The sequence below is a fragment of the Paenibacillus sp. Cedars genome, from assembly GCF_003184205.1.
GTDB classification, from domain to species: domain Bacteria; phylum Bacillota; class Bacilli; order Paenibacillales; family Paenibacillaceae; genus Paenibacillus_AQ; species Paenibacillus_AQ glucanolyticus.
Window position 1 is genome coordinate 2,944,874 of record NZ_CP020866.1, and the last position, 230,686, is coordinate 3,175,559.

Below are 230,686 nucleotides of genomic sequence, written 5' to 3' on the forward strand. Positions count from 1 at the left end.
ATGGCGAGCACCAGCAATGTACTTCTTTTTCTTCGTTTTGGAAGATATCCTTCCGCACCAGCAATCGAAGAATTGGGATGAAGGTGAGGTAATATTTTATCAATTCCCCACAGAAATACCCCGCCTAATAAGAATCCAAAGGCTGCCGGAAACCAGTTCCCTATGGGATTTCCTTCCGACATGGTTATAGCTGGCGCTAATAAAGACCAATAACTAGCGGCAATCATGACACCACCGGCGAAACCTAACATGCTGTCCAATAGTCGCTGGTTTAATGTTTTTTTCATAAACACAAGGGCTGCCCCTAATGCAGTCATTCCCCATGTAAACAAAGTCGCAATGAATGCTTGCGTAATCGGATTGAATTTCATTAGGAAGTCTACCACTGTGCAAGGCTCCTTCTTCAAAATATTAAAATGAATCGACAAATAGTATCCCCTAAATAAGAGCCCTACATGTATTTATATCCTATCATCGGGCTGACTGATCTTCTATGAACTTATTAACCATATTAACGTGACTGTATCTCACCCGCGTCGGTTTCTAACAAAAAAAGCCGCGCATGATCGCGGCTTCTTCGATACTAAACAATGGGCTTGCTTTCTTTTGAGAAAAGAGTTTCTTCTGCCACCTGGGCTAATTCCTCGGCTTTATTGCTAATTTCCTGGATCGTTACTGAGAATTCTCGAATCGCCCCTGACTGGCTGTCAGTTAACGTGTGAATATCAGAAAAAGCATGATTTAATCCCAGCAGCAGTTCCTGAATATTCTTCGTAATTCCATTAATCCGATCCACATTCTCTTTGGAGATGGTCGCCAGCTTCCGGATCTCATCGGCAACGACGGAGAAACCTCTTCCCGCTTCACCTGCTCTTGCTGCTTCGATGGAAGCATTCAGCCCCAGCATGTTACTCTGCTCTGAAATCTCCTTAACCACGGTGGAAATCTTACCGATCTGCTGAGCACTTGAGCTGACGTCCTTCATTTGAGTCGTTACGTTGGTTACACGCTCGGTGAGGTGAGAAACCGATTGGCTTATATCTTCAATGGACGCCGTTGTCTGTTCGACAATAGCAGAGAAGCTTTCGGCCATCTCAAAAAGCTTATTCGCTTTCTCGAGGCTGGTCCCCATGCCTACGCCGCCAATAACGCGGCCCTGCTCGTCATGCAGCGGGATCGCGCGTGCAGCAAGCGGGAAACCAAACAGCTCTTTCGGAACGACCGCGGATAGAGCCGTATTATTCCTGATCGCGTTGGTGACGATATCCCCTTCCATTAAAGGGTCACCTGGGCTCACATTCAATGAGAACGTTTTGCCCGGATAGTTGATGATCAGTTTCTCCGTATCATATATGCCAATGGTGATATCATCATTCGTAAGATTATTCAGCAGTGGAGCTATCCTTACAAAAGCTCGGATCAGCTCATGCTGTGTTTGAACTTCAGTCACATTTACCATCCTATCTCCCCCCCAGCCCTTAGTACGGGAATTTCCTTTGTCCGTAATGAACCGATATCCACTTCATCGTGGTGAATTCATCCAGGCTCCATGCCCCATTCAAGCGGCCCAGCCCGGACTGTTTCTCTCCCCCAAAAGCAACAATCGGCTCGTCGTTAATCGTGACATCATTCACATGGATCATACCAGTGTGGATTTTCTTCGCCATCTCTACCCCACGCTCCAGATTGGAGGTATGAATAGCCCCGCTAAGCCCAAAACGTGAATGGTTGGCAATTTCAATAGCTTCTGCTTCTGTTTCGAACGGAATGATACACACAACCGGGCCAAACAGCTCCTCTTGCGCTACCACCATATCCGGTTTGACGTCTATGAGGATGGTAGGCTCCACCATTCTGCCCGTAATCTGACCTTTCAACAGCGGAACCGCCCCTTGCTCAATGCCCTGTGCAATCAGCTGCTGCAGTGTCTCTGCCTGACGGTTGTTGATGACGGGTCCAAGGATGGTCTGAGGATCACTCGGGTCACCTGTTGTAAGCGTAGAGACCTTCGCTCCGAATTTATCGATAAATTCCTGATAGATCGTCTTCTGTACCAGAATTCGGTTGGCCGACATGCAAATCTGACCTTGGTGCGTGAATCTGCTGAATGTCGCCGCTTGCACCGCGTAGTCGATATCCGCATCCTCCATAATAATGAACGCGCTATTTCCCCCAAGCTCCAGCAGCGGTTTTTTGAAATTCTTGACAGCCAATTGTCCAATATAGCTCCCAACCTTAGTGGAACCCGTGAAGGAAATGATTCTCGGGATCGGATGCTCAACAAACGCATCGCCGATCTCCTTGATATCTGTCACCACTACGTTCAACAGGCCCTTCGGTACACCGGCTTCCTCGAAAATCTTGCCAATCAGAGTTCCACCCGTAATAGGTGAATCCTCGTGCGGTTTCAGTACCACTCCATTGCCAGCACCCAGCGCCGGTGCAACTGATTTCATGGACAGGAAGAAAGGGAAGTTAAACGGACTGATCACCCCAACTACGCCAGCGGGCATACGGTACAGCCGGTTCTCCTTGCCGTTCTCTACAGAAGGCAGAATCTTACCCTCCATTCTAAGAGGGAATGTAGCTGCTTCCTTTATGATATTTTTCACAAGACCGATTTCAAATGCGGCCTTCAACCGCGTTCCGCCCAGCTCCTGAACAATAATGGACGTAATCTCTTCCTCATTCACTTCAATATATTTAACGGCATTCTCAAGGATATCGCGTTTATTGTAAGGATTAACCTTGTCCCATTCCAGCTGAGCTCTACAGGCCGCTTGATAAGCAGCATCAATGTCTGCAACGCTGGCGATTTGAAATGCGGTGATTACCTCATCATTATAAGGATTGATATCAGGCAGCGTTATACTGCTACTACCATCTCTCCATTCCCCGTCTATGAATTGCTTTCCTAACTGTAAATAGTCCATATTCTGCCTCCTATGTCGATAAGTTTGTTGTTACTACCCCATATATTTATCGACAAAATATCCATTGTTTGTTAAGGTAAATTTTTTCATATCGCCAAAATTCTGCACCCCAAAATGATCTTCAACCTCTTCTCGTACATTCAAGTGAATGGTACAAAACAAAAAAGCCGCCAATATGGCGACTTATAAAGCATATATATTTTTGTCTCGTCTCCAACGTATAGGTTTCACCCCTGTTCAACTCGCACCCATTACTGATGTCCCACGATCCGATGAGGTACATACGGTTCTTCCAATGATGCAATTTCTTCAGCTGTTAATGTTATGCTAAGAGCCGCGACCGCATCCTCAAGATGGGATAGCTTCGTAGCGCCAACAATGGGAGCCGTGACCGGCTCTTTCTGCAGCAGCCAGGCAAGTGCGATTTGAACGCGCGGAACGCCGTGTTTTTTCGCTATAGCTGCAACCTGATCAACAATCAAGCGATCAGATGCCGCGGTCCCATCGTATTTCTGTTTTGCGATTTGATCGGTTTCGGATCGAAGCGTGGATTCCTGCGGATCTCTTGTCAATCTCCCACCGGCAAGCGGACTATATGGAATCACGCCGATCTTCTCCTCCTTGCAAAGAGGCAGCATTTCTCTCTCTTCCTCACGGTAGATGAGGTTTAGATGGTTCTGCATGGATACAAATCGAGTCCAGCCATTACTCTCGGCAACAAACAATGCCTTTTGGAACTGCCATGCATACATGGCTGAAGCTCCAATATATCTGGCCTTACCGGCCTTCACCACATCATGCAAGGCTTCCATTGTCTCTTCAATGGGCGTGTTGTAATCCCAGCGGTGAATCTGGTACAAATCCACATAATCGGTTTCCAGTCGTTTTAAACTTTTATCTATCTCACTCATGATGGCCTTTCGGGAAAGTCCGGCGCCGTTCGGACCTTCGTGCATGCGTCCGTTAATCTTCGTGGCTAGCACGATTTCATCGCGATTGGCATAATCCTTCAGAGCACGCCCCACGATTTCCTCGCTATGTCCAAGTGAGTAAACATTTGCCGTATCAAAAAAATTGATGCCCAATTCCAAGGCTTTCTTAATAATGGGGCGGCTGTTCTCTTCATCAAGTACCCATGGATGAACCCAGCCCTCTGCCGATCCAAAGCCCATGCAGCCAAGGCACAGCCGGGACACATCCAAGCCTGTATTTCCAAGCTTCGCATAATTCATATGATTGCTCCTCGCTTTCCCATAGTTACTATAGACGCCATTCACTCTTCTTCTCTATTTTTGTTCTGCAAAATAATGCGACACCGCATATTGATACGACTGCAAGAAAAACGCGACTGCCTTTTGGCTTACCGCCGCTTTAGGGTTAATGATATCAAAACCATGATAACAGCCCTGGTACAACTCGAAATCAACCGGAACGCCTGCTTGCTTTAATTTCTCCACGTAATGAATGGTTTCATCCCGGAATGGTTCGAGATCACCGACATAAGTGACGGTAGGCGGAAGATGAGTGTAATCGGTGGCTCTGGCAGCCGCGGCATAGGGAGATACCTCTTTTCCGTAGCGGTCCCCAAGGTATAACTTCCAAGCCCATTGATTCATATCGGAGTTCCATATAGGAGCGTTATTCTCCTTGGCCGATTCCGTCATCATTCGATCATCAATCATTGGATACAACGGCATTTGAAAAGCGATGTTCACTTCTCCTTTATCCCTTGCATAAAGCGTAAGGGCAGCCGTTAGTCCTCCCCCCGCGCTTTCCCCTCCTACCATCAATTGATTACTTCGGATGCTCAGTTCCCTGGCATGATTCTTCATCCATAGAAGAGCGTCATAGCTATCCTCCAATGCTGCTGGATAGGGTGCTTCGATGGATAGACGATAATCGGGAGCGATGATGACACAGCTGCTGGTGTCCATTAATTTTTTGTACGTATTCTCGAACATTTCGGGTACACCCATCGCATACCCCCCTCCATGCAGCCACAAGATACCGGGAACCTCTTCATTCGTATGATGGGGTTCATAAATTAGAATGCGCAGTTTGGAGCCATCTTTACGTGTAATCCATTCTTCACGGACATTTAAACCTTCCATGTGACTGCCTTTCCGTTTATCGCTTTGTTTCTTTCGATTTAACATCGTTTTGACAAATTTAGCTTCGCTGGAGGTGCCCAATAAGAGACCTAGAAGCTTTCCTCTCCATCTTAATTCCCTATCCATCATGGTATAAGTTACTTTCATGAGTTCCCTCCAAGTACATATTGATCTGAAAATGTGTTTACAATATAGTAACACTGTGTAAGATAATCAACAGCCAGTTCGATAAATATTGCCGCTTATCGAACGAAAAAATCAAAAACATGAAAGTTGACCGCAGAATCCGCTATACCAAGATGGAGATTATCTGAAACGTGTGATCTATATTTTGCACGATCGCAGTATCGAGACTTGGAGGGAACAAGCACCGCAGATCGATGTCCATACGCCTGAAGCCTTATATTCATTTATATCCAGCGGCAGCGCAGCAGCGATTAAGGAGTGGGTTCAGAACGGAATGACCCAGAGCCCTGAAGAAGTAGCAGCGTTCATCGATAAAGCCACTCGTTCTGTGGAACGGTCTTTTTTGGAATGAAAGCCAATTGACATACGAGCAGCCATAAGTGCTTGAAAGCCCGTTCTTCCATCACAAACCCGTTCTTCTCTCCAGTTCCTCGGGATAACGGTCTCCCGTCAGCGTGATTCGAGATGTAGCCGAGTTGATCGCAAGCAGATCTTCGGGCGTCAACTCCACTTGGGCTGCTCCCAAATTCTCCTCCAACCGATGTAATTTTCGTGTACCTGGTATTGGAACGATCCAGGGCTTCCGAGCAAGCAGCCATGCAAGTGCTATCTGAGCCAGAGACACGTTTCTGGGTTCAGATACTTGTTGAAGTACTCGAATCAATGCTTGATTGGCTTGAATCGCCTCTGCCGTAAATCGTGGAAGGATACGGCGCGTATCATTTTCATCGAAGGCAGTATCTGCACTCACTTTTCCGGTTAAGTATCCCTTACCTAAAGGACTGAATGGAACAAAACCTATACCCAGTTCCTCCAGAACAGGCAATAATTCCTCCTCCGGACGTCTCCACCACAAGGAGTATTCACTCTGAACCGCAGTCAGGGGATGGACGGTATGCGCACGACGAATGGTTTTGACTCCTGCTTCCGAGAGACCCCAATGCTTCACCTTCCCCTCCTGGATAAGATCCTTCACGACGCCCGCCACTTCCTCAATGGGTACCTTGGGATCCACGCGATGTTGATAATAGAGATCAATGGCTTCCACGCCAAGCCGTTTGAGCGAGCCTTCTACGGATTGCCGGATGCATTGAGGTCGACTATCCTGGACCTGTTTGCCATCCACCATCCTAATGCCAAATTTAGTCGCCAATACAACCTTGTCCTTGAACGGCACAAGCGCTTCTCCTACCAGTTCCTCGTTGATGAAAGGACCGTATATTTCGGCTGTGTCAAAAAAAGTAACGCCTCGATCAATGGCAGCATGAATCACCGATATCATTTCCTTCTTGTCAGCTGCGGGGCCATAGCCATAACTCATGCCCATGCAGCCAAGCCCAATGGCGGTAACCTTCAATCCGCTTGTTCCTAATTCGCGCATTTGCATCATCATCTTCCCTCCCATTGATTCATGTTTAGATTACATACATAACATGATTTCATTATGCTATAGATTATAATGAGATCGATATCTCATTTGTCTTAAATGATTGCCTAATCCTCTCATTACATTATCGCTGTAGAGAAACATGCCTTATACTGAAAGAAGTGAAATAACAAGGAGGAGCTTATGTCCGAGGAAATACGCAAACACCGGAATGTGCTGGTACAACTATTGGAGCAACATGCGAATCAAAGCGGGGTTCACAAGACGGATATTCCATCATTATTCTTCATTCGTCACTTGCAAGTTACGGAGCCGGTTCATCGGGTCTACAATCCTTCCCTATGTTTTATTGCACAAGGTTCAAAAGAGGTATTGTTGGCGCAGGAACGATATGTGTACGGACCCGCTGATTATCTGATTTCCTCCATGAATGTGCCGGTGGTGGGTCAGGTCATACATGCTTCGAACGAAGTTCCTTTTTTGAGCCTGAAGCTGGAGTTTACGCAGAATCAAATCCTTGAGGTACTCAACGAATACGAACTTCCGATCCTGACTAAGGAAAACGCGAGAAGAGCTTTGTTTGTTGGTCAGATGGAGGCATCACTTCTGGAAGCCATGGTTAGGTTGGCACGCTTGCTGGATCATCCTGCAGAAATATCATTCCTTGCGCCGCTTTATATTAAAGAAATCTTGTTTAGACTCTTGCAAGGGCCTTACGGTGTTGCATTGGCTCAAATCGCTATGGAAGGCAGCAGCACTTATCGAATAAGAGAGACTATTGAGCAAATTATCCGGCATCGTGATCAACCGCTGCGTATCGAAAGTTTAGCTGAGACCGCGAGAATGAGTGTATCTTCGTTCCATAGGCATTTTAAAGAGGTAACCGCCATGAGTCCGCTGCAATTTCAAAAGCAGCTCAGATTACAGGAAGCAAGGAGATTATTATTGTCGGAATCAGCCGATGCCGCCGATGTTGCCTTCCGGGTTGGTTATGAGAGTCCATCCCAATTCAGTCGGGAATATGCGCGTCTATTCGGTTGCCCGCCTAGAACAGATATCAAGCAATTGAAGGAAAAGTATGATGTTTTGCGAGATGCCAACACCTTTTAAGGAACGGATCTGGCATAATAGCTTGGCGAACGACGTAAACGGCACGGCTATGCTATTATCGCAAAAAAAGCACCCACGGAGTGTAGACTCCAAGGGCACTTCATTAGTGGGATATGCTTCGGACTACAACAGAAAGATCAGAATCGTATGGGACTAGAAGGTGTCGGATGATCACTCCTGCGTGGCTTCCTTCACCAGCGGTATGCCAGCTTCAACTAATCGCTTGTTGCGAATGAAAAATAACGCAAGTACAAGCATGAACAGCCCCGTTCCCATGAGCAGCCATTCAATCTCAATGACATCGGCAAGCGGTCCGAAGACCAACATCCCGAGGGGCATCATGGAAGTCGAGATCATGCCGAAGACCCCGAATATGCGCCCTAAATAATTGTCGTCCACTCTCTCCTGAAGCAAAACAGTCGTAGGCGTGTTGAAAATAGGCATTGCCACTCCAAACACACCCATAACGGCCAAGTAAATCCAGAAGATCGGCACAATGCCGAGCGCGAAGGTGCACACGCCCATGATGATGCTGGCGAGCGTCATGGTGTACACTTTATTTTTGAAACCGCCCCATGAAGCGATAATGCCCCCGCCAACCATCATGCCGATGGAGAACGCGATCTCGATGGCAGTCAAGCGCCATACGTCGTCACCGAAGGTACGCGTCACTTGCAGCGGTGTCAAAAAGGCCGCAGGGGCCATGAGCACGAAGAAAAAGGCGAAAAAGATAAAAAATGTTTTTAAAAAGGCATGCTGGCCAATATAGTCCAAACCCTTCTTGAAATCATCAAGGTAACCTGTCGTTTGGGCACTGGCTGCCTTTTGGTGGAGCGGAATTTTGAGAAAGAACAGTAACGTCAGGATCGCGATTGCCGCTGTGATGACGTCTATGAAAAAAATTATTTCGATTGTCGCCATGGTGAGTAATGCCGCGCTGGCGATAGGCGCAACGAACATAATGAGCGCCTGCAAGGTGCCATTGATGCCGTTTACTCTTGTTAGCTGATCTTGCGGCACGATTTGCGGTAAAATCGCCCCGACCGCAGGTGTCTGAATGCCTGCCCCAAGTGCGCGTACAGCAGCTATGACAAACAGCAGCCATAACGCTTCATAGCCCAGCAAAAAAACGATGGCCAGAATAAGCGTAACCACTGCGATCATGGCATCCGCGATCATAATTAGCCATTTGCGGTTGAAACGGTCAGCCCACACCCCAGCAAAAGGTGAAAGTAAAAAAGTCGGAATAAATCCGCAAATGATATATAACGTCATCATAATACCTGACTGTGTAGTCAGCGTAATATACCACATGATGGAATACTGCACCAAGGCCGAACCAAACAGAGAGATGGTCTGGCTGCTTAAAAAGAGAACAATATTCCTTTTCCAATGCTTTTTCTCATCTGCTTCAGATTGTGACATCGTTACCTGCTCCTACCTCCTTCATCTCGATTACGCTAACTCTATCACAAACCTGACGAGCATATTTCTTCTTGATTGCTCATGTTGATCTTCCCTATGACGATACTCGAAAGCTCCTTATTTCGCAGGGAATGAATGCTGTTTCCCTCACCAGGCCACGAGGAGTGCGAGGATTAAGAGCGTGAACAATCCCCACGGAAAAGAGCTGGCACCAAAGACTTCAAGTAAAACGCCTCCTGTTACTCCCCCGCCAGCGTTAGCCAAATTCCATACCGTTGTGCGCATTGGAATGACCATATCCACTTTGCTATCACCTGCTGCTCTGCAAGCGCTGTTTGCAGCAGCGTTGCTGCGCCGCCGAATGTTAATCTGGCGATGGAAATGACGGCGAATGCTAACTACGCTGTTCAGTACATTTTAGAGGGGATTTGGGATAGCTGTAAAAAAGACCTGAAATAAAAAAGCCGCAAATCTGCGGCTTTCATATTTTGCAAAGGCTAATTCATTTTGGCGATTATTTAAATACGCTATCAGGGACGTAGTAAACTTTCTGCGTATCTTTTTTGTTTACCGGATCTGTAACTATGGTGAAATATACGTTTCCATTTTTAGTCTGTACTCCCTCGATCTCGCGCTTTCCCACATTGGTAATATTCACAAGGGTTTTGTAAGCTCCTGTGCTGGATATGAATGCGATCTGCGGAGTGTCGCCATCCGCGCCGCCTGAGGTATAGATTTCTGTTTTTCCCAGCATATCAGCACCTTGGAAAGAACCGTTAGGTCTGATGATATTACTCCCCGACTGCGTAAAGCTGCTGACCGCGGCGTTGACAGCTGCTGCACTGTCCATTCTCACCTGCTCATTACTGTCTAGCAGCTTGTTTAATGCTACCGTGTCATAAATGGACCACGTTACGGTTCCTTCTGATGTTTGTACGCGGAAAACCGTGTGGGTGCTGTTGCCCCCGCCATCCACGCGATAAGTCTCACCTAATCTTGCACCTGTTGTATTGGCATAATTCATATATGTGAAACGATGCAGGTCCGTATAATCCACTGTCGTTCCGGCCGAATATTGAAGCCTGGCTACCTGAAGAGACCAGTAATACGTGGTGGAAGGATCTGCTTTTGAGCTAAAATAAAAGTAGTTTTCTCCATTATAGGTATACATGTCAAGCGTTTGGCAATGGCCTGAATTGGTGATGGTCATTTCATCAACATATGTGGCATCATTCCCGCTCATAAGCAGTCTTGACAGATAGCATGTTCCCCCCGAGCGTTGGGTGACGTAAAGATACTTGTCTGCGATATAGGCTTTCTGAACGGCCACGTTGTGGTTAAGTCCCTTGAGATTGTAAGCAAGTGTGGCGGAAGCATTTACGGTTTTCTCAGGACTTGCCGCAAATACGGGCATAACGGACACGGTAAAAACCAGAACGGCGAGCATGGCGGAAACCATCCATTTCATTGGCCTTCTCATAAGACGCAGCGCTTGATCTTGAAACATAACAATACCTCCATTCGAATTCGAAATGATAATTCATGGGACTAATATCGAACTCCGTGTGTGTATAACCTCCTTTATCTTGTATTTCAAAAAAATGATTGGCAAACCATCATACACTAAATACCATACCAAAAAATGGATTGGATTTCCAATGCCATGATGATGATAATGTCATCACATGTCGCCACCATCTCTCGTTCCAGTAAAAAGAATATCCAACGATCGCTCCCGAACCGGAGATCACTGAAACAGATGCCACTCATGCAGGGAATGACTCTTTAGGGCAGCTACGGAGAGAGCTAAACTCGTACAGCAACGAGGGCACGGTCTACCGAATTAAGTTTATTCGGGTCGGGGATGATCCCCGGAAAGCATTAAGGGAAAACGATGAGCTGGACGAGGAACAATTGACCTCGCTTCACAAGCGTCTTGAGCGATTGGATCAGGCCAGCCCTGCTGGTTTGTGGACGGGTGATTTTTTACATATCATCGAAAAGAATCCAGGTGTTCGAGCGGCAGAACTGGCAGTCGCTATTGGCTGGGAAACCGATAAACTGAACGTTCTTAAACTTATCCCCGACATCAGATATTCTCGAATGTAAAACTGCATTTTGTTCCCCCATCTGCTATACATTCCTTACGTTCGACGCGACTGTCCAGTAAAGATTCAAACATAGCCAGCTCGCATTGACACGCTTGCCGGTAACGGCTAGCCACTTGAAAAATGGGACAGTTTCCTTCCTCTAAGGAATACTTGTCATCGTGAATCTTCACTAGCGAGGTCATGTATCCTGCATTATCCTGGATTTTGGCGAGTGTTACTATTTTTTCCTCGAAATTTTGTCCAGTCATGGCTAATTGGTATTTTTGTTCAAGCCTTTTCCTTCTTCGCTTAAATAGTTCGTCAACGAATAATTCACCGAACATATGGTTAATCTCTTCCATCAGCTCTAAAGACAGGACATCATATTGAGTAGGAAATAACTGTTCCGCTAAATCAGTCAGACTATATATATAAGTTGGTCTACCGATATGCTGACGAATCGTCGAGCTTTGGATATAGTTATCCTTTTTCAATGCATTTACATGTTTACGAACAGCCATTCCTGTCACTCCTAGATGTTCTGACATTTCTTGAATGGTGGTTGATCCTAATTTTTTGAGCAACAACAATATTTCTCGTTTCGTCGATGATTCCCGCAAAGGAGCTGTAAGTGTGTTCATTTAATTACCTTCCTTTCTGAACAAGAACATCGATGCAGGCAAAAACTTGGCAGCTCTTTCGCAGCATCCGTCCGGATTTCCTTCACGGAGGGAGGACTCATGAGAAGTCCAGTACAAGCTCTATTTTCGTAATGCCCTCCTCCAGAAGCAATGAAGTAAACACAAGTACAGTTTATACGCTTAAAACATATTTGTATACACTCAATTTTGTTTTTATGTAGAAACAATTTGTCGTTAAGTAAACATGTGTGGATTATACTGGGTGTGAAAATGTTGAAATGAGGTGAATCCAATTGGATTTTATGCGTGTGTTGATTGAAGGCAGCATTTTATCCGATGTTTTCTTGATCATCGTGCCTTGTTCCATCCGTGTGCCGTTGTTTCCTTTTGACTTCCCTGTCATTAGGTTTAATATGTAAGTAAAAGAGATGGGGGTATGATATGGAAAGAACTGGAATTATAGCAATAGTATCATTGTTAATATCCATCTTCCTTCTGCTTAAGCACTTTAGAATGCAATCCCGAATCAATGAGCTTACATCCGATCTTGCACGCCTGGAGGGCCGATCGGAGGTTTATCCTCCTCCCCGCCCACAGCAGCCGGCTGTTGTTGATACTCATTTCATAAGCTCGGGGAGCTCAGAGCTTTCACCAGAGCTGGAGCAACGCCTGCGACAACTGCTGGATGAAGGAAATAAGATTAAGGCGATCAAAGAATTACGTGAGGCTATGCATCTCTCCCTGAAAGATGCGAAGGATTACGTGGACGCCATGGATCAGCGCTAGGCTATACGTACAAAGAGTGCCTCTTGATCATGAGGCACTCTTTTTTTTGTGGTGCAACTTCACTAAGCTAGAAATGCTTCTTCAGAAGTTCTTCAGAATTAATTCAGAATTCCCCTCGTTTTATCCCAAGATTTCCCCCTTAGAATAGAATCCATAACATGATTACGGGGTGATTTACACAATGACAAGGCTGATGGATTGGCTGCACGAGCAGGCTGTTTTTTTAAGCAGATTTCTTATATCGCCGGGGCAGATCGGAAGTGTAGCACCAAGTTCTAGAGAACTTGCAGAGACCATGGTGAAACCGGTAGCTTGGGAGCATATAAAGACCATTGCAGAGCTTGGCGCAGGTACAGGTGCGATTACAAGACACATACAATCCGCTGCCGGAGTGGATACAAGAGTGCTGTTATTTGAGAAAGACCCTTATCTTCGCCGTAAGCTGAAAGAGCGATATCCGCACTATTCCTGTTACACCGATGGCAGTCACCTTCGTCTATTCCTTAAACAGGAAGGCCTGGAGTCACTGGACTGCATCATCAGCGGACTTCCTTTTTTTAATTTTCCACAATACGTTCGGGACCGCATCATAACCGAAATTGTTGCAGCCTTGAACAAGGACGGGCTCTTTATTGCATTTCAATATTCACAACAGATGAAGAAGCAGCTCATGGAGCATTTTGACATCATCAACATTCATTTCGTTCCGAAGAACTTCCCTCCAGCCTTCGCTTACGTGTGTCGAAAAAAGCAAATTTGAGTGCTGAGGAGCCTCATCGTTGAATACTTTATTATGGCTTATCCGCTATGTTACTCTTTCATTAGATTGCGCCGACATTCAAGCTTGATCTTGGCCTGGGAGCCTACTAGCAAAGGAGAGCATGTCCTTGAAAAACATTAACGTTCTGATCGTCGATGATGATAAGGAAATCCGCGACGTCCTGCACGTCTATCTTCGCAATGAAGGCTATCACGTATTGGAGGCGGAAGATGGGCTTCAAGCCCTTCAGCTTCTTCAACAACATGAAGTTCAGCTCATCATTCTCGACGTGATGCTGCCGAAACTGGATGGGATCGCGGCCTGTCTTCAAATACGTGAGCGATCAGCGATTCCCATCATTATGCTCTCGGCCAAAGTAGAATCTCTGGATAAGATTACGGGACTGTCAACCGGGGCGGACGATTATGTCACGAAGCCGTTCCATCCGGTGGAGCTTATGGCGAGGGTAAAGGCCCAGTTGCGGCGGCAAAATTTCCTGAGCCTTCGGGAAGAGGAACCTTCCGAAATTCATATCGGCGACCTGTCCATTCATAAAAAACAGCATCTGGTGAAGGTTCGCGGTGCTGCGGTTTCCCTGACACCTATTGAGTTTTCCATTCTAGAGCTTCTTGCGGCGAATCGCGGTCAGATTTTCAGCGTAAGCAAGATTCACGAATGCGTTTGGAAAGAACAGACCCCCTTTTTCTCTGACAATACGGTGATGGTCCATATCCGTAATATCCGAGAAAAGATAGAGCTGGTCCCCCGCAAGCCGCAGTACATCAAAACCGTATGGGGAGTAGGATATAAAATTGAAAAATAAACGCTTTTCCTTGCTGACGGGCGCCGGCAGCTTACGGATGCGAATGCTCTGGTCTTTTGTCATCAGTATACTTGTGGGCTTGCTTGTCTCACTGGTAACGCCTAGGTTCACAGAAGTCTATTATGTGAATTTGCTGGTTGTGTTGGTGTCGTTCATCCTCCCCTTTTTCTTCACCTTCTTTTTCCTGACGCGTCATATCATCCGGTACGTGTCGGAAATGGCCTCTGGTCTTGACACTATCGCTCAAGGCCAGCTGGATTACCGAGTTATGGTAAAAAGAAAGGATGAACTGGGGGATATTGCGCTGAATATCAATGCCATGGCTGAAAAGCTCGAAACGCAGATTGGCCGGGAGCGACAGATGGAGAAAGCCAAGCTGGAACTGATCACGGGCGTATCTCATGACCTGCGCACCCCTCTCACAAGCATTATCGGCTATCTGGATTTATTGAAAGACAAGGCGTACCAGGACTTGAAGGAACATGACCGTTTTGTAAGCAATACCTACAACAAAGCGCTGCAGCTCAAGCAGCTCATCGATGACTTGTTTGCGTACACCCGGCTGGCTTCGAATGAAGTAAGCCCGGAGATGGAGAGGATTGATCTGAGGGAACTGTTGGTTCAACTCTTGGTTGAGCTTGAACCGATTGCCAAAGAAAACCAGCTTCGATTGGAGATGGACATCCATGAAGCCCCCCTTGTTCGCGAGGCAGATCCGGAGATGATCCGCAGAGCCATCGATAATCTGCTGATGAATGCACTGAAGTTCTCGGTGAGGCCCGGTGTTATTCGCATAACATTACTCCACAGCGATGATCATATGGAGCTCTCCATCGAAAATAAAGGAATGCCGATTACGAAAGAGCAGGAGTCCCGGCTATTCGACCGCTTTTACAAAGCTGACGATGCCCGTACCTTTCAGAGAATCCAGTCTGGTTCCGGTCTTGGGCTTTCCATAGCCCGCAGCATTGTGGAGCTGCACAGCGGAGCGCTTCAATTTCATCATCAAGACGGACATTTTACGTTCAGCATAATCCTTCCTTTATGAATGAATCCATCCCAAACGACCTCCAAGGCTCTTTTCAAGCGCAATGGACATGGATTAAAATGGTAGTAACAGTACCTAATCCCAATGGAAAAGAGGTTTGCCCATGAAAAGAAGATTCGTTCTATTGCTTGCCGCCTTATTTGTCACCGTCTCTTTATCAGCCTATTCATCCACCGCTGTCTCTGCAGACGGAACAGAGTACACTGTATTCTCCGATCGCCAGACAGGTACGGTAAAGCCTTGAGGACAAAGGATTCTGCTTGCCGCATCCCCTGCTTAAACAAATTCCTATCTTGACTCTATTAAATTCACGACAATACACCCATACGTAAAGTTACTCTAACAGAACAGGATGAGACGATATCGGCTCTTACTGCCCCAATCGTCTCATCCTGTTCCTCTTTCTATTTAAATATAAATTCAGCGGTTTGCAGCTTCTCTCTTATTGCCCAGCCAAATATTCATCCAACTGACGCTGGATTTCCGCTACGTAATCATCAATGCCTGCCGCCTTCAGTTTCTGGATGGCCTTCGGATATTCGGTTTCAAAATTTACAAAGCCGGAACGTATGGCAGCTAAATCCTTGCCTGCCACTTCCTTCAATGCCGTTTCGATTAACTTCACCTTCTCATTATTAAACCGGAAACCGAGTGAAGCCGATCGTACGGCCTGATCATCCCAGCTCTTATAAGTATCTATGGACTCTTGTGCTACATTCGGCCCGAACAATTGATAGTTCTGGTTTCTGAACATCCATTCATAGAAAAATTCGTTAGGAGTCAGCTTGTTGATTCTTCCGTCTACAATCTCGTAGTCCTTGCCTTCGACGCCATAGAGAGCAAACAGGTAATTTTCCTGGGATTTATAAAGCCAGTTGACAAACTTCATGGCCCCTTCCGGATTTGGAGCATTCACAGGGATACCTAGCACTTCTCCGCCTGTGGCCGTAATATAACGCGGCTTCTCCGCCGCTAACAGATAGGTTTTGACCTCGGCATCCGGTGCATTTGCCTTAATCGCATCAACAATCTCCATTTCCTTGCCCAAAGACCCTTCAACCCATAAGTACAAGCCGGTCTGCATCCGGGAGTCTCTTTCATTGTACTTAATGGTCAGATCCTCCGTATATAACCCCGCATCATACATGCCGCGGTTGAATTTCGCTACTTCCTGGAAAGCTTCCGTTTCATAGTAGCTATATGCTTTTTTGCTGTCTTCCCCAAACACAACCAGATCTTCTACAGCAATCCAGTTATATTGTTCTTCGGCAAAATACCGGGTTAACGGTTTAAAGATAATGTCAGCAGGCCCCTTCATATCAGGAAAATCCTTGGCCGCCCTTGTCGCAAACTCTTTCAAATCGTCGGCAGTCTTCAGATCCGTCATCCCCACGGCTTCGAGGATATCCTGACGCACGGCAACTAACTGATACATGGCAGAGGACGGCGCATAAGCTGAAGGAATACCGTAAATCTTCCCGTCGATGGTTGCGCCCTGAAGCTGCTCCTTGGGCAGGACTTTGAGCATATCCTGGCCATGTTCCTGAATCAAATCATCCAAGACCATGGCTTGTTTCTTGTTCACGATTGTTGAGAGGTCCGGGAGACCGTCCCAATATAAATCAATCGGTTCGTTGGCAGCCAGCATGATATCTTTTTGTTCCCAATACTGCGCCCACGGCACAAATACAACTTCTACCTTCAAGCCAAGATCGGCAGCCATTTTCTCGGCAAATTCATTGTCCAGAAATTCGCTCATCCGATCGCTTCGATCTCCCGGGTACAGAATCGTAACCGTTTCCAGCGCAGCAGCTCCCCCTTCTTTTTTGCCGCTGCAGCCTGCCATAACGGAAACAGCCGCAATCAGTAACACCATAAAGATCAGCATTTTCTTTGTTCTCATGAAAGACCCTCCCTAATCAAATGGTTAATCTATGTTAAAAGCCTGTATCGGCCAGTAACCACTTAGGTGTCTATTCTTTGACGGCACCGGCCATAATTCCATGCACGAAGTATTTCTGAATGTACGGGTACAGGAAAATGATCGGCCCGATCGTAATGACCGTAATGGCCATCTTCACGGTCTCCGCAGGCAATGTGATGTTGCCGGAGGCCCCTGATGGAATGCGCCCGGAGCTTATCGCATTGACGTTGGACAGAATGTTGTAGAGATAATACTGCAGCGGGAACAAATCGCGTTCATTAATAAAAATCAGAGCATGCCACCAATCGTTCCAATATTGAAGCGCATACATTAAACCTACCGTCAACAGTGCCGTTTTGCTTAACGGGAGCGCTATTTTCACATAAATCGTAAAATAATTAGCGCCATCCATCTCCGCCGCCTCATATAGGGATGAAGAGATGCTTGCAAAATACGTCCGCATGAGGAACATGTTCCATACGCTAAAGATCGAAGGCAGGATCAAGGCCAGAATGCTGTTCTTCAGTCCGTAATAATTGACACTGACCATGTACCACGGAATCAAGCCGGCCGAGAAGATGATGGTGAAATTACTGATAAAAGCGAGTACATTGCGATATTTCAGCTTTTTGATCGATAGGGAAAATGCAATCATGCTGGTAATCAGCAAAGCCCCCATTGTACCCACAAAGGTTACAAATAAAGTCACGCCGTAGGACTTGAGTATTTTCGTTCCGCTATTAACGAAGATATATTTATACGTATCCAGGCTTGGGCTCAAGGGAATAATCGAATATCCGTTTCTCGCCACGGCCTGTTCCGAAGAAAAGGACACGCTTAGGGTTAGAACAAGGGGATACAGACAAATGAGTGCAAATACGCCAATGAAACCATAGGCAACGCCGATCACCAATTTATCGCCTAGCAATCTGTTCTTTTCCTTCATTAAAATAGACCCTCTCCGTCATTTATTTTCTTAGCGGATTTGTTCGCAGCCGTAATCAGGATTAGTCCCATCAAGGACTGGAACAGCCCGATGGCCGTCGAATAGGAAAAGCCAAGCGTGCGCATCGACTGATACACATAGGTATCAATGACCGTTACTTCCTCAGCCAGAACCGGATTGTTGCCGACGATACCGTAAATCATCCCAAAGTCGCCATAGAAGATTCGTCCGACACTCAGCAAGCTTAAGACGATAATGGTTGGTTTCAGCATGGGCACAGTCAAGAAAAGAATGCGCTGCAGTTTGTTCGCGCCATCAACTTTGGCTGCTTCATATAAACTCCCATCGAAATTGGACATCGCCGCCATATAGATAATGGAGCTGTACCCGCTCCACTTCCAGACGCTTGACAGAATGATGATCCATTTCCAATATTTCGGCTCCGAGTACCACCGAATGGGTTCTGCGCCAAAGAACTCCAAGACATGATTGGCAACGCCCACATCCGTGGAGAAAATGCCGTACAGGATCGCCCCAACGACGACCCAGGATATGAAGTACGGAAAAAACATCATGCTTTGTGCTATCTTTTTGTAGGTTTTATGCCGGATCTCATTAATCATGATGGCAATCGTAACAGGGATGATAATGCCTAGGATAAGACCGAAAAAGTTGATGTACAGTGTATTGTAAGTAACCTTCCACCCCATGCTGTTTGCCGAAAAAAAGTATTTGAAATTGTCCAGGCCCACAAACTTGCTGCCAAAGATGCCATCCACGACATTAAAATCGGTAAATGCCATCCATACTCCCGCAAAAGGGATGTAAGAGAACATGATCAGCACAATCAGAGCAGGCACGCACATGAGATACAGTATTCTGTTCTTCTTGATTTCATATAGAAAGCCCTTAACACCCGAACCCATTCCATCACTACCTTTGCATTGTGATTAAACGATTATGCTGTAATGCTGTGCTGCAGCTTCTCCTTCAGTTGATCCAGATCAATGACGGTGCCGGTGAGCCTTGCCTCTTCTGCTGCATAGGCCATCATGTGGCTTTCGACGGACATATCGATGGAGGATCGGCTGCTGAAGCCGGCGTTCCCCAAATTATCCAGGAAATCGATCATCAGACCGGTATCGCCGCCATTATGTCCGCCGCTCATCATGGCTGGCCGAACAACAGTCTGCTCAACGGGTTCTGCCATATTGGAGTTAAAGCGGGTCACTTCGATGACGTTCAGGTTATCGTCTCCTCGAATTTCTCCATGCTCGCACATGATTTTAATCGTGCGGTACATCTTGTTGGTAAACGCGCTTAAATTAAATGTGGCCGTTACCCCGTTCTTGAACTCGATCAGTGTCACCTGATGATCACACACATCGTTGTCCGTCCGGTAAACACAGCGTCCGTAAGGACTCGTTGCCAATACGTTTAACAGTCCCTCTTCACTTTGATCGACCGATATGGCCGTTGCCGGCCACTGCCCTCTCATCGGCAGATAGGCCTTTCTGGCATCGAACCGGCAGTCTGCGGCCACCTTGCAGTCCAGGCATCGCTCGGCACTGCCGGCCGGCGCATTCTCTTCCTTAAAATAAGTCAGGTTGCCATAAGAAGAGATTCGTTTAGCCCCGCTGTCCACCAGCCAGGAAAGAATATCCATGTCATGACAGGACTTCTGCATAATGATCGGACTCGCCAGATCACTTCTTCTCCAATTGCCTCTTACGAAGGAATGAGCCATATGGAAATTGCCAACGTTCTCGTTATGCTGAATCGTGATCACCTTGCCAAGCTCCTGGCTATCAATGATTCTCTTAATCTCGGCAAAAAAATGAGTGTAACGGAGCACATGACATACAATCACTTTGCGCCCTTTTTCATTGGCCATCTGCTGGATTCTCAAGCATTCTTCAGGACTTGGGGAAATGGGCTTTTCGAGCAAAATGTCATATCCCAGATCGAGCGCCTGCATCGTCTGCTCATAATGGTCTCTATCCATGGAAGAGATAATGACGGCATCGCAAATTTTTCCGAGCCGGTAAAATGCTTCTACGGATTCAAACTGTCGGTCCAGCGGGATCTGGAACTCATCCGCAGCAGCCTTTCTTCTGTCGTCATTTGGTTCGATCACCGCAACGATGTCTTCGCTTTGGTAAGCGTATCTTGTGTAAATCATGCCTCTTTGTCCTGCGCCGATTAATGCTAACTTCAAATCTATGACCTCCAGCGTTCTCGTATTTGTGCCAAACAAGCTATTCCTGCTCCGGAACTACAGGGTCTTCCAAGGGATAATATCCTTCCGGATAATACGTATCCCATATATTCGTCAGTGGATCTTCATGGGTGATTTCGACTTGTATTGAACCTGTCTCATAATATCCGTTCTGCTGCCGGTTTTGTATATTCAGCGCGACATAGGAACGGTCTTCGAAATAGAGGGCTATACTCAGCGTATAACTTCCCGGCGACATGTCCGGCAATGGAACCATCTCGTTATGGACATGGTCCCCGGTCAGCCATGTATGGGTAGCCGCGTGCAGCGGTAGTTCATAGGATACTTCTCCCTGCCTTAACTGAACGCAGATTTGAAAATCCCGATAAATCCTCGAACTGCCCGTGTTGGCAAACCAGAATCGCAGTGGCAGGCTCCCATGGCTGGACACGGTTTCCGGATAAGTCAGCCTGCGCAGAGCAAGATCATACCCAAGCCCTGCATTCACATTCGAGAGGCTTGCATGCCATCGCAATGCTTCCCGTCTGATATTCGGACCACACGCTAGATCAGTCACATGGAGAACAACCGGGTGGCTCTTCCATACATGCTGCAGCTTTTGCACGGCAAACGCCTCGCAGCATTCGATCCAATTCGCTTCGCTGCACCCCACCAGCAGGCCAAATCCACAACTGCGTTCCTTTACATATTGGATTAATCGATCATTCTGCAGCTCAGCCAGCATTGTCTGTGAGTCAAACGCCTCTATATAGGCGTTCCATTCTTCCTTGCTGTCAGACAGGGTGGATATCAGAACGGCTGTAAGGCGCCTGTCCGAGCCGATATAACTCCCGACTTTTCGGATCAAGGCTGCAAAGCAATCATCGGCATCATTCTTCACCCACACAGGCAAATCCGGCATCAGGACTAGAATTGGATTAAGGGCAGCACGCAGGGCTTCCTCTATCCCTTCGAGCCTAAATTCTCCTCTTGCCGGCTCCAGCTCCCTCCATGACAATTGGACATATTGAAACTGTCCTTGGCTTGGATCTTGATTCTTATTCGGTAAGGGAACCGGCCGAATTTTTACGGTTTTATATTTTTCATAGTTTTCAAGCGAGTATGGGGTCATCCGATTAACTCCCCTTTATATGGCTGTCAACGGTTTGGAGGAATTCTTCAATGTCGGAGGCTTTGATGTAGGGATTAAGCCCAATCTTCTCGATTTCTTCGCTTAGCACCACCATACTTAGTGTATTAAACCGGGCTCCCGTCTTCATGTATGCCGCCGCTGCTTTTTGCAGCGATGTAGTCCATTCCCCGGGATTTAGGACCGGATCAGCCTTCCAATCCCCAAAGACCTCATAACGCAGCATACCGTCTCCCTCCATCGTCGGATAATTATAAAATTGCCGTTGGATATGCACGATGTTGCTGCTCTCATTGTCCAAAACAAGCCCTAACCGCGTATCATAAAGCCAGCTTGCACTCCAGAAGCCTCTAATGGCTAATTCCGGAAAATATTGATCATAGAATGCTATCGCCATTGCCATTGAATTCTTCAATCTGTCCGGTGTGTACCCGGGTCCGGCTGGAATGTGAAGCGCCAAGAGCATGTCTCCCTGCTCCAGAACAGGCACCCATTCCGCCTTTAAGATGGGAGTCGGTTCTCTTTCCACGAATCCCATGGGATTAATCCGGTTAGCTATAACAAAAATGTCATTCTCCTGCCATTCCGTAGTGAAGCTGCCTTCAGGGTCGTAAACGTCATTGATTCCGTTCCTTTGTCCATCGCTGCGGAACTCTTCCCCCGCATGCGCAAGGGCGATCACTTCATGTGTCTCCACATGACGAAACATCGTGAAAGAATCCCCGAATCGGTAGGGAATAAAGTAAAACCGATCTAACAGAAAGATGGAACAGGTATAGAAATTCATCACCCACGGAAAATCATGTACCTTCGCATCACCGTGCAAAACCAGTTTCTCTAACTGAACTTTCAGCGGTTGATGAGGAATCTGCTCGTAATACGCTTTGGGCACGGAGCGCTCCTGCAGCCTTTGCATGGAAGGGTTAACGCAAGCCAGCAGCAACAAAAATGAATACAACTCCCCGTATTCCTTCATGCATCCAGGCGTCATGTTCGTATAATGGGTTTCATCGCAGCGATTTCGCGCAGAGCACATATCATCTACTAAGAATTTGGTGAAGTGAAACAACACGGCATCTTGTTCGATCGCCTCAATCCCATGAATGAGCCATTGCTGTGTATGTTCTGGAATTTGATACAGATCGAAGAGTTCGTGCAGAAACTCGCGCGGAATGAGAAACGGATTCCGATTCGGTTCATAGCGGTTATATTTTGCTTCCAATCCATCCGGCAGATCATCAAAATTGCAGCTTGCCGTACATTCGTTATAACTCAACACATTCAGCATTTCGCTTCTTTCCCCCGTTCAACGAATAGTTTGCCCATCGGGTAATAGCCGTCCTGGTTTCCCTCGATCGCAAGCTGGATATTGCCGATTTCGGCTACCCCGGTTTCGATGCCAACCTCCAAGCTGTACTCTCCTTCCGGCATATCCTCCGGCAAAGTAAAACTTTCTTCCCAAGCAATATCCACATCAGGCAGCCAATTCCGAATGTCTTCCCTACTTCGAAGGGTATACGTCTGACTATTGCCTGTAAGCCTTACCACAAGTGAATAATGATTGTAGATCGGAGCGACTCCCACATTCGCCCACAGAGCAGCAATACCGAGCTCTGCGCCCGCACTCACTTCCGAGTCGTATGTGAATTTCCTCAGTTCAAAGCGGTATCCCATCTTGTTCAGCCATGCCTTGATGTTCTCTTTCCACGGCTCCGGAACGACCGTTCCTTTATTGTTAAATGAAGAGATATGCCACTTCAGCGTTTCTTGAATGATATAATCAATATCCCAGCCCTGCAGATACCAATCATTCATGTGCCAACAGGCTTCAAATAAAATCGGCGCCTTCTCCCAGGCATCGGCCATCTGAAAATTCTGTATATTTTGAGGATAGAAGTCCGTCATATGGGACCATTGGTCGCCATGGAACCCGCCCATATCGCCCAAGCAATCAACACGAAAGCCTACCTTAGCTTTACGTTCCTTTATGATCCGGATTGACAACGGGTCATGCAGGAGTGCCTGGAGAGGCGTTATTTTAAAACCGTCCAGATAGGCATCCGTTATGCTCGAAATGGCCTCCGGCTTCAAAAACTCGGTTCCTCCGCCTTCTCCCCATGCCCCTACAATCGTCATATCCACCGAACTTATGACCGGATGCCCGTCAAACCGTGCCGCGAACGCCTTGATAAAATCAGACCAATAAGCTATGTATGGGGTCGTCTGTGGGTCTACTCTCCAGAATGGAAATTCGGGTTCCTCCGGATATTCCGCCCGAAACCACGCCGGGATATCATCCTCATCACTTAACGCATAGGGCGAACAACGAACGACAGCCGTACAGCCCATCGATTTGGCGTAGTCCAGCTTCTCCTCCAGCACTTCCCAATGAAAAACCCCTTTGCTGATTTCCAGGTCCCTCCAGCGTGCACTGCAGAAATACACTTTGCTGTCGGGATGATTGAAGGTTCTGCCGTTTTCGGTGAACTTATATTGGTTATGTTCTTCGCCCCGATTATCATAGATTCGGTCCGGCTCCCCCATTAACCCCGGTGCCGCTGTAAAACCGATGCCTGGATTGCTTAAGATGTCATCGGATATCGCCGGATAAACCGTCACTGCTCTGTTCATGTGCATCAGCTCCCACCATGTGCTAACGAATTTTGTTACGTTATTTGTTACGTTATTGTTGCTATTTTTATCATTTTGTTTAGTAATCTCATGTTATATCACCCACCCCTAACCTTGCAATATAAATTTACGTTTTTTTAAAATTTCATGTAACATAGCGCGGCATAGATGTGTTATGATGAGTTATAAATAGCAGACATTCTCAAAATTAATCAACGTAACAGTATTACGTAACAAACATCCTGATTTGAGTAATCATTGTCTGGAATGTAACATTCCTATAAACTCTAAATGGTGATCATTAGTAACTTAAAAGGAGAATGTGTTTATTTATGAGTACGATTCGGGATGTTGCTAAATTAGCCAAGGTATCCACTGCCACCGTATCCAGAGTTCTAAACAATGATACGAAATATAAAATCACCGACGAAACCCGAGAAAGGGTATGGCAAGCCGTTACTCAGCTCAACTATAAAATCAGCGCAAGCCCCAAGCGAAAGGTTGCCCCCAAGGATGATGCCGAGAGCAAGTCCCATATCAAAATCGGATGCATCCTGAGCGTGACAAAAGATAAATATAACGACCCTTATTTCATGTCGATTCTATCGGGTGTGGAAGAGCGGTTGCTCAGTGCAGGATATAACATTGCCTTTATTCGCACAGGAATAGAGCTGAATGATAATAAGGTTCTATTCAACACCTTCAGTGAACCGATTACCGGCCTTATCCTTATGGAATCCTTGAACAGCGAGACTTACGAGTATATACGCAAGCAGGTCCCCTATATCGTGGGCATTGACACGGAACGCGGAGATATCGACAATGTGGGCTATGATCATTACCATGTAGCTTCTATGGCAGTAAACCATCTCATTGAGAAGGGACATACCCGTATTGGTTATATCGGGGGAAGCGGATTAACAAGCAACTTAAAAGACAGCCGCCGCTATCGAGGTTACTATTCCACCATGCATGCTGCCGGATTGTCAGTAAATTCAGATTGGGTTATTGATTGCATGTGGGATGAAGCGGTCTGTATCGAGAAAGTCAATCATTTATGCAAAACCAGGAATTACCCTACCGCCTTCTTCGCCGCCAGCGATCTGATGGCGATGGCGGCCCTCAATGGCTTGTACAACAACGGCATCTCTGTTCCTCATGAAGTGGCTGTTATAGGACTTTCCAATATCGAGGTTTCCAAGTATTCCAATCCTCCGCTATCCACGATCGATATCCCAACCAGAGAAATTGGTATGGTCGCTGTCGATAACTTACTAGACCGAATCAACGGAAACGTTCTCCTGCCTAAGAAGGTTATTCTGCCCAACCGCTTGGTCGTACGCAGCTCTACTTAGGTATGGGGCGACACACGTACAGGTTTAACAACCTGCGCCAAATCAAGGATCAAGCACCCTGACACGGTGCTCTTTTTTCATAGTACATGAACATTCTGCTTATGAAAGGGGGTGAGCGCTTCGAATCCAATAGACTGATTTTCCAAGCTGGAAGAATGCTGGATATGCGGCTGTACAGGCAACCCATCATATTGTAAGGAGGTTCTTGATGAAAACACGCGGTAATTCAATGAAATTGACATTTATTCTTGTTACGATGACGGCTATTCTTCTTACCTTGTTCCCTGTTTCACCCTTTATTTCGACTGCGGAAGCTGCATCTATCGTCGTAGACGGTGACTCAAGCGATTGGGCAGGTATTCCGGCAATCTCCACCAATTCCGGGACAGCCAGAGTCTTAAAGGCTTCCCACGATGACGTGAACCTTTATTTACTTGTCGAAGGCTCAGGTCTCAGCACCACCATGGGGAGTTTCTGGCTAAATACAGACGGGAATGCTTCAACTGGTTATCAAGCCTACGGTTGGGGCACAACCGGGATTGAATGGCTGCTTGAGAATCAATCGCTATACCGTTATTCAGGTGACGGAAGCAGCTGGAATTGGGATTGGTCATCCACGCTGTCTTCTTCGCAATATGTACGGACCTCATCAACAATCGAGGCAGCCATTCCACTCTCCACGCTTGGACTCACAGTAGGCAGTACCGTAAATATCGGGTATCTCGACAACAATTCGAATGTGAATCGGCTGCCGGCGCAGAACCAATCACTCCCCGTCTATACCATTAATGAGAGAAGTCCCGGAGGAAATATGATCGAATTTTATCCGCCTGAGCTGAATGATCCGCTTAACAACCCGTTCAAGGGCTGGGCTCCTTCAGCGAAATCCACCAGCTATCCCCAGGACCACCGTCTGGTTTATGTCGGTGTCACCTGGAAGGAGCTGGAGCCGACCAAAGGCAGCTATGATTTCGATGCCATCGAAGCGGCCAATCATTTCAGCTATTGGCAAAGCCGCGGCGTCAAGGTCGTGCTGCGCTTTATTCTCGATAGTCCTACCGGCGTGCCTCACCGGGATATTCCCGATTGGCTGTATAACGATATGGTCAGTCTGGGACAGTCGCCCGGCACCGCTTATCAAGATGCAACCGGAGGTATGGGAGCTGGCAACAATACGGGCTTCTCCCCGAATTACAGCTCTGACTATCTGATTGCGAGACACAAACTTGCCATTGAGGCCATTGCTGCACATTACAACACGCCTGACAGCCCGATTGCGTTTGTGCAGATCGGTTCGCTGGGCCATTGGGCAGAATTTCACACTTGGCCCTACGTAGGGCCGAACGGGGAAAGCAACTACACAGGCGCATTCCCTCCAAACTCCATATCCAACCAGTACATTCAACACTATATTGATGCCTTTGCCGCTCAGGAGGATCATACGCAGTTATTGATCAGACGGAGCGTGGAATTGGCCAAGAATAATAACAAAGGCCTCATTCTCGGCATGTACAACGATGTGTTCGGCGATCAGCCGAGCTTCGATTCCGAATGGGGCTGGTATACGGGCACACAGAACGGATATTGGGACGATATCGGTCAGCAGCAGCCCAATCACGCCAACTTCTGGGACACCCGTGTTTCTGGCGGTGAATTTTACGGTGGTGCCTATGGCATGAATGCTGCACTTACGACAGGCAGCGGCTTTAATGAGACGCTCCGGCAAACGGAGCTCAGCAAACCGAGCTGGCTGGGACCGAATGCTCCAGCTTCCTTGTCCCTGGGCAATCCATTGCAAGGCAATATGAACATACTTAAGAAACGAATGGGTTATCACTTTGTTGTGAACAAAGCAGCGTACCCGCAAGCGAATAACGGAAGCACACTGGATGTATCCATCCACGTGGAGAACAAGGGCGTTCAGCACTTCCCGTTCAACTGGCCTGTTGAAATTCAGCTTCGCAGTGGGGGCACCATCGTGGCACGTCAATCCACGTCAGCGGACTTGAGAACCTGGAGAACGGGAATGCACACAGTCTCAGGCTCAATCTCTACCAGCACACTGCCAAGCGGCACCTATGAACTGGCCATCGCCATCCTGGACCCTTCAACCAACCGTCCGGGGGTTGATTTTGCGAACACCGACAGGCTTGCTGATGGAGCTTATAAGCTCGGTACATGGACCAAATAATAACGCTATAATGCAACGAGCAGCAGACCTGCCACCCGTTAGAGACGGGCAGGTCTGCTGCTCTTCTATGATCACTATTTTTCACTATAGCCCAGACGTCTTGCCGGGTATTGGGCTTCTTACATCGGACATCCAAACTACCCTATTTTCGCCAAAAAGTAGAACAGTCTGCCTTATCTTCTATATTGTACTCGATCATCTTCTCAAGTAACGAATAGTCCACCGGGCCGTCCCATCGGATACGGACCAGTTCCTTCGTGTGGTCATAACCTGCCTGCACTATGTCCTCCGAGAAACGGACAATCCCTGCCTTTTCAGGGGCAACGGCCATATGTTGCTTGGATGCGCTGAAGCCGATAATAAAGGTATCGTGATCGGTAAACATCGGCTGGTTCCACGCGATTTTCGGCTTTAAATTCGGAAACTTCCCAACAATCCAGGCGAAGATTTCCTCCATTCGCGCTCGATGATCCGGGTTGTCAATGCCCTTCAAATAATCTGCAAAAACCTCCATGTGGCTTCCCTCCTAAAATCCAAACGATATTTTCATCGTATTGCGTACATTATACTATAATCCCCGCTTCTTCTGATCACAATGCATACCCCCCCTTATATAAGGGAGAGGGCGTGGCCATATTGATATATAGAGACTGGAACTGTACAATCCATTAAAAATCATTACAATTAAGCCATATAGAACGTTGATGCGAGATAAATGAAGGAGTGCTTCTTAATGACGAATACTAATCCTAAGGTGGATGGATATCTGCGTAAAATCAAGAAATGGAAGGCAGAATCCGAGAAGCTGAGGGAGATTATTCTGGACTGTCAGCTGACCGAAGACTTTAAGTGGATGCATCCTTGTTACACGTTTCAGAACAAGAACATCATATTGATCCATGGCTTCAAGGAATATTGTGCGGTTCTGTTTATCAAAGGTGCTTTGTTAAAGGATCCACACGGCATTCTTATTCAACAGACAGAAAACGTACAAGCAGGTCGTCAAATTCGGTTCACCCATGTTGAACAGATCATCGAAATGGAAACTGTCTTGGAAGCCTATATTCATGAAGCCATCGAAATTGAAAAAGCCGGCTTGACCGTGGATTTCAAAAAGAATGATGAGCTTGTCATTCCTGAAGAGCTTCAACATAAATTCGATGAAGTCCCAGGCCTGCAAACGGCTTTTGAAGCCTTGACCCCTGGTCGCAAGCGTGCTTACGTACATTATATTAATCAAGCCAAACAAGCCAAGACGCGGGAGTCAAGAGTCGAGAAACATGTGCAGCACATCCTTGATGGCAAAGGATTGAATGATTAGATTCCTATCACTAGAGTCAGATCCATTAAGGGAAGTTCATGTATTCTAATGGCTTAATATGCGCTTCCGCTTTATGAAGAAGAATGAAAAACGCTTTAGAATTCTCGTATTCTTTGGGCAGATCATTGATGAAGAGTTGAAGCTGCTGCTGCGTGAAGCTTAATTTTTCTTCGGAATCGGATCTGTCCCTTTTCATTAGCTGACTCCGTACAAGAGATTCATATGAATCTCTTAATCTCAAAAATTGATCCTTCAGGGAAGCATATTCATTCCCGTGGGTCGTCTCATTCATCATCAGATTCAATCGATCATGAATGAACGCGATATTGGACAATACGTCAAACATAGCGATTGCGGTTGATTCAGGATCGGAGTCTGTATCGACCGCTTGATCCACAACTTTCTTCAATGTCATGACATTGGACATAAAACCGCTGTAGTATTTTGCATTCGTTTCTTGATTAACCCGGTTTGTCTTGTTGTTAATAAGTAAGACGATAGATATCAATACAAGAAATACGAAAATGAGGATGGCTGCTTTTTTGTGTATTACCATGATGTTGAATCCTCCCTGCTGCTGTTCTGCTCTTATCGTTATCGTACGAATACATTTTGAGTCATAACCTCTATCCTCTCATACAAAAAGCCTTCAAGATGCCTCTCTAGCTGTCCGTCTTACGAATCAACTCATCAATCCACAGCATTTCTCCCTTTACTTGGGATATGGAAACTTGCAGAACTTCATTTCTGTACCAATCGTCCACGTGTTTGCCTTCCCGTTTCTTAAGATCTTCCCAAAGCGCTTCCAGGTCTTTTTTTCTCATGTTTAATATTCGGAGTTGATTATCCCGAGAAATGCGCTGAAATAGCGACACTCGGATGAGAAATTCGATTTGATGCTTGGCGTCTTTCTCCGAAAATGCGTTGATAAGATCCGTAATTTTGGTTTTACCCGCCTCGGTTATTTCATAAACGAATTGATTGGGTTTACCATCCTGTTCGTTTATTTTTTTAGTAATCAAACCCTGTTCCGTAAATCGGCGCAAAGTGGGATATAACATATTGTGGTTAACATCTGTTAAATAACCCAAATCCCGTTGTATTTCCTTCTTGATCTCATATCCATGCTTAGGAGCCATTTCGATCTGGATCAATATAAGTAGTTCAATGTACATGTATTCTTACCTCTCCATTAGATTCAATGTTCTTTTTGTACGAATATAGTAAGCTTACAGCCTACGAATTCGTTCTTCAATCATAACTCGACAAATAAAGACGATTAGGGTCCTTTTGTCTTAGGCCATTAGCAAGATTCTCCCCTTGTTTATATATGTTAAAATAACATGTGTTAAATTAACTCCACTAAAATTTAGCAGTTGGGAGGAAAGATATGAATAATGAAATTATCTCTTTAGAGGAAATTACTCAATTTCAATCGCCAACCGAGGAATTCAATCCTTATGTGTGGTACAAACACAAACTGCAAAATGAACCGGTAAGCTATAATCAGGCAACCGATACCTGGAATGTCTTCCGTTACCAAGACGTCAAGCGAGTGCTTAGCGACTACGATCACTTCTCCAATGTGAGGATGCGCACAACCATCAGCGTAGGCGCAGATAATGATGAGGGTAAACATATGGGCAAGTTTAACCTGATGACAGATCCTCCGGAACACAGAAAAAGCCGCTCCCTGCTCTCTGCCGCATTTACTCCTCGCAGCTTGAAGCTGTGGGAGCCCCGGATTCAGGAGATCGTGAACGAACTTATCCATGAGATGGAAGAAGCCGAGGTCATTGATGTTGTTAAGGATTTTGCCAGCGCTCTGCCTACGATCGTGATCGCAGACTTGCTCGGCGTTCCTTCACAGGATAGACAATTGTTTCAACAATGGGTATACGATTTATTCCTTCCCATCCCCAAAGAAAATACTGAAAGCGTAAATGAGCTGAAACGCCGCGCAGCTAAAGAGTATTACAGTTATCTCTACCCTCATATCGTTCAGAAAAGAGCAAACCTATCAGACGATATTATTTCAGATTTGATTCAAGCCGAGGTGGATGGTGACCGATTGACCGATGACGAAATCGTAAGAACCACGATGTTTATCTTAGGTGCCGGTATTGAAACGACAAGCCATCTGTTAGCCAATACATTCTATGCATTCCTGTATGATAATAACCAAATCTATGCGGAAGTTCGAAATAACCGCGAGCTGCTCCCTAACACCATGGAGGAGATGCTCCGTTATCGGTTTAATATTGCCAAAATGGATCGGACCGTCAAACAGGACAACAACTTGCTTGGGGTTGATTTGAAAAAAGGCGATGTGGTTGTTGCGTGGATGAGCGCTGCAAACATGGACGAGGAGGTATTTGATAATCCCTTCACATTGGATATTCATCGTCCCAACAACAAACAGCATTTGACCTTTGGCAACGGACCCCATTTTTGCCTGGGTGCTCCGCTTGCCCGATTAGAGGCTAATACCGGGATTGGCCTCTTCATGGATAAATTCTCTCGGATTGAAGCTGTGCCAGGCTTTAAGCTTGAAGATAACTTGACTCCATCCGCAGCGGGACAAATGCTCTCCTCCCTGCCCGTTCGTGTATACCGATAGAGTCATTCAGTAAAAAGAAACACCTTACATCATAAAACGAGGCAGCCACCCAAGTGTAAGGGCGGCTGCCTCGTTTTAGTCATAAGCGTAAAATACTACCCACCTGTAAATGCAATCCGCACCAATTGTCTATCTGGAAATATCAACAGCTAATTTATAGTTTTTGCCTATTTGTAGTAGAATAATGAGAAGTGATGCCATATAAACAATCTTTTAAGGTACCCTATTAATTAGGGGGATCTTGAATTTTAATAGGTAGCGAATCTCTCGGTAAAGGATGCATTGCAATGAACAAAACGGATCGTTTATTAGCCATAGTGCTTGAGCTGCAGCGTAACGAAGTGTTACGAGCCGAGGATTTGGCCGCTATATTTGAAACAAGCGTGAGGACAATCTACAGGGATATTCAGGCTTTGAGTGAAGCTGGCGTATCCGTGATAGGGGCTCCAGGTCAGGGATACTCCTTAATGGAGGGGTATTTCCTGCCGCCTGTCAGTTTCACGGTGGAAGAAGCAGTGACGTTACTCATTGGGACAGATTTTATCGAGCAGTGGTTCGATACCCACTACAGCAGTAAGTCTCGCACTTCTAGAAAGAAGATTGAAGCCATTCTTCCGGAACCGATCCGCAGTGAGGCAACCCGGATTCGCAAGAGCTTTCGTTTGCTAGCAACCGCTGAAGATAAAACACGAATACAAGAGAAGACATACTTGGAAGTGATTCGCCGGACAATACTGGAGGAGAGGAAAATAAGTTTTCACTATTCCAAAAGAATCGCTGAAGCTAATGGGAACCGCCAAAGTGTTCGTACGGTTGCTCCTTATGGACTTGTGCTTCATCAAGGATCATGGGTACTCATTGCATGGTGTGAATTGCGTCAAGATATCCGTCATTTCCGGTTGTCCCGAATGACGGAGCTGATCGAACTGGAAGATAGATTTATGCTGCCAGCAGATTTTCATTTAGATGTATACCAGCCTCCAGACGATCGTAACGTCAGAGTGCGCATCTGGGTCCAACCTGACATTGCCGATAAGGTAAGGGAATCGAACAACTACTATATAGACACCATAGAGGAACAAGCGGAAGGTTTGCTGGTGAACCTTCGCGTTCGGCAGCCTGAGGAATTGCTGCATTGGGTGCTTGGCTGGGGAGCCGGAGTGGTTGTGCTGGAGCCGGAATCCTTCCGACATCGGGTTAGAAACGAACTGGAAAAAACGTTAAAACGCTACTGACATAATGGTGTCAGTAGCGTTTTTGTATATTTAGATAAGAAGAAGACTAAAGGAGCTGATCCATGATGATTACAACAAAAGAAGCATTACAACGTTTTGAAGAAACTGCGACACATTATATTCACGAACTGGATCAATTCAATATAGAGCAGTTGAAGGAAGTGCCAAGTGACAACGAGTGGTCTATCGGACAGATGGTTCAACATCTCATCAGTTCGGCGCTTGATATGCAGCTTCGTAATCTGGATCAATGCTTGATGCCAAGCCAAGATCCCTTGGTTCCTCGAACGGAAAAAACCGAGCTTGGTGCGGCTGTATTTGCTCAAGGAAGCTTCCCGCCCATTCGAATTCATGTTCCACCTTCCCCACAATATACGCCGAAGCAGCCAGCAAGCAAGGAGCAGCTCATTCAAGGGTTACACACGGTTATCCAGAGAATGAAGGAGATCGAACCGAGCCTTAAAAAAATGTCCAAAGAGAATACAATGCCCCATCCGTCATTCGGTGGACTGTGTGCGGAGGAATGGTTTTTGCTTGTTGAAATGCACTACCGGCATCATCTTCTGCAGCTGGACCGCTTAAAACAAGGATTGGTACGGGAAGCAACATAAACAAATATAAGCGACAAATGGCCCTCGCTTTTAACAAGATAGGGGCCATTTGTCGCTTACCTTTAGTCTATAACAGCCGGGATGATGTATTCCTTAATCAGTGCCCACCTGTCCCGGGGATTCATGATGAACTCGGAGGCAATGGCTACGACCAGCTCCATTTCCGGAATACAGCAAATCACATTGCCGCCATCGCCTAGCGCCAGGTTGGCACGTACTCCGGCTTCTTCGCGCAGCCACCATAAATAACCGTAGTTATGGGGATTCATCGTTGTAGATTCGTCAATCCAGGACCCCGATATGATCTGGCGGTTATCCCATAAGCCACGGTTCAAATAGAGGAGACCCACTCGTGCCATATCGCGGGGACGAAGCGTAAGCCCCCATCCTCCCGTGGAATGACGATGGGGATCTTCAACCCATCCTTTCACGTTCTTCCCAAACAGATCCTCAAACCCGAATGATGTCATCCCGTAATCCGGAATTACGTTCATGCCGATAGGCTTAAACAATCTCTCGTTCGCATAAGCGCGGGCATTTTGTCCCGTACTGCGGGTAAGAATGGCTGACAGCAGATGCGCCCCAGCGGTTGAATACTTAAATGCACCAATATCTCCGCCCTTCCCCAGCATATCCAGCGTATACTTCACCCAGTCAGGCTGCATGCACAGCTTATCGAGGGGTTCATGCCAGTCCTCGAATGGATAAGGAGCCGTCATTGTCAGCAGATGGCGTATTGTGATTTCCTGCTTCTGCGGATCAATAGCATCAGGAGCATACTCAGGGAAAAAATCCAGCACCTTCTGGTTCACCGTTTGAATGCATCCTTCATCTATGGCTATACCAATAAGGGCAGACAATATGCTTTTTGTTACGGATGCGACATGAATCGCATCATCCGGGCCATAGCCATTGTAATATCGCTCATAAGCAATATGCCCATGCCTCACAACCACGATTCCGTTTATATTGCTGTACCCGGAATTAATGGCAGACTCAAGCTCTGACAGCTTCCCTACATCCATTCCCAAAACTGCAGGATCCTCAGTTTGCCATTCTCCGGTTGGCCATTCATAATGCTGCATCATCAGCCCCTCCTTCTCTTCACTGGAAAATACACCTCGGTCACGCAGTCCTCAGAACCCATGGCTCGTTTAGGGTCGGTTATATAAACTTCATATGGCGAATTCTCCAATTCGTATCCCTCGCGTTCAACCCATTCCATAAGGGTTGCATATACCGACGTCAGCTCCGAATATGAGCCCTTTAGGACAGACTTCGCACATAGACCTCCAGACAAATCTCGCGTCCCGTCTACCGTCTCCTCGATCGGGATGGCAAACTCGGTATCATTGCCGTCAGGCTTGTAATCAGAGCTGTGATAAATCGTCATGGGCGTACCCAGCAAGGTGAGTTTTTCAGTTGCAATCTGTTCGTACAAACTCCCGAAATATGTTCCATATCCTAGAGCGTAGTCGTCACCTCTTATCATCTGACGCATACTAAGAATTCGGATGGACGGGGTTTCAACGAGTTCTACTTCAATGCTGTCGAGGTACGACATCAGGGGGACGCCTTTCTCTAAATTTGAGATATCAAGACTCATTAATTTCAAAGTGTGTTCTATAGCATTCAGCTTCTCCAGCATCTCCCTTCTCTTACGACATAGATCTGCACAGAGCAGTTCTTCAGATGGATCTTCTTCCCGTTCCAGAATAGCTTTAATTTCTTCCAGGGAGAAATGATAGGATTTCAAACGGTTGATAAAAAGCATCTTTTTGAGCTGACTGATGGAATAATACCTGTAACCGTTCTCCGGGTTAATCTCATCGGGAAGAATTAATCCGATCTCCGCATAATATCGAAGCGTTTTGGTAGATACTTCGCATATTTTCGAGAATTCTCCGATGGACAGCATGGGATCACCTCATTCTTTTTGTTGGTATACGGATGAACGCTTCAAGTCCGAATCTTTGTTCCATTACAATGTACACGTTGCCCTAAGGACAAAGTCAACGGTTCAGATCTGGCTGTGCTGAGATATTTACGAGAACGTTGATACTATGATCATTGTTCATGAAGCAGAAACTCCCGCCTTCCGGCTGATCGCCGTTGGACGGGAGTTCAATTACTTCAGATGGTTTGGCGGTGAATCATATAGCCCTGATGTGTCTTTAAACCATTTAAAGATGTGGGTTGCGCAAACCTTAAGCACCGCATACCCGGGAACGGCCAGCAGAATGCCGACGACACCAAACAGATTACCCGATGTGAGAATAACGAAGATAATCGTGATCGGGTGAATTTTAAGCGTTTTGCCCATAATCTGTGGTGAGATAAATTTGCCTTCGATCAACTGTACGATTGTCCAGACTGCCACCATCTTCAGCAGCATCACGGGAGAAGTAACCAGAGCCACAATCAGCGCTGGTGTAATCGCGATCGCTGGCCCCAGATAAGGTACGATACTCGTAAACGAGGCAATGATGGCCAATATAAGTGCATAGTCCAGACCAATGATCATGTAACCGATATAGAGCAAAATACCGATACAAAAGCTGACGATAATCTGTCCACGGATGAACGAGCTGATCTGGTGATTAATGTCTTGAAGTACGTGGAATATGCCGGAACGGCTCTTCGTTGGCAGGAAAGACAAAATCTTCTGCGGCAGCTTTTTGCCGTCTTTCAGCATATAAAACAGAACGAATGGCACCGTCACGATCGACAACACAATCTCGGTAAAAGCCCCCAGGAACCCGCCCACTCTGGCCCATGTATGGTTGAATATTTCCGTAGCTTTCTGAGTAAGGGTATTCCACCAATCCTGAGAGTTAATGCTCACTGCATCCTGAAGCTGACTAAACAACTGACTGCCCGTAAGCTCCTCGAATTGCAGCCTAACATTCTCGCTATATCTCGGGAAATTGTCAATCAGTCCCGTAATTTGATTGCGCAGCACCGGAATGACCGCAAGCACGACCACCGTCAGTATACCCGCAATAGCCAAATACAGGATAAGTATGGACCATCCGCGTTTGATATTCCTCTTTTCCATGATATCCACAAGGGGATTAAGCAGATAATACAGTATTCCGGACAGTATGATCGGCAATACGATCGTCTTGATCAACACGGCGAGCGGGTGCAGCACAAATGAAATCTTGCTCAGCACCAGTATGTTGACTCCCGCCAGAAGCAGAATGAGCAGCAGAAGTACAAACTTGTTGTTCAGAAAAAATCGCTTGAACCGATCCGGCCAAATGCGGGGTTGTTCCATATATGTCCTCCCTCACTTATGTAACGTTTAGTAAAATGTTGCGCCACTTCATACAGAAGAAATTCAGCAGCTGCTATTAAAACTAACGTTCGTTAACTTCATTCTTTTAACTATAATATTGAACCTGGTCCCATGTCCAGTTCACCAGGTTTAAGCTAGAAAAATGCATACAGTCCTTCTTCAAAGTACGTGTATTCCTGCTCATTTATTATCCTTTTTCCATATCCTTCAAAGAATGTATTCTTCTCGGATGGAGTTTCGATGGCGTCAGGCTTAGGGCGAAACCCTCTCCATTATACGGGCTGCTGTCGATTCCATGCGAGCAAAAAAGACATCCGATCCCGGATGTCTCTACTTTTTTGCAAACCAAATGAGCACTCATTCGTTATTTCAATATGAAATTTCCGGACCCTGTGCGAACCTTTAATATCACGCCGCCATTGCCGAACATTCCCTTTAATCGGTTCTCGTCTTGGTCATTACCCTCATAACGGATTCCGTCCCACTTCAAATCCCAATTGCCGGAGCTTCCTTCAAAATCAACTTCCAGCGAGGAAGGCTCTTTAGCGAGATCGATGGTCACACGGCCGCTGCCTGATCGAAGATCGGTTTCATGCATGATCCCGTCCGCTTCAAGAAGTATACTTCCGGATCCCGTTTTTCCTTGTATCGCTGATTCTCCGCCCTTCAGTTCGACCTTGCCGCTGCCACTCTGAAAGCTTAACTCCGAAGCCTCATAGCGTTCGGCCGATATATCGCCGGAGCTTGACTCCAACAGGATCGAATCAGCAGCAATCTCCTCGGCTTTAATGTCACCGCTGCCGGTGTGTACGACCCATTCGCCGCCCTTCACTTGCTGCACGTCGACATCACCGCTGCTTGCCTTGATCGTAACCGAATCTCCCTGCAATCGCGCGATTTCGATATCGCCGCTGCTGCTGTCAATCTCGGCGGATGCCCATTGTTTCTCCGGCAGCTCCACCGTCAGATCCAGATGCATGATCCGTACGCCCACGTCGATACCTTGGGGTACATCTATCCCAAGCTCCAGCGTATCACCGTTTGGTTCTGCCTTCAGCTTCACTTGATCCGCCCACTTTGGACTTACTTTTCCGTCTAGGCTAACCTTAATCTGATCGGTATTCCCTTGAACGAAATGGATATCACTGCTTCCTGTGTGAAGGTTCAAGTGACGGAAATCGTTCGCGTCGAAGGTCTGCCCTTCGCTGATTTCTTGAGTATCCAATGAAAAGCCGAAGTTGATACCCGAAAAGATTTTTATCGGGTTCATCGTAATAATCAGCAGCAGCACACCCACCGCAACGATCAACAAACCTGTTTTTTTCTGCATAACGTATCTCCAGTCCTTCCATCTTTACGATTCCACTTCCGCTGCAAATCCGAAGTCCTGTTCAGTATATCACCCTGAAAGAATGCTAACATTAGGCCTGGGAATGAGATTGGAGCCCCGACTTTAGTCCAGTTCCGCAGGCAAACGGAAAAAAGCCGCGATTTCTCGCGACTTCTAATGCAAACATATCTTCACTTGTGTTTTCCCATATTCTTACTCGTTTAATGAAATTTCAAATTGGGAGCCAGCCTCACCTGCAAATACAATACGTCCGTTCTCTGGCAAGATGACCTCATTCTTACCGCTGACCACGGTGTGATTAATACAAATACCCGTCTGGTCATATACTGCAAAGGCATTGAGATAGACCATTGAAGTGTATTTCTCATTCTGAGTTTAAATGTTTTGGTTGATTAGAGTTCTTCCGGGTCTATAAATTTCACCTCTGGATACATGTCGCTCGGTCCCTGAATCAGATTTCCACCCGTTCCTTTTAGTTGTTTATTAAAGAAATCGAGTACATATTGATTAACAATGCTTGATCCTCTTTTACCATTGATATCTCCTGTTATCCCCGACAGTTTAATTAACTCCGAATAGAATTGAAGGTCCGTGAAATTGAAGTGCTGCGTTCCTTCTACATAAATCACATTTCCCCCATGTTCGATAACATTTTTCATAATGTGCAGCTCATCTGAGAGAAATTTATTGACTTCATTATCCGAATTTCTATCATTTTCAAAATTGACTAACCAGTCTTTAAAACCTCCCGATCTGATGAACATAAACGGCTTGTTTATATCATCTCTATTTTCCACTTCATTTAGTGACCCGTCCATATTGACCCCGGCCTTGACTCTTTGATCTAAATAAGTTGTATTAAACGCCGTTGCACCCCCAAAAGAATGCCCCATCACGCCTATGTTTTTTAAATCGATCTTCCCTTTAAATTGACTTTCAATTGCACCTAAATTTAGCTTTTCGATTTCATCTAGTATAAACTCTACGTCTTCTGTCCATATATTCCCGATTTTTGTACGATCATCTATGGTTGTCATCTTTGTTTTATAATCCGTTACACGGCCATCCGGAAAAATGGTAGCAAAGGTGCTGTACGTATGATCGATTGTGACTACGACAAAACCATGACTGGCCAGATTCTCGGCCTGTGATGCCTGTAAAACTCGACTGGTTCCCATGCCATGAGATAGCAGTACCAAGGGATAAGGGCTTGTAGAAGGCAATATTTCTACATTTTCATACGAGTTGGTTCTATTATACTTCCAGTAGTCGAGCACAAAGGCGGGCAGCTTTAAAGAAGTAGAGAAGCTCTGAATATACTTTTTGAACATTTCTGTATCACTTGGAAAAAGAGTTCCACGCTTGTTGTTATTCCTATTTTCAGTAGGGTACCAAACTTGAACCATTAGCTCCCTCTTATCGCTTTGATCTTCAGTTAAAACTTCATCTCTGTTTTGATCCGTAAAATGAAAGGTTTGAGTACCCACTTTCTCTGGGCCATCAGGCTCCGGCAAATCAAAAACAGGTAAGTATGCAGACAAGACGGTAGAACCCACAAGCAGAATGACGATTAGGGAAGATAAACTATATTTCAACAGCTTTCCTATTTTTAGATTCACCATCTTACCTGAATGCCTGAATGAAACGATGAGTATGAATAGAGCCGTCATGATATATACCAGAAGTAATTGCCATCTGTATCCTTCAACCAACAATTGAACTACAAATATCACGCTACTTCCTATAGCCAAACCCAATCCTGTTTTCTTTGCACTTCTTTTAATAAACAATAGATCTACGAGTAAAGCGAAACAGGATAGAACTAAAAGTATTTCAAATAATCTCATATGTAACCCTCTCTTTCATTACGGATATCAGCCGAAATGGACAAACTGTGGAAAGCCGCCCCACGGGACGGTTTCTCACATTCATTAATGCACATCTGTGAAATCACGAGTGGACTTTTTCAGAACATTTACTTCGCTTCGTTCATAAAGGTTCTAACATCTTCAGCTATTTCTTTAAATAAAGTATGGTGCAAGTAATGCTCGCCATCCATTGTTATTACTTTTCCATGTACCGAGTCTTTGATCTGCCCTTCATGCAGAGGTATCCATCCTAGTACGTCTTCATTATTCCCTTGTACAAAGAGAAGAAGAGGAAGATCTTTGGGGAAGGTTAAACCTTGAGCCCCTTTAAAATTGGAAGAAATATGATCCATCTCATTCAACATCGTGGAACTGTTTGAGTTTTTATTTGACAGCATTTTCATCTGCTCGACGGTGTGATCATCAAATGGGAGTCCAGCATAAGGGTCACCACCAAATTTAACCACTAATCTTTGGAGACCTGATTTTTTAATAAATCCGAACATTTTTGTAGGTAATTTGGCATCAATACCCGGTTGTGTTGGAACACTGCTGTCAATTCCGACGAATGCAGTTACCTCATCCGGATATTTGTTCACATAATCAATGCCGTAAATGCCTGCAATGGAGTGGCCCATAAGCATATATTTGTTAATATTAAGCTGCTGTAGAGCTTCATGAACTTCACTTACGATATTTTCTGCGGTTCGTTCTTTTACAGTTCCATCACTCAATCCATAGCCGAAAGGCTCAACTGCAACAACTTTGTAAAATGGAGATAATTCATCAATAAGCAGCTTAAAATCTAGCGCTGGTGCTGCTGTTCCATAACCGGGAAGAAGCACGATTGATTCCTTGCCTTCGCCTTGAATGTACACATTCATATTTTTCCCGTCTACAGACACGTGCTGGCCGTATGGCTCTATCTTCTTCGCCTCTGAGTTGCTACTGATCACATTCGTGATATAAACAATACCTAGAAACAGAACAATGGCGATTACGATTGCTCCTAATATTTTAAGTATAATGTTACGTACTTTCTTGGCCCTCGATCCATTCTTCGCTTTCTTTTCCTCTGGTTGCGTCACTCTCATCTTCTCCTGTCTTGAACTGTTTGTCGTGAATCATTCATTGCTGCTGCGGCTCATTGGATTTCCATGGCTATAACGATTGTGTGTCTGCTCCTATGCTCATCTGTTTAATGGCCGTAACAAGCCGTTAATGCAAGCCTAACCAACCAAGATGTCCTCACCATGACGACAATATGAACGGAGTATGAACTAACAACAAAAAGGCCACGTTTCACATACAAGGAAGCTTGTATGTGAAACGTGGCCTGAAAATTCGGTTTAAACCATAATCCAGTGTATATTCTGTTCTGTACATTCATCTCTCCTGTATGTCTAAATATCGGTGGGTGGAGTGATTGGCAATGAAACGATGAAGGTCGTTCCCTGACCAACTTCGCTTTCCACAACGATATCACCTTGATGAAGCGATACAATCTGTTTAACGATAGCAAGTCCCATACCACTGCCATCATACTTGCGGCTGTGAGAACGATCCGCCTTGAAAAAACGCTCAAATATGCGCTTCTGGTCTTCGAGAGGAATCCCAATGCCTGTATCGGAGATTCGGACGATTACAATTTTGACATCCAGCTTGATGCTGACGTGAATCACGCCGCCGCCATCCTTGGAAAATTTGATGCCATTGCTGAGGATATTTGTCCACACCTGATTCAATTGGTCATGATCAGCCGTTACTTTCACATTCTGCAGCTCAAGCTCAAAATGAATATTGCGGGCAGACCACTGCGGCTGGAGGGCCACAATGACCCTTCTGATCTGTTCATCCAGACTGAGTGTGACCAGCCGGGGCTGCTGTGACTGCGATTCAAGCACACTCAGCTTGAGCAGGCTGTCACTCATTTTGGATATCCGCTTTGTCTCAGCGATGATAATATCAAGATAACGACTTCGTTCGTGATCGGCGAGATTCACTTGCTTCAGCGCTTGAGCATACCCCGATATCGAGGTGAGCGGAGATTGAACCTCGTGCGACACGTTTGTCACAAATTCCCTGCGCATCTGCTCCAGCTGCTGCAGATCACGCATCATGTCCTCAAAGCTGCGGGCCAGCGTCCCGAGCTCCCCTGTTTGCTTGATATTAAGCTTGACGTTAAAATCTCCAGCGGCGATTCGCTTGGTCGCTTTTGTCAGTTTTTTGATGGGTCTAACCAGGAATATAGAAGCAATCAAAATCAAGATGCTCCCTACAATCAACGAACAAGATGCAAAGATCAACGCCCACTTGACAACAAAAGAGGAGGATGGTGGGGCGAGCGTTTCCAGAAACATCGCTTTCGTTCCCATTTCCGTTTTCAAGGGCAGCCCTAAGAGGACCGTAGCAATACCATTCGGAGTGTCCTGAACAACGCCTCCTCCCAATACCTTCTGCAGCTGCTCCGTCGACACAGCGGCAGGCTGATCTTCATGATACTTACCATAGGACTGGAACTGTCCCGATGCTTCGTAAATTCGAATATGATAGGAATCGAGCTGCTTCATTCCGCTTACGAATGAATCCGCTTCATGTAATGGAAGGATCTTGTAAATCTGCACGATGTCTTGGGCGAAGTTACGCAAATTGATCCGAGCATTTTCGTTCAGTTTATCCTCGAATATTAAAGTAGACATAAAAAAAGAAATGACCGTGCCGGCGATGACAGAGACCAAAAATGTCAGGACCACACGAATATATAACGTTTTGATCATTCGTAAACCTCAAGCCGGTACCCCAAACCGCGCACCGTCTCGATCCGAAAATCGGGCGTTTCCGCGAACCGTTCACGCAGTCGCTTAATATGTACGTCTACCGTTCGATCATCTCCGGCATAATCAATTCCCCAGATTTGATCAATCAGCTGCTCGCGCGTATAGACTTGTCCGGGTGTTCCAGCGAGCTTATAGAGCAGCTCGAATTCCTTCAGCGGCAGCGTGAGCGACTCTGTCCCTCTCGTCACCTTGTATGTCTGCCGATCCAGAATGATGTTGCCAAAGTGGACCGTCTGAGTGGATCCAATCTTGTATCGCTTCAGTAATGCTCTGACACGAACCGTGAGCTCCAACGGATCAAACGGTTTCGTTAAATAATCATCCGTTCCCAGTTCGAATCCTTTCACTTTCTCCCATGTCTCACCTCTTGCAGTCAGCATAAGCAGCGGAAGATCCGGATTAGCTCTTCGCAGCTCCTTGCACAGCGTCCAGCCATCCATAATTGGCATCATAATATCGAGCACAACCAAATCGACGGGTGTTGAACCGTAAACGGCCAGTGCTTCCTTGCCATCCCGTGCCTCAACCGTTGTGAAGCCGTCGTTTCTCAGAAATAAACAGACGAGCTCGCGAATGTTCGGATCATCGTCAGCAACCAGTATCGTAGGCATCTAGTCCCTCTTTTCCTATATCCATCCTGTAGAGTAATCACCATTATACTATAAATAAATTTAAAACCTAAAAGCGTGGATCATTGAGAAATACTAGAGTTTAGAGTAACACTCACCTTTTGGTAAGTACCTGTAGTAAAAGTGCATACTTACGTATTCGAAGTCCACCCATTATACTCAGGAAGTAATCATCCTGAAGGAGGACAAATCATTGAAAACACTTGTAATCGTCACACACCCAAGCATAGAAACATCCGTCATTAATCAGCGGTGGGTGGAGGAACTCCAGAAATATCCGGACAAATATACGGTACACGAACTGCATAAGGCTTACCCTGACGGAAACATTGATGCAGAGAAAGAGCAGCAATTAATTGAAACGCATGGCAGCCTCGTCCTGCAGTTCCCTGTCTATTGGTTCAATTGTCCGCCACTTCTTAAGAAATGGCTTGACGATGTTTTTGCTTACGGCTGGGCTTATGGTTCAGGTGGAGGAGATAAATTAAAGGATCGCAAAACGGCTTTGGCTGTAACAGCTGGAATCAAAGAAGAGGATTATCGTGAAGAGGGAAAATATCGCTATACACTTGAACAGTTACTGACACCATTCGAAACAACCTTCCTATACTGCCGTGCGAATTATCGCTCGTTCTTTGCGTATTATGGTAAAGAAACGGAGCCTGGTGTAAATGCTGAGTCGGCTTCAAGCGATCTGGAGACAAATGTGCGAGAGTACTTGAATTTTATTGACAGCCTGTAAAGATCGCTCTCATCCAGCCGTATGTTCAACACAAATTTGAAGCCTGCCGCTGCGCAGCATCCAGTGGCAGGCTGCTGTTCTTCTCTCCCCACTCACACATCATGTTTAACAGCGGAATGAGCGTAAGTCCGCGTTCTGATAATGTGTATTCCACTTTGGGCGGAACCTGGGGATATTCCGTGCGAACGATTAAATGATCCGCCTCCAGCTCTTTTAGCATGACACTTAGCGTTTTATATGATATGGTGCCGATTTTTCGTTTCAGCTCATTATGACGCATCACTTTATTTTCAGACAGCCAGTACATAATGATCATTTTGTACTTACCGCCGATTAAGGACAACGTATATCCAAAGCCGGTCTCTTTTACCCCCACGCCCGTCGGTACACAGGTTTCGCTCACAAGTTACACTCTCCTTCTGAATCGTTTCGATATCGACAAGATGAACTGGCAATAACCGCAAAGCACGGGTCCCTGTCGAAAATTAATCTTATCATAAACAATAATTAAAAATTGCAGCATCCCTTATTCTTCCGAACTTTTTCCCTCCTTTTCAGTTTAGCAAAAAAAGCCGCGAATATCGCGGCTACATATACCTGTTCGTTGTTGTCCTTGACTAACCGCATTCGACAGCCTCGTCTCGTTATGTCAAGAGTCGTTGCCCTTCGCAGCGGAGATCAACCTGCCCAAACATCCTTTACATATTGGCCCTCCGCTTCCAGCCTGGATAACCAGGAGGCAGCTTCATCTGCGTCCACGCCGTATTTATCCTGATAGGATACAATCAGCGTTTGTTCAACCTCAGGCGCCATCCGGGAGCCGTCACCGCAGATGTACATTCTCGCTCCATCCTCCAGCAGTGACAGCAGCATTTCCCCATCCTGTATCAACAAATGCTGGACATAGCATTTCTCCGTACCCTCCACTCTCGAGAAGGCAGTATGAAGAGTTACCAGGTTTTCTCTGGCTGCCTGTTCAAACTCCTCTCGGTAGAGGTAATCGTGCTCCGGATTCCGGCAGCCGAAATACAAATGCGCGGGACCCAGCTTCTGTCCTTCTGCCCGAAGGATTTGTCTGGCCTGAATGAATCCCCGGAACGGTGCCACACCGGTGCCGGGCCCGACCATAATGAGCGGGGTGGCTGGGTTGTTCGGGAGTTCAAAGCCCGATTCAGGCGAACGGATAAACATCAACACCTCTGCGCCCGTCTCCAACTGGCTCAAATAATTGGACGCAATGCCCCGGTATTCCCCATAACCGCTCCAAGCGCTTTCCCGCACGACACTGACTGTGATACTCGCTTGGGTCCAGCTGACTCTCGGAGAGCTGGAAATCGAATAATATCTCGGTTTGAGTGCTGGCAGCAGCTCGAGAAAGCGTTCAAAAGGCAACTCACAGGCTTCATACCGTTCCAGCAGCTCCAGCATGGTGAGACGTTTAGCCCATACCTCGGTCTGATAAGTGTCTTCCGCGAGCAGACTCTGCAGCTCTTTGGCATGCGGCGGGCATACCGTACAGGCTGCCATCTCCCGAATCTGAGCCCTTGTGGCCGTCTCCTGCAGCTCGATGCTGCGATGCAGCAGATCGTCCAGACGCACGGGAACCCCTGCCGGTAAATGGGCGCTGCTTCTTCCTTGAACGGACAAGACCAGATGTGCCGCGGCGTCCAAGTGGAATCTGCGGAGCACACGCTTCACCAGACTCTCCGGATTGACTGGGAGTATGCCCATGTGATCGCCTTCTGCATAGTTCGTTCCTTCCGGCAGCGATATTTCGATATGCTGTGTGATGCGTCCGCTATTGGCATGCTGCAAGTTGCGGCTGTGCGCGATGTGCCCGGTGACGGCATGATAGGTTTCTGCCAGTGGAATGGCTGCCCCTCCCTGAACGAACTCAACAGACAAGGCGCTGCGCTTCGGCTTGCTGCTGGCCATGACCGGCAGTCCCAGCGCCTGCATCAGATCGGGCCATACATGTTCCGTCCATTCATCAACTTCACGTTCAAAATCGCCGCTCGCATCACTCTCACCGCGCGCAAGCAGGCGCTGTGCCCCTTTGGCTGCCAGCAGTTCGTCAATTTGGCGCGGAATCCGTTGGTAGGTGCTGGCCCAGTTGTGATCCCCGCAGCCGAAAACCGTATACCGAACGCCTTGTATTTCGGATTCAGCCGCATTCTCCAGCCATTCCATAAAAGCCTTGGCATTGGAGGGCGGCTGACCGTTATAAGAGGCGGTTACAATCACAACGGCGCCTTCCTTCGGAAGATTTCCAGCGAAGTCGTCCAGTGCACCTACCTGACTGTCGAATCCATGGTACTTGGCTGCATCAGCCACCTCTCTGGCAATGCCTTCAGCCGTGCCCAAGTTGGACCCGTACAGCGCGAGCAGCGGCGTATGATGAGCGTTATCCGCAATCCTGTCGGACTGGGCGTATTCCCTCTGTTCCTGTTCGGGCACAGCAACACTTCCTGGAATCAAGAGGGCTGCCCCTCCCTTACGGTTACGGACTTTAATGTGGAATGCATCCGGCTTCAGGGTCAGTGTCTCCTTGACTTTCAGCTCATAATGCTGGGTATCGACCAGTTCAAAATATTTGAGAACCAACCCGAGCACCAAGGTGGCCTCCTGGAGTGCAAACTGTTGGCCGATACAAGCACGCTGTCCGTTGCCAAACGGTTTGTACGCGTCATGCGGCACCTTGCTCGGATCTTCAAAGCGCTCCGGTTCGAATGCCTCCACATCGTCTCCCCATACGCGCGCGTCTCTGTGGAGTCCGGGAATCAGCACCGTCACACTATCCCCTTTCTTAATGGGATAGGTTCCACCGATACGGGTATCCTCTTTTGCAGATAACGAAAAGGCAGGCGCAGTCGGCCATAACCGAAGTGACTCGCTCAGAACCATGCGGACGTATTTGAGTTCCCGCACCTGGTTATACGAAGGAACTGGATCCTTCAGCACGCGGTCCACCTCACTTACCGCCTTGCGCAGCTTATCCGGGTTTTTCATCAGAAAATAGATCGCGAAGGAAAGCAGCCCGCTTGTGGTCTCGTGCCCCGCGATCAGAAATGTGATCATCTGATAACGGATATTCTCATGATCCAGCCGCTCGCCTGTATCAGGATCCACGCCCTCCAGCATGTGCGCCAGCAAATCTCCCTCCTCGCCGCCATGCGCCTTGCGCTCTTGAATAAGCTCATCCACAAGCGAGAACATCGACTGAATGTCCTCCTGAAACTGACGTTTCTTCTTAATCATGAACATGTCCTGAATGCCCAGCCGGTGAAGCTGGTTCATGCCTTCATCAAGTGAACGCACCATGCTGTCGATAAATGGATGATTGTCTTCGCGATAAAAGCTGTTAAACCTATAATTAAACCCGCACAGGCCGATTGTATCGAGTGTCAGGCGTGTCATATCGGCAGGAATATCCACTGTTTCATCCGGATTGAGCCGTGCCCATTTCTGGATAAGCTGCATGGCAATATCAATCATCTTCGTATGATATCCCTGCATTGCACGCTGGCTGAAGCTGGATAACAGAATGTTATGAGCTTTTTTCCAATTGGGCTCCTGCGTCGCGCTCGTAAACAATCCATCCCCCGCAAAGGGGCGGACATTCTGCAGTGGTGCCCAGATTCGTTTATCAAAACGCTTCTCGTCACACGCGTCCTTAACATACTCATGGCCGGAGACATACAGCTCCTTGCGCCCCCCGGGATACTGAAACTGGAAGATCGGCCCGAATTCCGAGGCGACCTTTACAAGCGATTGGATCGGAGCCGCTGAATCCAGCAGGGGCAGATTACCCAGCGGTCCGAAGGTTTTAGGTTGAGGCACCGGTGTCGTTTGTGTCATGGTTTTTCCCTCCATTATCCCATAATTCTCTTTGTATTTGCCCTTAGGATAGGGCTGAATGAAGCACAGACAATACTGATTGACCATAATCGTAATTCGGTCATTTCTTGATAAAAAAGAAGGATCCGACGCGCATCGCTGGTTTCCACTTACAATGATGGTCTTATCCTGCCTCTTACCCTATCACGATATGATTGTCCCGCACATCAGCCGCAGGTCCATAATTCCAATGAGGGCTTCTGCTCCTCTTTATATTACTTTTCAACCAGAATATGCTCCATTATTGAAACTTTAGGACTATTCAATGCCCATTAATTCATCCGCTGTTCTATAGGAAAACACAAAAAAAGACACCTTGATGATCGCCCTCATAGTGCGCACCTGGTATCCGGCTACAGAAAACGTTCACAAATCTGTCACTTACGAGAGACTTTCCCTCATCTCTATAATTACAAAGGTAAATGAGAGAGGATGATGAAATTGCCAGTAACAAAGAAAGAGCATTTTTATTTTGGGTTGATGATGTGCATCGGGATGGTCATCATGATGACCTCCTACAATGTAATCACGAACGGATTAATTGGTGAAGTTTCATTCATCGCCATAATCAGTCAATTCGTACTGGGCTTTATCATTGCCTTCTTACTGGAACTGTTTATAGTCGGTCCAACAGCACAGAGAATCGTGTTTTCGATAACGCGCCATAAGTCCGGTAAAATGATTACGATATTGGCAATGTCATTCTGTATGGTGACGGGGATGGTTTTCTTTATGTCTATGTATGGATTAGTTTCAGCTTACCTTTCCCATCACCTCGCAGGAGAGCCCTTGCTTGGAAGTTATTTCGCCATATTCTTGAAAAATTTTGTTTTTGCTTTCCCGCTTCAGCTCCTTATCATGGGACCGCTCGTACGGTTCTTATTCGGTAAAATTAAAACGAGTCGGCTGAAGCAATCATTGACCACCGTCTAGGCTGACTGTCACTAACGCTCCTTAATAGTAAAAAGCCGCCCAGTTGGGCGGCTACTAACCACTGCTCACAAATTGGATTACCCCAATGAGAGCTAATAGAAGAAAAATAGCGTCAGTCTCCTTAGTTCGTTATCATCTACCTATTATCCATTCGATAAACACGAGCTAAATCCTCTTCCTACACTACAGAGCCGATATGAGAAGGAAGCGCTGGCCCAATGCCAGTAGCTGTCTGATGCCTTAGTCTATCAATCCATCGCTTTGCGCAGATCATAGTCATGTAGATCAATATCGAGCGTGTCTCCTAGTGCTAACTTTGCCAGTTGGCTTCCTATAAAGGGTCCCATGGTGAGTCCGGACGCTCCAAGTCCGTTTGCCGTTATAAGCCCTTTCCAACCCGGAACAACGCCTATCACAGGAAGGAATCCGGGCGTAAACGGACGAAAACCCACCCTGACCTCTTGAAAAGTGCTGTCGGCTAAACCCGGTGCTAATTCAAGCCCTTTATTGAGGATTTCCTGCATACCGCCTGCCGTTACTCTAGTATCATAACCTTCAATTTCATTTTCATGGGTCGCGCCTATCACGATTTTCTGTTTATCAAAAGAGAGCAGATATTGATCTGTAGGCGGTATGACTACAGGCCAGCTGCCTGTCTCTTGCTCACCCTGAATTTTCACGTGCATGATCTGAGCTTTTTGATAACTCACCTTAAAATGAATACCTAGGGGCTGGAGCAGTTGGTTTGCCCAAGCGCCTGCACAAACAATGACTTGGTCAGCCTCGAAACGATCCGTCCCGACCGTTACTCCCGTTACTCGGTTTGCCTGATACACCAGCGAGGCATCCCCGCTGATCAGGACAGCCCCGTTTCTCTGCGCGGATCGGATTAACGCATCACGCAGCGCACGACCGTCTATCCTTGCAGCACCGCTAATATGAACCGATTGATAACCTTCTGCCAGCAAGGGAAACCGCTCATGGGTTTCTGTTTCATTCAACCGGGTGATTTCACCGATTTCCGGAGCATCTGCTTTTCGTTGATGTGCCCGCTCCTCCATCTTTCTGATTTTGTCCAAATCCGCATGAATGCTAAGAGCACCAACCTGAGCATAGCCGGTATCTGTCTCTCCTTCGCTTTCCAGCTCATGGATCAACCCGGGATAGAAACGCGCACCGGCCTTAGCCAGCTGGTACCAAGCTTGATTGCGCCTTTGCGATAGCCAGGGACAGATAATGCCAGCCGCAGCATCCGTCGCTTGCCCTTGATCCTGACGATCTATGATTAGGACCTCTGCTCCCATTCTCGCTAACTGATATGCTGTTGATGCCCCCAGGATCCCTGATCCGATGATGATGACTTTCTTCATAATTACATCCCTTTCCTAAATCACTGTATCCATTATAGCGAATACAGTCTGAAAGTATAATGGCAGCGTGTGCTCCTGCGCACCACCCTTATCGTTGAACGCAAAAAAAGTCGCCGATCCCGGCGACTTCATCATACTTCTATACTCTTGAACTCGGACGAGCCTCTTATACAGATACCCGTTATATTTTTTCAACCCATTACTTTTCCATTACGGCAAAATAGTTATCTTCCTCATCAGCAAAATTGAAGACTCTGCCGGAAGGCAAATTTACAATTTCACCGACCTTGACATTCTTATTCGACAAGTCACTCATTAATCCATCGAAATTTTCCGTGTAAAACATTAAAGAAGGCGTCCCCAGATTTACGCCAGGCGAGAATTTAGCGACAAGTTCCTTATCATGCAGCACGATGCTGGTTTCCGAGCCCTTTGCAGGAGCAATTTCAATCCATTTCATCTGATCGTTGCTTTCTTCGGAAATGACATGAAATCCTACCTTCTCTGTCCAGAACTTCACTGCCTCATCCTGGTTATTCACATACAACATAATTTGTCCAAGTTGGCTAATCATCATCTTTCCACTCCCTTATGTAAAATGAATATCCAATATCCAATGCTCCTAATTCTCTCCATCGTAGTGATTTCTGATACCTGTTGTGATAGTTCGGTTCTATAGTATCATTCCTCATAAATGCCAAGCCCGCATACGCCAGGCAGTCTACCCTTTCTAACTCGCCTGTGTCACTACCTGAATATTATAGCATGTACACAACGTCATAGTTTCTTATGAATTGCTTATTTTTATAAATTTCTACAAAATTAGAGTTCACGCATCCGTACTTGACCAAAAATAACAGAAATCCTTATAAGAATGGGCTCCCTCTTACCTATGAACATCTAATCGAAGTGACAGCAAGCCGCATAGGATAGATTAGATGGACAAGAGAGTGTGGTGACGAATTTGAAACTGCAAGACGTCAAAGGTGCTTACGATGTAATTATCGGCTTGGGCAGTTGGTGCGGACCTTCGCTTTATTTGCGGCAACGTGGACTGAGAAGGTTTGCCTTCCCGCTGGACTGGATGATATCCAACTCGATTTCGGATGTCAGCCGATTATTGGACAATCGCTTCGTTGGATTTATGGATCTGGAGCAGCTGCAGAAGACCAAGGGTACTTCGGCTTTGTTGGAAGATGGAGTCGCTGTTTTGTCTGAAGGAAATCAGGTGTATCAAGATGCCCATTTTATTCTGGATACCCGGTATAACATCATATCCGTGCATGATTTCCCCGTATTGCCTAACCAGGATTGGATGCATTCGTACGATGTTTACAGAGGAAGACTCAATCATCGCATCGATCGATTCTTCAGAATTCTTGAACATAGCGAATCCGTTTTATTTGTCAGGTGGGGGGAAGTGACCGCCGACGAAGCAGCCGAGCTGCATGCGGTGTTATCTTCATTAGTTCGCGGCACATGTAATGTTCTCTTCCTTCAAACTCTTCTCGATTTGGAGAATGTACAAGAAATCGATTGGGGAATGAACGGTATTTGCACGCTGCAAGTCCCGGACAGCCGCCCGAATGATATATCCATTTGGAATTATGCGCTTGATGGCCTCCGTTTGACCAATCGCTGGGGGATGTAACAGCGGAACTATAATAAGAAGGTTACCGGAAAGATAAAAAGCTGCCGCTGAATGTGGGGGACGGGACTGACCCCCGAATAGCGGACAGCTTTTTTAAGTTCATCATTCAAGAAAAGGCTTTGAATTTGCCTGATAACGTTACAGTTTTCTGCCATTTTGATCTTGCGCAATTGGCAAGTTGCTGATAGGATAATTCGAGTGGCGAAATGGTACATGCCTCACATTATGGATTAAAAAGCAGGTGAATAAAATGAATTTGTTAAAAGAATTTAAAACCTTTGCGCTCAAGGGAAATGTGCTTGATTTAGCCATCGGGGTTATTATTGGTGCTGCCTTCGGCAAAATCGTATCCTCGTTGGTGAGTGATATCATTATGCCGGTAATCGGGCTGCTGCTTGGCGGAGTGGATTTCTCCGCGCTTAAGGCTACGATCGGAGATGCAACGCTGACATATGGCGTATTTCTTCAAACGGTTGTGGACTTCCTGATTGTCTCCTTCTCGATCTTCTTGTTCATTCGTATGCTCAACCGTTTTAAACAGAAAGAAGAGGAAAAGCCCGAAGAGCCTCCAGCTCCATCCAAGGAAGAGTTATTGCTGGCCGAGATCCGCGATTTGCTGAAGCAGCAGAACCAAACGGGTAATTAAGCTCTGCAACTGCTGAGAGTGTTTTCGTTAACTACGAGAGCACTCTCTTTTTTTATGGCTTCACTCTCCCTCACCCATAATTGGTGTTGACAGTTGATGATTCCAAACCTATAATCCTCACTATACCTAGTAAAATAGTATATATTAAAATAATGGAGAACCTGCCTATCCGTACTGAGACTGTTCTCACAAAGAGGAGTGTAAAAGCATGCCAAATGTTCAAACATTCAAAGCAACTGCCCATTTAGAAGAAGGCGTTCGAGTTGTGACCCAAGTAAGACAATTTGAATTGGTTATTGACGAGCCAAAAAGCCTTGGAGGAACTGACACCGGAATGAATCCTGTCGAAGCATTGCTTGCCTCCCTTGGGGCATGCCAATCCATTGTCGCCCGGGTTTATGCTTCTAAATTCGATGTAGTTCTGGAGGATTTCAGGGTAGATGTGGAAGGTGACCTGGATCTTGACGGATTTTTCAACCGATCCGAGGTACGCCCCGGATACTCCGATATTCGATACACTTTTTACATCAAGACTCCTTCGCCAGCAGAAAAGGTCGAGGCCTTTGTGGAAGTTCTGGAGAGCAAATGCCCTGTGGGCGATACGATTGCCGAACCGGTGAAGCTCAAACGGAATCGCGTCGTTATTGAAAATTAGAAGAATACATAAAGGGCTGCAGAGTTGCACGAAGCAACATGACAGCCCTTATTCGCTACATTTAAAACCGCGTGATCTCACCCGCTTTTATTTCCAGCGACTCTCCTTCTACACTAACCCAGACGGTCTGAGCACAAGGGTTATGGATCATCCGGCTATCCGCTGAGAAGCGAAGCTGTTCCAGTACGCGGCAATAAGCAAAAATTTCAGCATTCGTGGCATACCAGATATCGTCCCGACCGGCAATCTTCTCTCCGAATCGATCAACCAGATCCCAATTCCGATCATTCTCGAATTCATAACTATGACCCCAAACGTACAGAATCGCCATCCGTGAAAATCTCTGCTCCATATGTACAAACTTCTCGGCATAATCCACCATCTCCATATGATGACAAGTCGGATGCCAGCGAAGCCACTCATCCGGCTTATGGAATAAGCCGTGGCTGTTTACTGTGCGGGCATATTCGATGCCAAGGGAACGCAGCAAGTCGACCACTTGATCGTTGTAAGTGCCAAACGGATAGCTAATTCCCTTTACCGGATAATGGACCAGCGATTCCAGCCTTTTCCGGTCCTCCACAACCTGTTCTATCGCTTGCTCCAAAGGCGTCTGGTCCAGGAAGGGATGATCCACCGTATGCGCAGCCACTTCATGTCCACGATAAAGAGACTCCACCTCCGTTTCATCGATATACCCCTCCTTCCCGAGTGTTCCGCTGTTTAAATGAAACGTACCGCGTATCCCGTAATCATTCAGCTTTTCTACCAATCTCCGATCATATTCACGCCCATCATCAAAACTAAGCGTCAATGCTTTTTTTGCGCCGCCCGGAAACCGATCATATTGTATGCGCATTCAAGAACCTCCCTAAAAATCAATTCTTATTGGCACGATGCATCTCCTTTCGCACCGATTTCATTTTCATTATACGATGTAATGGGTCCATGAATTGTATTATTTTTTGCTAACAGCATACAGGAATCGGCAGTAACCGATCTCGGCCGCATTTTTCATAAGTTCAATATTGAGCCATGCGAGCAGCTCATGGAATGGCCTATCTTCGAAGGGCCATCGTGTTCGTTCCATGGAAAGCAGCGCTTCCCCCGGTAACCCAGCCACTTCACGCTCCCATTCGTCCTTTAACCGGTTAATCCTATCCCTGGTCTCTTGTATGTTCCCCATAGACAGGACCTCTTCACGAGTCAAGGTTCCACTGCCAAACGAATGATCCAAAACCATGGACCACCAGTATGTGATATGCCAAGTTAGCCAGGATATACTTGGCGGGCCAATCTCGTACTCCTCGGTTTCCGGCCAATCCGTACGCCAAACTCCAGATTCGTGATACACGTGAAGTCCCTTCATAGCAGGTCGCGAGTGAAACTCTTCGTCTTGCAGCCCAGTGAGATGAATGTTGAGCATCTGCCATGATATTTGAAACTGAAAATCAAGTGTGCTTCGGATAAGCTCGTTCGGGTTTGATATAGGATGTCCCCCCTGCACGACACTCCACCTCCATTTTAAATAAACAAATCAGACTTTTGTCTTTTAAATTATAGACATAATATTATAACGTCTTATTATTGTCAATAAACAAACTAAGTTATGATTCGCTAGAATGTTGAAATTGAAGTTCGGCGACATATGAAAATAAAAAAATAAAAAAGCCGCTAAAACGCGGCTTTTACCGTGTACTCATGCCTGATTCGGATAACCTGGTTGCTTTCACTAAATAGGATGCCAGTCCAGGAATCATCCGTGTAATGCCAGGGTAGAACCGATTGGTTTTGGCAAAAGCGAGCTTCTGAATTCTTCTCGCCCTTCGAAGCAGCTGCGTAAAGGTATCATTGGCCTCCTTGGTATACTCCTTCTGCCAATCAAGATAGCTGAGTTCTCCCTTGAGGTACTTGTCGGTCCAGTGAGAACACAACAGCGAAGATCGCAGTGCAACGGACATCCCGTCCCCGCACAGAGGCGGAAGCATAAGCAGTGCATCCCCGATATGCGGATACTCAGACCATGGCTCTGGCGTGTCCGACAAGTGGAGCGGTGCAATCGATACCTGGGTTCCTGGAACAGGCGTCCCAGCGGCGATTCGCTGGGCTAGTCTTCCGTTCGTCAGGGAAGCAGCGTGCAGAATTTCCGGAACCGATTTCCCGCTCCCTTGTACTGCGTCCAGTGTCAGCAATGCGGCAACATTGACCGCTCCATTCTCGATCGGCGACATCCCGACATAACCACCCTCGCAAAAATACAGTTCGACCCGAGGAGGCAGCGTAATTCCGCTGTAGTGGGATTTCACACCAACATATACGGTATCATCCCGATTATCATCGGAAGCCGTAACGCCACGAGGCTTTTTTGTACCATATGCGCCGATTACAGCTTTGGCCTGAAATCGAAAACGCTCATTCCCCTGCCTCGTTTCTACTTCATACATCTGATGCTCCACCTTCTGAATATTCATTACGGTTGTTTTGGTGGCAATATGCGTACCCGCTTCCAATGCCTTCTCATGCAATAGAGCATCCAAAACATAACGACTGATACCATAGGCTTGCCCGGGTAATGGAGCTGTTATCTCGCCGCCTTGAGGCATGATGATTCTGGCATGCTCCATGGTGCCGGGGTTAACCTCATGTCCGAGCAGATGGATACCCAAGTATTCAAGCATTTCTCTGGTCTCGGGTGACATGAATTCACCGCAGGTCTTATGGCGCGGAAATTCTTGACGATCCAGCAGCAGAGTACGGTGACCTTGCTTGGCAAGCTGCAGCGCACAACTGCTGCCTGCAATTCCTGCTCCGATGACGATGACATCCATTTCCTTCGACATGTATGAACACCACCTTTTTACTCTTTCATTAGCACGTTGCCTTTTACTCATTAGGTGACAATTTCGTTTTATGATTTTGGAATCACGACGGAATAACGGAACAAAGGCTTCCATTCGTAGGTCATCGTTTCGTGGTTAAGCTGCTTCTTTAACTCTCTCCAATCCCTTCCTTTGAAGCCCTTGGCAACCGAAAGCGGACCATCGTGCCGAATGTAACGATTGCGCGAAATCATCCGCGTAGTAATCCATACGGCCGTGTAGGGTACCAGGTGGCGATGGATATCACTGATAACGACTCCATGAACCGAGGCTCTCAGCATATGCGACACGATATCAATCAGCTGCTGCCCATTAAAATGGTGGACGAACTGGGAACCGGTCACGATATCTGCCGATGCAGCCGGCAGTTCCTTGACATCAGCACGCCGTACATCAACCCTCGGCTCATCCCGGAATAGCTGCTTGGCCTCGTCGCATGCCTCCTCTGTCATATCGACAAGCGTTATTTTTAGCTCGATGCCCTGTTGATCCGACCATTGCAGCAGCTTCTGATTAACATCGCCCGATCCCGCACCCACATCCAAAACACTAAGGGTTCCAGGACTACCCATCGTTTTCCATAACTTTTCCACACCGGCCAGGGTGGGTCCCGGTGCCGCGAATATTTTGTTCAGCCGCCTTAAATGCTGAAGTGCTTCGCTCAGCTCTTCCCCTCCCATGGAGAAATCATCCATAAGCTCTTCTTCCTGTGCCCGCGAGGACAAAGCTCTAAAGAAGGACATGGTCCTGCTCCTTAACCGATGACGAGTAAGCCTTTACATAGTTAAAACGCATGAGCTCTGCTGTCAGGCCGGGTCCGAAGGCCATGGCTACACCTTCCGTGAACGTCTGATCCTGCGCCTTCATGTCCTGGCGCATGGCATTCAATACAAACATAATGGTGACCGATGACAAGTTGCCCGCGGTTCTTAAAATCTCTCTGCTGTATTGGGTCTGCTCATCGCTTAAGTGCATAACTTCCTGCACGGAATCCACAATGCCCCGTCCGCCGGGATGGATGGCCCAGAGTTCAGGGAGCTTGTCCCCCTCCAGCAATACACGCAGCTCTTCTTCCAGGTGAGCACCGAGCAGCTTCGGAATACGGGGAGATAAAAAGAGATCAAAACCGGTATTGCCCACCTCCCATGTCATATCCTCCGTTGAATCCGGCAGCAGAACAGAATAACCTGAACCCAGCTTCAGATAATGCTGGTGATGAGATTCAGGAGGGCCGATGACACAGGAGGAGGCGCCGTCTCCGAAAAAAGAGGCTGCAAATAACGCTTCTCTCTCCTTCACCGGCTGAAAATGAAGAGTACAAAGCTCCACGCATACGACCAGTACTTGCGACCCTGGAGCTCCTTGAACGACATCTCGTGCCATTTGGATCGCTTTGAGTCCAGCGGCGCATCCTTGAAATATCAGCGGCAGACGATTGACGCGCGGAGACAGTCCCAAATGCCGAATCAGCATAACATCCAAGCCCGGCTGATATTGACCCGTGCAGCTGACTGTAATGAGATGTGTAATCCGATCCGGTGCCATGTCGGCATCTTTCAGAGCCTTCTCGGCTGCTGTTAAGCCAAGCGGGAGTGCCTCTCTCTTGTACTTATCCATTCTTTCCTCTGTCGTCGGAACGGCTGACTCGTCATGGGAAGGCAGATAACGGCATGCTTCCAATGGATCCAGATAGTTCGATTCGCAAGTATAGCGTGTCTCGACACCGCAGGATCTGAATACTCTTCGGGCGAAGCGCGCCAGATCGGATCTGTTCTGCAGCGTAGATGCAATTAATTCTGCAATATCCGACTGTGCTACGGAATGTTTCGGCAATGCCGTACCCATCCCGAGAATCGCAGCATCGGACATACCGTTTGTTTGTTTCATGCTCAAACCTCCTGCATTGTCTTGGAATTATTCATGATTACCCTTCCCCGGGCATTTTGAACGCGTTCAAGACTCATTGAGGTTAGGATAACCCGAACTTGGCGAATTATATCCAATTCAAACCATGCGCTATAACCTCTCAAGGATAACTAGCGCCCCAACTCCTGCTTCCTCCAAGCTTCTCTAACACGAACATCATTTAAAACCGCGTTGGCTGCCACACTGGCTGTACTGTATTCTGCTATAGCGGTGGCCCTGCCTCTCCTGCTTCCGGTATTTACATTTGAGCAGCCGACAGGGCCATACAACATAGGGACGGTAACCTATGACTGGAAGGATGAGATGCGAGAGGAATTGAACACCGCGGAACCTGACGATAAGCGTGAGTTAATGGTACAGATCTGGTATCCGGCCAGCCCATCGGCCAAAGGCAACAAGGCACCTTACGACGCTTACCCCGATATTTTTGAAGATGGATACAGCCAAGCGCTTCATATGCCTAAAATGTTATTCAAAAACCTTGGCTTGATCAAAACGCGTGCCGTAGAAAGAGCTGAACTCTCGGATACGGCGCCTGCCTATCCTGTGCTTCTGTTCTCGCATGGCTTTAACGGCGTCAAGAACCAGAACACCTTCCAAATCGAGCAGCTTGCAAGTCACGGGTATATTGTTATCGGTATTGATCCCTGATGGACGCGTGGTTTATTTCTCTCCGCTTATTGATAGCGGCTACGAGTATTTGGATCAATTGAATAAGGTCTGGGTGGGGGATGCGATATTCGTGCTCGATCAAGTGGAGAAGCTGGCGAAGAATGATCCAGACCAGCACTCCAAATCACCTCGCGAGTAAGCGTTTTTTTATGTATTACACACCAAATTGTTTCAGATGATGATCCAGGTGCTTGTATATTCCTTTTCCCCACTGCTCCGGGGTCAGTTTACCGAAAAACGGATGGGGATGCGATGTGCATTTCTCAGTTCCATTTTGTTGGAATAATATAATTTTCTCCTTCAATTGTTCTCTTTCCGTTTCAAAATCTCTTGGATCTGCAATCAATATTTCCGGAATGCTGGACATATTACGGGGTACTGGCTTCTCATTATATAAAACAGGCCTCGCAAACCTTCCAACGACCATACCCAACCAGCCTCTTGGCAGGTTCGTGATGCCGCTGGCTATGTCTTGGAACGCGGAGTTGTGAGCCAGCATTTGCGTTACATTCATTTTTCCCCATAGCGGCTGTGACAGCGGGCTTAAACGATCTATTCGGTTCAGTATTTCGGTCATATCCGTAGGATTGAATATATTTTTCATGGTTCCCTGCCCCTATAATCCAGAATTAATATTTTAACAAAAGGATTAATATCATCAACCCTGTGAACGAAAATGAGGTTGTTGCCAATATCATGGAAACCCGGTGGCGCCTCGCTTCCGGAATATGCTTCCATTCCATGTAACCACGAAAGCAGAAGGCCAAGGTCACTAAGAACAGCCATAACGGATAAGGTTCGCTTCGATCGATCATCCATATTAATGCTATGATTACAATCATTAAAATCCAAGAACCAATAAGATACCGTTTATACCAGGTGTATCACGCATTTCTTCTTCCCCAACATCCGTGACCTTATACAGGATCCATTGAACCACCATAATCGTAAGAAGCAAGAATGAATACAAACCTTCCATTAACGCCATCCCTCTTTTCAATTTCAAAAAAACGCTGCGACACGTAAGAAAACAAAAGGCCCATGCTGGATTGGTGTACAATGGGAGTTATCACACACCCATTGTACAGCAGAACCCAACATGAGCAACTCTCATCTTAGCATAATGGAACCAGAACCACTAGATATTGCATCTACTGCGAATCGCGCAGAAAGGCCTGTAAATCTGCAGGCAAGTTATTGTTCCGGGTACAACTCTTGATTCAGTTCACTTGTTGCTGCCATGAACTGATTCAATAGGGATTCGCCAGCATCAGATTTGTTCAATGCCTGGTTTGTGGCCAGGTTTTCAAATTGAGTTATCAGTTCTCCTTTTTTCTCCAGCTCTTTCAAAACTCGCTGCACGAGCGGGTCTTCAGAATTCTGCTGGTCCGCATAATAAGCACTTTCAATTGCGTACAGGTCTTTATAACCTGCAAAAACTTCGTTAAATTCATCAAGGGCGCTTTGTGGATGGAGTTCATTGTCTAATTCACCAGCCCTGCTCTCCAGCTCCTTAAGCTTCTGTTCATCCTCTGTTGTGGCTCCAGGTGCATCCGCAATTTTTTTCTGTGCTTCATAGCTTTCGTGTGCATAGGAAACCTTCTCTTGCAGGTTCGGACTGTTTGCATCAACCTTATTCGCGTTCATGTTAGCCCATGTAAAACCTCCAATGGCCAAAACGCTGCAGACAGACAGAATGATCCACGTGTTTTTCTTCAACTTTTCTCAGCTCCTTTAGCTTTTGATTTTGATGGATACGATCCACGAACCGTAAGCGACATAAGATTTTAACGAGATATCCTTGTTCCATGTTCCATTGCTAACAGAATGTTGTGCAACCTTGAGATCGTTTCCAGGTCCATAACCGTTTACCATTTGTGAATGGATCGTATGTCCGGCTGAATTCACGTGTTGGACAATATCTCCCCGAAACAACTCATTGTAGATGGGTTGGAAGTTATTGCTTAATTCCTGCGACGTGTATTTGGTTGCCCTGTAGGCCTTCTTTCCACCTTGGTCGTTTATAACTGCAAAATGCTCTCTGAATTGATGTGCCCCCGTCCAAGAAGAAGTTCTTGGATTTGTAGACGGCGGAACATGAGGGCCATAATAGTACCAATCCACCGTATTTCTATTCTGTCCTTTGGTTCCATTAAATGGCAGTCCGCCTCCTTCATACAATGCTTGGGATACAAAGTTAGTGCAATCTCCTCCATCGCTGTTACTCCCATAATTAGCATAACTAGGATTCGCTTGTGTTGCCCATGTTTCTGCATAGTCGGCGGCGCCGCCGCGGTCAAACGAGCTATTGGTACTTGTGGAATTCGTGAACATGACTTCTGCTCCGAAAGCTTGTGTAGACATTAATAACGTGGAACAGGCAACAACAGTGGCAACAAATGCTGACTTCAACTTTCGTTTCAACTAAAATCCAGCCCCTCCCGTGACTCTCAGTCTAGCTAATTGTAAAGCTAATCCGATTATGTAATCACGAGTTGTCCGCCTTACCCTTAGCTTAAGCAAAGAGTGCTAAAATTTTTATATTGTAACAGGACAACAGGAATTCTCACATTTAAGATGTTCCCGCTGAAACCTGACACAACTGACCTTCTTGTAATATAGACGCTTATAAACAGAGAAAAGTTATACTGAATTGTAATTTTTTTACTAAATATTCATTCCTCTCCCATTAATAGATAGATATTATGAAATAAGAGACCCTTGCAGCAAAATCGCTGAGGGCCTCTTCAACCAGTTTTTTGGGGATTGCATCTTACAGATTAAAATGAAGCAGCTTCTCGGGATTCATGACAATATAAACATTGGAGATAAGATCATTCTCAATCTGTATCGAAATAACCGAAAATGTAAAGGGACCCGTCTTGATAACAATACCCGGAAGAGCGTTCACTTCACGAAGCTCGCATACGAAATCCTGCGGTACTTTAGGCCGAATCGCCTCGAAATAGCGAGAGACGATTTTGGAACCGACAATCGGCCGGAGAGCGGCTTGCGCTTTTCCACCGCCGTCGGTGTATAGAGTGGCATCGACCTTCAGAATATCCAGAAGTAGATTCATATTGCCCGTTGCAAGTGCCTGAATGAAGGTCTCGACATGACGCACACCCACAGCTCTCACCTCAGACCGCGTTTCCGGTTGCTGCGCCAAACTTCGGCGTGCCCGGTAATCAATCTGTCTGCAATTTCCTTCGCTCTTGCCAACAATCGTGGCGATCTCACTAAACGGCAGGGTGAATACCTCTCGGAGCAGAAATACGATTCGTTCCATATCTGAAAGCTGATGCAGAAGGAGCAAATAGGCGGTTGTTAGTGACTCCTTAATAATGTACTGGTCCATAGGATCATCGCTAACTGCTGCATAAGGCTCTGGAAGCCAGGGACCAACATACGTCTCACGCTGCCTGCTGGCCGACTTCAGCTTGTTGAGACATCGATTGACCGTCATTTTGCACAAATAGGATTTGGCATTACGGATTTGCGTTCCGTCCCCTTCTTCAAGCGAAAGAAATACGTCCTGCACGATGTCCTCGGCATCCATAACACTGCCCATCATCTGATATGACAAAGAAAATAGCAGATGCCTCCATTCGTTATACCAATGTTCGGTTTCTATTGCGGCTCACCCCAGTCCTGCGTTCATCATCATTGCGTTTAATAATAGCATGTGCCGCTCGTTTGGCGCTTGCGAACGCGGCGTCCGCCAATACTTCTCCATGGCTGACCCAATCTCCTGCCACATATAACCCTTCCACTTCCGGTACTGCCGGACCCGGAGGGGGATCACTCTTGTCGGTGGAACGAAAATCATGAACGACCGTAATTCTTGGCAGATACTGCCGCGCAATCTCCTCGCTTCGCCATCCCGGATGCATTAAATCCATCGCTGCCTCAAGCTGCTGCTCATTATCCTGCGGATTCCCAGCGTGTTCACCAAGCTGCTTAACGAGATGAATGATAAAGCTTCCATCATCATTCAATCTGGCTACAGATGAAGGACTGTTATAAAAAATTGGCGCATCCAGCCAGAAACCGGCAATGTAAGATCGGTTTTTTGGATTCGGAAGCCGGCGAAGCACTAAATCCAGGCAGGCAGCTGCCATGGGCCGAGTCTCGTTCTTCCAACGGAGCAGACTCGTCTTCTCCGCGCCCCTTACCAGCTTGCATGCTTGTTCAGGACTTCCTGTCATCATCACGTTTGGAACAGTAGTCGTTCGGTTGTCTGAAAAATGAACGATCCACGCCGACTCGTGTTGAACAACCTCAGCAACACCCAGTCCGGTTGCCATGACAACGCCTGCTCGCGAAGCCTGCGCTTCCAGTTCGTTGATGAGCGATACCCATCCCCCATCGAGATAAAACGCTTTACCCGCAAACGTACGCTGCAGTTGACGTACAGCCTCTCTTGCCCCATGAAGGCTGGGATCGGGCACGAAGGAATTGGATCGGCAGATCGAGTAGACGATGTGCCGGATCATCGGGTCGTTAATTTCCCGCTCCGCCCACTCTCTTAACGTCAGACGTTCCAACTGCCCCGTTTTGATTCTCCCAAGCTTTATCATGAACCGAACGAGCTCGGCCTTGCCGGATAACGAGAGTAAACGTGAGGTAAGCAGCTTTACGGGGCCCGTAGGAATGTCATACACTTTACGATTCCAGATGCCCGCAACGCGCGGAGGAGGGTTGGCTCCAATCAGCTTCACCCCTAACTCATTCAACACCGCCTCCCCTTCCCCATCCTGGTAAAAAGCATGCACGCCAAGATTCAAGGCCGCCCCTTTCTTCTTCACCGTCATCGCGCGTCCCCCAAGCCGATTCGATTTCTCGGCCAGAAGAACGGAGAGACCTGACCGCGCTAAATAAATAGAGGCAGTTAGACCTGCCAGCCCACCGCCTATAATGACAACATCAAAGGTTTTATCCCATCGATCCACCTTCATCACCTCTTCAATTTTATAGTTAAGACAATTGGAGGCGATCATTTGTTACAAACCAATTCTTAAAATCACGAAAAATTTTAGCATGAAGCCAAAAAAAGCCCCGATTTACACGGCAGCTCCAGGTCTATGTATTCTCATTCGTCTGACATATTGTAATGCATGCTGGAATTACATGATGAACACCTCATTCTTTGAAAACGTTCCTGATATAGTCATCTTCATTCCATATCCCCTTGTATAAAACGGGAACCGCTGCAAGCCCCAAACGATCCGCCCAATCCTCTGTCTCATCCCATGAGAGGCATACGTTATGTTCGTTCCACACCGAGAACAGCAAGAAATAGGAAGGCAGCGCTGAGTACAAAAGGGAATGCTTGGCATATACGTTTTCCCCGCATATGCGATATCCTTCCGTAATCCGATATTAAATCATACGCACATAAAAAAACTGACTGCTGACAGGACCGCATCCCGCCAAGCAATCAGCTGTGAAACTTCCGTCTACTGAACCGAGTTGCCTTTTGGAGCGACTGCGGTTGTTCCTCTCTCCACTAACTTGACCGGTACCAGCATCCTGCTCGGCGTCTGCTTCCCTCGTTCCAGCCAATTCACCACGTTTTCAGCCGCTTGACGACCAATCTCGTAAAAATTCTGTTCTACCGTGGTCAACGGAATGATGACATGCTCCGTCACCGGATTGTTATCAAATCCTATAATTGAAATATCCTCCGGAATACGGATGCCTCTCTCCATGCAAAGATTCAGCAAATTAGCTGCAATCAGATCGTTCTCTGTCTGAACCGCAGACACTCCTTCCATCCGGTAAGAGTCCAGCAGCTCATTATAAAATCGTTCGACGCCAATCTTTTCCCGGTATCCCTTCATATTCAGCTTGATGTATCTGCTGTCTACGGGAATTCCATGGTCTTTAAGCGCTTGGCAGTATCCGAAATATCGGTCGCGCACGGAAGAGGTGGATTCGATGCTGACCGCAGTCAGAAAGGCGATTTTTCGATGTCCAAGCTCAATCAATTTGGATACGGCTTGGTAGGAGCCGTTGAAATTGTCCGATACTACCGCTCCTAAGGGAAGGCTGTCGAAATACTTGTCAATGGTGATGATCGGATAGTCTTCAAGGCAAAGCCGATGCAGAATATCGTAGTTCGTCTGATCGTTTCTCGGATACAGAATGATGGCCGCAATGCCCTTCCGGGTCAGCATCTCCAGCAGATCGCGTTCTTTCTGGGAGTCGTAATCGCTTTGGTGAATGCTCAAATAATAGCCGTTCGCGTTTAGCCAGTCCGAAGCTCCGCGAATATAACCCATTGTACCACGGTCGTCCTCGGAAGGCAGGATAAGCGAGATCATTTTCTCTGTTCCATCGGAACGCTGCTCAGGGCCCCGGGTTCGAGACTTTACAAAGCTCCCGCTTCCCTTAATTCGGTAGATGAACCCGTCCCGCTCCAGCTCCTCGAGCGCTCTTCTTGTTGTAATACGGCTCACGCCGAAGGTGGTGCTAAGTTCAGCCTCTGTCGGAAGCTGGGCTTCCGGAAGGTAACGCCCCGATGAAATTTGCGATTTAAGCTCGTCCATAATGACGCTGTACAGCGGTTTATTGTCTTTGCTCAACTTGGTTCTCATCCCATCTTTATCTTTTTTCCAGTTGTGGACTAGTCGCACTCAAATTATATCGTTTGCATCAATAGCATGTAAACCGCCCTTAGGATCAGTCCTATCCCACTTTCCCCAATCCGGTCAAGCGACTCCCTTAACATCCTGGAAATTCAGCCTTTCCGGATGGGCGGCTTACCTCATTTTATTTTACGTTTGAGTAGCGTTCATACTGTGCCTTTTTGATATCCAGATAGCTCTGGGCTCCCATCTTGTCGAGCGTCTTCACGTAATGATCCCAATCGGTATCCAGACTGGCTTTGCCCGTGACAAACTTTACCCGCATTTCCTCAATATATTTATTAATGTCGGTCAGGATCGCGCTTGTTTGATTCGCTTCGTCATCCGTGGGTACAAAATCCGGCCACAGCTCTTTGGGCGCCAAAACATCCAGCTCTGCCGGATCCGCCTTGATCTCATCCGCAACCGTCGTTCCCCTCGCTGCCATTCGCAAGCTATCGTCCGGCTCAACATATGGATAATAGGCTCCATATACATTGTCAACATATTGGAAAGCACCTAGCTGGACGCCGCCCTTGTAGTTCAAGATCTCATCCTTGTATTTCGGTTTGCCATCAACCAGGTCGTAGGTTTCGCCTTCCAGGCCAAATGTGCCAAAATTGATGCCCTCCTCTCCATAGAAATAATCAATCCATTTGATTGTTTCAACGGGATACTTGTTTTTGTTCGTGATTACAAAACCGAAGATACCCTTGGCCGGAGGGCCGAGCACGCCTGCCAGCTTATCACCGTTCGGACCTTCCAGCGCATGGATTCCCACATAGTTTTCTGCTGTATCCTTACCGATGTAACCCGGCCCTTCCCACACGAAGGAGCCAATCAAGTTGTTAGAGCCGTCTGTTGACCACTTGGCATAATCATAACCGGTCGTGAAATTTTGCTGAGCAAGCGAGCCGTCCTTATACAGATCATTCATATAACGCAAAAGCTCCCTGTACTTCGGATCATTGAAAGTTGTTTTAACCGCGCCGTCCGCGTCCTTGTAGAGGTATTGGCCGAACGCTTTGGCTCCGCCTTCTCCCATGCCGAAGCTGCCTGCCAAAAAGCTCTCCAAGAACGTCCAGTATTGGGATTCGAGCACCCAGCCCAGACGTGAGCTGTCCTTCTCCCGAATCTTCATCAATGCCTCGCGGAACTCAGCGGTTGTCTCCGGAACTTCCAGCCCTGCTTCATCGAGCCAGCTTTTGTTAATGTACAGGCGAACGGAATTGAACGCTTTGGAGAAATCGACGTAAGGCAGCGCATAGATATGTCCGTCCGACATGGTGATGGCTCCCTTGATGTCCGGATTGTCCTTGAGCAGCTTGTTCAAATTGGGCGCGTGCTCTTCAATCAGTTCCTCCAGAGGGATAAACAAACCCTGCTTGCCGTATTTCATCAGCTCGTCCGTGCCGAATGCAATGCGATAAAACGCATCTGGCAGGTCATTGGACCCGAGCATCACATTTTTCCTTTCCGTCACGGCAGACCCGGCCAGCTCCTCAAACTCAACGTGAATTCCGGAAATCTCCTCATATTTTTGCCACATCCACAATTGATCGGCTGGAGGATGTACATCGGTATATCCGCGTTTCACAATCTTTAACGTAATGCTTCCCGGATCGCCGTCCGTTCCGGCAGGCTCCGGTGTTGCCTCTCCTCCTGAACCGCCGCCGCAGGCGGAAAGCACCAGAGAGAACATCATTGTTATGGCAAGCAGAAGATACAGCCCTTTTCTCATATCCACAAACCCTCTTTCCACGATTATGAGGTCCTGACGGAAAACCAACTGCTTTTCCCGCTTCAGTACCGGCCTTACCCTTTGATAGCTCCCACCATGATGCCTTTCTCAAAAAAACGGGACAGCAATGGATACAGCAGAAGCAGCGGCAGGGCGGACAAAACCACGATGGCGTATTTCAAACCTTCCTTCACCATCATCTGATCTGCGTACTCAGCACCAACCGATATTCCGGCCATTTCCTTGAAATCGTTCTGAACTAAAATTTCTCTTAAAATGAGCTGAAGCGGAAATTTGTCCCGATCCGTCAAATAAATCATGGCGTCAAAATAGGAATTCCAATGGCCAACGCCGTAGAACAGGATCATGACGGCGATGATCGGCATGGATAAAGGGAGCACAATTTTATACAGCATATGAAAGTCATTACATCCGTCCACATAAGCGCTCTCCTCCAGCTCGACCGGAATACGGGTCTGAAAGTAGGTCCTCATGATAATCATGTTGTAAGCACTAATCGCTCCAGGCAGCACCAGCGCCCACATCGTATTCAGCAGGCCCAGCTCCTTGTTCACCAGGTACAGAGGAATCAGGCCGCCACCGAAAAACATCGTAAAAGCGAATAACAGCGTGAACAATCCCTTACCGTAAAAACGCTTTCTCGACAGAGGATAGGCACCCAGCACCGTCATCATAATATTGATGGCTGTACCTGCGAATGCGTACAGGATGGTATTGGCGTATCCCCTCCATATTTCACTGTTCTCGAACACTTTGGCATAACTGTCCAGGTTGAAACCTGCCGGATATAGTAGCAGCGGCTTGTCCCAAATCTGGCGTGGATCGGAGAATGAAGCCAACAGGACGAAAATAAGCGGGTATAGAATAACGATGGTCACCATAATCGACATAATAAGAATGATGATATCCGCCAGCTTTTCCCCTGTCGTTCGTTTGATGTTCAGCAGCACGGCTTAAACTCCCTTCTTTGCACGGTGATCTTTCCCTACCATAGGCTGGTCTCCCCTGCTTTGCGGGCAACGGCGTTGACGATGATCAGAATGATAAAGTTGATCACGTTATTGAACAGTCCCACTGCCGCGGAAAAGCTGTATTGCGTATTCAAAAGCCCGCTTTTGTACATGTAAGTGGAAATGACCTCGGACGTTTCCAAATTCATTGGATTTTGCATCAAGAGGATCTTCTCGAAACCTACACTCATGATGCTTCCTGCACTCAGAATCGACAGAATCATAATCGTTGGCACAATACCGGGGATGGTGATATGCCAGATTCTCCGAAATTTGCTGGCACCGTCCATGTAAGCCGCCTCATACAGGTCTGGGGAGATGCCCGATATGGCTGCGCTGTATATGAGTGACGACCAACCGACTCCTTGCCAGATGCCGGACCAGACATACAGATGCCAGAAATTAGAAGGCTCTGCCAGGTAATCTACCGGTTCCCTTCCAAAAGATGTAAGAACGGAGTTAAAAACGCCGTTCGTAGGTGAGATGAAAAAGAACAGAATGCCAACCGCGACCACGACCGAGATAAAGTGCGGAGCATAAGAGACGCTTTGTGCGAATGAGCGGAGTTTACGACTCCGAATCTCATTGAACAGGAGCGCTAGCAGGATGGGAGCGGGAATGCCGATCAGCAGGCCGTATAAGCTGATGCCAATCGTATTCTTGAGAATCGTCCAGAAGTAATACGCGTCAAACAGCCTTTCGAAATGCTCGAAACCGACCCATGGGCTGTTCCAGATGCCAAGTCCGGGCATAAAATCCTTAAAAGCAATCTGCACACCGTACATCGGCCAGTAATGCCAGATCAGGAAGTACAGCACCGCTGGGGAGATGATGATGTACAGCCCGATATTTCGCTTTAGCTGCCTCTTGACATGTTTCCATTTGCTCGGCTTGGGAACGGGATGTGGGGATGCCGAGTTTAATCGGGCGTCCATACTTTGTCATGACCTCCTTTTTTGCTGCAGATCAGAGATTCGGGAGATTAATGCAATCTCAGCAGATCTAGAGAATCTCGATGCAATTGAATTCTCCCAGTTCAGAAATTCATCACCTCCCTCCTTATAATTTGTTCTAACATTTTTTATGTATATGATTATTTGTTATAACACATTTTAGTGAGGATTTATTTTCCAGTCAATATAGCATCGAAAAATTGTGACTTTAGTTGTATTAGGCCTGAATTTGTTATGACAAATTTCGACGAAGGTGTGAAACAGTAAATTTCTTAGCTTGTGAAATAAATAAAACAGCCGCGTAAATATCGTGGCTGTTACCTGTTTTTCGCTGAGTTATGAGATTGATTCGCTTATACCAGGACGCGGCAAGTCCTTTTTCGGGACTTGCTGCGCCTGCGCGAACGCTTTTGCTTGCTGCAAGTCCTTTTTCGGGACTTGCTGCGCCTGCGCGAACGCTTTTGCTTGCTGCAAGTCCTTTTTCGGGACTTGCTGCGCCTGTGCGAGCGCTTTTGCTTGCTGCGCCCAACATAGCTGGGCAGAAAAAAAAGAGCAGATCATCTGCTCTTTTTTGCGTATTCCCATCAACCGATGTTACTTATCCAGGAATCCCAGCTGCTTTCCCCTTCGATCGGCTCCCCCCGCGGTTAGTAATGAACACCCCGGATAGTATGAGAATAAGGCCGATGATAAGGTTCCATCCGATAGGTTCATCCAGCAGCGTATACCCCCAGATCATCGCCGTTGCAGGAACCAGGTAAGTGACGGAGGTGGCGAATTCCGGACTTCCTTTTAACACCATATAATTGAACAGGATGTATGCGACACCTGACCCGAAGATGCCAAGACCGACCAGAGCGCCCATGTTGGCAGGTTCTAAGATCTTTGTCACGTCAACCCTCTCCGTCGTAAAGGCAAGGATGCCGCTCCCTACCATCGCGCCAAGCAGAGTTCCGAACGTTAACTGATACATCGTGAGTCCACCCAGCAATCGCTTGGATAACTGTGAACCCACGGCATAACACATAGTGGCCCCGATCATCGCAGCAAAACCAATGAAATCGACGGTCATGAAAGAGCCTGGGCGAATGCCCAGCAGAATGATCAGACCGACAAGCGCAATTCCCATGCCGACCCACTGTATCCGCCGGAATACGGAGCCGAAGAATAGTAACCCTACAAGCATCGTCCATATCGGCGTCGTTGCATTCAATACCGAAGCCATGCTGCTGGCTAGCTTAGTCTCGCTAAACCCGATTAATGTCCATGGCAGAGCCATATTAATCATGGCGACTACGAAGGTTGGAAGCCATTTAATTCTTCGCAGGTCGAACGGCTTTCGCATTATCAGCATGATAATCGAAATAAATAGAAATCCGCAGGTAGAACGCAGAAATGCAATCCCCCATGGACCGAAATCGTGCAGTAAACTTTTAATGAAAAAGAACGAACCTCCCCATATGAGACTTAGGAGGATGAGCGCAATATACAAGGATCGTGCCAACGTAATACCTTCTTTCTATTTGTAGGACATCCTTATAATTTAACATCTCGTAAGGGAAGTTGTACAGAGCGTTTTTCTACAGCCCTCATGCAGGCAGGAGACAGCCTTTTCCTTATTTGAGCAAGTACTCCCGGCGAAACCCAAGTTTCCGACCTCTCGCGATGTAACATCCATACGAATAAGCATAGCCGTTTCATGCATTGCACTTCAGCTTACAGCATGGATGTCGGCTTGTAATCCTGGCGATACTGCCTCGGCGAAACCCCGTATTGTTTACGAAACTGATCCGCAAAATGATTGTAACTGTTAAAGCCGACATCCTGAGCAGCCTCGCTTGCGGTCCGGCCGGAATGAGTCATCAATAAAGCGGCATGGCGAACCCTCATTTGATTCAGATGCTCTACGATGGTGTACCCTGTCTCTTGTTTGAACAAATGTGCCAGCCTGGACCCCGAGACTCCGACCTCTCGCGATATGGCGTCAATTCGAATATCTTCCTTTAGCGAACGGGACAACAGCCCCAGCGTTTGCTCGACTCTAGGGTCCATTCTTTTATTTGTGCGCTGTGCAAGCAGAAGCAAAATCTCACGCAGCGCGTTCTCACACAGCGCCTCCCACAAATCTAAGCGGTCCAGTGAATCTTGCAGCACATTCCGGAACGCTTGCTCGACACGGCCTCGGACACGTTCATCGGGCAGGGTTTCGACCAGAAACTCCTGGTTTCTTAGCATCCAGTTTTCCGGAAGTCCAGGATAATGGATCCAGAGAAAGTTCCAGCGCTTCCCTGGTGCTGTCCCGTATTCATGAGTGATGCCGGCGCGCAGCAGTCCAAGTTGCCCGGATCCGCAGCGTTTCTCCCCGGCAGGCGTGCGAAAGTAGCCCTCTCCATGCAGCGTATAAACAAGCAGCCAGTCCTGCATCCCTTGAGGTCGACGCAGGCGATAAGCATCGTCTTGTTCAAAATGGTCGCCGAATATCGTTCCGGTACTTTCCAACGATATGACAGCCCGTTCGTTTCGCATGAACCTCTCCTCCCCGATTCCTCAAATAGCAGAATCCCGGTACTTTTAAGCAGATATCATACTTCCTCTCAAGATAAGCAGACCTTATTCTATTGTCAACAGAAAAACCATCATCTGATCGGAGGGACTACGATGCGAGAGAAGTTAAACGTATTGACCGAGGAGCAGCTGCACAAGTTCGAAACAGAGGGATATTTAATTGTAAAAGGGCTCTTCCGGCAGGAGGAACTGGCTGAAATTGAAGCAACGTTTGAGGAGATCAGCCAAAAGACCGTACCCGGCCACTTCGAGCCGGTCTTCAATGATACAGCTGTCGAACCGCTGAAACGCTATCCGCGTGTTATGCATCCGCACCGTTTTGATGCAATCGCAAAAAAATACATGCTGCACAAGCCTGTCATGGACGTATTGGCTGATTTGTACAGCGAGCCTGCGCTCGCAGCTCAAAGCATGTTTTATTACAAACCTCCCGGTTCCCGCGGTCAAGCGCTGCACCAGGATAATTTCTACCTGCAGGTGGAGCCGGGCAACTGCATCGCGGCGTGGACGGCGATCGACGCGGCTGATGAAGAGAACGGCGGCTTGCTCGTCGTTCCGAAAACAAGTAATTATGCCCTTGTGTGCCCGGAGGAAGCCGATTCGCGCGAGTCGTTTACCACCCATTTCGTGAAACCGCCAAAAGATCAAACGGTCCTCCCCGCCATAATGGACAAAGGCGATGTGCTCTTTTTTAACGGCAACCTCATCCATGGCTCTTACCGCAACAAATCGAACCGTTTTCGCCGTGCCTTTATCTGCCACTATGCCAACGCGTCGGCAACCAAGATCGGTGCTTTCTACCGGCCGTTGTTCCGGGAAGACGGCACGGAGGTCCATCTGGACAGTAATCCGAATGGCGGCCCTTGCGGCGTCGAGTTCGAAACGCCGTATCCCCATTAGATTTCAGACGACCAGCGCACATTTTCATGGCACTGGTCGCCCTATGTTAACTTTCATTGAATAGGAGTTTTTAGCATGCATTGAACCACTCTGCAATTTTATATCGGAGCAGGCTCCCCATTTATATCTCTTGCTTGGAATCGATATAGGTCTGCTCTGCCACGATGGTAAATCGCTCCACGAGATCACTGATTTTGAAATTCTCCGCACCAATCATATAAGTCTTTACCGTATCATGAAACGGCGCATGCCAATGGGCAGGAACGCCCTCCTTGCCAACGATTGCCCCGACGATGCTCCCTGCGGTAGCCGCTGTGCAATCATTGTCCAGCCCCATTGCCACCGTCTCGGAAATGACCTTGGACACATCCGTCCCTCCGATCATTAAACCGAATACAGTCAAACATGCATTGTTGTTCGTATGAACGGGAGACATGCCTTGAAAGCGCTTGTTCACGGCTTCTCGCGCTTCTGCGTAATTCCGGATATCTCCACCTATGGCGAGCGCCCATTCGATATCCTTATATAGGCTGCATTCGCTAGGAATTTCTGTCAGTCCAGTGCGAAGGGCGTCCACCGGATGATCGACGGCAAAGGCGGCTGCTTGAGCCGCACTAAAAAACATTTCGCCATAAATTCCGTTCCTTCGATGGCTCAAATAAGCGTCTCGATACGCGTACTCTGCCGCTTTCGACGGGAACCCCGGTGCAATGTATGCCCACGGATCGGATCGAATATCTGCACCGATCCATTGACAATACGGATTCTCTAAGCTTGCTGCTTCCATAGCCGTCTTGCCTGCTCTCAAGTTACGAAGGGCAACCTCTTCAGCCGTACATGCAAGCGGCAAATATTTCACCCAGCTCTTCCCCACGTCCTCCGTCGTAAAATGAATCCCATGCTCCTCCGCGATCAGCAGCCCCAGAATCGTATACGTAATATCATCGTCGACGGGAACTCCGCTCATGCCTTCAAGCGTATATTCATAAAATGTGCTCTTCCCATATCGCCGATGGTTCGGATTCTTAACCCGGGTCCAATAGCTGCGCGGTGGAAAGGCATCCCCAATGTACTCGGCCCAACTCTTCATTTCATCCACTTCCCATAGTTCGACGGGAGCTCCCAGCGTACATCCGGCGAATCGGGCGAGCATAGCGCCCTCCAGCTTATCTTTATACTCGGACTGATTGAATGTTTTCCACATTCTTCGAGGACCATTCGTACGAAGCTGCTGAATCCCACGCAGATCATTCGGCTCTTGGGAAGCCAGTTTCCCATCAACAGGCAGACCTTGCAATTTCTCCGCGGCTTCCTGCATTGCCCGTTCAATATCCTGCCAAATGCCGGAAACGCCATCTGCACCATATTCATGGGCTAATCGCCCGTACTCCATAATTTTTTCGGATAACTCAGCCAATTTCGGTTCTATAGGATAAGCCATGTCACTTTCTCCTCTCGCTTCATATGTAATCGATTTCATATCTAGTTTATAATATGAAAGATAACAATTCTGCTCAATAAGGACTGAAAACTATGCAGAAACAACCATCTTCCTATGAGATTATCGGTCAGCCGTATTTGCTCCCTCCCACGTTTCCCGTGGATTGGATCGGAAACCATGTCCAAAACGATGCCGATATTACGTATCTTCATTATCACAATTGTCTTGAAATCGGATACTGTCACGAGGGCTCAGGCGTGTTTTTTGTAGAGGACAAGATCCTGCCTTACTCAAAAGGCGATGTGAGCATTATTTTTCCGGGGCAGCTTCACCTTGCGCAAAGTGTTAAAAGTCAGGTGAGCCGATGGGATTTTTGCTTCTTAGATCCGAATGCGCTGCTTGGCACGGCCCATCCCCGATCGTGGAACGCCCCTGCTCCAGCGGGATTCGCTAATATCATCAGTCCGGGCGATGCTCCCGACATCACATTAATGACGGAATATCTCATGAAAGAACTAAGTCAGCAATTATCAGGCTACGAATCGGCCGTCAAAGGGTGCCTTTGGACGCTGATGACCCTCATTACCCGAATCATCGATCAGATGGCTGACGATACACCAGTAGTTGGAGCTGCCGATCGAAATTCCATGAACACAATTTCCAAATCGCTGGAGTACATCTCACAGCATTACATGGAACCGATTCATATTCATGAATTGGCGGCAGTTTGCAGCTTAAGCGTCACGCATTTTCGTCGAACGTTCCGCGTTTGCATGGGAATGGCTCCGCTCGATTACTTGCACAATGTGCGAATGCAGATGGCCTCTGCATTACTATCCCATACCGATAGCAGCATACTGTCAATCTCCCAAGAGGTAGGCTATGCAACAATATCCAGCTTCAACCGCCACTTCAAACATTGGACGGGAATAGCTCCCTCCAAATGGCGCGCGATAAAAAAACAGGGCAAACAACCCATGAAACCGTGAGAAGAGGTTCGTATCTTGATCGCAGAATACCATCCATTCCCATGCGCTCTCCAACATACAAAGAAACCGTCTGTTATCAGACGGTTGGATTGAACCAATGCTATGTATTTCGATACCCTCCACGCGGTTTATCTCCTTTTTCAATAACAAATCCCATTCTGGTATGGTAAGCGATGGAGCTTGTATGGATTGGAGACGTGATACAGCGAACAATTTCTAAACCCTGCTTATTCACTTCATTAAAATACGTTTCGTAAAGCTGACGTCCGATGCCACGCTGCCGATGCGCAGGATGGATGCCAACAAATGAATATAAGCCTCTTCATTTCGGATTTGGGATAAAAATCCAATAAGGAAACCTAGCATTGCTCCATTCTCTTCAACTATAAAACCCGTATCTTGAAAATGATCAAAAACAGCTTCGGCAGCATATCTGCCATTAGACGACCGTTCCACCAATTGTATAAAACAGAAATTATCATCTCGTAATCTGACGATTGGGCCCTGGGGACAAAAAAAGAAGATGACCCAATTATAGCAAAGTCATCTTCTAAGAATTTTATACAAATACATTCAAAATAAAGAGCTTCTCCATCGAAAATAACTAAGCGGAATACTCTTTATTGTCAATGACGATGACGGGTTCAGTCCCTGATCTCGCAGCTGCGGTCTTCTTGGTATGGATGACCAATTCATGAATATTGCTGCAGGATTTCTTCGCACCCATGACCAATAACGGCACCCCTAGAGCGTCCAGTTTCAACCTTCTGGATAACAGTCCGCCCATCGTCATGGAGAATGGTACCGTTGGCGACGTGTTGGAATATATGATAGGCTCATCGTTCTGGTATTTGTCTTGCAGGATTAAGCTCAAGTTCTTCAATGCTTCCACTACCACCTTGGAGGATCCCCGCCCAACCGAGTAAACCGGATTCCCGTTCTCATCCAGGCCGTGAAAAATGAGCTTGCCCATATCCGAGGTTTTCAGTTTGTTGAAATAATCAACCGCCAGAATTTCTTCTTTTGTAAGCTGTCGATTCGTAGGCAATTTATTTAGATGATACGCTGCTGCCAACGACGTTGTGTGGGTCCCCCCGTAATCATTGTAAATAAAGATCATACATCCCGTCTCCAATCATAGAGTAATGTGCTTATTATTACCATTAAGCTCTGTCTCATTCGCCGGATCTCAGCATCGAGCTAGGTGATAACAGAAAAAAGCCCTGATTCCTCAGGACTTCTTCTTATCTCTATATGGAAATATTCATAAACTTGATTAATCCAGGTATACTGCTTTTCCAAGACGGGCCGATTCGTACAGAGCTTCCAGAATACGTGATACAACATAAGCTTGCTCAGGAGTAACGACAGGGTCTTTATCCTGATCAATGGCTTCGATCCATCTTCTCATTTCAACATCCGGAGCCTGTTCCTTCTTACCGTCATAGAAAGCTACCCCGCCGGAGTTCAACTCAATTTCATTGGTGTACAGACGGCTGAATTTCTCTCCGTTAATGCGAAGGCCGTTCTTCATATCGGCCCCGCCTTCCGAGCCGCTAAGAGTACATTTGGCTTCGTCAATATCAAGCGTATTTAACGCCCAGCTTGATTCCAGGATGATGGTTGCTCCGTTCTCCATTACAATCATGCCGAAAGCGGAATCTTCAACCGTAAATTTCTCGGGATCCCACGGTCCCCAAGCATTTGCCGCATTCTCCTTACGGGACAATTCATGATATGTAGTACCGAGTACGATTTTCGGCTTGTAATTATCCATCATCCAGAGCGTCAAATCCAGCGCGTGCGTACCGATATCGATCAGCGGCCCTCCGCCTTGTTTTTCCTCATCCAAAAATACGCCCCAGGTCGGAACAGCTCTTCTCCGTACCGCATGTGCCTTGGCATAATAAATATGACCGAGCTCTCCGGCTTCGCACACCTCTTTAAGATAAAGACTGTCTTCACGGAACCGATTGTTGTATCCGATCGTCAGTTTCTTGCCCGTACGCTGAGCCGTTTCCATCATCAGTTTGGCATCCGCAGCCGTTTTGGCCATCGGCTTCTCGCACATAACATGCTTTCCGGCCTCAAGCGCAGCAATGGAAATTTCCGCATGCGAATCATTAGGGGTAAGCACATGAATGATATCAAGGGTAGAATCCTTTAGCAGCTCCGTGTAATCTCTATATACTTTTGCTTCCTCGCTGCCATATTTGCCAGCAGCCTCTTCAGCCCGATCTTTGACGATATCGCAAAACGCTGCAAGCTCCACACTATTCAATCTGCTTAAGCTGGGCAGATGTTTTCCGTTTGCGATTCCGCCACAGCCGATAATACCAATGCGATAAACTTTTGACATGTATCATCACCATCACTTTCATGAGTTTTTATAAGAAGCATAATTATAGAGCCCTGCCCCATACATTTAATGAGGTCTTGACTCCACATATAAGGTATCATATCTGACCATTTTTTTTAGTATAACTATGCGACAATTCATATATAAAATCACGACATCCATCTCCTATTACAAAATGTTCGTCCAAGCCATCATAACAAAACATCATATACTACTAGCAATGGACAGACTTAATAGAACAGGTGGTGAAGCTAGCCTTGACAAAATTTTTAGATGCACGCACCTCCAATCACTGGCCCATAGCATTCCCAGGCTCCATGGAACGTTTCGTGGTGGACACCCCCGTCATGGTCGGTCAAGTGGGTTTGAAGTGTGCCTGCCGATACAACCGGTATCCTCCGTACTCAGCTTCTTGGGCAAGTTGGCTTCTATATACTAAGTGAAGATATATTTGCTCCGATTATTCAAATTGATGTCATGCGAGGCTATTTAACAACGGATCCAGTTATCCATACCACTTATGTACAATATCAGCCTTCCCAGGTTCAAAGCCAAAGTGTCTCCTTTGTCGCTGCAGACTATAATGTAACCCCTCCCCCAACCGGTCTTCTGGTATATACCATGTATGTGACTGCACTTGTGCTGGATATGGCAGAACAGGACCAGAATGCTTTAATGCTTCCGTATATACGGATTAGAGCTGCTTCCTATAGAAGTTGCATTGAAAAAGGCAGCCGATCATCGGCTGCCTTGATTCTTCATATAAACGTGACGAAAGCGTCATTCCTGTGATTCAGTCGTATTGCTATCGTATATTAACTTTTCATTCGCGGATCCAGAGCATCGCGCAGACCGTCCCCCATCAGGTTGAAGGCGAGTACCGTCAGCATGATCGAAACTCCGGGAAAAATCACCGTCCATGGGGCCGTTGCGATAAACTGACGCGAATCAGACAGCATCTTTCCCCATTCCGGAGCGGGAGGCTGGGCGCCAAGGCCCAAAAATCCGAGCGCAGCCGCTTCAATAATGGCCGTCGCGATGCCCAGCGTTCCTTGCACGATGATTGGAGTCAGACTATTCGGCAGAATATGATGTCTCAGAATTCCACTGTTCTTCATCCCTATAGCCTGCGCAGCGCTGATGTACTCCTCGTTCTTCAAGCTGAGGACTTTAGCGCGAACCAATCGGCCATAGGTCGGTATGTTGACGATGGCAATGGCATATAACGCATTTTGCAGCGAAGGGCCCAGGATGGCTACGATGGCTATCGCCAGCAAGATACTCGGAAACGCCAACAAAATATCAAAGAAACGCGAGATGATCATATCTATCCACTTGCCGTAAAAGCCTGCCAGAATACCGAGCAGCGTTCCCAGAATGATAGAGCCAAGCACGGAAAATGTACCGACCCACAATGAGATGCGCGTTCCATGCAGCACCCGGCTGAGCAAATCCCGTCCCAAATCATCGGTTCCAAACCAATGCTCAGCTGACGGAGGTTTTAACCGGTCGGCAAGCTCCTGTGCTTTATAATCATAGGGCGCGATTAATGGCGCGAGCAGTGCGATGACAATGAAGAACAAAATCATGAACAGTCCAGCCATCGCGATTTTGTTCTTGCGGAAAGCTCTCCACGCATTACGCCAAGGTCCGGAAACCTTCTCGGAAGGAATGGCAGAGCTGTCGTTCAGGTGTGTTGTAATCTGTGGCATAGCTTCCCTCCTACCGGTAGCGGATGCGCGGATCGACTGCTGCATACAGCAAATCCACAATCAGATTGATGACAACGAATATAAAAGCGATGATCAGAATTCCGGACTGAATAACCGGGTAATCCCGTGAGCTAATCGCTTGATAAATATAGCGGCCGACACCAGGCCATGCGAAGATGGTCTCCGTTAATACCGCTCCTCCAAGCAAGGCGCCCGTCTGCAGGCCGATAACCGTAAGCACAGGGATGAAGGCATTCTTGAGCGCATGCTTGTAAACAACGAAAAATTGGGACAGTCCTTTGGCTTTAGCCGTGCGGACAAAATCGGAATTCATGACCTCCAGCATGCTCGATCGCGTCATCCTGGCGATAACCGCCATCGGGATGGTGCCCAGTGCCACGCTGGGCAGTATCAGATGTTTGACGACCGTCCACAATTGATCGAAGCGTCCGGCAATGATACTGTCAAGCAGGTACAAATTCGTTACGGCTTCTACCGGGTCACGCTGATTCATCCGACCGATCGAAGGCAGCCAGTGCAGTTCCAAGGAAAATATCCACTGCTCCATTAACCCAAGCCAAAAGATGGGCATCGAAACCCCGATTAATGCGACCAGCATACTAATGTAATCAAACCATGAATTGTGCTTCCAGGCGCTGATGATTCCCGCATTGACGCCGAAAAAGATGGCAAAGGCCATGGCAGCAAACGTTAATTCAGCGGTTGCTGCCAAATACGGCGTGATTTCTTCGGCAATCGGCACCCTGGTACGGATGGATTGTCCAAGATCGCCTTGCAGCAAATCTCCGATATAGGAGAAATACTGCTGATACCACGGATTATGAAGCCCCAGCTGCTCACGAAGAGCCTCCTTGGACTGTTCCGTCGCCTTTTGTCCCAGAATGGTCTCAGCGGGATCGCCCGGAATGGCATGAATGATAGAAAACACGATGATGGTCATCCCGATCAGAACCGGAATCATGATGAATATTCGCTTTAATATATAGGATTTCAAGATAGATTCACCTGCCAAAGGCGTTGTGGTACAGCCCGTTATTCAAAATAAACGTTATAGTAGTATTCCGTTCCTGTAGGAGCCGGTACGTATCCCTTCACATTTGCTTTGGCTGCAAGGAGAGGTGTCGTATGCACGAGGGGTACCCATGGTGCATCCTCTTTGATGATGACTTGAGCTTCTTTATACAGCTCCTCGCGTTTGGTCTGTTCGGTTTCCTTTTGAGCGGCAATCAAAATTTCATGGAGCTTGTCACTGGCATAATAGCTGTAGTTATTGGATGGGATGGCATCTTTGTCAAGCAGTGTGTACAGGAAATTGTCCGGGTCTCCGTTGTCTCCCGTCCAACCGAGCATGAAGAGGTCGTCTTTTTCTCCGGCTTGCGCATCATCCAGATACGTCGCCCATTCGGGTGATTCGATTTTGACCTTCACACCGATTTTCTCGAAATCAGCCTGAATCACTTCCGCTACCTTTTTACCATCCGGCATGTAAGGACGAGGAACCGGCATCGCGTAGAAGGTGTATTCGTCCGGCAATCCGTTCGGGTAACCCGCTTCAGCCAGCAGCTGCTTCGCTTTTTCCAAATCGTATTCATAATCCTGAATGCTGTCGTTATACCCCCACAGAGATGGCGGCAATGGATTGACGGCCGGTACGGCCTGTCCAGCGAAGAAGGCATCGATAATCGCTTGTTTGTTGACGGCATAACTCAGGGCTTGTCTTACTTTCACGTCGTCAAACGGCTTTTTCTTGAGGTTGAAGCCGACATAACCAACGTTGTTGGAGGGACGTTCGATCTTCTGCAGATCCGGATTGCTTTCAAGTGTTGCCAAGTCGTCCGGGCTCAAATCTTCCATCAGGTCGATTTCCCCGCTTTGCAGCGCATTGAAGCGTGCAGAGTTGTCGGGAATGGAGCGAACGATCACTTTATTCAGCTTCGGAAGTCCTTCTCTCCAATAGTTCGGGTTCTTCTCCAGTGTAATCGAATCATTGCGTTTCCACTCTTTGAACACAAAAGGTCCTGTGCCAACCGGCTCGTTCTTGAAGCTGGCTTGTTTCTCTTGAATCGCCGTAGGGCTGGCAATGCCGAAGGAGGTCATCGCCAGGTTCTGCAGGAATGGTGCTTGCGGCTGATTCAGCGTAAATTCAACGGTATTGGCATCCACTGTTTTAACTTCCTTGATGACCCGTTTTCCATCGGGACCAAACATCGAGTCATAATAGTCAAAGGAGTCGCCTTCATACTTGTATTCGCTCTTTGGATCGGACCAGCGGGTGAAATTGAATACCACGGCATCCGCATTAAAATCGGTTCCGTCATGAAATTTCACGCCTTGGCGAAGTTTGAAGGTATACTTCAGCCCGTCTTCGGAAACCGTCCAGCTTTCGGCGAGCGATCCTTGAACCTCGGTTGTTCCTTCCTTATATTCCAGCAAAGAGTCGAACACTTGGTGCGTGATTTTGAGGGATTCGCCGTCTGTTACAATTGAGGGGTCAAGGGATGAGGAATCCCCGCCCCGTCCGACAATCAACGTATCCTGTGTGGACTGTGACGGGTTATTCGGTTCTGTTGTTTCTCCCGTATCCGTTCCTGCTGCACCATTATTGCCGCTGCTCTTACTGCCGCTGCAACCCGCAAGGGCAACAACGGTGCATAACATCAATACCATAACGAGACTGCTCCATCTTTTCACTTTCATATTCTGGCTCCCTTCTATTCAACCGAATATTTCATTTGTTTATATGAGGCCGGACAACTTGTCCAGACTATAAACCGGAAAGAAGAAAAGTGCTTCGACAGCTATAAATAAATGGTTGCGATACGTACGTCTTAAATCGCTTTTTCGGTTGCATTCGCCCCGTTATACAAATGGCAGGCTGTCAGATGGGCGGGCTCGGTTTCCTTCAGCTCGGGCCGCTCGTTCAGGCAAATGTCCATCACCATTGGACAACGTGTGTGAAATGCGCAGCCAACAGGCGAGTTTGCGGGGCTTGGCAGCTCTCCCTGCAAAATGATTCGTTCGGTTTTGATATCCGGGTCCGGCTGAGGCACCGCGGAAAAAAGCGCTTTCGTATATGGATGCTGCGGCGAGGAATAGAGTGTGTTTTTCTCGGCAATCTCCACGATCCGCCCGAGGTACATCACGGCAATTCGGTCACAGATATGCTTGACCACACTCAGGTCGTGCGCGATAAAAATATAGGTAAGGCCAAATTCCTCCTGTAAATCCTGCAGCAAATTAACAATCTGCGACTGGATCGACACGTCCAATGCCGAGACGGGTTCATCCGCAACGATCAGCTTGGGCTGAAGCGCCAATGCCCTGGCAATGCCAATTCGCTGACGTTGTCCGCCAGAGAATTGGTGCGGATACCGCTGAAGATGGCTATGCGTCAAGCCGACGACATCGATCAAGCGGCTGATGATGTTTTGTTGCTCTTTTGCATTCCCTACTCCATGCACGATGAGCGGTTCCTCCAATATCCGCTGGACAGTATGCCGCGGATCCAGAGAAGAGAACGGGTCCTGAAACACGATTTGCATATCTTTGCGCTTCCGCCGGAGCTCTTCCGGGGATAAATCCGTGATATCCTGCCCATCAAACCGAACCCTGCCGGACGTCGGCTCAATCAGACGCAGCAATGAACGGCCCGCAGTGGATTTGCCGCACCCGCTTTCCCCTACCAATCCAAACGTCTCACCTTTTTCCACGGAAAACGAAATATCGTCAACGGCTTTGACGACTTGCTGCTGCGATCTTCCGAACCACCGACTTCCCAGCGGGTAGTACTTCTTGAGATGCTCCACGTGCAGTAACGGTTCGCTCATACGACTTCCTCCTTCGGCGTTTCGTGCAGCCAGCAGCGGCAGCTATGTGCCTCTTCATATTCCTTCAGCTCCGGAAGCTTCTCCAAGCACAGCGGCATCACGTTCTGACATCGCTCGGCAAACCGGCAGCCCTTCATCTGTGTATTCAAGACCGGTACGTTGCCGGAAATGGAGAACAGCCGTCGATGCTGCTCATTCATCCTGGGTACCGACTTGATAAGACCCTGAGTATACGGATGCAGCGGTTTTTTGAATATATCCCGCACACTCCCCTCCTCAACCACCTTCCCGGCATACATTACTGCTACCCGATGACACATCTCCGCGACAACACCGAGATCATGCGTGATCATCATCACCGCAGTTTGATATTCCTCATTCAAGCGGCGGATCAAATCCAGAATCTGAGCCTGAATCGTCACATCCAGCGCAGTTGTCGGCTCATCGGCAATGAGCAGTTCAGGATTGCACGAAATCGCCATCGCAATCATGACCCGCTGTCGCATCCCGCCGGATAGTCGATGGGGATATTCATCGATGATCTCCACTGCCCTTGCAATGCCAACCTTTTTCAGCATCTCAACCGTATGCTCTCGAGCGTGTTTCCTGCTTAGCCCCCGATGGAGGCGAATGGTCTCGCTAATTTGCTGGCCAACCGTAAAGAGCGGATTAAGCGATGTCATCGGCTCCTGAAAAATCATAGAAACGGCATTGCCGCGAATAGTACGCATCTCACGCTCTTTGAGCGGGACGATATCCTTCCCCTTAAACAAAATCGAACCGCCAGTGATTCTACCCGGAGGCTGCGGAATCAGCTTTAATACCGAAAGCGCTGTGACACTCTTGCCGCAGCCTGATTCGCCAACAACTCCAAGCACTTCTCCCGGCCTAACATATAGGCTCACACCATCCACGGCGGGTATTTCACCTCGGTCCGTAAAAAAGTGCGTGTGCAAATCCTGAATCTGCAAAATAGGTTGACTCATATTACAGCCTCTTTTCTGTAGATAAGATAGATTTTGCAGCCTTTTTCGATTCATCCTTCCATAGCCCGTGACCTTTCGACGAAAATCAGCATAAAATTGAACTCAGGTCAATTAATATGTCAAAAACTCTGACATCAAACCAAATATAGTTTATTTGATATGTTACTTTACATCATTTTTTTAGGTTAGACAAGAAATATTTACTATATTTTCTATGTTATGTTCATGAAAGATTTTACAAAAAACTAGAATGGGCTACTAGCCTGACAGCCAGAATTCAGCCAATGGAAATATCATGCTATAGAATTCATTAAATTAATATTTCATATCATGAATTCAATATAATTCGGCAACTGCTCTCCATCTAGCAAACAAAAAAAAGCATCTGATCCAAGATCAAATGCTTTAAAAGTGATTTCGCAACAGGTTTCATCGGACTCTACCACGCTGCATGAGGGTGTCTTCGCATGAACTCAATCATACGGGCATCAACAAGTACACCCACATGCTGAAGTGCCTTTATCACAGCTCCGGATGCGGCCGACAATTCAGGAGCCTTGTAAACATACTGTTTATTTTTCCCAAATCGCAGGCTCTCATTAAACTTTAATTTCATATAGGGACTGTTCACGACACTGCCAATTCCCATAACCGATACGTGATCTGATTGAAAGAACGATCCCAGAATCTCGACGCCTACCATGATTTGCTTCATGGCTTCATCACACACATTCTGGGCCAATGGACTTCCGGCTTCAGCTGCAATCGTGATGATTGGTGCCATGTCTCCAAACTTCTTGTTGCGCTCCTTACTCTCTTCCATAAATCCTGCGGCCGCCAAGAGGCGAAGCTGTTCCATATTCTCAACATTCCAATAGCTCTGAACGCTGCGAACCAGCGTTTCATCCGATTGTTGAATATTCCCGGCCAGTATTTGGTACACCGCATCATACGCAAGAAATCTCGCTGCGCTGGCGGCATAATGGTGAAAATCGATATTCTTAATCGGTGTCTCTTGTTCCGTTATGGCTAAAATCATGGAGCCCGTTCCAGATACAACCACGATACCCGGCTTCCCAATGAATGCACCTGCGTGCGCGACAACGGAATCGTTGACATACCATTTCGGGCATTGCAGCCCCTCCACATCGGTTAAACGGGTCACCCAATCCAGATCTTGATCGGAATCGTAACCCGCTATTCCCGCATATAGTCCTATGACTTGGTCCAGGCTGCAGCGCGCCATAGAAAGCGACGATTGAATGGTTTCTTGAACATTTTTGTGCGCATTGCTGTCCTTATGTATCGAGGATGCGCCGCCAACTGCATATGACCGGATATTACCATTCAAGTCACTGACCATGACGCGCGTTTGCGACCCGCCTCCGTCAATCCCAATCACTACCTGATCATTCATCTCCAAGATCCTCCTGAAATCTTCTGGCACCTTACAAAGACGGGGCTGAACCGCCGTCGATATTGATGGAAGTTCCGGTTACATAGGAGGCCGCGTCGGATGCCAAAAAAACGATGACTTTTGCGGCTTCATCCGTATCTCCAATGCGTCCCAGCGGAATCTTGTGGCGCGGGTCCCGAGCATATTGCTCCCATGAGAGCCCTGGCTCCTCCCGCTTCCACCGCTCCTCCAACTGTGCACTGCGGATCATTCCTATGCATACCGTGTTTACTCTGATTTGATCGGATGCCAGATCATGACTCATGGCCTTGGTCATGGCCTGTCCGGCTGCCCGGCTGACACTGCTCGGCATGGACGAAGCCGGCGGCGTCTTGGCCCAGGACGTTGTGACATTGATAATCGCCCCGCCGCCAGACTTACGAATATGCGGAATCGCAGCACGCGAAAAGCGAATGGCGCCGAACAGCTTGAGATCCAGATCGGATGCCCATTGTTCGTCTTCAATCAGCTCGAATGGCTTCGCTGCCGCAGTTCCCGCATTGTTCACCAGGATATCGAGTCGACCGAAATGTTGAACGGTATCCCTTACCGCCGTCAAGCATTCCTCGGATTGAGTCACGTCCGCCGTTATCGTCAGCGCCTGAAATCCGCTTGAATCTCGAATATGTTCAGCCGCAGCAGCTAATTGCTCTTCATCCCTTGCACAAATAGCCACCTTTGCGCCTTCAAGAGCAAATGTGACTGCCGTTCCAAGGCCAATGCCCCGGCTCCCTCCGGTAATCAATACAACTTTGTCTTTGAGTCCTAAGTCCATATATGATCGGCTCCTTTACTTTGATATTCCGAATCGTTGTCACTATCATACCTTCAACAAAGGAGATGATTTTCCCTCCTTCCGCTGCTGCTGCTGCAACAGCAAAAGCCGCGATCTCATCGCGGCTGCTTGACACTTCTATCTTTTATTTGTTCCAATGCTCCACATTGGATTCTCTTCTGGCAAAATCGACAAACTGGAATTTATCTAACCGGTGTCTCGATTCCGTATATTGAAAGAGTGTTGTATCCTCCAGATGAACGTAACCCCGGACTACGACGACATGTGTATCGTTTCCAAGATCCATGTAATCGTGGTCCATGGTTGTAGCACGTTCAACAGAAATTATTTTTTTGGCATAACTGATTTTCAAATGCAATTCTTCCTCAAGATATTGAAAAATAGAATCGCCGGTAATTTCCTTCGTCAAACCCGTGACGATGTCGGCAAGCAAACAATCAATATCCAGGATGATGCGTTCCCCTTCGATCTCCCTGGCGCGAATCACCTTCCACACGAGCTGGTCCGGACGGATTTGAAGCTCCTTCGCTATGTTCTCCCCTGCAGGGACGCATTTCGTTTCATACACAAAGGTTCGGCTTCTTCTGCCTAACCGTTCAGCCATCTCTTTATAACTGACCAGACCCGATACCGGAAAGTTCAATCTGCCTGTATCCAGAACAAAGGAGCCTTTGCCTTTAACCTTGTGGATATACCCGTTTTGCGCGAGCAAATTAAGTCCTTTGCGAACCGTTTCCCTTGTAATCTGATAGGTGGCGGCAAGCTCGTTCTCCGATGGCAGCTTACTGCCGGCCTGGAGAATTCCCGTATCGATTTGTTCGGCATAATCTTTGTAAAGCGTCCAATAAATATTGTTTGTCATCCCTTATCACCATCAGCTATTGTACCATGATCCAGCGATGATTACATGCTCCACAGGTACCGTCAGATTTCAGAATGCAAAACGGCTTGAAGCACGCGGGTCTGACCTTGAACGGCCTCTCCTTCATACTCCACAACCTCCTGAATGAGTTCCTGTCCATCCGGTACGATGATCGGCGTGATAACAGGCAAGCCGGCTTGTTCAATACGATGGATATCGAATTCAAGCAGCAATTGTCCCTTGGTTATGGCATCCCCCGTCTCTACATGGGCGATGAATCCCTCCCCTTTTAAGGAGACGGTGTTGATTCCCACATGGATCAGGATCTGGACCCCGTTAGTATCGGTCAAAATAATCGCATGTTTGCTCTTCTTGATCAGATGAGCGACCTGACCGTCAAACGGTGCGTAGACTTTCCCTTCCGACGGAATGATGGCAATACCTTGCCCCATTTGTTTTTCAGCGAACGCAGGGTCCGGAACTTCAGCCAAAGGCACGACTTTACCGTTCATCGGTGCAGCGATATCCACCATAACCTTCTTGGAAGCATCGGCTGAAGTACTTGCCTCAGAAACAGAGGATATGGAAGAACGGGTTGGGGCTGCAGTCGCACCGTCCGTCCGTTCATTTTCAACGTTATCTTGGGGAATTTCCTTCCCTTGGTTTCTGATTGGCCTCGACATCTGGTAACGTCCGAACAACAAGGTTCCCGTGAACGGAACAACCAGTACAATCGCCATCCCCAGGAAGAACACGCCCCACTGGTTAGGGAATATGGACAGAAAGCCCGGAATACCACCGACTCCGATCGAAGAAGCCAGAACGTTGTTGACTGCCAGCAGCACGCCGGCAATACCGGATCCGACCATACCGAATATGAAAGGATATTTATGACGAATGTTTACCCCGAAGATAGCTGGCTCGGTTACGCCCAGAAAGGCGGAGATCGATGACGTAACAGCAAGCCCTTTGGCCTTCTGTTCCTTCAGAATGAACATCATGGCAAGCGCGGCCGCACCCTGTGCAATGTTGGACAAGGCCAGCATCGGCCACAAGAACGTTCCTCCGTTACTGCCGATAAGCTGGAAATCTACCGCAAGAAACGTATGATGCATTCCCGTGATAACCAGCAGCGCATACAATCCGCCGTATATCAGGCCGCCAAGAGCGGCAAACGAATCGAAAATGCTGACCAGTCCTGAAGTGAGGACGTTGCCAATGGCAAAGGTGATAGGTCCCACCAGGATAAATGCGAGGAAGCCGGTGACCAGCAAGGCAACGGGCGCCACAACAAGCAGCTTGATGGAATCATGAACACGCTTGTCCAGAAACTTCTCGATCTTGGCTAATATATAAGCGGAGACCAGAACAGGCAGCACCTGACCCTGATATCCGATTTTCTCAACGTCAAAACCGAATAAATTCCATACCGGAACCGTGCCCTCCAGTTTGGCGTCCGCATACTGATAGGCACTCAGAAGATCCGGATTAACCAGAATCAATCCCAATACGATCCCAAGCAGCGGGTTGCCCCCAAACTGCCGTACCGCCGACCAGCCGATCAGGACGGGAAGAAAAGTAAATGCCGTACTTGCGATAAGATTGATAATCGATGCCACATCCGCCCATTCGGGATGCACCTGAATCAGGGATTGTCCTTCGTAGAAGATACCTGGACCCGTAAGCAGATTATTAATGCCGAGCAGCAAACCTGCCATGACAATCGCCGGCAAAATCGGAATGAAAATATCCGCTAGCGTCTTAATGGCCCGCTGAATCGGATTTTGTTTCTTGCTGGCAAGGGTCTTCACATCATCCTTGGATGCTCTTGTTCCACCGGTGATATCCATCATTTCATTGTAGACCTGGTCCACCAGACCTGGTCCGATAACAACTTGAAATTGACCCTGAGAGGAGAACTGCCCCTTCACCAGATCGTTCTCATCCAGAGCTTTGGTATCAACCTTACTGTCGTCCGCAAGGGCAAATCGTAATCGTGTAACGCAATGCGTGGCGGCTTCAATATTGTCTTTTCCACCGACTGCTTCGACAATTCGCTCCACATTTTTGCGATCAATGGCCATAGCTGTACGCTCCTGACTATATAAATTTAGTTGGTTTCAATAAGCCACATATAAGAGGCATATGGTTGAAGTTTCACAACCTCGGCAAGCTCCGGTTGTTCCGTCGTATTGCGGATAAGCAGCTGCGCGGAAGCCATGTCCGGTTTCCCCCACATATTCGGTGGCAGTTCGTACGAAACGCTGCGGCTGCTAAAGTTGGAAATTACTATGAGCGTCTGCTCTTGCGTTCTTCTGGCATAGGCATAAACCTCGGGATGTCCTTGATCCAGCCGAACGTATTCCCCGTCGGTTAGAACACGAAGGTTCTTGCGCAGCTCAATGAGCTGGCGGTAATGGTGATATATCGAATGCGGATTCTCCACTTGAGCTTGTGTATTGATCAGGGGATACCGCTCATCGATCTTGATCCATGGCGTGCCTGTCGTAAAACCGGCCTGATGACCGTCATTCCACGGCATAGGCAGTCTGGAATTATCCCGGGACCGTACGGTCACAATATGGGCAGCTTCTTCCGGCGTTTTGCCCTGCTGCTGAAGAATCTCGTACATATTCAATGATTCGATATCCCGAAATTCAGACATATCATTCCATTTGGGATCCGGCATCCCGATTTCTTCCCCTTGATAAACATAAGGAGTGCCTTGAAGCCCATGAAGCGTAGTAGCAAGCATCTTCGCACTTTCTGTCCGGTATTCCTCATCATCCGTGAACCTTGTAAGTGCGCGCGGCTGATCATGGTTGTTCCAGAACAGAGCGTTCCAGCCTCCGCCTTGCTGCATGCCGGTTTGCCAATCGGATAGCACCTTTTTCAGCTCCTCAAAATCATAAGGCTTGAGCTCCCATTTTTGCCCGTTCGGATAATCCACCTTCAGATGGTGGAAGTTGAAGGTCATCGAGAATTCGTTCTCCTTGGGATTCGAATAACGGATGCAATGTTCAAGGGTTGTAGAGGACATTTCCCCGACCGTAACCAGGTTATACGGTTTGAACACTTTTTCATTCAGTTCCTTGATATAATCATGCACCCGCGGTCCGTCGGTATAAAATTTGCGGCCGTCTCCGGGAGACACGGAGCCGTCATCATCCGGGAAATCTGGATCTTTCGATATCAGATTAATGACATCCATCCGAAATCCGCTTACGCCCTTGTCCGCCCAGAACCTGAGAATATCAACGACTTCCTCTCGGACCTTCTCGTTCTCCCAGTTCAGATCCGCCTGTGTCTTGTCAAAAAGAGTCAGGTAATATTGCCCTGTGCCTTCGTCATACTGCCAGGCAGGTCCCCCAAACTTGGACTTCCAGTTATTGGGCGGACCTCCATCGGTTCCGGGATCTCGCCAGATGTAATAATCGCGATAGCGATTATCCATGGATGTTCTTGCCTCTTTAAACCATGGATGCTCGGTGGATGAGTGATTCACAACGATATCGATCATCAAGTGCATATTTCTCTTTTTCAATTCTGCTACAAGTTCGTCGAAATCTTCCATGGTACCGAAAGCGGGATCAATACTGCAATATTCTGCAACATCGTAACCGTTATCATTTTGCGGAGAAACGTAGACCGGCTGGAGCCACACGATATTGATACCAAGCCCCTTTATATAATCAAGCTTCTCCATAAGTCCGCGGATATCGCCTGTACCACGGCCAGTTGTATCATTAAAGCTCTTCGGATATACCTGATAAACGGTGGAAGTCCTCCACCAATCCTGGAGCGGGTTCCCTATGGTATGCATAAAACGGCGTCCTCCTCATCATCTTGTATATACAGGTTGTCAACCATCTATCAATTAAATACCCATTTTTGCAACAATTAGACGACCACTCACAAAAATAAACAAGACAAACAAAGCCCCAGGCTCTGTTGAATCAACAGGACCCGGGGCTGTTCGATTATCCATTCTACCTTTCACATATCACGATACCATCAGCGATTTGGTTACATTTACTGAATGATGATGGTGTGAACAGTACTGTTCACGCCTCCTTCATTATCCGTAACGGTCAAACGCACCGTATACGTTCCTGCATTGTTGAATTTATGCTTGACTTTGGCCTTCGAAGCGGTTGATCCATCCCCGAAATCCCAAACATAACTCACAATTTCGCCGTCTTCATCCACGGAGGAGCGAGCATCGAATTCAACATTTTTCTTCTTCTTTGCATTAGACGGAGCCTGAATCACGGCCACGGGGTCCTGATTGGTCGGCGGTTCAGGATTCTCTCCTTGGCCGGAAGATACATACAGCCTTCCGCCAGCTTCAGTCTCGGATGTATTGCCGGCCGCATCCCGCACCCGAATCACTATGATTCCACCATCCAGCACCAGGCTGGACGGTGTTGTGTAGGTCCCCGAGTAGTGACCGGATTCCGTCTCGGTCAATGGAATTTCACCTCGTCCCTGCGCACTCAGATCCAAAGGAAGCTCAATTCGGAAAGAGGCTTGAAGATTCGGAACACTGTCGAAGGAGACCGTTACAGTCTCTCCCGCTGTAATTCGAACATCCTCTGCTGGTGAGATATTGCTTATTTCCGGCAATGCGGTATCTACGTAGACGGTACGAGTTACCGTCGACTCATTGCCTGCAAGGTCTTTGGCTTTTACGGCTATCGTGTTCTCGCCTTCGTTGACCAGTACGCGATGCGTAAAACTTCCGTCCTCACCGAGCTGTACTTGCTGTTCGTTCACGGTCAGCGTATCAATGAATTCATCAAGGGCGCTGCCGGTAACATGGACCACCTCCGTATTGGTGTGGCTGCCTTCCTCAGGAGTCACAATCGTTAATGCCGGGGCAGTCTGATCCAGCGTTACAACTACCGGCAGCGAGCGATCTGTAGCCTTTCCGTTGACTACAGCCTCGGCAGTGAGCGAGTTGGTTCCCGGTGTCAGCTCCACATTCAGCGTAAACTGCCCATTCTCAACAACGGTGGTCCCTGCCGCTTCCTCGCGGTTGTAGATCCGGATCTCTGCACCCGATGCCGGAGAAGTGCCTGTTAGGGTCACCGTTTGTTCATTCGTGTACGCATGATTGACAGGTGACGTAATGATGGGTGCATTAACTGGATAACGCACCACTGCGCGGATCATGTAATTGCCCTCTTCTGCGGGAGCCTGACTCCAGGCACCACTTACACGCTGCCAGCTTCTTAAGGCATTTTCGCCCGATTCATCGGTTGCAAGCCCAGGGGCATTGTTTCCTGCCTCCGTCTGAACGTACACGATGTAGAAATCGCCTTGCACAACAACGGGCTCTGGGAATTCAACTGTGGTCCATTGATCGTTGCGCAGTGCGGTTCCGTCAAAAGGACCTGCCAGCAAACGACCCGGCGCTCCATTCTCGCCTGAAACGTCATACACTGCATATTGGAACGCGGTGCCGCCTGGTTGCGGCCATTCGGTGTTCCAGAAGCGGAGCGATGCGCCCGTAAGCTGCGCGGCCTCGTGTTCCGGCGTCATCCGTACCGCCCAGGCATTGCCCGCTGCTACGAAGGCTCTGGCATTTTCAGGTATGCCATCGTCATACGCAATTTCGCCAGGGAATCCGATAAACGGTTTAAGGGTCACATTGGCCTCAGCTGTTCCGTTGCCAGGAACCGTAATTTCAACCGTTTCACCATAATAATCCGCAGCCAGAATCGATAACGTATAGGTGCCTTCCAGGACATCCAGGGTGAACCTGCCGTCTTCCCCTGTGCGCACATCACCGACCCGTGGATCTTCCAGAACTGCTATGCTAGCCCCACTGACCGGTTCTCCTGTACGTTCGTCGGTTACAACACCTTCAATCTGTCCATGCGGGATGGCTTCCAGATTGAAATTGGCTTTTGCCGATCCGCCATCAGTAATCGTAACGACTTCGGTTCTCGGATAGTATCCGTAGGCCTCGGCCTTCAGCGTGTAATCACCTGCAACATGAGAGAAACTGTATTTGCCAGTTGCCGAATCAGTCTTCACCGAACGCCCGGTCTCAAGCACCGTAACCGTTGCGCTTGCAGGCAGGCTTTGCGGCGTCACCTCTCCGGTTCCCGGTTTCCCAGCTTCCGGCTGCGGCTGCTTGCTTTGATTGAATTCATACTTGTCGGTTCTGCTAATTTTGTACCAAGGATTATCATAGGCCGGTTTCGGCTTGTCACTATGCAGTACTTCCGCAGTATCCTTGGTGACCGCTCCAGGAGCAACGCCAAGAATCCGGAAGTCGTCGATGTACCAGCCCGTTTTCACCACACTGTTATCCGAGGTCAGCCTGAATCGGAATTGGACCTCGTTTCCTTTCCATGCATCAAGATCATAAAATACCGGTGTCCATTGCTTGCCGTTGGTATTGTGAGAGAACTTCCCGAGCTCGGACCATGTGTTTCCTCCATCGGAAGAGGCCTCAACATAACCGTAATCGTATCCTCCCTCAATTTCATACCAATGATTAAAGGTCAATGTTGCTTCGGTAACCTGGGTCAAATCCACAACCGGGGATACCAGGGAATAATTCGAACCACTTTCATAGGTATTGTCCAGATCGGTCGCCCACGCATTGGGTACAGAGAATGCATGGCCAGGTCCCGAAACCGGAACACCGCGTTCCCACTCATCTTTGACGCCGGAATGCGTCCAGCCGTTGTCGCTGCTGCCATCAAAATGATCGGTATAGATGTCCTCCGGCACCACGATGTCAATGGACACCTCGCTCGACTTCTCGCTTTCATTGCCGCTGTAATCGACAGCCGCCACGGTATAATAATAAGTAGAACCGGTGACAGTTGTTGTATCCGTGTACGTTGTTGCCGCCGTATTTCCAATCGCTTCATAGCCTGTACCCGAAGCGGTGGATCGATATACGGTGTAAGACTTCAGATCCTCAGCATCCGGACCGGTCCAGTTTAAGGTTGCATTGCCCAATATATCGGCTGAAACGGCCAGCCCGCTTGGCGCTCCCGGAGCAATGTCATCCGGTGCCTGAATTTCAAAATCGTCGATGTACCACCCTGCCTTCTGAACCGAAGCATCACTCGTCAGATTGAACTGGACGAACACCTGCTGTCCGGCGTAGGCCCGTAAATCCACATATTGTGTTACCCAGCCTCCACTGGTCCCCGTAAAGCTCAGTACCTCCTGAAAAGCAAAATCATTCTCCTCGGCAGCAATGTATACTTTGCCCCAATCAATATTCCGCTCCAGGTCATACCAATGCTTGAAGGTTAACAGGCCACCCTCCGGACTGTCTGTCAGGTCGATTGGAGGTGCAAGCAAATAGGCGTTGCTGTTCGCACCGTACGTGCCCTCGAGGTTAGTCGCGATCAGCTTGTCTCCGGAATATGCACCTCCTGGACCGCTTGTTGGTGATCCCCAAGCCCAGGCGCTTCCTGTCCCGCCTGCGGTAAAGCCCAAATTATTCTCTTCAAAATCCTGGATATATCCAGGCTGCACACCGTCCGAAACCTCAACTTTATAGACGCTGCTCTCAAATCCGTTATTGCCGTAATCATTGACCCGAATATAGTATTCCAGCCCTTGCGATTCGATCAGAAAAGCGGGAATGACCGCCGTGTACGTTCCATCCTTGCTATCCCCGGCTATGCGATTCATCGGCAGATAGACGTACTGGCTTGTGCCCGCTGTTCTTGCAAAGGCCTCTACAGCGGTGACGCCCACATTATCGGTTACGCGCGCAGTAAGCGGAACGTCAATCCCCGTAAAAGCCGAGCTCACTTGTGTATGCTCAAGCACCGGCTCTTCCAGATCATCGCCTGCGGTTACAACCCTGCCCGATACGGTGCCGATGCCTTCTACCACCGAACCTACAGCATCCAATGCATTAATGATTCCGTGACCATACCCATTGTTGGGTGAAGTCGGATACTGACTGTCCGTTCGAGGCGTGGCCGTCTCCATGATAATCTGCTCCAGCTGATCGACGTTTAGAGAGTGATTAGCCTGAAGCAGCAGAGCTGCCAGCGCGGTTGTATGCGGCCCTGCCATTGAGGTGCCGTCCCACCCTCCTTCATAAGCACCACCTGGCACAGAGGATCGGATATTTACCCCCGGTGCTGAAACCTCCGGTTTGATCTCATCATAGGGCGAAGGACCACGTAAGGAAAAAGAGGCTAGGTTGCCGTTAATATCGGTTGCCCCGGTGGCGAAACTCTCCGGATAGTTGGCAGGGTTGGCAACGGAACCCGGTCCGCCCGGGTTCGTCGGCCGCACATTGCCTGCGGAGAACTCGGGGAAGATCTGTGCATCACGCCAGGCCTGGACCATAGGCCGGAACCATTCGTCCAATCCGGCGCCTCCGCCCCATGAATTGTTAACCACATCAGGGGCCAGCTCTGGATGCAGATTGCCTTCCGCATCCACGGGTGCAATAAGCCATTGTCCGCCGTCAAGGATGATGGCATCTGTCGTTCCCGGATTGAATATCCGTACGGCTATCCAGGTTGCTCCCGGAGCAACACCAATCTGGTTGCTCCCATCCTCCTCAGAGCCGACCATGGTGCCCATCGTATGGGTACCGTGACCATCTCCATCGGCAGGCAGGGAAGAACCGCTGTGCGGATCATACCAGCTCAGCTCGGGATCAACGATATTACCCGAAGCGTCATAACCTCTCCATTTTCGATTCAGGGCAGGATGGGTGTAGTCCACGCCGCTATCCAGATTGGCTACCACGATTCCCGTTCCGTCAATGCCCCTCTCCCAAACTTCCGGGGCATTGACGTAGTCAATGTTCCATTCCACATTTTCCGTTTGCGGTTGAGGAGCGTTTGTGGCTTCATCACGGGCTCCCTTGGGAACCGCAGGCTGATTGACCGATACGCCTGGCTCCTGTACGGATGTCTTCGGAGTACTCGATTCCTTTTCCGTGCTTGCGTCCTTCGTGTTGACCTCAGCCTTCTGAAGGAAACGCTCTTCATTTGGCAAAATTTTATCCACTTCGGGCAGGAGCGCAATCTCCTCCATAACTTCCTGGGTACTGGTCACTGCCAGCGCATTAACAATAAAATAGCTTTTATATTCTTTGACCTTGCCGAGATCAAGTGCCTTATCCAGATAACGTTCCAGTGTGTATTGGGTTCGCGATGCCGTCTCCCGCAATGAACTTACAACGGAAGTCCTGACGGAGAGCTTGGTTGCCGAGGGGGTCTGCTTCTCCAGCGTTGCCTTCTCCATAGCCTGCTTAGAGACCGAAGCGGTGTCCACTTGTTCCTTCATCTTTACCAGATAGGTGACATAATCGTCTTTCTCAAACTGCTTGCTCAGCTTGTTGCTGACCTTGTCCGTTGCAATCTGGGCCAAGCTGGATTTCATGTCAATCTTCTGAGAGGAGGTGTTGTCTGCTGAAACCGGATGAATGAATGATGCTGCCAGGAGAAGCGACAGACCCATGGAGAGAGGCTTGCGTAACCGATTTAACTTTATCAAACTTTTCCACTCCTTTTACCCGGTTTTTAATCTGTGAATGGTTGGACCCATTCCGATTCATGAAACAGTGAATCGCCTTAGCCTGAGCGAACCCGCATGTCCAGTGAAATTTACATGAAGCCTCACCTCCTTTTCAGAACAAGTTCATCATCGATTTGATTATCATTGCGTAATGGATAGCAGCATTGCGGAAAATAAGGATTAAGGGAAGAAGGATGTTCCGGTAAGACACTGAAGTTTGCAGAACATTTGCTATGGAGGGTAATCGATTGCGCTAGTAGAAACGCATAGGCCAACGAGTCTGTAACTCCTGGCAATCCGGGGTGTCATTCGTGATATGCAAAGCTATTAATATTACATATAATATAAAAATAGTATTTATTTGTTTTTTAAGAAGTAGTATAAAGTCATCATATATGAAGTTCAAGCATTTATCTTCTAAATAATAGAAAATAAGCCTTTTTAAGTCTCTCCTATCTATCCAATGACTCTCTACATGTCAGCTTCAATGCGCAATTACGTAAGTCATTCTATGACTTGGCTCATGGCCTGCATTATGTCATTATCCGTAGAGCAAAGTAAGAGATATGTTCCTAGCGAGACGAGCACGCTAAATAGACTCTTACAGCCTAGCTGTAAGAGTCATTATTTTCTTGCTTCACTTAACGGGCGCTGAGCTGCCTTCGTTTGTTTTACTTCGGTTAAACAGCACCATCTGTCCTAATTCATCCGGATAGAATGAGATTAATTTAATGTCAGGCCCGTGGAAGTACCTTTTGCCCATTCTCCTACCGGAGTTACGGTATAGGTCGTGCCTGCTCTTAGTTTATCGCCCTCCGTGAGATCAAACACGCCTACCGCACCTTTGCGGCTAGAATATTTATATACGGCCACCTGCTTATGACCCTCTGCGTCGATCAATTCCACGCTGCGGCCGGAGAACAACTCATCTCCCGGATCCTCGGATAATGTAACGGCAACCGAAGTTTCACCGATAGCCTCGACTCCCACTATTTCCAGCGGGATGAATTCTTTAGCAACGAATGTCCGGCTTGCAATCTGTGCCCAATCAGAGGTGACGGTATACGTAACACCGGGGGTCAGCTGCTGACCTTCAGGTAAACGGAATTTTGGTTCTTGCTTGCCATCGGTCGATTGCGTGAATGGAACGTATTTTGCCACCATGGGCAGTCCGCCCTCCGGAGTAATGGTTACTTCTCTGCCCTGACCGGAGGAAATGACTTGATAAGCTTTCCCATCAGCTCGGTTGTTCTCATCCAGTATGAATGCGTTTTCTCCCCTGCCGCTGCTATATGCAGAAATAACGTAGCCATAGTCTACAACCCCATTAGACTTAAGCGCCTCCAGTTCAAACGTATCCTTGGCGACCTGCCTTGCCTCTGTCATGTCCAGCTTTGTGGCGCTGCCTGCAAATGTACCTGCTTTCTGCCCTTTGTAGGTAAGCGTATAGTCGGTAACCTGATTTTGTACGGATGTCGGAACGATATAAGTGGATATCGAGCCCGTTTTCAGACGCGGCATGTTGGTTAGCGCAAGTCCATCGCTAAATACAAAATCTTCCTTAGCCTGTGCAAATACCTCATTGTCTGCTGTCAAGGGAGCATCTAAGGTAATCATCAACGTAATGGTATTCAATGCGCGGACACTCGTAATTTTGGCTTCTGCCGAAGGGATTGCTTGGTGTGCCGTATTCAGCAGGTATGCAGCTTCTCCCCGAGTGACATGACCTGCGCCTTCACGTAAACGTTCCGCCCAGTAAGCCACGGATTTCACGTCGCGTTTCAATGCCTGCGATACGATAATAACCAGCTCGTCGCGAGTGACGGTTCCCTTTGGATTAAAACGTCCATCCGTCGTTGTCATGATATCCAGCGCCGCCAGCTCAGCTGCATAATCGGAATACCAGGCATTTGGATTGACATCCGTTAAGCCTGCCTGGTTCTCGGCTGCTCCCTCCAGCCCAAATGTAAGGACTACCATTTTGGCCAACTCGGCTCTTGTAATGGGATTCGTGATTCCCATCGTTCCATCCTGGTAACCCTGTATCACGCGAAGCCCGGACAACTCCTGGATCGCTTGCTGAATATCTTCGGGTGCTATCATGACTTCTGCTGCTTTAGCTTGCAGCACATTGAACGGTAGAGATGCCGTTCCCAGTGCAGCTGCCAACATCAGGGCAGCCCATTTAGTAGCATGCTTGTTCTTGTTCATGTGTTAACCCTCCTTAGAAATGCGTATCATTAGCTGATCGTCATAACTCCATCATAGAGGAGAGTCTTAAACTGCCAAGAAAGCTGGGATTAATAAATTCAAAACAATATATTAACTTTTTATAAACTCCATCAGATAGAAAAGCGATAGCCTGCTCCCCAAACCGTCTCAATAAACTGTGGATTGGAAGAATCCAGCTCCAATTTTTCGCGCAGCTTGCGGACATGCACCGTTACGGTTGCTATATCTCCATTGGAATCCATACCCCAAATTCGTTCAAACAGTTCATTTTTGCTGAATACGCGGTTAGGGTGGCTTGCCAAAAATTCGAGCAGGTTAAACTCTCGGGTCGTAAACACAACTTCCTGATTGCGCACGTACACTCTTCGAGCGGATTTATCAATGACCAGGCCGCGTATATGAATCTCTGCATTTTGAACCGTCTCTTGTTTGCCCATCAGTCTCTTGTATCTCATCAGATGTGCCTTGGCTCTTGCAACTAATTCGCTTGGGCTGAACGGCTTGGTAATATAATCGTCGGCGCCGAGATTAAAGGCTCGGATTTTATCAATCTCTTCATTCTTGGCCGAAACGATTAGAATCGGGACCTCCTTGTTCTTCCTGATCTGGCGACATAATTCAAAGCCGTTCATCCCGGGGAGCTGCAGGTCGACAACGATGAGACTGTAGTCCTCGTTAAGTGCCAGATGTAATCCCTCATTGCCCGTATGGCATAAATCTGCGAAAAATCCATTCAGTTCAAAATAATCCCGCTCCAGCTGAGCAATTGTAGTCTCATCTTCAATGATGAGTATGCGTGTGGTCATGGATCCTCCTTAATTGATCGCCCTTTTGAGTGTAAAGAACAGGCTTGTACCGACTCCCAGCTCGCTTTCCGCCCAGATGGTACCCCCATGCCCTTCTATAATCTGGCTTGCAATTGCCAGCCCAAGCCCGCTGCCACCCGTAGAAGAATTGCGAGATGGTTCAACGCGGTAGAACCGTTCGAATATATGCGGGACCGCGTCGCGCGGGATGCCCATCCCATTATCTTGGATTTCAACCGTCACCCATTCGGGAGATATTCGGGTCGAGACACGAATGGTTTTGGGTTGCTTATCCATAAAATTTTGGGCATTTCCAATAATATTGAGCACTGTTCGCTTCAATTTTTCCAGATCGGCTATGACCTCAACTCGATCCGCCGTACGCTCCATCCACTCCAGTTGAATCCCCTTTTCATCCAGAATGAACTGAAGTTCATCAATGCAGTCGTCTAGAAAGCCGATGATATCTACAGGCTCGAACATGAATGGCACTTGCTTCGAATCAAGCTTGGAGTACAGGAACAACTCACCCACAAGTTTATCGAGATCAACCGCTTTGGCATAAATGATGTTCACGTACTTATCCATCTTCTCCGGTGTATCGGCAACTCCGTCGCGAATCCCTTCGATGTATCCTTTGATACTTGTAATAGGTGTACGTAAATCATGCGATATATTGGAGATCAGCTCCTTCCGGTTCTCTTCATCCTGAAGCCGGAGCTGAATCGAGGCCTGCAGCCGCTTTCGCATATCCTCAAAGGCCTCGTTCAATTGTCCGATTTCGTCTTTCGTCTGCAAATCAAGCGAGAATTGGAGATTTCCTTCCTTGATGTGCTCAGCCGAATTCCGGAGCAAATCAAGCGGTTTGACAACGCTGCGGGTAATCCAGCGGTATAACAGTACATTCGTTATCACAATGATGCCGATCAGAATCAGAACGAGGACAGGCAGCAGCTTGCGTGTCACTTCACCAAAGGGACTACGCTCCCGTATGACAAAGACACTTCCTTTCGCACCATCCGAATAACGGAAATCATACTTGGCATAAGCATAGAATCGTTCGCCAATGTTAAACGTATGGCGGATCTGATTATTGTTCAAGTCATAATGAGGCAGACTCCGTTCCAGCTCGGGCTGATTGAATGTATGGGATTCAAACACCTGATCTTTTTCCCGGCGGACATAGAGCCCGGCTCTCACCGTTCTCAGCTTGAAATCATATTCCTTCAGCAGCTCTTGGTTTTGGAGCTCGTCCGGTTCATTCTTAGCCAGGTATTTCAATTCAAGAAAGATGGACTCCTCTTGCTCTGTTAGCGGGTTGACCTGATAATGCACTTTATAAAAATCCCGAATGTCGCGAATGTCGCCGGTTGCTGCGATGGTAAACAATCCGGCAATCAACACAAATACCAACAAGCTGAGGACAAGCATGCCGGTATAGGATAATAACAATTTAATTCGGATGGACATCTATTTACCTCGCTTTGGCAGAGGATCGTCGCCTGATTTCGTGATTCCCACTGCATCACCCCTTACAGGGATGAATTAAAATGAACCCGAAACGATATCCCCTTTGAACATCGTAACGACTCGCCTGGATCTTCTTGCAATGGCTTCGGCAGAGCATGAGGCTTCAACGAACACGATGCTTGCTTCGTCTCCGACTCGCGGCCATACCTGCTCCCCCTTGTCATTAAGCGGTGTTATGCCACCGGTTATATAGCGGAGTGTGTGCGCCAGTGAGCGTTCATCCACCCATCTGGATATTTCCGCTAAACGACCTGCACGTTCCAACACATCCCCATTGCCAAAGGGCGACCATACATCAAAAATGTTATCGCATCCAACTGCCACCTCTACTCCACGCTTGTGCAGCAGACCAACGGGAGGGAACGTTCGGCCAATCGGCACGCTGGTTATAATAGCAATTCCTGCATCGGCTAATAAATCCCCCATCTCCTCTGCTTCGGACGGTGATATATCGCCCAGACCAAATGCATGACTAATCGCAACCTTCCCCTGCAGCCCTGCTTCCTGGGTTAGCTGCGCCAGTCTCTTCAAGGTGTATATCCCCTGGTGGTCGGCATCATGCAAATGCAAATCGATTCCTGCGTTACCTTCGACTGCGAGCTCCACCATTTGCTGCAGGGAGGCCTCGATATCGCCATCAACCGTAGCCGGATCAACGCCTCCGACCAAGCCGGCTCCTCTGCGAAGAGCTTCCCGCACCCATTCCTTTGCCTGTGACCGCAATAAACCATGCTGCGGAAAGGCAACGATTTCGTGTGACAGCTTGCCCTCAAAGCTGTGCAAGGCTTGCTGAACAGCTTCCAAATGGTCTAATCCAGCCTCCGGATATATATCCACATGTGTACGTACATGTGTTACTCCGGAGTCTACATAGAGGTTGAGCAGTTTTTCCGCGCGGTCCTGAATACGAGTATCAAGCGAAGGCAGTGTTTTCTTCTCAATATCCAAGCGTTCAAATATACTGGAGACTGGCGTTACGGAACGCCAACGGTCACCTAGCAGCGTTTTATCCAGATGACAATGCTTTTCAACAAAAGACGGAAGCAGCAGCAGCCCTTTCACATCCTGTTGAACGACTTGGTCCGGGATGTTTGTGTCGCAAGAAACCACCTTCGCGATTTTTCCATCCTCTATAAACAGATGACAACTTTCCGTCCTGGTGCCTGTAATGACACCATCTTGAATATTATAGCCGCTCTCCAGCCGGGCGTTTGTCAACCAATAAGATGACTTCATATCCATCGATCCCCTCTCTCCTAAACTGGTTTACGATTATGCTAACATAGGATCAACTATATGGATAATATGTATTAAATAAGATTCACTTAGGTTTTTCATATAGAAGAAAGAGAAAAACCACCCGCTAGGATGGTTCACAATAAGATGGTTCATATAGTTTTTACGATAATAACGTTCAAAAAACAAAACACCGCGATGTACGCAATGTTAAAAACAGCGTCTGCTTCCCATGTGAACCAGCGAGATATGCCTCCCCGTACACGGACTATACAATATAAAATATGCGTTCTCCTGATAAATAAGGAATGCAGTAATCCGCGCACAATTTTGGCATCCGCTCACGCATCCAGGCATGCACGGACTCGTTCTCCATCTGGAAGACATAATATCCGATAATGGCCACGAGCATGAACCCTTCGAGCAGCACGAGCTCATTCTGACCGGTTATATTGTCGCCATAATATCCTCTAAGGAATAGATCACGATGTTCCGAAGGAATCATCATAGCCCCCATAGCTACGTCCGTATAATAATACCCCGGTCCGAAAAAACCAAAATCAATAAAACTAAATTCACCTTCCGGCGTCATAATGATGTTTCCTAAACTCAGGTCACCGTGAATGAGCCCCCAGGCACCCTCACTCCCTCTGTCTTCAAGCCTCGTGTTAACCCATCTTAGCGTTGTCTCTATGATGGAAACATCGGAAGATGTAAACAATCCCTTCTCTAAACCCCGCTTGATGACCTCAATCATGTATTCGTGATAGGCGGTTCCTTGACTGGGACGCTTATCCAAGCCTTCCTGCTGATGCTGGCTGTAGAAACGGTGCAGCTCCGCAATATGAGCCCCCAGCCGCTCAACCACTGCCGGGTCCTTCACGTCATCCTTTTGCAGATCCCTGCCTTCCAGCCAGGTAAGTACGGAACTGTTCCACGTCTTCCCTTCGTGCTGTATGATCGTAATCAGTTCGCCATCCCGATTACGGAGTGGCTTCTGAACATGAAGATTGTTCCAGCTTGACAGGCCTTCCAGCATGTTCAGCTCTGCTTGCAGACTCTCATAGGTATGCTGTAAGCCGGCCATGCTGTCTTTGACCGGTTGATGAATGCGCAGCAAATAGGAGCTGCCGTTCACCTCATCCACTTTGTAGGTTCTATTCTCGTTATGTCGTATAAAGGTAGTCTCGGATTCCTCAATGCCATAACCTCTTAAAACATCCTGAAGTTCTTCATCCCTCATATGTATTTCTCCTTACGATCAGTATAGGACTTTCGGGTGCTCCATATTAAATAATAACTCGATCTGCATGTCATTTCATCCTCCCCAAAAAAGCGAGTCACCTCAAGCTCGTTTTGTTTACATTTCAGAAACATATTAGAGACTCTATCGATATAACTCTCCTATATACTGAGTAAACAGCTAACGAGGAGGGACATCATATGAGAATGAATGGGGTTAAATACAAATCCATTCTACCAGCCGTCATGATCGGTTTGGTGGTTGCAAGTTTAATGATGAACGGTTTCGATACCGTTTCAGGAATGAACCAAGTGGAAGCGGCTGCGGCATCTTCCTCCAGTTCCACCTTCACTGCGTTTTTGGCAAACAACGCACCTGGCCGGACGCTGAAGTATGTTAACGGCGTTACCACGGTCACAAATCTATCAAGTACCGTTGTGCTGGTCAATAAAAAGAGAAACCTGCCTTCCCATTATGTACCGCAAGATTTGGTTATACCCCAAATTCCGTTCAGCTTCTCGGGGCCTAGTCCCAAAAAACAGATGAGAAAAATAGCTGCAACCTCGCTGGAAAAACTGTTCGCTGCCGCCAAGAAAGACGGAATTGATCTCAAAGCTGTGTCGGGCTACCGCTCCTACGCAACCCAAAAATCCATATTCGAACGCAATGCAAGCATTAAGGGCGAGGCTGCTGCCAACAAGACCAGTGCAAGACCAGGACAAAGCGAGCATCAGACCGGTCTGAGCATGGATATATCGAGTGCTTCCGTAGGTTATGCGCTGGAGCAGAGCTTTGGAAATACCAAGGAAGGCAAATGGCTGAAAGTCAACGCCCCTAAATACGGATTCATTATTCGTTACGGTAAAGGTCAGGAGAAAGGGACCGGCTATTCCTACGAGCCTTGGCATGTTCGTTATGTAGGGGTATTCATTGCCGGAGAAATTACGAGACAAAACCTGACCCTCGAGCAATATCTGGAAAAAAAACAATAATAACACGAAACGTTTTTGGGCCATTGCGGGCCCATTTTTTTCGCCTAATTTCCTCTTGAATTTGCTTGCAGGTACAACCGCATATTTTGCAACACAACATGGGGACAAAGTACTCCAGATAGCCTAAACACGTACATTAACAGCAGCAGACAGGTTAGTTAGCACAGTATGATTTTCGCAAAGAGGTGAAAACAGTGCCTATTAAATCGGGGAAAGAGTATATCGAGCGGATTGATAAGCAAAATATCAACATTTGGTATAAAGGAGAACGTATCGAAGGTCCTTTATCACAGCATCCTGCATTTCAAGGTCTTATTGAAACCCAAGCCGATCTTTATGATATGCAATGTGATGCGTGCTATTTAGACCGGATGACCTATCCTTCACCTGATACGGGAGAGCTTGTTGGTTTATCTTTTCTCCCGCCAAGGAATGCCGAGGATTTACAAAAACGCAGAATCATGATGGAGCTCTGGGCGAACAGGCACCATGGATTCTTAGGACGCTCTCCCGATTACATGAACACCGCGATCATGGCTCTATTCACGGCCGCTGATATTCTTGAAGAGCATAATCCGCAATATGCCGACAACCTCAGGCGATATTATGCTTACTGCCGGGAGCATGATATTACCTTGTCCCATGCGTTCATCCAGCCCTACGCGAGCAAGCTATCCGGTCAGAATGACGATGTAGAGGATTCCATCGCTGCTAAAGTCGTAGAAATTAACGACAACGGGATGGTCATAAGCGGAGCTTTTATGATGGCTACGCAAGGTGCTACTTGTGAGGAGATGTTAGTCTTTCCGACTCCGTCACCCACGATATTCAATAATGTGAATCCATCTGCCTTTGCCTTTGCGGTACCCAATGATCTGCCAGGGATGGCTTTTATCTGCCGCGAGAGTTACGGAGCCAGCTCCACCTATGATCACCCCTTGAGCGCAAGGTACGAAGAGATGGATACACTCGTTATATTTGATCGTGTTCTTGTGCCGCATGATCGCATATTTTATTACGGGGATGAAGCCTATGCGGGGCGATTGTTTGGCGAGAGTCACTTCCATACCCATATGGCCCATCAAATCACCACTCGTTATATTGTAAAAACCGAGTTTTTACTCGGTTTGCTAGAGTCATTGGCAGATGAGCAAAATGTAGGGCTTGAGCCGCAAATGGTTTTGAACGTTTCCAAGATTATTACATTCCTCGAGACCTTTAAAGCCTTAAGACTGGCTTCTGAGCAAGGCGCACTCCATGATAAATTCGGATATCTCGTTCCTGCCACCAGCCCGCTCCTGGCTTCCAGCATCCTGTTCCCCAAGTTCTATCCTGAGATGGTTGAGATGATTCAAATTCTGGGTTCCAGCGGCCTGATCATGATTCCCTCCGAGCTGGATTTCGATTCGGATACAGGACACTACCTCGATCAATATTTAAAAGGCACAACCTCAGAGGCCTACGACCGCATCGCCTTGTTCAGGCTCGCCTGGGAGCTTGGGGCAAGCTCATTCGGTGGCCGGCAAACCCAGTTCGAACGATTCTTCTTCGGCAATGCACATACGGTCGCTTATCGCATGTACAACAGTTATGAGGATCACGAACAGCTCCGGCAATTGATCAACGATTTTATAGCCAAAAACAACAGTGCATCTTAGCACAATATGAGGCGGAACGAAACTCATATCATAACCTCTCTCATGCCTGTAAGGTATGGGAGAGGTCTTGTAGAGTTGACCTTACATAACAATCCTTGCTTTGAAGAGCTCCTCCAGCATAGAGATTTCAATGGGAACAGCCTGCTCCCTAGCCGTGCGAAGCAGCGACAATGCTGCAGTATATCCCAGGTTATTCATGATATAGCTCTGCTGGCTCGCATCCTCATTCGTTACACCTGTTTCAGTTGCTTTATTAAGCTGTTTCGTCATCATACCGGCATATCAGCGCTTGAGTTTCGAAGAAAGATAGAGTCGAGCTGGTTCTTGCACCTTCCGCTACTCGTATAATCCCATCAAAAAGCATATAATGTACGTTGATAGCGGTCTGAGATATTTGGATTTACCAAAAAGGAGAGTTGGAGTCGATATGCGTCTTATTTCATCCTTGAGCTCCTTCATCAACGCTTGGCGGGACTATCCGGCCGAGAAGAATACGGTTCTGGGAAATCGCTATATTGTTCAAAACATGATTGGCGAAGGCAGTTACGGCTTAATATATAAGTGCATGGATCGGAAAAGTGGTCAGATTGTAGCCGTCAAACAAGCAAGACCCAGCAAAGGCAGCTACGCAGAACACTTGCTGAATCGGGAGGCTGCCATATTAAAATCTCTTCAGCATTCGCATATTCCGGCTTACCTGGATCTTTTTACGGACCATCGCCATATCTATCTGGTAATGTCCTATATGAATGGAGATACGCTGGAAGACTTGATTTTTGAACAAAACCAAAAATATCAGGAAGCCGATTGCGTGTCTATTACGATGCAGCTTATGGAGCTGGTGCTGTACCTTCATAAACAAGGTTTTGTTCATCTCGATCTGCGAATTCCCAACGTGCTGTTTAAGAATGGAGAATTGAATCTCATCGATTTTGGGTTGGCACGCAGAATTGGCGAGCCGCCTCCGCTTCGGAAGCCAACACGGCCATGGTTCCGTCATGGCAGCAAAATATCTTCTGAACGCCATAAAATATCGCAGGAAAGCGAGGATCTGCAGGACATCGGCCATTTTATGCTGTTTATGCTGTATTCGGTCTATGAGCCCGAGAGCAGCCAAAGCGTTATCGCCGAGCGAAGCTGGCAGGAAGAATTGCAGCTCTCCAGTGAGTTGAAAATGATGATTGAACGCTTACTCCAGCTGCGAGATCCATATTCTGGATCTTCAGAGTTTATGAAAGAGCTGCGCTGGCTGGTTAACGCCAAAAACTTCCCATCCAAATGATAGGAGGCCCTGAAGTTGATTATGGGGCTTACTCTGTGGTACGATCCGATTACGTAGACTGGAATAAGATGAACTAGAAAGGAGGAAGACCGAAATGTTTAAGAAAATAATCAATAAGCTTCTTCACTCCTCATCTCATAGTGATAGTCGAAGGCATCATGGCAGCTCTGCTAAGAATTACGGAAGAAAATACAGCAGCAGCCATGGGTATTCACGTCGTAAAGGCTCTTCTTCAGATTACAAGCGCAGGCATGGAAATCAAGGGCATGGCTATTATAAAAATAGAAGAGGCAGCTCAAGCTGACGATATGGAACCAAGCACTTCTCCCCTCACATGGTTGAGGGGATTTTTTGCGAGGAATGTCATACTGCAGCAATGATTTCATTTGATGGTGAAATTGACTCCATACAAGGACAATCCCAGCTTTCCGGCTACCCGCTGGGAGGAGAGATTCTCCCATGAAGTACTGTAGAGCGGCAATGCCCCCATCTCTCGCACGGCCATCGCCCAACCCGCAACAACTGCGGCGGCGTATCCCCTGCCGCGAAACTCGCCCAACGTCTCAAGCCCGGCTTCGTGTGCTTTTGCTGTCACCCGAACGCTGCGGCAGACCGATACTATCCTGCGGTCATGTACAAGTGCCACGCAAGGCTGTACGTATTCTATTTCAGAGGCAAGGCATTCGAAACCGGCAAGCGAATGATCGCTCATATGTTCTCGGGTGATGCGTACCACCTGGATGGTCGACGTCGTTTGAACTGGAATACAATAACAGGGTCCCGTCGCGTGATGTCCGCTCTGGAGAAGCTTCATATACGACCCGAAATGTTTGGGCTTCGCTTGGAAATCTCTCATAATCGGCTCGTCCTCGACCAGTTCTTTCAATAGAAGAGCAAGACTATCTGGAACATCATGGCGAAACCTGCAAAGTGCCGTCCCGTCTATCGTCCGACCCAGGAAAAAACGCGGGGCTGGATCCTCACCCGGCCATGGCTCGTGGATTGCGCGGATCCGCCCGTTTGGATCATGCGTGAACATCGCCTCTACGTGCAGCTCCATCAGCTCTTCGGCCGTGGGCTCGTTATCCCTGCAATGATTCAAGCTCTCATCCCCTTTTCAAATAAAAGATGTTTGCTGTGCTCCTTATCATCGTACCAAATCCATCCCGTTATGGCTCGGGTTTAAATCATTATAAACAAATAAACAGCCCCGTTTCCTGAACATCTGGAGACGGGGCTGTTTATCATCCATGGATCTCAAAATTCATGTTTCTCGTCCAAGCGAGTTTCGCTGCAACCTTGGTATGAATGCATAGGCAAATGTGAACAGCGGACTTAACCATAAGAATACGGCATAAGGTGCATATTCCACAACCGGAACGCCAAGGGTAGCCGCGAAGAAGGCCCCGCTGACACCCCAAGGGATTAACGGATTCACAAGCGTGCCGCAGTCCTCCAATGTACGGGAGAGCGTCTTCGCTGGAATTCCACGGCGGGCGTATTCCTCCTTGAACATTTGTCCTGGCAAAAGAATGGACAAGTATTGCTCGCCCGTCATACCGTTTACCGCGATTGAAGAAGCGCCCGTCATGAGGACAATGCTGCACTTTCGCTTCAAGGGTTGAATGATTTTATGAAAAAAGGCTTCAATGATACCGCAATGCTGAAGCAATCCTCCTAACGATAAAGCAATCAAGATCAGGGACACGGACCACATCATCGACTGCAATCCACCACGGTTGACTATGGAAGCCACGATTTCGTTCGTGATTGTGCTCTTGTAACCACTTTGCATGACACTAAACCAGACATCGATGGCCGTCTGCTGCTGAACGAATGCGGTTACCATAAGTCCGGTAACAATACCCACAATCAGTGTTGGGAGGATCGGAAGCCGCTTGATGGAGCAAGCAATAACGGCGAGCGGCGATATCAATGTCAGCCAATGAAGTTGGAACCCATCATTCAGAGCTACCTTCATTTGCTCGATTGAAGACAAATCCAGGGAGTCCGTCGTTGGTGCGAACAGGAAAAAGACCGTTGTAACAATAAGTGCCGGTACGGTAGTGTAAACCATGTTGCCAATATGAGTGAAGAGTGATATTCCCGCTACCGCGGGAGCAAAATTCGTTGTGTCGGATAACGGAGACATCTTATCGCCGAAACAAGCACCGCAGATCACCGCTCCGGCTGCCAGGGTTGGAGAAACGCCCGTTGTTGCGGCAATTCCCATAAAGGCAACGCCAACCGTGCTGACAGTCGTAAATGAGCTTCCGGTGAACATAGAGACCACGATGGTCACATATAACGCGCTTACCGCAAAATAATGCGGCTCTATATAATCCATGCCATAGTATAAAATCGTTGGCACCGTGCCGCTCATCATCCATACAGCGATCAGAATTCCGATGAGCGATAGAATGAGAATCGGCATAATGGCCGTTTGAATTCCCTGGATGATGGCAGATTCGAGCTTCTTCCAGGAGAAACCGAATAAACGCAGCAGCGCGGCTGTGCCAACGGTGGTTGCAAGCAGCGGCAGATGCGGCTCCGCTTTGAGAAGAAAGATGGAGACAAACAGCAGTGCCAGAATAAATACGATGAGGATGATGCTTTTGGAGAAACTGAGCTGACGTTCCATGATGATGAGACTCCTTGTACATTAATATGGGAGGGAGATTTGATTTGATACCCGTCCCTTCTTATGCAGCATTTGTTTTGATGGTTAATATGTTTTACTTTCTCGCTTTTGCGCTTTTTTGCTTTTGGGCATTGAAGCACAGAAATTCACTATAAACGATAGTGTGGACTTAGTCAACGTCATGATCCGCCGGGAGAGGACACTTTAACCAGCATCAGTATGGATTGTGAAATGACAAAAAAAGACGGCTGCACAAGCAGCCGCCCTTTGGAAATCCCTATGCGTTATTTAGCTTGAATATATCCTTCCGCTTTCAACAGCTCAGCGATCAGAACAGCACCGCCTGCAGCGCCGCGCAGCGTATTGTGCGAGAGTCCGACAAATTTATAGTCGTAGATCGAATCCTCGCGCAATCTTCCTACCGAGACGCCCATACCACGCTCGATGTCACGATCCAGCTTGGTCTGAGGTCTGTTATCTTCCTCAAAATACGTGATGAACTGCTCTGGCGCACTCGGGAGACGCAATTCTTGCGGTCTACCCTTGAATTGCCGCCACCGGTCCAGGATTTCATCCTTCGCCGGCTTGTTCTCGAACGATGCAAACACAGTAGCTAAGTGGCCGTCCGTTACAGGGACACGAATACATTGCGTCGTAATCAGAGGTGAGCTTGCTTTAACGATTTCGCCATCTGCCACGCTTCCCCAGATGCGCAGCGGCTCCTGCTCGCTCTTCTCTTCCTCGCCGCCGATGTACGGAATCACGTTATCCAGCATATCCGGCCAATCGGTAAAGTTCTTGCCGGCTCCGGAAATCGCTTGATACGTCGAGGCAACCACGTGGGTAGGCTTATAATCGAGTAAGGCATGAAGTGCCGGGACATAGCTCTGAATGGAGCAGTTAGGCTTAACCGCAATGAACCCGCTCGAAGTCCCCAGCCGTTTTCTCTGTGCAGCAATGACATCCATATGACCCGGGTTAATTTCTGGAATAACCATCGGTACATCCGGAGTCCAGCGATGTGCCGAGTTGTTGGAAATGACCGGCGTGCCTGTCTTGGCATAAGCCTCTTCCAGTGCTTGTATTTCATTCTTCTTCATATCCACTGCGCAAAATACGAAATCGACCTCTGCAGCAACCTTCTCCACTTGTGAAGCATCCTGTACGACAATGCTTTTCACAGGATCCGGGATAGGGGTAGCCAGCTTCCAGCGGCCTTGCACAGATTCTTCATAGGTTTTGCCAGCAGAGCTCTTGCTTGCCGCAATAGAGGTTACCTGGAACCATGGATGTCCATCCAGCAATTGTACAAAACGTTGACCAACCATACCTGTTCCACCAACAATACCAACTTTAAGTTTTTCTGACATTCGTTGCTCATATCCTTCCATAGTGGCGTCATGTTCCCCATACATCGGTTCTAATCTAGAGTACGGATAATGGCATGCAATATGCTTCTTCTTAGATAACTATTCAACTCGTCTGAATTGGTGTAGGATTCCTACCTTGAGCCTTCGTTTTTCTTCTGATATAACAAAAAATCCCACCCCCAAGACCGTAGTCTCAGGGACGAGATTGTTACACTCGCGGTACCACCCCAAATTTGCAAATATGTCGCCATATTCGCCTCGTCGAGTACGGCATTACAACGTAATGCATATACCCTAGCTCTGTAACAGGAGCTCCTGGCACATCATCCACCTCTCATGAGGTTTCCATGTGCTGCTTCGAGTCTTTTTTCAATAAAGAACGCTTCACTCCTTCTCAACTGCCGGAGCTCTCTGTGCAAGAATTCATTTATTTACTCGTCTCTTCATCGCATTTATTAGAATCATTATATATAAAACCATATCGCAGGTAAACCTTATTTATAAAATTTTCGGAAAGGATGATCCATTGAGGGTATCTTATTCCAGTTACGATGTTCACTACGATTCGGTTTTGAACACTTGCTTGCAAGCAAACCAGCTGCGGAGCCGCCCGGGGCCCTCAGCCTGATCTGTCTCTGATTGACTTTTAATTTTGACGGAACCTCAAGATAAGTTCTCCTCGCGGACGAATTCCGCTGTTGGCGCAGAACGCTGTCCGTGGAACCCTCTTCCAACCCAATACCACAGAACCTCCACCACCGCGATTGCACCCGCTACGTCCAGCAGAACATGCTGCTTCACGAACAAGGTAGATCCAATGATGAACCACGCACATATTTTCACTGCAGTCCGTTCCCTGTTGGAAAAACCGGCACTGGTGACCGCACCCTTGATCATCAAATAACTGGTCAGCACATGAATGCTTGGAAAGCAGTTGTAAGGATTATCCGTGCTGTACACCAGGTTCACTAGCCAGTCAAGAATCCCCGCCTCCATGATCAGTGGCCGATCAACCGTTGTCTGGAACAAGAAAAACGTGATGTAACAAGCGATTAAACCGATGCACTGCGACAGCAGCGTCCGATAATACACACTTCGATCTCTGGCACAGAACAGAAAGAGCATAATAATTATAAATGGGTACCATATCAGATAGGGAATAATAAAAATCGGCATAAATGGAATGGCGGCATCCAGATCCGTCATCAGACTGTACACCGGCATATGCGCCTGATTCAGGATACCATAAAAAATGTTGAGCGCAGGAATCATTAGAATCCACAACATCGGGAGATAGGTTTTCCATTTCCGGTTCACAGACTTCCTCCCTTCCTCGGCACTTTCGGTCGATACCATTATATGAAGCAGAGACACGTCTACACACCTGTTTGCCATCTCAAAATACAAAAAGCAGCCCGATAACGGACTGCTCGCTGCTTGCTTGTCGTTAATTCTTAAGCCCTGTAACCGATTTTCCCGTTGACAATCGTCATCCTGACACTTGTGCGAAGCAGGTCATCCGGGTCCATTCCATCAGCCAAGTTACGATCCACAACCGTAAAATCCGCGTATTTGCCGAGTTCAATACTTCCCCGCTGACCCGCTTCTCCTGCGGCGCCCGCGCTGCCGCTTGTAAACAGCCGGATCGCTTCCGTTATGCTCAGCTTCTCTTCCGGCATATACCCCTCATGACTCTCTTCCGGCTTGCGTCTCGTGACGGCGGCATGAATTCCGAGCAGCGGGTTCAGCGGCTCAATGGGTGCATCGCTGCCGCCTGAACAAGGCAGCCCTGTAAGCAGCCATTTTTTCCATGCATACAGCCAGCTTGTCCGATCAGGGCCGACACGCTCCAGCACCCATGGAAAATCGCTGGCTACGAAACGAGGCTGCAGGTCAACGGCTAAATTCAGCTTGCTCATTCGCTTCACCGCATCCGGGTGTACAACTTGAGCATGGATGAAGCGGTCCGGCAGCCTGGCTTCCCTACTCAGCGGAAGTTGCTCCAGCACCTCTGTCATCATTTCAGCCGCACCGTCTCCAATTGCATGGAATGCAACAGGATAACCGAGCTTGCGTGCTCTGCCGACAATCTCCCTCAGCTCCTCCGGAGAATGCATGGCCAGGCCTCGGGTATGCGGAGCATCATAATAGGCTTCCTTAAGCAGCGCTGTTCTGCCTCCGATCGCACCATCAGCAAAAAGCTTGACGGCACCGATACGGTTCCAGTTACTTCCGCTGCCTGCCTGGATACCAAGTGCCTCCATCTCATCCAGAAAGCCATGATACATCAGCTGATGCGTTCGGAAGTAAAGGCCCTCCTCCTTGAGCTCGCGATGGATGCGAAGCATAGCTTCAACACTGCCCAGCAAACGAAGATCCTCGGTATGTGCTCCAGTAAGGCCGAGCCGAAGCGCATCCTGACAGGCCTGAAACATCACCGTTTTCAGCATGGACGGATCAGGCACTGGCTGGACATCGGCAAAAGGGGCCGAAGCGTTCTCGTAGATACAGCCGTTTAGTCGGCCATCCAAACCGCGGCCAAATGCCCCCGACTCCGGATCAGGCGTATCGGCTGTGACACCCGCTCTGCGGAAAGCCTCCGAATTCCCAAGATAAGCATGGAAGCAGGTTCTGGTCAGATACACCGGATGCTCCGTTGTGATTTCATCCAGCTCCAGCAGGTGTGGAATCTTCCCGTCAGGAAAGTTGTTCTCGTTCCAGTTGAGACCCAGAATCCACTCTCCGGGCGGCGTAACGGCTGCCCGCGCCCGCAGCATGGCCAGCATCTCTTCCTTGGAAGCCGCTTCGGTAAAATCAAGCATGCCCAGCTTCATTCCATGCATGCCGAGATGCATATGGGCGTCGACCAGGCCGGGCAGCACGCAGCCTCCGTCCCAATCCACCGTTCGATAGTCCCTGCCCGCCAGCTGCAGCCGCAGCTCGGCAGTTTTTCCAATGGCACGTATGACTCCATCCTCCACGTATACGGAATCCGCAGGTGAAGCGGCATGAGGTAAAAAAAGCTGGCCGTTAGTGAATAGAACAGGCTGCATATCCGAACTCCTCCTGATTTTTTCATTATTATACCAAACATGCCGTCACGCGTCAGCCTGTGCCAATGTAAGGATACTTCGAAAAAAATGAAACAAGCAGCCCCCGGAGGGACTGCCTGTTATGATCAGTTGATTTTGGTAAATGCCCACTTCTGCGCATCGGAGCCGTTATCACTCCACTGCTGAATGGCAGCCCCGTCTGCTGTAGAGGCGCTGGCAACGTCCACGACCAGCCCATTGGTTTTGGATATAATTTTGTAGTAACCGCCACCCACATCTACAATCCTCCATCGCTGTGCATTCGACCCATTGTCATCCCACTGCTGCAGCTGGACACCGGTCGCAGTAGATGAGTTCGGTACGTCGAGCACTTTTCCACTGTGTACAGCTGTGAGCTTGTAATATCCGTCTCCCGTGCTCTCAACCCTGAATCTCTGATTATTTGCAACGTAGTTGGTCCACTGCTGGATTTTAGCTCCGCTTGCCGTGGATACATCCACAACATCCATTACCTTGCCGCTTGCCTTGGCAGCTATCGTATAGATGCCGTCACTAATCACGTTCGATGCTCCATTGTCCTGATAAACACGTACATAATCCACCAGCATCTGTGACGGGAACGGCGTTGCGTTATTCGGACTGCCAGGCCAATTCCCGCCGACTGCGAGATTCAGAAGAATAAAGAACGGGCGCTGGAACTCCTCGGTATTGCCGGTCCCATTTTCAATATAAAATTCATTGAACTGCACACCGTCCACAAACCAGCGAATATATTTGGAGTCCCACTCCATGCTGTAAACATGGAACTGCGAGAAATCCAGATTGCCCGATACCCGTCCATATTCCGCGTGTCCTCCTGCGTCCCAGTGTACGGTTCCATTCACGTAAGGGTTATTATTCACCCGCTCCATAATGTCAATCTCTCCGCTCTTCGGCCAACCCACCGAGGTGATGTTGCTTCCAAGCATCCAAAATGCAGGCCAAAGCCCTTGACCCGATGGCAGCTTGATTCGGGCCTCTACCTTCCCGTAAGTAAAGGTTTTTAAATCTTGCGTTTTGATCCGGGCAGAGGTGTAATTCATCCCGCCGTAGGATTCCTTTTGTGCCGTAATCACCAGATTGCCGCCGGTAACCTGCACGTTCTGCGCACGGTCGGTATAATATTGCAGTTCATTATTTCCCCATCCGCCGCTGCCAGTACCGATTTCGGGAGTCCAATTCGCCCTGTTAAGTGAAGTTCCGTTGAACTCGTCGCTCCATACCAGATTCCAGTTCGGCGCTGCGTTTGTTGTGTTAACAGGCAATAGAACGACCAGAAGACTGAACAGTATCACTGCACATATTCCTTTTCTTAGCATCATGTTCCCTCCTATTATTTTCGGATCAAGGTTTCATAGATACCTAGTGTACATACACAGCTGTTCTTCCAGCGGACGGTCCACTGAAGCTGAAATCACCTCTCCTCCTGTTCATGATTCATTGCCCAAAAACCGATCTATGATGAACATTCACTTGTTGCTTAAACTTACATATATTAATGCGCTTACATTTTCATTATATGCCTAACATATACCACTATCAACCTATATTTATATTATTTTACATCTTCGTTTCTTCTTTAAATTCACATCTTCCCACGTGCTTTACGAGCAGCATAAATGCCGGTGTATCAATAGACGGAGCACCTTCCGGTCGCTCCCCTCCCCACTTCGGCATCGTATCCACTATTACCCCTGTACCTTGCATGGGCAGAGGACATAAATGTCCGTTCAGAATATCGCATTCCGCCTCCGCTATTCCCAGCACTCAAGTGTATTGCCTCCTGCAACAGGACAATCAAGCCACAAAAACAGGCCAACCCGTTGAGTCTGGTTGACCTTCTTGAACCTATATAAATTAATGAACTAACTATCCCGATTAACCATATAGTTTAATAAATGCTTTAGAAAAGCAGTGTTCCGCGGCATCTCTTGCAAGGCCTCCACCGCCTGGCAGTAATGTTCCCACATCTCTTGGCTGGCGCCTTCCTGACCCAGGATCGTCACAAAGTTTGACGTGTTGTTCTCCGCATCCTGACCGGTGGGCTTGCCGAGCCGCTCCAGGTCTCCCTGCACATCAAGCAAATCATCCTTAATCTGAAAGGCTATGCCTGCATGATAAGCAAACTTCTTCAACAAGGCGATTTCTGCCTCATTTACCTGAGCCAGAATGGCAGGCATGACCAATGAGGCCTCGAATGCAATACCGGTTTTGTAAAAGCAGATCATATTCAACTGCTCCAGGGTCAGCTTCTTCCCTTTGGAATCCAAATCCATCGCTTGCCCCATGCACATCTCACCAGCCCGTTTAGACGAATACTGGATTAAGGAAACGACAGAGCTAGTATCAAATCCCACAAGCGACGACTGCTCCTCGATCGCCTTCTGAATTAAATACAGACCCGTTATTTCTGCCGTGGCGCTGTTATGGACCTGATGCAGGGTTGGCCTCCCGCGGCGCGTAGATGCGTTATCCTGTGAGGGTAGATCGTCGAAAATCAAGGATGCGGTATGCATATATTCCAGGGATCGGAGGAGCGGCACAATCGCGGAAGGCTCCAATCCGTATTCATTTACCCCCATGACCCAAGTTAAAATCGGCCTTAAACGCTTGCCATCTCCCTCAAGCGTGTAGTTGGCCGTGTCAATCAGCGACACTTGCATGGGCGGTGTATCGCTTGGCTGCTTGATTTGCAATTGGCTGTTGATCTCATCGCGGACGGTTGAAAAGGTGTTCGAAAAGCATTCCTTTTCTTGGCGGTTGTTCCTTAACACCGTGATGATCTGATCCCGCAGCAACTTATCAAAAAAATCCACATGATCTGCTTTCCGCACCATCTTCTGAATCAGTCGATTGAAGTCAGGGTTCCCCGAGGAGAATATCTCCATGATTTCGTTATATTTCTCAATCCCGATCCGTGCTTTACAGCGCTTCAAACCATTAATGGCCCGATCCAGAATCACGTCCCGCGTCTTGGCATCCGAGTCATATACATTGTGGATCAGATGGGAAATGACGGCCCAGTATAATTCGAAGGGGTTGATCAGATCGGCGCGTTGACCGCGATATTTCAGATAATAGGTGTAAGGGGTGACGGCCTCGTCCTCCATGTCATCAAACATATCTGCAAAATCATCGGCCAACTGATTGTAGATGCCGTAAAAGAAGATCCGTTCATCAAAGCCTTCATCCGCTTGAGCGCTTAGAACTGACCGCACAATCAAGCGGGAAGATGACGATTTTAGAATGATCGGCAAATATAACTCTTCATTGGTGTATCGGGCATTGGAAAGATCCTTAATACGATCGATATGCTGCGAATGAAAAAACACGTTGGCTTGCTCGAAAAACGTCTCCTGCGTTTCCGGACGCTGGTGTCCCTTAATATACTCAAAGGCATCACGGAGCTCCGCGTGCACGAAACGGATCAGCTCCACGTTATTACCGCCCCAATCACCTGGCTTCGGTACCGTTCCGGTAAGCAACGCAGTGCGTATCATATGGGAATACTGTTCTTTTTCCTGCTCATTTAAGACGCCCGAGTCCAGTAAATCGTCGATAAAGGGATAGGTTAGACCATAGGAGTAACCGAGCCTGATGGCATCATCGAGACGAGCTGAACGTTCCGCAGGCAATACCGAGTCATCCATATCTTCAATGACATGCAGAACAACGCCCACAATGATCTTCATTAATTTGCGCTGGGCATGCTCTGCATTCATCTCCTTCGGAATATGGCCTGCTACTTGCTTCAGCTTATGGATGACCCATATCACGGCATTCTCGATGCCTTCCTTCTGGCCCCACCGGTATAACCCGGCTAAACTCATGCCATCCGGCGTACCTCCTCCATCCGATTTGGTGGATTGAAGAAGATGTTTTTTTATATCCGCAACCATGCGATGAATGCTGGCTTTCGTGTCTGGCGAGTCCAGGGCCTTGCCCAGATCCCTCATATAAATATAGGAAATGCTTCGATCCAAGTAGCCATCCAGTTTACCTGTATAATGGAGCCACCCAATATATCTATGATAGTCCCGGGTATCAGGTTTTCTCTGTCCCGAGGAAAAAAAGGATAGCCATGAATCACGACGAACATGCTTCCTTTTCCACATTAGAATGTCTTCTGTCAGGATCGGCACATATGTCTTTTCCTTAACCTGTACATAAAGTGATGCAAAATACTGAGCCGCCTTCTGCTCAGCCAGCCGATATCCCGTATCGGCTTGATCTGTATACGCAACATTCATATGATGGAATCCCTCAACTTCTATTGGTGTTAAACATGTACCCATGTTTATAACCTTTATACGCAGAAGTTTCAATCGGGTTACATTCTCGTTAAGATAGCTGAAATCTAATCCATTTCCTGAATCCAATGGTCTAACGCTTCCGTTACTTCTTGCAACTGCTCCTCTGCGGTTAAGTAGGCTTCCCTGTCACCTTTTTGGAAACCGTAAGAACCGAACTGCCCATGGTTAGCCCCTGCAATATCTACATACATGGTACCGTCAGGCAAATTCGTCCTAGCAGTCTCCCATTTCGATCTATCCAATACCCCATCTTGAGTGCCGGTAATTTGAAGCACGGACATGTCCAAACCGTTCAGCGCCCCCTTACCGTCAGCGTAAGATGCCAAGAAAAAAACACCGTCAATGGCATCTGAATGTTCAGCCGCATACCTAGAAGCGAACACACCACCCAAGGAGTGTCCTCCGATCACATATCGGTTGTCTGGGTATTCCTCAATGAAAGAGTCGGCTTTATTTTGTCCGAACACGGCCAGATTCAAGGGCATGGCAGCAATGTACACCCGGTATCCTTTCTCAGCCATTTTCCTGGCAAAAGGCGCATAACTCTTAGGTTCCACTAAACCGCCCGGATAGAAGATGATGTCGGGTGGAAGGCTATCCCCGTTCACGGGCTCGAAGCGGTAACCGTCTGTCAGCTGTTCGACACCGATTTCCGTGTTGCTATGAAACACGGCTTCAGCTTCATCCAGCGGCTTGTACGTAAGTGAATCCAGAATGAGAAGGCATGCGATAACAGCAAGGGACAGGATAGTTACAGTCCATATCGTTATCCTCCGCCAGCTCTTGTTCCCCTGGTTAATGAACTTCTTCATGCTCTTCACGATCCCTTCGGGTCCATTTACTCGTGAGTGAATTATACCGCAGGGTTAATTAATTTTCTATTGAACCTCCGCACGGAAGCATTTACTCATGTATATAAAAAAAAGGCTGCCGATTTTCTCAGCAACCTCGTAAACCCGTTCATGATCCATCGACCCGCACAAACCGGAACCAACCAAAATCAAACTGACTTCCCGGAAGAAAGATGAATGTCACCTTGTAACAACCGGCGATAGGTTCCAGATCAAAAACCTGCTCTTCGTACCCTCTGGACTGCGTAAATTCTACCAGCTGATTGCTCTCTCCTTCTGGACTCTCAAAGCGGATATGAATCGTATTCTTGTCAATCGCAGAGCTGCCGTTAACGATCAATTTCGATGAGCCTGCTTCTGCAAAATCCATCTGATCAAACTCCAGGGAAACATTATTTCCTATCCCTTCAACGGCCTTGTTGTCCACAATGGTAAAGGTATCCCCATAAATTCGGTCGCAATCCGCTGCAAAATTCTGCTCAAATGCTCTATTCCCTTCATGAAAATAGAAACCCTTGATATGCACCTTCTGATGAAGGATAAAACAAATCGAAGTAACGCCCCGCAGCTTCTTCGACAACCGATAGGTTTCTTCCTGATAGACATTCCACTTGGACTCTTTTTGGTAAATACAATCGGCTATTTGTGAGCTGCCTTCTTCACCAGGCATGCCTTCCCAGATTTGCAAAGAGTACTCCTCGCTTGAGAGGGCAAATATCGGGATCGTGATGGTATCGGAGCCGTGAGGACCAAAGTCGATGTCCCGAAATCCGACTTGCGTCTCGCCGTCTCTGCTGGTAGCAACACCTCTTTCATTCCCGTTCCCTACTTCGCCTTGGCTGTAATCATAAAGTCCGGCAGATATGAAAGAGTACGGGTCTTTGTAAGCGGCCCCCAAACCGTCGACTTTGAATTCCAGCTGGGATATAAGCTTGATTTTATCCGTACCGTTTCGGCTTGTACACCGAAGACGAAATTCACCGTCACCCAAGGCCGTTACCTTGGCTTCATGCCCATCGGCTTCTACCCTTGCAATATTGGATTCGATCCCCGCATCGTTCACGACAGCCCATTGGACCTCCTGATAAGAGGTTTCTGGCGGATGCAGTCTGGCACGTACCACCTTCTCACGATTGGACGAATCAAACGCTTGACCCCTTTCGCTGATCAGCTCAATCTTCCGAAGCGGCAGCTCTTCCACACACTCTGTTAAGCTTGGCAGGTTCTCATTCTTCGTGCTGGCCGCTATCCCTTCCGTTCCTTCATTCTGTGCGGCTGTGGAATTCAAGGTAAGAAATTGGCTGTCCAGACCCATGGAAGACACTTCAATCCGGATCTGGCCCGGCTCCAAGGTGGAGCCGATGATCGCCATCAGCTTGCCGCTGAACAGTCTTCTGCTCTGGCCCTTGTACGGATCGTAATCCGTGCTGTCCCCGTTGTCCATACCGAGCAAGCGCCCCGCACCCGTCACATGTACCTGCACCCGGTTATTAGCGTTCTCGACAACATGGCCGGCCTCATCTTCCATCGCAATTTCGACGAACACAAGATCTATGCCGTTCGCGATCAGATTTTCTTTATCCGGGTTCAGAACAATCCTCCTGGCATCACCGAATGAGGTTCGCACATCCGTAGCAATGATGCGACCTGCTTCGTCGTAAGCTATCGCTTTCAATTCCCCTTCGACATAAGGGATCTTCCACCAACCCAATAGCTCCCTTCCGTGTTCATGGTCGATATCATGGGTCCCCATGGTTATGCCATTGAGCTGTAATTCAACTCTCGGCGCGTTTGAGCAAATGCGAACATCGATCATTTGACCGTTGTTAAAATCCCAATAAGGTAACAGATGTACCATCGGTTTAGTCCGGTAATCCGTCCATGCCGCTTGATAGATATAATAGGAGTCCTTCTTGAAAGTCGCTGTATCGATCTGCCCGAAATAAGAGTTTTTGGTATGATACGGCGTAGGTTCACCGATATAGTCGAATCCGGTCCATAGAAATTGTCCGAGTGAGAACGGCATGTCCCGCTCAGCCAGGATGCACGCCTCAGCCGATTTTGCTCCCCAGCTCGTTGAGCTGTTACCCAGGGAAGAACACTGCTCGTCATCGTCTGCCAGGATGGATTTTTCGAACGGGAAATGATAGATGCCCCTGCTTTGTACAACAGACGCGGTCTCACTGCCATAGATGATCCAATCCGGATGCTCCTCATGATGCTTCTCGTAATATTTCTCGGCATAATTGTAACCTGCCACCTTCACGATATCGGCGCATTTCCGAGCATTCTCCCAAGGCATATAATTCGAACCAATGGTAACGCTTGCATTTTGCTTGGGATCGTATTTCAGAACTTCCTCCATCAGCATCCTTGTTACTTCCTGCCCTCTCTCGCCTGCGTGGGTATCATAGATTTCGTTGCCAATGCTCCACATGATGAGGCTTGGATGGTTCCGGTCACGTTGAACCCAGCTCTTCACATCGCGTGGAAACCATTCTTGGAAGAACCGGGCATAGTCATAAGACGTTTTCGAGCGTTCCCACATATCAAAAGCTTCCGAGACGATGAGCATCCCCATCTCATCTGCCAGGTCCATCAGTTCCTTTGCAGGCATGTTGTGTGCTGTGCGTATCGCGTTAGCGCCCATGTCTTTCAGAATGACAAGCCTTCTGGCTAAGGCCGTTTTGTTAAACGCGGCTCCCAAGGCTCCTAGATCATGATGCTCGCAAACCCCGTTCAATTTCAATTTACGGCCGTTTAGAAGAAAGCCTTGATTCGGATCAAGCTGAATATGCCGAAATCCGATGTTGTGGGATATGCTTTCAATAACCTCATGCTGACAATCTGGTTCTGATTCTGATTCCTGATCTGTTCCAGCAAGCCTCATTTCGGTAATCAATTGATACAGGCTGGGTTCATCCGGGCTCCATAACAACGGATTCTCCACGACTAAGGTTTGGCGGTTCGTCGATATGCAATGGACGGCCGCTGCAACCTTCTCGGATCCCTCAGCTATCTTCTGACCTTCCTTCACGATGGTATGCTTGATAAACACATCAGCCATGGTGTTCACTTCCGTGTCGACTTCGACCTGCCATCCGCTTTCGTGCTGCTTGGTCGTGATATAAATGCCGTCCGTCACGATATGGCTCTGATCCCTGGTTTTGAGCCACACGTTACGATAGATGCCCGCTCCTGAATACCAACGGCTGTTCGGGCTTTGATACACAACCTTCACGGTAATGACGTTCTCCCCTTCAACGAGCGCCTCCGTGATCTCGTGTTCGAAGGAAGAATATCCGTACTTCCATTCTCCCACCAATTGACCATTAACATAGACGGAAGAATCCATGTAAACGCCATCAAAACACAATAGCACCTGCTGGTTCTCTTTGCTATCCCACGACCATAACTTCCGGTACCACCCGATGCTGTTCTCATATAAATCCATGGTGTTATAGATCAGCCAGTCGTGGGGTACATCCACAGGTTTAAAGATCAGATTATCCGAATCCGTTACGTCCAGACTGCTTTTGGCAAACGTCCATCCGTCATTGAACAAGGCTTTTTTATTCATGGATGCTGTACTCACTTTCTTCATTTATTGTGATGATGAGAAAACATATTAGCTAATTAAGGCAGTTGATTCTACTATATCATGTTGTTCTATTATCAGAACCCGTATCTGATAAGTTCTAAAGTTTTCAAAGGATTTTCTTTAAGCAAGAATATTCCTGGCCTTCAACGCAACAAAAGAAACCCCGCCGCAATCAGCAGCAGAGCTCCATGGTTGTTCCTATGTATTGCTTCCCAATAGGAATCAGTGCAGTTTGACTCATCGGGTTCCTTCAGGTATCGGCCTCAACTGCAATTCTTTTGTAAGCATCAATCGATAACTTAATATGCTCAAGAGCATACTCGTTATGGCAGCTGAACCCGTGAAGGAGAATACGATCAGAATTTGATAGCGAACGGCTTCCACCGGATCTGCCCCGGCTACAATCATACCTGTCATCATACCCGGTAATTGGACGAGTCCGACTGTTTTCATACTGTCGATTGTTGGAATCATGCTGAATTTAACAGCCCGCTTCCTCACATCCTGCATGGCCTGCGACGCTGTGGCTCCAAGCGAGAGCAGGACTTCAATCTCACCCTTGGAGGATTGAACCTCCCGCCGCATCTGATTCACGTATAACCCGGCTACGACCATGGCGTTCCCGATCGTCATCCCGCTAAGCGGAATGATGTACTGGGGTGTCGGTTCAATAATGTTCAAGCCAAGCAGCATCCCCATCATCAGCAGTTCGGTTGTCAGTATCGACAGCGCAATCCTCCACACGATCCCTCGCATCCCCGGAGCCCGCCGAGCCGCATTCCATGCCGCCACCCCAATCATCACCGAGATGATCATAACCAAATAAATCACATGCTCCGTCCGGAAAATATACTGAAGCACATATCCGATAGCCAGGAGCTGAATGGCTGAACGTATCGTACCCGTCGCAATCTCTTTCTCCAAACCAAGCTTCTGCCATACGGAAATGAGCATGGTCGCGATGACAAAGAGAAGTGTAAAACTAAGCGCCAGTAATGTCATAGTGCAGCCTCGCTAGCCAGGAAACGCACAAATTGCCTTCCCGCTTCTGTTGCCGGCTGACGAAAAAAATCAATCGTTTGCTGATCTTCCAATAATGTGCCCCCGGACATGAACCAGGTCCTGCTGCTGGTCCGTGCTGCCTGCTCCAAATCATGCGTAACCCAGATCATGGTTGTTCCTTCCCTCGCCTGCCATTGTTGCAGCATGTGCTCCACTGCTCTTGCGCTAATATTATCCAGCGATGCGGTAACCTCATCAAGAAGCAGCACGGCTGGCCGCAGCAGCAGCGATCGAATGAGCGCAATCCGCTGCTTCTCTCCACCGGACAGCTCGCTGGCATTCTTCTTGCGATCCAGTCCAGCAAGTAATGTCTCTTCCAGCAATTGCTCGGCAAGCTGCACATCATACACCTCTCCATGAAGACGACTTGCCGTTCCCAAATTATCCTCGACACTGCCTGGTAGCATAACCGCTTGCTGAGCAACGTAACAAATTTCTTTTCTCCACAACCTGGGATCCTTCTCCCGATAGGAGATTCCCGCATAAGATATATCGCCCTGATCCGGCATATCCAGCAGCGCTAACGTCCGCAGCAAAGTGCTTTTTCCTTGGCCCGATGGGCCGATGACAGAGATGCACTCCGGCTGCTGAATGACAGCAGACACTTCTTCAAACAGATAAGGGGATTCCCTGTTGTCTTGGTTCCAGGAATGTTTTGCTAACCGTTGAATTTCCAGAATAGCCGCCAAAATTTAGTAACTCCTCTCATAATCACTCATTTGCCCCTCGCAACAACAAAAAGAGAGCGGGATGGCTCCCGCGCTCTGCGCTACACGTGTCATTTCTATCTACCTATAAAAGCTTATACGAATTCATTACCCCCGTAAAGTATAGGTTCCACTGGAATTATTACTTCGTAAACAATTGCTCTGCATCGTCCATGGCCATGCTCTGACCTAGTGAAGAGTAGTCCAACCATTTTTGACCGTCAAGCGTATACACATGATTGTTCTTTACGGCCTTCAGATTTTTCCAGAGCGGGTTATTTTCCAGCTCGGCATAAACCTTTTTGGCATTATCATCATTGTTTACGATAAGGAAAATCGCATCGGCATCAAAGTCGGGGAGCACTTCCTTGGATATGACAGCGTACGGCTCTGAGGCAGAAATCTTCTCAACGCCGTTGGCTGGCTTCAGCTTCAAATCCTGGAACATAATAGGTCCAACCGGCCTGCCTGCACTTTGCACCCGGATCTCCTTGGCAGATACCCGGATTGCCATCGCTGTAGCATTTTCTCCCAATTCGCTTGCTATCAATTTACTAACCTGATCCGCCTTCTCTTCGTATTCTTTAATGAAAGCTTCCGCTTCTTTATCACGCCCAACAACGGCCGCAACGCGTTTCAGATGATCCTGCCATTGTCCCCTCATCCAGATTGGTGCTAACCACCGGCGCAATTTTCTCCAGCTTCGAGCGTTCCTCACCACCGAAATGCTCATCGATAAAGATGTAATCCGGTTTCAATCCCAACACAGCCTCCATGTCGGAATCCCCGACTACGCCAAGCTTCGCACTGCCTTCAAGAAGATGCGCCACATGCGGCAGAAAGTCCCCTACTCCGCCTCCAATGGCAGATCCGGCAGGCTTAATTCCTAACGCCAGCAAATTATTCGTCATGTGTATCGACATCGAAGCGATTTTGGCATTCGGATCAACCTGCGTGACCGAATCCTTCTCCCCGGCTTTACCGCTATCCCCAGTTTCTTGCGCCGAAGATGAGCTGGCTGAGGTATTCACTGCCTCTGACGCTTGTCCGCCGCAGGCAGACAATATTCCTATACACAGTATAATAGCAAGGGTCCCGCACCATTTCTTCATCATCAATCTATACCTCCGTATGTAATGTTAGTTATAGTTGTACTTATTTTGTTGTGAACAATAAATATAGAAAATAAGGTCCCCCGACTGCGGCTACGACAACCCCTGCCGGCACCGCATTAGGCTGAAACAGGGAGCGGCCGATCGTATCAGCAGCGACCAAGATCACAAGCCCTGTCATGGCCGCTATGGGCAGAAAATGTCGGTGCTGCGGACCTACGAGCCGCTTGGCTATATGCGGCGCTGCTAAACCGATAAAGCCAATGCCTCCGGCCATCGATACGCTGGCACAGGACAAAGCCACGGCAAGCGCAAGCAGGATCAACCGGCTTCGGGTAACGGCACTTCCGAGGCTTGCTGCCGTTTCATCGCCCAATGTAAACAGATCAAGCGTCGCGGAACGATAATATATGATTGGAATTAGTACAACGATCCATGGAAATAATCCCCAGACGTTTACCCAATCTCTGCTCCAGACGCTGCCTGCCAGCCAGCGGGCAGCAAAGGCATATGTATCTTCATCTAATCGAAGAGAGAGCAGCAGCGTCATCGCACTAACACCTGCAGACACGGCGATTCCGACCAGTATCAGTCGAATGGGCAGCAGCCCCCTATAGCGGTCGTATGCAAATAAAAATATTACCAGTGCAATGACGGCTCCTCCCGCAAACGTAAACAGCGGAATCATCAGTGCGGCAGGTCCATCCAGTGAACGGAAGAATGAGATATAGGCAATCAACCCAAATGCCGCCCCGGCATTAATCCCTAGGACACCCGGATCAGCCAGCGTATTCCGCGAAACACCTTGAAATACCGCACCGGCAATGCCAAGGCCGGCTCCCGCCAGCATCGTAATGATAATTCGAGGCAGACGGTATTCGTACAGAATCATGCTCTCCTCCGCCGTGCCATAACCAATTAAAGCCTTCAGAACACTGGTAGGCGACAGCCGGATGGTCCCCGTGTTCAAGCTGATCAAGATGACGGTTAAGGCTACACCAAGCAAGACAATCGCAACACGGATTGTTCTTTTTCTTCTTAAGAGGAATATGGCCTTTTCATCCATGACTACAGATCACTCCTCTCTTTACGCGCAAGATAAAGAAAGAAAGGAACGCCGACCATGGCCACCATGGCCCCGATTGCGAATTCTCTTGGCGGATTGACCATACGTGCGGCAAAATCAGCCCATACCAGCAATATGGAGCCCAGAATGGCCGAGAGCATGATGATCTTCCTGTAATCCGCTCCCACAAGCCTGCGGGCGATATGGGGGACAATTAAGCCCACGAATCCGATCGATCCCGCGACTGACACAGAAGCTCCTGCTAGTACAACTGCAGCAGTCATTCCGAGAAAACGAACCCTGCTGGCTCGTACGCCCAAATTGGTCGCGGATTCATCCCCTAGTGACAAAAAGCTGATGGATCGCCCCATCATGCAGGCCCATATCGTTGCAATCAAAATGATAGGTACCAGCAGCTTGAGATGGGACCAGGTTACACCGGCTACACCTCCTGCATACCAGAAAGCCAGGTCCTGACTCAAAGCGAAATAAATCGCAATACCCGTGCTTAACGACTGGAGTATAGCGGCAACGACAGCTCCCGCTATCGTTAACCGAATAGAGTTCAGGCCGCCTGGCGTTAGCGAACCCAGCAGCACGATAAAAACAGTAGTCATAGCTGCCCCTGCAAATGAAATAGCCATCAAGGCCGAATAAGACAAATTCGGTAAAAATGCAAAGCATAACGCCACCATGAAGGTAGAACCCGCGTTGATGCCCAGAATGCCGGTGTCGGCCATGGGATTGCGGGTTACCCCCTGCATGATTGCTCCAGCCACGGCGAATGCCATTCCGGTTATTGCTGCGCCTAATACGCGTGGCAATCGGATCTCATGAACGATCTGATGCGCCGTCAATTCCGCATCGTAATGCATGACGGCAGACCATACCGTGCCCATGGTGAGATCTTTAGCGCCATAGGAGACAGACATGAACAGGGTAAGCCCCAAGCCCAGCAATGCAGCGAATAACAGCAAGATAAAGATGATATGTCTACTTCCACTCATAACAATAGATTTGAACCCCTTCTCTCCGTCCACATTGATCGATTCGTACCCAATATGATAATAATAATCATTATCATTGTAAACTATCTACCGAATATGTACATGATCTTTTTTAAGGATTGGAACTTGCAATCGTTCTTTGTGATGACCTGATGATTTCATATCCCTATTTCTCCAACCTTTTGAACTGAGAATCGTTATCATTTATATGTTCATTGTAGTTCCAGGCCCTTAGTAAGTCAATGAATTCCTCTATCAAAGAGATGCAGACTGTACCCCATTCATGGAACGCAAAAAAACCACTCCAAGACCATGGAGCGGTTTTCCCATAACTGCAAAGAGAAAGGCCTATAATGTACATGATGGCGGTTATGATCCCGAAGAATTATCAGGCTGCAGATTGAGTTCCAGCCATTCATCCGTATCTTGAAAACCAAACTTCTTATATACCGGCCTACCTAGTTTGGAAGCACCGAGCCATATTTTCGAAATCCCCGCTGTTCTCGCCTCATCCACTAGTATAGATAACATCCTGGTTGCAATCCCCTGTCCGCGGTAATCTTCTCTCGTATACATATTCGTAATATAAGCCTTCTTGCCACTCTTATTCGAGTATGAAGGCGGGAAGTCATAGAACATGACGGCCCCCGTAGCAATGATCTCTTCGTTATCCTCTACGATCCACTCTATCAAAGAACCATCACTCATTTTATGGTTAAAAAAAGATAGCAATTCTGCATCGATATTCTGATAAGGCTCTATCCCCTCATCAATTAACTGCTTTTTCCTTAATTCGATCAATTGATGGATTTCATCCATGCTTGCTTTCCGATAATTCAAGCTCCCACCACCTCTGTATAATAAGCAGCCTCACCTTATCACTAAATCCTTATATATACGAACGGATAATCGAACTTATCTGTACGGAGTTTATCATATTTGAAGATCGAAGTCACCGGCAACAGCTTCAAACGTACAAAAGAGACCAAGCAAGCTTGATCTCTTAGCGTAACCTTACATTAATGCAGATACCCTGTTTCTACCTCGTTCAGCACATTTCGAGCCTGCTCCACCCACATATCATCCACAGTCGCGTCAGGGTCGATCGGTGATTGGAATTGATCAAATAGGGCACCTAACAGATGAGGTGCTGCGTGCTTATCGGTGCCTTTATTGTAAATATGACGGAACACGAACGGGCGTCCGAGTTTGATGGTCGCGTGACATCCTCCGCATTCACCATCCAGACTCCCCTTGGTTACGCGAAATGGAATCCGAAGCCACACCATCCGGTCCTGATCCAGCCTCTTATCCAGATAGCCATGCTTGTAATCCCAATTGCCGGCCAATGTAAAATCATGCTTGCATAAATAGGTGTCGATATTCACAAAACGGTCTTCGATATTCTCAAGCCTCGATTCCAAATTAATCAAATCGCTTACCTCCGGTTTTAGTTCTAGGATGGACGTGAATTCCAGGCTTTATACGGAGCGCCCCTGGGTCATTCTTGCTTTTTCATCCCACACTTGTTATGATTACTGACGAACGTTCGTAAGGGAAGGTGATACGATTGAAAAGTGACGATATTAAGCAAGCAGCGCTCAAGCATTTCTCGACTCACGGTTATGAAGGAGCTTCTCTCTCAAAAATAGCTGAGGAAGTTGGACTGAAAAAACAGTCCCTGTATTCTCATTTTAAAAACAAGGATGATTTGTTTCTGCAGGTTCTGCGAGATGCGGGCGAAGTTGAACTGCAAACAAAGCTAACGTTTTTCAACAATCGGCAGGACCCGTCACCAGAAAAATCGTTGTATGCGTTTTTAGTTATGGTCAAGGAGCTGTTTCAGCTGGATGAGCGCATGAAATTCTGGCTGCGCATCTCCTTCTTTCCTCCGGAACACCTCTATCACCTGATCGGAAATGAAGTCCTCGCCATAGAGGATCAAGTGCGGAAGATGCTGGAGGCGAAGTTCGCAGAATGGATGAGCAAGGAGCAAATATTTGTGGAGAAACCCCGCATTCCCGCCAGTGCATTTATGGGCATTGTCGACGCTCTGATGATTGAATTGGTATATGATTCAAGCCCGGAGCGAATTAATGAGAAGTTAGAATCGGCTTGGACCGTCTTTTGGCGGGGCATTTCAAAATAAATCAAATTGTTATTCGCAATGAATTAGGAGAGTACATCATGTCAACCACGGAGCAACAGCAACAGAATATTCTTGATACACAGTCAACAGGGAAGGTATTCCTGCGTTATCTGATCCCCTCTTTAGTCGGGATGGTATTAATGGCCGTTAACATCGTTGTGGACGGCATCATGGTTGGAAACAAGCTTGGTGCCGCGGCTCTTGCAGGAGTCAATATTTCCGGGCCGGTATATACAATCTTCGTCGCGATGTCGATATTGATCGGGATCGGGGGAGCAACCCTTTATTCCCAGAGCATGGGCGCAAGGAACCCGGATCGGGCCCGCTTCATTTTTACCCATTCCGTTACGCTCATCTTATTGTTTACCATCGTTGTTGGTGGCATCGCGTTTTTATTCCATGGTCAGCTCGTTTATCTACTGGGAGCCAACGCGGAAACGGCTCCATTCGCATCGGACTATATGAATGTCTTTCTTACACTCGGATTTATCTTCACATTGGAAAATGCCTTGAGCATTTTCATCCGTAACGACGGGAATCCAACACTCGCCATGCTGGCCCTTATCGTTACGGCCGTCTCCAATGTTATCTTTAACTTTGTCATTCTGTACGTGCTTGAGCTTGGCATTCGCGAGATTGCTTTCGGCACCATCGCCGCAGCCTTCTTGGGGCTTTTGGTGTTAGGCACTCATTTTTTCAAAAAGAGCAGCAATTTGAAGCTCCAGAAATTCCGCTTCGATAAAAAGCTGTTTATCCTAACGCTCACTTTCGGTTTCCCGAGTTTTCTTGCGGAATTGGGTATTTCCGTCTTCACCATAGCCCACAACATTGTTTTCTCCAGACTTGCCGGAACCGAGGGTGTTGCCGCTTTCTCGATTGTTAATTATGTGCACGGAATTATGCTTCTGCTGTTCCTTGGCATGGGTTCTGCCATTCAGCCGCTTGTCAGTTATTATCATGGTGGTCAGAAGCATGATCGAAAGCGGGAAACGGTTCGAATTGCGACCTGGACTGCCATAGGTACGGGGGCAGCCTTTACGATGATCGGTCAAATAGCCACAGCCCCCATTGTGAATATCTTCGGCGATTTCTCAGCAGATATTCAAAATATGGCCACTTCAGGGATTCGTATTTTCTTCATTGCTTATCTTGTTATGGGAATAAACTTTATTATGATGACCTATTTCCAATCGATCGGCAAGGTGAAAATGGCAGCATGGATCACGGCGGGCAGAGAAATCTTTTTCCTGCTTATCTTCTTATCGATCCTTCCCGCCTTATTCGGGATTCAAGCGGCGTGGCTGGCTGTTCCGATCTCGGAATTCGTCATGCTCATCACCATCATCATCTATGTGAAACGCCAAGGGCATTACTTCGGTAAGCAGGGCACAATCTTATAAAGCAGGATTATCGTCTCCCTTTTATTACAAGCCAAATTCTATGGAATCGATCGTAACCATAATATTCAAGGCAGCATGAAATTTTTTACTGCAAATTGTGACACCAGGGCAGACCAAGACTGCAAACCGCAACTTTATTCCTGAGCAGTTAGCCTTAAAATCGTTAATATTCATATAATTTATATCATTTAGTAAGATAATTCCAAATTAGAAGTAGTTCCTTTTATACCGATCATCCGTTCGATGCGTGGAATTCAGCTTGTCCCGTAAGAACAAGGGCTCATCTTTTTTTGAAACATCAATGCTATAATAACTCCGTTTACTAAATAGAGAATGGGTGGAGTTCTCACAGAGAAACGGAGGGAAAACATGAAGGTGAAAGGTTACCAGAATCTTGCCGGCCTGTTGGTTGTCATGCTTCTGGTGGGGCTTCAAACCCCGGCATACGGAGAAAGTACTACGGTAAAAGCAACTTGGATATGGCAAACCGATCTGATCAAGGATGGCGGAGAAGAACTGCTGGATTTTTCCCGTGAAGAAGGAATAAATCTGATATACCTGCAGATCAATCGTCAGATGCCAGCAGAAACATATGAAGCGTTTATACAGCGTGCGCATGACGCGCAGATTGCGGTGCATGCCTTGGGAGGAGACCCCCGATGGGCATTGACCGAATATCGCAACGATATGCTCGGTCTTGTTACTTGGGTTAACGACTATAATAATAAAGTTTCAACCAGCGCCCGATTTGACGGAATTCATCTGGATATCGAACCCTATGTGCTTGCTGAGTGGGGAACCGCGCAGGATCAGATTATCGCGGCCTGGGAACAAAACTTAACGCTGTTCCTAAGCCAGGCTTCCGGAATGGGATTAGAGCTTGGAATCGATATCCCCTTCTGGTTTGATCATTATACTTTGCCAAACAGAGTCGGCTTTAATGAATGGCTGATCGGTGCATTTGACCATGTGACAGTGATGGCGTACCGGAATCAGGTGGAATCCGAGCACGGTATCCTCGACCTGACGCGGGATGAGCTTGAGCTTGCCGGCAGGCTTGGGAAGCAGCTTCTCATTGGGGTTAATACCAAAGAGATGCCCGGTCAGGCCCATACTACCTTTTATGGACATGGAAAAGAGAGAATGAATCAAAAGCTGGAGCATCTGTCCAGCGTGCTCGATTCCTACGAGTCCTTTGGTGGAATCGCTATTCACGATATACGGAACTGGCAGAGCATGTCGGATGGAGAGGTTATCCCCCCTGGAGGAGGAAACCCAACACCTGATCCGGATCCTGACCCGGGAGAAGGCGAACGCGTCCCGGATGCGGATCCTGTTACCCGGGATCCGGTGGTAAGAGGCACTTACATATGGGAAGCCCATGAAGTGGTGCAGAACAGCCGGGAGATTCTTGATTTTGCCAAAGAAAAGAATTTGAACTGGCTCTATGTCCGATTGGATCTGGAGCAGCCCTACAGCTCTTATTCCTCTTTTGTCAAAGAAGCGGCAGAGGCCGGCATCGAGGTTCATGCTATGGGCGGCCATCCGATATGGGCGCTTGAAGAGAACAGGCCCAGAATGCTCAGACTGGTCAATTACGTGAAGAATTATAATCGTGCCGTGGAAGGCAATGAACGTTTTCACGGCATTCATCTGGACATTGAGCCTTATGTGCTGCCAGCATGGAAGGAAGATTCGCAGCAGGTCATATCCGAATGGACCGCGAATCTGGACGCCTTTGTTACGGAATTGAAGAAGGACTCCAATCTGGAAGCCAGCATGGATATGGCCGTTTGGCTGGATAAGTATAAAGTGACGGGCCAAGACATATCCCTCAGCAAATGGATGATAAATCGTATGGATCATGTATCCCTTATGGCCTTCCGGGATTCAGCCGAAGGGTCTAACGGTATCATCGCGGTATCCAGAGAAGAAATCGCGTTTGCGGATGAACTCGGCAAGCCGCTCCTGATCTCAGTGGAGATCAAAGAGAGCCATGAGGGCGACCATATTACCTTCTATGAGGAAGGCGCAGCCTACATGGAGGCAGAACTTGCGAAGCTGCCTGAATTATTGAAGGATTCTACCTCCTATACCGGAAGCATTGTTCATGCTTATACGTATTGGAAAAATGCTAAACCCTGATTAATTAAATGGATAATAGCCCTGCTGCTCTTATTGAACAGCGGGGCTATTTTTTTATGGCATATGTTATAACTCTTTTAGAATCGTCCCTCACCCCCATCGTTATCGGCTTGATTTGCTTCCGTAATTAGTGGATACGACTGGCTTCCCAGCAGTACTCTACGGCCTTGGAACTCATCGTAGAGATTCATTCGAATCGTCCCTCCGCTCAACACCTTGTGGAAGTTATTGTTGAACGTTATGGAATATGATTTATGGTTGCCTATCGTAAGGTCGGTTCCCAGCGTTAATGATGTTTCCATGGCTTTCCCTAGCGGGTCTATCATCTCCAGGATAAGTTTATGATCGTACGATCCCACGTTATATTCGCGATTTAGAGTCAGGTCGTAAATAAAATCAAGAGCAACCTTACTTTCGCTAAGGGTCCCCTCTGCTCTCGTAATGGATAGGTTATACGGGAACAATTCCACATTCCTTAAATTTGTCGCAGGCTGAATCATTCCAGGACTAAGGGCTAATCCAATCGTATTAATAGATCCCGTTGACTCCTTGCCTGGTTCCGTCAGCTTGCCGTCGGCTACGCCTTCCCCAATATGCAAGACAAGCTGTGAAGTGTTCACATCCAGCGGAATTTCACTCCACACGGTGACCAGATTTTTTCCGCCAGGGCTTACTGAGTTGGACGATTGAGTAACTTCGGCTTCATAGTATTGATTCTCAGTTGTTTTGTAGTAAGCCACCAGCTGCGATGGCTTGGATTGACGTGTTTCTGCGCTGGTCATGGCCAATTCCGTATATATCAGATTTGAGCTGCCGTCACGGTAGACGGTCGTTAGACGTTCGCGGACTTCCGCTTTCCTGCCTATCGTATCGATTTGATATGACTCGCCTGCAGCAACATGAGCCATTTCATAATCAAGTGCGCTCGCATTCAAAGTAAGAAATTTAACAGCATCCTCTCCCGTATTTTCCTGCAGTACAATCCTTAGCTGATTGAAATGGTAAGAGTACGGGACTTTGGTCAGCACATATAGTTCCACCGTTTCATTAGGAGCAAGTACCGTTATATCGTTCGGAGCGACGATTTGGGTAGTGCCGCTGAGATCCCGCATTCCCGCGTTCACCTGGGCTTTAAGGACTGGCAGTTGCACAGACGATGATGTCGTATTTCGAATTCTGATTTTAGCTGCAATTTGATCTTCATCCGTCCATGGCAGCCGGTGATAGGAACTGAGCTTTACCCCGAACGTGCCATACTGGTTCTCGACAATGCTCTCTAATCCTAAATGGTTTTTTCCTTCCTGGGCATAAGGAATTTTATAATACGCAGTAGGAAATATAATCTTATCCGTCACAGCAGGTTCTGATAATTGCAGCTGCAGCGCATTTTGTTTCAGATGTAAGGGCACATCGGCACTTAATTCAACGATCTTCTCCTCCAGTGGCTTCAAGGTAAGGTTAGCAAGTGCCCTGCTATTTACTGGAATGCTGTACCCTTCGGAAGCATTGATGGACAACTCATAAGCGGGAATCGTTATGGATTTTTCACCGATGTTTTTCATACGGAATTGAAGACTCCATTTTGCAGAATCGTTCTCTGTATAGACCGAGGCGTTTTTCAGCTGTGTTTCGATTGAATGATGGTTGATCGTAATTTTCTTGACGCCATATTCGTTTACGGGAACATAAGATGCTGCTGCCGGGAGCTTAAAGGTTTTTACTGGAAGATTCATCTTCAAGACTTCGTCTTGACGGGTATATTGCAGCATCATATTGTCGGTTCTCAAATTGGAGGGCACCTCTGCCACGTAGTAGATGGTTTTCGTTTGTTGCGGCTGTATCTTATAAAGACCTTCCGTATCAACTTCATCCTCAGGCAAAAGTTCGAATACCGAACCTCCTGCCGTTCTCAGGTATACTTTATGACCGGGATCACCGAGCACCTTCGTCCCCCTGTTAGAGAGATTAACCCCTACCTTCATGTACACCTTCCCATTCAGTTTCAGTCTCTGTAAACTCTCTGCCCTGGTCATTACAGGCAACTGATCCATCATGATCTTAATGCCCTGGCCTTTGGCTACAGGATTGTCAGGGGCTGCCGCAGGAAGCTTGAAGGATCCGACCGGGAGATTTATATTCAAGACTGCCTCTTCCTGGGCAAATTGAAGGATCATACGATCCGTTTTCACATAGGAAGGAATCTCCGTCCAATAGTACATCATTCTCTTCTCCCGAGGCTTGATTTGGTAACGGCTGCTGGTTTCATCTGGCAAGAGCTCAAATATCGAACCTCCAGCTGATTTCAAGTATGCCTTATAACCGAGATCTTCCAGTACCTTCGTCCCCCCGTTCGTGAGACTGACCCCTACCTTCATGTATACCTTCCCATTGTATTCCATTTTCTGCAGACTTTCCGCCCTGATCAGGACAGGCAGGTTATTCATGGAAATTTTCTTGCTTTGGCCTATTGGAACGATGGATGAATATTGGTTAGGGATCGTAAAACTCCCCAATCTTTTCTGGTAATTACTGCTGCTGAAATCCCACCCGAATAGGGACACCTCCACTCCGCTTGTCTTTGTGGACTTGCCGATATTCACATAGTACGTTATGGATATGCTCCTCTTTGCAGGCACTATCTTTGGGGTTGAGTCACTCGAAACAGGTTTGCCTTGCATGGTCGATCCGCCTGTCGTGGTAACCTCCGAGAAATAATCAATGAGATCCACATTACTTCCGCTACTGTTACTGTAACGAAGTGTATATATGAGGATATTCCCACTCGGCTGTGCAAAAATGTCCATATCCATCAGTTTCACGGTGACATTGCGCTTTAAACTGACCGGGGCGAGTTCATCCAGCGTGAACAATGACGCTGCTGTAATAGACTTGGAAACGGACGAAGCTGACATGGATGCCCCGTAAACTCCATTGGCCGTGAATGGAATTAATACCGCAGCGCTAAACAGAATGGCCACATACGTCTTTCTTGGCTTGTACATAAAGATACCTCCAGTTGAAAACAATGAATGAAATCAATTTTCGATTTCCCTCTTCTTGAAACATGAAGCAGGCACGATGTGGGCTGCTTCATCATTCATCAACCTGTTCGTTTAAATAGATTGCCGTCCGGTGTTGACTTGCCCGTGACCCATTGAAGTCATTGGCCAATATGATTATTCTTCCATGTACAGTGTAATTTTGTTTTGTAGTGTTTTGGCTACGTCCTCAGCAGTTTTTTCGCCTTTAAAGAATAGTACTGTTTCTTCCATCACAAGGTCGTTGATTTTGGGTTCGATTCCGCCATAACGCGCCAACTGAGGTATAATCTCCTTCGCTTTTGCGACTTCTTCCGTTGACAGCTTATTCTCTCCCGCTGTCTCAAGCGCTCTGATTTGCGTCTCGGCGGTTTTTTTGTTGACCGGCAGACCTTGCAAATCCTGCTCTGATTGCATCTCTTCCGATAGAAGAAATTTAAGGAAGTCCCATGCCTTGTCCTTATTATTCGACTTTTCATTCATCGCAAGCAGCATGCCTACTCGAAATGAATTACCTTTGCCGCCGTCCTCTATAGGCGGCATGAACACCTGTGGGTCGGCGAACAGCATTTTCCCAAAGTTAAGCGACTCGAATCGTTGCAGCTTGGATTTAACGAAAGCTTCCTTCAAATTCAGACTCTCGCCCGCTTTGCCCGATCTGGTTCCGTATGATTCAGGTTCCTGAAGAATCCCGTTGTCGTAATAGGATTTGATTTCGTTCAGCAAACCGATGAATTCAGGGCTGTCAAAACTGGCTTTTTTCTCGTTCAGGTTCATGAACTTGTCGATATTTTCACCAACTCTTTCACTGGTGAAATATTCAGGCACAACGTATTGTACAACTGGATCTTCGCCTTGCTTGGCAAGCTCTCCCAGCTTTTCGGAAAATTGAGCCCAGGTCCATGAATTCGGATCAAGGTCCAAGTCAATAATCCGTTTTTTATTCCCAAACCATATATCCGGAACGACGTTTGGAGCAATCGCATACAAGCCATCCTTATATTTAAGCGCGTCAAAAATGTTCATGTAATAATCTTCGTCGTTAAAACCCTTTTCTTCTGTCATATAAGACTGCAAATCAACCAGCAGATTTTTATCAGCGTATTTGGTATACGCCAGCGAATCAACCATAATAAGATCGGCAGCATTGCCGTTCATCAGCTCCGTATTGACGGTAGTGACATGCTTCTCCACTGCAGCCGGATCGTATCCGACCGGACGCGAGGGCGCCATAGCCCCGCCTTGTGGTTTGGGAGTTTCGTAGGATTGTTTCAATTCAATCGTAACGCCGGGATTGGCCGCTTCATATTTCTCTTTCGCCAGCTCCAGTAATCGGTTGGACGTAACGACCGATACGGTAATGACATTGGATCCCGAGCTGCTCTCGCCTGAACCCTGCTCCGCGCTTTGAGAACCGCTGGCAGAGCCCGCTGCCGGGGTATTGGATCCCGAGCTGCAGGCCGATAAGGCAACTGCACTTGCCAGAATACATAAGACTATACCTTTTTTGCCAATCTTCCATCTAATGCTCAACATAATCATCCTTTCGATTCGGCTGCCTATAAGCTGCCATGAATAAACTAAATCCGAACAGTGAACCCCATAAGCCGGGCGAAATAAGCTGTGGCAAGCCAAGCAGCAGCAGGGCTAGACCCACCACCAAATAACATGCAGCGATGCAGTAAAACAAACGGATAAATCGATCTGAAGAGGGGAGGGCGATCATTCTCCATTCTCGAATTCCAAGCAGGAATAAGGGTAAGCCAAGCAGCAAGCCGATTGCTGCCACAACCGGGATATAGGAATTAAGCCGGTCCTCCATCAATTGATAGGGAAGCATATGTCCGAATAAAGCGGGCTGCTCCTGCCAATGCTGGAAGAGCTTTGTTTTGAAAAAGCTCAGATCAATCCATCGGCCGGGAATATACTCAGCAGGGATGAAAAAAGAAAATCGAGCAAGCAGCACTAACACGGCTGTGCTGACGCCAATTGCAAAAAATGACAGCATCTGCTTCAGCATATAAAACCTTTCCCGTTTCATTACCTCGTTGGAGTCGCCGATCTGCAGCGCCAGCTTCATTCGGCTGTATGTGCCACCGGCGATTCTCCGCATCCACATCAGACCTAGTACAAGAGTGAGAATACCCGTCAGCGCCGGAAGCAAGCGCGGAAGCTGCTGAATCAGCCTTAAGCTTTTTTCGCCGATACGAATTTTGTAAGTTTCAACGGACAGGTTGTTATCCATCAACGCTTTATGGACTTCCGCCTCCCCGTTCAGCAGCGCATCCCCGGACGCTTCAAGCAAAATGGTTCCTACCCGAGATTCCGGGCTTAAATCGGCAAATACGGTTGACGGCAGCAGCGCCTCCGGCCTGACACCCTTGGTGATCCATTCCATCAGGTTATTTTCGGAACGGTAAATGCCAATGATTCGAAACTTCTTGTCTCGGATAAAAAGCTCTTTGCCCAAAACATCCGCAGAGCCGAACAGGTAGTCGGCCAGGCTGTCGCTAATGACAACGACCTGATCCCTGCGTTCAATAGACGCTTTTGAAATCATGCTGCCCCTATCCAGCAAGATGGACGTAAAGTCGCTATAATCCCCGCCGATTCCGGCAGTGTTAACCTCTTTCTGGCGGTTATCCGCCTTCAAAGGGAAACTTCCTTTTATGGAGTAAGCCGCTTTTCCATTCCAGGACTCGATCAGCTTATTCACCTCTTGGTCGGTGTAGCCGGCAATCCCGATTTGACCCGGAACAGAGCTTGCCTGCACCTGCAGATTAATCCGCTCGGAGCCGATCGTCCCGCCCGACTGCTGCCATGCCATGACGGCGGCTTCGGAGAACACGCTGCTGAAACACATCAGAAACATGCCGATGGCCACCAGAAAAGTAGCTAAACGCATTATCCTCACTCCGTTCCGTCTCCGTTGGATACCAGCACCCTCTTGCCTTCCTCAATCGGCTTATTGCTGGAAGTGACTACCCTATCGGACGGACCGATCCCGTCCTTGACCACGGTGTATTCCGCATCAGACTCCTCAACGGTCAGCTTGACCTTGCGAATGAAATACTCCTTGCCGAGAGAGCCCTCTCTTTCGGAAACGAGGTAGACAAATTTCCCATCTTCATTGCTCTCCCGAATTGCGCTGTTTGGAACGAGTGTTTTACCATCCTCCTCTGAACCTGCTTCTTTTGTCCATTCGAAATCCCCGGCCTCACCCCCTTCAAGTCGCTTGTCCTTAATAACAGCCACCATTTCCTTCTGATCCGCGGTCTGCTGCAGGCCTCCGCCTGGAGTGTTGTTCTGCGGGCCTTCCGGCTGGTCGAGCTTTTTTGTTTGAATGGACTGGATTTTGACCTCGAATTCGGCATCGTCCAGACTTGGAATCGTAATTTTAACGAGATCTCCAGCCTTCAAGCGTTTCGCCTGTTCATTGGTTACATCGGCTTTGAACTCGAAGCTTGTCGTTGCTACTTGGAGATTAACAACAGCAGTCCCGGGAGAGACAAGCGCGCCAACTGTGGCGAGAACCTCGGAGACAACGCCTTCCTGCGAGGAGGTCAGCACCGCGTAGTTGCTGATTTCCTCTCTCAGGTGGTCGACTTTGCGCTTCTGGGCGTCCAGATCGAGCTTGGCGCTCTCGATATCGCGGGCAAATCCGGCTGCCAGCTTGTCATCCGCAGCCTGCTTCGCTTCCTTATAGCTGGTCTGCAGCTTTTCTAGAGTGATCTGCTGTTTCTCGTAGTTCAGATGCTCCGTCTCGATCTGCTCTTCCGTATCCGACGTATCGAATCGGACAATCACCTGGCCCTTTTTGACCTTGTCTCCGACCTCCACCTCCACTTTCTTCACCGGCCAAGCGCCATTCTCGGATATCACCTTGACCTCTTCCGCCGCCTCAACCGAGCCGGAGCCGTTTACGGTGAAGATGAGGCTGCCGAAGGTCGGGCTAGCAGCTGAAACCCGGGGTAGAGAGTATTCAAGGATCGTATTGGAAAATAACGTAAGCACGAGCATCATTAAAATAAATGCGACCATGATTCCACCCGTTTTTCTTTTTTTTGATTTGCCGGAGGATCTCTCTTCGGTTAAAACTGCAGCTTCCATATCGATTCTCCTTTCTATCCTTTAACGCCTGAAAGCTGTACACCCTCGACAAGCTCCTTCTCCGCATGAAGCATAAGCAAAATCGCAGGCAGCATGTAGATGACTGATGCCGCGAACGCGAGGCCTATATCGTCCTCGCTGATATAAGCGAGATATACGGACAAGGGCTGTTTAATGGCATCTTTCAGAAAAATAAGCGGCTGTTCGACCATGTTCCAGTTGTCGATGAAGGCCAGAACCGCAAGCGCGGCTATTCCGGATCGGCACATGGGCAGCACAATCGTAAGCAGAATTCTCAAATGCCCGGCTCCGTCCATGCGGGCTGCTTCAATGTAGCTGTAGGGAACAACCTGCATGAACTGCCGCATGAGAAACACCCCGAATGCGTTGAACATGCCCGGCAGAATAATCGACCATTCCGAATTGAGCAAACCAAGTGAATTCGCCATAATATAGTTCGGCACAAGCGTAACCTGGAACGGCATCAGCATGACGACAATATAAGCGAAAAACAGCGGCTCCCTAAGGCGGAAGCGGAGCTGGGAGAAGGCGTATGCGGCTAGCACCGATAGGATGACCTGCCCGGCCACAATCGGCGCCGTCAGCCTCATGGAATTCCAGAACAGCATCAAAAACTGCGGCTGAGCTAACAGAATGTCGTAGTAGGCGTTCAACGTCGCTTTTGACGGGATCAGCTTAAGCTGGACGTACTTGTTCTCTTCCCCGATTGACTGCTGATTGTTTTGCTCCTCTTCATCGGAACTCTTGATAATCGGCTTCAGCTCGCTTTTTATTTCACTAGGCGTTTTGAAGGAATGGATCGTTGTCATCACGATTGGGAAAACAAAGACGACGACAAGCAGCGCCAGGAATGCAGTTAACACTCCTTTATATAATTTGCTGCCAAATTTCCCGCGCAGCATAATTTCGCCTGACTTCATTCGGCTCCACTCTCCTTCCAAGGCATCGAGTCGCCCTTTTATAACCACCGATTGAATCGGCGTTCTACGGTAAACAAAACAAGAACCATCAAAACAATTACGCTTGCCATCAGAAACGCCGCAGAAGTCATTTTCTGATAATCTAGCTGCTGGAACATGTTGTTCATAAAATGCTGGAGCATGTACAGGCTTTGATGCGGATAAGGCCCTGCAAGCATATACGTTTCTCGGAATACCTTAAACGAGTTTATGATGGACATAACGAACACGAAGAAGGTCGTCGGGGTAAGATAAACGATGGTGATCGAGCGCCATTGGCGCCATCGCCCCGCTCCATCGATGCGGGCCGCTTCATAAAGATGCTCCGGTATGTTCTGCAGGCCCGCCAAAAACAGCAGCATGTTGTAACCGACATTTTTCCAAATATAGATCAAGATGACGATGAACATTGCCGACTCGCTGTCCATCCAATCAACCGGCTCCATCCCCCAAGCCTCCAGCCAGCCGTTCAGCGTCCCGTTCCGTTCGAAAAAAATTTGCCAGATCAGCACAACGGAAGCGACCGGAATGACGAGCGGCGAGATGAACGACAAGCGGAACCAGCGCTGCCCGTACACCTTGCCGTTCAGCAAGCCTGCCAACAGAAGGGAGAGTATCATATTGATCGGTACGCATAATGCGGTGAATAAAAACGAATTCCATAACGCTCGTTTGAACGAATTGTTGCTGAGCAGATCGATATAATTGCGGATACCGACGAGCTTACCGTCGATCGGCGTATCCACTAGCGAGTAATAAAAGCCGATTCCAAAGGGCAGGAAAAAAAACAAGGTCACTCCCGCTACGCTCGGAATCAAAAACAAAGCGGCATATGATCCGTCGGAACGGAAGACTCGAAGGAGACGACGACCGAAATTAATCCCATCCATCGGATGATTCCTCCTCCGGCAGCGTGATCCTAGATGCAACCCCATCTTGTTGCCCTGAATGGTCCAAATCAGCACATCGAACGTCGCTCTTCATCCATAACGGAGTCGTTGTTGCCATGTTGTTGTATGAAACGAGCGGATCAGACCGCTGAACCCTGCCGATTATAGTAATTTCCGTCAGCGATTTTCGAATCCAGTTGGGCATAGGGTAAACTTCCTTTCAAATTCCAAAATATTGTGAGTTTCTGCCCTTGCTCATCTATCGCTATTACGAATAGATTGAGCAAGATATGAAGCATAGGCCTGGGCTCCATCCCGTTACAGATGAACGCTGTTCTTTGCGGACCATAAGTTAAAAATTGACCAGATATCTCCACTAAATGCAGTCGATCCCCCGGTACCTGTCAATGCAAGAAATATAGGCAGGCAGCAACGATCCCTATGGCTGGTTGCAATCTGCGGATGCGTCTTCCTCAGAACCGTCCTTGTGATTACATCAAATCCCCGTCATATAGCATTGTTTATAGCCTGACATTGGTGAGCGCTGTCTGAGGAAGGTTAAAACTTCTCCGTAGGTTAAACAACTTTTTAAATCTCCTCTCTATCACTACTTCGCTTATATGGACAGTATAAAACTGCGATATATGATAAGTGAGATGGAGTTGTAATGAAGTTGTAATTGTTGAAAATAGTCCGCACGCACAAAAAAAGACTAGCTGCTTTATGCAGCTAGTCTTGGTTTTGAAGGTTGACAGGCGATCTCGGATAATTCTTGAGCATTACCATCAGATCTTTGTTGAAGCCTGTAACTTTCATGCTGGTTAAATTAACTGTAATTTGATATTTCAATGAATTGTCTTTCTTACTCCTGTAATATATCTCTGCTTCATCTGCCGAGCTAAACGAGCCAAAATCCGCACTCAAATCTGATAAAGAGTAACCTTCCTTATCTTGAATAAACTTGCCCGAGGTTTCAGTTATTTTAGAAGAAGGTATATTTTTATTTATATCTACTGTTGTTTGGTAGTCCGATTTCTGGAAATTAGAGATTTTCAGGACATTGCCATCTCTTGCATTCAATACGATATCGTATCCTTTTTTGCGAGTGGGAGTTATGGTCATCGTAACATAGTACAGGCCATCGGGAATATTATTCAACTCTGTTTTGGCATCCTCCCTATCCTTCTGAGATGCACGCGAGGCAATGTTTTGTTCGACCAGCTCTTTCAACTTGTTTTGATCTGCCGCCATTAGCTCAAATTGAACTTGGTTCAACGTTAATTGTTCATTGAAATACTTGTTGACCGCATTTATGCTTAATGTTTTCACGGCCTCTTGTGAAAGCACGCCTTCGTAATTCACTTCATTGCTTTCTCGCTCATTGCTTATTTTTTTAACCATGACCTTGTCCTTCTCGATGCTGTTATAGAATCCACCGCAACCCGTCGTTAAGATCATGAACACAGCGAAAATAATAAGAAAGCTGAGCTTGTTCATTGTATCCCCCCGCCTTCTCGTTCTCCTTGATCGAAGATGAGTCTGAATGTCGTACCCTGATTCTCTTCACTACTCACTTCAAAGATGGCATGATGTATACGAGCTATGCTTTGACATATAGAAAGGCCTAAGCCCGCTCCATTGTTTCCTCTCGTTCTGCTTTTATCCGCCACATAGAACGGTTCAAAGATTTTGTCTTGATGCTCTTTGGGAATCCCGATACCCTGGTCGATGACTTCCAGCACGTATCGACTGCCGCACCAGTATGCACGAATCGTAATGATTTGTTCTGCAGCAGATGCCTTGAGTGCATTGTCCACGAGATTGAAGATCACGATTTTTATCAAATCCTTTTCCAACAACAGACTGCCTTTTTCGCAATCGATAGCAATCGTAACGTGCTTCTCCCTAGCTTTCAACTCCATCGTAGATTTAATCTCAGCAATGATTGCTACCAGATCATGTTTTTCTAATTGATATTGATCCTCCTGAAGCAGGATCAAATCCATCAGTTTCAACGAAAGTGACTCCAACCGTTTTCCTTCGGAGTAAATCACATTCAGTCCGTCTAGAAGCTGCTCTTTGTTGTACTTGGATATCCGAAGAAAATTCGCATATCCGATTATTGATGTCAACGGTGTTTTTAATTCATGAGTAAAATTGTTAATGAATCGTTGCTTCTCTTGATTATGCAGCTCCAGCTCATTGATTTTATCCTCGACAACGGCGGCCATATCATTGAAATTACGTGCCAGAACGCCAATCTCATCCTTTGATTTCAGCTGCACACGTTCCGAAAAATTTCCTTTTGCAATGATTTGAGCCGTTTGGTTAAGTTGTTTGATCGGTTTTGTCAGTCCTCTGCTTATGAAAAACATAATAATCATATAGAGTAAAACTGCGGCCATATCCACTCTAATGAAAAAGCTATACTGAGCCAGGCGCTCCTGATACACAAAAGAAATGTCTTTGATATAGGTGAACACATAATTTTTATGATTGATATCCGTAATATTCGTTGTAAACAATAAAGTACGTCCGTCGATATCCCTCAAAATATATTTGATTTCATCCGCGGCCAGTTTGTCCAATTCCTCGCGCTGCGATGGCATCTTAAAGTCCATATTGCTGAAGATAGACTGCCCCTTGTCATTCATAATATCCATGTATGTGTGCTGATCAACGTTTTTCTCGACAAATTCTTTGGCAATATTCGTTAACACGGTTTTCTCGTAATCAATGGAATCATAGATGCGAAGAGTCGGAACGATCGCGTTGACACTAGAGTGAATGTTCATGTTCTGGCTGATACCGCTGTTGATTTCCTGCTGCAGCATCTTGCTATGATTTCTCTCAATGACCATGATACAGGCAGCATTAAAGATAAAAACGAAGGATAGAATCGAAGACAAATAAATTTTATGCCAAAACTTCATCGATCAATCCTCCAGCCGGTAGCCGATTTTGTATATGGTTTTGATATTTTCCTGCAAATGAAGCTTTTTGCGCAGCGATTTGATATGCATATCGACCGTTCTTGTTTCACCGAAATAGTCGCCGCCCCATACTTTATCGAGAAATTGCTCTCGTGAGAGGGCGATATTCTTATTTTTCAGCAACACAACTAACAAATCGTATTCCTTCGGTGTCAGCTCTACAGGTTGGCTATGGATGGTCACTTCCCTTTTGTCCATGTTGACTTGAACGTCTTGAAATTGCATCATGGATTCTTCTTTGCCGTATCTGCGTAGCACAGTTTCAATACGGGCCAAGAGCTCGATCGCCTCAAAAGGCTTGACCATGTAATCATCCGCCCCTAATTTGAGTCCGGTGACTTTGTCGTATACCGAGTTTTTTGCGGTAAGGAAAATAACGGGTATACGATGGCGTTGGATTTTTGACATCAATTCAAAACCATCTATCTTGGGAATCATAACGTCTAACAGAATGAGATCAAACGTCTCACGTTCTATTGCCTCCAGCGCCGCCAATCCATCATATACCTCCGTGGTCGCATAGTTCACGATGTTGAGATTCATTTTAATGATATTGGAAATGTGAATATCGTCTTCGACGATCAATATCTTCTTATTCATTTTCTTATTTCTCCTGACCTGACGTTCAATACGTATTTATTAACTCAAACCATAACAAGCATAGTGTGCTGCTAACTTCAACGCCTCCATCATAAAGCTAATACCATTATAATTCTGGTCTAAGTCGTACAGTTTGACAATACCCAATGTTATTTGCCCTCACGAAAGATCAACCAGTTGTGAAGCCTCTTAATTTCTATCTCCCTCTGCTGTCTGTTCCTCCCATTGATTAGAGATTAGAGACCATTTGTTAAGAAAAAGTGTGAAAAATATTAAAAATCCCTTAAGTTCACCAACACAAAAATACCGCGATTTCTCGCGGTTAGTTAATATGCCGTTCATGAATCCTTTACCAGCGCTCTTTGCGCTCGCTTCGCGATTCGCTGCCTATCCTTGTTGTTAGGATAACCCGCTTGCATTTAATTAATCCTATAGCCGGATTTCAATCGTGGTGCCTTGACCGACCTCACTCTTGACCTGGATATCTCCTCCATGCGCAATAATAATATCATGCGTTATCGCCATGCCGAGGCCTGATCCTTTGTGCAATTCACCTGTATTCGTTCCCCGGAAATACCGATCGAATATTCGCCCAAGCTCCTCCTGCTTAATGCCCTTCCCATTGTCTTCAACACGGATCAGGGTATGAAGCCCATTCTTCTCCACCCGGACCTTAATGACGATATGTTCTTCATTGTGGACGATAGCATTGTAGATCAGGTTGCTTATGGCTCTGCGAATCAGAATACCATCAACCTCGATGGATATGAACTCGTCACTGCACTGAAAATCGATGGTTCGATTGGAATATCGAGCATCATTGAGTGTATCAATTACAACATTTCGAACCAGACGCACGATATTGATATTGTTTTTGTTCAACGTCAGCTCCCTATTCTTTAATCGCGTGGACAGATTCAAATCCTCAATGACGTCTTTCAAGTAGATGGATTTGCGTTCAATGATCTCGGCGTAATCCCTCATCTCATCGACGGAGAACTGATACTCCGGATCCTTCATCATCTCGGCATACCCTTGTATCGAAGCGAGAGGTGTTTTGATATCATGCGAGATATTACCAATCCATTCTTCCTTCATGGCATCCAATTTCTTTCTTTCCATTTCGCTTGATTTCAGTTCCTGAGACAGATGATTGATGTTGGAGAAGACGTCCTTGTATACCCCTTTAGGTCTATGGTAGACGTTGTAATTCTTGTTAGCCAGGCTCTTGATGCTGTCTATCAGAATATGCAGTGGTTTGGTCAACCGTTTGCTAAAAATATAAGCGATGCATAAGGCGATAATTCCATCAACCGCGATGATTGTCAGGCTAAACACCTTCAGCACCTGTCCTAGATTACGGGAATCGAAGGTTAATACTTGCCGCTCCAGGTATGGAGTCGTGAAACCTACCAAGTAGCTGTATCGATGGTTCGGCACTTTTTTCTCGCCAATGAAGACGGTGGAGAGAACTTCCTTCTCGACATACTTATAGATCTGCACGATATCGATGGGGGTATATTTTGTTCTGGCCGCTTCGGGTGCGAGATACCGATAGATTTCCCTGCCGTTCTCATCTAATATTTGTACCCACGCCTGATTATCCCGAAGTATCTCCTTGCCTCTTTCGGTAACTGACGGACCTGATTCTGCTATAAGGATATGTTCCTTAAAGGATCGGGCTATTGCCTCTGCAGAGGTTTCACTCTCAGCTAGCGAGAAATCCTCGTTCATCGCCTGCAAGACAAATAACCCGAGTACCACCATGATATTCATAATAATGACGATAACGACAATCAGAACAACGGAGAACAGATACCTGCCGGTCAACCTCCATTTCATACCCTATTCATCCTCTGCGACAAGCTTATATCCGAGACCCTTTACCGTCAGCAAATATCGGGGTGCTGAAGGATCATCTTCTATTTTCTCCCGCAGCCTCCTTACGTGCACCATGACCGTATTATCAAATCCGAAGAATTCCTCACCCCATACCTGATCATACAGGCTTTCCTTACTGATGATCTGACCCGGATGTTTAAGCAGCAGTGTCAACAATCCCAGCTCCTTCGGTTTAAGCGGAATGACCTTGCCATTCTTCCTCAGCTCCACCTTCTCCTCATCTAACTCAAAAGGACCTACTTTAATGAGACGATTAGCCTTATCCTCCAGTTGAACATAATCAGCCCTTCGGAAACGTGCCTTAATCCGATAAGCCACTTCCTTAGGACTAAACGGTTTGGTGATATAATCGTCGCCACCGATGGCAAAACCCAAGATTTTATCAATCTCCTCCGCCTTGGCGGATAAGAAAAATATGGGGACATTGGAGACAGCACGGATTTTCTTGCATACCTCGTAACCTTCTCCGTCCGGAAGCATGATATCCAAAATGACGATGTCGGGCTGGCATCTCTGGAACTCATCCCACGCCGCTTCCGCAGTAGCTGCTGTATATACCTGATCTATGCCTTCCTTGACCAAGACAGTCTGAAGCAGTCTGACAATATCGGCTTCATCATCAACGATCAGTACCTTCTGATCAAATCCCATTTCGTTCACCCCCTGCTATAAACAACATCTTTCCCACCTTAAAAGCCGCTATACCCAAGCGGCGGCTCCAAGGAATCGATCCCGAACCTCCAGCTTACTCCTCCGCGAAAAATTGGGAAAGAGGGTTCTCCACTTTTTTATCCGACATCACCTTGCCCGTCTTGTCCAACACGTAATACTGATAATAAGCACTCGTGAATCCGATGGATTCCTGCATCTTCATCAGGTAAGATTCAAATCCTCCGTCGGCTACCTGATCTCCATTCCAGAAGAAGTGCAGCATCAAGCGATTCTGATTATATGGATGTTTGATAATGTAGGCACCGGCGGCTGAAGGTTGATTCATATTCGCTTTCCATGCAAACCCTATTTTGTTGGCCCGTTCGATGATGCTGGATCTTAAAGCCTGCACAAAACCGTTTGTCTTCTCATTGCCGATCACAATCAGGTTGCTGGTCCCCAGTTCCTTCTTCATTTTCCTCTTCAGCATCTGACGATCCCTGATTACGTCATAGTCGACTCCGCTTAAATCCAGAAACATCGTCAATTGGTTTACCATATCTTCCTGCTGCTTGCTTGCTGACTTGTTTGCTTGATCGCTGAGAACAATGGTTAACGCTTCACCCTGAAGCGCTTTGTCGATCACGCGGCTCATGGTCTCGTAAGCCAAACCCGGAATCTGGGTTAAGGATGATTGATACAACAGTTGGAACTGATCGTGCAGATATGCAGATTTCTCCTTATCCGACATTTGATATTCGGTCTTCAGTTTAAAATTCGGTTCATACAGAGCCGTTCTCATTTCATTACGCGCTTCTTCGCCAAGCACATCTTCAATGGTTTGAAGCAGTCCGTTCATTGTAGCATTCTGATACACATAGCGGGTGAAATATTCTCTCATAAATTCATCAAACTTCGCTTCTCCGACGGTTCGGTACAATTGATATATCGCTTGACGGCCTTTATCATAATAAACCGGACTGGCCCAGTCTCCCACCTCTTCATTGGTTGACGCTATGGCGCGATCGATGGAGGAGTCGTCAAATTGAATGGATTTAAAGCCATTCATCTTATCTCCCTGCTTCTCAGCGAAATATACCTTGGAAAAGTCCGCAAATCCTTCGTCCAGGAAGGATTCGGTCTCGGAATCATTTCCGATCAACGCATGGAACCATTGATGTGCGATTTCATGAACGAAGACGGTGTCTTGTGCGGGATCGGCATTACGTTTGATCTGCCCCATTTGAATCACCCGTGCGTACTCGACTGCCACACCCTCCACGTACGATTCGACAATCCGAAACTCAGGGTAGGGATAAACACCGTATTTATCACTGAAAAAATCAATGGCTTTGAATGCCTCATCCATGTATCGTTCAACAAGCTTATTCTTCTCTGGCTGGTTGTCAAAATAATAATATTCCACCGTAAGACCATCACGGGTAACACTGTCCACTTTGAAATTCGGACTGGCAAAAAATACGAACTCTCTTGTATTCCGGGCCTCAGTGGACACCACTTTGCGTCCGTTCACCACATCATTTCGTACCGAGATCGTGCCGGGCATCGCTACCTGATAATCGTCGGGAACGTTTAGCGAAACCTCATAGTCTGCCGAGGTGTAATAATCCGTCTCGAATGTACGGCTGTAAGGAGCTGTATTCCACTGATGCTTGTCCTCGTCATAGACAGACATGACCGGGAACCCGTGAGCTCCGTTAATGATATCTTTATAATACGACAAGCGCTGTGAACCGTAAGGTATTTTCAGATTGAAGTCAATCTGAACCGAGACTGATTCTCCCGGCTGAATGGGATGCTTCAATTGCACCGTCAGGGCCTGGTCTTTGTTCCTGAACTCAAGAGCTTGGCCGTTTGCCGTCACTCCTTCAATATCAATGCCACCAAGAAAGTCTTCCGGCTTCTTGTCCGGGTTGTTACTGCTGATTTCTTCATTGGATCGCTTGAACATGGTTGTCTGAGTAGACTTCGAGCGGTTGGCATCGGCATAAGTATGAAAAACCAATTGCTTCAATGTATCCTTGCTTGTGTTCCGATAAGTAATCCATTCACTCCCCTGCATCGTCATTTTCTTCTCATTCAACCGGGCTTGAATTTGGTATTGAACAGGCGCTTGAGCCTCCACATTCGCTGCACGCTGTGAAATCGTCGGAACAAGCGCTGCGCCCGCCGCAGCGCTGCCCGCGTTGATGAGCGGGCATGCTGTCAAGATCAGTGCAAGCGAGCTGAAAACTGTTTTTTTGAATAAGGTTGATATAGCTTCTCTGGATGGGTTCATATGGTTCTCTCCTCTGAGTTTTGAATTCTTTACGGTCTTATTTCTCTAACATTTCAAGCTTTGCCCTGGCTTGTTCCGGCAGCTCGTTAGCCTGTACTTCCTGATAGGAGCCAACACCCGATTTTTTAACATACACTCGCAGATAAGCTTCCTTGCGGAGCTCTTTTTGCGCCGTAAAGGTTAGCGTTTTGGCTGCTCCCTCTTTATCAAATCCTTCCAGGGTATATTCATAATAAATATACTTCTTACCATCATCTGACTTATCTTCCACTCGGGTGCCCTCTTGGATTTGCACATAATATTGGTCCGTACCCAGACGGTTGATGTTCACATTTTGAATAAAAATGATAAATCCAATGAGAAGTGCTGCTAAAATGCCTCCGAAAATCATCACTTTTTTCATGGTTATTCTCCTCTGCAATTTAAGTTTATTTATTTTTGGTTACGATTTTATAGTAGGCATTCACAGTGATAACGTAGTAGACCAGATAAATACACGTATATACGCCCATGCAAATCACAACCGGAATCACAATATTCATATGGAGCAGCTTGGACAATGCGGACAGCGCGATAGCACAGTGGGTTATGCCGGCTATCAGCGGCAGAGCAAAAATAAACATCACCTGCTGGGCAATCGTTTTTCTGACCTCTCGTTTATGCACTCCGATTTTGTTCAGAATCTGATACCTCGCCTTATCCGAATTCGCTTCCGTTAACTGCTTGAAGTAAATGATGCTGCCCGTCGCCGTCAAGAAGACGAGTCCAAGGAATCCTCCCATAAAAATCAACAGTCCCGTAGACTCCATGCCTCTGGCATAATCGCGATAATAGCTGGACAGTGATGCGCTATCCGGCAATATCGCCTCGATACCCGCCGTCAACTGCTTCGCTTTATCCTGATTCGTGATCCCGTAAGCTTCTAACTGAATGGATTGGGTCTGCCGTTCCAATTGGGAGAACAGCTCATCACTTACAACAATGCTGGAATAGACGGTCGCCGGATTCAGCACACTGTATTTCTTCAATTCCGTAAAGGTGATATTCTCCCGGAGCTTGTTCTGCTCAAGTTGAACTTCCGCTCCCACATACTTGGGTGAGATGCCTTCATAATAAACAGGGTCCAGTGCAGCAGCCTCATTCCCCTTTAATTCGATGGTGTCTTCACTGCCCTGCAATTTCGCGAGCTCATTAAAATCACGGTTAGAAATCACGGTATATGTCTGCATATCACCAGCAAACAGATCACCAAGACCGCTGACATCCGCATCCACTTCAATGACCGGAACGGTAGTGTGATACAACAGCTTATGGTCCGGGGACGAAGATATCATCTCGTCAACCCGCTTCGTTGTACTGTTGTCCCCACTGATAAACATCATGCTGTTTGGGTTCGCTTGCAGCGCGTTGCTTGCATTGCTGTAATAGAAGCTATAGGCCGTTCCTACAGCAGTCAGTGTTGTAGCACTGAGCACCGCTATAATCGTAAGCGTACGTGCATTGCCTTTAATCCGGTATAGAAGCTGGGATATGCCGATGATATTCATCCCGTTCCAGTACCGCTTCTTATTTCTTCTGGATAGTCTCAACAGCGTAACGGTCAAGGTACTGAACAAGAAATACGTTCCAATAATGACCGTGACCAGAATCACGAGCGGGGTGAGCATGTATCCGAGTTTAGCCCATACGCTGGATTGCAGCAGGTTCTGCAGGGCAAGCCAGTATCCGGTACCGATTAACACCAGAGACAGCAATGCCGTGATCCATGACGCTTTCGGTTCTTGCTCCCCCTGCTGATCCGCATGAAACAATTCAATTAACTTGAAGCGGTAAATCAAGCGGTAACCTTGCAGTGAAGTAATGAGGGTTATGATCATGAACACAATAGCTGTGTTGAGGATCGCGGCAGGCGAGATCGAGAAATTCGAAACCGCATCGTAACCCATTATCTTCATCAAGAGTGATACGAAGAACCTAGCGAGCACGGAACCAAGTGCAATTCCTATTAATAACGCCAGAGCACCCATTAGAAAATTTTCATAAAATAACATGCGCCCGATCTGTTTCTTGCGCACACCGAGCAAAGAATACAGCCCTACTTCCTTCTTGCGCTTGCGCGTAAAGAATGAGTTCGAATACCAGATAAAGATAGCCACGAAAATAATAAGCACCACTGCGGCTGCGCTAAAGGCTGAGCTGATTTTCGTGGAGGCCTCCGATGCGGATTGAATCGTATGGTCGTATTTTAATGAAACAAATGTGAAGTAGATGACTATACTAAAGATCATCGATGCGAAGTACAGAAAATAATGGGTGAAGTTCTTGCGGATGTTTTTTCTCGCGATGCTAAACAACGTCATCATGCTCACCCCCGAGTGCAGCCAGTACCTCCAGAATCTGTTCAAAAAACACTTTGCGCAGTGGATTCTCTTTATGAAGTTCCTGATACAATTGACCGTCCTTAATGAAAATGACGCGTTTGCAGTAGCTTGCCGCATAAGCATCATGAGTGACCATCATGATCGTGGAATGATGAAGCTCATTAAGCTTGCTTAAGCTTTGCAGCAAGCTCGTTGCCGATTTGGAATCAAGCGCCCCTGTCGGTTCGTCTGCCAATATTAAGCTAGGATTTGCAACGATGGCGCGCGAAGCTGCGGTTCGCTGCTTCTGACCGCCTGATATATGGTACGGGTACTTATTTAATATCTCGCGAATGCCGAACGTATCGGCGATTTCGTTCACCCTCCGTTCAATCTCGGCTGCGGGTACCTTGGACAAGGCCAAGGGCAGCAATATATTTTCTTTGACCGTGAGTGTATCCAGCAAGTTATAATCCTGAAAGATAAATCCGAGTTTATTCCGGCGAAAATCTGATAGCTGCTCTTCGTTCATCGTCACGATATTCTGACCGGCAATCGTGATCTCGCCCGCTGACGGCGTATCAATGGTTGAAAAAATATTCAGCAGCGTCGATTTGCCTGCCCCGGAAGGACCCATAATGCCAACAAACTCGCCTTCTTGAATCTCAAGATTAATATCCTGCAATGCTGTATATTGATTTCCTTTTAATCCGAATGTTTTTCCTACATGTTTGGCTTGTAAAATAGTTGTCATCTAACGTTCTCCTTCAAGTCGTGGATTGTTAAGCACAGATGTAATTATAGATGGCGAACCTTACACTATATTTATACGAACCTTACATAAAGCTTAACAAAGTGAGGGCAAACACTTTCAACGATATAAGGCTTCAGACCTAACGAAAAAACCCGCACAGGGTATGGTTCTATGCGGGTTGCAGCGTTATATGAATTCTGTATGCCTAACATCAGCGTTACTCTTCTACGATCAAGACAAAGTCCTCATGATTCGATCGGATGAACATACTGATTCGCTTCAAGCTATCTGGAGCGATATCCTGAAACCTTTGATATAAGTAATCAACAGCTTGGAGTAGCTCATGATCCTGCTCGAGATCCTTAAAGGAAGCGTCCTCTAGAGGCACGTTAAGCTTACTGCACCTCTTCTTTCTAAGACTCATTTTATCATAATGTTCTACATTGAAAATCGAATAATAAAACAGTTGATGAATGATGAATCGATCGGATAGAATAATCTCGACTAATCCTGAACAGCTGTGAATCGGGTGATGATTGCACGAGCTCCGAAAAATGAGCGTTAGAAACAAGTTGGTTTGATTTTCTGAATTCCAGGAAGGAGCTTACTTTATGGCATCGCCCGAAATGAAATCCATCCGGCAGCAGCTGCCCCGCTGGCTGGAGACAAGCTTGCCCTGTGCTACGAGAGGCAACGTCGCCTCCTATATCCCGGAGCTGTCTAAAGCTCCCCATAACGCCTTAGGCATTACCCTGTTGAGTGCAACTGGAGAATCCGCCTCCGCTGGAGATTGCGGGCTGCGCTTTACGATGCAGAGCATCTCCAAAGTGTTTACGCTGATATTGGCTCTGATGGACAATGGCGAAGATGAAGTGTTCAGCAAGGTCGGCATGGAGCCGACAGGAGATAACTTCAATTCCATGCTGAAGCTGGAGTTAGTGAGACCAGGCATTCCGTTCAATCCGATGATTAACGCGGGTGCGATTACGGTTTCTTCCTTGATCCGCGGAAGCAGTCCGGAGGAGAAATCCGAGCGGATCCTTCATTTTTTTAAGGATCTTGCGGGAAACGACCGCCTGGACTATGACATGGGGGTATACCGTTCGGAATCGGATACCGGCAATCTGAACCGTTCCATCTCATTTTTCTTGAAGGAGAACGGGGTTCTCAGTGGGGATGTTGAAGAGGTGCTGGATGTGTACTTTCGTCACTGCTCGATTGTTGTCGATTGCGCCGATTTGGCCAGAATGGCGTTGGTGCTGGCTTCCAATGGTACGAATCCGCTGACGGGCAAGCAACTAATCCCTCGAAGATACGTCCAAATCGCCAAGACGTTCATGACAACGTGCGGAATGTACAACGCATCCGGGGAGTTCGCCATCCAGGTCGGATTGCCGGCCAAGAGCGGTGTCTCGGGCGGTATATTAACCCTGGTTCCAGAACGTTATGGCATTGGCGTTGTAGGCCCGGCACTTAACGATAAGGGCAACAGCTACGCCGGTGTCCACCTGCTGCAGACGATCTCCCGAGAGCTCGATTGGAGTATGTTCTAACTTGTATCTTCAACGCTCGGATGTCCTAGCTAAGAGAGCCGCACAGTAAATAGATTATGAAAGGGTGAGAGTGCTATGGGTTCGAGAATTATGCACTTGATCATTGCTAATCGAATGGCAGATATCCTTTCGATAGGAGAGAGAACAGCATTCTTACTTGGAAGCGTTGCTCCGGACGCCGTCTCACCTAAAGACTTGTCGCATTTCTTTCGAGGTGAGGTACTGGATCATTCAAGACACATTGATTATAAAGGGTTTCTGCATAAATATCGCAAGCAAGCAGACAGCCCCTATATACTCGGATATTTTACACATTTAATTGCGGATGATATCTGGCTGAAGGGCTTTAATCTCCCCTGGTTGAGAAACCGAATGGAAGCCAATACGGAATTATATCGTTTATACCATCATGATTTTCATGTACTGAATGGAAAATTATTAGAATATTACGGTTTTACTGATAAATTGGGCAGCATACTCCGGTATCCTTCTGCCATACTTGATTTGGAAGAAGTCAAGTCGAGTGATGTGGAAGAATTCATTCCCTATGTATTAGGCGATATGGAGTACGATAGAGAAGTTTTAAACGAAAGCCTTCAGGTCTTTACGCTTGATCAGATCATTGGTTATATCGAGACATCCGTTGATTTAGGGTTACTGAATATCAAACCTATGCTTTCTTAAAATATATGCAAAATATATGATCTTCATCTAAATGGCTTTAGTAGAAAATGAATGGGAGCCGTTAAATACACGACTCCCCATTCGTTTGTTTCCATATGAACAATAAGAATTAGCATGGTTATTTTCTGAAAAACAATCTGCCAATTCGATCCGCAAATTCCTGCATATTTACGCTGGATGGATCCAGACGGTAATATCCGTTTTTTACAGCCTCCAGTACCCAAAGCGGCAGCTTCTTGCCTTCCAGCAGCGGGTAGACATTGTCGTACGCCCATACGAGATGCTCCCACCTCTTGTCGTTCCCGTCCTGAATATACTCTGACACGTCGAGCACTTTGCCTCTCCCCTCCTGCAGCAATACATTCTTTAAGTGAATATCGCGTGGGTTAAGACCTTTGTCCCGGACAAAAGCTCGAGCTGCTTCGACGTCATCAATTGCCTGCTTAGGGATAGATACACCATAGAGCAAACAGTCATACAGGGTTAACCCCGATTCATGGCTAATCACGACATAGCGCTCACCTGCTCCATAAAACACCGGAAAATAGGGGTTGCCCGTAAGCTTATGATAAACTTCAATCTCCGCTTCCTTCTTGGGAAGCGCCTGACTTGCATACAATTTGTATGCGTAAGAAGGCAAGGGTTCGTAGACAAATACAGCGGCATCTGTACCTATTCCGATACAGCGCAGATCGTCCGATTCTCCTTCAATCGTCACAGGATCATTGTCTCCGCTTTTAATAACCTCCATTCGAGATAATGCGGTTTCAGCCTGCTTCCATTGTTCGTTACTCATGAGCCACCTCATCGTTACTGGATAAAATCAGTATGATCGTACCATACTCGCATCATAAAAGACATCTTCGGATCAAGTGGTTCTCCTTAATTTTCTTGACAGCCTGCACCCTGTTTTTAACCTCTAACTTTTGATAAATATTATGAATGTATCGTTTCACGGTTTCGGTTGAGATCATGAGCATTTGGGCAATTTCCTCATTGGAGCTTCCTTCCATTATGAGGACTAGCAATTCCAGTTCCCGCTTGGTGAAGTGAATCTCGGAAATAACCGCTCCCGGGTCATGGACTGACTTGAAATCATCGCATTCCGGATCACGTTTAAACGTATCCAGCAAATGATTGGCGTAACCAAACTCATACGATTTATGATCTCCCTGAAACTGTTTTGTCCACTACTGAAGCAATTGGAGCATGGGGCGGCCTTCATCTATAAAGATACGGACATAATCCTCGGTCGCCCGATCAATATGGCCCTCCCGATAGCACTCAAGGAAGAATCCGGAAGTTCTTGTAATGCGTAGGCCTGTCCCAAGAGAAGTAAAATTTCTAACTGGCTGCCGATCCGTGCCGTTCTGGTAGCTTCGCAGTATGCTGGATCAACTTGGTAATGAGATTAGGCTGTGACGAAGAGTTCATCGAATCATTCCTTTATTTCGTGGCATCGTTTACATAGCTCCATTATCACGGAAAATGTCGAAACGTTCAATCTGTTTGTATATTATCAAGAAAGGAACCGCGAAGAGGATTCGCGGTTCCTTTCTTGGATGTATCTACATACTAGGGCTTAACAAAATATCCGATATCAGAAGCATAATTTACCATTTTTCTGAAGAACTGCTGATCTGGCACAGCGCATTTCACTCCGGATTGTAACAGGAACTCCGTCGTTTGAGGACAAGTATACCGATAAACAGAATTCTTCGCCCCATCACCTTCAAACTGTGCCATTGCCAGTTCCAGGCCTTCCTTGTCTTTCGGCTGCTGTGGATCCAATAGCCATGTCTCATATTCCTTCCAATGCATCAGGGAAATATCATAGCCAATGGCCTTAAAGTGCTCCACCATCTCCTCATAAGGGATAGCGACCGGATTGCAGATATGGAATACTCGCCCGACGGTTTCCTGCTGCAGAACCAACGCGGTAATGGCTTCTCCTGCATAATTAATCGGCGTAATATCCACTTGCCACTGCACGTCAGGTGCTTTCTTTAAGAGCAGCATACCTTTGAGCATTCGGTAAAAAGCATTGTTGTCGATATTCTTTTGGAACATACCGCTCTCGGAGTTACAGGACAAGTTACCGACTCTATAAACGGCTGCCGCAATCCCTCTCTCCATACCCGCTTTGATGACCAGCTTCTCTGCTTCGAGTTTGCTGTTCGTGTAGACATTCTCGATATACGACTCTTCATATCCTGATCCTGCAACGATAGCATCCCACTGGCCACCAAGTGCCAAATCCTCAGGGATACCGAGCGTAGATATAAAATGGAAGCGGATGTGAGGTCTGCTCTGAGCTAATGTCAATAGACGATCCGTACTCTCTACATTGACTCTGGCAAAATAGTCGGAGTCGCCAAAATGCTTCACTTCTGCTCCGCAGTGGATAATGGAATCGATGTGCTGCTGTGCCCATACCCAATCTTCTATGCGCAGGCCAAGATGTTCTTGTTCCAAATCTCCCTGAATAGCCACAACCCGTTTATCCATCAATGACTTAACGCCTTCTCCGAAATAGCCGGTCATGATCTGCTCAAGGCGGGCGTAAGGTTCCATATGCTGCGAAGGACGAACCAGGCAATACACGGTTGCAGTGGATTGACGCAATAACTCATGCAGTAGATGTGAGCCCAGATATCCTGTCGCGCCGGTCAGCAGTATGTGCTGCTGGGTGTACTCGCAGCCTATGGAAGCATTACGAATAGGGAAAGCGAGCGGATACTCAGCCAAATCCTGAATGGGCTGACCTGAAATGTCCATAAGTTCAGCTGGGGTCTCTGCGCTGCCCAATTCCTCAATTCTCTCCGATAATTTAGCAATCGTCGGATAGACAAAGAAGTCATTGATTTTTAAATGGGGATAATGCGGTTTGAGTTGCACCAGAATCTCCAGTATTTTCAATGAATATCCGCCAATATCGAAGAAATCGTCGTGGATGCTGATTTTGGTTTGGCCGAGCGCTTTTTCCCAGGCAGCACTCACGTTCAGCTGTATTTCATTAACCGGTGCTTCATACTGGGAATCATCCGCTTCCAGATCCATCGACAACTCGTATAACGCAAGTTTCTTACGGTCGATTTTACCTGTCGGGGATAACGGCATCTCATCCAGAAAACACATATACTTAGGAACCATATAACTTGGCACCTTCTGACCTAAGAACTGCGCCAGCTCTTTAGCGGAAGCTGCCTGTCCATCATTCGATGTATAGAAAGCCGCCAATATCTTAGTTCCGTCTTCATCCGTTCTCGGGATAACCGCGATGTCCTTCACCGATTCGTGTTTAGCCAGGTTATCCTCGATTTCACCGATCTCAATACGGAAACCTCTGATCTTCACCTGGGAATCTTTTCTTCCCCGGTATTCCACTTGTCCATTCGGCAGCAGGCGGACCAAATCGCCAGAACGGTAAAACTGCTTTCCGGATTCCGGCGTTATCGGATCCTGAATGAAGGCTTCCTTTGTCTTCTCGGGCTGATTTAAATACCCTTTGGCTACGCCTACCGAGCTGATAAGCAGTTCGCCGGTTACACAGGTTGGACATAATGCGTTGTGTTCATTCACGATATACAATTCATAGTTCGCAAACGGCGTCCCAATATACACGGTAGCCAAATCATCAGGGACTGGATAATCCACGATATGTCCTGTTGCCACTACCGTAATTTCAGTAGGACCGTATAGATTCACAATAGGAATCTGGAGTTTCTTCTGGAACATCCGAACAGTTTCCCCGGCCAAAGCCTCGCCGCCGACCACGATGCTCTTAATGTTACGATACTTCTGAATCTCCTCCAGAGGCAAATAGGCCGCCAATTGATTGAAAAATACGGTGGGCAGTATCGCTACACGCGTGGCACTCGTATTTTCCACTGCCTCTGTGAAGGCATCGATGGAGAAACGCTGCTCATCGGACAGCAGGTGCAGTCTGGAACCACAAGCCAGCGACCCAAAAATATCATATACCGACGCGTCAAAGCTGAATGTAGAATACTGCAGAATAACGTCCCGTTCATCCATCTGTAATTTCTCTTGATTGGCCAGCGCCAGGTTCACAACGCCCTGGTGGGCGATTAGTGCGCCCTTCGGTTTGCCTGTAGAACCCGATGTATAGATGATGTACGCCAAATCTTCAGCTTCAACCTGGACGCCGCAGGAATCGGTTGGATACTGAAGGAACTGGTCATCCAAACAGAAGAATTCCGGCTTCAAATTAAATCCAGCCAATAATCCATCCAGCTTGGCTGTAAAGTTCTGATGCGTCAGAATGATAGCCGACTTGGTATCTTCGATAATATAAGCATTTCTTTCATCAGGATGCGAAGGATCAAGCGGGATGTAGGCACCGCCGGCTTTGAGAACGCCAAGCATGCTGACGATCGTATCCAGCCCTCTTTTCATAAAGATGGACACAAACTGGCCTTTACGCAGACCCTTGCTTATGAGCATATGGGCAATTTGATTCGAGACATGGTCAAGCCGTTCATACGTCATTTGCTCCTGATCGGAAGACAATGCGATCCTCTTCGGAAATCTCTCCACAATGGAAGCCAGCATGGCTACAATGGTCGGGTTATCCGGAAGATCCCTCTTCGTATCATTGAGAATGGTATAGGCGTTCCAATCCTCTTCAGTCAGCATAGGCAATTGACTTATCGGCATATCCATATCATCAATAGCAGCGCTGGCAAGCTGCTCGAAATGCCTGCTGAATTTTAGGATCGTCTCTTCTTGATACAATGCCCGAGCATAGGAAACATGCAGTATCCACTGATTCATGGTCTCCTCATGAACCATCCAGTTCAGCCAGCTGTGGCCCTGAGTATGAGCATGGCCATAAACCGTTTGTAGGCTGATCGGCTGACCGTGCAGCCCTTCTATTTCCTGAAGTGATAGATCGGAAAGCTCAATCTGCTCCATTTTGGCTGAGATCTGTTTATAAACTTGTGTAAATGTATCACTCCCGCTTAGGTTGATCCTGAGCGGAAGCAGATTCCCCTTCCGATTGTTTACGCCGATCAGTAAATCGGTATCGTGGGTCATTCGATATAGAAAAACCGCATAGCTTGTCAGCATCCATGTGTTGATGTTGTAAGAATCACGAAGCAGCCTCATCTTATCGGTCTCGATATGAAGATGAATCGCCATGCGATTGAGCTCATGCTGCTGAAGATGCGCTGGACCATCAGTGTACAGATAGAATCCCGGTAAAGGTAGCTGCAGTTCGTTCAACCAATATTCTTTGCCTTGTTCGATCATCAATGTTGTATTCAAAAGGTTTCAGCTCCATCTTTTTCTCTACATTTTCTGTTACATCACACTATACACGCAATTTGTTAACAAGGACCTCCAGCTCAGCGGATACCTGATTGATCTGCTCGGCAGACTCGAAGATTTTAGTAAAGGACGCCTGCTGTTCTTGAGCACTGATCCGGATCTCGCCGGACACAGACGAGTTTCGCTCTGCGAGCTCAGCCAACTGTTTAATGGCAGCGGTTATCTGTTCGGTCTCGGCAACCATCTCCTGGGTAGCGGCAGACACCTCTTGGATCTGGCTGGTCACCGTGTCGGTTGCAAGCAGCATTCCTTTAAACAGCTCGCCGGTTTCTTTAACAACTTCAATTCCCTTGGCGACGTTATGCTCGCCTTCGCTGATGGCTTCTACCGCAAATGCCGTTTCCTCCTGAATGTAACGGACCAGCTCGATGATCTGGTCTGCCGATTTTCTGGATTCTTCTGACAGCTTCTTCACTTCGTTCGCTACAACCGCAAAGCCGCGCCCCTCTTCACCCGCTCTTGCCGCCTCAATACCTGCATTGAGTGATAGCAAATTCGTCTGCGAAGATATTTCGGTGATAACCTGAACGATCTGACCAATCTCATGTGAGCGGTTTTGCAGCTTCTCAATGATTTGGACTGAATTTTTGACCGAATGATCGATCGAATTCATCTGCTCGATAACCTGCTCTACATTTTGATTGCCTCGCTCCGACTGTTCCTTCATCTGCAAGGAGATTTCGGAGAGATCCGACGTATTGCCGGCAATGGTCGACACCCCTGACGAAATTTCTTCGAGCGAAACCACGCTCTCGGTAATGGACGTGCTCTGCAGCGCTACTCGTTCAGACATCTCCTCCATATTCTTGGTGATGACGGAAGAGTTGTTATTATTGACCTCCACAGCGGAGAAGAGGAACTTGGATTGCTCGGCGGATTGCTCAGATACGGATTTGATCGTTGTCACGAGTTCGTTGATATGACTGACCGTGGTGTTGAACTTGGCATTCACTTGCCCCAATTCATCGTCTCCGGCTTGCAGTTTGACGGTGAAATCGCCTTTGCTCAGCTTGTCCAACGCCCCCATCAGCGCTTGAATCGGAGCGAAGGTGCGTCTGATCGTAAAATACTGTAAAGCTAACACAACAAGCAAGGTAATAAGCAAAGCCATGACCGTTCTCGTTATTAATTCCTGTTTACCGGATGAGATCAGGCTTGCATCCACGTCGATACCCATGTAAGCGAAAACCTCGCCGTCGGCGCTCAGGAAAGGATGGAGCACGGTGATCCAGGTACCGTAATTGTCTGTGTACGCTTTGGTATGAACGAGCTTTTTCGTCTCCAGCATTTCTCTGACGGCATCAGCATGGATTTTAGGCTGTTCGTATAAATCACCAAGGTTCAGATTCTCTTCGGCAAACATGTCGAGAACCGCTGTCGGCATAGCCACTATCGAAGTTTTGTTGCCATCCTCTAACTCCGGTCCAAAAATATAGCCCTGCGCAACGTTCGGGTAAAGTACAGATAATTCGTCGAAAATGCTAATTAATTTCTTCTGGATATCGGCATTACGGTCCGTTGCCCCTTTTACCGCCACTGCATCCTCAACTGAAACCTTATTGACCAAGGTGCCCATGATTTTACCCGAATCTGACTGGAGCTGCTTAGTCAGCACGTTGTCCTGAATATAAAAGCTGGAACCAATAACGATTGCACCCGTGATAATAATATAGAGACTCGTCCATAACATATTTCTTGTAACGATACTAAGATTCTTAAATCTCAATCCTTTTGAGAACGTTTTAGGCTTGCTCACTCGGTGTCTCTCCTTTGATATCTCTTATGTATTTCATTTGGCTAGGGCTTTCTCTATCAGGCTTTTTCACCACCTACTTTCCTAGACATCGTGAATAATTTCGGTGCTTTTCATGAATTGATTACATTTTTCATAAAAGGTCATATGTAAAGATCACTTCCCTCCAATGTTCTTCTGGCTTTGCACATTTCACTCATTATTTGTGTTAAGTGAAAAATCCGTTCAATAGACAGAACTACCGTATAAACTCATAAACCTTACATCTTTTGTACTATAATAATCGGCTTATATGCGTAAAATCTTAATACTTTAGTAATATAAACTTACAAAAAAAGTGTTATTTTCGACAACGGTTCGAATTTTATAGATATTCCTATTTCAAAATAACCATGCTGTCTCCGTCTGCCTGGCAAACAGAAAAAGACCGCGATATACGCGGTCCCGGGTGTTGGATTACAATCTTGGAATGGAATCCTCTTTTCAATTTTCCTTTTATAGCCTGCATATGCTCGATAGACGAATATTAAGTATTACCAGCCGCCTTCACCATGCTGTGGACTTGCAGCAGTATAAGGCTTCTTAATAATCGGACTCGCTTCATTCCCTGAAATCATAACATTGGGTAATGTAACAATGACCAGACTAGCAATTAACAACAGTGACACTAACTTTTTCTTCATCTTGATCGTAGACCTCCTTCATGAATGCAGCGTATTTTTGAAGATCAGAATAATCTATTTGGGATCGAATTTTCTCGATTGTGCTGCAGCACCTTACGATATTTGCTGTATTATTGATTTTATATGAAACTGCCAAACTATCCAATATATATCGAACGCCATTATGAATATTATTTCTTCGGAGATAATATAAACCTACATCTGTCAAAAAGTTTGCAAAGCGATCATCAAAAAATTGAGTCGTATAACTTCCAACATTCTCACTTCTTTCGAGCTGATCCATGATGATGTTCTTGAACCGTTCAAGATATTTATCGATATCGAATCGATAAATATTTGCGGCTTGAACAATTTTAAATAAGGCCATCAGCACCTCGTTCTTGCGAACCGAAACATAATCTACGTACTCTTCCAATACATCCGTATTCCCAGACATTAACTGGTAGAGATACTTGTTTCCAATGGCCCAGTCCTTGAATTGTTTCTTGGTTTGCTCAGATTCTTCATCCGTTTCTACAACCCAGCTAAGATCTTCATAAGAGGAAACGTAATACAGAGCTTTTTCATAATCAGCATCTTCGGCTGAGATAGCCCCTAGCATTAAGTTTGCATATAAAATGTAACCAAATAGTGGCTTTGCAGGCTCTATGGTCTTCTTTCTCTGGCTCTTTCGGTTTACTTTCTGTTCATATAGATTTTTTGAAACATGACCCATCAATTTTGCATAATATCTTGCTTTTGTCCATTTTCGTAAAGATAAAAATAAATTCGCGAGATCCTTTAAGGCATCAAGTTGCTCAGCTTCTCCTAAGCGTAAAATGTAAGATTCAAGTTGTAAAGCGCACTCTAAATTATGCTCTTGATTCTTAGTTAATGAGCATGTAAAGATTCTGTACTGGCATAAGGCTAATCTCTCAGCATGCTGGTACCTTTCACTTTCAGCCACTTTCCGGTAGATAATCACTGCAGCATCTTTATAACCTTCTTCAAATAAATGTTCTGCACAATCAAAAAGATGCGATGCATAACTAAGACTGTCCATCATGAGGCTGACGACTTGGTCTACAATTTGTAATTTCCCGAGCTCGGCGCAACTCTGGATAAAAGGCCCAAGCCGTCGCCAGTCAAGTGAAGACAAGCTGCAACTTTCTGTCGCATATAATGAATAAAAATATCCTTTTTCAAGATTCATAGCCTTGGTTATTAAATCAAGACTTGATACAGAAATCGTTTGCTGTCCATTTATGATTCTGCTGAGTGTTCCCGAGTTGATTCCCGATTTATCTGCAAAGAAGGAGATTGTCAGATTCTCTTGCTTTAAATATCTTAATAATTCTGCACTAATCGTCTTGTTGTCTGTAGGTTCCAATAAGATCCCCCCCAGATCTATAATTTAATGTATAAATATACCAATGGTCAATATTATTTAGATATATATCTGAGACTCTTATTACTAATGATCGGATTCATTGTCATTATCATTAATATCACAAACCCTACCGATTCTCTAAACTCCAATATCGTTAAAACGTTTACCCTACCTGCAAATCTGTGCTAACAAAGCTTCAATCGCAATTCCTGCATACAAAAAACCACCACAAAAACCATGGATATGTGGTGGTTGTATACATATGGGATTAATATCTTAAAGTTTACATATTGAGTAACCTAACGAATATCTTTATAATCAAGATACCCACATTTAAGAAGGAGGCCTCGGGCTTTTGTCAAGCAAACAGCAAGATCAACCAACAGATCTGCAGGAAAATCTCACCTTGCGCATGCGGAGACTCGGAACCCGAACGGTACTGTACCAGCAGCAGGTAGCTTCCTCCCTCGGGTTATACAATAATGACTTTATCTCCATCGATATCCTTCATGAAAAAGGCCCCATTACAGCCGGGGAACTCTCCAAACTAACCGGGCTTACGACAGGCAGCGTAACTGCATTAATTGACAGGTTAGAAAAAAGCGGGTATGTTCGCAGGGAAAATGATCCCAAAGACCGCCGTAAAGTGATTATTGTTCCCTTATATGAAGATAAAGAAGACGTCAGCGAAACTTATCTGAAGCTTTATACGTCCATGATGGATCTGGCTTCCAGTTATACGGAAGAGGAGCTTGACCTCATTACACAATTCCTAGGCAAAGCAAGCACGGTATTGGAAGAGCAGATCCAACATCTCAGTTCCACCGCACGCAGCAAATCTTCTTCCTGAGCGCATGAGGCAAGAAGAAGGGCGATACTCCGACAAGTCATGGTGACTCTGGAGTATCGCCCTTCTTATTTAGTCCAATACAGCGGTTATATGCTCGGTCGTAATCGCCCAGTGCGAAGCCGTCCAATACTTGGCCTTGTCCTTCACACAGATAATTTGTGGCGACTCGTGCTTTACGTTCAGATCTTCGGCAATTTTATTGGAAACCGGGCGGGATTCGATGACTTTAACCAGAGTATAATCGACATCACCATTCGGTGTCTTTTTCAAATAAGAATCGTATTCCGCAAGAGCATTGGAGCTAACCGGACAAGTTGTACTGTGCTTCAAAATAACTTGACCGCGCTCTGAGGATTTCTCCAGAATCGCATTCCATTCTTCCAGTGTCGTGATTTCATTCCATTGCATGTATTATTCTCCCCTTTGATGATATTCTTGCAAGTATTTCTTCTATTATATAGCCAAAGCTATTATAAACATAAACCGCCCAGTCTCTCTTGTCCAGAATTACAACTCTTATCCGCTATGATTCTTCATCCGCTACCCGAATCGTGTCACGGCCGGAACGCTTCGCTTCATAGAGCGCCCGGTCGGCCATTTTCAAGAGTCTCTTCAACTCTGAATCCCACCATATCTCTGCTTCGCCATCAGTCGCTATAGGTTCAAGCTCCACGGACCGCTGCAGGTTAAATGGAGCAACCGTTCTTACCGCTTCTGAACCGCCGTCTTCTTCATTCTCGGTCCCAGAGCGGCTCCTAGAGCTTGAGTTCACCGAGGCGATGCCAAAGCTGGCTGTAATCTGCAGCGGACCTTCCGGTGTAACCAACGGCTGCGCCACGAGTTTAGTACGAATACGCTGTGCTGCCGCTTCAGCCTCAGACGGTGTCATATCCGGCATTGCGATAGCAAACTCCTCTCCGCCATAACGGGCGAATAAATCCTCAGGACGAAGTGCCTTCCGGGTCACCATAACTACATGCAGCAGCGCCTGATCGCCAATATCATGGCCAAACACATCGTTAATCCGCTTAAAATAATCGATATCAAACAGCAGGAAAGCCAATGGCTCCCGATGGAGGACAGCACGGCTCAGGATCGCTCGACTCAGCTTCATGAAGTGTGCCCGATTATAAATTTGGGTTAGTCCATCATAATATGCCATCTGCAGGAGCTCCTCCTGGAGCCGCGCCCTTTCCGTGACGTCGATGAGGACAATGAGTCGTCCGGCCTCCCGTCCCCGCTGATTGCGTACAATGGAAGACCTGATCTGGTACTTGAACATTTTGCCCCCGACCTGCCACTGGATTTCCTGAATATCCGCATCTCCATTGTCGCTGACTCTGCTGTCCTCCAAACAGAAGACCGGCTCCACGGTTGCGTGATGCTGCCATAAATCATGTAAAGGCTCGCCGATTGCTGATGCACTAAGTTCAGGCATCATGGATGCTGCCGCAGGATTGAAATCAACCAATCTGCTGTCCAGATCCAATACGAGCACACCGTCACGCATACTCGCAAAAAGATTGTCCCTTGCAATCGGCGCTACATGAAACAAGCCTTTAGAGGTGAGCGCCCAGAGATACAGTGCGGAAGTTACGGTCATGATGACCGGAATCGGATCTATTCCATCTGGCGTAAGACCGCCAAGATAGAGGAAATCGCCGATCAAGGGCAGGATAAGACCGATGAGCATGGTGCCAAGCTGTAACCGGTAGGATGGCATCCTGCGCCAGCTGCGCAGCAGCAGTATCACTCCACCGATCAAACAAGCGAAAGTATATGCGCCCTGGATGATATACCAAGGCCCTGCGATCACATCCACCTTCAGGCCGGAGATACCTGTGCGGAGCACGATATCTCGGTAATAAAGATGATGCCATTCGTTTGTCATGACCAGCAGCATCGTCACGACGGGAATGGCAAACATGGCAATCTGCAGATCACGCCTCAAATATCGTTCCATGCCCAGATAGGACAGAATGATTAACAGATTAAGGGGTGGCAGAAATGGCATGCCCAAGTATTCAATCTTGATCCAGAATTGAATTTCCTGAAGCGAATCGCTTGCCAACTCCAGAGCAGCACCAAACGTATAAATCGCCGCCATCATACTGAAGACAAAGAAGGTTTTGACTGTTGCCAGCTTCGAACGTCCCGACAGCGCGTACAGACTCATAATAATATTCAATACGCCTGCAGCGACAATAAGGGTAATGATAGCCGAGTAAGGTGTTCCCATTTATGTAGGCTCCAAATCTGCATGTGGTTAACCGGCCAGATGACAACCGATCGACTCTTAATCCGATGTTACCATAGTGTACCTATCGGAACAATATTCCTTCCATTAGCAGCTTGATATCATACCTGCAATTTTGGGTACATCCTAACCCCTTTTATAATCAGCCGCGGCATTCACCCTACTCGTCAATGAGACTCTCGGCCAATTGAAGAAGCTCATCTTTATTCACAAGCCCTTTGACGTTGACCATAATGGCATATACAATACTCCGATTAGGATCATACCATGAGACCAGGTCGCCGTTTGCCTCGTGTTGAAGGTAAATGCCCTCCATATGTTTCAATTGGACCTTCTCGGGGGAGGTATCCGGTAATTTCGTGAAACTTGCCTTTTTCCCGTAACCCGCGGTAATTGTAATAGCTGTACTGCTCTTGCCATCAGATAGATAAACAACAGAATTGGAAGCCTTGGACCATGCCAGCTTCTCCACAAACAACTTCTCTTGGCTGGTCGATGACTGGGCTTGATGCATCAATCTTTGCTTCAGGGCATCGTACTGCGCACGCTCTTCTCCGTAAAGCTGCGGCCCTAGAGGAAAGACTTGTCCATATGCAAACTTCACCCCGTCGGGCAGACTTCCAGGTTTCTTAATGGGAGGCGCCGAAGTTCGAGCCTGCTCTTTTTGAAAAGCTTCATAGGAGTGGTAGTCCGTCGGTCGATACTCGAATTTGACGGGATTCAAGGTGTCATAGCCATTGCCTTCATTGATGTAGTCATCCTTGATATAGTAGGCAGCGAGCTCTCCTTGCTGCAGTTTGGACATGACGCGAACTCTGTATTCCTCAAGCAAACCGCTTAGTTTGGCAGGGAGGCTCCCCGGCGGATCGATGGTTTTGACCACTACTTCCCCTTTATTGTTCAATATCTGGATATGCCCAGATGCTGCATACGCAGTGAAGGAGGCTAATAATAGGCACGGAATAACGATCGACATTACCGTTTTGCGTGTGAAGGATCGGTAACCTGAAGTATTCTTGTACGGGTTTATCTCCATATTTTGCTGAAGCCTGGACGTAATATCTATCTCGCGAAAATGATCATCTGTTACAGAATGCTGCTTCAGCTCTTCGATTGGATCAAGGATGGCTCCCATTGTTCTTCCCCCTGCCATTTCATCATAGTTTCTTTTACTTTTCTCCTGATTCGGGTCAGCTTTTTGCGAACGGCTTCCGGCGTTTTGCCGATGATTTCACTCAGTTCCGCATAGGTCTTATCATGAAATACGTACAGAACCAAAAAACTTCTTTCTTCTGCGGGCAGACTAACAAGCGCTCGGGATAAGGGTTCGCTAAACGCCCCTCTTAAAAATTCCTGTTCGGCGCTTTCCGCGAAAATTTGTCCCTTCAGCAATCTCCCCAGCCTCTCCGATAACTGCCGTCTATGAAGCAGATTTAAACAATGATGATACGCGATTTTGTACAACCAAGCATTAAAGCTGACAGTGGCCTTATAACCGGAAATTGATTGATAGGCCTTTAGAAAAATCTCCTGTACAGCGTCCTCTGCATCCTGTTCACTTCCAAGCAGCCGACAGCAATATATGTACAACTGACGTTGGTACTCCCTCGCAATGGGAATAAATGCTTCCGCATCCCCATCCTGAACCTGGTGAACATACTCCTCTAATACGGCCGCGTCGATTGTCCCTTCCCCCTCTCTTTTCATGAATACCTATATAACAAAGCAGCACATGCAAAACGGACTCCGTTTAAAATATTTCGAACAAAAGAAACCGCGATTTACGCGGTTCCTGATTAATCTATATGTGTTTCTCCCCATCTGGAGCTGTTTTCAGATGAATTCTGACTCATGCTTCTTCCAAGGGTAAATAAATATTTATTTTGCTGTCCGCTTGATCCAGCGCGTCGATGTTAACCCAGTACTCAAAATCAAACGATCGCAAACTCGCAACACAAGTATGTTACATGACCATGAATGGTAAGCCGTTAGGATCATGGTTCAATTCATGCACTATGACGATTTCTCAGCCTTCACAATTAGAAAATGAGGATTAGCCATAAGGCGATCATACCATTTGCCATACCATTCCCTCGCTTCCGGGTGATCCTTATACACGGGACTCGGCTGCGGCTCGACGATTTGTTTTATTCCAAACCTGGAGGAGGTAGCGTTTATAATTTCCTGCATGGGTCTTCTATAGAAAGTGACCTCTACAGGGCCGGATTCCTGCTTGTTCCAAACCTCTGACAGTAATTCATGGGCAAAGTAATCCGGACGATTAAAATGTTGAAAGTCCATGAAGGGGTGATGGACGGAGAAAATCAAAGTCCCTCCTGGCTTTAACACACGCTCAAATTCACGAAATGTCGGTGCCCAATCGTCGATATAGTGAAGCGTCAATGAACTGACAATAAGATCAAAGGTTTCAAACTCAAACGGCAGTGCTTCTGTTAGATCGCACGTCAATACCGTCGCTTGATCACCGACACGCCTTTTGCAGGCTTCGACCATGGCCGGGCTCAGATCAATCGCAGTCACCCTGGCCCCTTGCTGGAGCATATGCTCCGTATACCAGCCTGCTGCACATCCCGCATCAAGAACCGTCATCTGACTCATGTCCCCCGGCAGCAGCTCAATCATCGCGGGCCGCTCATAATATGCATTATGCCCACTCTGCTTATCGACATGTCTCTCGTAATCTCCTGCCAGCTTCTCGTACGCCTGCATAACCTTCTCCTTCATGGCTCTGAACCCCTCCTCGAAATTTTGGGCACGTCCATTCGGTGATTCGTTTACCAAGAGCATAACCAACCTGCGTACACACATGCTCTCTTCTTTTTGATAGAGCGACAGATTGGGTATACAAACAGAGAAACCGCGAATTCTACGCGGTTCCTATGCACTTTCTTCAGCTAGTTGAACAGGTCTTCAATGATGGAACGATCGAATGGGCTTGCGATCTTATAGGTCCAGGAATATCTTTTATGCTGGGTGCCTTGATTAAGGTCGATCCGCATATTATCAGGTTCCGTATACATTATAGTAAGGAGAGTGTGTTCGTAATTAATCCTGATATAGTAATACGTACCTATCGTGTAATTCTCTGTTCTTATTAATTTCACTTCGGAAAAATTGTTCATGATGCGATCAATCATGTCAGGATCCGTAATTTCCACCCTCTGGATGTCATCCCAGCGGTCACCGAATTTCTCAATACTGATATCCCTGATCTTCTGGGTATCGCTGTACCGGTCAGGCACCAGCTCCCGAAAAGAAGTTACCGATTGAAGTGCTGAGTAGAGAACCCCCGATAAAATAATCAGAGCAACAACCATAATAAAAATACGCCAAGATTTGTCACTCATCACGAGCCCCTGCTGAATGGCTCAGCCATTGTGGTCTGTCACTTAATCTATCCCTCATGTCTCCCTCCATGATACGGATCATTTGTTTCCATCATTGTATCATAATCCAGGAGCAGGAACGCCCATAATTGTTAAGGTATGTAAAATGAAGCAATCATGCGCCGATGTTCATGAAGCTTACTACCATCCTGCAACAAAGCCATCCGTTCGGGCGTCGCTTCCTCCGCAAAGAACACCGGTTTTCTCGTCTCGCCAGATGATTTGTCCTCTGCCAAAAGAACTGAAATCAGCAGCGACCTGCACCTCATGCCCCATCCGCTCAAGCCTTCTAGCCATATGCATCGGAAAATGCGGCTCAACCATGACGGTCTTCCCCTTCACCCACTGCCATCTCGGAGCATCCAATGCCGCCTGCGGATGGAGCCCGTAATCAATCAAGTTCATGGCAACCTGCACATGTCCCTGGGGCTGCATATAACCACCCATGACCCCAAATGCTCCAATGGCTTGGCTGTTCTTCGTAAGAAACCCCGGGATGATGGTATGATACGTACGTTTGCCCGGCTCCAGCCGGTTTGCGTGGGTATCATCCAGAGAGAACTCCAGTCCCCGGTTCTGCAATGAAATTCCGGTTCCAGGGACAACCAACCCTGAACCGAACCCTGTATAATTGCTCTGAATGAAGGAAACCATGTTTCCCTCTCCATCCGCAGTCGCCAAATAGACGGTTCCACTGCCTCGGGGTTTCCCGGCTTCCGGCCATAAGGCCTCGCTGCCAATCAGCCTGCGGCGCTGTTCTGCGTATTCCTCGGTGAGAAATGCATATGGATCGCAGGACATCCTGGATGGATCCGTAATGTAGCGGCTGCCGTCAGCAAACGCCAGCTTCATCGCTTCGATCTGCCGATGATAGGCTTCAGGCGATTCCTGGGAACTAACGGGATAGCCTTTCAACATGTTTAAAGCGATAAGTGCAATAAGTCCTTGGCCGTTCGGGGGAATCTCCCACACATCGTAGCCGCGATAGGATACCGATATCGGCTCCACCCACTCCGGTCTATATCCAGCCAGGTCTTCCTTTGTCAGAAAGCCGCCGGAACGTAAGATGCACTCGCTGATCGTATCAGCCAGCACGCCCCGATAGAACTCCTCTGCTTCTGACGAGCCGATGAGACGCAGGGTGTTGGCATGGTCAGGCGAACGCCATACTTCCCCTGCCTCAGGCGCTCTTCCATTCGGAGCAAACAAGTCAAACCAAGGTTTAAATTCCGTACCAGTTAATGCGGTGCTGTACCGCCGAAAAGCGGAATTCCAGTTGCCGGCTGCCGTCGGCGATACCGGATACCCTTCCTCAGCATAGCGGATAGCTGGCTCCAGCGTCTCGGACAGCGGCAGCCTGCCGAATGTACGGGAAAGCTCTGCCCAGGCTGCAGGCGCGCCCGGAACCGTGACAGGAATCGCCCCATAGCGCGGCATTTCGGTATGTCCAAGCGCCTTCACGGCATCAATCGAAATCCCGGCAGGCGATGGACCGCTGCCATTCAAACCGTGCAGCTTGCCTTCCGTCCATACTAGGGCGAAGGCGTCTCCGCCAATCCCGTTCGAGCATGGCTCAACGACCGTTAAGGCTGCCGCGGTTGCAATAGCTGCGTCAATGGCATTGCCGCCGCGCTTAAGAATGTCGAGCCCCGCGCCGGCGGCGAGCGGCTGTGAAGTAGCGACCATGCCCCGGTTAGCATACACGGGCAGGCGATAGGTGGGATAGGGATGGTACAACGGATCAAAGGACATTCGCGCGTCAGCCTCCTGTTTTCCATCTTTTTGCCGGATAATTTATCATCTCTGTGTAACGCTGTCAATCTTATTTTTAGGATTGATAGGCAAGGCGCCCCATTCTTAGAGCTGGTTATACATGTTGACACGAGTCCCATCTATGATGAGTCCGCTGCTATCCACTACGATTTCCTGCTGATCAAACAACCCTTCGCTGACGGCCGTTGTATGGTCATTGGAATCAGAGATCTGAATCGGCGTACGTACAGCATAATAAGTATTTCCGAGAGGGCCCTGCGATTCGTTTAGGGTGAATACATAAGCGCCTTCGCTGTCTTTATGCACCGCTTGATTCGGTATGAGGAACTGATCCGTACCCGTTGTCGTTAAATTCACGTTCACTTGTTCCCCTCCGGTTAACCCCTCTTCTTCAAGCTTAATCCACATTCGAGACATCGTACTGGTTGAATTCTCAGCAGCATCGTCAGCATTTGCAAGTGGTGAGTTGATTCCTTCCGCTATCCTTTCTATCTCGCCTGTAATCCTTCTCTCTTCCTTATCATCCAACATGATATGATCCAGAACATCACCGACGTCAAACATGGAAGCGATTTGCAACGGGATCGACAGTTCGAGCCCATATCCTTTTGCCAGGTTGGTCATTGTTATATCGGGTGCTCCGGTGGAATTTAAACCATCCATTGCACCGACTTCTACAACAATGCCGTCAAACGGAGCCTCCATCTGCTGATTGACGGAAAGGGTATGCTTAAGGTTCTCGATATGCTGCTCTTGCGCTGCTATATCGATCTTTGCTGTTTCGAACGCGGTAGAGGCGCTAATACGAAGAGCTTCATCTTCCTCCTGCATCGCATGCATGATATTGTATTCAAGCAGTTCGATAGACAGTTCCAGCTTCTTCAGAGCGGACTGCTCCACAGCAAGCTGCTGCTTAACCTCACTGCCGTCATATTGCACAAGAATCTGGCCTTTGCGCACGGTTTCCCCTTTTGTAACAAGCACCTTCTCAACTTTCCAACCGGACGGGTTTACGAGTTCTCTCACCTCCTTCGGATGTACCGTTGATCGGCTGCTATAAGAATGATCCAGCGAGCCCTTGGTTATCACCGCAGTCACTACATGAGGAAGCGTTAAGTTCTGTATGGTGTTACCCGCAAAAGTAAGCACAAGCAGCAGACCTGTAAACAAACCGGCAATCAGGCTGAGTTTGCGTTTTCTCGCTTGGGTCGTTCCTTTTTCCAATATGAATCACTCCTGCCACTTAAACTAACCTTTGATGCCAGACAATTGAACGCCTTCAATAAAATAGGACTCCGCATGCAGGAATAGCAGGATCACGGGGGCCATGTACAATGCCGATGCCGCAAATCCGATGCCAAGCGCCTCTTTATTAATCTGTGCAAGATATAGCGACAGCGGCTGTTTATAAGCATCTTGCAGAAAAATAAGCGGCTGCTCGATCATATTCCAGTAATCCACAAATAATAGAACCAGCAGCGCTGCCAGTCCAGGCCTCGCAAGTGGCAGAATGATCCGCCAAAAGATGACCCATTGTCCCGCTCCGTCCATCATGGCAGCCTCGGAATAAGCTCCCGGGATATGCGCCATAAATTGCCTCATCATAAAGACAGCAAACGCTCCAAAGATGCCCGGCAATATGATCGCAGAAGTATGATTCATCAGCCCCAGCTTGTCTATAACCATATAATTCGGAACCAAAGTCACCTGAAACGGCATGAGCATCGTCATCAGATAGATCATGAACAGCTTGTCCCTGCCAGGAAATCGGAGCCTGGCAAAGGCATATGCGGCAAGTGAGCCAACCATTGTCTGTCCGACCACGACCGGTACCACCAAGCCGACAGAATTCCAGAACATGTTCAGAAACTTCGCAGATAAGATCAGTACTTCGGCATACTGGCCGAGAGAGATCCAATCCGGAACGATTTTCAGATTGATGAATCGATCTCTGCCGCCTTGGCCAACGTCAATCATCTGACCGATCAGGTCGTAATTCCGCCCGATTTCTTGCTCCGTCATCAGGGAGTTTGTCAAGGTAAGTAGGATTGGCACAAGCATCAGGATGGCTGTCCCACCGAGCAGCAGCGTCAGCAGCAGCTTGGACATCCACTGTATTTTATTCATGATGATCCTCCCCGCTCAACCCAAATTATCGCGAAATCGTCGTTCTATGCTAAGCAGCCCTGTTACCAGAATCACGATGCAAGCAACCATAACTGTAGCAGCAGTTGTCAGCTTCTGAATATCCAGAGAGAAGAACATGTTGTTCATGTAATGCTGCATCATATAGATGCGATCATATGGATATTCACCTGCAAGCAGATAAATCTCTCGAAAGACTTTAAAAGAATTGATGATTGAGATAAGAACAACGAAAAACATCGTTGGCGTCAAATAGATAAGCGTAATATGGAACAATTGACGTAATTTTCCTGCACCTTCGATTTGCGCCGTCTCGTAGTAATCTCTGGGAATGGCTTGGAGTCCTGCCAAGAATAGAATCATGTTATAGCCGATATTTTTCCATACATACATCAGGACAATGATGCTCATAGCCCCATCCGATTGCATCCAATCGATCCGTTCTTTATGGAAATGATGCAGCCAGGCATTCAGCGTCCCATTCCAGTCGAAGAAAATTTGCCAGAACATGACGATGGAGGCGACCGGTACAACCAAGGGCAGGATAAACGAACTGCGGAGCCAATTGCGCAAGTACAGGGACTTATTCAACAGCAAAGCCAGAACCAGTGAGGACATGATGAGCAGCGGGACGCCAACGCCGGTAAAGAGCAGCGTATTCATGGAGGCTTTGCGAAAAGAAAGGCTTCCCGTTACCTCCTTATAATTATCGAGTCCAACAAAAGCACCGCCTTGCGTTCCATCCGTAAAGGATTCATAGATGCCCATCAGGAACGGAAGGAGATAGAAAATCGCGAAGCCGATCAGGCTTGGAGCCAGGAACCCGATCGCCTTGAAACCATCGCTCCGCAGCAGCGTTCGTACCGTTTTCTTATTCATTCAAATACGTAGTCACTTTATTCTGAATAAGACTGGCAACATCATCGGCCGATTTCTGACCGGTGAAGTAGGCAACGGCATCCTGAACGATGATATCGCGTACTTTATCCGACTTGAAATCCACTTGGTGGATGGCACCGTTAACAAAGCTCTCCAGTCGATCGAGCATAGCTCCGTCAACTTCAAAGAATTCTCCTTGCAGAGGCCCTTCCTTGTATGCCTGCACCTTTCCTTGTTCCTTCAACTGGCTGATCCGTTGGGTGAATGCTTTTTTGTTAATCGGAAAACCTGCCGCCTCCAGTGGTGTCTGTGTTGGCTCCGACATCATGAATTTGATGAAATCCCATGCCTCTGCTTGCACCTTGGAGTTCGCGTTGATAGCAACATCCCGATAGGTTCGGAAATAACCTCCCGCCGGCGTATCCGAGGCATGCGGTTTGATGAACAGTTTCATGTTTTCGCCATATTCCCGTAAGGTTACAAGGTAGTCCCACGGTGAATTGATTTGGATGTTTCTAAAATAAGATTTGCTGCGAAAGTCTGTATTCACAATCCTGTCATCAAACATCGTCTTGACCTGATCCATGAGCGATGTAAAAGCGTCGTCCTCAAAATAGGCTTCACCGGTAACCCGGTTTATGTATAAGGAGTAGTTATCCAATATCATATCGGCGAGCAAATATTCAGGGCCCTCATACACCAATGCCGTTGAAAAACCGTTTGTTTTTGCAGCCACCAGCTGATTCGCGGTTTCCGTAAACTCTTCCCATGACCATGTCTTGTCGTCTACCTTTATGCCGGATTCGGCTATCGCTTCCCCGTCGCCAGCAAAACCCATTAAAAAATACGCAAGCGGCATGCTGTAAAGTCCGTCCCCTATCCGGGTGGCATCGAGGATATTCATAAAGTATTCTTCCTTCTTAAAGGTTGGATCTTGATCCAACATCGTACCAAGATCCGCCAGCAGCTTATTCTTCACGTAACTGTCCGTAGGCAGCATATCCATCTGGATTAAATCGGGTCCTTTCCCGGCCAGCATCGCCGTATTGGTCGCTGTTACATACTTCTCCATCTCAGCTTCCAAATGGGCATCATCGATTTGCACATATTCCAGTTTAATTTCAATATTCGGATGAAGTTTCTCATATTTCTTCTTAGCAGCTTGAAACCGTTCATCCGGAAAAAAAGTCGAGAACACAATGGTCTTCTTGCCTCCTGTATCGGAATCCTTCTCTTCTCCGGCACCTGGTACAGTCTCTTTCGATTCCTTTGATGTTTTACTTCCGATACTTGTCCCGCCATGGCTTGAACCACCGTTTCCGCATGCTGCTAATGTGAAAACAATCATGCAGCATACCGTCAACCATAATCCAAATTGTTTCATCTTCTCAACTCTCCCTCTTCATTCAATAAATCGAAGCCATCTTTGTCCTAAGGTACTGACCGCTCCTCCACTCCACAAATGGCATACCCAATCCCCAATCCTTCGGACTCCTATCAATATAGGACGATCATGTCGCCAAAACTTCATCTACTTGTAAACAATTTGTCAACGAAAAAAAGCGAAAAACCGAACGATATCGTTCGGTCTTCCGCAGCATGGAGAAGATGCTATTACATTCCTATCCGTCTTTGCCTTACTCGAATTCTATTATAAAAGGACGAAGATCCATAGGTTTTGCCTCCTTGACCACTCGTGGTTTCACATAGGTCTTCCGGCCATTCACAAGAAGACGGTTATGGTCTGGACTCCAGTACATGTCCGACGGGATGATCCCATGATAAATGGGTTCAGCGTGCAGGATGTTTTTACCCTGAAGCTTGCCTGCATAAAGCGTATCCTTTCCGTTCAGGGAATAGGCAATATACTTGCGATCCTGGGAGAACTCGAAACTGTCTGCTCTCTCTAACAGGATGGACAGCTCCTGATTTCTGCGATCATATTCGTACAGCGTTCCTTCCATTCCCTGGAATACAAATTGGTCATGATTCAGCCAGTCGATCTGATCACTTCCTATTTCATGCTCATACTGAAACTCAATCACGCTTCCATTGATTGTCCCCATCGCAACGATGCGCCCATTGCTGGACTGATCCAGCACAATGAGCATCATCCGGCCATCATCCGAAATCTTGGCTTTAATCGGAATCCCTGCCATGTCAAACCCTTTCAATCGATAAACCTTGGCCTTCTCGGCTTGTGTATCATAAACGCCGATGCTCGCCAGCCTTCTGCCTTCTTCCATGACGAGATAACTCACGTATTGGCTATCAGCAGACCAGGTGGGTTGTTCAAACAATAGCTGCTGCGTAGAATCCGTCGTAGCTTCCACCATCTCTTCTTCGCCACTCGGATACGTAATCAACTTCAACGAAGCACCTTCAGCTGATTTGGCTACCCCTGAAATGGTCTTGCCATCCGGAGATAAATGGTGATACATCGTATTGTTGCCCACGGCTTGAAGCGTTTCGACACTTTCATACGGGGCGGAGAGACGCTGAAACTGCAGACTTAATCCCTCTGACCGACTAGCCTCCTCAAAGAGACCGATCACAGACTCCGGTGTTGCCCAGCCGAGCAGTTCGCCTTGATCTGTGATGGAATCGGGAAGACGGTATATCGTCTTCACCTGAAATGGCCGCCTCTCTTCGTCCACCGTATGATTCTCTTCCTTGCTCGGTATAATGATGGTCTCCGATCTCGGTCCATTCGCACAGCCGGTCAAGAGCAGGATGGCGAGAGTCACACACCATAACCCGGTTCGATTGTATGTCATCATGATCTCTCCACCCTTACATAAGGAATTTCCACATAGACGACGGTATGGGACTTCTCGCTTACAATGCGTATGGTTCCCTTGTGGTCATCAACGATGGATTTAACGATGCTGAGTCCCAGACCGACGCTCCCTTCTTCCTTGGAACTTTGTGGCCCCGAGAAAAACGGCTGAAACAAATTCGCAAGCTGGTCCGGGGGGATGGGTTCTCCCGGGTTATCGAATAGGAAGTGAACGCCCCCGTTGATATGCTTGGCCTTGACAGAGATTTCGGAATGAGATGCGCTGTATTTGATTGCATTGTCCAGAAGATTGATAAAGAGCTGGCGCAGCCTGTCCGGCTGACCAAGCACAAACAGCTCTTCTTCCGTCTCACAGGTAATGCTCTTCTTGTAACGCTTGGCTCGGAATGACATCGAGTCAATCACATCGCGGAGTATTTCCCCCGTATCTACAAGTTCCAGGTCGCCATCATGAGCGTTGTGCTGGGACACCTCAAGCAGCTTTAGCACCATGCTGTGCAGTCGGCGACTCTCTTCGACAATGTGCGTCATTCCTTTATCAAAGAACTCTCTGTCGTCGTCCCCCTTTTCCCTGATGATCTCGGCATAACCAAGAATGGAGGTCAGCGGTGTTTTGAGTTCATGTGTCACATTGTCAAAAAAACGCTTCTCCTGTTCGTTCAGACTCTTCAGTCGGTCCCGATCTCGTTCAATTGTGGAAATTTGACTGCCGATCCGGTCTATCATGTCATTAAAATTCAACGCCAGTTCGCCAATTTCATCTCTTCGCTGGAACTGGATTCGGACATCCAGATTGCCGTTCTTAACATCTGTAGAAGCCCGCGTTAACTTCACCAACGGAATTGTGATATGCCTGGAGAGCATGTAGGAGAATAGAAATGCAGCAGTGAATATGGCGAGCGCGATGTAAAAAATGATATCCATGATGCGTCCGCTTTGTTCGTAGAGGAGGGTGAAATCTTTAGTAAAGCGCAAAATGCCCACCTTAACCCCATCAATAATTACTGGATAGGAATAAAGAACACTTCCGCTGTCGCGGCCGTACGTGATGGTATAAGCCGTTTTACCCTCAATGGCTTGCTGGAGATCCTCATTCGATTGTCCCGTGAATTCCTTCTCGTCCGATGAGAACAATAACGTGCCATCAACGGTATATGCACTGACATGACTTGAAGTGGCGTGGTTCAAGTCTTTCACCATTTCCTCGGCCATCTGCCCGAAATAAAGTGTGTTGTTTGTGAAATGGTTGATGAGGAAAGCTTGCCGTACATAGACATTACTGTTGTTTTTAAGCCCGACCAGATCGGATGTTACAATCTTCTGATTGCTGGTCCGTATGACTTCTTTAACGGTCTGATTGAGCACAAGGAAAGAAAGGCTGAAGATCAGAAAAAAACCAACGATAAATTTGGCTCTGATGGTCCGAAGCATCCCTTATTCCGCCACTTTCTCGAATTTGTACCCGATGCCGAATACGGTTGTGATGAGATCGCTGGCATCCAGCTTTTTGCGGAGCCTTTGAATATGAGTATCCACCGTCCGCGTATCCCCCATAAAATCATAACCCCAGACCAAATCAAGCAGCTCCGAGCGCGTATAAATCTTCCCTCGGTGGCGATACAGGGTCATGAGCAGATCGAATTCCTTCGGTGTGAGATCAATCAAACTGCCGTCTTTCTTGACCAGACGCTCCTCCATTACGATCTCGATGCATTTAAACCGGATAACAACCTCTTGTGCCTCTTCTCTCTCAACATGGTTTGCCTGATCCAGCCGCCTAAGGATGGTGCGAATTCGCGCAACGACCTCCCGCAAATCAAAAGGCTTCGTGATATAATCATCCGCACCAAACTCAAGCCCAAGCACTTTATCCGTAATATCCGATTTAGCCGTAATCATGAATATGGGGATGTTGTAATCTGCAGTTACTTTTTTGCAAATATCGAGTCCGCTTTGATCCGGCAGCATCCAATCCAGCAAGAGCAGGTCAGGACTGAAATCTTCCAGTTCCCTAAAACCTGCGGCTCCGCTGGCTGCCGTTCGGGTCTCGAACCCCTCCATAGCCAGCCCATACGCAAGCAAATCGGCGATCGGTCCCTCGTCTTCGATAATGAGAATTTTCGTTTTTTTCATGAGGTCTCCATTCTTAATCCTTAAACCTGTTAATGAATCGATTTTAGCATATACCTTCTGCAAATGATAAATTAGATAAGCTGCAAGCGCGGTGAGTCTACTGTGTATCCGGTAAATGCAGCAGCTCTGGTACGGTGACAAATGAATAGCCTTGGTCCTTCAAATCAGGAATCAACTGTTTAAGGGCTTCGATTGTGTTGGCAAGATGATTCTTACCATTAGCCGTATGCTGCAGGATAATGCCTCCCGGCTTTAACTGCGTGTGTATTCGCTGCATGATCCCCTGGGCAGGCAAGCCTGACCAGTCCATCGTGTCCACGGACCAGTTCACGATGGCTAAATCCAAACTTTGTATGGCCTCTACTTTTTCCTCATCCAAAGCGCCATACGGAGGTCTAAACAAGGAGGGGCGGTAGCCTATAATATCATTCAGCTTGTCCTGCGTATCATTGATTTGCTTCATCGCTTCTTCCATGGTTATCTCCTTGAAGTTGGGATGGGACCAGGAATGATTCCCTATGGCATGACCTTCCTCCACAATCCGCCGCACGGTCTCAGGATGGGACGCAGCCCGATCTCCCAGAATAAAGAAAGTAGCTTTAATATCGTTCTCTCTCAATATATCCAAAATCTGCGGCGTAACGATGGCATCCGGACCATCATCGAACGTTAATGCGACCTGCTTACCGTCTTTTGCCGATCCGTTAAAATACACCTTCTTCTCCATCGACTGATTCTGATTCGTGCCGGATGAGCTTATCTCGTGTGGGCTGCCATCTGTTTGCTGACCAGCCGAGTGTCCCTGCTCTCCCATAAAATAGTCTCGGAGTCCGTCTACAATAGATTGAGCGGCTCGCTCCAGCCCTTCATTGCTCAGGAGCAATTGTTCGTCGTCCGCATTGGTGAGATATCCAACTTCCACAAGTACTGCCGGCATCTTGGGGGTAGCGAGCACTTTTAATTGTTCCTCTTTTATGCCGCGATCCCGGAGTCCAAGCCCCTTCACTACCTGCTTCTGAAGGGTTTGAGCCAACGGAATGCTGTCCTCGTGCCGATATAGGGTTTCCGTTCCCGAAGTTGTGGGATCTGTATACGTGTTGCCATGGATTGAAATCATAACATCCGCATTCCAATCATTCGCGATAGCTGCCCGGTCTTCCAATTCTACAAATTGATCATCTATACGTGTCATAAATGGCTCAAACAAGGGGTCTTCTTCCAGAATATCAAACACCCGCCCGGCAAGGGATAGGTTGAATTCCTTCTCATATGCGCCGCTTACACCGGTAGCACCGGGATCTTTACCCCCATGACCAGGATCGATAGCGATTCGATACGTCTGATTATTGTTAGGTGAATCAGGAAGGGTCTTATAGGTCTCTCCATGTTTAGCTGATGATGCCGGTATTAACTTCACCGTAGCTGAGCCGGTGTGCCATGCCAATTTGAATCCTAGGCAGAAGATGATTCCGATAAGTATAATATAGAAGACTTTCGCTGGTTTTTTACGTTTCTTGTGATGGATCATGGCTCCTCCTTCTGGGTGATCGGTTCATATTTTGTTAATGGAACTATGGCAGGAAACACCTCTCTTTTTATTTGCTAGACTTGTTCCATAAGAAGAATATAATCGCTGGATGTGACAACGATTTTACCGAGATGTCAACAACTTGTGTCAAAGCGCTGCTCGATGTAAATCCAAAACAAATCTATCGTTCCGCCGTCCGGCTGGGTTTCCTTTCATCCCATCTAAAGTCCGCCCGTTCCGACACAACAAAAAAAAGCAGGCTGCCGTGGCAGCCTGCTTCTATCGCAACTATACGAGTATCTCCTGCGCTATCGCAGGAATGTTTCTACATTTCTACTACTATACGTTCAATGAATAAGCCGAGCGAGCGATTTCTGTCGCTTGAACCATGTTGCGCAAGGATTCCACTGTCTCTTCCTTACCGCGTGTCTTGAGACCGCAGTCCGGATTAATCCAGAACAGCTTCGGATCCAGCACACGCAATGCGCGATCAATCATACTTGTCATCTCTTCGACTCGCGGTACCCGTGGACTGTGGATATCGTATACACCGAGTCCAATTCCCAGCTTGTAGGTGTTGACTTCAAAGCTATGGATCAGTTCGCCATGGCTGCGCGAAGTCTCGATGGAGATCACATCGGCATCCATGGATTCAATCGAATCAATCATGTCATGGAACTCGCAATAACACATATGCGTATGAATTTGCGTCGTTGGCTGAACCGTGCAAGTGGTCATGCGGAAGGCTTTAACAGCCCATGCCAGATACTCCGCCTGATCTTCTTCCTTAAGCGGAAGTCCTTCGCGCACCGCAGGCTCATCCACCTGAATCATTCCGATGCCTGCTTGCTCCAGCGCCTCGACCTCTTGTCTTAGGGCATAAGCCAGTTGATATGCAATCTGTTCGCGAGTGATATCTTCACGGACGAACGACCAGTTCATGATCGTAATCGGTCCGGTCAGCATCCCTTTAACAGGACGGTTGGTCTTGGACTGTGCATACTTCGTTTCCTCAACGGTCATCGCTTTCTCGAAGGCAACATCCCCGAAGATAACAGGTGGTTTTACGCAGCGGGAGCCATAGGATTGAACCCATCCATACTGTGTGAAGGCAAAGCCCTCAAGCTTCTCACCGAAGAATTCAACCATGTCCGTGCGTTCAAATTCACCGTGCACAAGCACGTCCAGACCGATCTCTTCCTGCAGCTTGATCCAAATATCGATCTGCTCCTGAATAAAGCCCTCGTACTGTTCATTATTCCACTCGCCCTTGCGCCACAGCTGGCGAGCCTTGCGCACTTCGGCTGACTGCGGGAAGCTTCCAATGGTAGTTGTCGGAAAAATCGGCAGCTGCCATTTGTTCTGCTGGGCGACGTGACGCTCTGCGAACGGCAGACTGCGAGCCGGCTCCTGTGCACTCACCGCAGCAACAGCCTGCTGAACGTCATGGCGGTTACGCTCACCCGATTGCTTAAGCGCCTGAATTGCAAGCTCGGACTGCTCCAGTTCTTCAGCGATCCGGGCTGCGCCTGTAGAGACCGCTTTAGTTAACAGGACCAGTTCATTCAGCTTCTCATCCGCAAAGGCAAGAGCACCCTTCAGTTCGGGAAGAAGTTTCGTTTCGTTGTTCACTGTCACTGGTACATGGAGCAAACTGCATGAGGATTGAACGATGAGACGCTCAGCAGCCACGTATTTGGTCAATTCCTCCAATTGTGTCAGTTTCTCGCGCAGTGACGCCTTCCAGATACCGCGTCCATCGATGACACCCGCTCCCAGAACTTTGTTCGAAGGAAATCCTGATTCTTTGATGGCTTGGACATTACCAGTCTGCCCATGCACAAAGTCAAGGCCTATGCCACTGACAGGCAGCTGAATGATGTCCTGGTAGTTTTCTACAGCTTCAAAATAGGTTTGCAGCATGATGTTCAAGCCAGGAGCCGAGGCTGCAAATGTTTCGTAGATCGTTCTTAACCGCTGCAGATCGCCATCGCTTAATTTCGTGACAAGAATCGGCTCGTCGATCTGTACCCATTGAACGCCTTCTTGTGCCAATTCCTGAAGAATCTGCACATAAAGGGGTAACAATTTCTTGAGCCAAGCATCCGTCTCCGAGGGCTGATATCCCTTCGACAATTTCAGGAAGGTTAACGGGCCAACAATTACCGGCTTGCCTTCAATCCCGAGCTTTTCCTTCGCCTCTTTATAGGCAGCAAGCGGTCTGTTCTCCGTAAGAACTGGCGTCGCTCCATCCAATTCAGGCACGATATAATGATAATTGGTGTTAAACCACTTGGTCATTTCACTTGCCGTAGCATCCTTGGTTCCGCGTGCAATGCCATAATAAACGGACAAAGGCACCTCGCCGCCCTTATAGGGAAAACGCTTCGGTATAATGCCAAACATTGTTGCCGTATCCAGTACATGATCGTAATAACTGAAGTCATTGACCGCAATGAGATCAATTCCCTTCTCCTGCTGCTTGCGTAAATGATTCAGTCGAATCTCCTGCAGCTGCTGGTGGAACTCCGATTCTTCAAGCTTCCCCGCCCAGAACGCTTCTAACGCTTTCTTCCATTCACGATCCGCACCAATTCGTGGATACCCCAAAACGCTGCTTCTTGTCATCTATGTAACACTCCCATACAAATTGTTACAAAGAAGATATCATGTATTGATCGGTATAGTGTAACTCGAATAAGCTATATCCAGTTATAGCTTAAGGCTATAACAAGTGTGTTTTGCGGGTTTAGCTCATGGGAATCATGGACAGAGTCTAGAGGCCCTGGTTCAGATTCGCCTTCGTTCTTATATTTTTTGTTATCCAATGCAAAGAGCTTGGCGATAAGCCAAGCTCTTGTAAACATATATAACTTGACCCTCTGAATCGGTTAGTGGCCTATTTTAGCAGCTTGAAACTCCAGCTCCATATTCCATGACAGTATCCTCCAAGGACTGTCTGACTGATTAAGCGAATGGCGGATATGACGAATATGTCCTGCTGTTACCTCATCCTCAAGCTCTTTGGCCCAGAACTGGCGGCCGATGATATAAGCCATACCATATTCCTCCCAGCTCGCGTACGATTGCTGAATCAATTGTGCGTTTTGCATCAGATAATGCCAAGCTTCTTCCTGCTGAATATGACCAAACGTCATGCATAAATGACAAATAAAAGCGGCTCGTCCCAAATCCCAGGCCAGAATGCCGGCAGTTGGCAGGTATCTGTGATAACGTTGAATGATGAGTAATTCGACTGCACTGAATTCATCTTGTATGGATGAAATATAACGGTTCTGCTGCTGTGGCGTCATGAGTGGCAAACCACTACGGAGACGATCAAATTTCACGCGATGCCCACCCTCTACCGTGAGCCAATTCAACACGCGCCAAGCCGAGCTTTCGTCCCTTATGTCCCATGCGTCGACCAATACCTCTTGATTAATCCGATCCCCTTCGGCTCCGCTTCGCGCCAGATCATATTGGCATGTAAAATGGACCCTGTTGTTATGAAGCAGAACGTCTCCCAGCGCTAGCGCCCAAAGCTGGCTTTTACTTAAATGACTGCTCATTGTTTTATCACGACTCCCGGATATTCATTCTGAAGCTGCGGATCTCCCAGAATATCCGGGTAATCCAAATTCTGCACGACCGGTTTATTTGCTGCCGTTGGAAGAAGACCTAACCTTGCGAACAGATTTTTGCGTTTATTCATTTGCTCCTCCATTTGCTTCAAACGCTCCTCGTACTCCCCATGCCCCGGACGATCCTGAAGCGCTTCGCGAGCCATCGAAAGGGCATCATGCGATTCCCCGAGCTGATAAAGAACCAGACTGTAATAGCTGCAGGTGTCTCCGCGGAGTCCCCCTTGGTAAGCCAGTTTAAAAAACTTCGCTGCTTCCTTATAGTTATTGACATAGTACAAAAAGACTCCGCCGTAAAACCAGATATAGGGATTGCGGGATTGCAGATCAAAAGTCTCAAAATACATTTCCAGACTACCTTCAATCTTGTCCCAATTCTGCAATTCGGCATGAACCCTTACAGTATGCAGCATCGCCCATTCGTTCTGATCATCCAGACGCAGCACTTCTTCCAATGGCTGGATGACCTCCTTAAATCTGCGAGCTGCCAGCAGAGCGGCTGCAAAAAGCTTGATGTATTGGGCCCTGTCCATATCCGATGGCAGATACTTAAGCATTTCATTAAAAAAAGAGACCGCAGCATTCCAATCCTTCAGGTAAAAGCTGCTGATTCCGCTGATTAAGTTGGCATCAAATTGCGAATCACCAGGAACAAGCTCCATAAATATCCGCAGATCGGCGCGGCAAAGCTCGAATTCTTTCAGCATGAATCTCGCAAACGCCCTGTTGTAATATGCATAGGGATGGTTATTCCGCTCTATATCCGCATCGAATATTTGAACGGCTTCCCGGTACTGGCCGTTCAGACGAAGCGCAGATCCGTATTCGAAATAGTGTTCTTGTCCCTTGTCATCATCCAGCTTGGCCTTTCCGAAATGAAACACACTTTCCTCATACTGATCCAGATGATAATAGCAGCTGCCCAGATCTGCATGAAGAAACCAAAGGTCTTCGATGTCCAGAGCTTTTTTATAATAAAGAACCGCTTCTTCAAACCGCTGAGCTTCTTTTGACATGACTGCCAAGTAGCGAAGCGATAACAGATGACCGGGATCCAGTGCCAGCACCAGTTCAAACTGCTGAATAGCAGCGGGATAATCCGACTGCTGGTACGCGTTTATCCCTGTTTGGTAGCGTAATTCCAACAGAAACGCTTCGTCCTTATTCTCTGCGTTGCCGGCAGCAGCGTAGTATCGGGTTGCTTTCTCGTATTGTTCCTCTTGATGGAGCGAATAGCCGAGTTGATAGTTCTGCCTAGCTGTAAGCTCGCCGAGCTGCACGAGCTGAAGCCATACGCCGACAGCCTGATCATACTGCTGCTGCTCCATATACAGACCGGCCAATTCATCCAACGTTTTCATTTGATCCGGTCGATCTTCAATCTCCAAGCGCATCTTCATTTGCTGCTCAAGTCGCTGATTCAGCGTGTCTATCTGAGTGTGAGCATGCAGGTCCCAGGGACATAGCTGCTTGATTCGAAGGTATAACTCTCTTGACTCCTTGATCCGCCCCAGCTGCTCAAGACATTGAGCTGCCCCGGTCAAAGCCTGGGCATGATCCGGGGTATGCACAAGAACTTTTTGGTACATGGAATAGGCATCTTCCAGCATTCCTAATTGAAGCATACAGTAAGCCAGGTCGCTGTTGTGATGGACTTCCGCATTCCCGGAAGCTTCCATCCTCTTGAAGGCTTGGAAGGCTTCCTCCCAATTGCTGTACTGCAAGCAAAGCTCCCCAATCATCCGATTGAGATCAGGTTCTTCCGGCATGATCTGAGCGGCTTCCTGAAGCCAGTGCTCCGCACCTTCCACATTCCCTTGGACTAAGCAAATCTGTGCATTTGATCGGGCAGCCAGAAATTGCTCCAGTTCATCCAGCGGGGTCATACTGCCTGTTACATAGTCATAGCGAAGATCCCAGAAGCCTTCAAGCTGCATCATCACATAATCCACATATGTCTTGGGAAACAGCTCCTGCATCTCTATTTCCATGCTGCTCCACGCGAATGTCTCATCCAGCAATCTCCAGACCGGACCCGGAGCCCAAGCTCTATCCGCAAACAGCCGCAATACCTCGAATTGAAGCCGCTGTCTGGTTTCGAAGCCCGAGAATTTCTCATCCTCCAGCAGGGTAATCCAGCGATCCTCGTCCACTCGCGTTTGAATGTCATCATACAGATCGACAGCTTGAAGTAAAAACTCGTTAGCTAAAGCAGCCGGCAGGCTGTTAGAGGAATTCTGCTCTTGTATATCGGGTAAATCCCGCTCATGAACCGAGTCCTCCGTCCAATCATCAAACACTCCTGGATGATCTGTGTCTGCGTTTACTGCCGAAGGTGCTTGAGTTTGTCTTTGTATGTCCTTAGCTTCTTTTAAAGCGGCATCATAGGCTGTTCGAAGCTTCTGAAAGCCTTCAGGGTCCTCTTCGGGATGATGAAATTTAAGCCGGGCCATATAAGCGCGTTTAATAAGTACCGCATCCTCAGTAGGCTGGATGCCAAGAAAACTCCATATATCTGTCATTAGAAATCCGTCATCCTTTCGAGTTCGTCCAACCAGGCCTTGCAATGCTCCGCTGCTTTACGAATCTCCCTGTCGTTCTGACGGCGGAGAATATCCTCGAATTGGCGAAGCACGGAGGCAATCTGTTCACGTGATGATCCGAGCGATTCTTCATAAAGCCGTTCCCCGCGTGCTAGCAGAAGCCTGTTCTCCATTCGGTCTCTAGGGTGGATTTTAATGTCCGAAAGCTCTTTAAATCGCTGCTCAATCTGCTCCTTGGAGAACTGGCCAGGATTCTCCTCAATCACAATTCGGGATTGTTCTCCGGTACTTACCACGGTGGCTTCCACTTCTAAAATGCCGTTAATATCATATGTAAAACGTACCTCGACCACCTCTTCCCCTTTAGGCGAAGCTGGAAGTTTGACCGAAAATTCACCTAGTCTGATATTGTTTTGCGTTAGCCTGCTTTCCCCTTGATATACAACAATGCTCATATCTTTCTGACTCTCACGGATCGTGCTATAGCTCTCTGTTCTGCTGACGGGCACAACCGTATTACGATCTATGATTGGACTGAAATGACCCGATTCAAAATACCCGGAGGCATTCTCTACTGAAACGCCTATGCCTAATGTATAGGGACACACATCGGTTAATACGATATCATGTAAAGCGGCATCTCTTGCCTTCATTCCAGCCTGGATGGCTGCACCAAGAGCCACTGTCTCGTCTGGATCGATATGAGCCGATGGCAGTCTGCCAAACAGTCTGGCAGCAAATCCAGTAATGATAGGCATGCGAGTCGCTCCACCCACCAAAATAATCGCATCCAAATCAGAGGGACGTATTGCGGCATCTCTTATCGCTCGTTCCATCGGCTGACGAAGACGGGCTAATAAGGGTTTAGCCAAAAGCTCAAATCGCTCCGCAGTAATCGTGCATCGCAGAAGCTCCTCATTGCTCACAATTTCCATATCCGCAGCTTTTCCCCTGGATAAGGAATGCTTGGCCTTTTCCGCCTGTTTTCGGATCAGGTTTGCCAGCTTGGGATCCTCCAGGTCAAGCATGCCTTCCTTTTGCCGGATCATGAATTCTTGCATCAGCAGTTCCGTGAAATCTTCCCCGCCAAGAAAATTATCGCCTGCTACCGCCTGAACTTCCATCAGGTCTTCGAATCGCTCCAGTATCGATACATCGAAAGTCCCTCCACCCAGGTCAAAGACAAGAAATCGTGTGCTCGGTTCTTCTAAATGGAGGCCATAAGCAACAGCTGCAGCTGTAGGCTCATTAATGAGACGCTCGACTTTCAATCCCGCTAACTGGCCCGCTCGCTTCGTCGCTTTGCGCTGTGCATCGTTAAAATAAGCGGGTACACTGATAACGGCTTCCGTAACTGGCGTTCCAAGATACGCCTCTGCATCCTCCTTCAAGGCCCGCAATACAAAAGATGACAAATCCTCCGGACTAAATTGGTGTTCGCCCAAGAGAAACGTTTTATTTGTTCCCATATACCGCTTAAACACCGAAGCAGTCAATTGCGGATGGGTTATCATTCGCTGCTGTGCCGCTTCCCCGACGAGAATTTGTCCATCTTCGTCCACGCTGATTACGGAGGGGGTCAAATGCTGCCCGAGTGCGTTCGGTAAGATTTTGGCACCTTCCGGAGAATAAACTGCTACCACACTGTTCGTTGTACCCAAATCAATTCCAATAATCGTCAATATGTTGTACCTCCCACGATGAACTGCATTAGCGCTGCATCAACGTTCAATTTAGCTGTTAGGCATGTTGACGCATTCAATACCTTAGTTGTCTAAAACGCCTATACAGTATATCGGACAATCAAGAACAGTTCTATAGAATTTAATCCAAACCTTTCGGCTAACTTCCTGGATCCACGATAAAGAAGCATCCAGTTCCTGCCCTCTGGATGCTTCCTTTTGTTCATTCAGAGTGTATACACATTATTTCAATAACCACAGTGCCGGTACATTGGGCGGTTCCCAGCCAGTCAGCGATGTATGTGGCTGACGACAGATGTAGGTTTTCCCTCCGTAGGTCACTTCGTCGTTGACTTTGTAGCTGACATTTGCCGCCCAGGGCTGCGCACCGCTTTGCGGAGCAGTTGTCACACTGATGATGGTACCTGCCGACACATTTCCAGCTGCATCCTTAGCCGTCACGGTGAATGAGTAGCTCGTATTAGCCGTCAACCCGTTAATCGTAGCGGACGTTCCCGCTGTATTAACGGAGCTGGTTCCGTAGGTGACTATGTAGCCTGTTACACCGACATTGTCAGTGGAAGCATTCCAGCTTAAGGAAACGCTTGTTGCCGTCTTGGCTGTCACTTGAACATTGCCCGGGGCCGTCGGAGGTGTTGTATCTCCCCCCGTACCTGGGGGATCGGTTGTCACGGTAAGCGGCGTGCTGGCTGCGGATTGGTTGCCTCTCGCGTCGACCGCCTTGACCGTGTAGGTATAGGATGTGTCCGGTGTTAAACCTGAAATCACTGTACTGGTCCCGGTCACGCTGACGGATTGGGAACCGTAGTACACGATATAACCTGTCACTCCCACATTATCCGTGGATGCCGTCCAGCTTAAGCTTACGCTCGTTGCAGATTTGGACATGGAGGTCACATGGGTCGGAGCCGTTGGCGGCTGCGTGTCCGGCAACGGCGGACTTAAAGCATCCAGATAAGCGCGATGACTGTTCGAGAATTCAAAATTGTTGAATTTATCCCAGTTGACGGACCAGGTCATAAGACCGCGGAAATTCGGATAGCCGCTTACGCTTCCCCGGGTTTTATAGCTCGGCAGCTGGACGCCTTTAATCAGTGCATCCAGCGCCTTGTGTACTTCCGCAACCGAAGTAAAACCCCCGCCTGCATTGACGTTGGCCGGCAGCCCGAGCACGACTTGGTCCGGACGCAGCGGTGGAAACATCTGATTCGGGTTTTTAGCAACAGGGAATCCGGTTAAGATCATATCTGCCATGGCAACGTGAAAATCGGCATTTCCCATATTATGATACTGATCGTCCAGCCCCGTAATCGGACCCGAGTTATAGTTCTGAACCTGCAGCCAATCAAGGATATCGCGCGTGGCATAAATAACCGGCAGATAAGCTCCTGCGCGGTTGTCACAGCTGATGCAGCTGCCTCCGTAGAAGCTATAGCCAAGCTGTACAAAAAACGTTTCAGGCGCCATCGTTAAATAAAACGGTCCCGTTCCAAAATGGTTATTAATTGTGCGCAGGGCGGAGATCAAGTTGACGATGACCGGCGTGGTCGGGTTCTTGAAGTCGCTGTCCCCCGAATTTAAATAAAGCGAATGGCCTTCGAAGTCCACGTCCAGTCCATCAAATCCGTATTTTTCGATGATTGCGATAACGGAGTTCACGAAATTATCCCTGGCCGAAGTGCTGGGAAGCTGTACCTGCCCGTTTGCACCTCCTATGGAAATGATGACCTTCTTCCCCTGACTTTGAAGATATGCAACATCTGCTTTGAAGTCTGCCTCCGTATAGTTGTAAGGAATGAAGCCGATAGTTCCGTTGGTTACACCGGATGTTGGTTCAGCAAAAGATACGTTGATGATGTCGAATTTGGGAGATACGTCCCTAAGCTTGATAAAACCGGATCCGTTATCGAAGTTATGCCAATAGCCGACAAGGGTTTTGCTTGCCACAGCCGCGTGTGCTTTAGGGATATGAATCGCCGTTACCTGAAGAAGCGATAAGACCACCATAACCATCAGTGCCTTAATCCATGATGATTTGCGATGCATAAAGCGATTGACGGGCATCCTGAGTATTCCTCCTTCACAACCGAATGATAGCGTTCTCAAATCACCCTTAAAAAGAGTTGCATTCAGCAAGCCCCCTTTCTTACCCGATTAAGGCGATCAGGACATTAGGGATCATATGTTTATATATGGTAATAAATTCTGGCTGAAAACGAATAATTCAGTGCCAGGCAGGAAATCCTAATTCGCGGCAACTTCATTAAAATAACACTGAGGAGATCTGTTCATGAACAAACATTTGAAGGATATCGGGCTCGGACTGGCTGTCTTAATCCTGATTGCAGGCTGTACGCCAAATAACCAGGTAAATCAGCAGCAAGTTAGCCACAAACCCTTAACACAGAAGCAAGTGAATCCTGCTCCGGTCCAAATATCGTCCCATACACGCAATGCTCAACCAAAGCCACTCTCCACCACCACACAAGCATCTTCCACTTCGACTTTTTGGATGAATGCTTCAAGGTTGTCGGCTAAAGGAACCCAGGACGAGCTCCCATCGGAGCTGCTTGATCTGCTTCAGCCAGGAACCGATAATCCAGCAGGACAAGCTCCGGCTCCGGCAAATAACAATGGAGAACAAACGTCAGACAGGAGTGGTGCAGGAAACAATAAGGGAAATCAGAAAGACTCCTCCCAATTCGCTCAGCAGGTATTGGACCTGGTTAACAAAGAACGATCCAAAGCAGGACTTGGCTCTTTAACCATGGATGAAGAGCTGTCCAAGATGGCTATGGCGAAGGCTGAGGACATGTATGATAACAATTACTTTGACCACAATTCCCCGACGCACGGGTCGCCTATGGACATGATGAAGGAATATGGAATCACCTATAACTCCGCTGGCGAAAATATTGCCAAGGGACAGACCAGCCCTTCTCAAGTCATGAAAGATTGGATGAACAGCCCGGGCCATAAAGCCAATATCTTGAACAAAAGCTATACCAAGATTGGCATTGCTTTTTACAATAACGAATGGGTTCAGGAATTTACCGGTTAACACTTCAGAAGCTAAAGCCTGGTCGATATGACCAGGCTTTAGCTTTTTATTTATCGTGCTTAAGGTGCCGCCCTAGGTAGCTGCCCCTGAGGCGGGTATATCTCAACGTGCATAGAAGGATCGACGTTTGGGCTCCGGTGGTTATTTAGTGGTTGCTGCCGTTTACAGCAGAAAAAATGTATGATAAATTAAGTTATATCTCACCAAGCAATATATAGTTTCATCTAGTGAAACTAAATTTAATCTTTTTTTTTTAATCTCTGAACTCATTTTGAATGTAGGAGGAATAACCATCGAAGATTCAATAAAAAGCCAAGTGCAGCAGCAATTTGCCAAGAACGCTGGAAAATATGTAACAAGTCAAGGGCATGCCAAAGGTGAAGACCTGTCCCTGCTGGTCTCTTGTTCCCAGGCGGATCAGACGATGGAGGTGCTGGACATCGCAACCGGAGGTGGACATGTGGCTAATGCCCTCGCTCCACTTGTCCGCCGCGTAACGGCCTTTGACTTGACGGAGGAAATGCTGACAACCGCCGCTGCTTTCATTCATGGAAACGGCCATACCAACGTTGATTTCGTGCAAGGGGATGCGGAACAGCTGCCTTTCGAGGATGCTTCTTTTGATCTGGTAACCTGCAGGATTGCGGCCCATCATTTTCCGGATGTACCTGCTTTCGTGCGCGAGTCCCTTCGCGTGCTCAAACCCGGTGGTAAAATCCTGCTTATCGATAATGTCGCTCCGGAAAAAGAGAATTTGGATGAATTCTATAATGAAATAGAAAAACAAAGAGATTACAGCCACGTCCGTGCATGGAAGAAATCGGAATGGATTCATCTTCTGGAGCTCACTGGCTTCCGCACAGAAATGGCCGTGACTTTTCAGAAGCCCTTTCAATTCCACGACTGGTGCGAGCGATCCGGGCTGGCTGAGGAGGAGAAGATTCTACTGGAGCAGAAGCTGCTTCATGCTTCCGAGGAGGCACGGCACTACTTCTTGGTGCGAAGCGATAAGACCGGTGCTGTCTCCGGTTTTACCGGTGAGTCCATCTATATTCAAGCGAGCCGCTCTTCTGTACTGAACTGAGCTCCTATGCACAATATATATTTTGACAGAAAACCGCCATGTCCAGCATAGGCGGTTTTCTGTGCTGTGCTGTGCCGATCTCCCGAGTCATAATTCATATAAATGCTATTGACAGGCATCGCGAGTAGCCTTACAATAACCTGAGAATGATAATCATTATCGATTTTATATCCAACACACTCGATTGAAATGATGATTGTTCAAAAATACATAGCTTTTTTGGGGGAGAATCATTTTGAAAAAATATTTCACACTGTCCATCCTGCTAGCCCTTCTGCTTTTAAGCGCTTGTGGCGGTCAAGCAAACAGCACCAATACAGAAAGTAATGAAAGTAAGCCCTCCGAAGAAATCTCCTCTTCGAAATCCGATACCTTTACTTATCAATCGGAGAACGGGCCCGTAGAGGTTCCAACCAATCCACAGCGTGTCGTTGTGCTTACCCGATTCTTGACGGGGAATGTGATGGCCCTTGGAGTACCCCTCGTAGGCGTAGACGAAATGTCCAAAACAAATCCTCAGTTCGAGGAAAAGCTGAAGGATATTGAGGTGGTATCCGACGAAAGTCTGGAGAAAATCATCGAACTGGAGCCGGATCTGATTATCGGTCTATCCAGCATTAAAAATATCGATAAATTCCAAGAAATAGCTCCTACCGTAACCTATACCTATGGAAAAGTTGATTATTTGACACAGCAGGTCGAAATCGGCAAGCTGTTGAACAAGGAAAAAGAAGCACAAGCCTGGGTTGACGATTTCAAAGTCCGTGCTCAAAAAGCCGGAGAAGAAATCAAAGCCAAAATCGGTGAAGATGCAACAGTTTCCGTCGTGGAGACGTTCAATAAACAGCTCTACGTTTATGGATTTAATTATGGTCGCGGAACAGAGATCCTGTATAACGAATTCAAGCTTGCCATGCCGGATAAAGTAAAAGAAGCTACAGCGAAAGACGGCTATTTCACTTTGTCGTCCGAAGTACTGAAAGATTACTTCGCTGACTATGTCATCTTCAGTAAAAACGCAGAGGAAGACACTTCCTTCCAAAATACGGATATGTACAAAAACATTCCGGCAGTCAAAAACAACCGTGTATTCGAAGTCGATGCCAAAACATTCTACTTCAATGACCCGTTAAGCCTCGAATATCAACTGGATTTCTTCACCCAACATTTCCTCGGCAAATAATCGCTCCCCCCGCATCCTGAATCACACCGAGATTTAGTTATACTCGCATAACATCGAAGGACCTGTCTGTTATGGACAGGTCCTTCTGTTATTTTCTTTCTGTTACTTTCGTTTCAAGCATATGCGTTTACAAATAATCGATACTGTTTAACACCAAAATCACTCCGGCAATACACAATACCCACGATAACAGGGAACCGGAGCTTTCGGCAATCTTCACACGCAGCTTCTCCAGCGGTCTCTGCATCACGCGGCCTAATACAAGGTGTAATCCGAGCAAGATCAATGGAGGAAGCACCATCACCATATTATAAGCAGCCAGGATCGGAACCCATTGAACCGTGTTCAATTGGGCGGTAGTCATTAGCCCGATCGCTGCAAAATAAGGAAGCGCGGTGGCCACCTCAATGAGTGAAGTGGTGAAACCTAGCCCGATCATGGCGCCGAAGCTTTTTGATTTCGGGCGGCGCGGTTCGGATTTCTTTTTCGTAGGAACATAAAAACTCGCAACAAACAGGACTCCACCGAGAATGGCCATCATCCAGCTGACCGTTCGATTCTGAAAGATATCGGATATCGATTTCATGACAGCACCCAAGCCGAGCATGAGCGCAGCTCCAACCAGGAAGTAGAAACCGGCCACCGTAACCAAGTAAACACCTAAACGGGAGATGAGTCGATCGCGCTCGGTCAGAAGCAAATACACCGTTACCCCCAGCGCGGCCGGGCTTAGCATATCCAATAGTGACAATACCCCAATGGATAGCAGCAGCTCCAGTGTCATGATGTCTCCCCCCTCTCCGTTTGTTGTTCTTCCTTGCGCGTTACATAAATATCAAATGCCCGTTCCATAAATGCAAGAAGCTCTTGTTCTATTGGGTATAACCCCATCTGCTCGGACTGATCCGGTGATTTACGAATCTCCCACAACTTGTCCACGAAAGAATCCTCTTCTTCAAAATGCTCCAAGCGTTTCTCATCCATGCGCCGTACAATTCTTTGCACATCGGGCGAATCCGGAGAATCCTCCATCAGCCTTTTGAGCTGACCTAACAGAGCGATCCATTCCAGCGAGTCGGGATCTGCACTGTTCATGTTAGGAAGCAGACTCAGCATTTCCACCTCACGTTCATCAAACATTTGATTGCGGAACGATTGTTTTAGCGATGGATCTTGTCCTGATAGCTGGATTAATTTCTGAATAACCGCCCAGCTCGTCTCGCCTTCCACCGCAATGCTGTGGAGTACTGCTCGTAAAGCCGATTCCATCTGACTCAGCTTCCTTTGTTCCTTATGAACAAAGTCTAACTGATTCATGAGACTGGTAGACCAATTCCACTCCCGGCTCGAGATCATATCTGATATTTCCTGCAAGCTGAAGCCCAGCTTCTTCAGAAACTGAATTTGCTGCAGTTTCCGCAGCTCCGCATCGCTATATATCCGGTGCTTGCCCGGTGTTTTGGAAGCAGGAATCAATAAACCAATCTGATCATAATAGCGCAGTGTTCTCACCGTAATTCCCGTCTGTTTTGATAACTCCTGAATAGGAATCGAATTCAACCTCAACACCTGCTTTCCTCCATTCATCTTATGAACTTAACTATATAAGATGACGCTGCGTCACTTTCAAGCAAATTCTCAAAAAAAGTTATCTTTATACACAAAAAAAGCCTGATTCGTCAGGCTTAACTCATCCAGTGCATCCGATGGAAGATGGAATATTTATTTCGATTTTAATATTTTCGTTCTGCTCAGTCCGATTAAATAGAGTCCGAAGGGAATCACCAGCAAATGAAGAAATGCATAGCTTGCCCACACTTGCTGAATGATGTTAGCAACATAAACGGTGTTGATATACGTATTCCAGGCCACAATGATAAAGAGAACAGATAACGGATAGATTAAGTGGTTCTGCTCCTTCAGCCTGAATACGGTTTTTATTCCATGAAGGATGGAGAGGAACAGCAGCGAGATTTTGATAAAAAACGTAAGCACCCAAAGCGTAATCAAGATACCTTCCACGCGTTGAAAGAAATTCCCGACGTTAATCGTCTTCGCTAATGCAAAGGCCGGGAACGTGCTGTTCTCCGTTTGTTCGATCCCAAGAATGAGCACGCTGAGCAGGACCGTGACACTTAACACGATTCCGCCTGCAACAGCTCCCCACAGCAATGCCTTCTCCCCCTTCCGCTCACCCTTGACCAGAGGGAGGAACACCATCAGTACAATCAGCTCCTGAAACATAGAGGAGTGAAATCCGGCATTGGCAACGGGAATCCATCCATCCTCAAGTATAGGCTTGATATGATTCCAATCAATCTGGGGAATAAGGGAGAGCAGAAGGACCATAAACAGAAACACAATCCACGGAAACATCAGTTCACCCACCCGCGCTAGGATGATGATGCCCATTCTGGCGCACATGATGGCCGCAATCAAGAACAGAATCTGAATAGCTTCGATTGGCGTCTCCGGCATCATTTCGCTGGTTATAAAAAAACCTAAATTGCCAAGCAATGTTCCCGTAAGTATCAAAAAATAAAAAAGATAAATCAGTGACATGGCCTTGCCCAGGATTTTGCCCAGAACCAGCTCATTTATTTGAAAAATCGTTTTACCAGGGTATAGCCTTGCGATAGCAATATACAGCACAACCATAAGGATATTTATCAACAAACTGCACAAGGAGGCGATCCACGCATCCTCCCGTGCAGTATGCGCTAAACCAGAGGGTGTGACCAGAATCGAGGTGCCAATGGTCAAGCCGAAGGTTACTATAAAAAACTGCCGTGCCGCGATTCCCTTGTATTTTATCACGTGCGACCATACCCTTCTTGTTATGAAATCAGCCTGTTCAGTGGTTGCATCATGATGCTGATCCAATCCAGCGGCCGAAGCTCAGTGAGCTCCAGCATGTCCCCGATTATCGCAAGCAGCGTCAATCCCCATACGGCATAAAATACGATCATATCCCGAAGAGAACGCAGCCGAATCAGATGCCTTGTTTCCGTGACCACAACAATCAACAGAAACGTTATCAATAGAAAATGCCAATTCACTTCTCATCGACCTCCTGATTTAAGGGTTGAATGATGGACCCGATCCGCCGGATCGCGACATGAGAGTGCACATCGATGCTCATCGATTGGAAGCTCTCTCCCCAGTGACTTCTGTACGTTTTCCATATCTGGGGATATTTCCGGTGCAGGACTTCACCAAGTGCAAAAATATCGGCTCCATACCGCTGTTGAACATCCTTAACATGTTTCTCGATGTTATCGTTATATTTATCCTCGATGCTCCTCTCCAATGCTTCTATGGCCGAAGGCTGATAGATATCAATTGGACATTGAACGGAGTTGATATCCGCTTCTATCTCCATTTTGACTGAAAATCGAGGAATATTCTCAGCGCTCAGCATAACATCAAGCGATGTGTCTGCCCGGTTTACCGTGAAGCCAACAATCCCGCCGCTCGGACATGACACATATCCAACGGTGGACTCGACTCTATTAAGAACGTAATTCACCGTTTTGCTTGGTGGCTCCCCAAGCCATCCCACCAGCCGATCCCCTTTGAATACACCTAATCCCGCATGCTGAAGGAGTGTAGAGGGACTGATTTTTTTTACATTCTCCACGGACTGGCCTTCCGCCGAACTTCCGTTTAATTGAACCCCGGACAATATCGGATCTGAACCGCTTTGCTTTAATTCGGTAACAAACTGCTGCAATGTAACTTTCCCCGTGGCCGCCCATTTTTTTTCCGATATCAGAATGGAGGAATAGAGCGAGTTCGCAGGAATATATTCGAATGGCGTCACCACCTCCAAAATCTCAGAGGCATTTCCATTCTTGGCTATCAGCATGAAGAAGTCTGTTCGCAGTTGATGATTTCGGGATATGTAATCAAGCACATCGCTGACCCCTTGCCGCGCCAGATCTTCCCCCAAGACCAATACGCGGACATGGGACAGATACAGCATGCGGGGCGCCATGCTTAACATCCGCTGAAGGGCGTCAGGTACCGTTTTTCCTACAGACTTGTAAGTGACCACAGGAAGACTTCCAATGGATCCCCCACTCTTCGTTGCCAGCTCGCTGGAATTGAGCACTTGCGCGGATACAGCGTAACCGTCCTTATGCGTGTCGATTCCAAGTGCCATAACAACAGCCAGCTCATTCAGTTCCTTTCGGCTCCAGCATCCCGATGTGATGATCAGGCTTGTCATAAGCAGGACTGATAGTATTGTTCTTCCCAGCATCCACAACCTGTCCCATCTGTTTAAAGTAGAATCCCCATGCCCATTTCTTAACTGCAGATCATGATTTGGCTTTGCCCATATACTTCTTCATATTGTGACGGGATAATCGGAGCAGTGCATCCTTCTGGCTCCTCCATCGTATGGGTGCAAAGGAGGTCATGTACGGAACTCCCATCGACTGCAGGCTGCACAGGTGCAGTGCCAGGACAATCAGGCCGATAATCATGCCATACAATCCAAAAGACGCAGCAATCGCCATCAGGCCAAATCGCAAAATCCGGACAGAAATCCCTACATTAAAGGCCGGCAGCGCAAAGTTGGCTATCGCCGTAATGGATACTACAATAACCATGGCGGCCGATACCAAACCTGCTTCCACAGCAGCTTGTCCGATAACCAATGTCCCTACGATCGAGACAGACTGGCCGATTGATTTGGGTAACCGAATGCCGGCCTCGCGCAAAATCTCAAATGTGATTTCCATAATTACCGCTTCAACAAAGGCCGGAAAGGGAACCCCTTCCCGCTGTCCAATCAAGCTAGTCAACAAATTGGTCGGCAGCATTTCCTGATGAAAAGTGGAGATTGCAATATACAGCGAGGGTGTAAGAAGGGCAATACCGAAACATAAATATCGGAGCAGGCGAACCAGGCTGGCAAAATCCCATCGCTGGTAATAATCCTCGCTCGATTGAAAAAATTGCACAAACAATGCCGGAACGACCAGAACAAATGGGGTTCCTTCCACAAGAATCGCTATTCGACCTTCCAATATAGCTGAAGCAATGACATCGGGACGCTCCGAGTTGTACACCGTCGGAAAGGGGCTGTATCGATGATCCTGAATCATCTCCTCGATATAGTTGCTCTCCAGTACGCTATCCAGCTTGATCCCATTCAGCCGTGTGCGCAGCTCGTCGAGTACCTTGGTGTCGGCCAAACCATCCATGAACATGACAGCCAGCTGAGTATGGGTATGCTCGCCTACCTTGCTCTCTTCGATGCGCAGCTTGGGACTTTGAATTCTCCGCCGAACCAAAGCCGTGTTCTCTCGAAGCGATTCCGTAAAGCCCTCTCTCGGTCCCCTGACAACCGATTGCGAGCTGGCTTCTTCAACCCCGCGCTGCTTCAGCTTTTCAGTACCCACGTAGAGTGAGGTAGACGTTCCCTCAATAAAAACCACCGTATTCCCTGACAACACGTTCTCCTCAACCTCAGGATAGGTTGTGGCTTCCCCCACCTTCCCCATCGTAATCGTGAGTTCCTTCAGCATCCTCACGCGATCGTCCGGGGACTGATTCGTCAATTCCTTAAACAACGGCGAATCCATATGAAGAGCTTCTATTAAAAAGTGGGGGTCTCCCATCCCTTCAATGTAAACGATGACCGCAGGTATAGTACCCAGCATCAGCTCCCGGTAGATGATATCCCCGCTCTGCCCGAACCGGGTCTTCATGTTTTCTATGAACTCTGAGATGAGAATCGGCAGCGGTTCTTGTAAACCTTCCTTGCGGGTTATGTTCTGCATCCTGTACACGACTCCTCGTTTGGTACTCAAGATGAGCTCTGCCTTACCTCGGACCGTACGACCATCATGAATCTTTTTCTCTACTGTTCCCGGAGTTGGATATATTATACTTTTTGCCGCTTTAACATCCGATCGTTATAGGCCATAACAAAAAAAACGATCCGAGTATGTATGACTCGAATCGTTCTAAACGCAATCTGTCAGGTTTCTTACTCCCTGGATTCAATCTCTTTCCGGAGGCGTGCAATCATGTCATCGATAGCGCTCTCCCCAAGCTCACCCTCGCCGCGCTTGCGTACCGCTACCAGGTCCGAGTTCATTTCTTTCTCCCCCAGGACAAACGTGTAGGGCGTTTTCAGCAGACCGGCTTCACGGATTTTATACCCCAGCTTTTCGTTCCTGATGTCAACCTCCACCCGTACGCCTGCATGCTCCAGACGCTTCTTCACCTTAAGGGAGAAATCGATATAGTGGTCTGACACCGGAATAAGCATCACATGCACGGGAGCGAGCCATAGCGGAAATGCCCCGCCGTAATGCTCTGTAAGAATCCCGATAAACCGCTCGATGGAGCCGAATACCGCGCGGTGAATGACAACCGGCCGATGCTTCTGGTTATCCTCTGCGATGTAGGACAGATCGAACTTCTCAGGGAATTGAAAATCCAACTGGATGGTACCGCATTGCCAGCTTCGCTTCAGGGAGTCGAGGATGTGAAAATCTATCTTCGGTCCATAAAAAGCGCCATCCCCTTCATTTATCCGATAAGGCAGCTTCTGTTGATCCAATACCTCCTGCAGGGATGACTCCGCCTGCTCCCATAACTCATCAGAGCCCATGGAGTCTTCCGGTCTAGTGGACAGTTCAATCGTATAATCAAAGCCAAAGACTCGGTATATCTGACTAATAAAGTCGATCACCTGTCCAATTTCATCATGGATTTGATCAGGTCTTACAAATATATGCGCATCATCCTGACAGAACGTACGGACCCGCATCATGCCACTCAGCGCTCCTGAATATTCATGGCGATGCACCTGACCGAACTCGGACAATCGAATGGGAAGCTCTCTGTAGGAATGCAGCGAGTTTTGGTAAACCAGCATATGACCCGGACAGTTCATGGGTTTCATTACATACTCCTGCTCATCCACCTTCGAAAAGTACATATTATCCTTGTAGTGGTCCCAGTGACCGGACATCTCCCACAGGCGCTTGTTCATCATCAGCGGAGTACGAACTTCGTCATAACCGCGGTGGAATTGAAGCTCTCTTGCAAATTGTTCCAGCTCGTTACGGATAATCGTTCCTTTCGGTAAAAAGAAGGGCATTCCCGGCGCATCATCCGAGAACATAAACAGTCCCAGCTCTTTGCCAAGCTTGCGATGATCCCTCTTCTTAGCTTCTTCAAGCAAGAAGAGATGCTCTTCGAGCTGCATCTTCTTGGGGAACGCCGTTCCATATATTCGCTGTAGCATCTTATGATCCGAGTTCCCCCGCCAATAAGCTCCGGCAACACTCATCAATTTGAATGCCTTGATTCTGCCAGTCGAGGGCAGATGCGGCCCTCTGCATAGATCAATGAACTCTCCCTGCTCATAAACCGAAATGATTTCCTCCTCCGGCAAGCCAAGAATGAGCTCCCGTTTGTAAGGGTCGTCACTGAATAGTTGTTCCGCTTCTTCACGGCTAATTTCTCTTCGAATAATCGGTAAATCTTCCTGGACAATCTGCTGCATCTCCCGCTCGATGGCAATCAAATCATCGGTTGAGATCGAATGCTCCAGATCCATATCGTAATAGAAGCCGTCTTCGACAACCGGTCCCACTCCGAGGTAAACGGGCTTGCTGCCATACAAACGTTTAACCGCCTGAGCCATCAGATGAGCTGTGCTGTGCCGGTAAATGTTCAGTCCGTCCTCTGAATCCAGGGTCACAATACGTACTTCCGCATCCTCACAAAGTTCGTAATTCAAATCCACGAGCCTGCCATTTACTTTTCCTGCGACTGCACTTTTCCTCAGCCCGGAATGAATGGATTCCGCGATTTGTTTCATCGTCGTTTGTGCGGGATACTCCTTTTTACTTCCGTCTGCTAATGTTACTGTGATTGACATGGTTATCCCTCCATCAAATTTAGATTGAACGCAAAAAAAACACACGATCCCCAAAGGGACGAGTGCGTTCGGCTCGTGGTTCCACCCTCATTTGATCCAGACCTGCAGCGCTGTGTGGCCGCGTGCTCATCGGATCCTCATTAAGACATCCGGTAACGGGGATGATTCGGTGTTTTCTACTGCCCTGTCCATAAGTAAACCTATAACTTAAGGGTTCAAAAACACAGCTACAAAGGGGTAATTCATGAAGCAAGCACGGAAGAAGCTTTCACCAATCACTTCTCTCTCTGGGCAGGTCGTTTCAAGAATCATGTCTTTGATGGTTGCTGATAGTAAAGTACTATAAGTCAGTTCTTTCCAATTGTCAATCATTCACTTTTCACTTTTCACTTTTCATTGACCATTTAACCAGATATCCAATACCTAAACCGACAAGAACCCCGGGCAACGCACTGCCCAGCGCTAATCCAATACCAGCCCCGATAATGACACATGCGTAAATGATGATATCTCCCTTGTTCAATCTTTCCAGCTCCCTCTTGTAAGTATTTGATCCCTCATATTCCTTGAACCAAATACAGTTTACAAGATGACGCCGCGTCGCTTTCAAGCCTTAATTTTATGAAAAAAATGAATTTCATCCTAAATGAAGCCGTAACTCTAGATGAAAAAAAAGCCGCTGCATCCAGCGACTTTCTCGCACATCCACGACTCTGTATCCATCCCGCTACAAAGCGAATTCAACAAGGTACTGCTCACAAATGGCTTCATATCCCAGCGACTGATATAGCCGCACCGCGTTTAGGTTGTCCTCCAGAACATTCAGATACACGTCTGAGGTGATTGCTCTCCCTTCGCGGGTCAAGGCTGCAGATACCTTTTTCCCGTATCCTTGCCTTCTCCACGCAGGTTCCGTTCCTATATTTCCCAGTTCGACATAATCCTCGCTGTAGATATGGTACCCGCCAACCGCGATCAGCTCCTGATCATGCACTACGCCGTAAAAAGGATTCTGCAATTCCTCTCTTGCAAAAGCCATTGTGTCCAGCTCTGTCATTATCGACTCGATCTGCTCAAAATATGACGGCCCTAAACGAAACACAGCCTCGTCCTGTGACGGCAAATCTCCGGGATGCTGGTGTTTCATCAACCAAATTCCCTTGGGAGGTTTCGTAACATCCATCTTTAAGCTAAGAAGCGCCCATCTGTCCTTACTCACAATAAAACTTCCAACTGCACCGTCGGGAATACCCAATTCTTGCTTCATTAGGGCCAACACTGGCTGAGGCCGGAACGATTTCTGTACTGGATAAACCGAAAAGGCATTGAAAGGCAGTCCTTTCAGATAGGCTGCCACTCCCAGCAGCTCCCCATGTTCCGAGAAATGCCCGTAATGAACCGTATGCTTTTTCCGGAACGTAAGGTAAGAATAATACAAAAAATGCCGTTCTCTATTTATAGATGCCAGGATAATTTCCAGTTCTTCAGGGAAAAGTCTGCGAATCATTGAGTCGTCTCCCTGTCTCAAAAGAAGTCCAGGAGATAGGTTTGCCCTGCAGGAATCATCGATTCCAATTGGGCTGCTGCTGCCGGGTTTCCAGTTAGCCGATGAATGGCATGTAAAGCCTGTGGCCTTTTGTATCCCATAAAGAGTGCAGACAGACTCTGAATATCAGTGGACAGATCAACCGGACCCTCATAATCTGAAGGAAGCTCCAACAGCTTCGCTCTCCCCTCTTCATTGACCGACAGCTTCCACAGACCCGCATTCCAAGGTGCTGCAGGATCTTCCACCTCCACGGTCAACTCAGCTGTATGATGAGCTTGCGCTTCGAAAGCGTACTGCTCCACGAAGGATTTCAAATCCACGATACGCGCCATGAAGTAAGGGATAATCTCCTGCGTAATCCGCGGATCTGGCAGCATGAACGGCAGCTGATCATCCATGGGCACCATCACCATGTTGACTTGTTCAATCCTGGAATCATGGTTGGCAAAAAAAGTCCATAACGCGGTTCGCGCTTCTTCATTCAGGTAAACAAACTCGTCACACACAAGTTCTTTGTCTTTTAACTCATATAACGCATATCCCGTCGGCTTGCCTTCGGCAGAGTAATACACAACGCTGTGTCCATCACCCTGCAGGACGAATCTTTTCCACCAACCTTCATCGCGCACAAGGGTACCGTGATATCGGCTGACATAGGCTTGATATATGCCATCCAGCGTAGGGATATCGTCTACGCCTCTGACAATCCGGCCAGGCATCTCCGCTTTGCGCGGGAATTTAGCTGCCGGGATGACATACTTCTTATACTCTGCGAAAAGTTCCCATCCGAATTTACGATAAAACGGGATTGAGAACGGATGCAGGAAGGACAGAGTCTGGCCGTTGTTCTTCATCTCCTGCAATGCATGCTTGAGCAATGTAGATACATGTCCCTGTCTGCGGTTCTCCGGCCATGTAGCCACACCGGCAATACCGCCCATATCAAGAATCTTCCCTTGCATATAAACCTGCAGCGGAATGATGGTCAGCTTCGCTTGCAGTTCTTCCCCATCAAAGATTCCCCAGAATCGTTCAGGCTTAAAATGCTTCAGAGAGGACTCTCTTTGCTCAGGCGTCAGCGTATATTGAAAGGCATATTCGGATAATTTCGTACTGATTTCAAATTCGTCAGATCTCAATTGTCTAAGTTCCATCACAGTTTCACCTCAACCGATTATATTTTATGTAATCTGGTTAGCAGTCTACCTGCCTTGCAATTCTTTGGTCATAAACACACTGTTCGGGTCTTCTGTATAATCCGAGAAAGGCTCGCCATATTGAAATCCGAAGCTGGCATAAAGTCTTCTTGCCGGTTCAAATGCATCCATGGACCCCGTTTCCAAACTGATCCTCTTATAACCGCGGCGCTCCGCCTCTTCTATGATGTGCTCAAGGAGTCGTCTGGCAACGCCCTTTCGCAAATGGGAGGTTGACGTCCGCATGGATTTGACTTCGCCATGTGTACCGTCAAGCTCTTTAAGTGCTCCGCAGCCCATTAATTCATCGTGCTCCCACAGGCTCCAGAACGTAATTTCCGGCTGCTTCAATTCCTCAAGATTCAGAGCATGTATGCTTTCCGGTGGGGAATGCTCTGTCATTCCCTGCAGATGTTCACTCACCAATTGGATAATTGCGGATCCTGTAAGATCATCGACTTTTATTACCATGGGCCCACTCCTAAACTTCGTAGAAATAAAATGCAATAATATCCATAATGTGGATATGTTTAAAACTTATTCTCTATTATACTAATATAGCATCGTGAATTACTTCAAGATACTCATGACAGCTAAAGTAATCATTTTTCGAACAAACTTTTTGTAAGCTACTTGACAAAGTTAACCGACTAAGATTATTATTAGCTCATGCAAAAAAGCAAACACATCACGAAAAAATAAATCAAGAACAATTCGGGAGGTAAGATCATTGTCAAAATTAAATATCGGTATTATTCTAGGTAGTACTCGTCAAGGACGTTTAAGTCCACAAGTTGGTGAGTGGGTAAAAAACATCGCGGATCAGCGTGGAGACGCCAATTATGAGATCGTGGATATCGCTGACTACAAACTTCCTTTGTTGGGCGAAGAGGATGCTACTGAACAAGCAACGGCTTGGAATACGAAACTTGCCAGCTTGGACGGCTTTGTATTTATCGTCCAAGAATATAATCACAGTATTTCAGCCTCTTTGAAAAATGCGCTCGATTACGCTCGTGAGGCATGGAACGACAAGGCTGCAGGTATCGTAAGTTATGGATCTGTTGGTGGCGCTCGTGCTGCCGAACATTTGCGTGGAATCCTGGGCGAGCTGTCTGTAGCGGATGTTCGCGTTCACCCTGCTCTGTCCCTCTTCACTGATTTCGAAAATCCATTTACACCTGAAATGGCCTTTAAGCCAGCTGATCTGCATCTCGTAAACCTTAACGGTATGCTGGATCAAGTGCTTGCTTGGAGCGGAGCACTGAAAACGTTGCGTTAATCTTTAATCCTGAAGTAAAAAGCGAGGCCCGGAGATTTATCGGGCCTCGCTTTTTGTTGTTATGGCTTAAGAGGAATTGTCATTTCCAGATCCTTCAGATAGGTTTTATCGCCATAGCTGTTCTCTCCTTGGCCGATAACGCTCCAGTCCTTGTTGTTTACGGTGAGCGTAAACGGCTTGATGGTAATGGATTTAGGAGTTCCCTTAACCGGGCTGAACAGCTGATCGATATGGTACTCGGTTAGTGGTTTGCTGTTAAAGTAATCGAATTTTCTAGGAGTCAGAACGTTGCCTTGGTCATCTACCAGCTCATAATAGACCATGCTTGCACTGTAATTGCCCTCCTGCTGTGAAGATGCCGGCACGGCGCCCTTACTGTCCAGCACCAGGCGAGTCGACACGGGGGACATATCCAGCTGCTTGACGGTATAACTGAACTGCCCATCTGATTTCGAAACATTCGGCTTCAGGACAACAGATTTATTAGTGACACTCACAGGAATTGTGAAGTCAAAGCTCTCGTCTACCCGGGTAACACGGGTCTGAATGGTCAACTCAAACTGATCCGGCAGCTGCAGATCTTTAGTAAGCTCAACGACATACGTATTCTCCAGTCTCGGGTGGTCTCCGAAGACTCCTTCGCCCGATTTCACTTCCTGTCCGTTGACCAGAATTTTGGGTGTTTCAATGTATCCTTTCATCTGATCTTCCTTAGCAACCTGCCTCGACTTGATATAATCGCTATCGGGATTTCCAATGATCTTTGCACCCTCAGCTAAGTACGGCGAAGCTGTATTCGGCAAATCTACCCCATCACGCTCCAGAACAAAGGATAGACGGGTGCCATCATACAGTAAGTCAGCTACCTTCAATGTTACACCCTCGTGAGTAACACTCAGGTTAGGCTCCGATATGATCCCTTGTTGTATAGCTGCATCGACAGCCTCATGGCTCGTTCCTTCAAAAAGCAGGCCAATCATAGGAATTTGCTTAAGGGTTGCCGCCATCGCCGGCGATACGAACCCCGTGCCAATCACGGTCCCCCCTAGTACAGCTGTAACAGATGCAACGAGTAATGTCTTTCTTAATACATTCGGTTTTTGTTTGGTTGATACTCTTGTCATGTCACGATCTCCAATCTGATTCATAATTTGATAACTCATACTCTGCTTCGGAAAATTGGATTCACGAACCATTTGTTCAATTGCATCCATCTCAGCGAATTCCGTTTGTTCCGGCAACTGTCTCATGTGCCACCGCTCCTTTTTGGCTTATTCGGTCCATCAGTTTATGGCGTAAGCGTTCATACTTCTTCCGTACCGTTGCTGATTTGAGTCCCATAATCTCGCTTATTTCCTCGAAGGTATACTGTTCTACGGCCTTCAATAGCAAGATATGGCGCTCTTCGGCTGTAAGGTAAGTCAACAGCTCGTACACAACCGACTCGTGCTGAGATATTTGCATAACCGGCTGCTGCTCTTTACAATGCTCGATCAGGTTGAGAAAACGGCTCTGCTTCTTCTTGATATTGATTAGATGATGATAGGCCATTTTGTACAGCCATGCAGAGAAGGATACTTGCCTCTTGTACTGATGAAGATGTTCATAGGCACGAATGAAAATTTCCTGTACGGCATCCTCAGTCTCCGCATGATTCTTCAGAATATAGTAGCAGTATGTGTACATCTGCCGTTCAAACTGGATAATGATCGCATGATAGGATTGTTTATCTCCTGCTTGGATCTGTTCTATGACCGCTTCAATGGCGTTCCGTTTTCCTTCCGCTTCCCCGGGGATGGTTGGCTGCAAGCGAGCTCACCTCCTTCTTTGTTTACCTATATAACAATCCCAACTTGCTATTTTGTGACACGACTTTATATTCATGAGCTGCATGATCATAGATTCATCCGTCACAATAAAATGAACCCGCCATCATATGATGGACGGGGCCTGCCGGATTAGAGCCTATTTTGGGCATATTCTGCATGACAGCACAGCTACAGCTTTGGATAATTCTTAACATAATTTAAGAATCGTTTCGTAGCCGGGGACATTTCTCTCATAGAGCTAACCGCAATCCCCAGTGAGCGAAAATAGGGCTCCTGCAGCTCAACTAGGCGTATATTGCGTCGTTGCCCGCGCAGGACCAGTTCCGGAAGAATACTGATGCCAAGCCCCTTCTCCACCATGGCCATAATGGCATAATCATCTCCAACGGTATATTTAATATCCGGCTTCGTTGAGGCTCTCTCCAATACGCGATTCACATCATCGTCGGAGCCTTTGCTGGGCATGATAAACGGCTCATTCTCAATCTGAGATAAACGAATCGAGGCCTGTGAGCTAAGAGGGTGCTCCATGGGCAGCAGCACCAGCATCGGATCTTGATGCAGCGGCATCGCATCGAATACATCCCACGTTGGAAGCGAGAGAAAGCCGCAGTCAATCCTGCCCTCTGCGATCCAATCCTCAATCTCCCGATAGTCTCCTTCTGCCAAACGAATCTCGATATGGGGATAATCCTGTTGAAAATCCTTAATAATACTCGGCAGCCAGTGCACAGCAACACTTGTGAAGGTTCCTATATGAATGGTACCCAGTTCGATTCCATGAATGGAGGCCACTTTTTGATCCAGATGCTCATTCCACTTCAATATTTCCCGTATCGTCTTTACAATCTCCTCGCCATTGGTCGTCAGCTTCGTTCCAGAACGGCTGCGAATCAACAGCGTGAAACCAAACTCATCCTCCAGGCTGTTGATCATATGACTGACACCGGACTGCGTAAATCCCATCGCTTCGGCGGCTTTTGTCAGGCTTCCCAGCTCGACGACCTTCATCAATACTTTAAATTTATTCATGCTCAAGGGGGATTCCTCCAGATGGATATTCCATTAGATTTACTCATGTTTATCATAAGAAACATTCGTTTTACTTGTCTATTGTACGTGAGTATACTGATTCTGTTCAATCATTAGAAGGAGGAAATAGACTTGAAACCGCTGAAGGCCGATCTTATGATTTTGTTTATCACCATTTGTTGGGGCTCGTCCTATCTTTTTATGAAAATGGGACTGGATACACTAGGAGAATTTAACTTGATTGCCCTGCGATTTGGATTGGCCTTTATACTTGCAGCAGCCATTTTTCACCCCCGCTTGCGCCAGGTTAACTTGAGGACCATTCGTTATGCCATGCTTCTGGGCTCTATCTTGTTTATAATGTTCACAGCGCTTACCTTTGGCTTGAAGACAACGACAACATCCAATGCTGGATTCCTGATCAGCTTAACGGTAGTGTTTGTACCCTTAATACATACGTTCCTATTTAAGAAGAAAATAGAGAAGAAACTGATCGCAAGTATCCTGTTGGCTTTAACAGGTATTGCCCTCCTGACGATACAGCTTCCTTTTACGTTTAAAATCGGAGACCTGTTCTGCATAGCGGCGGCATTATGTTATGCCCTTCACATCAATGTGGTAAGCTCGGCCGCACAGAAGGTCGATACACTTAGCCTTGGCATTCTGCAGCTCGGATTTACCGGCTTGTATGCGTTTGTCATGTCGCTTATCTTGGAAACTCCGGTATTGCCAAGCACAACCCATGGATGGATCGCTATCCTTGTGCTCAGTGTGGTCTGCAGCGCCTTAGGCTTTATCCTCCAGACTATCGCCCAGAAGTACACAACCGCTACACGAACCGGACTCGTATTCTCATTGGAGCCTGTGTTCGCAGCCATGTTCGGATTCTGGTTTGCTCATGAGATCATGAACTCCGTTCAGTACTTTGGCGCAGCGCTTGTGTTTCTTAGTGTTGTCATAGCGAGTGTTGAAGTGAACACGTTGAAGCGTTCCAACATGAGGAACAGACCCCGTATTAAGAAAGAGAACACTGCCGCTTAAGCAAGGACCTTCTCTTGATTTATGCTGCAATCATGATAGAATAGCAAAAAAACCTTGACTTCTTACGCAAAAATCTATATCTTTATATCACGGCTTAACTGATGACGATATCAGTTATGCAGGAACGTGATTAAAGGGGAGTAGCTGTCACAGCAGAGTCGTCATTACGGGATAATTCCCCGGCTTTGTTGGCAACTTTACGTTGTTTGCGAGACCTTTACCACACACACTGTGGTGAAGGTCTCTTTATTATTAGAGACCTTCACCTGCCGGTGGAGGTCTTTTTATGCCTTCAATACTACAACAAGGAGGAAGTTGCATGGAGCTTTTATTGGAGTATGGGTGGGTACTGTTAGTACTCATCGCACTGGAAGGATTGCTGGCGGCAGATAATGCGCTTGTCCTTGCCATTATGGTAAAACACTTGCCAGAAGACCAGCGTAAGAAAGCATTGTTTTACGGATTGCTCGGAGCTTTTGTATTCCGTATAGGATCGCTGTTCTTAATCTCGTTCCTGGTAGACGTATGGCAGGTACAGGCCATCGGCGCACTTTATCTTCTCTACATCTCGATCAATCACACCCTGAAGCACTTTATCAAAGGTAAGAAACCGACAGAAGATGCTAAGCCGAAGCCGGACAAGCCTAAGAAACAATCCGGATTCTGGATGACCGTATTCAAGGTTGAAGTGGCAGATATCGCGTTTGCCGTCGATTCAATCCTCGCAGCTGTCGCACTGGCTGTAGCATTGCCGGCAAGCGGACTGCCGAATATCGGAGGTCTGGACGGAGGTCAATTCATCGTCATCTTCCTGGGCGGATTTATCGGTTTGATCATTATGCGTTTTGCTGCCTCCTACTTCGTCAAGCTGCTTCAGCAGCGCCCGGGACTTGAAGTTGCAGCATTTCTCATTGTAGGCTGGGTCGGAGTCAAGCTGGCTGTCATCACCCTTGCCCACCCTGATGTCGCCCTCATCGATCATCACTTCCCAGAGAGCTCAATTTGGAAAGCATCGTTCTATATTGTTCTTGTTCTGATTGCCGTCATCGGATGGTTTGGTTCATCGAAACAAGAAGTACAGGATGAGGATAATGCAATTAAAGAAGTGGAAGACCAACAACCTGGAAAAACATTTCAAGGATAATTCGTTTCCAGTATAGGAACCAAAAGATTATAGACCCGAAAAATCTAAAAGGCGATTTGCAAACGGTGCTGACCGTTCACAAATCGCCTTTTTTTCATGCCTAGATGGTTAATTGCATATGAGACAAACTCGCATAAACGCCCTTGCGGGCAATTAACTCTTCATGTGTGCCCACCTCTTCAATCCCATTCTGGGACAATACCACGATTCGCTGTGCATTCCGGACAGTTGACAAGCGATGTGCGATCACAAGCGTTGTTCGGTTATCACTCAGTCGTTCCAGTGAATCCTGAACCGCTCTCTCGCTTTCATTATCCAGAGAACTGGTCGCTTCATCAAAGATAAGGATCGGCGGGTTCTTCAAGAACACGCGGGCGATGCTCAGCCGCTGCTTCTGTCCGCCGGACAATTTAACGCCGCGCTGTCCGATATCCGTATGATACCCGTCAGGCAATGCCATGATAAAATCATGGGCATTCGCTTTTTTCGCCGCTTCGATGATCTCATCCATGCCGGCCTCCATGCTGCCATAACGGATATTATCGGAAACGGACCCGGCAAACAAGTACACATCCTGCTGGACCATGCCGATATGCTTCCTTAATGAACGCTGCGTGATATCCCGGATATCTCGTCCGTCCAGTAAGATACGGCCTTCATTCACTTCATAGAAACGGGGAATTAAGGAACATAACGTCGTTTTTCCGACTCCCGAGGGGCCTACTAATGCAACGTATTCCCCGGCTTCGATATCCAGGGACACATGATTCAGCACGTACCCATAGTCCTCTTTGTACTTGAAGCTGACGTCCTGAAACGTCACACGCCCCCGAACTTGCGTAATCTCCGCGGCATCAACGGAATCCTCAATATCCGGCTCCACCTCCAGAATCTCCATAAACCGGTCAAATCCGGTGATTCCCTCCTGATACAGCCTTGCGAAATTAACCAATCTCTGGATCGGCTCGATCAGGATGCCGATACAGAGGAAAAAAGTCAGCAAATCGGCAAGCGCTAGCTTGGCATCAACAATCGCTGCTCCACCAAACACAATGACAGCTATCGTAATGAGTTGGGTAAAACCGACCAACCCTTCGTGAAAGTACGTTTCACTCTTGTATCCTTCCCTTCGGCTGTCGACAAAACGCCCGTTCGCATAGGCAAACTTCTTCTTCTCCACCAGTTCATTCGTAAACGACTTCACCACGCGGATGCCGGATAAGGAATCCTCCACCTGTTCATTGATATCACCGATACGATCCTTGCTTACACGCAGCGCAATATTCATCTTCTTGTTGAAATAAAAAGCAAACACAGCCATGAACGGTAGAAAAAGAAATACGATCAGGGTAAGCTTCACATCAATATACATTAGAATGATGAATGCCCCAAGGAACTTCAGAATGGAGATCACGATATCTTCAGGTCCATGATGGTACAGTTCCGTAAGCGACAGAATGTCATTGGTGGTGCGGGTCATGAGCTGTCCTGTTTTGTTCTCGTCGTAAAAGCTAAACGACAACTTCTGAAAATGGTCAAACAGTTCCCTTCTCATGTCACTCTCCATATAAGCCCCCATCATATGCCCTTTATAGGAAATGAACATATCGCACAAGGTATGGATGATGACCATGGCCAGCATGACAGCCCCCACCGTATAGATTTGGTTCAGCGGATGGGGCGAATTTCCTTCTAACACGTTGATGGTGATGTATCTTATACATAGTGGAAGCATCAATGTTATGGCTGAGACAACAAAGGCGCATGCCAAATCAACACACAATAACCCCAGATAGGGTTTATAGTAGGACAAAAATTTTTTGGTTCTAGAATTCAAATACATCTCCTCCATTATAGTGGAGGGTTACTTATTCATGCCCCTCCAAATGTGATTCATGGTGACGTCCTTTGTTTTTCTCATCGATAACACCCTTCCTTTTACTTGATAGTTCCATCTTACTCCGAAGCAGCCGTAATCCGGAGTATAAGAATCATTTATAATTAAAAAATCCCCTCTGGGAAGAAAAAAGCAGGCTTGGATCCCTGCCCAAGCCTGCTTCAGTATGTTCAAATTCTATCGATTCCAGCGCTCCGCAAGCAGCTCTCCGTTCAGGCCAGCGGCGGCTATCGAGCCCGACGAGGCAGCTGCAATGGCCTGGTACATCTCCGTTGCTGCATCTCCGGCACTATAGACACCAGGCACGCTGGTTTTACCATATGCATCAACGACGATGCTTCCGGCTTCATTGAATTCGCAGCCGATGGATGCAGGGAGATCCGAGCCGGACACCAGCTTCGGCGCAAAGAAGATGCCTGTGCAAGGGATGCGGGTTCCGTCCTCCAGCACAACCTGCTCCACCATTCCGCCGCTCGATTCAATAGACTCGATCGGGGCGTTGAATACGGGAATGTTATGCTGCTTAAGCTCTTCACGCTGCTCTTCCGTCCATTCATCGGGACCGTTGGTGCAAATTGTATATCGTTCGCTCCATCCTGCGATCAATTTGGCAAAGTGAAAGGCTCCCGCACCATTGGAAATCACGACCAGCGGCTGATCTCGCAGCTCCCAGCCATCACAATAGGGGCAGACAAATGCGCTTTTTCCATATACGTCAGCCAACCCGTTGATGTCGAGTGGGGAATCTTTTTTGCCAACGGCGAAGAGCAGCTTTTTACTGCGGTATATCGTTCCCTGTCCCGTTGTAATCTGAAAATCACCGTCAACCCCAGTAACGGCTGCAGCCGTATCCTCTACAAACCGGACCGAAGGATAAACGCTAATCTGTTCCTTGGCAATTCTCCGAAACTCGCTTGGACTAATACCGTCCCGGGTCAAAAAACCATGCGTCTCACGAGTAACCTTGTTTCGCGGCCTGCCTTCATCAATCACTACCACTTGTTTTCTTGCTCTTCCCAATACTAATGCCGCGCTTAATCCGGCTGGTCCGCCTCCAATAATAACTGCATCATACATGGGTTCACTCATCTAGTAACGCCACCTTCCTGGATTCTTAATATCCATAATTAGAGTGCAAGAAGTCACAACTTCTTGCTTGTTTATCAATCTTGCCATGCTGGGTTCGACAATTATAGACCCACAGCGTCTATTATAGACAATAAAGATCCGCAATACAAGTGATTTTTCTGGACAAGGGTTTCTTCCCTTATTTCACGTAAACACCATAGTCCAATACCACATTCCCCTTCTCATCGGGTGTCGTGAAGCGGGGATGATGATAACGCTCGAAGAACCATGCATTCGCCCCCTGCTGCCAGCCTTGTTCCGCGATTTTGGCCATGCATAAGTTATGAGGGTCCATGCCGTACAGCTCTCCGTTATCTGCATTGCCGTATAACCAGCACACACCTACATCGCCTTCTGCCAGATCCTCGTACTGGTACCCGTCAGGAGCCGCCGTGTTGGTCGGGAAGAGCATGCCGATCCAATACTCAAACCGATCCCCATACATACGCATAAGGCCGTAAGAAGAGCCCTCGGATTCCGGCAGCGCCCCGAGCTTTCCGATTTCTTCGAACCAGCCATTGAGGAACCACTCCGCCCATCGCCCCGCAAAGCTTCCTGCTGCATCTCGGTCCTCATCGCCATACCGTTTGCCGATCAAGCGTGCTGATGGAACATGTTCTTTGTACACCCTGGTCACTTCTGCTGCCACTGTCCTCTACCTCCTGAATTTGGTTTCCCTCTGACATTAACTATGTAATTCGGGAGCATCGAAGGAAATCCTGCACATCCTGGGCGCAAACTCAACACTCACTGAAATAAAGCTTGAACACTTCCCACAAAGCATGTCACAATAAGCAGTGTAAGCATATTCAAGCCGATTAGGAATGGGAGGCATTTCATCATGAAAACGATTAAGCTTGGAAGCAGTTCACTCGAAGTACCTGTTGTAGCCGTTGGTTGCATGCGAATAAATTCATTGGAAAAAGCAGAAGCCGAGCGCTTCGTGCAAAGCGCGCTGGAGGAAGGAGCCAACTTCTTCGATCATGCCGATATCTATGGCAGCGGTGCTTGCGAAGAGATTTTTGCAGATGCCATACATATGAACGCAGAGATCCGCGAGAAGATCATTCTTCAATCCAAATGCGGGATTCGTCAGGGCATGTTCGATTTCTCCAAGGAGCATATCCTGAACTCCGTGGATGGAATTTTGAAGAGACTGAAGACCGATTATCTTGATGTGCTTCTCCTTCACCGTCCAGATACACTTGTTGAGCCCGAAGAGGTTGCTGAAGCCTTTGACAAACTCGAAAGCTCCGGCAAAGTGCGCCATTTTGGTGTATCCAACCAGAACCCGATGCAAATTCAGTTACTGAAAAAAGCCGTGAAGCAGCCGCTCGTGGCGAACCAGCTGCAGCTCAGCATCACGAACACAACCATGATTCAAAGCGGTATCAACGTCAATATGGAGAATGATGCTGCTGTAAACCGCGATGGCAGCATTCTCGAGTTCTGCAGACTTCATGATATAACCATTCAGCCTTGGTCGCCTTTCCAATATGGTTTCTTTGAAGGTGTATTCCTTGGAAGCGACAAATTCCCTGAGCTTAATAAGAAAATCGATGAAATTGCGGAAAAATACAGCGTAAGCAACACAACGATTGCCATTTCATGGCTGCTCCGCCATCCTGCACATATGCAGCCCATTATCGGTACAATGAACATCAACCGTTTAAAGGACTGCATTAAAGCCGGCGATGTGACATTGACCCGTGAAGAATGGTATGCCATTTACCGTGCAGCAGGCAATATTCTGCCATAAATTCATTGCCAAACAGCCTCCTATCGACTGCGATAGGAGGCTGTTTCTATTATGATGCCGCGTTATGGGATGATGCAGCCTTGCGAGCTTTGATCGAGCTTAAACATACAGGTATCAGCACGAGCGCAAGCAATCCTCCTGCTATCGAGAGTGTCCCATAGCTGGTGCTCGCTACCACCATGCCGGATAAAGCTCCACCCGATGCTCCGGCTAAGGCAATCAAGACATCCACCGTTCCTTGTGTCTTGGCACGGGTGGAAGCAGGCGTTGCATCGATGAGCATCGCTGTACCGCTAATGAAGCCAAGGTTCCAGCCTAGACCAAGCAGGGCAAGTGCCGTTATGATGAGTCCCATGGATTCCGAAGGAGCTACTGCTGCGAGGATCCCCGAACATAACATCACGATTCCGGCAGTGACGGACATGGCAATCCGGCCGATTTTATCCACAAGGAAACCCGTGAACAGCGAGGGCAGATACATTGCCCCGATATGGATTCCAATCACTAACCCGACGGCATTCAAATCATGGCCGTGATGTTTCATATGAACGGGCGTCATGGTCATAATGGAGACCATCACCACTTGAGTCAGTATCATCACACAGGCTCCAACCAAGATCCCCCGTGTATTTCGCTCGGATCTGTTCACAGCTTCATTCGAAGAATCAACGACGTTGCGGATGTTCGCCTCTTCTATCGCTTGGGCAATTCCATACGGGTCCGGACGCAGGAATAACAGAAGAATCAAACCTGCAAGAATAAAGGCTCCCGCAGCAAGAATAAACGGCCCTGCCAATGCAGGGACACCGATAGATTCCGCAACTCTGCCCATGACGCCGACCAGATTGGGACCTGCAACGGCGCCGAAGGTGGTCGATACCATCGCCATACTGACTGCTGCAGCCCGCTGTGAAGGTTTGGCCAGGTCAGTCCCTGCATAGCGGGCCTGCATATTCGTAGCGGTACCTGCTCCATAAATCAGCAGCGAAGCGAACAGCAGATAAATATTCTGATGAACAGCCGCGATAATGATGCCGATAGCTGCAACACCACCGGCGAGGAAACCGCTAGCCAAGGCCGGCCCCCTGCCCCATCGCTGGGTTAGGCGTCCGACAAACCACGCTCCAAGTGCCGAGCCTACTGTAATGAGAGCAACGGGGATTCCTGCGTAGCTGTCCGTCTTCAGCATATCCTGTGCCAGCAGGGCACCGACGGTTAAGCCTGCCGCAAGCCCTGCACCACCGAATATTTGCGATAGAATGACAACAATAAGTGTCTTTTTATATAGCTGCTCCTGCAGCTTCGGAGAACCCACATAACGTTGAATCGTTGGTGTTCGCTTATTTCCCGCTTCGGAAGATGAAGATTCTTGTGTCATCCCATTTCTCCTTTAGTAAGTAATCATGATGGAACCAAGTTAAATTCATATCCCTCATAAGCAAATTCTATTCGAAAACCGATGCGACGTGCAATCCCGTTTGAAGGCAGGTTCCCTTCCGAGCAATCCCAATAAGGGATGAAATCATGTCTCAAACAATGCTCTACCATAGCATAAACCGCGCATTGCGCAAGTTTGTTCCCTCGATGTGATTCCATGGTCTTGATATCAAGGGCGTGTATATTCCGATATCTGAAACCGGTCATGCACAAGCTTACGACCTGCCCATGATAAAGTACACAGAAACCCAGGCCGTTTTCCAAAAAATCTTCCTGGCTCTGCCAAAACTCCCCGATGGTTGCCTCAATCATCTCAAGATGCTGCATTGGATGATTCCGGAGCAATTCCATAGTCACTTGCTGAACTTCATAGTCCGCTCCGAGCTCGGGTCTACGAATGGAGCGAAAGTCTGCAGGATTCAGATTATACACATATTGATTCCAGCCCGCCAGATGCCGATCCGCAAAAAGCTCTTCTTGAAAAACTCGGTACCAGCTCGGATGGTCACCGAGACATTCAAACCACTCGACACCGAGTTCTACGGCTTGGGGTGTAATGATGGTATCGATATAAGCCCGAATTTCGTAATTGAATGCCGGATTTCCGGAATCCCCAACAAAATGAAAACCGTCTAAATTACCCTGCCATATCATGCCTGACCGTGGATGATCCACGTCATCAACGAATACCCTCCCCGGATTCATGCCTGCTATGATGGCCTTACTCTCTAAGTTCATCCCCCGATTCACTAAATTTCGGCATCGATGAAACTGTGCTGGTTCAAGTTCATGTATCATGGTGATAACGCTACCTCTCCTAAGCTGATTTTAGTTTAATGTATTCTTTCCTTTCTATAACCTATAAGCAATTGAATCACAATTCAAGGGAACAAACAGCTTTATTAAAATAAATCAGATGAACAATCTTCGGAATACGGCATGCTGTTTGCATCAACTGCATCCATCCTCTTGTTCTTCATCTTCTGAGCGAATCACAACCTCGCAATCGATCTTCCGGCCTGTCTGCCCGTAAAGAGACAGCCTCCGAGGAAAGTTCCCTCCAGCGCCCGGTATCCGTGCAAGCCTCCCCCTCCGAATCCCGCCGCTTCTCCGACCGCATAAAGCCCTGGCACAGGCTTGCCGGAGGCGTTCAACACTCGACCGGATAAATCCGTCTGCAGTCCACCTAAGGTTTTACGGCTTAGAATGTTCAGACGCACCGCAATCAACGGACCGTTGGCAGGATCCAGAAATTTGTGAGGCTTGGCAACGCGGATTAGACGATCCCCTATGTAGTTCCTTGCTCCCCGCAAGGCTGTAATCTGCAAATCCTTTGTGAATTTATTGTCCATCTCCCGATCTCGCGCAAGAACCTGTCTCTCCATATCTGCCAATTGAATGAGTCCGCGACCCGTAAGCTCGTTCATCTTGCTTACAAGCTCAGGCAACGTTCCCGCTTGGACAAAATCCTCTCCCCGATCCAGGAAGGCCTGCACCGGCCCCGGCGTACCGGCACCTGCTCTTCCCAACACTTGACGTATGCTCTTCCCCGTCAAATCGGGATTCTGCTCTGAGCCGGACAGAGCGAATTCTTTCTCAATCACTTTTCGGGTTAAGATGAACCAGGAGTAATCATATCCTGTATCCTGGATCGCTTTAAGCGTTCCCAGTGTATCAAAGCCCGGAAAATTCGGTGCCGGGAACCGCTGCCCCCTTGCATCCAGCCAGAGAGATGAAGGACCCGGCAAGATCCGAATTCCGTGCATCGGCCAGACTGGATCCCAATTCTGGATCCCTTCCGTGTAATGCCACATTCGATCCCGGTTGACCATCCGGCCACCTGCTTGCTCGGCGATTCCCAGCATGCGTCCGTCAACATGAGCCGGGACACCGGAGAGCATATTTTGAGGTGCCTTCCCAAGCCGTGACGGCCATAATTGTCTGATCAACTCATGGTTGGCCCCGATTCCTCCACTGGATACAACAACGGCCTCTGCATAACACTCGTATTCACCAATTACATCCCGCGAGCTTTTTTCGCCACGCAACACCGGGCTTGGGGCTAACACCGAGCCTTTGACACCCATCACCGCTCCATCATGCGTCATAAGCTCATCCACCTGATGCCGGGGCCGATATTCAACCAGTCCTGAGCTTATAGCCTCTCGAACCCTGAACTCAAAAGGCTTGACAATTCCCGGACCGGTCCCCCACACAATATGAAAACGGGGAACGGAGTTGCCGTGTCCCTCTGCCAAATATCCCCCGCGCTCTGCCCATCCTACAACCGGAAAGAATCGTACGCCCAGGGAGTGAAGCCATGCCCGCTTCTCACCTGCCGCAAAGTGAACATAAGCCTCCGCCCACCTTCGACCCCATAGATCTTCGTCTTCATCCCGATCAAAGCCAGCGGAACCAACCCAATCCTGCCATGCAAGGTCCCGGGAATCCTTGATTCCCAATCTTCGCTGTTCTGGTGAATCAACGAGAAATAGTCCGCCAAAAGACCACCATGCCTGCCCGCCAATGAAGCTTTCCGGCTCCTGATCAAGCAGCAGCACTTTCTTCCCGGCCTCAGCCATCTCTGCGGTTGCTACCAGACCGGATAGACCGGCTCCCACCACAATCACGTCATATTTCATGCGTGCCCCCGTTCTTCAGCTTAAGCTGACTAATTCAAGTCATGTAGAAATCATATTCGTCGGTGCGTAAACGTTTTCCTGTAACAGAACCAAATAGTTTGCTAAGCCAAAACAGCTTGCTATGTAAGCCCGTACAATAACAAAAGAAACCCACACCGAGCAGCCGGTGTGGGTTTCCGTATTCAATTATTAAACGCCGAATCCGAATCCGAATGCAGATACAATGATTACCAAGAGAATAAAGAGAACCAGTACTGCACCAACGGATCCGTAACCTCCGCCGTAACCGCCAACTCCATATCCAGCAACTTCACCCATTTGTCTAACCTCCTTTATTTTTCCGAACACCATATCCTATGCTCAATAATTCAAAGAGACTAGACTCTCGAGAAAAAAATAAAGCAAACGGGCGTTTGGAAGCGGCAGGAAATCCGATGTAATGAAAAAACCTTAATCCGCCAGCATTTTCTTCGCGAAACTGAGTACGTCCGACTTGGCGCTTTCTGCCCAGATGGTGTAGCGAATCTGACTTTCCTCATCTACCCAATCCAAATGATCTCTCCCTTTGGAGTCATCTGTATACACGCACTCCACTCCGTTGATGACGATGGTCTCTGTTTTCTCGTTTGGCTTCTCAGCCGGTACAGGAGTTCCGTTCATTGGCGGAGCCGGATGAATATAATTTGCAATGACATCCAATTTCACGCTGCCTTTCTCATAATTGAGAACAACTGCTGTTGCTTCATTCACGTCAGGTATTGCTTGGGTGTATAACGTTTTATTTCCTTTCGCGGCCTCTGCTTTCAGTTCCTTCTCTAACTTTTTATAGAGATCGGATGTTTTTTCCGGGCTCTTTAAGTATAGAACGGCATTTTGGAAGACATAGCCCTTGGGCAATACATTCGGTTTTGTCAGCGCGGGGGCGTCCATGGCCTTCGCCTTCTTCAAGTAATCAGAATACGTATCGTAAACAAAACCCTTGCTTGCAAAGTAAATTTGATCCAATGGATTATATTCTTTGTCGGCAGCATAGTATGCAACCATCTGTCCCGGCTTAAGTCCTTTGGTCAGCTCATAAATTTGATCATCGAGCGAAGACGTCAACTTCTCTGATTTCACGGAAGAGGCTGCTGCAGGCTTGATCTTGGTCTGCGGTACCGTTGTGCTTGCTGCATAAGCATTAGCGGATCCGATCATCATCGTAGCGGCGAGAAATAAGGCAACTTTCATCTTGTTTTTCATCATGGTACAATTCGTGCTCCTTTCGGCGGCTAGGCCTTCTAAGTTTTTAAATACATTTCGTATAACGCCCAGCCGCGAATAAAAGGGACATTTTGTTAAAAAATCAGGGGGATTCTTTATTCCTGCAGGAGACCGGCGGCAATTTTCGCAAAATCATCGTTGGACAGCGGATCCTTCGGGTCGTCCGTAATCACATACATCACTTCTTCATTGTCGCTGAGCCATGTTAACTTACGGTTCGCGGAAACAGAGTTGGAGGACAGGATCATTTCTTTTCCATTCACCGGTAGTTTTACAGCTTGCTCTGTAGGAACACCCGCCTTTGAGCCCTTCTCTCTGGCAAATGCGATGAAAATAATCCGGCTTTCGTCTTTTCGGTATTCCATCACCGTAGACGCAATCTTCGACCAAGAGACCCTTTTATAAAACAGCCCCTGTTCTTCATCAGACCTTGCAGCTTGCTCCTTGAGTTCATTCAGAAGGCTCTCATACTCTGGCGTGCCCCATACAGGTTCGTTCCTAATTTGGATTTGGCCCCGGTCAAAGAAGTACCCTGACGGGACATATTCCGGTTCTTGTAACAGGGGAGCTCCCTTCTCCTCAATTTCCTTGGCCAGATCGTTATAATTCGGATGCTGAATCGTTTTGTAAAAATAGTTCAGAGGATATTTTTTGGCGGATGAAGTCATGTGCCTGTCCTTGATATAATACACGGCCTGTTCTCCCGGCTTTAACCTCTTGCTCAGTTCTTCTTCCGTTTCCCTTTCACGTTTGGCGTTATATTCCGATTCGGTGTATTTCCATGGCTTCATGGTAGTCAGTATGATTTCGCCTTCCTTGTTTTTGATCTGTATAAAGTATTGACTGGCGTAGACACTCATCGACGAAAGAATCAATATGGCAGATAGTGAGGCCATCATGAAGTATTTCCTCCGATTACGGAATCCCCTTCCCTGTTTCTTCTGATGAATTTGACGAACCTGGCGCATGATGGCAGGGGTTACGTCAATCTCATCCTCTACCGATTGCAATTCCAAACTTCTCAGCATTCGATCTTCGTCCGACTGTCCGTAATCTCGCATAACTCCGTGCCCCCCTTCTCCTCCATCAACTTGATGACTTTCTGTTTCATGCGTGCATATTTTTTCTTCACTGCACTAAGATTCTTATCCAGAATCTGAGCGATCTCTGAGAACGGTTTATCTTCAAACACCCGCAGCACCAGCAGATTCCGTTCTTCAACCGACAGCTTGTTCATAGCATACTCCAGCGGTTCGCTGAACCATCGGCGCTCCAACGTTTGCTCCACGCTATCAGCATGCCCTGCCGGTTTCATAAGCCGACTTACCCGTAAACGCACGCGTCGCTTGCGAATCAGGTTGAGGCAATGATGATAGGCAATTTTGTACAACCATGACGAGAACGATACCTTCGCTTCATAAAGATGAAGCTTGGTGAAAGCCTTGATGAATATATCCTGGACAGCATCCTGCGCATCCTGTTTGCAGCCAAGCATTCGGCAGCAGTATATGTAGATCTGTTTTTTGTACGTTTCGACGATGGGCTCAAAGCAATCTACCTCACCGGCCTTAACGCGTCTCACACACTCCTCGATGTAATCCAATTCGAAGCCGCACCCCCGCGTACACCATATTTACGTTATATAACACCCCTCCTGCCGAAAAAGGGACATCTGCAATCAAAAAATAAAAAACAATCCATACCTTAAGTATGAATTGTTTTCATATAATGTCGATATTTTCTTTTTAATCGGAAATACCCGCCAGCGGCAGGCCCCCGGTCCCTTTTTCAAGGTACAATCAACTCCGTGAAAAGAGCTTCCTGCGTACGAGCACCAGTCCACCAGCCACGATGACCACCGCTGCGCCGATCCAGATCCACAGATTCATGCCCGCTTCCTCCGCTGCGACCACGTCGGCTTCGGCCGTATTCGCTCCATAGAGTATCGCTTGCTCTCCTTCCACCACTTGAACTTGATCACGTCCAAATTTCTCGTAGAGGAAGTTGGCATGCTCTTCATTGTAAGGCGTAATGCCAACTTCCACCTTATCTCCTGCTGCAACCGTGTGGGTTACAGTAAAGCCCTCCCGTGAAAGCTCCTCTTGGCCTGCTCCGGCAACATAATCATCGATTTCCGCTTGTTTATCATCCAGGCTCTCATCAGCGGCGGACACGATATGCATGGACGCGGACATCACGCCATTCGGCGCAGCCGCAGCATTGCCTGCCCCTGCCATGAGCAAGACACACCCCAGCATCATGAGCTTAACCCATTGTTTTATATAATCCTTATTCATTTTTCACTACCTCCTGATTATCTCTGGTTTATGGCCTATGATCTTTCTGCTTAACAGGCTCCATGGATCGTGCAATGCGAAGAGCTTCCTTAGCGCTCACAAGCCCTGATATCGTGAAGTGAATATCATCCGTGTACCAGTGAAGCTCAACATTCGGTGTGATTAATCCGTCATCCTGCAACGGTTCACCTGCGATCAGGTAACCAGCGGCACCGTTCACATCGACGGTTTCATCGAAATGCTGCGGCATGCTTGAATTCGCGCCTTTGTCAGCAAATAAACCGAAGGAACGCTCACCTGCTGTATAACTGAATACGGCCGCTCTTACCGCTTCGTTCGGTCCCGTCACTGAAATTTGCTGAAGGGAGAAACCCTCCGGAATATAGGACGGGACGCCGAGCTTATCGCCAAATGCCTGGCCCGCCTCTTCATAACTGCCAAGGATTCGCGGCTCGTCATTATAGCCAACTGGCGGATCATCGATTGGAGAGTCAGGGTCCATTAGGGTTACAGGCGGATCCTGATCTAATGGAGGAGATCCCGGAGAATTGGAAAAATCGGGCTCAGCAAGGAACAGACATAGTCCGATGAATATCGCGGCCGCTGTTGTTCCGGCGAACCACCGATGATTTCTCATTCTCATTCTTGTTCTACGCACCGGGCTCTCCTCCTGCAGGTTCGCTTCATGCTGGATACGCTGATTCACCTTTTCGCACATATGTGAATCAAAGTGAAGATTGCTGAACAGCATTTCATCCGCTTCGCTTTTCACAAGGTCTCGAAGTTTGTCCTCCTGAGATGTCATAACGCGAGTCCCTCCTTTGCCAGGTATTCGCCCAGAAGCGCCCTTGCCCGGTGAAGCCTTCCGCGAACGGTTCCTTCCGGTGCGCCGGTTGCTTCAGCGATATCACGGGTTCCCAAATCCAGGTAGTAATACAAGTAGATAACCTCATGATAATGAACCGGCAGTGCAGCAATATATTTAAGAATGGTTGTTTGATCCAAGCGTTCTAAAGCCTCCTCCTCCACGCTGCGGAGAACGGAATTCTCCATTAGCAGCGGATCTGTTGGCTGCTCTTTCATCATTTTTAATCCCTGTTTATCCCGGCATGCATGGATTGCAATCTTGGTGAGCCACGTCTTCACGCTGCTATCTCCACGAAACGATGTCCAATGGCGAAAAGCTCGCAGGAATACCTCCTGGCTGACGTCCTCTGCTAGATGTCGATCGCCCAAATAGAAGTAGGCTGTACGCAGTATGGAGGTGCCATACTCGGTCATGAATTGCTCCAGTGCCAGGGAGGGCTCAGACGGGTATCTGGATTTGTCGTTAGGGCCGGCCGGCCTTGCCATCTGTTGACCACCTCCATACCCTATAGACGGGGTAACTCTCGATTCCGCTACATGAATTCTGAAAAAAAGAAAATAAAAACGGTCGAAAAAAAGGCCAGCCAGTAGATTCTGGCTGACCTGATCATACGAAAAAGCCTGATTCATCAGACCATATGTCATCAGGTATTCCTGAACGGTCTCCGGTCCGTCTTGGGACCAAACTGCATTTGATACAGCCCCCATACCAGGATGCTTAAAGCGGTCATTATAAAGAAAATATTGCTGTAAACATAAGCCGACTCGTTACCTGTCAGCGGATTCAACCGCCAGGTTGCCGACTGATCCAATACCTTGCCTATAATGCTCATTGCCATCGCGCCGGATATAAAGTTCAGCATGGAGAACAATCCCATGCCGACACCGACCTGTTCTTTGGAAAGCGTTCTTGAGATCGTGTTGGACATCGCAATCTGCATAAAGGTTTGTCCTACTTGACCCATGATTAACAGCAGTGCAATGACATATGGTGAAATGCCAACGAAAGTGGAGGTCAGAATGAAGCATAGAACCAGCAGTGCAGCCGCAATGGAAAATAGAGTTGAATTCCCGCGTTCATCCGCAAGTTTACCCCCGACACGGCCAAGCGTGGCCGCTGCAATGGCAGCAGGCACCAGGACAAAGCCAATGCTCCCTGCAGACAGATTGTTCAGTGCCGTCAAATACTGAGGCGTAATAAAGGTAATGCTAAAATTCATGGAGGTCGATATAAAAGCGATGACCAACGCACCGGTATATCTGGCATTCATGAACAGCTCCGGCTGAATAAACGGATGGACCGCTTTTCGAATGCGGATCGCAAACATCAGTAGGAATAGCCCCCCGATAACAGCAGCCGCCCAGCTGCTCTGTGTGATGGCTAGCAGGAACAAGCCCACCGCTGCCGCAAGGAATCCTCCGCCTATCACATCCAGCGGCTTGGCTGTCCCTCTCTCATCGTTCAGATATCTTCTGAAGAAAGGTATGGTCAGCAGCGGCAGTAATGAGAACAAGAACAAGATGCGCCAGCTGCCAAAACTCATAATCATCCCGGACACGATCGGACCCAGAGCACCTCCAAGTGCCAAGCCAATAGCCGATGTACCGAGCGCTCTCCCGCGTCTCTCAGGTTCAAAATATCGGATTGGAATAATCATGGCTATGGCTGGCAATACGGCAGCACCTGCTGCTTGAAGCACTCGGCCGAGAATAATCATCCAAAAATCAACGGCCAGCATCCCGACAACCGATCCGACAGCAAATAAGAGCAGCCCGTACGTAATCAGACCCTTCAGGCTATAGCTGTCTGCAAGTTTACCAAAGACAACCGAACCGATTGCATAGAGAGCCATATAACTGGTCATAATCCAGCTAACTTCAGATGGAAGCAATTCAAATTCTTTACCGATGGCCGGTAAAGCCACATTGAACATCGTACCGTTCATGACGGAGAATATGAGTGTTACAACGAGGACGCGGAGCAGTTTGTCCCCGTTGTTATACGTATCATTTTTCATGGTTATCCCTTCCCTCGTGTTTGAAAGATAAAATCGTCCATAATAAACACCTAGCTGCAGCATGGAAATGAGTGTATAATTTAATGAGTTTACTCATTATATGTTTATTATATAGTGAGTAACCTCACTAATTATGAGCTTAAGTATAAAGTCTGCTTTTGTCAAGGAGGAACTTATGAAACCAAACGACGCTGTACCCTCATCCATCGATATCATTCACATGCTTGTAAGAACTACTCATGCCATCCAAAAAGAATTCGACGCTCAACTAGGTATGTTCCCAACCCCATATCAAGTGTCCGGACCGAGACTTCGCGTGCTCTCTGTCGTCCTAGAAACCGGAAGCATTCGAATGAATGAATTAGCTGCAAGGCTGGGCATTAAAGCCCGCACGCTTACCGATTTAGTGGATGCTCTTGAGAAGGAACAACTGCTTGTCCGTGTCCAGGATCCGCAAGACCGCCGGGCTATCCTGATTCAGCTCACGGAACAGGCACAAGCGACCATTAGGCCCGTACTGGACTATCAAACGGAAATCGCCGAGAAAACCCTCGGCAGCCTTACCGAGAGTGACCGCAGAGTTTTCTATGACATGTTGTTAAGCCTCTCGAAGAACAAGGATCTGTCCGCCTGTATAGAACTTAAATAGCGGATTTGTTTCCGAAAACCCATGATTGCATTCATAGAAAAGGAGCAGAGAGATCTGCTCCTTCAACATCCATTTCATTTCCCTGCTTTATGATGATCAAAATCGAAAGACGATCTTTACATGATCATTCTTGATTTCGTCGACAGTCTCCTGAAACCCCCGTTCCGCTCTATAACTATGAAGCGTCTTTCTCCAGATGGCTTGTGCCCTCTTATTGCTGTCCGTGGCGTTCGTTTGGATCTCCCAGCTGCCTGAATGCTCGTTGAATACCTGTGCCGCAGCCGCCTCTGCGATATTCTGGCCACGGAAGGGCTTCATCACAAAAAACTCGTTCATGTAGAATTCACTGCCAAAGGTATACGGCGGGGTTGCAACCAATGCAAAGCCCGCAGGAATGTCATCGGCCCATATAAGATACGGGAATAACACCTCTGGCTTATCCCACCATATATCGAACACTTGGATTTGATCATTCAAGGTTCTGGTATCATCATCTTCAAACACGCCATATCGATTCGGCTTCCATCCCCATATTCCTGACAAATCGTGCAGGTACAGCGGATACATATTATTAATGATAAATTTAGTCGAGGCATCACTTAACTCCACCGTGACTTTCATCCGTTCTCCCCCATTCTG

Annotated in this window: 197 protein-coding genes, 4 pseudogenes and 1 other annotated feature (1 of these 202 only partly in view); of the genes and pseudogenes, 41 read left to right on the forward strand and 160 right to left on the reverse strand. The window is 47.5% G+C overall.

From position 1 onward, the window contains the following. The 5 genes from B9D94_RS15155 to B9D94_RS15175 all read right to left on the reverse strand — a co-directional run. A protein-coding gene (locus tag B9D94_RS15155; protein ID WP_148248798.1) for a ZIP family metal transporter crosses the window boundary here: on the reverse strand, positions 1 to 386 show its start. The gene continues 430 nt to the left of window position 1, outside the view; only the first 386 of its 816 coding nucleotides appear in the window; it begins with the start codon at positions 384 to 386; its stop codon lies off the left edge, out of view. A 197-nt stretch (positions 387 to 583) separates the two neighbouring features. After that, complete coding sequence (locus B9D94_RS31780) at positions 584 to 1,459, reverse strand: methyl-accepting chemotaxis protein (RefSeq protein ID WP_006210842.1); 876 nt, start codon at positions 1,457 to 1,459, stop codon at positions 584 to 586. 19 nt (positions 1,460 to 1,478) lie between these two features. Continuing rightward, positions 1,479 to 2,933 carry a benzaldehyde dehydrogenase gene (locus B9D94_RS15165; RefSeq protein ID WP_148247394.1) on the reverse strand — a complete coding sequence of 485 codons (1,455 nt, stop codon included), beginning with the start codon at positions 2,931 to 2,933 and terminating at the stop codon, positions 1,479 to 1,481. 251 nt (positions 2,934 to 3,184) lie between these two features. Beyond that, positions 3,185 to 4,165, reverse strand: coding sequence for an aldo/keto reductase (locus tag B9D94_RS15170; RefSeq protein ID WP_006210139.1), 981 nt, complete (start codon positions 4,163 to 4,165; stop codon positions 3,185 to 3,187). A 54-nt stretch (positions 4,166 to 4,219) separates the two neighbouring features. Then, positions 4,220 to 5,191, reverse strand: a complete 972-nt coding sequence (locus B9D94_RS15175) for an alpha/beta hydrolase (protein ID WP_076153130.1) — start codon at positions 5,189 to 5,191, stop codon at positions 4,220 to 4,222. Between the two features lie 172 nt (positions 5,192 to 5,363). On the opposite strand from B9D94_RS15175, the gene B9D94_RS15180 reads away from it, so the two are divergent. Further along, positions 5,364 to 5,582: a TetR-like C-terminal domain-containing protein gene (locus B9D94_RS15180; RefSeq protein WP_036639428.1), complete on the forward strand. Its 219-nt coding sequence runs from the start codon at positions 5,364 to 5,366 to the stop codon at positions 5,580 to 5,582. A 51-nt stretch (positions 5,583 to 5,633) separates the two neighbouring features. On the opposite strand, the gene B9D94_RS15185 is transcribed toward B9D94_RS15180, so the two are convergent. Continuing rightward, entirely contained in the window at positions 5,634 to 6,617 is a 984-nt protein-coding gene (locus B9D94_RS15185) for an aldo/keto reductase (protein WP_148248799.1), read from the reverse strand. A gap of 183 nt (positions 6,618 to 6,800) precedes the next feature. Here B9D94_RS15185 and B9D94_RS15190 point away from each other — a divergent pair, with 183 nt between their 5' ends. Further along, the gene (locus B9D94_RS15190) at positions 6,801 to 7,727 is read left to right on the forward strand and encodes an AraC family transcriptional regulator (RefSeq protein WP_148247395.1); all 927 of its coding nucleotides are present in this window, start codon (positions 6,801 to 6,803) and stop codon (positions 7,725 to 7,727) included. A gap of 171 nt (positions 7,728 to 7,898) precedes the next feature. On the opposite strand, the gene B9D94_RS15195 is transcribed toward B9D94_RS15190, so the two are convergent. Next, a complete protein-coding gene (locus tag B9D94_RS15195; RefSeq protein ID WP_148247396.1) occupies positions 7,899 to 9,152 on the reverse strand; it encodes an MFS transporter in 1,254 nt (417 codons plus the stop codon). Between the two features lie 181 nt (positions 9,153 to 9,333). Between B9D94_RS15195 and B9D94_RS31000 the strand changes: the two genes are divergently transcribed. Beyond that, positions 9,334 to 9,537 carry a hypothetical protein gene (locus B9D94_RS31000; RefSeq protein ID WP_156515063.1) on the forward strand — a complete coding sequence of 68 codons (204 nt, stop codon included), beginning with the start codon at positions 9,334 to 9,336 and terminating at the stop codon, positions 9,535 to 9,537. A 129-nt stretch (positions 9,538 to 9,666) separates the two neighbouring features. On the opposite strand, the gene B9D94_RS15200 is transcribed toward B9D94_RS31000, so the two are convergent. Both B9D94_RS15200 and B9D94_RS15205 read right to left on the reverse strand, forming a co-directional pair. Next, on the reverse strand, positions 9,667 to 10,659 hold the full coding sequence (locus tag B9D94_RS15200; protein ID WP_148247397.1) for a helveticin J family class III bacteriocin: 993 nt from the start codon (positions 10,657 to 10,659) through the stop codon (positions 9,667 to 9,669). A 582-nt stretch (positions 10,660 to 11,241) separates the two neighbouring features. After that, on the reverse strand, positions 11,242 to 11,883 hold the full coding sequence (locus B9D94_RS15205; protein ID WP_063479453.1) for a helix-turn-helix transcriptional regulator: 642 nt from the start codon (positions 11,881 to 11,883) through the stop codon (positions 11,242 to 11,244). Positions 11,884 to 12,324: 441 nt separating this feature from the next. Here B9D94_RS15205 and B9D94_RS15210 point away from each other — a divergent pair, with 441 nt between their 5' ends. The 5 genes from B9D94_RS15210 to B9D94_RS31005 all read left to right on the forward strand — a co-directional run bounded on the left by B9D94_RS15210 (position 12,325) and on the right by B9D94_RS31005 (position 15,544). Further along, positions 12,325 to 12,669 carry a ribosomal protein L7/L12 gene (locus B9D94_RS15210; protein WP_148247398.1) on the forward strand — a complete coding sequence of 115 codons (345 nt, stop codon included), beginning with the start codon at positions 12,325 to 12,327 and terminating at the stop codon, positions 12,667 to 12,669. A 181-nt stretch (positions 12,670 to 12,850) separates the two neighbouring features. Next, positions 12,851 to 13,429, forward strand: a complete 579-nt coding sequence (locus B9D94_RS15215; RefSeq protein ID WP_148247399.1) for a class I SAM-dependent methyltransferase — start codon at positions 12,851 to 12,853, stop codon at positions 13,427 to 13,429. A 136-nt stretch (positions 13,430 to 13,565) separates the two neighbouring features. Further along, positions 13,566 to 14,252 carry a response regulator transcription factor gene (locus B9D94_RS15220; RefSeq protein WP_234972913.1) on the forward strand — a complete coding sequence of 229 codons (687 nt, stop codon included), beginning with the start codon at positions 13,566 to 13,568 and terminating at the stop codon, positions 14,250 to 14,252. Then, complete coding sequence (locus tag B9D94_RS15225; RefSeq protein WP_148247400.1) at positions 14,242 to 15,300, forward strand: sensor histidine kinase; 1,059 nt, start codon at positions 14,242 to 14,244, stop codon at positions 15,298 to 15,300. Before B9D94_RS15220 ends, B9D94_RS15225 begins: the two co-directional genes overlap by 11 nt. Before the next feature lie 103 nt (positions 15,301 to 15,403). Further along, positions 15,404 to 15,544 (forward strand): hypothetical protein, encoded by a 141-nt coding sequence (locus B9D94_RS31005; protein WP_156515062.1) that lies wholly within the window; start codon positions 15,404 to 15,406, stop codon positions 15,542 to 15,544. Between the two features lie 198 nt (positions 15,545 to 15,742). Here B9D94_RS31005 and B9D94_RS15230 read toward each other — a convergent pair whose 3' ends face one another. From B9D94_RS15230 to B9D94_RS15260, 7 genes are all read right to left on the reverse strand, one after another. Then, a complete protein-coding gene (locus B9D94_RS15230) occupies positions 15,743 to 17,203 on the reverse strand; it encodes an ABC transporter substrate-binding protein (RefSeq protein ID WP_006210125.1) in 1,461 nt (486 codons plus the stop codon). 70 nt (positions 17,204 to 17,273) lie between these two features. Beyond that, positions 17,274 to 18,170, reverse strand: coding sequence for a carbohydrate ABC transporter permease (locus B9D94_RS15235; RefSeq protein WP_063479449.1), 897 nt, complete (start codon positions 18,168 to 18,170; stop codon positions 17,274 to 17,276). Continuing rightward, positions 18,170 to 19,096: an ABC transporter permease gene (locus tag B9D94_RS15240; RefSeq protein WP_006210123.1), complete on the reverse strand. Its 927-nt coding sequence runs from the start codon at positions 19,094 to 19,096 to the stop codon at positions 18,170 to 18,172. The genes B9D94_RS15235 and B9D94_RS15240 overlap by 1 nt, the downstream gene beginning before the upstream one ends. 32 nt (positions 19,097 to 19,128) lie before the next feature. Beyond that, entirely contained in the window at positions 19,129 to 20,388 is a 1,260-nt protein-coding gene (locus tag B9D94_RS15245; RefSeq protein WP_148247401.1) for a Gfo/Idh/MocA family protein, read from the reverse strand. 40 nt (positions 20,389 to 20,428) lie between these two features. Continuing rightward, entirely contained in the window at positions 20,429 to 21,520 is a 1,092-nt protein-coding gene (locus B9D94_RS15250; protein WP_148247402.1) for a DUF4832 domain-containing protein, read from the reverse strand. A gap of 4 nt (positions 21,521 to 21,524) precedes the next feature. After that, positions 21,525 to 22,826 (reverse strand): acyltransferase domain-containing protein, encoded by a 1,302-nt coding sequence (locus B9D94_RS15255; RefSeq protein ID WP_148247403.1) that lies wholly within the window; start codon positions 22,824 to 22,826, stop codon positions 21,525 to 21,527. After that, on the reverse strand, positions 22,820 to 24,169 hold the full coding sequence (locus B9D94_RS15260; RefSeq protein WP_148247404.1) for a DUF4832 domain-containing protein: 1,350 nt from the start codon (positions 24,167 to 24,169) through the stop codon (positions 22,820 to 22,822). The genes B9D94_RS15255 and B9D94_RS15260 overlap by 7 nt, the downstream gene beginning before the upstream one ends. A 332-nt stretch (positions 24,170 to 24,501) precedes the next feature. Here B9D94_RS15260 and B9D94_RS15265 point away from each other — a divergent pair, with 332 nt between their 5' ends. Together B9D94_RS15265 and B9D94_RS15270 are read left to right on the forward strand one after the other, a co-directional pair. Next, on the forward strand, positions 24,502 to 25,524 hold the full coding sequence (locus B9D94_RS15265) for a LacI family DNA-binding transcriptional regulator (RefSeq protein ID WP_063479444.1): 1,023 nt from the start codon (positions 24,502 to 24,504) through the stop codon (positions 25,522 to 25,524). A 208-nt stretch (positions 25,525 to 25,732) separates the two neighbouring features. Then, positions 25,733 to 27,715: a DUF4832 domain-containing protein gene (locus B9D94_RS15270; RefSeq protein WP_148247405.1), complete on the forward strand. Its 1,983-nt coding sequence runs from the start codon at positions 25,733 to 25,735 to the stop codon at positions 27,713 to 27,715. A 142-nt stretch (positions 27,716 to 27,857) separates the two neighbouring features. Here the strand turns inward: B9D94_RS15270 and B9D94_RS15275 are convergent, their stop codons facing one another. Continuing rightward, positions 27,858 to 28,229, reverse strand: coding sequence for an iron chaperone (locus B9D94_RS15275; RefSeq protein ID WP_148247406.1), 372 nt, complete (start codon positions 28,227 to 28,229; stop codon positions 27,858 to 27,860). A 219-nt stretch (positions 28,230 to 28,448) separates the two neighbouring features. Here B9D94_RS15275 and B9D94_RS15280 point away from each other — a divergent pair, with 219 nt between their 5' ends. Further along, complete coding sequence (locus B9D94_RS15280; protein ID WP_006210115.1) at positions 28,449 to 29,036, forward strand: YdeI/OmpD-associated family protein; 588 nt, start codon at positions 28,449 to 28,451, stop codon at positions 29,034 to 29,036. A gap of 25 nt (positions 29,037 to 29,061) precedes the next feature. Here B9D94_RS15280 and B9D94_RS15285 read toward each other — a convergent pair whose 3' ends face one another. Continuing rightward, entirely contained in the window at positions 29,062 to 29,592 is a 531-nt protein-coding gene (locus B9D94_RS15285) for a hypothetical protein (RefSeq protein WP_148247407.1), read from the reverse strand. Between the two features lie 106 nt (positions 29,593 to 29,698). Beyond that, a complete protein-coding gene (locus B9D94_RS15290) occupies positions 29,699 to 30,211 on the reverse strand; it encodes a PadR family transcriptional regulator (RefSeq protein WP_148247408.1) in 513 nt (170 codons plus the stop codon). A 215-nt stretch (positions 30,212 to 30,426) separates the two neighbouring features. Between B9D94_RS15290 and B9D94_RS15295 the strand changes: the two genes are divergently transcribed. The 3 genes from B9D94_RS15295 to B9D94_RS15305 all read left to right on the forward strand — a co-directional run bounded on the left by B9D94_RS15295 (position 30,427) and on the right by B9D94_RS15305 (position 33,502). Beyond that, the gene (locus tag B9D94_RS15295) at positions 30,427 to 31,656 is read left to right on the forward strand and encodes a cytochrome P450 (RefSeq protein WP_006210112.1); all 1,230 of its coding nucleotides are present in this window, start codon (positions 30,427 to 30,429) and stop codon (positions 31,654 to 31,656) included. A gap of 287 nt (positions 31,657 to 31,943) precedes the next feature. Then, complete coding sequence (locus tag B9D94_RS15300) at positions 31,944 to 32,891, forward strand: helix-turn-helix transcriptional regulator (protein ID WP_148247409.1); 948 nt, start codon at positions 31,944 to 31,946, stop codon at positions 32,889 to 32,891. Positions 32,892 to 32,956: 65 nt separating this feature from the next. Then, entirely contained in the window at positions 32,957 to 33,502 is a 546-nt protein-coding gene (locus tag B9D94_RS15305) for a DinB family protein (protein WP_082834401.1), read from the forward strand. Positions 33,503 to 33,564: 62 nt separating this feature from the next. Here the strand turns inward: B9D94_RS15305 and B9D94_RS15310 are convergent, their stop codons facing one another. From B9D94_RS15310 to B9D94_RS15350, 9 genes are all read right to left on the reverse strand, one after another. Beyond that, positions 33,565 to 34,587 (reverse strand): serine hydrolase domain-containing protein, encoded by a 1,023-nt coding sequence (locus B9D94_RS15310; protein WP_148248800.1) that lies wholly within the window; start codon positions 34,585 to 34,587, stop codon positions 33,565 to 33,567. A gap of 2 nt (positions 34,588 to 34,589) precedes the next feature. Further along, positions 34,590 to 35,420: a MerR family transcriptional regulator gene (locus tag B9D94_RS15315; protein ID WP_148247410.1), complete on the reverse strand. Its 831-nt coding sequence runs from the start codon at positions 35,418 to 35,420 to the stop codon at positions 34,590 to 34,592. A gap of 210 nt (positions 35,421 to 35,630) precedes the next feature. Continuing rightward, positions 35,631 to 36,782, reverse strand: coding sequence for an AI-2E family transporter (locus B9D94_RS15320; RefSeq protein WP_006210107.1), 1,152 nt, complete (start codon positions 36,780 to 36,782; stop codon positions 35,631 to 35,633). A 385-nt stretch (positions 36,783 to 37,167) separates the two neighbouring features. Further along, positions 37,168 to 38,133, reverse strand: coding sequence for a DUF4097 family beta strand repeat-containing protein (locus tag B9D94_RS15330; RefSeq protein WP_148247411.1), 966 nt, complete (start codon positions 38,131 to 38,133; stop codon positions 37,168 to 37,170). A gap of 213 nt (positions 38,134 to 38,346) precedes the next feature. Then, on the reverse strand, positions 38,347 to 38,505 hold the full coding sequence (locus B9D94_RS31010; RefSeq protein WP_006210105.1) for a hypothetical protein: 159 nt from the start codon (positions 38,503 to 38,505) through the stop codon (positions 38,347 to 38,349). 41 nt (positions 38,506 to 38,546) lie between these two features. Then, positions 38,547 to 40,001, reverse strand: coding sequence for an alpha/beta hydrolase family protein (locus B9D94_RS15335; RefSeq protein WP_148247412.1), 1,455 nt, complete (start codon positions 39,999 to 40,001; stop codon positions 38,547 to 38,549). Positions 40,002 to 40,129: 128 nt separating this feature from the next. Next, on the reverse strand, positions 40,130 to 41,110 hold the full coding sequence (locus B9D94_RS15340; RefSeq protein WP_148247413.1) for an alpha/beta fold hydrolase: 981 nt from the start codon (positions 41,108 to 41,110) through the stop codon (positions 40,130 to 40,132). Between the two features lie 315 nt (positions 41,111 to 41,425). Continuing rightward, entirely contained in the window at positions 41,426 to 42,799 is a 1,374-nt protein-coding gene (locus B9D94_RS15345; protein ID WP_006210102.1) for a sensor histidine kinase, read from the reverse strand. Continuing rightward, positions 42,796 to 43,470 carry a response regulator transcription factor gene (locus B9D94_RS15350; RefSeq protein WP_006210101.1) on the reverse strand — a complete coding sequence of 225 codons (675 nt, stop codon included), beginning with the start codon at positions 43,468 to 43,470 and terminating at the stop codon, positions 42,796 to 42,798. The genes B9D94_RS15345 and B9D94_RS15350 overlap by 4 nt, the downstream gene beginning before the upstream one ends. A 211-nt stretch (positions 43,471 to 43,681) precedes the next feature. Between B9D94_RS15350 and B9D94_RS15355 the strand changes: the two genes are divergently transcribed. After that, complete coding sequence (locus B9D94_RS15355) at positions 43,682 to 44,230, forward strand: NAD(P)H-dependent oxidoreductase (protein ID WP_148247414.1); 549 nt, start codon at positions 43,682 to 43,684, stop codon at positions 44,228 to 44,230. 25 nt (positions 44,231 to 44,255) lie between these two features. Here B9D94_RS15355 and B9D94_RS15360 read toward each other — a convergent pair whose 3' ends face one another. Both B9D94_RS15360 and B9D94_RS15365 read right to left on the reverse strand, forming a co-directional pair. After that, complete coding sequence (locus B9D94_RS15360; protein WP_148247415.1) at positions 44,256 to 44,633, reverse strand: winged helix-turn-helix transcriptional regulator; 378 nt, start codon at positions 44,631 to 44,633, stop codon at positions 44,256 to 44,258. 275 nt (positions 44,634 to 44,908) lie between these two features. Continuing rightward, positions 44,909 to 48,088, reverse strand: a complete 3,180-nt coding sequence (locus tag B9D94_RS15365) for a bifunctional cytochrome P450/NADPH--P450 reductase (protein WP_148247416.1) — start codon at positions 48,086 to 48,088, stop codon at positions 44,909 to 44,911. Positions 48,089 to 48,568: 480 nt separating this feature from the next. On the opposite strand from B9D94_RS15365, the gene B9D94_RS15370 reads away from it, so the two are divergent. After that, complete coding sequence (locus B9D94_RS15370) at positions 48,569 to 49,060, forward strand: DUF2798 domain-containing protein (protein ID WP_040680659.1); 492 nt, start codon at positions 48,569 to 48,571, stop codon at positions 49,058 to 49,060. 248 nt (positions 49,061 to 49,308) lie between these two features. Here the strand turns inward: B9D94_RS15370 and B9D94_RS15375 are convergent, their stop codons facing one another. Then, positions 49,309 to 50,430 carry an NAD(P)/FAD-dependent oxidoreductase gene (locus tag B9D94_RS15375; protein ID WP_148247417.1) on the reverse strand — a complete coding sequence of 374 codons (1,122 nt, stop codon included), beginning with the start codon at positions 50,428 to 50,430 and terminating at the stop codon, positions 49,309 to 49,311. Positions 50,431 to 50,629: 199 nt separating this feature from the next. Beyond that, entirely contained in the window at positions 50,630 to 51,004 is a 375-nt protein-coding gene (locus tag B9D94_RS15380) for a VOC family protein (RefSeq protein ID WP_172964053.1), read from the reverse strand. Between the two features lie 381 nt (positions 51,005 to 51,385). Here B9D94_RS15380 and B9D94_RS15385 point away from each other — a divergent pair, with 381 nt between their 5' ends. The 3 genes from B9D94_RS15385 to B9D94_RS15395 all read left to right on the forward strand — a co-directional run bounded on the left by B9D94_RS15385 (position 51,386) and on the right by B9D94_RS15395 (position 53,382). Beyond that, positions 51,386 to 52,081, forward strand: coding sequence for a DUF1796 family putative cysteine peptidase (locus B9D94_RS15385; protein WP_367613819.1), 696 nt, complete (start codon positions 51,386 to 51,388; stop codon positions 52,079 to 52,081). Between the two features lie 250 nt (positions 52,082 to 52,331). Beyond that, complete coding sequence (mscL, locus tag B9D94_RS15390) at positions 52,332 to 52,727, forward strand: large conductance mechanosensitive channel protein MscL (RefSeq protein WP_148247419.1); 396 nt, start codon at positions 52,332 to 52,334, stop codon at positions 52,725 to 52,727. 208 nt (positions 52,728 to 52,935) lie between these two features. Next, entirely contained in the window at positions 52,936 to 53,382 is a 447-nt protein-coding gene (locus B9D94_RS15395) for an OsmC family protein (RefSeq protein ID WP_148247420.1), read from the forward strand. Between the two features lie 61 nt (positions 53,383 to 53,443). Here the strand turns inward: B9D94_RS15395 and B9D94_RS15400 are convergent, their stop codons facing one another. The 5 genes from B9D94_RS15400 to B9D94_RS15420 all read right to left on the reverse strand — a co-directional run bounded on the left by B9D94_RS15400 (position 53,444) and on the right by B9D94_RS15420 (position 58,148). Beyond that, positions 53,444 to 54,241 (reverse strand): polysaccharide deacetylase family protein, encoded by a 798-nt coding sequence (locus B9D94_RS15400; protein ID WP_148247421.1) that lies wholly within the window; start codon positions 54,239 to 54,241, stop codon positions 53,444 to 53,446. 99 nt (positions 54,242 to 54,340) lie between these two features. Next, entirely contained in the window at positions 54,341 to 54,889 is a 549-nt protein-coding gene (locus B9D94_RS15405) for a DinB family protein (RefSeq protein ID WP_006210090.1), read from the reverse strand. Between the two features lie 181 nt (positions 54,890 to 55,070). Continuing rightward, positions 55,071 to 56,222 (reverse strand): NAD(P)/FAD-dependent oxidoreductase, encoded by a 1,152-nt coding sequence (locus B9D94_RS15410; RefSeq protein ID WP_148247422.1) that lies wholly within the window; start codon positions 56,220 to 56,222, stop codon positions 55,071 to 55,073. Positions 56,223 to 56,290: 68 nt separating this feature from the next. Continuing rightward, the gene (locus B9D94_RS15415; protein ID WP_006210088.1) at positions 56,291 to 57,004 is read right to left on the reverse strand and encodes a methyltransferase domain-containing protein; all 714 of its coding nucleotides are present in this window, start codon (positions 57,002 to 57,004) and stop codon (positions 56,291 to 56,293) included. Further along, positions 56,991 to 58,148: a type III polyketide synthase gene (locus B9D94_RS15420; RefSeq protein WP_076153103.1), complete on the reverse strand. Its 1,158-nt coding sequence runs from the start codon at positions 58,146 to 58,148 to the stop codon at positions 56,991 to 56,993. Before B9D94_RS15420 ends, B9D94_RS15415 begins: the two co-directional genes overlap by 14 nt. Positions 58,149 to 58,358: 210 nt before the next feature. Between B9D94_RS15420 and B9D94_RS15425 the strand changes: the two genes are divergently transcribed. Further along, positions 58,359 to 58,838, forward strand: a complete 480-nt coding sequence (locus B9D94_RS15425) for an alpha/beta hydrolase (protein WP_253806166.1) — start codon at positions 58,359 to 58,361, stop codon at positions 58,836 to 58,838. Between the two features lie 175 nt (positions 58,839 to 59,013). Here B9D94_RS15425 and B9D94_RS15430 read toward each other — a convergent pair whose 3' ends face one another. From B9D94_RS15430 to B9D94_RS15495, 14 genes and pseudogenes are all read right to left on the reverse strand, one after another. Next, positions 59,014 to 59,463 (reverse strand): DUF1569 domain-containing protein, encoded by a 450-nt coding sequence (locus B9D94_RS15430; RefSeq protein ID WP_006210084.1) that lies wholly within the window; start codon positions 59,461 to 59,463, stop codon positions 59,014 to 59,016. A gap of 25 nt (positions 59,464 to 59,488) precedes the next feature. Beyond that, positions 59,489 to 59,701 (reverse strand): DUF4181 domain-containing protein, encoded by a 213-nt coding sequence (locus B9D94_RS31515; RefSeq protein WP_348537797.1) that lies wholly within the window; start codon positions 59,699 to 59,701, stop codon positions 59,489 to 59,491. 352 nt (positions 59,702 to 60,053) lie between these two features. Next, the gene (locus B9D94_RS15440; protein ID WP_036639511.1) at positions 60,054 to 60,578 is read right to left on the reverse strand and encodes a hypothetical protein; all 525 of its coding nucleotides are present in this window, start codon (positions 60,576 to 60,578) and stop codon (positions 60,054 to 60,056) included. 15 nt (positions 60,579 to 60,593) lie between these two features. After that, a complete protein-coding gene (locus B9D94_RS15445) occupies positions 60,594 to 61,283 on the reverse strand; it encodes an amidase domain-containing protein (RefSeq protein ID WP_006210081.1) in 690 nt (229 codons plus the stop codon). Between the two features lie 349 nt (positions 61,284 to 61,632). Further along, positions 61,633 to 62,433: an RNA polymerase sigma factor SigJ gene (gene sigJ / locus B9D94_RS15450; RefSeq protein WP_253806189.1), complete on the reverse strand. Its 801-nt coding sequence runs from the start codon at positions 62,431 to 62,433 to the stop codon at positions 61,633 to 61,635. Positions 62,434 to 62,470: 37 nt separating this feature from the next. After that, complete coding sequence (locus B9D94_RS15455) at positions 62,471 to 63,811, reverse strand: phytoene desaturase family protein (protein ID WP_172963952.1); 1,341 nt, start codon at positions 63,809 to 63,811, stop codon at positions 62,471 to 62,473. A gap of 220 nt (positions 63,812 to 64,031) precedes the next feature. Continuing rightward, positions 64,032 to 64,229, reverse strand: a pseudogene (locus tag B9D94_RS15460) (RNA ligase family protein); the annotation flags it as partial. Positions 64,230 to 64,318: 89 nt separating this feature from the next. Next, positions 64,319 to 65,446 carry a GntR family transcriptional regulator gene (locus B9D94_RS15465; protein WP_006210076.1) on the reverse strand — a complete coding sequence of 376 codons (1,128 nt, stop codon included), beginning with the start codon at positions 65,444 to 65,446 and terminating at the stop codon, positions 64,319 to 64,321. A 187-nt stretch (positions 65,447 to 65,633) separates the two neighbouring features. Beyond that, complete coding sequence (locus tag B9D94_RS15470) at positions 65,634 to 67,229, reverse strand: ABC transporter substrate-binding protein (protein ID WP_148247425.1); 1,596 nt, start codon at positions 67,227 to 67,229, stop codon at positions 65,634 to 65,636. A 74-nt stretch (positions 67,230 to 67,303) separates the two neighbouring features. Beyond that, positions 67,304 to 68,200 (reverse strand): carbohydrate ABC transporter permease, encoded by an 897-nt coding sequence (locus B9D94_RS15475; protein ID WP_036642640.1) that lies wholly within the window; start codon positions 68,198 to 68,200, stop codon positions 67,304 to 67,306. Between the two features lie 35 nt (positions 68,201 to 68,235). Further along, positions 68,236 to 69,195: an ABC transporter permease gene (locus B9D94_RS15480; RefSeq protein ID WP_148247426.1), complete on the reverse strand. Its 960-nt coding sequence runs from the start codon at positions 69,193 to 69,195 to the stop codon at positions 68,236 to 68,238. Between the two features lie 354 nt (positions 69,196 to 69,549). Beyond that, positions 69,550 to 69,801 carry a hypothetical protein gene (locus tag B9D94_RS15485; RefSeq protein ID WP_172963953.1) on the reverse strand — a complete coding sequence of 84 codons (252 nt, stop codon included), beginning with the start codon at positions 69,799 to 69,801 and terminating at the stop codon, positions 69,550 to 69,552. A 10-nt stretch (positions 69,802 to 69,811) separates the two neighbouring features. After that, the gene (locus B9D94_RS15490; RefSeq protein ID WP_006210073.1) at positions 69,812 to 70,717 is read right to left on the reverse strand and encodes a DMT family transporter; all 906 of its coding nucleotides are present in this window, start codon (positions 70,715 to 70,717) and stop codon (positions 69,812 to 69,814) included. 212 nt (positions 70,718 to 70,929) lie between these two features. Then, positions 70,930 to 71,739 carry a helix-turn-helix domain-containing protein gene (locus B9D94_RS15495; RefSeq protein ID WP_063479427.1) on the reverse strand — a complete coding sequence of 270 codons (810 nt, stop codon included), beginning with the start codon at positions 71,737 to 71,739 and terminating at the stop codon, positions 70,930 to 70,932. A 132-nt stretch (positions 71,740 to 71,871) separates the two neighbouring features. On the opposite strand from B9D94_RS15495, the gene B9D94_RS15500 reads away from it, so the two are divergent. Next, positions 71,872 to 72,678 carry a phytanoyl-CoA dioxygenase family protein gene (locus B9D94_RS15500; protein WP_006210071.1) on the forward strand — a complete coding sequence of 269 codons (807 nt, stop codon included), beginning with the start codon at positions 71,872 to 71,874 and terminating at the stop codon, positions 72,676 to 72,678. A 121-nt stretch (positions 72,679 to 72,799) separates the two neighbouring features. On the opposite strand, the gene B9D94_RS15505 is transcribed toward B9D94_RS15500, so the two are convergent. Then, positions 72,800 to 74,119, reverse strand: coding sequence for an ADP-ribosylglycohydrolase family protein (locus B9D94_RS15505; protein WP_148247428.1), 1,320 nt, complete (start codon positions 74,117 to 74,119; stop codon positions 72,800 to 72,802). 92 nt (positions 74,120 to 74,211) lie between these two features. Here B9D94_RS15505 and B9D94_RS15510 point away from each other — a divergent pair, with 92 nt between their 5' ends. Continuing rightward, positions 74,212 to 75,108 carry an AraC family transcriptional regulator gene (locus B9D94_RS15510; RefSeq protein WP_063479424.1) on the forward strand — a complete coding sequence of 299 codons (897 nt, stop codon included), beginning with the start codon at positions 74,212 to 74,214 and terminating at the stop codon, positions 75,106 to 75,108. A 99-nt stretch (positions 75,109 to 75,207) separates the two neighbouring features. Here B9D94_RS15510 and B9D94_RS15515 read toward each other — a convergent pair. From B9D94_RS15515 to B9D94_RS15525, 3 genes and pseudogenes are all read right to left on the reverse strand, one after another. Continuing rightward, a pseudogene (locus tag B9D94_RS15515) lies at positions 75,208 to 75,590 on the reverse strand (GNAT family N-acetyltransferase); the annotation flags it as partial. Positions 75,591 to 75,712: 122 nt separating this feature from the next. Continuing rightward, entirely contained in the window at positions 75,713 to 76,228 is a 516-nt protein-coding gene (locus B9D94_RS15520; RefSeq protein ID WP_006210067.1) for a DUF3189 family protein, read from the reverse strand. Between the two features lie 156 nt (positions 76,229 to 76,384). Next, positions 76,385 to 77,467: a Gfo/Idh/MocA family protein gene (locus tag B9D94_RS15525; RefSeq protein ID WP_148247429.1), complete on the reverse strand. Its 1,083-nt coding sequence runs from the start codon at positions 77,465 to 77,467 to the stop codon at positions 76,385 to 76,387. Between the two features lie 372 nt (positions 77,468 to 77,839). On the opposite strand from B9D94_RS15525, the gene B9D94_RS15530 reads away from it, so the two are divergent. Beyond that, a complete protein-coding gene (locus B9D94_RS15530) occupies positions 77,840 to 78,259 on the forward strand; it encodes a hypothetical protein (protein WP_148247430.1) in 420 nt (139 codons plus the stop codon). Positions 78,260 to 78,282: 23 nt separating this feature from the next. Here B9D94_RS15530 and nikC read toward each other — a convergent pair whose 3' ends face one another. The 16 genes from nikC to B9D94_RS15610 form a co-directional block, all read right to left on the reverse strand. Further along, positions 78,283 to 79,179: a nickel transporter permease gene (gene nikC / locus B9D94_RS15535; protein ID WP_006210064.1), complete on the reverse strand. Its 897-nt coding sequence runs from the start codon at positions 79,177 to 79,179 to the stop codon at positions 78,283 to 78,285. 10 nt (positions 79,180 to 79,189) lie between these two features. Further along, positions 79,190 to 80,194 (reverse strand): ABC transporter permease, encoded by a 1,005-nt coding sequence (locus B9D94_RS15540; RefSeq protein ID WP_148247431.1) that lies wholly within the window; start codon positions 80,192 to 80,194, stop codon positions 79,190 to 79,192. Positions 80,195 to 80,232: 38 nt separating this feature from the next. Beyond that, complete coding sequence (locus tag B9D94_RS15545; RefSeq protein WP_036642661.1) at positions 80,233 to 81,897, reverse strand: ABC transporter substrate-binding protein; 1,665 nt, start codon at positions 81,895 to 81,897, stop codon at positions 80,233 to 80,235. Positions 81,898 to 82,028: 131 nt separating this feature from the next. Beyond that, the gene (locus tag B9D94_RS15550) at positions 82,029 to 83,027 is read right to left on the reverse strand and encodes an ABC transporter ATP-binding protein (RefSeq protein WP_148247432.1); all 999 of its coding nucleotides are present in this window, start codon (positions 83,025 to 83,027) and stop codon (positions 82,029 to 82,031) included. Further along, positions 83,024 to 84,013, reverse strand: coding sequence for an ABC transporter ATP-binding protein (locus B9D94_RS15555; protein WP_148247433.1), 990 nt, complete (start codon positions 84,011 to 84,013; stop codon positions 83,024 to 83,026). Before B9D94_RS15555 ends, B9D94_RS15550 begins: the two co-directional genes overlap by 4 nt. A gap of 439 nt (positions 84,014 to 84,452) precedes the next feature. Further along, on the reverse strand, positions 84,453 to 85,430 hold the full coding sequence (locus B9D94_RS15560) for an N-acetylglucosamine kinase (RefSeq protein ID WP_148247434.1): 978 nt from the start codon (positions 85,428 to 85,430) through the stop codon (positions 84,453 to 84,455). Positions 85,431 to 85,461: 31 nt separating this feature from the next. Continuing rightward, on the reverse strand, positions 85,462 to 86,244 hold the full coding sequence (locus B9D94_RS15565) for an SDR family NAD(P)-dependent oxidoreductase (protein ID WP_148247435.1): 783 nt from the start codon (positions 86,242 to 86,244) through the stop codon (positions 85,462 to 85,464). Positions 86,245 to 86,389: 145 nt separating this feature from the next. Continuing rightward, positions 86,390 to 87,127, reverse strand: a complete 738-nt coding sequence (treR, locus tag B9D94_RS15570; RefSeq protein WP_148247436.1) for a trehalose operon repressor — start codon at positions 87,125 to 87,127, stop codon at positions 86,390 to 86,392. A 62-nt stretch (positions 87,128 to 87,189) separates the two neighbouring features. Further along, complete coding sequence (gene treP, locus B9D94_RS15575; RefSeq protein ID WP_148247437.1) at positions 87,190 to 89,211, reverse strand: PTS system trehalose-specific EIIBC component; 2,022 nt, start codon at positions 89,209 to 89,211, stop codon at positions 87,190 to 87,192. Positions 89,212 to 89,237: 26 nt separating this feature from the next. Then, positions 89,238 to 90,950 carry an alpha,alpha-phosphotrehalase gene (gene treC / locus B9D94_RS15580; protein ID WP_148247438.1) on the reverse strand — a complete coding sequence of 571 codons (1,713 nt, stop codon included), beginning with the start codon at positions 90,948 to 90,950 and terminating at the stop codon, positions 89,238 to 89,240. A 209-nt stretch (positions 90,951 to 91,159) separates the two neighbouring features. Next, a complete protein-coding gene (locus B9D94_RS15585; protein ID WP_148247439.1) occupies positions 91,160 to 96,628 on the reverse strand; it encodes a S8 family serine peptidase in 5,469 nt (1,822 codons plus the stop codon). Positions 96,629 to 97,372: 744 nt separating this feature from the next. Continuing rightward, positions 97,373 to 98,860, reverse strand: a complete 1,488-nt coding sequence (locus B9D94_RS15590; protein ID WP_148247440.1) for an S-layer homology domain-containing protein — start codon at positions 98,858 to 98,860, stop codon at positions 97,373 to 97,375. A gap of 131 nt (positions 98,861 to 98,991) precedes the next feature. Continuing rightward, positions 98,992 to 99,687, reverse strand: a complete 696-nt coding sequence (locus B9D94_RS15595) for a response regulator transcription factor (RefSeq protein ID WP_148247441.1) — start codon at positions 99,685 to 99,687, stop codon at positions 98,992 to 98,994. Positions 99,688 to 99,696: 9 nt separating this feature from the next. Next, positions 99,697 to 101,157: a sensor histidine kinase gene (locus B9D94_RS15600; RefSeq protein ID WP_148247442.1), complete on the reverse strand. Its 1,461-nt coding sequence runs from the start codon at positions 101,155 to 101,157 to the stop codon at positions 99,697 to 99,699. Between the two features lie 75 nt (positions 101,158 to 101,232). After that, entirely contained in the window at positions 101,233 to 102,453 is a 1,221-nt protein-coding gene (locus tag B9D94_RS15605) for an amidohydrolase (RefSeq protein WP_148247443.1), read from the reverse strand. Between the two features lie 268 nt (positions 102,454 to 102,721). Continuing rightward, on the reverse strand, positions 102,722 to 103,696 hold the full coding sequence (locus tag B9D94_RS15610) for a phosphotransferase enzyme family protein (protein WP_148247444.1): 975 nt from the start codon (positions 103,694 to 103,696) through the stop codon (positions 102,722 to 102,724). A gap of 200 nt (positions 103,697 to 103,896) precedes the next feature. On the opposite strand from B9D94_RS15610, the gene B9D94_RS15615 reads away from it, so the two are divergent. Then, entirely contained in the window at positions 103,897 to 104,688 is a 792-nt protein-coding gene (locus B9D94_RS15615) for a M15 family metallopeptidase (RefSeq protein ID WP_172963954.1), read from the forward strand. Between the two features lie 194 nt (positions 104,689 to 104,882). Next, complete coding sequence (locus B9D94_RS15620) at positions 104,883 to 106,346, forward strand: 4-hydroxyphenylacetate 3-hydroxylase family protein (protein WP_148247445.1); 1,464 nt, start codon at positions 104,883 to 104,885, stop codon at positions 106,344 to 106,346. Positions 106,347 to 106,427: 81 nt separating this feature from the next. On the opposite strand, the gene B9D94_RS15625 is transcribed toward B9D94_RS15620, so the two are convergent. Next, positions 106,428 to 106,619 (reverse strand): hypothetical protein, encoded by a 192-nt coding sequence (locus B9D94_RS15625; RefSeq protein WP_006210042.1) that lies wholly within the window; start codon positions 106,617 to 106,619, stop codon positions 106,428 to 106,430. A gap of 154 nt (positions 106,620 to 106,773) precedes the next feature. On the opposite strand from B9D94_RS15625, the gene B9D94_RS15630 reads away from it, so the two are divergent. Then, positions 106,774 to 107,628: a protein kinase domain-containing protein gene (locus B9D94_RS15630; protein ID WP_148247446.1), complete on the forward strand. Its 855-nt coding sequence runs from the start codon at positions 106,774 to 106,776 to the stop codon at positions 107,626 to 107,628. A 94-nt stretch (positions 107,629 to 107,722) separates the two neighbouring features. Further along, positions 107,723 to 107,932: a hypothetical protein gene (locus tag B9D94_RS15635; RefSeq protein WP_076151039.1), complete on the forward strand. Its 210-nt coding sequence runs from the start codon at positions 107,723 to 107,725 to the stop codon at positions 107,930 to 107,932. A gap of 78 nt (positions 107,933 to 108,010) precedes the next feature. On the opposite strand, the gene aac(2')-IIb is transcribed toward B9D94_RS15635, so the two are convergent. The 17 genes and pseudogenes from aac(2')-IIb to B9D94_RS15720 form a co-directional block, all read right to left on the reverse strand. Then, positions 108,011 to 108,730 (reverse strand): kasugamycin N-acetyltransferase AAC(2')-IIb, encoded by a 720-nt coding sequence (aac(2')-IIb, locus tag B9D94_RS15640; protein WP_148247447.1) that lies wholly within the window; start codon positions 108,728 to 108,730, stop codon positions 108,011 to 108,013. Positions 108,731 to 108,892: 162 nt separating this feature from the next. Continuing rightward, entirely contained in the window at positions 108,893 to 110,269 is a 1,377-nt protein-coding gene (nhaC, locus tag B9D94_RS15645; RefSeq protein WP_036642685.1) for a Na+/H+ antiporter NhaC, read from the reverse strand. A gap of 284 nt (positions 110,270 to 110,553) precedes the next feature. Continuing rightward, a complete protein-coding gene (gene asd, locus B9D94_RS15650; RefSeq protein WP_006210037.1) occupies positions 110,554 to 111,639 on the reverse strand; it encodes an aspartate-semialdehyde dehydrogenase in 1,086 nt (361 codons plus the stop codon). 192 nt (positions 111,640 to 111,831) lie between these two features. Next, positions 111,832 to 112,095, reverse strand: a binding site (T-box leader). Between the two features lie 207 nt (positions 112,096 to 112,302). Further along, positions 112,303 to 112,956 (reverse strand): phosphatase PAP2 family protein, encoded by a 654-nt coding sequence (locus B9D94_RS15655; protein ID WP_148247448.1) that lies wholly within the window; start codon positions 112,954 to 112,956, stop codon positions 112,303 to 112,305. 137 nt (positions 112,957 to 113,093) lie between these two features. Then, positions 113,094 to 114,692, reverse strand: coding sequence for an amidohydrolase (locus B9D94_RS15660; protein WP_148247449.1), 1,599 nt, complete (start codon positions 114,690 to 114,692; stop codon positions 113,094 to 113,096). 125 nt (positions 114,693 to 114,817) lie between these two features. Further along, positions 114,818 to 116,050 (reverse strand): RICIN domain-containing protein, encoded by a 1,233-nt coding sequence (locus B9D94_RS15665; RefSeq protein WP_063479408.1) that lies wholly within the window; start codon positions 116,048 to 116,050, stop codon positions 114,818 to 114,820. Positions 116,051 to 116,339: 289 nt separating this feature from the next. After that, positions 116,340 to 116,498 (reverse strand): annotated as a pseudogene (locus B9D94_RS15670) (VOC family protein); the annotation flags it as partial. Positions 116,499 to 116,596: 98 nt separating this feature from the next. Beyond that, positions 116,597 to 118,981 carry a polyprenyl synthetase family protein gene (locus B9D94_RS15675; protein ID WP_148247450.1) on the reverse strand — a complete coding sequence of 795 codons (2,385 nt, stop codon included), beginning with the start codon at positions 118,979 to 118,981 and terminating at the stop codon, positions 116,597 to 116,599. Between the two features lie 107 nt (positions 118,982 to 119,088). Beyond that, positions 119,089 to 119,856: an alpha/beta hydrolase gene (locus B9D94_RS15680; RefSeq protein WP_148247451.1), complete on the reverse strand. Its 768-nt coding sequence runs from the start codon at positions 119,854 to 119,856 to the stop codon at positions 119,089 to 119,091. Between the two features lie 148 nt (positions 119,857 to 120,004). Beyond that, positions 120,005 to 123,475: a glycoside hydrolase family 2 TIM barrel-domain containing protein gene (locus B9D94_RS15685; protein WP_148248801.1), complete on the reverse strand. Its 3,471-nt coding sequence runs from the start codon at positions 123,473 to 123,475 to the stop codon at positions 120,005 to 120,007. Between the two features lie 258 nt (positions 123,476 to 123,733). Continuing rightward, positions 123,734 to 124,498: an ABC transporter permease gene (gene fetB / locus B9D94_RS15690; protein ID WP_036642701.1), complete on the reverse strand. Its 765-nt coding sequence runs from the start codon at positions 124,496 to 124,498 to the stop codon at positions 123,734 to 123,736. Beyond that, a complete protein-coding gene (locus tag B9D94_RS15695; protein WP_006210030.1) occupies positions 124,495 to 125,247 on the reverse strand; it encodes an ABC transporter ATP-binding protein in 753 nt (250 codons plus the stop codon). Before B9D94_RS15695 ends, fetB begins: the two co-directional genes overlap by 4 nt. A gap of 160 nt (positions 125,248 to 125,407) precedes the next feature. Beyond that, positions 125,408 to 126,377, reverse strand: a pseudogene (locus tag B9D94_RS15700) (ABC transporter substrate-binding protein). 43 nt (positions 126,378 to 126,420) lie between these two features. Further along, positions 126,421 to 127,443 (reverse strand): FecCD family ABC transporter permease, encoded by a 1,023-nt coding sequence (locus B9D94_RS15705; RefSeq protein ID WP_148247452.1) that lies wholly within the window; start codon positions 127,441 to 127,443, stop codon positions 126,421 to 126,423. 2 nt (positions 127,444 to 127,445) lie between these two features. Then, positions 127,446 to 128,450, reverse strand: a complete 1,005-nt coding sequence (locus B9D94_RS15710; protein ID WP_036642706.1) for a FecCD family ABC transporter permease — start codon at positions 128,448 to 128,450, stop codon at positions 127,446 to 127,448. 369 nt (positions 128,451 to 128,819) lie between these two features. After that, positions 128,820 to 129,290 (reverse strand): GNAT family N-acetyltransferase, encoded by a 471-nt coding sequence (locus tag B9D94_RS15715; protein ID WP_063479403.1) that lies wholly within the window; start codon positions 129,288 to 129,290, stop codon positions 128,820 to 128,822. Positions 129,291 to 129,469: 179 nt separating this feature from the next. Further along, on the reverse strand, positions 129,470 to 129,883 hold the full coding sequence (locus tag B9D94_RS15720) for a YugN-like family protein (protein ID WP_006210025.1): 414 nt from the start codon (positions 129,881 to 129,883) through the stop codon (positions 129,470 to 129,472). Between the two features lie 128 nt (positions 129,884 to 130,011). Between B9D94_RS15720 and B9D94_RS15725 the strand changes: the two genes are divergently transcribed. The 3 genes from B9D94_RS15725 to B9D94_RS15735 all read left to right on the forward strand — a co-directional run bounded on the left by B9D94_RS15725 (position 130,012) and on the right by B9D94_RS15735 (position 134,144). Next, entirely contained in the window at positions 130,012 to 130,599 is a 588-nt protein-coding gene (locus tag B9D94_RS15725) for a TetR/AcrR family transcriptional regulator (RefSeq protein WP_268745148.1), read from the forward strand. 38 nt (positions 130,600 to 130,637) lie between these two features. Then, positions 130,638 to 131,999: an MATE family efflux transporter gene (locus tag B9D94_RS15730; protein WP_148247453.1), complete on the forward strand. Its 1,362-nt coding sequence runs from the start codon at positions 130,638 to 130,640 to the stop codon at positions 131,997 to 131,999. 369 nt (positions 132,000 to 132,368) lie between these two features. Then, the gene (locus B9D94_RS15735) at positions 132,369 to 134,144 is read left to right on the forward strand and encodes a hypothetical protein (RefSeq protein ID WP_036642711.1); all 1,776 of its coding nucleotides are present in this window, start codon (positions 132,369 to 132,371) and stop codon (positions 134,142 to 134,144) included. A 77-nt stretch (positions 134,145 to 134,221) separates the two neighbouring features. On the opposite strand, the gene B9D94_RS15740 is transcribed toward B9D94_RS15735, so the two are convergent. The 16 genes from B9D94_RS15740 to B9D94_RS15815 all read right to left on the reverse strand — a co-directional run bounded on the left by B9D94_RS15740 (position 134,222) and on the right by B9D94_RS15815 (position 154,721). Then, entirely contained in the window at positions 134,222 to 137,146 is a 2,925-nt protein-coding gene (locus B9D94_RS15740; RefSeq protein ID WP_148247454.1) for a hypothetical protein, read from the reverse strand. A gap of 174 nt (positions 137,147 to 137,320) precedes the next feature. After that, the gene (locus B9D94_RS15745) at positions 137,321 to 138,715 is read right to left on the reverse strand and encodes an ABC transporter substrate-binding protein (RefSeq protein ID WP_164762867.1); all 1,395 of its coding nucleotides are present in this window, start codon (positions 138,713 to 138,715) and stop codon (positions 137,321 to 137,323) included. Further along, positions 138,705 to 140,087 carry an ABC transporter permease gene (locus tag B9D94_RS15750; RefSeq protein ID WP_148247455.1) on the reverse strand — a complete coding sequence of 461 codons (1,383 nt, stop codon included), beginning with the start codon at positions 140,085 to 140,087 and terminating at the stop codon, positions 138,705 to 138,707. The genes B9D94_RS15745 and B9D94_RS15750 overlap by 11 nt, the downstream gene beginning before the upstream one ends. Before the next feature lie 5 nt (positions 140,088 to 140,092). Then, the gene (locus B9D94_RS15755; RefSeq protein WP_253806168.1) at positions 140,093 to 141,292 is read right to left on the reverse strand and encodes an efflux RND transporter periplasmic adaptor subunit; all 1,200 of its coding nucleotides are present in this window, start codon (positions 141,290 to 141,292) and stop codon (positions 140,093 to 140,095) included. A 14-nt stretch (positions 141,293 to 141,306) separates the two neighbouring features. Further along, complete coding sequence (locus tag B9D94_RS15760) at positions 141,307 to 142,233, reverse strand: carbohydrate ABC transporter permease (RefSeq protein ID WP_216642868.1); 927 nt, start codon at positions 142,231 to 142,233, stop codon at positions 141,307 to 141,309. A gap of 38 nt (positions 142,234 to 142,271) precedes the next feature. Then, on the reverse strand, positions 142,272 to 143,162 hold the full coding sequence (locus B9D94_RS15765; protein WP_148247456.1) for a carbohydrate ABC transporter permease: 891 nt from the start codon (positions 143,160 to 143,162) through the stop codon (positions 142,272 to 142,274). Next, a complete protein-coding gene (locus B9D94_RS15770; protein WP_076151053.1) occupies positions 143,149 to 143,367 on the reverse strand; it encodes a hypothetical protein in 219 nt (72 codons plus the stop codon). The genes B9D94_RS15765 and B9D94_RS15770 overlap by 14 nt, the downstream gene beginning before the upstream one ends. A gap of 524 nt (positions 143,368 to 143,891) precedes the next feature. Continuing rightward, positions 143,892 to 144,659 (reverse strand): hypothetical protein, encoded by a 768-nt coding sequence (locus B9D94_RS15775; protein ID WP_036642722.1) that lies wholly within the window; start codon positions 144,657 to 144,659, stop codon positions 143,892 to 143,894. Further along, on the reverse strand, positions 144,656 to 146,095 hold the full coding sequence (locus B9D94_RS15780) for a sensor histidine kinase (protein ID WP_148247457.1): 1,440 nt from the start codon (positions 146,093 to 146,095) through the stop codon (positions 144,656 to 144,658). Before B9D94_RS15780 ends, B9D94_RS15775 begins: the two co-directional genes overlap by 4 nt. A 3-nt stretch (positions 146,096 to 146,098) precedes the next feature. Further along, positions 146,099 to 146,755 (reverse strand): response regulator transcription factor, encoded by a 657-nt coding sequence (locus tag B9D94_RS15785; RefSeq protein WP_006210011.1) that lies wholly within the window; start codon positions 146,753 to 146,755, stop codon positions 146,099 to 146,101. A 429-nt stretch (positions 146,756 to 147,184) separates the two neighbouring features. Continuing rightward, positions 147,185 to 148,597, reverse strand: a complete 1,413-nt coding sequence (locus tag B9D94_RS15790) for a sensor histidine kinase (protein WP_148247458.1) — start codon at positions 148,595 to 148,597, stop codon at positions 147,185 to 147,187. Positions 148,598 to 148,600: 3 nt separating this feature from the next. Continuing rightward, the gene (locus tag B9D94_RS15795; RefSeq protein WP_148247459.1) at positions 148,601 to 149,308 is read right to left on the reverse strand and encodes a response regulator transcription factor; all 708 of its coding nucleotides are present in this window, start codon (positions 149,306 to 149,308) and stop codon (positions 148,601 to 148,603) included. Between the two features lie 94 nt (positions 149,309 to 149,402). Then, positions 149,403 to 151,607 carry a M1 family metallopeptidase gene (locus tag B9D94_RS15800; RefSeq protein ID WP_148247460.1) on the reverse strand — a complete coding sequence of 735 codons (2,205 nt, stop codon included), beginning with the start codon at positions 151,605 to 151,607 and terminating at the stop codon, positions 149,403 to 149,405. A gap of 37 nt (positions 151,608 to 151,644) precedes the next feature. Then, positions 151,645 to 152,010, reverse strand: coding sequence for a YxeA family protein (locus B9D94_RS15805; RefSeq protein WP_006210006.1), 366 nt, complete (start codon positions 152,008 to 152,010; stop codon positions 151,645 to 151,647). 25 nt (positions 152,011 to 152,035) lie between these two features. Next, positions 152,036 to 153,967 (reverse strand): ABC transporter permease, encoded by a 1,932-nt coding sequence (locus tag B9D94_RS15810; protein WP_036642732.1) that lies wholly within the window; start codon positions 153,965 to 153,967, stop codon positions 152,036 to 152,038. Beyond that, positions 153,954 to 154,721, reverse strand: a complete 768-nt coding sequence (locus B9D94_RS15815; RefSeq protein WP_036642733.1) for an ABC transporter ATP-binding protein — start codon at positions 154,719 to 154,721, stop codon at positions 153,954 to 153,956. Before B9D94_RS15815 ends, B9D94_RS15810 begins: the two co-directional genes overlap by 14 nt. Before the next feature lie 611 nt (positions 154,722 to 155,332). Here B9D94_RS15815 and glsA point away from each other — a divergent pair. Beyond that, on the forward strand, positions 155,333 to 156,274 hold the full coding sequence (gene glsA, locus B9D94_RS15820; RefSeq protein WP_006210002.1) for a glutaminase A: 942 nt from the start codon (positions 155,333 to 155,335) through the stop codon (positions 156,272 to 156,274). Between the two features lie 75 nt (positions 156,275 to 156,349). Beyond that, the gene (locus B9D94_RS15825) at positions 156,350 to 156,958 is read left to right on the forward strand and encodes a zinc dependent phospholipase C family protein (RefSeq protein ID WP_148247461.1); all 609 of its coding nucleotides are present in this window, start codon (positions 156,350 to 156,352) and stop codon (positions 156,956 to 156,958) included. A 118-nt stretch (positions 156,959 to 157,076) separates the two neighbouring features. On the opposite strand, the gene B9D94_RS15830 is transcribed toward B9D94_RS15825, so the two are convergent. The 6 genes from B9D94_RS15830 to B9D94_RS15850 form a co-directional block, all read right to left on the reverse strand. Next, positions 157,077 to 157,754, reverse strand: a complete 678-nt coding sequence (locus B9D94_RS15830) for a protein kinase family protein (protein ID WP_148247462.1) — start codon at positions 157,752 to 157,754, stop codon at positions 157,077 to 157,079. A gap of 52 nt (positions 157,755 to 157,806) precedes the next feature. Beyond that, the gene (locus tag B9D94_RS31910; RefSeq protein WP_367613826.1) at positions 157,807 to 157,971 is read right to left on the reverse strand and encodes a helix-turn-helix transcriptional regulator; all 165 of its coding nucleotides are present in this window, start codon (positions 157,969 to 157,971) and stop codon (positions 157,807 to 157,809) included. A gap of 562 nt (positions 157,972 to 158,533) precedes the next feature. Then, complete coding sequence (locus B9D94_RS15840; protein ID WP_148247464.1) at positions 158,534 to 162,250, reverse strand: non-ribosomal peptide synthetase family protein; 3,717 nt, start codon at positions 162,248 to 162,250, stop codon at positions 158,534 to 158,536. Positions 162,251 to 162,296: 46 nt separating this feature from the next. After that, positions 162,297 to 164,069: a methyl-accepting chemotaxis protein gene (locus B9D94_RS15845; protein ID WP_006209997.1), complete on the reverse strand. Its 1,773-nt coding sequence runs from the start codon at positions 164,067 to 164,069 to the stop codon at positions 162,297 to 162,299. A gap of 530 nt (positions 164,070 to 164,599) precedes the next feature. Next, the gene (locus B9D94_RS31015) at positions 164,600 to 164,749 is read right to left on the reverse strand and encodes a hypothetical protein (RefSeq protein ID WP_155984630.1); all 150 of its coding nucleotides are present in this window, start codon (positions 164,747 to 164,749) and stop codon (positions 164,600 to 164,602) included. Then, positions 164,712 to 166,118, reverse strand: coding sequence for a helix-turn-helix domain-containing protein (locus B9D94_RS15850; RefSeq protein WP_006209996.1), 1,407 nt, complete (start codon positions 166,116 to 166,118; stop codon positions 164,712 to 164,714). Before B9D94_RS15850 ends, B9D94_RS31015 begins: the two co-directional genes overlap by 38 nt. Before the next feature lie 412 nt (positions 166,119 to 166,530). Between B9D94_RS15850 and B9D94_RS15855 the strand changes: the two genes are divergently transcribed. Next, positions 166,531 to 166,968: a MarR family winged helix-turn-helix transcriptional regulator gene (locus B9D94_RS15855; RefSeq protein WP_231888119.1), complete on the forward strand. Its 438-nt coding sequence runs from the start codon at positions 166,531 to 166,533 to the stop codon at positions 166,966 to 166,968. 69 nt (positions 166,969 to 167,037) lie between these two features. Here B9D94_RS15855 and ytxJ read toward each other — a convergent pair whose 3' ends face one another. The 20 genes from ytxJ to B9D94_RS15955 form a co-directional block, all read right to left on the reverse strand. Beyond that, positions 167,038 to 167,376 carry a bacillithiol system redox-active protein YtxJ gene (gene ytxJ / locus B9D94_RS15860; RefSeq protein WP_006209993.1) on the reverse strand — a complete coding sequence of 113 codons (339 nt, stop codon included), beginning with the start codon at positions 167,374 to 167,376 and terminating at the stop codon, positions 167,038 to 167,040. 115 nt (positions 167,377 to 167,491) lie between these two features. Next, positions 167,492 to 169,207: a histidine kinase N-terminal 7TM domain-containing diguanylate cyclase gene (locus tag B9D94_RS15865; protein ID WP_063479386.1), complete on the reverse strand. Its 1,716-nt coding sequence runs from the start codon at positions 169,205 to 169,207 to the stop codon at positions 167,492 to 167,494. Between the two features lie 178 nt (positions 169,208 to 169,385). After that, complete coding sequence (locus B9D94_RS15870) at positions 169,386 to 170,360, reverse strand: hypothetical protein (protein WP_063479385.1); 975 nt, start codon at positions 170,358 to 170,360, stop codon at positions 169,386 to 169,388. Beyond that, positions 170,327 to 170,932 carry an RNA polymerase sigma factor gene (locus B9D94_RS15875; protein ID WP_148247465.1) on the reverse strand — a complete coding sequence of 202 codons (606 nt, stop codon included), beginning with the start codon at positions 170,930 to 170,932 and terminating at the stop codon, positions 170,327 to 170,329. The genes B9D94_RS15870 and B9D94_RS15875 overlap by 34 nt, the downstream gene beginning before the upstream one ends. A 306-nt stretch (positions 170,933 to 171,238) precedes the next feature. Next, positions 171,239 to 171,970, reverse strand: coding sequence for a class I SAM-dependent methyltransferase (locus B9D94_RS15880; RefSeq protein WP_036642747.1), 732 nt, complete (start codon positions 171,968 to 171,970; stop codon positions 171,239 to 171,241). A 170-nt stretch (positions 171,971 to 172,140) separates the two neighbouring features. Further along, positions 172,141 to 172,593, reverse strand: a complete 453-nt coding sequence (locus B9D94_RS15885; RefSeq protein WP_063479383.1) for a hypothetical protein — start codon at positions 172,591 to 172,593, stop codon at positions 172,141 to 172,143. 180 nt (positions 172,594 to 172,773) lie between these two features. Next, positions 172,774 to 174,384, reverse strand: a complete 1,611-nt coding sequence (locus tag B9D94_RS15890; protein ID WP_148247466.1) for a gamma-glutamyltransferase family protein — start codon at positions 174,382 to 174,384, stop codon at positions 172,774 to 172,776. Positions 174,385 to 174,489: 105 nt separating this feature from the next. After that, positions 174,490 to 175,629, reverse strand: coding sequence for an efflux RND transporter periplasmic adaptor subunit (locus tag B9D94_RS15895; RefSeq protein WP_036642750.1), 1,140 nt, complete (start codon positions 175,627 to 175,629; stop codon positions 174,490 to 174,492). 24 nt (positions 175,630 to 175,653) lie between these two features. Continuing rightward, on the reverse strand, positions 175,654 to 176,532 hold the full coding sequence (locus B9D94_RS15900; RefSeq protein WP_148247467.1) for a carbohydrate ABC transporter permease: 879 nt from the start codon (positions 176,530 to 176,532) through the stop codon (positions 175,654 to 175,656). A 15-nt stretch (positions 176,533 to 176,547) separates the two neighbouring features. Then, positions 176,548 to 177,429, reverse strand: a complete 882-nt coding sequence (locus tag B9D94_RS15905; RefSeq protein ID WP_148247468.1) for a carbohydrate ABC transporter permease — start codon at positions 177,427 to 177,429, stop codon at positions 176,548 to 176,550. After that, complete coding sequence (locus tag B9D94_RS15910; RefSeq protein WP_148247469.1) at positions 177,422 to 178,813, reverse strand: ABC transporter substrate-binding protein; 1,392 nt, start codon at positions 178,811 to 178,813, stop codon at positions 177,422 to 177,424. The genes B9D94_RS15905 and B9D94_RS15910 overlap by 8 nt, the downstream gene beginning before the upstream one ends. Before the next feature lie 253 nt (positions 178,814 to 179,066). Next, on the reverse strand, positions 179,067 to 180,209 hold the full coding sequence (locus tag B9D94_RS15915) for a hypothetical protein (RefSeq protein ID WP_253806169.1): 1,143 nt from the start codon (positions 180,207 to 180,209) through the stop codon (positions 179,067 to 179,069). Next, positions 180,206 to 181,660: a sensor histidine kinase gene (locus B9D94_RS15920; RefSeq protein ID WP_148247470.1), complete on the reverse strand. Its 1,455-nt coding sequence runs from the start codon at positions 181,658 to 181,660 to the stop codon at positions 180,206 to 180,208. The genes B9D94_RS15915 and B9D94_RS15920 overlap by 4 nt, the downstream gene beginning before the upstream one ends. A gap of 3 nt (positions 181,661 to 181,663) precedes the next feature. After that, a complete protein-coding gene (locus B9D94_RS15925; RefSeq protein ID WP_036642760.1) occupies positions 181,664 to 182,362 on the reverse strand; it encodes a response regulator transcription factor in 699 nt (232 codons plus the stop codon). A gap of 97 nt (positions 182,363 to 182,459) precedes the next feature. After that, entirely contained in the window at positions 182,460 to 183,890 is a 1,431-nt protein-coding gene (locus B9D94_RS15930; RefSeq protein ID WP_148247471.1) for an N-acetylmuramoyl-L-alanine amidase, read from the reverse strand. A gap of 339 nt (positions 183,891 to 184,229) precedes the next feature. After that, positions 184,230 to 186,518 (reverse strand): 5-methyltetrahydropteroyltriglutamate--homocysteine S-methyltransferase, encoded by a 2,289-nt coding sequence (metE, locus tag B9D94_RS15935; protein ID WP_148247472.1) that lies wholly within the window; start codon positions 186,516 to 186,518, stop codon positions 184,230 to 184,232. 263 nt (positions 186,519 to 186,781) lie between these two features. After that, entirely contained in the window at positions 186,782 to 187,462 is a 681-nt protein-coding gene (locus B9D94_RS15940; RefSeq protein WP_006209968.1) for a DUF1266 domain-containing protein, read from the reverse strand. Then, positions 187,459 to 190,056 carry a tetratricopeptide repeat protein gene (locus tag B9D94_RS15945; RefSeq protein WP_148247473.1) on the reverse strand — a complete coding sequence of 866 codons (2,598 nt, stop codon included), beginning with the start codon at positions 190,054 to 190,056 and terminating at the stop codon, positions 187,459 to 187,461. The genes B9D94_RS15940 and B9D94_RS15945 overlap by 4 nt, the downstream gene beginning before the upstream one ends. Next, positions 190,056 to 191,759, reverse strand: coding sequence for a molecular chaperone HscC (locus B9D94_RS15950; RefSeq protein WP_036638247.1), 1,704 nt, complete (start codon positions 191,757 to 191,759; stop codon positions 190,056 to 190,058). Before B9D94_RS15950 ends, B9D94_RS15945 begins: the two co-directional genes overlap by 1 nt. A gap of 243 nt (positions 191,760 to 192,002) precedes the next feature. Further along, positions 192,003 to 193,844: a fibronectin type III domain-containing protein gene (locus B9D94_RS15955; protein ID WP_148247474.1), complete on the reverse strand. Its 1,842-nt coding sequence runs from the start codon at positions 193,842 to 193,844 to the stop codon at positions 192,003 to 192,005. A 226-nt stretch (positions 193,845 to 194,070) separates the two neighbouring features. Between B9D94_RS15955 and B9D94_RS15960 the strand changes: the two genes are divergently transcribed. The 3 genes from B9D94_RS15960 (at position 194,071) to B9D94_RS15970 (ending at position 197,108) form a co-directional block, all read left to right on the forward strand. After that, positions 194,071 to 194,841 carry a CAP domain-containing protein gene (locus B9D94_RS15960; RefSeq protein ID WP_148247475.1) on the forward strand — a complete coding sequence of 257 codons (771 nt, stop codon included), beginning with the start codon at positions 194,071 to 194,073 and terminating at the stop codon, positions 194,839 to 194,841. 292 nt (positions 194,842 to 195,133) lie between these two features. After that, positions 195,134 to 195,925, forward strand: coding sequence for a class I SAM-dependent methyltransferase (locus B9D94_RS15965; RefSeq protein WP_040680642.1), 792 nt, complete (start codon positions 195,134 to 195,136; stop codon positions 195,923 to 195,925). A 235-nt stretch (positions 195,926 to 196,160) separates the two neighbouring features. Then, positions 196,161 to 197,108, forward strand: coding sequence for an iron-hydroxamate ABC transporter substrate-binding protein (locus B9D94_RS15970; RefSeq protein ID WP_148247476.1), 948 nt, complete (start codon positions 196,161 to 196,163; stop codon positions 197,106 to 197,108). 127 nt (positions 197,109 to 197,235) lie between these two features. Here the strand turns inward: B9D94_RS15970 and B9D94_RS15975 are convergent, their stop codons facing one another. The 11 genes from B9D94_RS15975 to B9D94_RS16020 form a co-directional block, all read right to left on the reverse strand. Next, positions 197,236 to 197,892 carry a GAP family protein gene (locus tag B9D94_RS15975; protein WP_006209959.1) on the reverse strand — a complete coding sequence of 219 codons (657 nt, stop codon included), beginning with the start codon at positions 197,890 to 197,892 and terminating at the stop codon, positions 197,236 to 197,238. Continuing rightward, positions 197,889 to 198,668 carry a MerR family transcriptional regulator gene (locus B9D94_RS15980; protein ID WP_040680641.1) on the reverse strand — a complete coding sequence of 260 codons (780 nt, stop codon included), beginning with the start codon at positions 198,666 to 198,668 and terminating at the stop codon, positions 197,889 to 197,891. The genes B9D94_RS15975 and B9D94_RS15980 overlap by 4 nt, the downstream gene beginning before the upstream one ends. 162 nt (positions 198,669 to 198,830) lie before the next feature. Next, on the reverse strand, positions 198,831 to 199,925 hold the full coding sequence (locus B9D94_RS15985) for a GerAB/ArcD/ProY family transporter (protein WP_148247477.1): 1,095 nt from the start codon (positions 199,923 to 199,925) through the stop codon (positions 198,831 to 198,833). Between the two features lie 20 nt (positions 199,926 to 199,945). Next, positions 199,946 to 200,167 (reverse strand): hypothetical protein, encoded by a 222-nt coding sequence (locus B9D94_RS15990; RefSeq protein ID WP_148247478.1) that lies wholly within the window; start codon positions 200,165 to 200,167, stop codon positions 199,946 to 199,948. Then, entirely contained in the window at positions 200,164 to 201,372 is a 1,209-nt protein-coding gene (locus B9D94_RS15995) for a Ger(x)C family spore germination protein (protein WP_148247479.1), read from the reverse strand. The genes B9D94_RS15990 and B9D94_RS15995 overlap by 4 nt, the downstream gene beginning before the upstream one ends. A 58-nt stretch (positions 201,373 to 201,430) precedes the next feature. Beyond that, positions 201,431 to 202,900 carry a spore germination protein gene (locus tag B9D94_RS16000; protein WP_148247480.1) on the reverse strand — a complete coding sequence of 490 codons (1,470 nt, stop codon included), beginning with the start codon at positions 202,898 to 202,900 and terminating at the stop codon, positions 201,431 to 201,433. Positions 202,901 to 203,109: 209 nt separating this feature from the next. Then, a complete protein-coding gene (gene thrS / locus B9D94_RS16005) occupies positions 203,110 to 205,017 on the reverse strand; it encodes a threonine--tRNA ligase (RefSeq protein ID WP_148247481.1) in 1,908 nt (635 codons plus the stop codon). 379 nt (positions 205,018 to 205,396) lie between these two features. Then, on the reverse strand, positions 205,397 to 205,540 hold the full coding sequence (locus tag B9D94_RS31020) for a hypothetical protein (RefSeq protein ID WP_006209952.1): 144 nt from the start codon (positions 205,538 to 205,540) through the stop codon (positions 205,397 to 205,399). 204 nt (positions 205,541 to 205,744) lie between these two features. Further along, positions 205,745 to 206,524 (reverse strand): GNAT family N-acetyltransferase, encoded by a 780-nt coding sequence (locus B9D94_RS16010; RefSeq protein ID WP_148247482.1) that lies wholly within the window; start codon positions 206,522 to 206,524, stop codon positions 205,745 to 205,747. Positions 206,525 to 206,541: 17 nt separating this feature from the next. Further along, a complete protein-coding gene (gene eis, locus B9D94_RS16015) occupies positions 206,542 to 207,720 on the reverse strand; it encodes a GNAT family N-acetyltransferase (RefSeq protein ID WP_148247483.1) in 1,179 nt (392 codons plus the stop codon). 48 nt (positions 207,721 to 207,768) lie between these two features. After that, positions 207,769 to 208,233: a GNAT family N-acetyltransferase gene (locus tag B9D94_RS16020; RefSeq protein WP_006209949.1), complete on the reverse strand. Its 465-nt coding sequence runs from the start codon at positions 208,231 to 208,233 to the stop codon at positions 207,769 to 207,771. Between the two features lie 259 nt (positions 208,234 to 208,492). On the opposite strand from B9D94_RS16020, the gene B9D94_RS16025 reads away from it, so the two are divergent. Continuing rightward, entirely contained in the window at positions 208,493 to 209,044 is a 552-nt protein-coding gene (locus tag B9D94_RS16025; protein WP_036638265.1) for an NADPH-dependent FMN reductase, read from the forward strand. A gap of 59 nt (positions 209,045 to 209,103) precedes the next feature. Here B9D94_RS16025 and B9D94_RS16030 read toward each other — a convergent pair whose 3' ends face one another. The 3 genes from B9D94_RS16030 to B9D94_RS16040 form a co-directional block, all read right to left on the reverse strand. Beyond that, positions 209,104 to 210,294 carry a DUF4179 domain-containing protein gene (locus tag B9D94_RS16030; RefSeq protein ID WP_006209947.1) on the reverse strand — a complete coding sequence of 397 codons (1,191 nt, stop codon included), beginning with the start codon at positions 210,292 to 210,294 and terminating at the stop codon, positions 209,104 to 209,106. Then, positions 210,260 to 210,853, reverse strand: a complete 594-nt coding sequence (locus B9D94_RS16035) for an RNA polymerase sigma factor (protein ID WP_006209946.1) — start codon at positions 210,851 to 210,853, stop codon at positions 210,260 to 210,262. The genes B9D94_RS16030 and B9D94_RS16035 overlap by 35 nt, the downstream gene beginning before the upstream one ends. Positions 210,854 to 211,041: 188 nt before the next feature. Then, positions 211,042 to 211,911 carry a LysR family transcriptional regulator gene (locus B9D94_RS16040; RefSeq protein WP_036638272.1) on the reverse strand — a complete coding sequence of 290 codons (870 nt, stop codon included), beginning with the start codon at positions 211,909 to 211,911 and terminating at the stop codon, positions 211,042 to 211,044. A 126-nt stretch (positions 211,912 to 212,037) separates the two neighbouring features. Between B9D94_RS16040 and B9D94_RS16045 the strand changes: the two genes are divergently transcribed. Both B9D94_RS16045 and B9D94_RS16050 read left to right on the forward strand, forming a co-directional pair. Then, positions 212,038 to 212,946: a DMT family transporter gene (locus B9D94_RS16045; protein WP_148247484.1), complete on the forward strand. Its 909-nt coding sequence runs from the start codon at positions 212,038 to 212,040 to the stop codon at positions 212,944 to 212,946. Positions 212,947 to 213,265: 319 nt separating this feature from the next. Beyond that, positions 213,266 to 214,090 carry a TerC family protein gene (locus tag B9D94_RS16050; RefSeq protein ID WP_006209941.1) on the forward strand — a complete coding sequence of 275 codons (825 nt, stop codon included), beginning with the start codon at positions 213,266 to 213,268 and terminating at the stop codon, positions 214,088 to 214,090. Between the two features lie 100 nt (positions 214,091 to 214,190). Here the strand turns inward: B9D94_RS16050 and B9D94_RS16055 are convergent, their stop codons facing one another. The 3 genes from B9D94_RS16055 to B9D94_RS16065 all read right to left on the reverse strand — a co-directional run bounded on the left by B9D94_RS16055 (position 214,191) and on the right by B9D94_RS16065 (position 217,764). Beyond that, the gene (locus B9D94_RS16055; protein WP_148247485.1) at positions 214,191 to 215,927 is read right to left on the reverse strand and encodes an ABC transporter ATP-binding protein; all 1,737 of its coding nucleotides are present in this window, start codon (positions 215,925 to 215,927) and stop codon (positions 214,191 to 214,193) included. Between the two features lie 237 nt (positions 215,928 to 216,164). Further along, positions 216,165 to 217,076 carry an NAD(P)/FAD-dependent oxidoreductase gene (locus B9D94_RS16060; RefSeq protein WP_063479359.1) on the reverse strand — a complete coding sequence of 304 codons (912 nt, stop codon included), beginning with the start codon at positions 217,074 to 217,076 and terminating at the stop codon, positions 216,165 to 216,167. A gap of 178 nt (positions 217,077 to 217,254) precedes the next feature. After that, positions 217,255 to 217,764, reverse strand: a complete 510-nt coding sequence (locus B9D94_RS16065; RefSeq protein WP_148247486.1) for an AraC family transcriptional regulator — start codon at positions 217,762 to 217,764, stop codon at positions 217,255 to 217,257. Positions 217,765 to 217,956: 192 nt separating this feature from the next. Between B9D94_RS16065 and B9D94_RS16070 the strand changes: the two genes are divergently transcribed. Then, entirely contained in the window at positions 217,957 to 218,874 is a 918-nt protein-coding gene (locus B9D94_RS16070; RefSeq protein WP_148247487.1) for an aldo/keto reductase, read from the forward strand. A 49-nt stretch (positions 218,875 to 218,923) separates the two neighbouring features. Here B9D94_RS16070 and B9D94_RS16075 read toward each other — a convergent pair whose 3' ends face one another. The 11 genes from B9D94_RS16075 to B9D94_RS16120 all read right to left on the reverse strand — a co-directional run bounded on the left by B9D94_RS16075 (position 218,924) and on the right by B9D94_RS16120 (position 229,398). Then, positions 218,924 to 220,252, reverse strand: coding sequence for an MFS transporter (locus tag B9D94_RS16075; protein WP_148247488.1), 1,329 nt, complete (start codon positions 220,250 to 220,252; stop codon positions 218,924 to 218,926). 23 nt (positions 220,253 to 220,275) lie between these two features. Continuing rightward, the gene (locus B9D94_RS16080; RefSeq protein WP_172963955.1) at positions 220,276 to 221,049 is read right to left on the reverse strand and encodes a GNAT family N-acetyltransferase; all 774 of its coding nucleotides are present in this window, start codon (positions 221,047 to 221,049) and stop codon (positions 220,276 to 220,278) included. A gap of 254 nt (positions 221,050 to 221,303) precedes the next feature. After that, positions 221,304 to 222,953 (reverse strand): FAD-binding dehydrogenase, encoded by a 1,650-nt coding sequence (locus tag B9D94_RS16085; protein ID WP_148247490.1) that lies wholly within the window; start codon positions 222,951 to 222,953, stop codon positions 221,304 to 221,306. Between the two features lie 189 nt (positions 222,954 to 223,142). After that, positions 223,143 to 223,271: a hypothetical protein gene (locus B9D94_RS31260; protein WP_006209929.1), complete on the reverse strand. Its 129-nt coding sequence runs from the start codon at positions 223,269 to 223,271 to the stop codon at positions 223,143 to 223,145. Between the two features lie 132 nt (positions 223,272 to 223,403). Further along, positions 223,404 to 224,198: a hypothetical protein gene (locus B9D94_RS16090; RefSeq protein WP_036638288.1), complete on the reverse strand. Its 795-nt coding sequence runs from the start codon at positions 224,196 to 224,198 to the stop codon at positions 223,404 to 223,406. Positions 224,199 to 224,311: 113 nt separating this feature from the next. Then, entirely contained in the window at positions 224,312 to 225,277 is a 966-nt protein-coding gene (locus B9D94_RS16095; RefSeq protein WP_253806170.1) for a hypothetical protein, read from the reverse strand. Next, the gene (locus B9D94_RS16100) at positions 225,238 to 225,819 is read right to left on the reverse strand and encodes an RNA polymerase sigma factor (protein WP_063479352.1); all 582 of its coding nucleotides are present in this window, start codon (positions 225,817 to 225,819) and stop codon (positions 225,238 to 225,240) included. The genes B9D94_RS16095 and B9D94_RS16100 overlap by 40 nt, the downstream gene beginning before the upstream one ends. A gap of 196 nt (positions 225,820 to 226,015) precedes the next feature. Continuing rightward, positions 226,016 to 226,513 (reverse strand): hypothetical protein, encoded by a 498-nt coding sequence (locus B9D94_RS16105; RefSeq protein WP_006209923.1) that lies wholly within the window; start codon positions 226,511 to 226,513, stop codon positions 226,016 to 226,018. Between the two features lie 28 nt (positions 226,514 to 226,541). Then, positions 226,542 to 227,318 (reverse strand): DUF4367 domain-containing protein, encoded by a 777-nt coding sequence (locus B9D94_RS16110; RefSeq protein WP_006209922.1) that lies wholly within the window; start codon positions 227,316 to 227,318, stop codon positions 226,542 to 226,544. Then, positions 227,315 to 227,866: a sigma-70 family RNA polymerase sigma factor gene (locus tag B9D94_RS16115; protein WP_006209921.1), complete on the reverse strand. Its 552-nt coding sequence runs from the start codon at positions 227,864 to 227,866 to the stop codon at positions 227,315 to 227,317. Before B9D94_RS16115 ends, B9D94_RS16110 begins: the two co-directional genes overlap by 4 nt. Before the next feature lie 158 nt (positions 227,867 to 228,024). Further along, positions 228,025 to 229,398, reverse strand: coding sequence for an MFS transporter (locus B9D94_RS16120; protein WP_148247491.1), 1,374 nt, complete (start codon positions 229,396 to 229,398; stop codon positions 228,025 to 228,027). Positions 229,399 to 229,573: 175 nt separating this feature from the next. Between B9D94_RS16120 and B9D94_RS16125 the strand changes: the two genes are divergently transcribed. Further along, on the forward strand, positions 229,574 to 230,047 hold the full coding sequence (locus B9D94_RS16125) for a MarR family winged helix-turn-helix transcriptional regulator (RefSeq protein ID WP_148247492.1): 474 nt from the start codon (positions 229,574 to 229,576) through the stop codon (positions 230,045 to 230,047). Between the two features lie 96 nt (positions 230,048 to 230,143). On the opposite strand, the gene B9D94_RS16130 is transcribed toward B9D94_RS16125, so the two are convergent. Next, positions 230,144 to 230,668 (reverse strand): GNAT family N-acetyltransferase, encoded by a 525-nt coding sequence (locus tag B9D94_RS16130; protein WP_148247493.1) that lies wholly within the window; start codon positions 230,666 to 230,668, stop codon positions 230,144 to 230,146. Between the last annotated feature and the right edge of the window lie 18 nt (positions 230,669 to 230,686).

What these genes read in the sequence shown, in the direction of transcription:
- B9D94_RS31780 (WP_006210842.1), bottom strand. Translation starts at nt 1,459, where the DNA reads ATGGTAAATGTGACTGAAGTTCAAACACAGCATGAGCTGATCCGAGCT.
- B9D94_RS15165 (WP_148247394.1), bottom strand. Translation starts at nt 2,933, where the DNA reads ATGGACTATTTACAGTTAGGAAAGCAATTCATAGACGGGGAATGGAGA.
- B9D94_RS15170 (WP_006210139.1), bottom strand. Translation starts at nt 4,165, where the DNA reads ATGAATTATGCGAAGCTTGGAAATACAGGCTTGGATGTGTCCCGGCTG.
- B9D94_RS15175 (WP_076153130.1), bottom strand. Translation starts at nt 5,191, where the DNA reads ATGAAAGTAACTTATACCATGATGGATAGGGAATTAAGATGGAGAGGA.
- B9D94_RS15185 (WP_148248799.1), bottom strand. Translation starts at nt 6,617, where the DNA reads ATGCAAATGCGCGAATTAGGAACAAGCGGATTGAAGGTTACCGCCATT.
- B9D94_RS15190 (WP_148247395.1), top strand. Translation starts at nt 6,801, where the DNA reads ATGTCCGAGGAAATACGCAAACACCGGAATGTGCTGGTACAACTATTG.
- B9D94_RS15195 (WP_148247396.1), bottom strand. Translation starts at nt 9,152, where the DNA reads ATGTCACAATCTGAAGCAGATGAGAAAAAGCATTGGAAAAGGAATATT.
- B9D94_RS15200 (WP_148247397.1), bottom strand. Translation starts at nt 10,659, where the DNA reads ATGTTTCAAGATCAAGCGCTGCGTCTTATGAGAAGGCCAATGAAATGG.
- B9D94_RS15205 (WP_063479453.1), bottom strand. Translation starts at nt 11,883, where the DNA reads ATGAACACACTTACAGCTCCTTTGCGGGAATCATCGACGAAACGAGAA.
- B9D94_RS15210 (WP_148247398.1), top strand. Translation starts at nt 12,325, where the DNA reads ATGGAAAGAACTGGAATTATAGCAATAGTATCATTGTTAATATCCATC.
- B9D94_RS15215 (WP_148247399.1), top strand. Translation starts at nt 12,851, where the DNA reads ATGACAAGGCTGATGGATTGGCTGCACGAGCAGGCTGTTTTTTTAAGC.
- B9D94_RS31005 (WP_156515062.1), top strand. Translation starts at nt 15,404, where the DNA reads ATGAAAAGAAGATTCGTTCTATTGCTTGCCGCCTTATTTGTCACCGTC.
- B9D94_RS15230 (WP_006210125.1), bottom strand. Translation starts at nt 17,203, where the DNA reads ATGAGAACAAAGAAAATGCTGATCTTTATGGTGTTACTGATTGCGGCT.
- B9D94_RS15235 (WP_063479449.1), bottom strand. Translation starts at nt 18,170, where the DNA reads ATGAAGGAAAAGAACAGATTGCTAGGCGATAAATTGGTGATCGGCGTT.
- B9D94_RS15240 (WP_006210123.1), bottom strand. Translation starts at nt 19,096, where the DNA reads ATGGGTTCGGGTGTTAAGGGCTTTCTATATGAAATCAAGAAGAACAGA.
- B9D94_RS15250 (WP_148247402.1), bottom strand. Translation starts at nt 21,520, where the DNA reads ATGACCCCATACTCGCTTGAAAACTATGAAAAATATAAAACCGTAAAA.
- B9D94_RS15255 (WP_148247403.1), bottom strand. Translation starts at nt 22,826, where the DNA reads ATGCTGAATGTGTTGAGTTATAACGAATGTACGGCAAGCTGCAATTTT.
- B9D94_RS15260 (WP_148247404.1), bottom strand. Translation starts at nt 24,169, where the DNA reads ATGAACAGAGCAGTGACGGTTTATCCGGCGATATCCGATGACATCTTA.
- B9D94_RS15265 (WP_063479444.1), top strand. Translation starts at nt 24,502, where the DNA reads ATGAGTACGATTCGGGATGTTGCTAAATTAGCCAAGGTATCCACTGCC.
- B9D94_RS15270 (WP_148247405.1), top strand. Translation starts at nt 25,733, where the DNA reads ATGAAAACACGCGGTAATTCAATGAAATTGACATTTATTCTTGTTACG.
- B9D94_RS15275 (WP_148247406.1), bottom strand. Translation starts at nt 28,229, where the DNA reads ATGGAGGTTTTTGCAGATTATTTGAAGGGCATTGACAACCCGGATCAT.
- B9D94_RS15280 (WP_006210115.1), top strand. Translation starts at nt 28,449, where the DNA reads ATGACGAATACTAATCCTAAGGTGGATGGATATCTGCGTAAAATCAAG.
- B9D94_RS15285 (WP_148247407.1), bottom strand. Translation starts at nt 29,592, where the DNA reads ATGGTAATACACAAAAAAGCAGCCATCCTCATTTTCGTATTTCTTGTA.
- B9D94_RS15290 (WP_148247408.1), bottom strand. Translation starts at nt 30,211, where the DNA reads ATGTACATTGAACTACTTATATTGATCCAGATCGAAATGGCTCCTAAG.
- B9D94_RS15295 (WP_006210112.1), top strand. Translation starts at nt 30,427, where the DNA reads ATGAATAATGAAATTATCTCTTTAGAGGAAATTACTCAATTTCAATCG.
- B9D94_RS15300 (WP_148247409.1), top strand. Translation starts at nt 31,944, where the DNA reads ATGAACAAAACGGATCGTTTATTAGCCATAGTGCTTGAGCTGCAGCGT.
- B9D94_RS15305 (WP_082834401.1), top strand. Translation starts at nt 32,957, where the DNA reads ATGATTACAACAAAAGAAGCATTACAACGTTTTGAAGAAACTGCGACA.
- B9D94_RS15310 (WP_148248800.1), bottom strand. Translation starts at nt 34,587, where the DNA reads ATGCAGCATTATGAATGGCCAACCGGAGAATGGCAAACTGAGGATCCT.
- B9D94_RS15315 (WP_148247410.1), bottom strand. Translation starts at nt 35,420, where the DNA reads ATGCTGTCCATCGGAGAATTCTCGAAAATATGCGAAGTATCTACCAAA.
- B9D94_RS15320 (WP_006210107.1), bottom strand. Translation starts at nt 36,782, where the DNA reads ATGGAACAACCCCGCATTTGGCCGGATCGGTTCAAGCGATTTTTTCTG.
- B9D94_RS15330 (WP_148247411.1), bottom strand. Translation starts at nt 38,133, where the DNA reads ATGCAGAAAAAAACAGGTTTGTTGATCGTTGCGGTGGGTGTGCTGCTG.
- B9D94_RS31010 (WP_006210105.1), bottom strand. Translation starts at nt 38,505, where the DNA reads ATGGTCTATCTCAATGCCTTTGCAGTATATGACCAGACGGGTATTTGT.
- B9D94_RS15335 (WP_148247412.1), bottom strand. Translation starts at nt 40,001, where the DNA reads ATGAGATTATTTGAAATACTTTTAGTTCTATCCTGTTTCGCTTTACTC.
- B9D94_RS15345 (WP_006210102.1), bottom strand. Translation starts at nt 42,799, where the DNA reads ATGATCAAAACGTTATATATTCGTGTGGTCCTGACATTTTTGGTCTCT.
- B9D94_RS15350 (WP_006210101.1), bottom strand. Translation starts at nt 43,470, where the DNA reads ATGCCTACGATACTGGTTGCTGACGATGATCCGAACATTCGCGAGCTC.
- B9D94_RS15365 (WP_148247416.1), bottom strand. Translation starts at nt 48,088, where the DNA reads ATGACACAAACGACACCGGTGCCTCAACCTAAAACCTTCGGACCGCTG.
- B9D94_RS15375 (WP_148247417.1), bottom strand. Translation starts at nt 50,430, where the DNA reads ATGAAGAAAGTCATCATCATCGGATCAGGGATCCTGGGGGCATCAACA.
- B9D94_RS15380 (WP_172964053.1), bottom strand. Translation starts at nt 51,004, where the DNA reads ATGATTAGCCAACTTGGACAAATTATGTTGTATGTGAATAACCAGGAT.
- mscL (WP_148247419.1), top strand. Translation starts at nt 52,332, where the DNA reads ATGAATTTGTTAAAAGAATTTAAAACCTTTGCGCTCAAGGGAAATGTG.
- B9D94_RS15395 (WP_148247420.1), top strand. Translation starts at nt 52,936, where the DNA reads ATGCCAAATGTTCAAACATTCAAAGCAACTGCCCATTTAGAAGAAGGC.
- B9D94_RS15400 (WP_148247421.1), bottom strand. Translation starts at nt 54,241, where the DNA reads ATGCGCATACAATATGATCGGTTTCCGGGCGGCGCAAAAAAAGCATTG.
- B9D94_RS15410 (WP_148247422.1), bottom strand. Translation starts at nt 56,222, where the DNA reads ATGTCGAAGGAAATGGATGTCATCGTCATCGGAGCAGGAATTGCAGGC.
- B9D94_RS15415 (WP_006210088.1), bottom strand. Translation starts at nt 57,004, where the DNA reads ATGTCCTTCTTTAGAGCTTTGTCCTCGCGGGCACAGGAAGAAGAGCTT.
- B9D94_RS15420 (WP_076153103.1), bottom strand. Translation starts at nt 58,148, where the DNA reads ATGAAACAAACAAACGGTATGTCCGATGCTGCGATTCTCGGGATGGGT.
- B9D94_RS15430 (WP_006210084.1), bottom strand. Translation starts at nt 59,463, where the DNA reads ATGAAAAATATATTCAATCCTACGGATATGACCGAAATACTGAACCGA.
- B9D94_RS31515 (WP_348537797.1), bottom strand. Translation starts at nt 59,701, where the DNA reads ATGATTGTAATCATAGCATTAATATGGATGATCGATCGAAGCGAACCT.
- sigJ (WP_253806189.1), bottom strand. Translation starts at nt 62,433, where the DNA reads ATGATGGGCAGTGTTATGGATGCCGAGGACATCGTGCAGGACGTATTT.
- B9D94_RS15470 (WP_148247425.1), bottom strand. Translation starts at nt 67,229, where the DNA reads ATGAGAAAAGGGCTGTATCTTCTGCTTGCCATAACAATGATGTTCTCT.
- B9D94_RS15480 (WP_148247426.1), bottom strand. Translation starts at nt 69,195, where the DNA reads ATGGACGCCCGATTAAACTCGGCATCCCCACATCCCGTTCCCAAGCCG.
- B9D94_RS15495 (WP_063479427.1), bottom strand. Translation starts at nt 71,739, where the DNA reads ATGCGAAACGAACGGGCTGTCATATCGTTGGAAAGTACCGGAACGATA.
- B9D94_RS15500 (WP_006210071.1), top strand. Translation starts at nt 71,872, where the DNA reads ATGCGAGAGAAGTTAAACGTATTGACCGAGGAGCAGCTGCACAAGTTC.
- B9D94_RS15505 (WP_148247428.1), bottom strand. Translation starts at nt 74,119, where the DNA reads ATGGCTTATCCTATAGAACCGAAATTGGCTGAGTTATCCGAAAAAATT.
- B9D94_RS15510 (WP_063479424.1), top strand. Translation starts at nt 74,212, where the DNA reads ATGCAGAAACAACCATCTTCCTATGAGATTATCGGTCAGCCGTATTTG.
- B9D94_RS15520 (WP_006210067.1), bottom strand. Translation starts at nt 76,228, where the DNA reads ATGATCTTTATTTACAATGATTACGGGGGGACCCACACAACGTCGTTG.
- B9D94_RS15525 (WP_148247429.1), bottom strand. Translation starts at nt 77,467, where the DNA reads ATGTCAAAAGTTTATCGCATTGGTATTATCGGCTGTGGCGGAATCGCA.
- nikC (WP_006210064.1), bottom strand. Translation starts at nt 79,179, where the DNA reads ATGCCACAGATTACAACACACCTGAACGACAGCTCTGCCATTCCTTCC.
- B9D94_RS15545 (WP_036642661.1), bottom strand. Translation starts at nt 81,897, where the DNA reads ATGAAAGTGAAAAGATGGAGCAGTCTCGTTATGGTATTGATGTTATGC.
- B9D94_RS15550 (WP_148247432.1), bottom strand. Translation starts at nt 83,027, where the DNA reads ATGAGCGAACCGTTACTGCACGTGGAGCATCTCAAGAAGTACTACCCG.
- B9D94_RS15555 (WP_148247433.1), bottom strand. Translation starts at nt 84,013, where the DNA reads ATGAGTCAACCTATTTTGCAGATTCAGGATTTGCACACGCACTTTTTT.
- B9D94_RS15560 (WP_148247434.1), bottom strand. Translation starts at nt 85,430, where the DNA reads ATGAATGATCAGGTAGTGATTGGGATTGACGGAGGCGGGTCGCAAACG.
- B9D94_RS15565 (WP_148247435.1), bottom strand. Translation starts at nt 86,244, where the DNA reads ATGGACTTAGGACTCAAAGACAAAGTTGTATTGATTACCGGAGGGAGC.
- treR (WP_148247436.1), bottom strand. Translation starts at nt 87,127, where the DNA reads ATGACAAACAATATTTATTGGACGCTTTACAAAGATTATGCCGAACAA.
- treP (WP_148247437.1), bottom strand. Translation starts at nt 89,211, where the DNA reads ATGGCCATTGATCGCAAAAATGTGGAGCGAATTGTCGAAGCAGTCGGT.
- treC (WP_148247438.1), bottom strand. Translation starts at nt 90,950, where the DNA reads ATGCATACCATAGGGAACCCGCTCCAGGATTGGTGGAGGACTTCCACC.
- B9D94_RS15590 (WP_148247440.1), bottom strand. Translation starts at nt 98,860, where the DNA reads ATGAACAAGAACAAGCATGCTACTAAATGGGCTGCCCTGATGTTGGCA.
- B9D94_RS15595 (WP_148247441.1), bottom strand. Translation starts at nt 99,687, where the DNA reads ATGACCACACGCATACTCATCATTGAAGATGAGACTACAATTGCTCAG.
- B9D94_RS15600 (WP_148247442.1), bottom strand. Translation starts at nt 101,157, where the DNA reads ATGTCCATCCGAATTAAATTGTTATTATCCTATACCGGCATGCTTGTC.
- B9D94_RS15605 (WP_148247443.1), bottom strand. Translation starts at nt 102,453, where the DNA reads ATGAAGTCATCTTATTGGTTGACAAACGCCCGGCTGGAGAGCGGCTAT.
- B9D94_RS15610 (WP_148247444.1), bottom strand. Translation starts at nt 103,696, where the DNA reads ATGAGGGATGAAGAACTTCAGGATGTTTTAAGAGGTTATGGCATTGAG.
- B9D94_RS15615 (WP_172963954.1), top strand. Translation starts at nt 103,897, where the DNA reads ATGAGAATGAATGGGGTTAAATACAAATCCATTCTACCAGCCGTCATG.
- B9D94_RS15625 (WP_006210042.1), bottom strand. Translation starts at nt 106,619, where the DNA reads ATGATGACGAAACAGCTTAATAAAGCAACTGAAACAGGTGTAACGAAT.
- B9D94_RS15630 (WP_148247446.1), top strand. Translation starts at nt 106,774, where the DNA reads ATGCGTCTTATTTCATCCTTGAGCTCCTTCATCAACGCTTGGCGGGAC.
- B9D94_RS15635 (WP_076151039.1), top strand. Translation starts at nt 107,723, where the DNA reads ATGTTTAAGAAAATAATCAATAAGCTTCTTCACTCCTCATCTCATAGT.
- nhaC (WP_036642685.1), bottom strand. Translation starts at nt 110,269, where the DNA reads ATGGAACGTCAGCTCAGTTTCTCCAAAAGCATCATCCTCATCGTATTT.
- asd (WP_006210037.1), bottom strand. Translation starts at nt 111,639, where the DNA reads ATGTCAGAAAAACTTAAAGTTGGTATTGTTGGTGGAACAGGTATGGTT.
- B9D94_RS15660 (WP_148247449.1), bottom strand. Translation starts at nt 114,692, where the DNA reads ATGCAGCCTGTTCTATTCACTAACGGCCAGCTTTTTTTACCTCATGCC.
- B9D94_RS15665 (WP_063479408.1), bottom strand. Translation starts at nt 116,050, where the DNA reads ATGCTAAGAAAAGGAATATGTGCAGTGATACTGTTCAGTCTTCTGGTC.
- B9D94_RS15675 (WP_148247450.1), bottom strand. Translation starts at nt 118,981, where the DNA reads ATGAATGTTGCGTATACAGATCAAGCCGATACGGGATATCGGCTGGCT.
- B9D94_RS15680 (WP_148247451.1), bottom strand. Translation starts at nt 119,856, where the DNA reads ATGAAGAAGTTCATTAACCAGGGGAACAAGAGCTGGCGGAGGATAACG.
- B9D94_RS15685 (WP_148248801.1), bottom strand. Translation starts at nt 123,475, where the DNA reads ATGAATAAAAAAGCCTTGTTCAATGACGGATGGACGTTTGCCAAAAGC.
- fetB (WP_036642701.1), bottom strand. Translation starts at nt 124,498, where the DNA reads ATGACATTACTGGCGCTTAGTTTTACACTTCTCTTTGTCATCGCGACC.
- B9D94_RS15705 (WP_148247452.1), bottom strand. Translation starts at nt 127,443, where the DNA reads ATGGATGAAAAGGCCATATTCCTCTTAAGAAGAAAAAGAACAATCCGT.
- B9D94_RS15710 (WP_036642706.1), bottom strand. Translation starts at nt 128,450, where the DNA reads ATGAGTGGAAGTAGACATATCATCTTTATCTTGCTGTTATTCGCTGCA.
- B9D94_RS15730 (WP_148247453.1), top strand. Translation starts at nt 130,638, where the DNA reads ATGTCAACCACGGAGCAACAGCAACAGAATATTCTTGATACACAGTCA.
- B9D94_RS15735 (WP_036642711.1), top strand. Translation starts at nt 132,369, where the DNA reads ATGAAGGTGAAAGGTTACCAGAATCTTGCCGGCCTGTTGGTTGTCATG.
- B9D94_RS15740 (WP_148247454.1), bottom strand. Translation starts at nt 137,146, where the DNA reads ATGTACAAGCCAAGAAAGACGTATGTGGCCATTCTGTTTAGCGCTGCG.
- B9D94_RS15750 (WP_148247455.1), bottom strand. Translation starts at nt 140,087, where the DNA reads ATGCGTTTAGCTACTTTTCTGGTGGCCATCGGCATGTTTCTGATGTGT.
- B9D94_RS15755 (WP_253806168.1), bottom strand. Translation starts at nt 141,292, where the DNA reads ATGGAAGCTGCAGTTTTAACCGAAGAGAGATCCTCCGGCAAATCAAAA.
- B9D94_RS15760 (WP_216642868.1), bottom strand. Translation starts at nt 142,233, where the DNA reads ATGAAGTCAGGCGAAATTATGCTGCGCGGGAAATTTGGCAGCAAATTA.
- B9D94_RS15765 (WP_148247456.1), bottom strand. Translation starts at nt 143,162, where the DNA reads ATGGATGGGATTAATTTCGGTCGTCGTCTCCTTCGAGTCTTCCGTTCC.
- B9D94_RS15770 (WP_076151053.1), bottom strand. Translation starts at nt 143,367, where the DNA reads ATGCCCAACTGGATTCGAAAATCGCTGACGGAAATTACTATAATCGGC.
- B9D94_RS15775 (WP_036642722.1), bottom strand. Translation starts at nt 144,659, where the DNA reads ATGAACAAGCTCAGCTTTCTTATTATTTTCGCTGTGTTCATGATCTTA.
- B9D94_RS15780 (WP_148247457.1), bottom strand. Translation starts at nt 146,095, where the DNA reads ATGAAGTTTTGGCATAAAATTTATTTGTCTTCGATTCTATCCTTCGTT.
- B9D94_RS15785 (WP_006210011.1), bottom strand. Translation starts at nt 146,755, where the DNA reads ATGAATAAGAAGATATTGATCGTCGAAGACGATATTCACATTTCCAAT.
- B9D94_RS15790 (WP_148247458.1), bottom strand. Translation starts at nt 148,597, where the DNA reads ATGAAATGGAGGTTGACCGGCAGGTATCTGTTCTCCGTTGTTCTGATT.
- B9D94_RS15795 (WP_148247459.1), bottom strand. Translation starts at nt 149,308, where the DNA reads ATGGGATTTGATCAGAAGGTACTGATCGTTGATGATGAAGCCGATATT.
- B9D94_RS15800 (WP_148247460.1), bottom strand. Translation starts at nt 151,607, where the DNA reads ATGAACCCATCCAGAGAAGCTATATCAACCTTATTCAAAAAAACAGTT.
- B9D94_RS15805 (WP_006210006.1), bottom strand. Translation starts at nt 152,010, where the DNA reads ATGAAAAAAGTGATGATTTTCGGAGGCATTTTAGCAGCACTTCTCATT.
- B9D94_RS15810 (WP_036642732.1), bottom strand. Translation starts at nt 153,967, where the DNA reads ATGACGTTGTTTAGCATCGCGAGAAAAAACATCCGCAAGAACTTCACC.
- B9D94_RS15815 (WP_036642733.1), bottom strand. Translation starts at nt 154,721, where the DNA reads ATGACAACTATTTTACAAGCCAAACATGTAGGAAAAACATTCGGATTA.
- glsA (WP_006210002.1), top strand. Translation starts at nt 155,333, where the DNA reads ATGGCATCGCCCGAAATGAAATCCATCCGGCAGCAGCTGCCCCGCTGG.
- B9D94_RS15825 (WP_148247461.1), top strand. Translation starts at nt 156,350, where the DNA reads ATGGGTTCGAGAATTATGCACTTGATCATTGCTAATCGAATGGCAGAT.
- B9D94_RS15830 (WP_148247462.1), bottom strand. Translation starts at nt 157,754, where the DNA reads ATGAGTAACGAACAATGGAAGCAGGCTGAAACCGCATTATCTCGAATG.
- B9D94_RS31910 (WP_367613826.1), bottom strand. Translation starts at nt 157,971, where the DNA reads ATGGAAGGAAGCTCCAATGAGGAAATTGCCCAAATGCTCATGATCTCA.
- B9D94_RS31015 (WP_155984630.1), bottom strand. Translation starts at nt 164,749, where the DNA reads ATGAAGAAAAAGTTAGTGTCACTGTTGTTAATTGCTAGTCTGGTCATT.
- B9D94_RS15855 (WP_231888119.1), top strand. Translation starts at nt 166,531, where the DNA reads ATGCGGAGACTCGGAACCCGAACGGTACTGTACCAGCAGCAGGTAGCT.
- ytxJ (WP_006209993.1), bottom strand. Translation starts at nt 167,376, where the DNA reads ATGCAATGGAATGAAATCACGACACTGGAAGAATGGAATGCGATTCTG.
- B9D94_RS15865 (WP_063479386.1), bottom strand. Translation starts at nt 169,207, where the DNA reads ATGGGAACACCTTACTCGGCTATCATTACCCTTATTGTCGCTGCAGGC.
- B9D94_RS15870 (WP_063479385.1), bottom strand. Translation starts at nt 170,360, where the DNA reads ATGGGAGCCATCCTTGATCCAATCGAAGAGCTGAAGCAGCATTCTGTA.
- B9D94_RS15875 (WP_148247465.1), bottom strand. Translation starts at nt 170,932, where the DNA reads ATGAAAAGAGAGGGGGAAGGGACAATCGACGCGGCCGTATTAGAGGAG.
- B9D94_RS15880 (WP_036642747.1), bottom strand. Translation starts at nt 171,970, where the DNA reads ATGAAGGAGAAGGTTATGCAGGCGTACGAGAAGCTGGCAGGAGATTAC.
- B9D94_RS15885 (WP_063479383.1), bottom strand. Translation starts at nt 172,593, where the DNA reads ATGAGTGACAAATCTTGGCGTATTTTTATTATGGTTGTTGCTCTGATT.
- B9D94_RS15890 (WP_148247466.1), bottom strand. Translation starts at nt 174,384, where the DNA reads ATGTCCTTTGATCCGTTGTACCATCCCTATCCCACCTATCGCCTGCCC.
- B9D94_RS15900 (WP_148247467.1), bottom strand. Translation starts at nt 176,532, where the DNA reads ATGAATAAAATACAGTGGATGTCCAAGCTGCTGCTGACGCTGCTGCTC.
- B9D94_RS15905 (WP_148247468.1), bottom strand. Translation starts at nt 177,429, where the DNA reads ATGAATAAGAAAACGGTACGAACGCTGCTGCGGAGCGATGGTTTCAAG.
- B9D94_RS15910 (WP_148247469.1), bottom strand. Translation starts at nt 178,813, where the DNA reads ATGAAACAATTTGGATTATGGTTGACGGTATGCTGCATGATTGTTTTC.
- B9D94_RS15915 (WP_253806169.1), bottom strand. Translation starts at nt 180,209, where the DNA reads ATGATGACATACAATCGAACCGGGTTATGGTGTGTGACTCTCGCCATC.
- B9D94_RS15920 (WP_148247470.1), bottom strand. Translation starts at nt 181,660, where the DNA reads ATGCTTCGGACCATCAGAGCCAAATTTATCGTTGGTTTTTTTCTGATC.
- B9D94_RS15925 (WP_036642760.1), bottom strand. Translation starts at nt 182,362, where the DNA reads ATGAAAAAAACGAAAATTCTCATTATCGAAGACGAGGGACCGATCGCC.
- B9D94_RS15930 (WP_148247471.1), bottom strand. Translation starts at nt 183,890, where the DNA reads ATGATCCATCACAAGAAACGTAAAAAACCAGCGAAAGTCTTCTATATT.
- metE (WP_148247472.1), bottom strand. Translation starts at nt 186,518, where the DNA reads ATGACAAGAAGCAGCGTTTTGGGGTATCCACGAATTGGTGCGGATCGT.
- B9D94_RS15940 (WP_006209968.1), bottom strand. Translation starts at nt 187,462, where the DNA reads ATGAGCAGTCATTTAAGTAAAAGCCAGCTTTGGGCGCTAGCGCTGGGA.
- B9D94_RS15945 (WP_148247473.1), bottom strand. Translation starts at nt 190,056, where the DNA reads ATGACAGATATATGGAGTTTTCTTGGCATCCAGCCTACTGAGGATGCG.
- B9D94_RS15955 (WP_148247474.1), bottom strand. Translation starts at nt 193,844, where the DNA reads ATGCCCGTCAATCGCTTTATGCATCGCAAATCATCATGGATTAAGGCA.
- B9D94_RS15960 (WP_148247475.1), top strand. Translation starts at nt 194,071, where the DNA reads ATGAACAAACATTTGAAGGATATCGGGCTCGGACTGGCTGTCTTAATC.
- B9D94_RS15975 (WP_006209959.1), bottom strand. Translation starts at nt 197,892, where the DNA reads ATGACACTGGAGCTGCTGCTATCCATTGGGGTATTGTCACTATTGGAT.
- B9D94_RS15995 (WP_148247479.1), bottom strand. Translation starts at nt 201,372, where the DNA reads ATGCTGGGAAGAACAATACTATCAGTCCTGCTTATGACAAGCCTGATC.
- B9D94_RS16000 (WP_148247480.1), bottom strand. Translation starts at nt 202,900, where the DNA reads ATGCAGAACATAACCCGCAAGGAAGGTTTACAAGAACCGCTGCCGATT.
- thrS (WP_148247481.1), bottom strand. Translation starts at nt 205,017, where the DNA reads ATGTCAATCACAGTAACATTAGCAGACGGAAGTAAAAAGGAGTATCCC.
- B9D94_RS16010 (WP_148247482.1), bottom strand. Translation starts at nt 206,524, where the DNA reads ATGATTCGCAGACTTTTCCCTGAAGAACTGGAAATTATCCTGGCATCT.
- eis (WP_148247483.1), bottom strand. Translation starts at nt 207,720, where the DNA reads ATGGAACTTAGACAATTGAGATCTGACGAATTTGAAATCAGTACGAAA.
- B9D94_RS16020 (WP_006209949.1), bottom strand. Translation starts at nt 208,233, where the DNA reads ATGGTAATAAAAGTCGATGATCTTACAGGATCCGCAATTATCCAATTG.
- B9D94_RS16030 (WP_006209947.1), bottom strand. Translation starts at nt 210,294, where the DNA reads ATGAGACAGTTGCCGGAACAAACGGAATTCGCTGAGATGGATGCAATT.
- B9D94_RS16050 (WP_006209941.1), top strand. Translation starts at nt 213,266, where the DNA reads ATGGAGCTTTTATTGGAGTATGGGTGGGTACTGTTAGTACTCATCGCA.
- B9D94_RS16060 (WP_063479359.1), bottom strand. Translation starts at nt 217,076, where the DNA reads ATGAGTGAACCCATGTATGATGCAGTTATTATTGGAGGCGGACCAGCC.
- B9D94_RS16070 (WP_148247487.1), top strand. Translation starts at nt 217,957, where the DNA reads ATGAAAACGATTAAGCTTGGAAGCAGTTCACTCGAAGTACCTGTTGTA.
- B9D94_RS16075 (WP_148247488.1), bottom strand. Translation starts at nt 220,252, where the DNA reads ATGACACAAGAATCTTCATCTTCCGAAGCGGGAAATAAGCGAACACCA.
- B9D94_RS16080 (WP_172963955.1), bottom strand. Translation starts at nt 221,049, where the DNA reads ATGAACTTAGAGAGTAAGGCCATCATAGCAGGCATGAATCCGGGGAGG.
- B9D94_RS16085 (WP_148247490.1), bottom strand. Translation starts at nt 222,953, where the DNA reads ATGAAATATGACGTGATTGTGGTGGGAGCCGGTCTATCCGGTCTGGTA.
- B9D94_RS31260 (WP_006209929.1), bottom strand. Translation starts at nt 223,271, where the DNA reads ATGGGTGAAGTTGCTGGATATGGAGTTGGCGGTTACGGCGGAGGTTAC.
- B9D94_RS16090 (WP_036638288.1), bottom strand. Translation starts at nt 224,198, where the DNA reads ATGATGAAAAACAAGATGAAAGTTGCCTTATTTCTCGCCGCTACGATG.
- B9D94_RS16095 (WP_253806170.1), bottom strand. Translation starts at nt 225,277, where the DNA reads ATGCGAGATTACGGACAGTCGGACGAAGATCGAATGCTGAGAAGTTTG.
- B9D94_RS16105 (WP_006209923.1), bottom strand. Translation starts at nt 226,513, where the DNA reads ATGAATAAGGATTATATAAAACAATGGGTTAAGCTCATGATGCTGGGG.
- B9D94_RS16110 (WP_006209922.1), bottom strand. Translation starts at nt 227,318, where the DNA reads ATGACATCTCAGGAGGACAAACTTCGAGACCTTGTGAAAAGCGAAGCG.
- B9D94_RS16115 (WP_006209921.1), bottom strand. Translation starts at nt 227,866, where the DNA reads ATGGCAAGGCCGGCCGGCCCTAACGACAAATCCAGATACCCGTCTGAG.
- B9D94_RS16120 (WP_148247491.1), bottom strand. Translation starts at nt 229,398, where the DNA reads ATGAAAAATGATACGTATAACAACGGGGACAAACTGCTCCGCGTCCTC.
- B9D94_RS16125 (WP_148247492.1), top strand. Translation starts at nt 229,574, where the DNA reads ATGAAACCAAACGACGCTGTACCCTCATCCATCGATATCATTCACATG.
- B9D94_RS16130 (WP_148247493.1), bottom strand. Translation starts at nt 230,668, where the DNA reads ATGAAAGTCACGGTGGAGTTAAGTGATGCCTCGACTAAATTTATCATT.